Origin of the sequence: Pseudomonas sp. Root562, from assembly GCF_001427125.1 — a bacterium.
In the GTDB taxonomy this organism is placed as follows: domain Bacteria; phylum Pseudomonadota; class Gammaproteobacteria; order Pseudomonadales; family Pseudomonadaceae; genus Aquipseudomonas.
In genome coordinates this window covers 74,615-305,300 of sequence record NZ_LMGK01000001.1, presented here as the reverse complement: position 1 = coordinate 305,300, position 230,686 = coordinate 74,615, and the positions used below count along the sequence as shown (strand labels likewise).

General features: G+C 59.0%; 222 protein-coding genes, 2 tRNA genes and 4 pseudogenes (1 of these 228 only partly in view). 127 read left to right on the top strand and 101 right to left on the bottom strand.

Annotated features, from left to right (window positions below):
• The 23 genes from gspL to ASD60_RS01340 all read right to left on the bottom strand — a co-directional run.
• Positions 1-477, bottom strand: partial view of a type II secretion system protein GspL gene (gspL, locus tag ASD60_RS01450; protein ID WP_056852279.1) — the 5' end (the start) only. It extends 633 nt beyond the left edge of the window; 477 of the gene's 1,110 nt are visible here — the first part of the coding sequence; the start codon lies at positions 475-477; the stop codon falls past the left edge of the window.
• A complete protein-coding gene (locus ASD60_RS01445; protein ID WP_130903913.1) occupies positions 474-1,304 on the bottom strand; it encodes a general secretion pathway protein GspK in 831 nt (276 codons plus the stop codon). Before ASD60_RS01445 ends, gspL begins: the two co-directional genes overlap by 4 nt.
• Complete coding sequence (locus ASD60_RS01440; RefSeq protein WP_056852278.1) at positions 1,301-1,834, bottom strand: type II secretion system protein GspJ; 534 nt, start codon at positions 1,832-1,834, stop codon at positions 1,301-1,303. Before ASD60_RS01440 ends, ASD60_RS01445 begins: the two co-directional genes overlap by 4 nt.
• Complete coding sequence (gspI, locus tag ASD60_RS01435; protein WP_056852277.1) at positions 1,827-2,210, bottom strand: type II secretion system minor pseudopilin GspI; 384 nt, start codon at positions 2,208-2,210, stop codon at positions 1,827-1,829. The genes ASD60_RS01440 and gspI overlap by 8 nt, the downstream gene beginning before the upstream one ends.
• Positions 2,203-2,670, bottom strand: a complete 468-nt coding sequence (gspH, locus tag ASD60_RS01430; RefSeq protein WP_056852276.1) for a type II secretion system minor pseudopilin GspH — start codon at positions 2,668-2,670, stop codon at positions 2,203-2,205. Before gspH ends, gspI begins: the two co-directional genes overlap by 8 nt.
• A 3-nt stretch (positions 2,671-2,673) precedes the next feature.
• The gene (gene gspG / locus ASD60_RS01425; protein ID WP_056852275.1) at positions 2,674-3,123 is read right to left on the bottom strand and encodes a type II secretion system major pseudopilin GspG; all 450 of its coding nucleotides are present in this window, start codon (positions 3,121-3,123) and stop codon (positions 2,674-2,676) included.
• Positions 3,124-3,126: 3 nt separating this feature from the next.
• Positions 3,127-4,335: a type II secretion system inner membrane protein GspF gene (gene gspF / locus ASD60_RS01420; protein WP_056852274.1), complete on the bottom strand. Its 1,209-nt coding sequence runs from the start codon at positions 4,333-4,335 to the stop codon at positions 3,127-3,129.
• 3 nt (positions 4,336-4,338) lie between these two features.
• Complete coding sequence (gspE, locus tag ASD60_RS01415) at positions 4,339-5,820, bottom strand: type II secretion system ATPase GspE (protein ID WP_056852273.1); 1,482 nt, start codon at positions 5,818-5,820, stop codon at positions 4,339-4,341.
• Positions 5,817-7,745, bottom strand: a complete 1,929-nt coding sequence (gene gspD / locus ASD60_RS01410) for a type II secretion system secretin GspD (RefSeq protein ID WP_056852272.1) — start codon at positions 7,743-7,745, stop codon at positions 5,817-5,819. Before gspD ends, gspE begins: the two co-directional genes overlap by 4 nt.
• A gap of 8 nt (positions 7,746-7,753) precedes the next feature.
• A complete protein-coding gene (locus tag ASD60_RS01405; RefSeq protein WP_236708389.1) occupies positions 7,754-8,272 on the bottom strand; it encodes a type II secretion system protein N in 519 nt (172 codons plus the stop codon).
• 7 nt (positions 8,273-8,279) lie between these two features.
• On the bottom strand, positions 8,280-8,846 hold the full coding sequence (locus tag ASD60_RS01400; RefSeq protein WP_330219568.1) for a cytochrome b: 567 nt from the start codon (positions 8,844-8,846) through the stop codon (positions 8,280-8,282).
• 49 nt (positions 8,847-8,895) lie between these two features.
• Entirely contained in the window at positions 8,896-10,362 is a 1,467-nt protein-coding gene (gbpA, locus tag ASD60_RS01395) for an N-acetylglucosamine-binding protein GbpA (protein ID WP_056852271.1), read from the bottom strand.
• Between the two features lie 293 nt (positions 10,363-10,655).
• Positions 10,656-11,723, bottom strand: a complete 1,068-nt coding sequence (gene hemE / locus ASD60_RS01390) for a uroporphyrinogen decarboxylase (protein ID WP_056852270.1) — start codon at positions 11,721-11,723, stop codon at positions 10,656-10,658.
• Between the two features lie 246 nt (positions 11,724-11,969).
• Positions 11,970-13,388: an FAD-dependent oxidoreductase gene (locus ASD60_RS01385; protein ID WP_056852269.1), complete on the bottom strand. Its 1,419-nt coding sequence runs from the start codon at positions 13,386-13,388 to the stop codon at positions 11,970-11,972.
• A gap of 33 nt (positions 13,389-13,421) precedes the next feature.
• Positions 13,422-17,867, bottom strand: coding sequence for a glutamate synthase large subunit (gltB, locus tag ASD60_RS01380; protein ID WP_056852268.1), 4,446 nt, complete (start codon positions 17,865-17,867; stop codon positions 13,422-13,424).
• Positions 17,868-18,217: 350 nt separating this feature from the next.
• Positions 18,218-19,810: an AAA family ATPase gene (locus tag ASD60_RS01375; protein ID WP_056852267.1), complete on the bottom strand. Its 1,593-nt coding sequence runs from the start codon at positions 19,808-19,810 to the stop codon at positions 18,218-18,220.
• Positions 19,811-19,820: 10 nt separating this feature from the next.
• Positions 19,821-20,921 carry a 3-dehydroquinate synthase gene (gene aroB / locus ASD60_RS01370; protein WP_056852266.1) on the bottom strand — a complete coding sequence of 367 codons (1,101 nt, stop codon included), beginning with the start codon at positions 20,919-20,921 and terminating at the stop codon, positions 19,821-19,823.
• 151 nt (positions 20,922-21,072) lie between these two features.
• Complete coding sequence (gene aroK, locus ASD60_RS01365; RefSeq protein ID WP_056725695.1) at positions 21,073-21,591, bottom strand: shikimate kinase AroK; 519 nt, start codon at positions 21,589-21,591, stop codon at positions 21,073-21,075.
• 4 nt (positions 21,592-21,595) lie between these two features.
• Positions 21,596-23,671, bottom strand: coding sequence for a type IV pilus secretin PilQ family protein (pilQ, locus tag ASD60_RS01360; protein WP_056852265.1), 2,076 nt, complete (start codon positions 23,669-23,671; stop codon positions 21,596-21,598).
• 13 nt (positions 23,672-23,684) lie between these two features.
• Positions 23,685-24,212 (bottom strand): pilus assembly protein PilP, encoded by a 528-nt coding sequence (locus ASD60_RS01355; RefSeq protein ID WP_056852264.1) that lies wholly within the window; start codon positions 24,210-24,212, stop codon positions 23,685-23,687.
• Positions 24,209-24,832 (bottom strand): type 4a pilus biogenesis protein PilO, encoded by a 624-nt coding sequence (pilO, locus tag ASD60_RS01350; RefSeq protein WP_056852263.1) that lies wholly within the window; start codon positions 24,830-24,832, stop codon positions 24,209-24,211. Before pilO ends, ASD60_RS01355 begins: the two co-directional genes overlap by 4 nt.
• Positions 24,829-25,395, bottom strand: a complete 567-nt coding sequence (locus tag ASD60_RS01345; RefSeq protein ID WP_056852262.1) for a PilN domain-containing protein — start codon at positions 25,393-25,395, stop codon at positions 24,829-24,831. The genes pilO and ASD60_RS01345 overlap by 4 nt, the downstream gene beginning before the upstream one ends.
• A complete protein-coding gene (locus tag ASD60_RS01340; RefSeq protein WP_056852261.1) occupies positions 25,395-26,456 on the bottom strand; it encodes a pilus assembly protein PilM in 1,062 nt (353 codons plus the stop codon). The genes ASD60_RS01345 and ASD60_RS01340 overlap by 1 nt, the downstream gene beginning before the upstream one ends.
• 216 nt (positions 26,457-26,672) lie before the next feature.
• Here ASD60_RS01340 and ASD60_RS01335 point away from each other — a divergent pair, with 216 nt between their 5' ends.
• The gene (locus ASD60_RS01335) at positions 26,673-29,111 is read left to right on the top strand and encodes a penicillin-binding protein 1A (protein WP_442965966.1); all 2,439 of its coding nucleotides are present in this window, start codon (positions 26,673-26,675) and stop codon (positions 29,109-29,111) included.
• A 244-nt stretch (positions 29,112-29,355) separates the two neighbouring features.
• Here the strand turns inward: ASD60_RS01335 and ASD60_RS01330 are convergent, their stop codons facing one another.
• From ASD60_RS01330 to rpmE, 3 genes are all read right to left on the bottom strand, one after another.
• Positions 29,356-30,624, bottom strand: a complete 1,269-nt coding sequence (locus ASD60_RS01330; RefSeq protein WP_056852259.1) for a malic enzyme-like NAD(P)-binding protein — start codon at positions 30,622-30,624, stop codon at positions 29,356-29,358.
• A gap of 182 nt (positions 30,625-30,806) precedes the next feature.
• A complete protein-coding gene (locus ASD60_RS01325) occupies positions 30,807-31,595 on the bottom strand; it encodes a thermonuclease family protein (RefSeq protein WP_056852258.1) in 789 nt (262 codons plus the stop codon).
• 35 nt (positions 31,596-31,630) lie between these two features.
• A complete protein-coding gene (gene rpmE / locus ASD60_RS01320; RefSeq protein WP_008047849.1) occupies positions 31,631-31,849 on the bottom strand; it encodes a 50S ribosomal protein L31 in 219 nt (72 codons plus the stop codon).
• 166 nt (positions 31,850-32,015) lie between these two features.
• Between rpmE and ASD60_RS01315 the strand changes: the two genes are divergently transcribed.
• The 10 genes from ASD60_RS01315 (at position 32,016) to ASD60_RS01270 (ending at position 44,954) form a co-directional block, all read left to right on the top strand.
• Positions 32,016-34,235, top strand: a complete 2,220-nt coding sequence (locus tag ASD60_RS01315; protein ID WP_056852257.1) for a primosomal protein N' — start codon at positions 32,016-32,018, stop codon at positions 34,233-34,235.
• 270 nt (positions 34,236-34,505) lie between these two features.
• Positions 34,506-36,242: an arginine--tRNA ligase gene (argS, locus tag ASD60_RS01310; RefSeq protein WP_056852538.1), complete on the top strand. Its 1,737-nt coding sequence runs from the start codon at positions 34,506-34,508 to the stop codon at positions 36,240-36,242.
• A 1-nt stretch (position 36,243) separates the two neighbouring features.
• Positions 36,244-36,954 carry an SPOR domain-containing protein gene (locus ASD60_RS01305; RefSeq protein WP_056852256.1) on the top strand — a complete coding sequence of 237 codons (711 nt, stop codon included), beginning with the start codon at positions 36,244-36,246 and terminating at the stop codon, positions 36,952-36,954.
• A 232-nt stretch (positions 36,955-37,186) separates the two neighbouring features.
• Positions 37,187-37,717: an ATP-dependent protease subunit HslV gene (gene hslV / locus ASD60_RS01300; RefSeq protein WP_007975582.1), complete on the top strand. Its 531-nt coding sequence runs from the start codon at positions 37,187-37,189 to the stop codon at positions 37,715-37,717.
• A gap of 55 nt (positions 37,718-37,772) precedes the next feature.
• Complete coding sequence (gene hslU / locus ASD60_RS01295) at positions 37,773-39,110, top strand: HslU--HslV peptidase ATPase subunit (RefSeq protein ID WP_056852255.1); 1,338 nt, start codon at positions 37,773-37,775, stop codon at positions 39,108-39,110.
• A gap of 119 nt (positions 39,111-39,229) precedes the next feature.
• The gene (locus ASD60_RS01290) at positions 39,230-39,601 is read left to right on the top strand and encodes a gamma-butyrobetaine hydroxylase-like domain-containing protein (RefSeq protein ID WP_056852254.1); all 372 of its coding nucleotides are present in this window, start codon (positions 39,230-39,232) and stop codon (positions 39,599-39,601) included.
• Positions 39,602-39,862: 261 nt separating this feature from the next.
• Positions 39,863-41,542: a class II poly(R)-hydroxyalkanoic acid synthase gene (gene phaC / locus ASD60_RS01285; RefSeq protein ID WP_056852253.1), complete on the top strand. Its 1,680-nt coding sequence runs from the start codon at positions 39,863-39,865 to the stop codon at positions 41,540-41,542.
• Between the two features lie 79 nt (positions 41,543-41,621).
• On the top strand, positions 41,622-42,476 hold the full coding sequence (phaZ, locus tag ASD60_RS01280) for a poly(3-hydroxyalkanoate) depolymerase (RefSeq protein WP_056852252.1): 855 nt from the start codon (positions 41,622-41,624) through the stop codon (positions 42,474-42,476).
• 114 nt (positions 42,477-42,590) lie between these two features.
• A complete protein-coding gene (gene phaC / locus ASD60_RS01275; protein ID WP_056852251.1) occupies positions 42,591-44,273 on the top strand; it encodes a class II poly(R)-hydroxyalkanoic acid synthase in 1,683 nt (560 codons plus the stop codon).
• A gap of 60 nt (positions 44,274-44,333) precedes the next feature.
• Positions 44,334-44,954, top strand: coding sequence for a TetR/AcrR family transcriptional regulator (locus ASD60_RS01270; protein WP_056852250.1), 621 nt, complete (start codon positions 44,334-44,336; stop codon positions 44,952-44,954).
• An 868-nt stretch (positions 44,955-45,822) separates the two neighbouring features.
• Here ASD60_RS01270 and ASD60_RS01265 read toward each other — a convergent pair.
• The 3 genes from ASD60_RS01265 to ASD60_RS01255 form a co-directional block, all read right to left on the bottom strand.
• Positions 45,823-46,695, bottom strand: a complete 873-nt coding sequence (locus ASD60_RS01265) for a phasin family protein (RefSeq protein WP_056852249.1) — start codon at positions 46,693-46,695, stop codon at positions 45,823-45,825.
• A gap of 10 nt (positions 46,696-46,705) precedes the next feature.
• Positions 46,706-47,128, bottom strand: a complete 423-nt coding sequence (locus ASD60_RS01260; protein WP_056852248.1) for a phasin family protein — start codon at positions 47,126-47,128, stop codon at positions 46,706-46,708.
• A 242-nt stretch (positions 47,129-47,370) separates the two neighbouring features.
• Positions 47,371-47,646 (bottom strand): polyhydroxyalkanoic acid system family protein, encoded by a 276-nt coding sequence (locus ASD60_RS01255; RefSeq protein ID WP_056852247.1) that lies wholly within the window; start codon positions 47,644-47,646, stop codon positions 47,371-47,373.
• A 154-nt stretch (positions 47,647-47,800) separates the two neighbouring features.
• Here ASD60_RS01255 and ubiE point away from each other — a divergent pair, with 154 nt between their 5' ends.
• From ubiE to ASD60_RS29700, 11 genes and pseudogenes are all read left to right on the top strand, one after another.
• Positions 47,801-48,571 carry a bifunctional demethylmenaquinone methyltransferase/2-methoxy-6-polyprenyl-1,4-benzoquinol methylase UbiE gene (gene ubiE / locus ASD60_RS01250; RefSeq protein ID WP_007989286.1) on the top strand — a complete coding sequence of 257 codons (771 nt, stop codon included), beginning with the start codon at positions 47,801-47,803 and terminating at the stop codon, positions 48,569-48,571.
• The gene (locus tag ASD60_RS01245) at positions 48,571-49,194 is read left to right on the top strand and encodes a ubiquinone biosynthesis accessory factor UbiJ (RefSeq protein WP_056852246.1); all 624 of its coding nucleotides are present in this window, start codon (positions 48,571-48,573) and stop codon (positions 49,192-49,194) included. The genes ubiE and ASD60_RS01245 overlap by 1 nt, the downstream gene beginning before the upstream one ends.
• Positions 49,191-50,795, top strand: a complete 1,605-nt coding sequence (gene ubiB / locus ASD60_RS01240) for a ubiquinone biosynthesis regulatory protein kinase UbiB (RefSeq protein ID WP_056852245.1) — start codon at positions 49,191-49,193, stop codon at positions 50,793-50,795. Before ASD60_RS01245 ends, ubiB begins: the two co-directional genes overlap by 4 nt.
• Positions 50,796-50,876: 81 nt before the next feature.
• Positions 50,877-51,284 carry a phosphoribosyl-AMP cyclohydrolase gene (gene hisI / locus ASD60_RS01235; RefSeq protein ID WP_056852244.1) on the top strand — a complete coding sequence of 136 codons (408 nt, stop codon included), beginning with the start codon at positions 50,877-50,879 and terminating at the stop codon, positions 51,282-51,284.
• The gene (locus tag ASD60_RS01230; protein WP_046816939.1) at positions 51,277-51,609 is read left to right on the top strand and encodes a phosphoribosyl-ATP diphosphatase; all 333 of its coding nucleotides are present in this window, start codon (positions 51,277-51,279) and stop codon (positions 51,607-51,609) included. Before hisI ends, ASD60_RS01230 begins: the two co-directional genes overlap by 8 nt.
• 25 nt (positions 51,610-51,634) lie before the next feature.
• On the top strand, positions 51,635-51,907 hold the full coding sequence (locus ASD60_RS01225) for a twin-arginine translocase TatA/TatE family subunit (RefSeq protein ID WP_056852243.1): 273 nt from the start codon (positions 51,635-51,637) through the stop codon (positions 51,905-51,907).
• A 10-nt stretch (positions 51,908-51,917) separates the two neighbouring features.
• Entirely contained in the window at positions 51,918-52,358 is a 441-nt protein-coding gene (gene tatB, locus ASD60_RS27940; RefSeq protein ID WP_082557515.1) for a Sec-independent protein translocase protein TatB, read from the top strand.
• Positions 52,355-53,149 (top strand): twin-arginine translocase subunit TatC, encoded by a 795-nt coding sequence (gene tatC, locus ASD60_RS01215; protein ID WP_056852241.1) that lies wholly within the window; start codon positions 52,355-52,357, stop codon positions 53,147-53,149. The genes tatB and tatC overlap by 4 nt, the downstream gene beginning before the upstream one ends.
• A complete protein-coding gene (locus ASD60_RS01210; protein ID WP_056852240.1) occupies positions 53,146-53,853 on the top strand; it encodes a 16S rRNA (uracil(1498)-N(3))-methyltransferase in 708 nt (235 codons plus the stop codon). The genes tatC and ASD60_RS01210 overlap by 4 nt, the downstream gene beginning before the upstream one ends.
• A gap of 170 nt (positions 53,854-54,023) precedes the next feature.
• A pseudogene (locus ASD60_RS29705) lies at positions 54,024-55,085 on the top strand (methyl-accepting chemotaxis protein); the annotation flags it as partial.
• On the top strand, positions 55,077-55,940 hold the full coding sequence (locus ASD60_RS29700) for a methyl-accepting chemotaxis protein (RefSeq protein WP_442965965.1): 864 nt from the start codon (positions 55,077-55,079) through the stop codon (positions 55,938-55,940). The pseudogene ASD60_RS29705 and the gene ASD60_RS29700, both read left to right, overlap by 9 nt.
• 175 nt (positions 55,941-56,115) lie before the next feature.
• Here ASD60_RS29700 and mdoH read toward each other — a convergent pair whose 3' ends face one another.
• The 17 genes from mdoH to hutC all read right to left on the bottom strand — a co-directional run bounded on the left by mdoH (position 56,116) and on the right by hutC (position 77,799).
• Positions 56,116-58,686: a glucans biosynthesis glucosyltransferase MdoH gene (gene mdoH, locus ASD60_RS01200; RefSeq protein ID WP_056852238.1), complete on the bottom strand. Its 2,571-nt coding sequence runs from the start codon at positions 58,684-58,686 to the stop codon at positions 56,116-56,118.
• A complete protein-coding gene (locus ASD60_RS01195; protein ID WP_056852237.1) occupies positions 58,679-60,493 on the bottom strand; it encodes a glucan biosynthesis protein G in 1,815 nt (604 codons plus the stop codon). Before ASD60_RS01195 ends, mdoH begins: the two co-directional genes overlap by 8 nt.
• 321 nt (positions 60,494-60,814) lie before the next feature.
• The gene (gene dtd, locus ASD60_RS01190) at positions 60,815-61,252 is read right to left on the bottom strand and encodes a D-aminoacyl-tRNA deacylase (protein ID WP_056852236.1); all 438 of its coding nucleotides are present in this window, start codon (positions 61,250-61,252) and stop codon (positions 60,815-60,817) included.
• Positions 61,249-62,220: a prolyl aminopeptidase gene (gene pip / locus ASD60_RS01185; protein WP_056852235.1), complete on the bottom strand. Its 972-nt coding sequence runs from the start codon at positions 62,218-62,220 to the stop codon at positions 61,249-61,251. The genes dtd and pip overlap by 4 nt, the downstream gene beginning before the upstream one ends.
• A gap of 104 nt (positions 62,221-62,324) precedes the next feature.
• A complete protein-coding gene (locus ASD60_RS01180) occupies positions 62,325-63,242 on the bottom strand; it encodes an alpha/beta hydrolase (RefSeq protein ID WP_056852234.1) in 918 nt (305 codons plus the stop codon).
• Positions 63,242-64,189: a choline ABC transporter substrate-binding protein gene (locus ASD60_RS01175; protein ID WP_056852233.1), complete on the bottom strand. Its 948-nt coding sequence runs from the start codon at positions 64,187-64,189 to the stop codon at positions 63,242-63,244. Before ASD60_RS01175 ends, ASD60_RS01180 begins: the two co-directional genes overlap by 1 nt.
• A 206-nt stretch (positions 64,190-64,395) precedes the next feature.
• Positions 64,396-65,196, bottom strand: a complete 801-nt coding sequence (hutG, locus tag ASD60_RS01170) for an N-formylglutamate deformylase (RefSeq protein WP_056852232.1) — start codon at positions 65,194-65,196, stop codon at positions 64,396-64,398.
• A 10-nt stretch (positions 65,197-65,206) separates the two neighbouring features.
• The gene (gene hutI, locus ASD60_RS01165; protein WP_056852231.1) at positions 65,207-66,412 is read right to left on the bottom strand and encodes an imidazolonepropionase; all 1,206 of its coding nucleotides are present in this window, start codon (positions 66,410-66,412) and stop codon (positions 65,207-65,209) included.
• A gap of 131 nt (positions 66,413-66,543) precedes the next feature.
• A complete protein-coding gene (gene hutH / locus ASD60_RS01160; protein WP_130908582.1) occupies positions 66,544-68,082 on the bottom strand; it encodes a histidine ammonia-lyase in 1,539 nt (512 codons plus the stop codon).
• 111 nt (positions 68,083-68,193) lie between these two features.
• Positions 68,194-69,717: a histidine ammonia-lyase gene (gene hutH, locus ASD60_RS01155; protein ID WP_056852230.1), complete on the bottom strand. Its 1,524-nt coding sequence runs from the start codon at positions 69,715-69,717 to the stop codon at positions 68,194-68,196.
• 168 nt (positions 69,718-69,885) lie between these two features.
• The gene (locus ASD60_RS01150) at positions 69,886-70,716 is read right to left on the bottom strand and encodes a quaternary amine ABC transporter ATP-binding protein (protein ID WP_056852229.1); all 831 of its coding nucleotides are present in this window, start codon (positions 70,714-70,716) and stop codon (positions 69,886-69,888) included.
• On the bottom strand, positions 70,713-71,564 hold the full coding sequence (locus tag ASD60_RS01145) for an ABC transporter permease (protein WP_008058061.1): 852 nt from the start codon (positions 71,562-71,564) through the stop codon (positions 70,713-70,715). The genes ASD60_RS01150 and ASD60_RS01145 overlap by 4 nt, the downstream gene beginning before the upstream one ends.
• Before the next feature lie 70 nt (positions 71,565-71,634).
• Positions 71,635-72,603, bottom strand: coding sequence for an ABC transporter substrate-binding protein (locus ASD60_RS01140; RefSeq protein WP_056852228.1), 969 nt, complete (start codon positions 72,601-72,603; stop codon positions 71,635-71,637).
• A 69-nt stretch (positions 72,604-72,672) separates the two neighbouring features.
• Positions 72,673-74,145 (bottom strand): purine-cytosine permease family protein, encoded by a 1,473-nt coding sequence (locus ASD60_RS01135; protein ID WP_056852227.1) that lies wholly within the window; start codon positions 74,143-74,145, stop codon positions 72,673-72,675.
• Between the two features lie 132 nt (positions 74,146-74,277).
• Positions 74,278-75,945 (bottom strand): urocanate hydratase, encoded by a 1,668-nt coding sequence (gene hutU / locus ASD60_RS01130; RefSeq protein ID WP_056852226.1) that lies wholly within the window; start codon positions 75,943-75,945, stop codon positions 74,278-74,280.
• Positions 75,946-76,522: 577 nt separating this feature from the next.
• Complete coding sequence (locus ASD60_RS01125; RefSeq protein ID WP_056852225.1) at positions 76,523-77,092, bottom strand: HutD/Ves family protein; 570 nt, start codon at positions 77,090-77,092, stop codon at positions 76,523-76,525.
• Positions 77,089-77,799, bottom strand: a complete 711-nt coding sequence (hutC, locus tag ASD60_RS01120) for a histidine utilization repressor (protein ID WP_162135916.1) — start codon at positions 77,797-77,799, stop codon at positions 77,089-77,091. Before hutC ends, ASD60_RS01125 begins: the two co-directional genes overlap by 4 nt.
• A gap of 146 nt (positions 77,800-77,945) precedes the next feature.
• Here hutC and ASD60_RS01115 point away from each other — a divergent pair, with 146 nt between their 5' ends.
• Positions 77,946-79,310, top strand: coding sequence for a formimidoylglutamate deiminase (locus ASD60_RS01115; protein WP_056852224.1), 1,365 nt, complete (start codon positions 77,946-77,948; stop codon positions 79,308-79,310).
• A 54-nt stretch (positions 79,311-79,364) separates the two neighbouring features.
• On the opposite strand, the gene ASD60_RS01110 is transcribed toward ASD60_RS01115, so the two are convergent.
• Together ASD60_RS01110 and ASD60_RS01105 are read right to left on the bottom strand one after the other, a co-directional pair.
• Positions 79,365-79,934 carry a lipocalin family protein gene (locus ASD60_RS01110; RefSeq protein ID WP_056852223.1) on the bottom strand — a complete coding sequence of 190 codons (570 nt, stop codon included), beginning with the start codon at positions 79,932-79,934 and terminating at the stop codon, positions 79,365-79,367.
• 31 nt (positions 79,935-79,965) lie between these two features.
• Positions 79,966-80,220, bottom strand: coding sequence for a hypothetical protein (locus ASD60_RS01105; protein WP_056725770.1), 255 nt, complete (start codon positions 80,218-80,220; stop codon positions 79,966-79,968).
• Between the two features lie 138 nt (positions 80,221-80,358).
• Here ASD60_RS01105 and ASD60_RS29695 point away from each other — a divergent pair.
• Together ASD60_RS29695 and ASD60_RS29690 are read left to right on the top strand one after the other, a co-directional pair.
• Positions 80,359-81,534, top strand: a pseudogene (locus ASD60_RS29695) (HAMP domain-containing protein); the annotation flags it as partial.
• A 93-nt stretch (positions 81,535-81,627) separates the two neighbouring features.
• On the top strand, positions 81,628-82,392 hold the full coding sequence (locus ASD60_RS29690) for a methyl-accepting chemotaxis protein (RefSeq protein ID WP_371317842.1): 765 nt from the start codon (positions 81,628-81,630) through the stop codon (positions 82,390-82,392).
• A 133-nt stretch (positions 82,393-82,525) separates the two neighbouring features.
• Here the strand turns inward: ASD60_RS29690 and ASD60_RS01095 are convergent, their stop codons facing one another.
• The 5 genes from ASD60_RS01095 to ASD60_RS01075 form a co-directional block, all read right to left on the bottom strand.
• Positions 82,526-83,128: a DUF924 family protein gene (locus ASD60_RS01095; RefSeq protein WP_056852221.1), complete on the bottom strand. Its 603-nt coding sequence runs from the start codon at positions 83,126-83,128 to the stop codon at positions 82,526-82,528.
• 3 nt (positions 83,129-83,131) lie between these two features.
• A complete protein-coding gene (locus ASD60_RS01090) occupies positions 83,132-84,142 on the bottom strand; it encodes a class 1 fructose-bisphosphatase (protein ID WP_015093094.1) in 1,011 nt (336 codons plus the stop codon).
• Positions 84,143-84,356: 214 nt separating this feature from the next.
• Positions 84,357-85,721, bottom strand: a complete 1,365-nt coding sequence (locus tag ASD60_RS01085) for a DUF3999 domain-containing protein (protein ID WP_056852220.1) — start codon at positions 85,719-85,721, stop codon at positions 84,357-84,359.
• Positions 85,718-88,933, bottom strand: a complete 3,216-nt coding sequence (locus ASD60_RS01080; RefSeq protein WP_056852219.1) for a DUF2339 domain-containing protein — start codon at positions 88,931-88,933, stop codon at positions 85,718-85,720. The genes ASD60_RS01085 and ASD60_RS01080 overlap by 4 nt, the downstream gene beginning before the upstream one ends.
• Before the next feature lie 163 nt (positions 88,934-89,096).
• Positions 89,097-91,547, bottom strand: coding sequence for a glycogen/starch/alpha-glucan phosphorylase (locus tag ASD60_RS01075; protein ID WP_056852218.1), 2,451 nt, complete (start codon positions 91,545-91,547; stop codon positions 89,097-89,099).
• A 255-nt stretch (positions 91,548-91,802) separates the two neighbouring features.
• On the opposite strand from ASD60_RS01075, the gene ASD60_RS01070 reads away from it, so the two are divergent.
• Positions 91,803-92,240 carry a YkgJ family cysteine cluster protein gene (locus tag ASD60_RS01070; RefSeq protein WP_056852217.1) on the top strand — a complete coding sequence of 146 codons (438 nt, stop codon included), beginning with the start codon at positions 91,803-91,805 and terminating at the stop codon, positions 92,238-92,240.
• A gap of 215 nt (positions 92,241-92,455) precedes the next feature.
• Here the strand turns inward: ASD60_RS01070 and typA are convergent, their stop codons facing one another.
• Positions 92,456-94,276 (bottom strand): translational GTPase TypA, encoded by a 1,821-nt coding sequence (gene typA / locus ASD60_RS01065; protein ID WP_046815270.1) that lies wholly within the window; start codon positions 94,274-94,276, stop codon positions 92,456-92,458.
• Between the two features lie 139 nt (positions 94,277-94,415).
• Entirely contained in the window at positions 94,416-95,870 is a 1,455-nt protein-coding gene (thiI, locus tag ASD60_RS01060) for a tRNA uracil 4-sulfurtransferase ThiI (RefSeq protein WP_056852216.1), read from the bottom strand.
• Between the two features lie 328 nt (positions 95,871-96,198).
• Between thiI and glnA the strand changes: the two genes are divergently transcribed.
• From glnA to ntrC, 6 genes are all read left to right on the top strand, one after another.
• The gene (glnA, locus tag ASD60_RS01055; protein WP_056852215.1) at positions 96,199-97,605 is read left to right on the top strand and encodes a type I glutamate--ammonia ligase; all 1,407 of its coding nucleotides are present in this window, start codon (positions 96,199-96,201) and stop codon (positions 97,603-97,605) included.
• 184 nt (positions 97,606-97,789) lie between these two features.
• Complete coding sequence (locus tag ASD60_RS01050) at positions 97,790-98,209, top strand: cupin domain-containing protein (RefSeq protein WP_056852214.1); 420 nt, start codon at positions 97,790-97,792, stop codon at positions 98,207-98,209.
• A gap of 25 nt (positions 98,210-98,234) precedes the next feature.
• On the top strand, positions 98,235-98,744 hold the full coding sequence (locus tag ASD60_RS01045; RefSeq protein ID WP_056852213.1) for a DUF4124 domain-containing protein: 510 nt from the start codon (positions 98,235-98,237) through the stop codon (positions 98,742-98,744).
• Positions 98,741-99,355 (top strand): DUF4124 domain-containing protein, encoded by a 615-nt coding sequence (locus tag ASD60_RS01040; RefSeq protein WP_056852212.1) that lies wholly within the window; start codon positions 98,741-98,743, stop codon positions 99,353-99,355. The genes ASD60_RS01045 and ASD60_RS01040 overlap by 4 nt, the downstream gene beginning before the upstream one ends.
• A 230-nt stretch (positions 99,356-99,585) precedes the next feature.
• Positions 99,586-100,671, top strand: a complete 1,086-nt coding sequence (glnL, locus tag ASD60_RS01035; RefSeq protein WP_056852211.1) for a nitrogen regulation protein NR(II) — start codon at positions 99,586-99,588, stop codon at positions 100,669-100,671.
• Complete coding sequence (gene ntrC, locus ASD60_RS01030) at positions 100,668-102,104, top strand: nitrogen regulation protein NR(I) (RefSeq protein ID WP_056852210.1); 1,437 nt, start codon at positions 100,668-100,670, stop codon at positions 102,102-102,104. The genes glnL and ntrC overlap by 4 nt, the downstream gene beginning before the upstream one ends.
• 532 nt (positions 102,105-102,636) lie before the next feature.
• On the opposite strand, the gene ASD60_RS01025 is transcribed toward ntrC, so the two are convergent.
• A complete protein-coding gene (locus ASD60_RS01025) occupies positions 102,637-103,077 on the bottom strand; it encodes a hypothetical protein (protein WP_056852209.1) in 441 nt (146 codons plus the stop codon).
• Between ASD60_RS01025 and ASD60_RS01020 the strand changes: the two genes are divergently transcribed.
• Positions 103,076-103,531: a tRNA (cytidine(34)-2'-O)-methyltransferase gene (locus ASD60_RS01020; RefSeq protein ID WP_056852208.1), complete on the top strand. Its 456-nt coding sequence runs from the start codon at positions 103,076-103,078 to the stop codon at positions 103,529-103,531. The genes ASD60_RS01025 and ASD60_RS01020 overlap by 2 nt on opposite strands.
• A 172-nt stretch (positions 103,532-103,703) precedes the next feature.
• Here ASD60_RS01020 and secB read toward each other — a convergent pair whose 3' ends face one another.
• The 3 genes from secB to ASD60_RS01005 are packed head-to-tail and all read right to left on the bottom strand — an operon-like array spanning position 103,704 to position 104,901.
• The gene (gene secB / locus ASD60_RS01015) at positions 103,704-104,189 is read right to left on the bottom strand and encodes a protein-export chaperone SecB (RefSeq protein ID WP_056852207.1); all 486 of its coding nucleotides are present in this window, start codon (positions 104,187-104,189) and stop codon (positions 103,704-103,706) included.
• A 42-nt stretch (positions 104,190-104,231) separates the two neighbouring features.
• Positions 104,232-104,486 carry a glutaredoxin 3 gene (gene grxC / locus ASD60_RS01010; protein ID WP_008058538.1) on the bottom strand — a complete coding sequence of 85 codons (255 nt, stop codon included), beginning with the start codon at positions 104,484-104,486 and terminating at the stop codon, positions 104,232-104,234.
• 1 nt (position 104,487) lies between these two features.
• Positions 104,488-104,901 carry a rhodanese-like domain-containing protein gene (locus ASD60_RS01005; protein ID WP_056852206.1) on the bottom strand — a complete coding sequence of 138 codons (414 nt, stop codon included), beginning with the start codon at positions 104,899-104,901 and terminating at the stop codon, positions 104,488-104,490.
• A 154-nt stretch (positions 104,902-105,055) separates the two neighbouring features.
• Between ASD60_RS01005 and gpmI the strand changes: the two genes are divergently transcribed.
• The 5 genes from gpmI to ASD60_RS00980 all read left to right on the top strand — a co-directional run bounded on the left by gpmI (position 105,056) and on the right by ASD60_RS00980 (position 111,614).
• On the top strand, positions 105,056-106,585 hold the full coding sequence (gene gpmI, locus ASD60_RS01000) for a 2,3-bisphosphoglycerate-independent phosphoglycerate mutase (protein WP_056852205.1): 1,530 nt from the start codon (positions 105,056-105,058) through the stop codon (positions 106,583-106,585).
• Between the two features lie 253 nt (positions 106,586-106,838).
• Positions 106,839-108,131 carry a murein hydrolase activator EnvC family protein gene (locus ASD60_RS00995; RefSeq protein WP_056852204.1) on the top strand — a complete coding sequence of 431 codons (1,293 nt, stop codon included), beginning with the start codon at positions 106,839-106,841 and terminating at the stop codon, positions 108,129-108,131.
• Between the two features lie 31 nt (positions 108,132-108,162).
• Positions 108,163-109,482, top strand: coding sequence for a S41 family peptidase (locus ASD60_RS00990; RefSeq protein ID WP_056852203.1), 1,320 nt, complete (start codon positions 108,163-108,165; stop codon positions 109,480-109,482).
• Position 109,483: 1 nt separating this feature from the next.
• Positions 109,484-110,275, top strand: coding sequence for a divergent polysaccharide deacetylase family protein (locus tag ASD60_RS00985; RefSeq protein ID WP_056852202.1), 792 nt, complete (start codon positions 109,484-109,486; stop codon positions 110,273-110,275).
• Positions 110,276-110,378: 103 nt separating this feature from the next.
• Positions 110,379-111,614, top strand: a complete 1,236-nt coding sequence (locus ASD60_RS00980) for a trypsin-like serine peptidase (protein ID WP_056852201.1) — start codon at positions 110,379-110,381, stop codon at positions 111,612-111,614.
• Positions 111,615-111,617: 3 nt separating this feature from the next.
• Here ASD60_RS00980 and ASD60_RS00975 read toward each other — a convergent pair whose 3' ends face one another.
• From ASD60_RS00975 to ASD60_RS00945, 7 genes are all read right to left on the bottom strand, one after another.
• Complete coding sequence (locus tag ASD60_RS00975) at positions 111,618-112,373, bottom strand: substrate-binding periplasmic protein (protein WP_056852200.1); 756 nt, start codon at positions 112,371-112,373, stop codon at positions 111,618-111,620.
• Positions 112,374-112,451: 78 nt separating this feature from the next.
• Positions 112,452-113,222 (bottom strand): imidazole glycerol phosphate synthase subunit HisF, encoded by a 771-nt coding sequence (gene hisF, locus ASD60_RS00970; protein ID WP_056852199.1) that lies wholly within the window; start codon positions 113,220-113,222, stop codon positions 112,452-112,454.
• A 9-nt stretch (positions 113,223-113,231) separates the two neighbouring features.
• A complete protein-coding gene (gene hisA / locus ASD60_RS00965) occupies positions 113,232-113,969 on the bottom strand; it encodes a 1-(5-phosphoribosyl)-5-[(5-phosphoribosylamino)methylideneamino]imidazole-4-carboxamide isomerase (protein ID WP_015093076.1) in 738 nt (245 codons plus the stop codon).
• A 42-nt stretch (positions 113,970-114,011) separates the two neighbouring features.
• Positions 114,012-114,272: a DUF2164 domain-containing protein gene (locus ASD60_RS00960; RefSeq protein ID WP_056852198.1), complete on the bottom strand. Its 261-nt coding sequence runs from the start codon at positions 114,270-114,272 to the stop codon at positions 114,012-114,014.
• Positions 114,273-114,911, bottom strand: a complete 639-nt coding sequence (gene hisH, locus ASD60_RS00955) for an imidazole glycerol phosphate synthase subunit HisH (protein ID WP_008080553.1) — start codon at positions 114,909-114,911, stop codon at positions 114,273-114,275. It abuts the gene before it with no gap.
• Positions 114,911-115,504, bottom strand: a complete 594-nt coding sequence (gene hisB, locus ASD60_RS00950) for an imidazoleglycerol-phosphate dehydratase HisB (protein WP_007939452.1) — start codon at positions 115,502-115,504, stop codon at positions 114,911-114,913. Before hisB ends, hisH begins: the two co-directional genes overlap by 1 nt.
• A gap of 374 nt (positions 115,505-115,878) precedes the next feature.
• Entirely contained in the window at positions 115,879-117,540 is a 1,662-nt protein-coding gene (locus ASD60_RS00945) for an OFA family MFS transporter (protein WP_056852197.1), read from the bottom strand.
• A gap of 357 nt (positions 117,541-117,897) precedes the next feature.
• Between ASD60_RS00945 and ASD60_RS00940 the strand changes: the two genes are divergently transcribed.
• The 6 genes from ASD60_RS00940 to ASD60_RS00915 all read left to right on the top strand — a co-directional run bounded on the left by ASD60_RS00940 (position 117,898) and on the right by ASD60_RS00915 (position 123,878).
• A complete protein-coding gene (locus ASD60_RS00940) occupies positions 117,898-120,123 on the top strand; it encodes an AsmA family protein (protein WP_056852196.1) in 2,226 nt (741 codons plus the stop codon).
• Positions 120,120-121,187, top strand: coding sequence for an A/G-specific adenine glycosylase (gene mutY / locus ASD60_RS00935; protein ID WP_056852195.1), 1,068 nt, complete (start codon positions 120,120-120,122; stop codon positions 121,185-121,187). Before ASD60_RS00940 ends, mutY begins: the two co-directional genes overlap by 4 nt.
• Positions 121,184-121,456, top strand: a complete 273-nt coding sequence (locus ASD60_RS00930; RefSeq protein ID WP_056852194.1) for an oxidative damage protection protein — start codon at positions 121,184-121,186, stop codon at positions 121,454-121,456. Before mutY ends, ASD60_RS00930 begins: the two co-directional genes overlap by 4 nt.
• A gap of 91 nt (positions 121,457-121,547) precedes the next feature.
• Positions 121,548-121,623: transfer RNA gene (locus ASD60_RS00925), tRNA-Phe, on the top strand.
• Positions 121,624-121,931: 308 nt separating this feature from the next.
• Positions 121,932-123,011: a hypothetical protein gene (locus tag ASD60_RS00920; protein WP_056852193.1), complete on the top strand. Its 1,080-nt coding sequence runs from the start codon at positions 121,932-121,934 to the stop codon at positions 123,009-123,011.
• A 75-nt stretch (positions 123,012-123,086) separates the two neighbouring features.
• Complete coding sequence (locus ASD60_RS00915) at positions 123,087-123,878, top strand: TSUP family transporter (RefSeq protein WP_056852192.1); 792 nt, start codon at positions 123,087-123,089, stop codon at positions 123,876-123,878.
• A 58-nt stretch (positions 123,879-123,936) separates the two neighbouring features.
• Here the strand turns inward: ASD60_RS00915 and ASD60_RS00910 are convergent, their stop codons facing one another.
• A complete protein-coding gene (locus ASD60_RS00910) occupies positions 123,937-124,386 on the bottom strand; it encodes a hypothetical protein (protein WP_056852191.1) in 450 nt (149 codons plus the stop codon).
• A gap of 262 nt (positions 124,387-124,648) precedes the next feature.
• On the opposite strand from ASD60_RS00910, the gene ASD60_RS00905 reads away from it, so the two are divergent.
• The 6 genes from ASD60_RS00905 to vapC all read left to right on the top strand — a co-directional run bounded on the left by ASD60_RS00905 (position 124,649) and on the right by vapC (position 128,469).
• Positions 124,649-125,701 carry a PDDEXK nuclease domain-containing protein gene (locus ASD60_RS00905; RefSeq protein ID WP_056852190.1) on the top strand — a complete coding sequence of 351 codons (1,053 nt, stop codon included), beginning with the start codon at positions 124,649-124,651 and terminating at the stop codon, positions 125,699-125,701.
• Between the two features lie 71 nt (positions 125,702-125,772).
• A complete protein-coding gene (locus ASD60_RS00900; protein WP_056852189.1) occupies positions 125,773-126,756 on the top strand; it encodes an alpha/beta hydrolase family protein in 984 nt (327 codons plus the stop codon).
• Positions 126,757-126,775: 19 nt separating this feature from the next.
• Positions 126,776-127,192 (top strand): hypothetical protein, encoded by a 417-nt coding sequence (locus tag ASD60_RS00895; RefSeq protein ID WP_056852188.1) that lies wholly within the window; start codon positions 126,776-126,778, stop codon positions 127,190-127,192.
• A 6-nt stretch (positions 127,193-127,198) separates the two neighbouring features.
• Entirely contained in the window at positions 127,199-127,651 is a 453-nt protein-coding gene (locus ASD60_RS00890) for a hypothetical protein (RefSeq protein ID WP_056852187.1), read from the top strand.
• 180 nt (positions 127,652-127,831) lie between these two features.
• The gene (vapB, locus tag ASD60_RS00885; RefSeq protein WP_056852536.1) at positions 127,832-128,062 is read left to right on the top strand and encodes a type II toxin-antitoxin system VapB family antitoxin; all 231 of its coding nucleotides are present in this window, start codon (positions 127,832-127,834) and stop codon (positions 128,060-128,062) included.
• Positions 128,062-128,469: a type II toxin-antitoxin system tRNA(fMet)-specific endonuclease VapC gene (gene vapC, locus ASD60_RS00880; protein ID WP_056852186.1), complete on the top strand. Its 408-nt coding sequence runs from the start codon at positions 128,062-128,064 to the stop codon at positions 128,467-128,469. The genes vapB and vapC overlap by 1 nt, the downstream gene beginning before the upstream one ends.
• Before the next feature lie 76 nt (positions 128,470-128,545).
• Here vapC and gabP read toward each other — a convergent pair whose 3' ends face one another.
• A complete protein-coding gene (gene gabP, locus ASD60_RS00875; RefSeq protein WP_056852185.1) occupies positions 128,546-129,937 on the bottom strand; it encodes a GABA permease in 1,392 nt (463 codons plus the stop codon).
• Positions 129,938-130,489: 552 nt separating this feature from the next.
• Between gabP and ASD60_RS00870 the strand changes: the two genes are divergently transcribed.
• The 10 genes from ASD60_RS00870 to ASD60_RS28705 all read left to right on the top strand — a co-directional run bounded on the left by ASD60_RS00870 (position 130,490) and on the right by ASD60_RS28705 (position 139,417).
• Positions 130,490-131,263, top strand: a complete 774-nt coding sequence (locus ASD60_RS00870; protein WP_007972784.1) for an ABC transporter ATP-binding protein — start codon at positions 130,490-130,492, stop codon at positions 131,261-131,263.
• A gap of 13 nt (positions 131,264-131,276) precedes the next feature.
• The gene (locus ASD60_RS00865; protein WP_056852184.1) at positions 131,277-132,026 is read left to right on the top strand and encodes an ABC transporter substrate-binding protein; all 750 of its coding nucleotides are present in this window, start codon (positions 131,277-131,279) and stop codon (positions 132,024-132,026) included.
• A 78-nt stretch (positions 132,027-132,104) separates the two neighbouring features.
• Entirely contained in the window at positions 132,105-132,800 is a 696-nt protein-coding gene (locus ASD60_RS00860; RefSeq protein ID WP_056852183.1) for an ABC transporter permease, read from the top strand.
• Positions 132,797-133,486, top strand: coding sequence for an ABC transporter permease (locus tag ASD60_RS00855; RefSeq protein ID WP_056852182.1), 690 nt, complete (start codon positions 132,797-132,799; stop codon positions 133,484-133,486). The genes ASD60_RS00860 and ASD60_RS00855 overlap by 4 nt, the downstream gene beginning before the upstream one ends.
• Entirely contained in the window at positions 133,467-134,696 is a 1,230-nt protein-coding gene (locus tag ASD60_RS00850) for a methyltransferase (protein ID WP_056852181.1), read from the top strand. Before ASD60_RS00855 ends, ASD60_RS00850 begins: the two co-directional genes overlap by 20 nt.
• A gap of 475 nt (positions 134,697-135,171) precedes the next feature.
• A tRNA-Thr gene (locus ASD60_RS00845) sits at positions 135,172-135,247 on the top strand.
• A 142-nt stretch (positions 135,248-135,389) separates the two neighbouring features.
• Positions 135,390-136,226, top strand: coding sequence for a hypothetical protein (locus ASD60_RS00840; protein ID WP_056852180.1), 837 nt, complete (start codon positions 135,390-135,392; stop codon positions 136,224-136,226).
• Positions 136,227-137,153: 927 nt separating this feature from the next.
• Positions 137,154-138,185 (top strand): hypothetical protein, encoded by a 1,032-nt coding sequence (locus ASD60_RS00835; protein ID WP_056852179.1) that lies wholly within the window; start codon positions 137,154-137,156, stop codon positions 138,183-138,185.
• Positions 138,154-138,540 (top strand): hypothetical protein, encoded by a 387-nt coding sequence (locus ASD60_RS00830; protein ID WP_056852178.1) that lies wholly within the window; start codon positions 138,154-138,156, stop codon positions 138,538-138,540. Before ASD60_RS00835 ends, ASD60_RS00830 begins: the two co-directional genes overlap by 32 nt.
• A complete protein-coding gene (locus tag ASD60_RS28705; protein ID WP_056852177.1) occupies positions 138,527-139,417 on the top strand; it encodes an alpha/beta hydrolase in 891 nt (296 codons plus the stop codon). The genes ASD60_RS00830 and ASD60_RS28705 overlap by 14 nt, the downstream gene beginning before the upstream one ends.
• Positions 139,418-139,582: 165 nt before the next feature.
• Here the strand turns inward: ASD60_RS28705 and ASD60_RS00820 are convergent, their stop codons facing one another.
• Together ASD60_RS00820 and ASD60_RS00815 are read right to left on the bottom strand one after the other, a co-directional pair.
• Positions 139,583-140,590, bottom strand: a complete 1,008-nt coding sequence (locus tag ASD60_RS00820) for a phage portal protein (protein ID WP_056852176.1) — start codon at positions 140,588-140,590, stop codon at positions 139,583-139,585.
• The gene (locus ASD60_RS00815) at positions 140,590-142,347 is read right to left on the bottom strand and encodes a terminase ATPase subunit family protein (protein WP_056852175.1); all 1,758 of its coding nucleotides are present in this window, start codon (positions 142,345-142,347) and stop codon (positions 140,590-140,592) included. The genes ASD60_RS00820 and ASD60_RS00815 overlap by 1 nt, the downstream gene beginning before the upstream one ends.
• 154 nt (positions 142,348-142,501) lie before the next feature.
• On the opposite strand from ASD60_RS00815, the gene ASD60_RS00810 reads away from it, so the two are divergent.
• From ASD60_RS00810 to ASD60_RS00695, 26 genes and pseudogenes are all read left to right on the top strand, one after another.
• Positions 142,502-143,335: a GPO family capsid scaffolding protein gene (locus ASD60_RS00810; RefSeq protein WP_056852174.1), complete on the top strand. Its 834-nt coding sequence runs from the start codon at positions 142,502-142,504 to the stop codon at positions 143,333-143,335.
• A gap of 25 nt (positions 143,336-143,360) precedes the next feature.
• Positions 143,361-144,362, top strand: a complete 1,002-nt coding sequence (locus tag ASD60_RS00805) for a phage major capsid protein, P2 family (protein ID WP_056852173.1) — start codon at positions 143,361-143,363, stop codon at positions 144,360-144,362.
• Positions 144,363-144,365: 3 nt separating this feature from the next.
• Entirely contained in the window at positions 144,366-145,073 is a 708-nt protein-coding gene (gene gpM, locus ASD60_RS00800) for a phage terminase small subunit (protein ID WP_056852172.1), read from the top strand.
• 121 nt (positions 145,074-145,194) lie between these two features.
• Entirely contained in the window at positions 145,195-145,668 is a 474-nt protein-coding gene (locus ASD60_RS00795) for a head completion/stabilization protein (protein ID WP_056852171.1), read from the top strand.
• Positions 145,668-145,871, top strand: a complete 204-nt coding sequence (locus ASD60_RS00790) for a DUF7415 domain-containing protein (RefSeq protein ID WP_056852170.1) — start codon at positions 145,668-145,670, stop codon at positions 145,869-145,871. Before ASD60_RS00795 ends, ASD60_RS00790 begins: the two co-directional genes overlap by 1 nt.
• Entirely contained in the window at positions 145,871-146,083 is a 213-nt protein-coding gene (locus ASD60_RS00785; RefSeq protein ID WP_056852169.1) for a tail protein X, read from the top strand. Before ASD60_RS00790 ends, ASD60_RS00785 begins: the two co-directional genes overlap by 1 nt.
• Before the next feature lie 69 nt (positions 146,084-146,152).
• Positions 146,153-146,467 (top strand): phage holin, lambda family, encoded by a 315-nt coding sequence (locus tag ASD60_RS00780; protein WP_056852168.1) that lies wholly within the window; start codon positions 146,153-146,155, stop codon positions 146,465-146,467.
• Entirely contained in the window at positions 146,464-147,303 is an 840-nt protein-coding gene (locus ASD60_RS00775) for an N-acetylmuramidase domain-containing protein (RefSeq protein ID WP_056852167.1), read from the top strand. Before ASD60_RS00780 ends, ASD60_RS00775 begins: the two co-directional genes overlap by 4 nt.
• On the top strand, positions 147,300-147,506 hold the full coding sequence (locus ASD60_RS00770) for a hypothetical protein (protein ID WP_056852166.1): 207 nt from the start codon (positions 147,300-147,302) through the stop codon (positions 147,504-147,506). Before ASD60_RS00775 ends, ASD60_RS00770 begins: the two co-directional genes overlap by 4 nt.
• Positions 147,503-147,946, top strand: a complete 444-nt coding sequence (gene lysB / locus ASD60_RS00765) for an Rz-like lysis system protein LysB (RefSeq protein ID WP_056852165.1) — start codon at positions 147,503-147,505, stop codon at positions 147,944-147,946. Before ASD60_RS00770 ends, lysB begins: the two co-directional genes overlap by 4 nt.
• Positions 147,861-148,055 (top strand): annotated as a pseudogene (gene lysC, locus ASD60_RS29275) (Rz1-like lysis system protein LysC); the annotation flags it as partial. The gene lysB and the pseudogene lysC, both read left to right, overlap by 86 nt.
• Positions 148,052-148,534: a phage tail protein gene (locus ASD60_RS00760; RefSeq protein WP_056852164.1), complete on the top strand. Its 483-nt coding sequence runs from the start codon at positions 148,052-148,054 to the stop codon at positions 148,532-148,534. The pseudogene lysC and the gene ASD60_RS00760, both read left to right, overlap by 4 nt.
• Complete coding sequence (locus ASD60_RS00755) at positions 148,531-148,986, top strand: phage virion morphogenesis protein (RefSeq protein WP_156386245.1); 456 nt, start codon at positions 148,531-148,533, stop codon at positions 148,984-148,986. The genes ASD60_RS00760 and ASD60_RS00755 overlap by 4 nt, the downstream gene beginning before the upstream one ends.
• Before the next feature lie 38 nt (positions 148,987-149,024).
• Positions 149,025-149,624, top strand: coding sequence for a phage baseplate assembly protein V (locus ASD60_RS00750; RefSeq protein WP_082557514.1), 600 nt, complete (start codon positions 149,025-149,027; stop codon positions 149,622-149,624).
• Positions 149,621-149,974, top strand: a complete 354-nt coding sequence (locus tag ASD60_RS00745) for a GPW/gp25 family protein (protein ID WP_056852162.1) — start codon at positions 149,621-149,623, stop codon at positions 149,972-149,974. The genes ASD60_RS00750 and ASD60_RS00745 overlap by 4 nt, the downstream gene beginning before the upstream one ends.
• The gene (locus tag ASD60_RS00740) at positions 149,971-150,885 is read left to right on the top strand and encodes a baseplate J/gp47 family protein (protein ID WP_056852161.1); all 915 of its coding nucleotides are present in this window, start codon (positions 149,971-149,973) and stop codon (positions 150,883-150,885) included. The genes ASD60_RS00745 and ASD60_RS00740 overlap by 4 nt, the downstream gene beginning before the upstream one ends.
• Positions 150,882-151,496: a phage tail protein I gene (locus ASD60_RS00735; protein ID WP_056852160.1), complete on the top strand. Its 615-nt coding sequence runs from the start codon at positions 150,882-150,884 to the stop codon at positions 151,494-151,496. The genes ASD60_RS00740 and ASD60_RS00735 overlap by 4 nt, the downstream gene beginning before the upstream one ends.
• Entirely contained in the window at positions 151,489-153,072 is a 1,584-nt protein-coding gene (locus ASD60_RS00730) for a phage tail-collar fiber domain-containing protein (RefSeq protein ID WP_056852159.1), read from the top strand. The genes ASD60_RS00735 and ASD60_RS00730 overlap by 8 nt, the downstream gene beginning before the upstream one ends.
• Before the next feature lie 9 nt (positions 153,073-153,081).
• Entirely contained in the window at positions 153,082-153,513 is a 432-nt protein-coding gene (locus ASD60_RS00725; protein WP_056852158.1) for a phage tail assembly chaperone, read from the top strand.
• Between the two features lie 149 nt (positions 153,514-153,662).
• A complete protein-coding gene (locus tag ASD60_RS00720; protein WP_056852157.1) occupies positions 153,663-154,835 on the top strand; it encodes a phage tail sheath protein in 1,173 nt (390 codons plus the stop codon).
• 49 nt (positions 154,836-154,884) lie between these two features.
• Positions 154,885-155,400, top strand: coding sequence for a phage major tail tube protein (locus tag ASD60_RS00715; RefSeq protein ID WP_056852156.1), 516 nt, complete (start codon positions 154,885-154,887; stop codon positions 155,398-155,400).
• A gap of 50 nt (positions 155,401-155,450) precedes the next feature.
• Positions 155,451-155,765: a phage tail assembly protein gene (locus ASD60_RS00710; RefSeq protein WP_056852155.1), complete on the top strand. Its 315-nt coding sequence runs from the start codon at positions 155,451-155,453 to the stop codon at positions 155,763-155,765.
• 8 nt (positions 155,766-155,773) lie between these two features.
• Entirely contained in the window at positions 155,774-155,893 is a 120-nt protein-coding gene (locus ASD60_RS27925) for a GpE family phage tail protein (protein WP_082557513.1), read from the top strand.
• Complete coding sequence (locus ASD60_RS00705; protein WP_056852154.1) at positions 155,886-158,474, top strand: phage tail tape measure protein; 2,589 nt, start codon at positions 155,886-155,888, stop codon at positions 158,472-158,474. The genes ASD60_RS27925 and ASD60_RS00705 overlap by 8 nt, the downstream gene beginning before the upstream one ends.
• Before the next feature lie 7 nt (positions 158,475-158,481).
• Positions 158,482-158,922: a phage tail protein gene (locus tag ASD60_RS00700; RefSeq protein WP_056852153.1), complete on the top strand. Its 441-nt coding sequence runs from the start codon at positions 158,482-158,484 to the stop codon at positions 158,920-158,922.
• A complete protein-coding gene (locus tag ASD60_RS00695; protein WP_082557512.1) occupies positions 158,919-160,175 on the top strand; it encodes a phage late control D family protein in 1,257 nt (418 codons plus the stop codon). The genes ASD60_RS00700 and ASD60_RS00695 overlap by 4 nt, the downstream gene beginning before the upstream one ends.
• A gap of 405 nt (positions 160,176-160,580) precedes the next feature.
• Here the strand turns inward: ASD60_RS00695 and ASD60_RS00685 are convergent, their stop codons facing one another.
• Positions 160,581-160,907: a helix-turn-helix domain-containing protein gene (locus ASD60_RS00685; protein WP_056852151.1), complete on the bottom strand. Its 327-nt coding sequence runs from the start codon at positions 160,905-160,907 to the stop codon at positions 160,581-160,583.
• An 84-nt stretch (positions 160,908-160,991) separates the two neighbouring features.
• Between ASD60_RS00685 and ASD60_RS00680 the strand changes: the two genes are divergently transcribed.
• From ASD60_RS00680 to ASD60_RS00635, 11 genes are all read left to right on the top strand, one after another.
• A complete protein-coding gene (locus tag ASD60_RS00680; protein WP_056852150.1) occupies positions 160,992-161,204 on the top strand; it encodes a DNA-binding protein in 213 nt (70 codons plus the stop codon).
• A 29-nt stretch (positions 161,205-161,233) separates the two neighbouring features.
• On the top strand, positions 161,234-161,707 hold the full coding sequence (locus tag ASD60_RS00675; protein ID WP_056852149.1) for a YmfL family putative regulatory protein: 474 nt from the start codon (positions 161,234-161,236) through the stop codon (positions 161,705-161,707).
• The gene (locus tag ASD60_RS00670) at positions 161,704-161,997 is read left to right on the top strand and encodes an ogr/Delta-like zinc finger family protein (RefSeq protein WP_056852148.1); all 294 of its coding nucleotides are present in this window, start codon (positions 161,704-161,706) and stop codon (positions 161,995-161,997) included. Before ASD60_RS00675 ends, ASD60_RS00670 begins: the two co-directional genes overlap by 4 nt.
• The gene (locus tag ASD60_RS00665; RefSeq protein ID WP_056852147.1) at positions 161,994-162,368 is read left to right on the top strand and encodes a hypothetical protein; all 375 of its coding nucleotides are present in this window, start codon (positions 161,994-161,996) and stop codon (positions 162,366-162,368) included. The genes ASD60_RS00670 and ASD60_RS00665 overlap by 4 nt, the downstream gene beginning before the upstream one ends.
• Before the next feature lie 70 nt (positions 162,369-162,438).
• Positions 162,439-162,684, top strand: a complete 246-nt coding sequence (locus tag ASD60_RS00660) for a hypothetical protein (RefSeq protein WP_056852146.1) — start codon at positions 162,439-162,441, stop codon at positions 162,682-162,684.
• Positions 162,685-162,689: 5 nt separating this feature from the next.
• Positions 162,690-165,488 (top strand): toprim domain-containing protein, encoded by a 2,799-nt coding sequence (locus ASD60_RS00655; protein WP_056852533.1) that lies wholly within the window; start codon positions 162,690-162,692, stop codon positions 165,486-165,488.
• 26 nt (positions 165,489-165,514) lie between these two features.
• Positions 165,515-165,823, top strand: coding sequence for a hypothetical protein (locus ASD60_RS00650; protein ID WP_056852145.1), 309 nt, complete (start codon positions 165,515-165,517; stop codon positions 165,821-165,823).
• A 38-nt stretch (positions 165,824-165,861) separates the two neighbouring features.
• Complete coding sequence (locus ASD60_RS28700) at positions 165,862-165,999, top strand: hypothetical protein (RefSeq protein ID WP_156386244.1); 138 nt, start codon at positions 165,862-165,864, stop codon at positions 165,997-165,999.
• Positions 166,000-166,311: 312 nt separating this feature from the next.
• On the top strand, positions 166,312-166,521 hold the full coding sequence (locus tag ASD60_RS00645; RefSeq protein ID WP_056852144.1) for a hypothetical protein: 210 nt from the start codon (positions 166,312-166,314) through the stop codon (positions 166,519-166,521).
• A 78-nt stretch (positions 166,522-166,599) separates the two neighbouring features.
• Entirely contained in the window at positions 166,600-166,812 is a 213-nt protein-coding gene (locus ASD60_RS00640; protein WP_056852143.1) for a hypothetical protein, read from the top strand.
• Positions 166,809-167,993, top strand: a complete 1,185-nt coding sequence (locus ASD60_RS00635; protein WP_056852142.1) for a site-specific integrase — start codon at positions 166,809-166,811, stop codon at positions 167,991-167,993. Before ASD60_RS00640 ends, ASD60_RS00635 begins: the two co-directional genes overlap by 4 nt.
• 149 nt (positions 167,994-168,142) lie before the next feature.
• On the opposite strand, the gene ASD60_RS00630 is transcribed toward ASD60_RS00635, so the two are convergent.
• The 3 genes from ASD60_RS00630 to ASD60_RS00620 all read right to left on the bottom strand — a co-directional run bounded on the left by ASD60_RS00630 (position 168,143) and on the right by ASD60_RS00620 (position 169,950).
• Positions 168,143-168,556 carry a response regulator gene (locus ASD60_RS00630; protein WP_056852141.1) on the bottom strand — a complete coding sequence of 138 codons (414 nt, stop codon included), beginning with the start codon at positions 168,554-168,556 and terminating at the stop codon, positions 168,143-168,145.
• A gap of 193 nt (positions 168,557-168,749) precedes the next feature.
• Positions 168,750-168,959: a hypothetical protein gene (locus ASD60_RS00625; RefSeq protein ID WP_056852140.1), complete on the bottom strand. Its 210-nt coding sequence runs from the start codon at positions 168,957-168,959 to the stop codon at positions 168,750-168,752.
• Between the two features lie 349 nt (positions 168,960-169,308).
• On the bottom strand, positions 169,309-169,950 hold the full coding sequence (locus ASD60_RS00620; protein ID WP_056852139.1) for a BRCT domain-containing protein: 642 nt from the start codon (positions 169,948-169,950) through the stop codon (positions 169,309-169,311).
• Positions 169,951-170,394: 444 nt separating this feature from the next.
• On the opposite strand from ASD60_RS00620, the gene ASD60_RS00615 reads away from it, so the two are divergent.
• Both ASD60_RS00615 and ASD60_RS00610 read left to right on the top strand, forming a co-directional pair.
• Positions 170,395-172,086, top strand: a complete 1,692-nt coding sequence (locus ASD60_RS00615; protein ID WP_056852138.1) for a trypsin-like peptidase domain-containing protein — start codon at positions 170,395-170,397, stop codon at positions 172,084-172,086.
• Between the two features lie 158 nt (positions 172,087-172,244).
• Positions 172,245-173,207 carry a hypothetical protein gene (locus ASD60_RS00610; RefSeq protein WP_056852137.1) on the top strand — a complete coding sequence of 321 codons (963 nt, stop codon included), beginning with the start codon at positions 172,245-172,247 and terminating at the stop codon, positions 173,205-173,207.
• Positions 173,208-173,613: 406 nt separating this feature from the next.
• Here ASD60_RS00610 and ASD60_RS00605 read toward each other — a convergent pair whose 3' ends face one another.
• The 8 genes from ASD60_RS00605 to ASD60_RS00570 form a co-directional block, all read right to left on the bottom strand.
• Positions 173,614-174,324, bottom strand: a complete 711-nt coding sequence (locus tag ASD60_RS00605; protein WP_056852136.1) for an SDR family NAD(P)-dependent oxidoreductase — start codon at positions 174,322-174,324, stop codon at positions 173,614-173,616.
• A gap of 42 nt (positions 174,325-174,366) precedes the next feature.
• Positions 174,367-175,023 carry a DsbA family oxidoreductase gene (locus ASD60_RS00600; RefSeq protein WP_056852135.1) on the bottom strand — a complete coding sequence of 219 codons (657 nt, stop codon included), beginning with the start codon at positions 175,021-175,023 and terminating at the stop codon, positions 174,367-174,369.
• On the bottom strand, positions 175,020-175,238 hold the full coding sequence (locus tag ASD60_RS00595) for a tautomerase family protein (RefSeq protein WP_056852134.1): 219 nt from the start codon (positions 175,236-175,238) through the stop codon (positions 175,020-175,022). The genes ASD60_RS00600 and ASD60_RS00595 overlap by 4 nt, the downstream gene beginning before the upstream one ends.
• 397 nt (positions 175,239-175,635) lie before the next feature.
• The gene (locus tag ASD60_RS00590; protein ID WP_056852133.1) at positions 175,636-176,922 is read right to left on the bottom strand and encodes an OprD family porin; all 1,287 of its coding nucleotides are present in this window, start codon (positions 176,920-176,922) and stop codon (positions 175,636-175,638) included.
• A gap of 461 nt (positions 176,923-177,383) precedes the next feature.
• Positions 177,384-177,596, bottom strand: coding sequence for a hypothetical protein (locus tag ASD60_RS00585; protein ID WP_056852132.1), 213 nt, complete (start codon positions 177,594-177,596; stop codon positions 177,384-177,386).
• Between the two features lie 245 nt (positions 177,597-177,841).
• A complete protein-coding gene (aguA, locus tag ASD60_RS00580) occupies positions 177,842-178,948 on the bottom strand; it encodes an agmatine deiminase (RefSeq protein ID WP_056852131.1) in 1,107 nt (368 codons plus the stop codon).
• A gap of 5 nt (positions 178,949-178,953) precedes the next feature.
• Positions 178,954-179,832 (bottom strand): N-carbamoylputrescine amidase, encoded by an 879-nt coding sequence (gene aguB, locus ASD60_RS00575; RefSeq protein WP_056852130.1) that lies wholly within the window; start codon positions 179,830-179,832, stop codon positions 178,954-178,956.
• A 264-nt stretch (positions 179,833-180,096) separates the two neighbouring features.
• Positions 180,097-183,009 carry an aminotransferase gene (locus tag ASD60_RS00570; protein ID WP_056852129.1) on the bottom strand — a complete coding sequence of 971 codons (2,913 nt, stop codon included), beginning with the start codon at positions 183,007-183,009 and terminating at the stop codon, positions 180,097-180,099.
• Between the two features lie 130 nt (positions 183,010-183,139).
• Between ASD60_RS00570 and rfbC the strand changes: the two genes are divergently transcribed.
• From rfbC to ASD60_RS00550, 4 genes are read left to right on the top strand one after another with little or no spacing between them, the layout of a single operon-like run.
• On the top strand, positions 183,140-183,685 hold the full coding sequence (gene rfbC / locus ASD60_RS00565; RefSeq protein WP_056852128.1) for a dTDP-4-dehydrorhamnose 3,5-epimerase: 546 nt from the start codon (positions 183,140-183,142) through the stop codon (positions 183,683-183,685).
• Between the two features lie 36 nt (positions 183,686-183,721).
• A complete protein-coding gene (locus ASD60_RS00560; RefSeq protein ID WP_056852532.1) occupies positions 183,722-185,530 on the top strand; it encodes a sensor histidine kinase in 1,809 nt (602 codons plus the stop codon).
• Positions 185,527-186,921 carry a sigma-54-dependent transcriptional regulator gene (locus ASD60_RS00555; RefSeq protein ID WP_056852127.1) on the top strand — a complete coding sequence of 465 codons (1,395 nt, stop codon included), beginning with the start codon at positions 185,527-185,529 and terminating at the stop codon, positions 186,919-186,921. Before ASD60_RS00560 ends, ASD60_RS00555 begins: the two co-directional genes overlap by 4 nt.
• A gap of 38 nt (positions 186,922-186,959) precedes the next feature.
• The gene (locus ASD60_RS00550; protein WP_056852126.1) at positions 186,960-187,415 is read left to right on the top strand and encodes a thioesterase domain-containing protein; all 456 of its coding nucleotides are present in this window, start codon (positions 186,960-186,962) and stop codon (positions 187,413-187,415) included.
• A gap of 7 nt (positions 187,416-187,422) precedes the next feature.
• Here the strand turns inward: ASD60_RS00550 and ASD60_RS00545 are convergent, their stop codons facing one another.
• The 4 genes from ASD60_RS00545 to nudE all read right to left on the bottom strand — a co-directional run bounded on the left by ASD60_RS00545 (position 187,423) and on the right by nudE (position 189,935).
• Positions 187,423-187,839 carry a hypothetical protein gene (locus ASD60_RS00545; protein WP_056852125.1) on the bottom strand — a complete coding sequence of 139 codons (417 nt, stop codon included), beginning with the start codon at positions 187,837-187,839 and terminating at the stop codon, positions 187,423-187,425.
• A gap of 80 nt (positions 187,840-187,919) precedes the next feature.
• Positions 187,920-188,342 (bottom strand): hypothetical protein, encoded by a 423-nt coding sequence (locus ASD60_RS00540; RefSeq protein ID WP_056852124.1) that lies wholly within the window; start codon positions 188,340-188,342, stop codon positions 187,920-187,922.
• Between the two features lie 196 nt (positions 188,343-188,538).
• Positions 188,539-189,372 (bottom strand): 3'(2'),5'-bisphosphate nucleotidase CysQ, encoded by an 834-nt coding sequence (cysQ, locus tag ASD60_RS00535; protein WP_056852123.1) that lies wholly within the window; start codon positions 189,370-189,372, stop codon positions 188,539-188,541.
• A complete protein-coding gene (gene nudE, locus ASD60_RS00530; protein WP_034148495.1) occupies positions 189,369-189,935 on the bottom strand; it encodes an ADP compounds hydrolase NudE in 567 nt (188 codons plus the stop codon). Before nudE ends, cysQ begins: the two co-directional genes overlap by 4 nt.
• A gap of 89 nt (positions 189,936-190,024) precedes the next feature.
• Between nudE and yrfG the strand changes: the two genes are divergently transcribed.
• Complete coding sequence (gene yrfG, locus ASD60_RS00525; RefSeq protein WP_056852122.1) at positions 190,025-190,687, top strand: GMP/IMP nucleotidase; 663 nt, start codon at positions 190,025-190,027, stop codon at positions 190,685-190,687.
• Between the two features lie 146 nt (positions 190,688-190,833).
• Here yrfG and lysM read toward each other — a convergent pair whose 3' ends face one another.
• On the bottom strand, positions 190,834-191,283 hold the full coding sequence (lysM, locus tag ASD60_RS00520) for a peptidoglycan-binding protein LysM (RefSeq protein WP_056852121.1): 450 nt from the start codon (positions 191,281-191,283) through the stop codon (positions 190,834-190,836).
• A gap of 130 nt (positions 191,284-191,413) precedes the next feature.
• Between lysM and ASD60_RS00515 the strand changes: the two genes are divergently transcribed.
• The 4 genes from ASD60_RS00515 (at position 191,414) to ASD60_RS00500 (ending at position 196,429) form a co-directional block, all read left to right on the top strand.
• Positions 191,414-192,301 carry a LysR family transcriptional regulator gene (locus ASD60_RS00515; RefSeq protein ID WP_056852120.1) on the top strand — a complete coding sequence of 296 codons (888 nt, stop codon included), beginning with the start codon at positions 191,414-191,416 and terminating at the stop codon, positions 192,299-192,301.
• A 92-nt stretch (positions 192,302-192,393) separates the two neighbouring features.
• Positions 192,394-193,233, top strand: coding sequence for a formate dehydrogenase accessory sulfurtransferase FdhD (gene fdhD / locus ASD60_RS00510; RefSeq protein WP_056852119.1), 840 nt, complete (start codon positions 192,394-192,396; stop codon positions 193,231-193,233).
• On the top strand, positions 193,230-195,578 hold the full coding sequence (locus ASD60_RS00505) for an FdhF/YdeP family oxidoreductase (RefSeq protein WP_056852118.1): 2,349 nt from the start codon (positions 193,230-193,232) through the stop codon (positions 195,576-195,578). Before fdhD ends, ASD60_RS00505 begins: the two co-directional genes overlap by 4 nt.
• 359 nt (positions 195,579-195,937) lie before the next feature.
• On the top strand, positions 195,938-196,429 hold the full coding sequence (locus ASD60_RS00500; RefSeq protein WP_056852117.1) for a glycine zipper domain-containing protein: 492 nt from the start codon (positions 195,938-195,940) through the stop codon (positions 196,427-196,429).
• 63 nt (positions 196,430-196,492) lie between these two features.
• On the opposite strand, the gene ASD60_RS00495 is transcribed toward ASD60_RS00500, so the two are convergent.
• From ASD60_RS00495 to ASD60_RS00485, 3 genes are all read right to left on the bottom strand, one after another.
• Positions 196,493-196,912, bottom strand: coding sequence for an acyl-CoA thioesterase (locus ASD60_RS00495; RefSeq protein ID WP_056852116.1), 420 nt, complete (start codon positions 196,910-196,912; stop codon positions 196,493-196,495).
• A gap of 144 nt (positions 196,913-197,056) precedes the next feature.
• Complete coding sequence (locus ASD60_RS00490) at positions 197,057-198,283, bottom strand: 3-hydroxyacyl-CoA dehydrogenase (RefSeq protein WP_056852115.1); 1,227 nt, start codon at positions 198,281-198,283, stop codon at positions 197,057-197,059.
• 134 nt (positions 198,284-198,417) lie between these two features.
• Complete coding sequence (locus tag ASD60_RS00485; RefSeq protein ID WP_056852114.1) at positions 198,418-200,346, bottom strand: RecQ family ATP-dependent DNA helicase; 1,929 nt, start codon at positions 200,344-200,346, stop codon at positions 198,418-198,420.
• Positions 200,347-200,707: 361 nt separating this feature from the next.
• Here ASD60_RS00485 and ASD60_RS00480 point away from each other — a divergent pair, with 361 nt between their 5' ends.
• From ASD60_RS00480 to ASD60_RS00470, 4 genes are all read left to right on the top strand, one after another.
• Positions 200,708-200,989, top strand: coding sequence for a hypothetical protein (locus ASD60_RS00480; RefSeq protein ID WP_056852113.1), 282 nt, complete (start codon positions 200,708-200,710; stop codon positions 200,987-200,989).
• A 101-nt stretch (positions 200,990-201,090) separates the two neighbouring features.
• On the top strand, positions 201,091-202,218 hold the full coding sequence (locus ASD60_RS00475; protein ID WP_056852112.1) for a hypothetical protein: 1,128 nt from the start codon (positions 201,091-201,093) through the stop codon (positions 202,216-202,218).
• Positions 202,219-202,685: 467 nt separating this feature from the next.
• Positions 202,686-202,856 (top strand): YhfG family protein, encoded by a 171-nt coding sequence (locus tag ASD60_RS27910; protein ID WP_082557510.1) that lies wholly within the window; start codon positions 202,686-202,688, stop codon positions 202,854-202,856.
• A complete protein-coding gene (locus tag ASD60_RS00470; protein WP_056852111.1) occupies positions 202,856-203,470 on the top strand; it encodes a putative adenosine monophosphate-protein transferase Fic in 615 nt (204 codons plus the stop codon). The genes ASD60_RS27910 and ASD60_RS00470 overlap by 1 nt, the downstream gene beginning before the upstream one ends.
• 96 nt (positions 203,471-203,566) lie before the next feature.
• Here the strand turns inward: ASD60_RS00470 and ASD60_RS00465 are convergent, their stop codons facing one another.
• The 3 genes from ASD60_RS00465 to ASD60_RS00455 form a co-directional block, all read right to left on the bottom strand.
• Positions 203,567-205,108, bottom strand: coding sequence for a phosphoenolpyruvate carboxykinase (locus ASD60_RS00465; RefSeq protein ID WP_056852110.1), 1,542 nt, complete (start codon positions 205,106-205,108; stop codon positions 203,567-203,569).
• A 180-nt stretch (positions 205,109-205,288) separates the two neighbouring features.
• Positions 205,289-206,191, bottom strand: coding sequence for an Hsp33 family molecular chaperone HslO (gene hslO / locus ASD60_RS00460; protein ID WP_056852109.1), 903 nt, complete (start codon positions 206,189-206,191; stop codon positions 205,289-205,291).
• 216 nt (positions 206,192-206,407) lie between these two features.
• On the bottom strand, positions 206,408-206,812 hold the full coding sequence (locus ASD60_RS00455; protein WP_056852108.1) for an RNA-binding S4 domain-containing protein: 405 nt from the start codon (positions 206,810-206,812) through the stop codon (positions 206,408-206,410).
• A gap of 215 nt (positions 206,813-207,027) precedes the next feature.
• On the opposite strand from ASD60_RS00455, the gene rimB reads away from it, so the two are divergent.
• Both rimB and rimK read left to right on the top strand, forming a co-directional pair.
• Entirely contained in the window at positions 207,028-207,507 is a 480-nt protein-coding gene (rimB, locus tag ASD60_RS00450; protein ID WP_056852107.1) for a retropepsin-like aspartic endopeptidase RimB, read from the top strand.
• Positions 207,504-208,409: a 30S ribosomal protein S6--L-glutamate ligase gene (gene rimK, locus ASD60_RS00445; RefSeq protein WP_007972871.1), complete on the top strand. Its 906-nt coding sequence runs from the start codon at positions 207,504-207,506 to the stop codon at positions 208,407-208,409. Before rimB ends, rimK begins: the two co-directional genes overlap by 4 nt.
• A gap of 177 nt (positions 208,410-208,586) precedes the next feature.
• Here the strand turns inward: rimK and ASD60_RS00440 are convergent, their stop codons facing one another.
• A complete protein-coding gene (locus ASD60_RS00440) occupies positions 208,587-209,900 on the bottom strand; it encodes an ATP-binding protein (RefSeq protein ID WP_056852106.1) in 1,314 nt (437 codons plus the stop codon).
• Positions 209,901-210,015: 115 nt separating this feature from the next.
• Entirely contained in the window at positions 210,016-210,756 is a 741-nt protein-coding gene (gene ompR, locus ASD60_RS00435) for an osmolarity response regulator transcription factor OmpR (RefSeq protein ID WP_056852105.1), read from the bottom strand.
• 360 nt (positions 210,757-211,116) lie between these two features.
• Between ompR and ASD60_RS00430 the strand changes: the two genes are divergently transcribed.
• The 7 genes from ASD60_RS00430 to tauD all read left to right on the top strand — a co-directional run bounded on the left by ASD60_RS00430 (position 211,117) and on the right by tauD (position 219,513).
• Positions 211,117-213,441, top strand: a complete 2,325-nt coding sequence (locus ASD60_RS00430) for a Tex family protein (RefSeq protein ID WP_056852104.1) — start codon at positions 211,117-211,119, stop codon at positions 213,439-213,441.
• Positions 213,441-213,824 carry a PaaI family thioesterase gene (locus ASD60_RS00425; protein WP_056852103.1) on the top strand — a complete coding sequence of 128 codons (384 nt, stop codon included), beginning with the start codon at positions 213,441-213,443 and terminating at the stop codon, positions 213,822-213,824. The genes ASD60_RS00430 and ASD60_RS00425 overlap by 1 nt, the downstream gene beginning before the upstream one ends.
• A gap of 271 nt (positions 213,825-214,095) precedes the next feature.
• Entirely contained in the window at positions 214,096-215,679 is a 1,584-nt protein-coding gene (gene gshA, locus ASD60_RS00420) for a glutamate--cysteine ligase (protein WP_056852102.1), read from the top strand.
• Between the two features lie 320 nt (positions 215,680-215,999).
• A complete protein-coding gene (tauA, locus tag ASD60_RS00415; protein WP_056852101.1) occupies positions 216,000-216,977 on the top strand; it encodes a taurine ABC transporter substrate-binding protein in 978 nt (325 codons plus the stop codon).
• 15 nt (positions 216,978-216,992) lie between these two features.
• A complete protein-coding gene (gene tauB / locus ASD60_RS00410) occupies positions 216,993-217,787 on the top strand; it encodes a taurine ABC transporter ATP-binding subunit (RefSeq protein ID WP_056852100.1) in 795 nt (264 codons plus the stop codon).
• Positions 217,784-218,617: a taurine ABC transporter permease TauC gene (gene tauC / locus ASD60_RS00405; protein WP_056852099.1), complete on the top strand. Its 834-nt coding sequence runs from the start codon at positions 217,784-217,786 to the stop codon at positions 218,615-218,617. Before tauB ends, tauC begins: the two co-directional genes overlap by 4 nt.
• A gap of 53 nt (positions 218,618-218,670) precedes the next feature.
• Positions 218,671-219,513 (top strand): taurine dioxygenase, encoded by an 843-nt coding sequence (tauD, locus tag ASD60_RS00400; protein ID WP_056852098.1) that lies wholly within the window; start codon positions 218,671-218,673, stop codon positions 219,511-219,513.
• A gap of 121 nt (positions 219,514-219,634) precedes the next feature.
• Here tauD and mgrA read toward each other — a convergent pair whose 3' ends face one another.
• From mgrA to ASD60_RS29105, 4 genes and pseudogenes are all read right to left on the bottom strand, one after another.
• Entirely contained in the window at positions 219,635-220,672 is a 1,038-nt protein-coding gene (gene mgrA, locus ASD60_RS00395) for an L-glyceraldehyde 3-phosphate reductase (protein ID WP_056852097.1), read from the bottom strand.
• Positions 220,673-220,804: 132 nt separating this feature from the next.
• The gene (locus ASD60_RS00390) at positions 220,805-221,206 is read right to left on the bottom strand and encodes a type II toxin-antitoxin system HicB family antitoxin (protein ID WP_056852096.1); all 402 of its coding nucleotides are present in this window, start codon (positions 221,204-221,206) and stop codon (positions 220,805-220,807) included.
• A gap of 59 nt (positions 221,207-221,265) precedes the next feature.
• Complete coding sequence (locus tag ASD60_RS00385) at positions 221,266-221,448, bottom strand: type II toxin-antitoxin system HicA family toxin (protein WP_056852095.1); 183 nt, start codon at positions 221,446-221,448, stop codon at positions 221,266-221,268.
• Positions 221,449-221,579: 131 nt separating this feature from the next.
• Positions 221,580-221,678, bottom strand: a pseudogene (locus ASD60_RS29105) (LysR family transcriptional regulator); the annotation flags it as partial.
• 136 nt (positions 221,679-221,814) lie between these two features.
• Between ASD60_RS29105 and ASD60_RS00380 the strand changes: the two are divergent.
• The gene (locus ASD60_RS00380; RefSeq protein ID WP_056852094.1) at positions 221,815-222,075 is read left to right on the top strand and encodes a hypothetical protein; all 261 of its coding nucleotides are present in this window, start codon (positions 221,815-221,817) and stop codon (positions 222,073-222,075) included.
• An 8-nt stretch (positions 222,076-222,083) separates the two neighbouring features.
• Here the strand turns inward: ASD60_RS00380 and betT are convergent, their stop codons facing one another.
• A complete protein-coding gene (gene betT / locus ASD60_RS00375) occupies positions 222,084-224,039 on the bottom strand; it encodes a choline transporter BetT (RefSeq protein WP_177336547.1) in 1,956 nt (651 codons plus the stop codon).
• A gap of 543 nt (positions 224,040-224,582) precedes the next feature.
• Positions 224,583-225,509 (bottom strand): serine O-acetyltransferase EpsC, encoded by a 927-nt coding sequence (gene epsC / locus ASD60_RS00370; protein ID WP_056852092.1) that lies wholly within the window; start codon positions 225,507-225,509, stop codon positions 224,583-224,585.
• A gap of 191 nt (positions 225,510-225,700) precedes the next feature.
• Between epsC and ASD60_RS00365 the strand changes: the two genes are divergently transcribed.
• The 5 genes from ASD60_RS00365 to ASD60_RS00345 all read left to right on the top strand — a co-directional run bounded on the left by ASD60_RS00365 (position 225,701) and on the right by ASD60_RS00345 (position 230,518).
• Positions 225,701-226,699, top strand: a complete 999-nt coding sequence (locus tag ASD60_RS00365) for a D-cysteine desulfhydrase (protein WP_056852091.1) — start codon at positions 225,701-225,703, stop codon at positions 226,697-226,699.
• A gap of 316 nt (positions 226,700-227,015) precedes the next feature.
• Positions 227,016-227,816 (top strand): cystine ABC transporter substrate-binding protein, encoded by an 801-nt coding sequence (gene tcyJ / locus ASD60_RS00360; RefSeq protein WP_056852090.1) that lies wholly within the window; start codon positions 227,016-227,018, stop codon positions 227,814-227,816.
• Positions 227,816-228,481: a cystine ABC transporter permease gene (tcyL, locus tag ASD60_RS00355; RefSeq protein ID WP_056852089.1), complete on the top strand. Its 666-nt coding sequence runs from the start codon at positions 227,816-227,818 to the stop codon at positions 228,479-228,481. The genes tcyJ and tcyL overlap by 1 nt, the downstream gene beginning before the upstream one ends.
• Before the next feature lie 4 nt (positions 228,482-228,485).
• Entirely contained in the window at positions 228,486-229,241 is a 756-nt protein-coding gene (gene tcyN, locus ASD60_RS00350; RefSeq protein ID WP_056852088.1) for an L-cystine ABC transporter ATP-binding protein TcyN, read from the top strand.
• Positions 229,242-229,696: 455 nt separating this feature from the next.
• Entirely contained in the window at positions 229,697-230,518 is an 822-nt protein-coding gene (locus ASD60_RS00345; RefSeq protein ID WP_236708388.1) for a hypothetical protein, read from the top strand.
• Positions 230,519-230,686 lie beyond the last annotated feature (168 nt).

Below are 230,686 nucleotides of genomic sequence, written 5' to 3'. Positions count from 1 at the left end.
AGCGGGCAGCCCCCCACCCAGCATCCAACGGCCAAACCACCAGATGCCGAGCGCTTGATCCCGAGGCAATACGTCGGCGTCGATACACACCGAGCGCACGTCAATTCCCGCCTCTCTCAGCAGCGCAAGTACAGCGGCAAATTGCTCCCGGTCAATCAACATCAGCGGATAACGCCCCAGTGGGTCACGCACGCCAATGCTCAGGTGCAGATGCTCCAGTGCTTCGCTCAATTGCTCTTCAATGGCGAAAGCGAGGGTTTGTGCATCGGGAGCGCGTCGGGACGGCCAGGGTTCACTGCACAGCCAACTGCACAATTCCATGGGAAGCAACAGATCTACGGGTTGGCCTTTCAGTGTCTGTGCTGCGTCGCTCAGGGTCATGGGTTGTCGTTGACCGGTTGCAGACCACCTGCAGCAGGGCCACTGCGCCGAAGGTACAGCCAGGCCTTGCGGGGTCAGGTAGAGCCAGTTTTTCATTGCGCTATCTCGTTGCTGTTCGACGGCAGTAACCGCCGTTGCAGAATGTTCAATTGGCGCGTCTTGGGGTCGCGTTCGACATCGGTGGTCAAGCGCAGACGGCTCTGCCCGTGGGTGACGTGGACGGTGATTCGATACCAGCGGCTGTCGATGCCCAGGCCGTGGCTGCTCAAGCCTTTGCCTGACAACAGCGGGTCCTGGGTGAAGGCCTGAACGCTCGACCAGGGCGTCGTCGAGCGCTGGCGCAGCAATGCATCCGCTGCGGCCGCTTCGACACCGTCCAGTGTGCGCAGAAGCAGCGCCGGGGCCGTGTTGATGTTCAGCGAAGCGCCCACGGGCAACAACGCGACCCAAGGTTCCAGTCGACGCAGATGTTCACCGTCGATATCGGGCAATAGGCGCAACTGACTCAGATCTCGCAAGGCACCGACTTGCTCCAGGTGCAGCTCGGGCAGTTCCAGCAGCGCCAACAAGCGCGCCCAACGCTTGAGCGTGACCTGATCAACCTGCCCCTGAATCAACAGGGCATTAAGATTGAAGCGTCCGGCCAGATCCTCGATGGCAAAGCTGATCTGCGCGTCCTCCATGACGAAAGCCGGGATCTGATCAGGTAGACGGTCGCTGTCTTTGTGCTGTGCCATCAACAATGACAGCGCCAAGGTTTCTCCGGCCATGCCGAGCTGACGCAAATGCAGTTGATGCAGTTGTTGCCCGGTGCTTTGCAGCAACAGTCGATGGCTGCGCAGCACGCCACCGATGATCACCAGTGCCAGGCTCATGACCAGCAACACGCTGATCAGCGCCACACCGCGTTGGCGTGTCCTCACAACAGTGCACCCGGCAACAACATCACTCGACGGATCGCCTGGTATCGTCCCGTCGATACCTGCATTTCCAGGGCCAGCGGTGCCTCTGCGGTAAGCCAGTCGCCGCGCCAGCCGGTGCGAGCGTCGAACAGACGCCAACGCAAGTCGCGGACATCATCGAGCAGCTTTTGCCGCTGCACCACCGACGAGCCTTCTGCCCGGCTCTCTCGCCACAACGCGCCATTGTCGAGACGGTAAGTCAGCGCTTGCCGCTCGCTGCGCGGCAGGTCCAGCGGGTTGCGCCAATTGCCGCGCTGCCATTGCAATTGTGTCTGTTGCAATACGACTGGCTGTTGCGTGATGTGCAGCACGTCACGCTCAATCACGGCGATGGCGCGCTGCAAACTACGCAACTCACGCTCATGGGCAGTACTGCCCTGCTGCACCCGTACCACACCTTCGAACAGCGTCCAGCTGGCCAGCCCCAACACGGCGAAGATCGCCATGGCGATCACCAGTTCCAACAGGGTGAACCCGATCTGCTTATTCATCACGATCAGCGATCCAGGCAGTGACTTGATGCAGGGGCCGGTCACGATCGGCCAGGCTGACTTCAATGTCGACTGTGAGCAGGCGCGGCTCCGAGCTGTCACCAACACGCTGGCGCAGCAGCCAGTCGCGACTGGCCATGTGCACCGTGTGCTGCGACTGCCCATTGGCTGGAGCGGATTGCAGACGCAGTTCATTGAGTTGATTGTCCGCCACCCACGCCGCCAACAGCCGTTGTTCGACGACAGCCGATTGCTTGACCACGTATTGGCTCGCAGACAGCACAGCAGTCGCCAGGGTCGCAAAAACCGCCAGCGCCACCATGATCTCCAGCAGAGTGAAGCCGTCCATGCGTGAGGCCAGACAGGGCTTAACCATCAATCACCACCTCACCAATGCCATCGCTGGAAAGGCTCGACCAGATCCGGTCCCTGGCCTCGAACGTCAATGTGAACGTGCTGGTTTCATCACTGCTCAGCATCAATAGTTGAGGCGGGCCTTCGTCAGCGCCCAGGCTGACGGAATAACCATCCTGCTTCAGGCGCAACCGCAGATGATCGGGCCATCGATAAACAGCGGTCAGCGCTTCCCAACCCCGCACCTCGAGCCGCATCGCCCGGTATCCTTCGGCACTCAAGCGCACGCCGTATTCCTGCCCGTCGATGACCGCTCTTTCGCGCAATTGCCGAATGACCCCGGCGAGGGCGTCCGCTTCGCGTCGAGCCTGTTGCGCGGGGTTCATGCCGGTGGCGAAACTGACCATGCCCGCCAGCACGCCGATCAATACGATCACGATCATCAATTCCAGCAAGGTAAATCCTCGACAACGACGCGGCATCAATCAACCGCCCCAGTTGCCGATGTCGGCCGCATGCCCTTCACCGCCCACCACGCCATCGGCACCAAGGGAGTACAAATCGTAAGTGCCGTCGACCGATTGCACACCGGGATTGAGGTACTGATAGGGTGTATTCCACGGATCCACCGGCACAGATTTCAAGTAGCCATTGGGGTTCCAGTTGCGCGCTGCAGGCAGGCCGGACGGGCGTTTGCTCAAGGCTTCAAGCCCCTGTTGCGTCGAGGGATAGTTGAAATTGTCGAGGCGATACATCTCCAGGGCAGTGGCGATGGCCTGGATGTCGACTTTGGCGGCGGTGACTTTGGCCTGATCGGGACGGCTCATGAACTGCGGTACCACAATGGCCCCCAGAATGCCGATGATGACCACCACCACCATGATTTCGATGAGGGTAAAACCGCGTTGCAAAGGACTGCGACGTAAAGCGTTCATGGATCAATTCACCAATTGGTTGAGGCTGAGTATCGGAAGCAGAATCGCCAGCACGATCAGCAGCACCACGCCGCCCATCAGCACCAGCATCGCGGGCTCGAATAGACTCACCACCAGCGCGATCCGCGCGGCGAGGCTGCTTTCCTGTTGTTCGGCGGCGCGGCTGAGCATGCGGTCGAGTTCGCCGGCCCGTTCGCCACTGGCGATCATGTGCAGCATCATCGGCGGGATATCGCCGCCGATTTCCAGGCCACGGGTCAGGGTGCCGCCTTCGCGGACCGCACGGGCAACGTCGGCCATGCGCGCGCGAATGCTCAGGTTGCCGATCACAGCGGCGGCGATTTCCAGTGCGTCGACCAGGGGAACCGCGCTTTTACCGAGAATTGCCAGGGTGCTGGCGAACCGTGCGGCTTCCATTTCCCGCAGCAATTGACCGGCGATCGGCAGATTCAAGACCAACCGATGCCAACGCATCCGCCAGAGCGGCTGACGCAGACTCCAGCGCCAAAGGCCGCCCACCATCGCCAGCCCGCCGAACACTAACAGGCCATGGCTGCGCAGCCCGTTACTGACACTGATCAAGGCCCGGGTCAGCCAGGGTAAGGGTTGCCCGCTGTCGACGAAGATTTTCACCACGTCCGGCACCACGTAACCCAGCAGAAAGCCGACGATGACAACGCTGGCGAGCATCAGGATCAACGGGTACACCAGGGCCATCTGAATTTTTTGTCGCGACGCCTGGCGGGCCTGGGTGTACGCCGCCAGTTGCTCCAGCACATGCCCCAAATGGCCCGAACGTTCACCGGCCGCCACGGTGGCGCGGAACAATTCAGGGAATGCCTTGGGAAATTGCGCCAGCGCCGCGGCCAGTGCATGGCCCTCCATCACCCGGCTTCTGACGGCTGACAGCAGCCCGGCAATCCGACGTCTGGCACTTTGTTTCGCGACAGCCTCAAGGGCTTCTTCCAGAGGCAAACCCGCCTGAACCAATGTCGACAACTGCAATGTCAGCAGTGCCAGATCGGCGGCACTCAGCCGCCCAGCGCCCGGTGTGGAATTCATGCCGCCAGCAGTCCGGATCTCACTCACGTCGCGGGGCCACAGCCCGCGCGCACGTAACAGTTGCCGGGCGTGGCGAGGGCTATCGGCCTCCAGCCGCCCTTTGCAGCGACGGCCCTGAGCATCATCTGCGCGGTAATCGAATGTCGGCACGTCCTAGTCCTCCCGAGTCACGCGCAGCAACTCGTCGAGGCTGGTCTGGCCGTCGATCACCCGCTGTCGGCCATCCTGAAACAGGCTGCGCGCTCCCTTGCGCGCCTCGTCGGTCAATGCCTGCTCGCTGGCACCCTGATGAATCAGCGTCGAGATTGCCGGCGTCACGCTGATCAATTCATAGATGCCGATCCGCCCGCGATAACCGTGCTGACATTGTTCACAGCCCACGGCCCTGAACAGTTGCAACGTCGTCGCCCTGCCCAGCCCCAGTCGCTGGCAAGCCGCCGCATCAGCGCCGTACGGCGCCTTGCAATGCGGGCACAACGTTCGCAGCAACCGTTGGGCCAACACCCCCACCAGTGACGAGGCCAACAGATAGGCATCCACCCCCATGTCCACCAGACGCGTCACGGCACCGACCGCGCTGTTGGTGTGCAACGTCGACAGCACCAGATGACCAGTCAGCGAAGCCTGCACGGCAATTTCCGCCGTTTCGCGGTCGCGGATTTCACCGACCATCACCACGTCCGGGTCCTGGCGCAGAATCGCCCGCAACCCCCGGGCGAAGGTCATGTCGACTTTCGGATTGACCGGCATCTGCCCGACGCCGGGCAGGTGGTATTCGATGGGATCCTCGACCGTCAGGATGTTGCGAGTCTGGTCGTTCAGGCTGCTCAACGCAGCGTACAGGCTGGTGGTTTTGCCCGAACCGGTAGGCCCGGTCACCAGCAAAATCCCGTGGGGTTTACTCAGCAATTGCTGCAACGCCAAGAGGATGTCATCCGGCATCCCCAAACGCGACAACTCCAGGCGCCCGGCCTGTTTGTCGAGCAGGCGCAAGACTACCCGCTCACCGTGGGCTGAGGGCAACGTCGAAACCCGCACATCCACTTCATGCCCGGCCAGTCGCAGGGCTATTCGGCCATCCTGCGGCACCCGCTTTTCGGCAATATCCAGCCGCGCCATGACCTTGATCCGCGACACCAGCAGCGTCGCCAGTTCCCGCCGTGGCCGAAGCATTTCCCGCAGCTGCCCGTCGACGCGCATACGCACGCAAAGGTACTGCTCGAAGGTTTCCAGATGCACATCCGAGGCATGCTCGCGTACCGCTTCACTGAGCAACGCGTTGATCAGGCGGATGACCGGCGCATCACCCTGTTGTTCAAGCAGGTCGGCGGTTTGCGGTACCTGGTCCGCCAGACTCAGCAGGTCCAGTTCTTCGTCCAACCCTTGAGCGACTTGCTCGGCAGCGCTCTGGCCTTCGCGGTATGCCGTCGCCAGCCGAGTCGCAAATTCATCCGCAGGCAACAGCCGCATCGGAAGGTCCCGAGCACAGCGCCGACGGACTTCGGCCAACGCGGTCAGCGGTGTATCGCTGCGCAGCACAATGCGGGGCTCGCCTTCCTCCCACACCAACAGCACGCCGAAACGCCGGGCGAAACCAAAGGGCAACGACTCTGCACCCTCCATCGAGCGGCTCATGGCGCCGGTGGCGCCGACTGGCGCAGGTCGAACACCGGCGCATTGGAAACCGGCTCAAACAACTGACGCGCATCCGCTGGCAGCAGCAACGAGTTGTTTTCCCGCGCCCCTGGCTGACTCAAGTCCCGCAGTGCGTTGTAGCGTCGCTGGCTGACATCGCTGAGGTCTTCTGTACTGCGCACAATGGTCGGCCGCAAGAACACCATCAGATTGCTTTTGGTTTGCGTTTCCCGGGTCCAGCGAAACAACGCCCCCAGGTATGGAATATCGCGCAGTAGCGGCACTCCGCTTTTTTGCGTACGCACGCTGTCGCGGATCAGGCCGCCAATGACGATGATTTCACCGTCATCGGCCAGAATGGTGCTCTTGAGCGCGCGTTTGTTGGTGATCAAGTCTGAAGAGTCGATGCCTGAAACCGACGGCGCGATATCCGACACCTCTTGCTCGACCTCAAGGCGCAGGGTCGAGCCTTCGTTGATGTAGGGTTTGATCTTCAGGCTGATGCCGACGTCCTTGCGTTCGACCGTGGTGAACGGATTGTCCGCACCACTGCTGTTAGTGGCGTAGGAACCGGTTTTGAACGGTACGTTCTGGCCGACGATGATTTCCGCTTCCTGATTGTCCAGGGTCAACAGGCTCGGGGTGGACAACAGGTTGCTATGGGTATTGCTGGCCAGCGCTGAAATCAACGCGCCGAAACGATCACTGCCCAGGTGCAGCAGCGCGCCTTCCGGCGCCGATTTTTTCTCGTCGAACTTCAACCCGCCGACGATAGGAATGTCGGTTCCGGGAAAGTTGATGAAGCCTTTCGCGTCACCAGTGTTCAAGCCCCACTGCACGCCAACGGCTTCGGCAATGTCGCCGGAAATCTCGACGATGGCAGCATGGATCAGCACCTGCGCTCGCGGCTGATCCAGCTGACGCACGATGCTTTCGATGGTCCGGACCTGTGCCGGCTCGGCAATCAGTACCAGCGCATTCTGGCTCTCGTCGGCCTTGATCATGAATGTCGTACTGGGCGCAATGTCCTTGCCTGCGCCAACGGCCGGAGCGACTTTTCGGCCCTGGCCCATGCTTTCCAGAATTTCCGCCAGCTGCCTGGCATCACTGTGACGCAGACGGATCACCCTGGCGTTGTCCGGGGTCTCGGTCGCCGGGATATCCAGACCACGAGCCAGCTCGGTCAAGCGTTGGCGAACCGCCGGCGGACCAATGAGGATCAGACGGTTGGTTCGCGTGTCAGCCAACACCTGAATCGAGGTATCGGCATTACGCTTGCCCAGTGACGATTCCATCACCGACACCACGTCGCTGACCTGAGCGTGGCGCAGCTGAACCACGGCGTGCATGCTGCTCTGCCCGGAATCCAGTTGTCGCACCACGTGGGCGATTCGTTGCGCATTGGCCGCCGTGTCGGTTATCACCAACGCATTGGCGGATACCGAAGGCCCGACGTAGCCATTGACCGAGACCAGGGGCCTGACCAGGCCTGCAATGTCGTTGGCGCTGCTGGTGTTCAATTCGATGACCTGAGTGACGAATTGCGACGCCGTGGTGTTTTTTGCCGAACCGGTGCCGGCACGGGTTTTTGCTTCGGTCACGGGCGTGATCAGGATCCGGTCGCCTTCATCGATGACCGTGAAGTTATGGGCATCGAGCACCGAGTAGAACAGGCGCCGAACACCCTCACGATCGAGGGCCTGACGGGACATCACCGTGACGCGCCCGGAGACCCTGGGATCGAGCACCACGGTAGTGCCGAGAATGCTGGAAATTTCCTCGACAATGTCCCGCAGCTCGGCGTTGTTCATCGCCAACTGCCATTTTTCTTCTGCTGCCTGAAGTCCCCAGGGGAAGGCCAGGCTCAACAACAACGCAAGCAAAAGCAGCGGGCGAAAACGACGTACGCCAAGGAAAAGCTTCATGACTGTGATCACTCTGACGGCCCGGATAACGGGTGTAGATAACGCGCGGGAACAGCGGAGTCGTGCAGGTCGTCCGGCGACTCGAGTTGACGCAGAAAACGCTCGGCGGGTGGTAGCAGTGCGAGTCGCTCTTCTCGCCCCTTGTTCCACAGCACCACTTGATTCGCCTCGACACGACGCAGCACGCTGCCACCCGGCAAGCGCTCGCCTACCTGATACATGCGCGAGCCTTGAGCATCGACCAGCAACGCTCTGGACGCACCGTTGCTGACGACAAAACTGGCCTGCAAGGTCAGTGGCTCGGCACTGGCCAGCAACGTTGTGCCTTTCATCAGCCCCATGACGGTTGCCACGGCAGTGGCATCCGAAGGCGCTTGGGAGGGTGCCGACGGCGCTGCCGCAAGAACCGGCAGAGGCATGGCCAGATGTTCACGAAAACGCCACTCTTGCCACAGCAGAAATACCGCGTAGCCAATGGGCACCATCAGCAGGCAAAAACGGCCCGCTACGTTCAATGAATGCTTCACTGGCGGATCACTCGAACCTTTCGTTAGAACGATTGCCGCACAATCGCAGAGACATCCGTCGCAATATCCGGTGCCCGCGTGCCTCGTGCACGATCACCGCGCCCACGTGCAGTGCAATCAGTGCCGCAAGCACCCCACACGCCCACACATGCACCGTGGTGAACAGCGCGAGAAGGTCGGCGTCGTCCAGCGGCTGAGCAATCTGGAACAAGCCGAACACATCGATCGGGCGGTCCATCATCAGGACACCCGTGATCAAAACCAGACTTACGGTGAAATAAATCAACACGTGAGCAAGCAATACCAGCCGCTCCATGAGTGCTGAAGCCAGCACATTCATGTGCCGGAGATGCCAGGCAAAAATAAACAAACGCCAGAAGAAAACCGGAATGAACACTGTGGTCAATGAAACATTGATAAAAGCCACCCGGTGCTTGATCGGCGCCGGCACATCAATGCCGGCTGCATAGAAACCGGATGCCAAGGTCCAAACGATGACCATGGCCGATATCCAGTGCAGCAGCACACGTTGCCTGGAGTAACCCAAAACCGTCATTTTCAACTCGATGTTCAAAAAAACTTCAGGCGACCTTCACAGGCCACCTGAAGTCATGCGAAAGGATTTAGAGTTTGTTCCACGCCATGTGCCAATGCGCACCGACGCCAGGCTCAAAACCATTAGCGCTTGGGCTGAATTGCTTGCAATAACCCGACTCAGGGAAAGGTTTGCACTCAAAGACTTCCTTGGTCTTGGGTTGCAGCACTTTGGTCCCGGCGGTGTAGCCGTTGATGCCTTCCGGGAACACGAAGTCGTAGTCGACGCCTGCACCTTCACCGGACAGTTTCGTGGTCTGGGTATCCTGGCGAGTGGTCCGACCGTCGAGGGTTGTGCCGACCAGGGTCAGGGTATGAGCTCCAGGATTACTGCGAACATCAATCGCCAGCCAGGAAGCACCGCTGTCCACTTGAGCAGAAGTGGAGCCAACCGGCTTGTTGCTCGCGTCGAACAACGTCGCTTCGACGTTCATCTTGCGATTGGACATGATGCTGAAATCGACCTTGGCCAGGCCTTTGTCCAACACATACTCAGCTTGTTGCGAGGCTACCGAGAGACGAGCCGCGGTATCTTCCTCCATCTTCAATTGCACTTCGTAACGGGTCACGCCGCTTTCTTTCTGTGCGTATACGCTGTTGTTGCCTTTGACCGGTTCGATGTTGCCGCTTTCATCGCGAACGCCTGCGCGAACCAGTTTATGAGCCTTGTTGATAGCTTCTGCCAACTTGAACGACCAATTGGCGGGCGAGCCTTCATCGGCCGACTCGATGGCAATCTCGACACTGTATTCAGGGTTCTCGCCATTGGCGGAGAACGCACGTGCCTTGACCTTGTCCCCGACCAGCAACGCGGTCGAAGGCGAAATGCTGCCCACGGAAGCCCAGCCACCCGGCAGCTCGGGTTCTGCCAGGATGTTCACGTCTGCCACGTTGTAGAACGCGGCGTCGGTGTCGCCGACGGTCCAGATTGCCAAAAGGACGTGGTGACCGGATTTGTCAGCAGGGATGGTGCAGTTGTGTTTGTCACTGTTTGACGGTTTCTGATTGCCGCCGTCGATGGTGCAGAACGGCGTGCTTTCGAACGTGGCACGCTTGAGCGCTTCGTTCGGGTTCCAGCCGTTTCGGCTAATGAAATATTCGTGTTTGGTGGCTGGGTGAGCGGCCGTGTAGCGCCACTGGAAATCAATCGTGCGGTCCTTGATTTCCGTCAGTTGCCAACGGGTCGCTGATTGGGCGTCCAGGGCGGAGAAGCTCGAGTGACCGCCGCTTGCAATCTTGCCATCGACCGGCCCCTGCAAAGGCGCGCCACCGACACCAGCGGGAAAGCCCTTGAAGGTTTCACCGACACTTTGTGGCTCGTATTGCGCGCCGCCACAGTTGGTATTCACACCTTTCTGACAGGCCAGTGCACGCGACGGCGGTGTTTCCAGATAACCATGAGCAAAAGCACCTTGAGATGCCAACATTGCCGATAACAGGATCATTGAAGAAGTGCAGGCAGCAAACGCACTTCCCTTGTAAGAAGTATTTTTCATCAAATGAATTCCAGACTGCTTATCGAAATTTAAGGCGCACATTGCTGGCGCCACTGTTTGCGATGTTGCTCATCCTCTGGGATGAACAAGTGTCTGAAACCTTACTTGGATGAAGGCGTTTTCTATGTAGGGAAAGTCTCTTCTAGCCGCGGGAACAGTCTCTACGACTAATACTCTGACACGAGACGACATAGTTCTTACAAGCGGTGACCCAAAAGCAAACAGCAAAAGGTGGGCATGAAAAAGCCTGTCGGGCGCCAGGCCGGACAGGCTGTCAATTACCGCGAAAACAGTTACTCGTGATACTGCGCCGACAACTCATGCACCGCGCGCAAGAACGCGCCGGCATGTTCCGGGTCGACTTCCGGCGTGATGCCGTGACCCAGGTTGAACACGTGGCCACTGCCCTTACCGTAGCTGGCGAGGATGCGGCCCACTTCATTGCGAATCGCTTCTGGCTTGGCGTAAAGCACGGTCGGGTCCATGTTGCCTTGCAGCGCGACCTTGTCACCGACACGGGCACGGGCGTTACCGATATCGCAGGTCCAGTCCAGGCCCAGTGCATCGGCGCCCGCCTCGGCGATGCTTTCCAGCCACAGACCGCCGTTCTTGGTGAACAGGATCACTGGCACCTTGCGCCCTTCGTGCTCTCGAATCAAACCGCTGACGATTTTCTTCATGTAGGCCAGCGAGAACTCCTGGTACGCCGCTGCCGACAGGTTGCCGCCCCACGTGTCGAAAATCTGCACCGCTTGCGCACCCGCCATGATCTGGCCGTTGAGATAGCTGGTGACCGACTGTGCGAGCTTGTCCAGCAGCAGGTGCATGGCTTGCGGGTTGTCGTAGAGCATCGCTTTGGTCTTGCGGAAGTCTTTCGACGAGCCGCCTTCGACCATATAGGTGGCGAGGGTCCACGGGCTGCCGGAGAAACCGATCAGCGGAACGCGCCCGTTCAGTTCCCGGCGAATGGTGCTGACCGCATCCATCACGTAGCCCAGGTCTTTGTGTGGATCGGGGATCGGCAGGGCTTCGATGTCGGCCAGGGTGCTGACGACTTTCTTGAAGCGCGGACCTTCGCCGGTTTCGAAGTACAGGCCCTGGCCCATGGCATCAGGGATGGTCAGGATGTCGGAAAACAGGATGGCCGCGTCCAGTTGTGGATAGCGGTCCAGCGGCTGCATCGTGACTTCGCAAGCGAACGCCGGGTTCATGCACAGGCTCATGAAATCGCCGGCCTTGGCACGGCTGGCGCGGTATTCAGGCAGATAGCGACCAGCCTGACGCATCATCCACACAGGGGTGACGTCAACAGGTTGCTTGAGCAGGGCGCGCAGGAAACGGTCGTTCTTCAGGGCAGTCATGTCGGCATCCGGAAAAAAAGTGCGGGCATTTTCTCAGAGCCGGACGCAAAAGGCACGGCAAGCGCCGCACCTTTTGTCTATCGGGTCAATTTGTCGCGGGGAAACCCGTAACTCGCAACACCACAAAGCACTGTGGGAGCTGGCTCGCGAGCGATGGCATCACTTCGGTCTACGTTGAAAACCGAGGTTTCTGCATCGCTGGCAAGCCAGCTCCCACAGGTATTGCGTTGCAGTTTCGACCGGGGGTCAGACGCCCAGGTAATCCAGGATCCCTTCAGCCGCATTGCGGCCTTCGAAGATCGCCGTTACCACCAGGTCGGAACCGCGAACCATATCGCCACCGGCGAAGATTTTCGGGTTGCTGGTCTGGTGCTTGTACTGACCTTGTTCCGGCGCCACGACGCGGCCCTGGCTGTCGGTCTGGATGCTGAACTGCTCGAACCAAGGCGCCGGGCTCGGACGGAAACCGAAGGCGATGACCACGGCATCGGCCGGGATGATCTCTTCGGAGCCCGGGATCGGCTCTGGGCTGCGACGGCCACGGGCGTCCGGTTCGCCGAGACGGGTCTCGACCACCTTCACGCCTTCGACCTTGTCTTCGCCGACAATCGCGATCGGCTGGCGGTTGTAGAGGAATTTCACGCCTTCTTCCTTGGCGTTCTTCACCTCTTTGCGCGAGCCTGGCATGTTCGCTTCGTCACGACGATAAGCACAGGTCACCGACTTGGCGCCCTGGCGGATCGAGGTACGGTTGCAGTCCATCGCCGTATCGCCACCGCCAAGTACCACGACTTTCTTGCCTTTCATGTCGACGAAATCTTCCGGCGACTTTTCAAAGCCCAGGTTGCGGTTGACGTTGGCGATCAGGAAGTCCAGCGCGTCGTACACGCCCGGCAGGTCTTCCCCGGCAAAGCCGCCCTTCATGTAGGTGTAGGTGCCCATGCCCATGAATACCGCATCGTATTCTTCGAGCAGTTGCTCGATGGTCACGTCCTTGCCCACTTCGGTGTTCAGGCGGAACTCGATGCCCATGCCGGTGAAGACTTCGCGGCGATTGCTCAGCACGGTCTTTTCCAGCTTGAACTCGGGGATGCCAAAAGTCAGCAGACCGCCGATTTCCGGGTTCTTGTCGAACACCACCGGGGTCACGCCGCCACGTACCAGCACGTCCGCACAGCCCAGGCCAGCAGGGCCTGCGCCGATGATCGCGACACGCTTGCCGGTCGGCTTGACCTTGGACATGTCCGGGCGCCAGCCCATGGCGAACGCGGTGTCGGTGATGTATTTCTCGACCGAACCGATGGTCACCGCGCCGAAACCGTCGTTGAGGGTGCAGGCACCCTCGCACAGACGGTCTTGCGGGCACACCCGGCCGCAGACTTCCGGCAGGGTGTTGGTCTGGTGCGACAACTCGGCGGCCTGGAGGATGTTGCCCTCGGCCACCAATTTGAGCCAGTTGGGAATGAAGTTGTGCACCGGGCACTTCCATTCGCAATACGGGTTGCCACAACCCAGGCAGCGGTGGGCCTGATCGGCCGACTGCTGGGGTTTGAACGGTTCGTAGATTTCGACGAACTCTTTCTTGCGTTGACGCAACAGTTTCTTCTTCGGATCTTTGCGCCCGACATCGATGAACTGGAAGTCGTTATTCAGACGTTCAGCCATTGTTAAAACCTCATCAAACTCTTCAGGCGCATATCACTGCGGATTGGCACGGGTGCTGGAAAGCAACGATTTCAGGTTGGCAGCCTTCGGCTTGACCAGCCAGAAGCGACGCAAGTAATCATCGAGGTTCTCGGCGAGCTCACGCCCCCACTCGCTGTCGGTTTCCTCGACGTACTCGTTCAGCACGCGTTGCAAATGGCTGCGGTAGGCTTCCATCGCCTCGCCGCTGATCCGCTGGATTTCCACCAGTTCGTGGTTGACCCGGTCAACGAAGGTGTTGTCCTGGTCGAGCACGTAGGCGAAACCGCCGGTCATGCCAGAGCCGAAGTTGTAACCGGTCTTGCCCAGTACGCAGACGAAACCACCGGTCATGTACTCGCAGCAGTGATCGCCAGTGCCTTCCACCACGGTGTGGGCACCGGAGTTACGCACAGCGAAACGCTCGCCCGCGGTGCCGGCGGCGAACAGCTTGCCCCCGGTGGCGCCGTACAGGCAGGTGTTGCCGATGATGGCACTGTCCTGAGTCTTGTAGACGCTGCCCTTGGGCGGAACGATGACCAGCTTGCCGCCGGTCATGCCCTTGCCGACATAATCGTTGGCGTCGCCTTCCAGGTACAGGTTCAGGCCGCCGGCGTTCCATACGCCGAAGCTCTGGCCCGCAGTACCCTTGAAGCGGAAGGTGATCGGCGCATTCGCCATGCCCTGGTTGCCATGCTTGCGAGCGATTTCGCCGGAGATCCGCGCGCCGATGGAACGGTCGCAGTTGCAGATATCCAGGTCGAACTCGGCACCGCTCAGGTCGTTGATCGCCGAAGCAGCCATCTCGACCATTTTCTCGGCCAGCAGGCCTTTGTCGAACGGCGGGTTGCGGTCTACGCCACAGAACTGCGGCTTGTCCACTGGCACATGGTCGCTGCCCAGCAACGGGGTCAGGTCCAGGTGATGCTGCTTGGCGGTCTGGCCTTCGAGGACTTCCAGCAGATCGGTACGACCGATCAGCTCTTCGAGGGAGCGCACGCCCAGCTTGGCCAGCCACTCACGGGTTTCTTCGGCGACGTAGGTGAAGAAATTCACCACCATGTCGACGGTACCGATGTAGTGGTCCTTGCGCAGTTTTTCGTTCTGGGTCGCGACGCCGGTGGCGCAGTTGTTCAGGTGGCAGATGCGCAGGTATTTGCAGCCCAGGGCGATCATTGGCGCGGTGCCGAAGCCGAAGCTTTCAGCGCCGAGGATCGCTGCCTTGATCACGTCGAGGCCGGTTTTCAGGCCACCGTCGGTCTGCACCCGAACCTTGCCGCGCAGGTCGTTGCCGCGCAGGGTCTGATGGGTTTCGGCCAGACCGAGCTCCCACGGGGCGCCCGCGTACTTGATCGAGGTCAGCGGCGATGCGCCGGTGCCGCCGTCGTAGCCGGAGATGGTGATCAGGTCCGCGTAGGCCTTGGCCACACCGGCGGCGATGGTGCCAACGCCCGCTTCCGCTACCAGCTTCACCGAAACCAGCGCCTTCGGGTTGACTTGTTTCAGGTCGAAAATCAGCTGCGACAAGTCTTCGATGGAGTAGATGTCGTGGTGCGGCGGTGGCGAAATCAGGGTCACGCCCGGCACTGCATAACGCAGCTTGGCGATCAGGCCGTTGACCTTGCCGCCTGGCAACTGACCGCCTTCGCCCGGCTTGGCGCCTTGAGCGACCTTGATCTGCAGCACTTCGGCGTTGACCAGGTATTCCGGGGTCACACCAAAACGGCCCGTCGCCACCTGCTTGATTTTCGAGCTCTTGATGGTGCCGTAGCGTGCCGGGTCTTCGCCGCCTTCGCCGGAGTTGGAGCGCGCACCGAGGCGGTTCATGGCTTCGGCCAGGGCTTCGTGGGCCTCAGGCGACAGGGCACCCAGGGAGATACCGGCGGAGTCGAAGCGCTTGAGCACCGATTCCAGCGGTTCGATCTCGCTCATATCCAATGGCGTGTCGAGGGTTTTGACTTTCAGCAGGTCGCGGATCATCGACACCGGGCGGTTATCCACCAGCGAGGTGTATTCCTTGAACTTGCTGTAGTCGCCCTGTTGCACGGCAGCTTGCAGGGTGTTGACCACGTCAGGGTTGTACGCGTGGTATTCGCCACCGTGGACGAACTTCAGCAAACCGCCCTGCTGGATCGGCTTGCGCGGGCTCCAGGCTTCGGCGGCCAGGGCCTTCTGCTCGGCTTCGATGTCGACGAAGCGCGCACCCTTGATGCGGCTTGGCACGCCACGGAAGCTCAGGTTGCAGACTTCCTCGGACAGGCCGATGGCCTCGAACAACTGCGCACCACGGTACGAAGTGATGGTCGAGATGCCCATCTTCGACAGGATCTTCAGCAAACCCTTGGTGATGCCTTTACGGTAATTCTTGAACACCTCATAGAGGTCGCCCAGCACTTCACCGGTACGGATCAGGTCACCCAGCACTTCGTAGGCCAGGAACGGATAAACGGCAGAAGCACCGAAACCGATCAATACGGCGAAGTGATGCGGATCGCGAGCGGTCGCGGTTTCCACGAGGATGTTGGAGTCGCAACGCAGGCCTTTTTCGGTCAGGCGGTGGTGCACCGCGCCGGTGGCCAGGGACGCGTGGATCGGCAACTTGCCCGGGGCAATGTGACGGTCGCTCAGCACGACCTGGGTACGACCGGCGCGCACGGCTTCTTCAGCCTGATCGGCGACGTTGCGGATCGCCGCTTCGAGGCCGACGCTCTCATCGTAGTTAAGGTCGATGATCGCGCGCTCGAAGCCTGGGCGATCGAGGTTCATCAGCGAGCGCCATTTGGCCGGGGAAATGACCGGCGAGCTTAGGATCACGCGCGAGGCGTGTTCCGGCGACTCCTGGAAGATGTTGCGTTCGGCGCCGAGGCAGATCTCCAGCGACATGACGATCGCTTCACGCAGCGGGTCGATCGGCGGGTTGGTGACCTGCGCGAACTGCTGGCGGAAATAGTCGTACGGCGTGCGCACGCGCTGGGACAGCACGGCCATCGGCGTATCGTCGCCCATCGAGCCCACGGCTTCGTAGCCCTGCTCCCCGAGCGGACGCAGCACCTGATCGCGCTCTTCGAACGTGACCTGGTACATCTTCATGTATTGCTTGAGCTGATCGACGTCGTAGAACGCCGATCCGTGGTCGTTGTCTTCCATGGTCGCCTGGATGCGCAGGGCATTCTTGCGCAGCCATTGCTTGTACGGATGACGCGACTTCAGACGGTTGTCGATGGCGTCGGTGTCGAGGATCTGCCCGGTTTCGGTGTCAACGGCAAAGATCTGGCCCGGCCCGACACGGCCCTTGGCAAGCACGTCTTCAGGCTGGTAGTTCCAGACACCGATTTCCGAAGCCAGGGTAATGAAACCGTTCTTGGTGGTGACCCAACGCGCCGGACGCAGACCGTTACGGTCGAGCAGGCACACCGCGTAGCGACCGTCGGTCATTACCACGCCGGCCGGGCCGTCCCACGGTTCCATGTGCATCGAGTTGTATTCATAGAACGCACGCAGATCCGGGTCCATGGTTTCGACGTTCTGCCACGCTGGCGGAATGATCATCCGCACGCCACGGAACAGATCGATGCCACCGGTGACCATCAGCTCCAGCATGTTGTCCATGCTCGAGGAGTCGGAACCCACGCGGTTGACCAGCGGACCGAGTTCTTCCAGGTCCATCAGATCGTTGGTGAACTTGGTGCGACGAGCCACGGCCCAGTTGCGGTTGCCGGTGATGGTGTTGATCTCGCCGTTGTGCGCCAGGAAGCGGAACGGTTGAGCCAGCGGCCATTTCGGCAGGGTGTTGGTGGAGAAGCGCTGGTGGAACACGCAAATCGAAGTTTGCAGGCGCTCATCGCTCAGGTCTGGATAGAAGGCGGTCAAATCCGCCGGCATCATCAGGCCTTTATAAATGATGGTCTTGTGCGAAAAGCTGCACACGTAATGGTCGGTGTCAGCAGCGTTGGCCACGGACGACTTGCGACGGGAAGTGAACAGCTTGACGGCCAAGTCCTGATCGCTCAGGCCTTCACCGCCGATGAATACCTGCTCGATCTGCGGCAGACGCTCGAGGGCCAGGCGCCCGAGGACGCTGGTGTCGATAGGCACTTTGCGCCAGCCGACGAGCTGCAGGCCGGCGGCCAGGATCTCGCGGTTCATGTTCTCGCGAGCGGCTTCGGCCTTGACCGGGTCCTGGTTGAAAAAGACCATGCCCACGGCATATTGCTTGGGCAGTTCGACGCCAAACGTTTCCTGGGCGATGGCTCGCAGGAACACGTCAGGCTTTTGAATCAGCAGACCGCAACCGTCACCGGTCTTGCCGTCGGCATTAATCCCACCGCGGTGGGTCATGCAGGTCAGGGCCTCGATGGCCGTTTGCAAAAGGGTATGACTGGGCTCGCCCTGCATATGGGCTATCAGGCCGAAACCGCAGTTATCCTTGAATTCATCGGGTTGGTACAGACCTGCTTTCATAGACACTTTCTCACCAGGCTGCCCCTTATCGAGGCAAATTTCTTTTCAATTCAACCGCTTACCTTCCACGCTGGACGTACGCCAGCTTTGCGGGGGCAAAAGGGAGGTCATTGTACACACCGACACGGAGGCTCACAAATTTGACGACGAAATGTCGCAAATCTATGTCGCATTCATGAAAGGTTTAAAGCGATCTGCTGTGCTAGTCAAAACTTTTTTAATTCTGACCGCAACGACTCAAAGACTACTGTGACGCAGACACCACAAGGCACGCGGCCTGTGGGGCCAGCGCGCGCTTGCAGAAATTTTGAGGTGCTTGGAGAGGCGGCCTGGGTAAGGCCGCCGAATCTTCAGCGAGTTGTTGCCAGTTCCTGTTGGACGCTGGCGACAGTGCGAGGCCAAGGTTTACCAGCCTGAACCTTCGCTGGCAAGGCCTTGATGGCTGAAACGGCTGCATCACGACTGGCGAAGTTGCCGTAGGTGATCACATAAAGTGGCTTGCCGTTGAGGACCTTCTTGAAATAACGGTATTCACCGCCCTGCTCCTTGACGAAGCTTTGTGCGGCCGTTTCGGAGCTGGTGCCGAGGATTTGCACTACGTAATTACTCGGCGCCTGACCGGCGTACCAGGTACCTCCGGCAGCCTTGGTGGCAGCGGCTGGTTTTTCGGCAGGCTTGGCTGCGGCGACCGCCGGCTTGGCCGGAGCTGGAGCAGGCTTGGCGGCTGGCGCCGGAACCGGTGCAGGCTTGGCGGTAGCGACCTGCGTCGGGGCCGGAACCGGCTTGGCCGCAGGAGTCGGCGCAGGCCCGGCCGGAACGCCCGCAGGCGGCGCAGTGGTAGTTACGGTCGGCGGTGTCTCGCTGGAGCCCTCTAGCGGAACGCCATCGTCACCTTCGGTAATACCGCCCGCTGCTTCGGCCAGAGGACCACGCATGACAGGCTGCGAATTACCGACCAACGGCAGCGGCATCGGCTGCGTATTGCCGGCGAATTCGACGGCTGGTGCGCCGCCGTTCGCCTGAGGCGCGCCCTGGCCGAGCGGCAATTGCGCCTGCTCGTTGGCCGGAGCACCGGTGGTCGGTGCTTTGCTGCGACCTGGCATCAACCAGGCGGCGGCTACCGCGACCACGACGACGGCGGAAATCGCCAATACGTGTTTCTTCGGCATATTGAACCCCATACTTGGACGCTTCACCGCTGAGCGGCTGGCAATCATGGCTTCGATCATTGCATCGCGAGCAACCTGGTTGATATTGCCAGGCCAACCCTCGGAGCTTTCGTGAATATCAGAGATCTGATCTGCGGTGAAAAGTTCTATACCCCGACCTGCACCTTCGAGGCGCTGATCCAGATATTCGCGGGTCTCTTCTTCGCTGTACGGCTGTAACTCGATGACGTGGAAGCGCTCTTCCTCGAGGCTCAACTGCTCCAGTTGAGCAATCATCGACGACTCGCCAAACAGGAACACATGCGGGCGACCTTCCGGTGCACCGGCACCCAGCGCCATCAACGCTTCGAGCGCGGATTCGTCGAGCTGCTCGGCATCATCCACCAGCAAATAGACTTCCTGACCGGTGAGTGCCAGTTGCACCACCTGAGCCAGGATTGCGCCGATCTCGGCCTGGGCAACGTCCAGTGCCTGGGCCACCTGCCGCAGTACGCCAGCCGCATCGCCGGCGCCACGGGCGGAAACCACCACGCTCTGCACCGATTGTTTGTTGGTGCTGGCAACCAGGGCCTGACGCAGCAGGGTCTTGCCGCTGCCTTGTGGCCCTGTGACCACCAGCAGCAACTGGCTATAACGCGCCAGATGATGCAACTGCCCCAGCACGGGTTTGCGCTGGGCCGGGAAAAACTTGAAGCCAGGCACCCGTGGAGCGAAAGGGTCATGACTCAACTGGTAATGGCCGAGGAAAGCCTCGTCGGCATGCAAACTAGTCATCGCGTTCTTATTAACCTTTAAGCTGAGCCAGGGCGCGGTAATCCGCTCCCAGCGTGGCCTGTAGAACCTCTTTCGGATAATCGTCGGTCACCACCGCTTCGCCCATGTGGCGCAGCAGCACCAGGCGCAAACGACCGTCGATCACTTTTTTATCAATTGCCATGTGTTCGAGGAAATTGGCTGGCGTCATCTCTTCAGGCGGAATGACCGGCAACCCGGCGCGCTGGAACAGCCGAATGCCGCGATCACGCTCCTGCTCGCTGATCCAGCCCAGGCGCGAGGACATCTCTAGCGCCATCACGGTGCCGGCAGCCACAGCCTCGCCATGCAGCCAGACACCATAGCCCATGTGGGTTTCGATGGCATGACCGAAGGTGTGGCCGAGGTTGAGCGTGGCTCGCACACCAGTCTCTTTCTCGTCGGCACCGACCACCGCTGCCTTGGCCGCGCAAGAGCGCTCGATGGCGTAGGTCAGGGCTTGCTGATCCAGGTTGCGCAGGCGATCGACATTGTCTTCGAGCCAGGTCAGGAATGGCTCATCGCAGATCAGACCGTACTTGATGACTTCCGCCAGACCGGCGGACAGTTCGCGGGCCGGCAGGGTATTGAGCGAGGTCGTGTCGATCAGCACGACGTTCGGCTGATAAAAGGCGCCGACCATGTTCTTGCCCAGCGGGTGGTTGATTCCGGTCTTGCCACCCACGGAAGAATCTACTTGCGACAACAGCGTGGTCGGGACCTGTATGAAATCGACACCACGCTGATAGCAGGCCGCGGCAAAACCGGCCATGTCACCGATAACGCCGCCGCCAAGGGCAATCACCGTGGTGCGGCGATCGTGCCGGGCGGTCAACAGACCGTCGAAAATCAGTTGCAGGGTTTCCCAGGTCTTGAAGGCTTCGCCATCGGGCAGCACCACGGAAATCACCGAGAACTGCGCCAGACTGCGGGTCAGACGTTCGAGATAGAGCGGCGCAACGGTTTCGTTGGAAATGATCGCCACTTGCCGCCCGCGAATATGCGGGGCCAGCAGCTCAGGCTGATCCAACAAACCTTCGCCAATATGAATCGGGTAGCTGCGCTCGCCTAGATCGACCTTGAGTGTCTGCATGTGTCCCCACAGTGAAGATGGAATCAGGCGTCCTGCCTTGAATTAACGAATGTCCACGGCCCCTGCTGGTCTGACGCCGTCCGGTAGCCATCCGCCACAACCGATTGCGGTCATGGCAGGACGCCGAGGATAGCGCATTTCGTGCAGCGCTTTAACGGGGCGGCAATTGCTGCAGACGCTCCAGAATATCGAGCACGACCATTCGCGGTGGCCGCTCATCGGTTTCCACCACCAGATCGGCGATTTCCCGATAGAGCGGATCGCGGATCGCCAGCAGATCCCGAAGGGTCTTGGCCGGATCGGCGGTGCGCAGCAAAGGGCGATTGCGGTCACGCGAAGTGCGCCCGACCTGCTGCTCAACGGAAGCATGCAGATAAACCACGCGTCCGCCGGCGTGCAGTGCCCGACGATTGGCTTCGCGCATGACTGCGCCACCGCCGGTCGCCAGCACCACGCCGTCGTAATCGCACAGCTCGGCAATCATTGCCTGCTCGCGATCGCGAAAGCCCGGTTCGCCTTCTTTATCGAAGATCCATGGGATATTGGCGCCCGTGCGTAATTCAATTTCCTTATCGGAATCTTTGAATGGCAAGCGCAGCTCTTTGGCCAGCAACCGGCCGATGGTGCTTTTTCCAGCGCCCATCGGTCCTACAAGAATCAAATTTCGCACAGAATCAACGACTCACAGCAATCGCCTGGTTATTCATGATACGCGGAGTGAGAAACACCAACAGCTCGGATTTTTTCTCCGAAACCACGTCACGCCGGAAAAGGCGGCCAAGATACGGCACATCGCCAAGAAATGGCACCTTATCTACAACCTTGCTCTGAGTATTTGAGAAAACGCCGCCAATAACGATGGTCTCCCCGTCGTTGACCAGGACCTTGGCGTTGACTTCGTTTTTCTTGATCGGCGGCACATCCTGGACTTTGTTGAGGTAGTCCGGCTCGTCCTTGGTGACCTTCACTTCCATGATGATCCGGTTATCCGGCGTGATTTGCGGCGTTACTTCCAGCGACAGCGAAGCCTCCTTGAACGACACGGAAGTGGCGCCGCTGGAACTGGCTTCCTGGTAAGGAATCTCGGTGCCCTTGAGGATCTTCGCCGTTTCCTTGTCGGACGTGACCACCTTGGGCTGCGAGACAATTTCGCCGTTACCGGTTTTCTCCATGGCTGTCAGTTCAAGGTCCAGGAGGACATTGTCGGTGATGAAGGCAATGCCGATACCCGAGGTATTGTTGACCGCCCCCAAATCGACGAACGGCGAGTTGGTGCTGGTGCTACCCGGTGTACCGATGGTCGATGACGAATTGGCACCATTGCTGACCCCCGAAGTATTCCAGTTGCCCTTGTTCTGGATCGAACCACCCCAGCGTACGCCAAGGCTCTTGTCGTAATCGACGTTGGCTTCGACGATTCGCGCCTCGATCATCACCTGGCGTACCGGGATATCCAGTTGCGCCACAATCCGCCGCAACTCGTCGAGCCGATCCTGTGTCTGGTAGGCAATGATGTTATTGGTGCGCTCATCGACAGTGATCGACCCCCGCTCGTCGACCTTCGCTTCGGCACTGGTTACCGACTGGAACAGCTTCGAGATATCGGCTGCCTTGGCGTAATTGACCTGAAGCAGCTCCCGCCGCAGCGGTGCCAGATCGGCGATCTGTTTCTGCGACTCCAGTTCCTGACGCTCTCTTGCGGCGATTTCATCGGCCGGCGCCACCAACAGGACGTTACCAATCTTGCGCTTGTCCAGCCCCTTGGTCTTCAACACCAGGTCCAGCGCCTGGTCCCAAGGCACGTTTTGCAGGCGCAATGTGATGCCACCCTGCACCGTGTCGCTGGCCACCAGATTGAGATTGGTAAAATCTGCGATCAGTTGCAGCACCGAGCGCACATCGATGTCCTGGAAATTCAGCGAGAGCTTTTCGCCGCTGTAGGCGTAGCGGTCGGCATTGCGCTTTTGCAGGTCGTCGACGGTCATCGGGCGGATGCTGACGGTCAGCTTGTTGTCGGTCTGGTAAGTCGAATAATCGAAGGCGCCGCTGGGCTCGATGGTGATGGTGGCTCTGTCGCCGGTGACATTGGCATTGACGAACTGCACAGGCGTGGCGAAATCCTTGACGTCCAGGCGTACTCGCAACGGTTCGGGCAGACGGGTCCTGGCGAATCCGAGAATGATCTTGCCCTCGCGCTCCTGTATGTCGGGCGCAATGGAAGGGTCCGACAGATCAATCACTACATTGCCTTCTCCTTGCGTGCCACGCTGAAAATCCACTCCGCGTATGGCTTTGCTTGCCGTCGCAACCGGGCGTGCCGGGGTCGGGGCGGCAGTGGTAGTGGCAACCGGCCTGCGAGTCGCGCTTTTGCCACCCTGCCCAACCACTACAAACAGATTATTGCCTTCGATTCGGGTGTCGTACGGCGTCAGCTGGGTCAAATTGATGATCAGCCGCGTACGATCCTTGGCCTCGACCACGGTTGCGCTGCGGGCGTTACCCGCTCCCAGGTCACGGGTCTTGCTGGCCAGTTGGCTGACCACACCTGGCAGGTCGAGTGCGATCCGTGCTGGCGACTCAGTGGTGTACCCATGGGGAGCCGGCGGTGGCTCATCGAACGCCAGCTTCAACTCGACGCGGTCGCCCGGCAGTGCAGCGACATCGAGCGCTTTGAGGTTGGCCGCTTGTACCATCGGCGACAGCAACGCTATCCATAGCGACATTCCGAGGGTGGAGAAAATCCTGTTCATTTTTCGAATCCCACTATGAGTGCTCTTTCAAAGGGATGGTCCGCGGCCTTTCCAGCCAGGCACCCTGGCCATCCGGGACGATTTCGACCACATCGACCTGGGCGCTGCTGATGGCGACTATCCGGCCTTCGTTGCGCCCCAGGTAATCGCCGACCTTCAGCCGATGCACTCCGCCAGCCCCGCGTAACAATGCAAAGGAGCCAGCCGCATTGGAAATTGTGCCGACCATTTCAAACTGCTCGATATTGAATCCCTCGAGGTACTGCTTGACCCGGTTCGGGTCCGGCTTGACGTTGCGCGACCCGTGTTTCTGACCGGCCAGGTCGATTCTGACTTGCCGGGAAAACGGGCTGCGCAGGTTGGCAGCGTTGTAGGTGAATGTCGGGTAAGACCGAAATGTGGGCGTTGGTTCAATCTTCCCCGGTGCTCGCAGACGCATTTCGTTCATGTAGGCGTCCAGGTCGCTGAAGTCTTCGCCACTGTTACAACCGCCGAGCACGACCAGCAACATCGCCATGCAAAGTCCGCGAACAAGGCTCATTGCTGCAGCCCTTTGTCGTTGTAGCGGTAGGTCTTGGCCAGGATGCTCATGCGCAGTTTCGGCCCGCCGTCAGGGTTGGCCGGGGCCAGGTCGAAATCGTGCAGGGTGACGATGCGCGGCAGACCGGCTACACCGCTGACGAACGTCGCCAGGTCGTGATAAGCGCCGGTGACGGTAATCTGGATCGGCAATTCGATGTAGAACGGCTGGGTCACCTCCGGCAGCAGTTTGATTTCTTCGAATTCCAGGCCACTGCCCAGACCGGTGCGAGTGATGTCTTCCAGCAGACCGGGCACTTCGGTATCACTGGGCAATTGCCGCAGCAGCACGCCAAAGGAGTTTTCCATCTCTTTCATCTGTTGCGTGTAAAGCTCGAGGTTTGCCGCCATGTGCGCCTTGGTGGCGAACTGCTCTTTGAGGGTCGACTCTTCCTCACGCTTGAGATCTAGCTGGTTCTCAAGCTCGCTGGTGGACATGCTGTAACCCAGCGACAACACCAGAACCATCAGCAGCACACCCACCAACACCTTGATCGCGGGCGGCCAGGAACCGATATTGCTCGTATCCAGTTCGTTGATATCGATCTTGCGCAGCCCTTCGAACCATTCAGACGGAGTCATTTCCCGCCCTCCACCGCAGCCGGCTGGGTCTGCCGCACGCTCAACTGAAAGACGTTGGCTTGATCCAGTTGTCCGGCAGTGGTCGCTTTCACCTCGGTCAGGCTGGGGGCATCAAACCAATCGGAGGCATCCAGGTTGCGCATCAAATCGGATACACGATTGTTCGACTCTGCCGCACCGGTGATCGACAAGGTCTTGCCTGACATTTTGACTTCAGTGAAATACACCCCATCCGGCAGGGTTCGCGCCAGCTGATCAAAAATCCGCCCGCTGATCGGCCGGTTGCCCTGCAAGTCCTGGATGATCCGCATGCGCTCGACCAGTTGCTGACGGCGAGCCTTGAGCTCACTGATCTGCTTGATCCGCTCGTCGACCACGACAATTTGCTTGCCGATGTAATCATTGCGCGCAATCTGACGGCTGATGGCACCGTCGATGGCCTGATTGGCGATCAGCACAGCGCCTGTCGATCCCACCAGCACGCCGACCAGAGTCAGCAGAAAGCGTTTGCGACGCTGCTCGCGCAGTTCTTCCCGCCAAGGTAAAAGATTGATCCGTGCCATCAGTCGAAACTCCTGAGGGCCAGCCCGCAGGCAATCATCATGGCCGGGGCATCGCTGGTCAGGGCCGCGGCATTGACCTTGCTGCTCAGGGTCATCTCGAAAAACGGATTGGCTACCTGCGTCGGCGTGCCCAATTGCTGCTCGATCAATTGGTCCAGCCCCGGAACCGAAGCGGTCCCGCCTGCCAAAAGGATCTGATCAACGGAGTGGTACTGACCGGAAGCAAAGAAAAACTGCAACGAGCGGGATACCTGCTGAACCAGTGCTTCGCGAAAAGGCTGCAACACTTCACGCTCATAGTCGTCAGGCAGCCCGCCCTGCTTCTTCGCCCGCCCCGCCTGTTCAACGGTCAGGTTGTAGCGACGCTGGATTTCCTCGGTCAGTTGTCGCCCGCCAAACAGTTGTTCGCGGGTATAGATGATCCGCCCTTTGTGCAGCACGCTCAGGGTGGTCATGGTTGCGCCGATATCGACCACCGCTACCAGGCGCTCCTTCGACGCCGCCAACTGATTGGCCAGCAAGCCGAACGAACGTTCCAGCGCGTAGGCTTCGACATCAACCACCCGTGCAGTCAGGCCGGCGAGGGTCAATGCCGCTTCACGAACCTCGACGTTTTCCTTGCGACAGGCGGCGAGCAGCACATTGACCCGCTCGGGGTTACGTGTCGACGCGCCCTGGACTTCGAAATCGATGGCGACTTCATCCAGCGGATAAGGAATGTACTGATCGGCCTCGATCTTGAGCTGGCTTTCCATCTCGTCATCGGAAAGCCCCGCATCCATTTCGATAGTCTTGGTGATCACCGCCGAGCCAGCCACGGCGACGGCGACGTTCCTGACATTGGTTCTGGCCTTGACCAGTACGCGGGAAAGGGCCTGGCCCACACCTTCGAGCTCTGCGATGTTTTTCTCGATAACCGCACTGGCAGGCAGTGGCTCGACCGCGTAGGCCTCCACCCGGTAACGGTCGCCCTGGCGGCTCAGCTCCAGGAGCTTCACCGAAGTTGAGCTGATGTCGATCCCTAAAAGCGTATTGGCTTTTTTGTTGAAGAGTCCTGGCACTAGCAATTCCCTATGACTATCCGTGAGTTACGGACTCTGTAATGTGTATTGCGTTCCCTCCGCCCGTCTTGACAGCTGCCGTCAATGACGCCTGCGGCGGAAAAATGCTTATAATGCCCAGCGTTTTTTTTCCGCTTTCTCAAGCGCGGGTCGTTCGCCTTTAGCCTGAACCCTGATGCCTAATTCATTTTTTGCCCTGGATATCCAAAAGCCTTGATTCGTCTGCTGAAATTTTTCGGTTGGTCCATCGTCGCGGTTTTCTGCGGACTGCTTCTGGGTCTGAGCGGGGCGTTTCTTTACCTTAGCCCCGGATTGCCGTCCGTGGAGGCTTTGAGAAGCATTCAGTTGCAGATTCCATTGCGGGTCTACAGCAGCGATAACAAGTTGATCGCAGAATTTGGCGAAATGCGCCGTACCCCGATCAAGTTCGCCGACATTCCACCCAATTTCATAAATGCGTTACTAAGTGCTGAAGACGACAACTTCGCCAACCATTACGGCGTCGACCCCAGCAGCCTGATGCGCGCGGCGACCCAACTGGTCAAAAGTGGCCACATCCAGTCCGGCGGCAGCACCATTACCATGCAGGTAGCGAAGAACTTCTTCCTGACCAGCGAACGCAGCTTTTCCCGCAAGACCACGGAAATCCTCCTGGCACTGCAGATTGAACGCCAGCTGACCAAGGACGAAATCCTTGAGCTGTACGTCAACAAGATCTACCTGGGCAACCGTGCCTACGGTATCGAAGCTGCCGCGCAGGTGTATTACGGCAAGTCGATTCGCGACGTCAGCCTGGCGCAGATGGCCATGATCGCCGGCCTGCCCAAGGCCCCGTCTCGTTTCAACCCGTTGGCCAACCCGGCCCGCAGCAAAGAGCGGCGCGACTGGATCCTGGGGCGCATGTACAAACTGGGCAAAATCACTGAAGCCGATTACACCGCGGCGATCAACGAACCGCTGAACGCCAGCTATCACGTGCCGACACCGGAAGTGAACGCCCCTTACATCGCCGAGATGGCCCGCGCCGAAATGGTCGGCCGCTATGGTAGCGACGCCTATACCGAAGGTTTCCGCGTCACCACTACCGTGCCCAGCAACCTTCAGGAAATGGCCAACACCGCCCTCCACGAAGGCCTGATGACCTACGACCAGCGTCATGGCTACCGAGGCCCTGAATCACGCCTGCCGGGCAAGACCCGCGAAGCCTGGGCCACCGAACTGACCAAGCAGCGCACCATCAGCAGCCTTGAGCCGGCCATCGTTACCCAGGTCGACAAGACCGGGCTGCAGGTGCTGACCCGCACCGGACAGGAACACGTCAGCTGGGAAACCATGAAATGGGCTCGCCCTTTCCTGAACACCAACAGTATGGGGCCCAATCCGAAGCAGCCGTCGGATGTCGCCCAGGTTGGCGACTTGATCCGTGTACAACGCCAGCCGGACAATTCGCTGAAGTTCAGTCAGGTTCCGCAGGCTCAGGGTGCGCTGGTGTCCCTCGATCCACAAAATGGCGCGATCCGCTCGCTGGTGGGTGGCTTTGCCTTTGAGCAGAGCAACTACAACCGCGCACTGCAGGCCAAGCGCCAGCCCGGGTCGAGCTTCAAGCCATTCGTGTACAGCGCTGCGCTGGACAATGGCTACACCGCCGCCAGCCTGGTGAACGATGCGCCGATCGTTTTCGTCGATGAGTACCTGGACAAGGTCTGGCGCCCGAAGAACGATACCAACACCTTCCTTGGCCCGATTCGTTTGCGTGAGGCGCTGTACAAGTCGCGCAACCTGGTATCGATCCGCTTGCTGCAAGCGATGGGCGTCGGCAAGACCATCGACTACATCAGCCGCTTCGGCTTCAACAAGCAGGACCTGCCTCCCAACCTGTCGCTGGCACTGGGCACCGCAACGCTGACGCCGATGGAGATCGCCACCGGTTGGGCCACGTTCGCCAACGGTGGCTACAAGATCACTCCTTACATCATCGACAAAATCGAAAGCCGCAACGGCGACACGCTTTTCGTCGCCAATCCGCCCAGCGTGCCGAAGGGCGGCGCAGCCACCGACGGCATTGCCGCGCCAGTTGCCGAAGCTTTCACGGTCAACGCAACGCCGAGCGATGCCATGAACGCACAACCGACACCCCAAGCACCGGCGGTGGCTGAACGCATTGTTGATGGCCGCACGACCTACATCCTCAACAGCATGCTCGAGGACGTTATAAAACTCGGCACCGGGCGTCGTGCGCTGGCCTTGGGTCGCAGCGACATCGCGGGTAAAACCGGTACCACCAACGAATCCAAGGACGCCTGGTTCTCCGGTTACAACGCCGATTACGTGACCACCGTCTGGACCGGCTTCGACCAGCCTGAAAGCCTGGGGCGCAAGGAGTTTGGCGGCACCGTAGCCCTGCCGATCTGGATGAACTACATGGCCGCCGCGCTCAAGGACCTGCCGCCGCATACGCAGCCAGAGCCCGAAGGCATCCTCAGCTTGCGAGTCGACCCGATCAGCGGCCGCGCCGCCACTCCAGGCACGCCGGGCGCCTACTTCGAGCTGTTCAAGGCCGAGGACACGCCACCGTCGATGAACGAGCTGGGTAACGGCATTACGCCGGGCAGCCCGCTGCCGGCGGATGAAGCGGCGCCGATCGATTTGTTCTGATTTCAGCGCCAACAGAAAGCCCTGCCTTCGTGAAAGTGCGGGGCTTTTTTGTGCCTGCAGGATTGATCGTTCCCACGCTTCGCGTGGGAATGCAGCCAGGGACGCTCCGCGTCCCATCCAGAGCCGAACGCAGAGCGTCCGCAGAGGCATTCCCACGCGGAGCGTGGGAACGATCACCCGCCAGACACAAAAAAGCCCCGACTCAAAACGAGCCGGGGCTTTTCGGTTGAAGCGCTACAACGACTTAGCCGTTGAACACGTCATCCACGCTTTTGAGCGGGTAGTTCTTCGGATACGGCAGGGTTGCCACACCGGTCTCGATTGCGGCTTTAGCCACGGCATCGGAGATCAGGGTGATCAGACGCTTGTCCATTGGCTTCGGAATGATGTACTCACGACCGAATTCCAGCTTGATGCCGCCGTAGGCGTCGCACACTTCCTGAGGTACCGGCAGTTTGGCCAGTTCGCGCAGGGCGTTGGCTGCTGCCACTTTCATTTCTTCGTTGATGCGCTTGGCGCGAACGTCCAGGGCACCACGGAAGATGAACGGGAAGCCCAGTACGTTGTTGACCTGGTTCGGGTAGTCCGAACGGCCGGTGGCCATGATCACGTCGTTACGGGTGGCATGGGCCAGTTCCGGGGAGATTTCCGGATCAGGGTTCGAGCAAGCGAACACGATCGGGTTAGGCGCCATGGACAGCAGGCCTTCAGCGCTCAGCAGGTTCGGGCCGGACAGGCCGACGAACACGTCAGCACCTTGCAGTGCATCAGCCAGGGTGCGCTTTTCGGTCGCGTGAGCGAAAACAGCCTTGTACTGGTTCAGGTCGTCACGGCCGGAGTGGATCACGCCGGTACGGTCGATCATGTAGATGTTTTCGATATTGGCGCCCATGCTCACCAGCAATTTCATGCAGGAGATGGCGGCAGCACCGGCGCCCAGGCAGACGATCTTGGCTTGCGGCAGGGTTTTGCCGGCGATTTCCAGGGCGTTGATCATACCGGCTGCGGTCACGATCGCGGTGCCGTGCTGGTCATCGTGGAATACCGGGATGTCGCACTGTTCGATCAGAGCGCGTTCGATCTCAAAGCACTCAGGTGCCTTGATGTCTTCCAGGTTGATGCCACCGAAGGTGATGGAGATGCGCTTGACGGTGTCGATGAAGGCTTGCGGGCTTTCGGAGTCGACTTCGATGTCGAAAACGTCGATGCCGGCGAAGCGCTTGAACAGCACGCCTTTACCTTCCATCACTGGCTTGGAGGCCAATGGGCCAAGGTTACCCAGGCCGAGAATCGCGGTGCCATCGGAAATGACTGCAACCAGGTTGCCTTTGCCGGTGTATTTGTAGGCCAGTTCAGGATCGCGGGCGATTTCGCGTACTGGTTCGGCTACGCCGGGGCTGTAGGCCAGCGACAGGTCGCGGGCGGTAGCGGTGGCCTTGGTGAGCTCGACACTCAGCTTCCCTGGACGAGGATGGGCGTGATATTCGAGAGCGGCAGTTTTCAGATCAGACATTTTGGCATTCCGCTTTTACTGTTGGACAGACTGGTCAGCGAGGATACGCGCCTCGCAAAATCCCCACAAGACTGACCGGTCACCCCTGTCAAGCGCCCGGCCATACGACTTTGGCCCAAGAGCCACGGAACACAAGGGATAGACTGTTCACAATCGATAGAAAAAATGTCTACAATTTTTTATCAATGTGCCACTTGCAGCATCGCCGGATCGGTCAGCGGCAACACCCAGCGCGCCTGACCCTCCTTGAGACCGCCACGACGGGAACGGTCCAGCACCCAGCCACGCGCCTCAATCTGCTTGCCCTTGAGACTTTCCAGCGAGGCCGCATCGAATCGGGCCAGCAAGTTGGGTGCAACGCGCAATACAACCGAGTCCTGCAACTCGATCCAAATCCCGCCACGATTGCGCTGAACCCTGCTCACACGGCCACTGAGCAGAGCGAATCCGGAAACGCTGATTTGATCCGCCTGCAACACGGGCGACTGGCGCCACACGCCGAGTCCGGATTGGCGGGCACTGCGTTCCGCTGCCTGCTGACAGTCGATCAGATCGGTATTCGGCGCGACTGCCACGAGAAACCCCAGGCCTTCGGCGAGCATTTGCGCTTCGAGGTTGGCGCCGTCGGCACCATAGACATGGGCCAACGTCCGGCCATAGCGGTCTTTGCTTTCTTTGCCGGGCCGCAGGCCGACTCGCCCATCACTCGCCGCCACCAAATCTTCCAGGCGTTTTCGTGCAGCGACGGCGAACGGCTCGTCGGAGCGCCCTTTCTTGCCCAACTCCGGCGTATTCAAGCCGATCATGCGCACATTGCGACCATCGCTCAGGCGCAGCGTGTCGCCGTCGACCACTCGCTGGACTGCGACCGATGTCAGCCCGGCCGGAGCCGGACAAAAGGCCTGGGCCGCTGAGAGCCAAATCGCAGACAGAAAAAAGGCGCCCGCAAGGGACGCCTTTTTCATCAGCATGGAAAAACCGCAACGGCCTCCCAAGTTGATCGGCCTTAGGCCTTTTTCGCGCCGAAAGCACCGAAACGGTCTGCGAAGCGCTGAACGCGGCCGCCAGTGTCCAGAGTCTTCTGCTTACCGGTGTAGAACGGGTGGCATTCGTTGCAAACGTCGATCGCCAGGGCTTTGCCGAAGGTCGAACGGGTTTCGAACTTGTTGCCGCAGCTGCAGGTAACAGCAACTGCTGGGTATTCTGGATGGATATCAGCTTTCATGGTGTTTTCCTCAGGCTAGCGTGCCGCCACCCAACACTATTGTTGAATACCGCACGTAATTAGGCCGCGGATTCTACCAGACAATGCCAATCACGCAAGCTGTCCCTCAAACCGGTCGTCTGCTAGGCTCGCGACCTGCTACTTCACCCCTACATCGAGAAAACGCGTGCCCGACGCCATTCTGCGCCTCGCCCTGCCTTCGCCGCTGCGCCGCCTGTTCGACTACCGCGCTCCGGCCGGCGTGCGGCGCGAACAGTTGCACCCCGGCATGCGCCTGCGAGTGCCATTTGGCCGTCGCGAGATGATCGGGATCCTGGTGGAAGTCACTGACACCAGCGAAGTGCCAGCGGAAAAACTCAAGCCCGCGCTGGCCTTGCTCGACGCCACACCACCACTTCCCCCGGCGTTATTCAAGCTGTGCCTGTGGACCTCCCAGTATTACCAGCACAGCCTCGGCGATACCTTGAGCTGGGCCTTGCCCGTATTGCTGCGCCAGGGCGAACTGGCCGAAGCGCGGCAGGAACGCTTCTGGTCTGCCGCGCCGGGTGCGAGTCTCGATGACCCGCGTATCGCCCGCGCCCCGCGCCAGCGTGAAGCTTTGGCGACACTGGCGCAGCACCCCCATGGCGTCGCTCACCAGTTGCTGAGCAAGCTGATGCTGAGCAAAGACAGCCTGGATTTGCTGCTGGCCAAGGATCTGGTGCAAGTTGAAATCCGCCGCCACGCGCCTGGTGTCCGCCATGAACACTGGCTGGCCCAGCCCGAATTGCCGCTCAACGCGGAACAGCGTGCAGCGTACGAAGCGATCCGCGCCGGGTTCGACAGTTATCACGCTTTTCTGCTGGCCGGTGTCACCGGCAGCGGCAAGACCGAAGTCTACTTGCAGCTGATCCGCGAGACCCTTGAGGCCGGCAAGCAAGCGTTAGTGCTGATCCCGGAAATCAATCTCGGTCCGCAAACCCTGGCGCGATTCGAGCAGCGCTTCAATGCGCGCATCGCGCTGATCCACTCGGCGGTCAACGACCGCGAACGCCTTGAGGCCTGGCTCGCCGCCCGAGATGGCGAAGCCGACATTATTATCGGCACCCGCTCGGCGCTGTTCACACCGATGAAAAACCCGGGGCTGATCATCATCGACGAGGAGCATGACGGCTCCTATAAACAGCAGGAAGGCCTGCGCTACCATGCCCGCGACCTGGCATTGGTGCGGGCACGGCAGGAAAACATCCCGATCGTGCTCGGCTCGGCCACGCCCTCTCTGGAAAGCCTGCACAACGCCTATACCGGTCGCTACGGCTTGCTGCGACTGAATGAACGCGCTGGCGGTGCCAAGCAACCGCGCTTCCTGCGCCTGGATGTGAAGAGCCGTCCGCTGGACAGCGGCATTTCCGGGCCGATGCAACAAGCCATCGGCCAGACCCTGGCTGCCGGTCAGCAGGTGCTGGTGTTCCTCAATCGCCGAGGCTTTGCGCCGACCCTGCTTTGCCATGACTGCGGCTGGATGTCCGAATGCCAGCGCTGCGATGCACGCATGACCGTGCACCAGCGTTACGGCGAACTGCGTTGCCACCATTGCGGCTATGTCGAACGCGTACCCCGCCAATGCCCTAAGTGCAACAAGGTCGACTTGCGCCCGGTGGGTGCCGGCACCGAACGGGCCGAAGAGCGTCTGGCGATCCTGTTTCCGGACTATCCGGTCCTGCGGGTCGACCGCGACAGTACCTCACGAAAGGACGCGATGAACCAGTTGTTCGCGACCATCCAGAAAGGCCAACCGTGCATTTTGATCGGCACGCAAATGCTTGCCAAAGGTCATCACTTTCCACGGGTAACGCTGGTGTCGATTCTCGACGCCGACGGCGGGCTGTTCTCCGGCGACTTCCGTGCCAGTGAACGCATGGCGCAATTGATTGTTCAGGTCGCGGGCCGCGCAGGCCGTGCCGAAGAACCGGGCAAGGTGATCATCCAGACGCATCTTGCTGACCATCCGTTGTTGATCCAACTGACCGAACAGGGCTATTTCGCCTTTGCCGAACAAGCCTTGAGCGAACGCCGCGCAGCGGGCTTGCCGCCGTTTGCGCACCTGGCGTTGCTGCGCGCCGAAGCGCATAAACCAGGGCAAGCGGAAGGCTTTCTCGATGAGGCGTGCAGCGAGGCCGAGCGCCTGCTGATCGAACAGAACCTGACCGGCATCGAGCTGCTGGGCCCGGTGCCAGCGCCGATGGAGCGCCGGGCAGGGCGGTATCGCGCGCAGTTGCTGTTGCAGGCGACCGCCCGGGCGCCGCTGCATCGATTGCTGGCCAGTTGGTTGCTGGTACTGGAGCAGATGCCGAGTGGGCGTGCGGTGCGCTGGTCTTTGGATGTTGATCCAGTCGATTTGTATTGATGACAACTGTGGCGAGGGAGCTCGCTCCCGCTCGACTGCAAAGCAGTCGTAAATATGGCACCTCGAGCCGTTCAGTGAGACCGCGGGGCCTGAATTCAGGGCCGCTCCGCGCCCCACCGGGAGCAAGCTCCCTCGCCACAGGTTAATCGTCTGCCGTAAGTCCGCAATGAACCTACAATGGTTGGCAAGCCCGCTCCGGCAACGGATAATGCCCAGTTTTTCCACCAGCGCATGATGCGCCCGCCGCGCCAGCGGTCGAAAGAGAAGACCATGAAAGACACCATTCGCCAGCTGATCCAACAAGCCATCACCCAACTCGTCAACGAAGGTGTGTTGCCTGAAGGCCTGTCGCCGGCGATCCAGGTGGAAAACTCGCGCGACAAGAAAAACGGCGATTTCGCCAGCAACATCGCCATGATGCTGGCCAAACCGGCGGGCATGAAACCGCGCGACCTGGCGGAAAAAATCATCGCCGCGCTGCCGGCCGACGAAAACGTCAGCAAGACCGAAATCGCCGGTCCCGGCTTCCTGAATTTCTTCCAGAACACCGATGCCCTGGCCTCACGCCTCGACGCGGCCCTGGCCGATGGCAATATCGGCGTGCGCAAGGCTGGCCCGCTGCAGCGCACCGTGGTCGACCTGTCGGCACCGAACCTGGCCAAAGAGATGCACGTCGGCCACTTGCGCTCGACCATCATCGGCGACGGCGTGGCTCGCGTATTGGAGTTCCTGGGCGACACCGTGATCCGTCAGAACCACGTCGGCGACTGGGGCACCCAGTTCGGCATGCTGATGGCGTACCTGCAGGAAAACCCGATCACCAGCGACGAGCTGTCGGACCTGGAGAACTTCTACCGCGCCGCCAAGCAACGCTTCGACGAATCCGCAGAGTTCGCCGACCGCGCCCGCGGCCTGGTGGTCAAGTTGCAGGCTGGTGACGCCGACTGCCTGGCGCTGTGGACCAAGTTCAAGGACATCTCGCTGTCCCACTGCCAGAAAATCTACGAGCTGCTCAACGTCAAACTGACCATGGCCGACGTCATGGGTGAAAGTGCCTACAACGATGACCTGATCAACGTGGTCAACGACCTCAAGGCCGCCGGCATGCTAGTCGAGAGCAACGGCGCGCAATGCGTGTTCCTTGACGAGTTCAAGAATGCCGATGGCGACCCGCTGCCGGTGATCATCGTCAAGGCCGACGGCGGCTACCTCTACGCCACCACCGACCTGGCGGCCGTGCGCTACCGCAGCGGCACACTCAAGGCTGATCGCGCGCTGTACTTCGTCGACCAGCGTCAGGCCCTGCACTTCCAGCAAGTGTTCGCCGTGGCGCGCAAGGCCGGCTTCGTGACCCATCCGATGGAGATGGAACACATGGGCTTCGGCACCATGAACGGCGCCGATGGCCGTCCGTTCAAGACCCGAGACGGTGGCACCGTCAAGCTGATCGACCTGCTGACCGAAGCCCAGGAACGCGCCTACACCCTGGTGAAAGACAAGAACCCCGAGCTGGCCGAAGCCGAGTTGCGCAACATCGCCAAGGTGGTGGGCATCGGTGCGGTGAAATACGCCGACCTGTCCAAGCATCGCACCAGCGACTACAGCTTCAACTTCGACCTGATGCTCAACTTCGAAGGCAACACCGCGCCGTACTTGCTGTACGCCTACACCCGCGTGGCCGGTGTGTTCCGCAAACTCGGCAAGGACTTCAGCGAAGTCGAAGGCCAGATCGTGCTCGAAGCGGCCCACGAACACGAGCTGGCAGCGAAACTCGCGCAGTTCGGCGAGATCCTGAACAACGTGGCTGAAAAAGGCACGCCGCACATTCTCTGCACCTACCTGTACGACGTCGCCGGCCTGTTCTCCAGCTTCTACGAGAACTGCCCGATCCTCGCCGCCGACACCCCGGCACAAATGCAGAGCCGTCTGCGCCTCGCCGCGCTGACCGGTCGCACTCTCAAGCAAGGCCTGGAACTCTTGGGCCTGGAAACACTGGAGCGCATGTAAGTTGGCTGCCAAGAAAAAACCTGCACCCAAACGTGGCGCCAGCCGTTACCAAGCTCCAGCGAAGCAACCGATCCCGGGTTGGCTGTGGATGGCCATCGGCCTGACGGTCGGTGCATTCATCGTGTTCCTGATGAAACTGGAGCCGGGCAAAGGCAGCGATACGGTCAAGCGCGAGAAGGTCGAGCAACAGCAGAAAGCCAGCAAGATTGCCGAGGCCAACAAGACTCCGCCGAGCCCGACGCAACCGGTAAAGCCGAAATACGACTTCTACACCCTGCTGCCGGAATCGGAAGTCATCGTGCCGCCGGATGCCGTGCCGGAGAAAACCCTGCCGACGCCACAAGTGCCAGCCATTCCGACCACGCCGGTGACCCCGGCCGAAGCGGCGAAGATCGACACCGCCCGCGCCCAGGCAGCCCTGGCCGGCATTACGCCGCCACCCGCGCCACCTGTCACCAAGGCCGCGCCGGTAACCAAGTTCTTCCTGCAGGCCGGTTCGTTCCGCAAGGAGACTGATGCGGACAAGGTTCGGGCGCAGATCATCCTGCTCGGCCAGGCGGTGGCGGTGGAATCGGGAACGGTGAAAGACGAAACCTGGTACCGGGTACTGGTCGGACCGTTCAGCAATCGCGAACAACTGACCACTGCACAGAAACAACTGGCCGGCGCCGGGTTCAGCAACCTGCTGTTACAACAACGCCAGAGCCGCTAACGCCGTGTTCGATCGTTCCCACGCTCTGCGTGGGAACGCCTCAAGGGACGCTCCGCGTTCCAGCGCCGGGAGGGACGCAGAGCGTCCCGGGCTGCATTCCCACGCAGAGCGTGGGAACGATCACGCTAAACACCGCTCGTCCCCTCTCCCGTCCTGCAGTTGAAATCCACTCCACCACCCCCATATGAAGGGGCATAAGGCATTTTCGCCCCGCTGCGTGGAGACTCTTCCCTTGACCACCATCGTTTCAGTTCGCCGCCACGGCAAAGTCGTCATGGGCGGCGACGGCCAGGTTTCGCTTGGCAACACCGTGATGAAAGGCAACGCGAAAAAAGTTCGTCGCCTGTACCACGGCCAGGTCATCGCCGGTTTTGCCGGTGCCACCGCTGACGCCTTTACCCTCTTCGAACGCTTCGAAGGCCAGCTGGAAAAACACCAGGGCCATCTGGTCCGCGCCGCTGTCGAGCTCGCCAAAGAATGGCGTACCGACCGTTCCTTGAGCCGCCTCGAAGCCATGCTCGCCGTCGCCAACAAAGACGCGTCCCTGATCATCACCGGCAACGGTGACGTGGTTGAACCCGAAGACGGTTTGATCGCCATGGGCTCCGGCGGCGCCTACGCTCAGGCAGCCGCCAGCGCGCTGCTGAAAAAAACCGATCTGTCGGCCCGGGAAATCGTCGAGACCGCTCTCGGCATCGCCGGCGACATCTGTGTATTCACCAACCACACCCAGACCATTGAGGAGCAGGACTGCGCCGAGTAAGCCCGTGCAGGCCATCGCGCCACGGCTCATTCTTGCTTGAGGTCCGCTAAATACTATGTCCATGACTCCCCGTGAAATCGTCCACGAACTCAATCGCCATATCATCGGCCAGGACGATGCCAAGCGCGCCGTCGCCATTGCCCTGCGCAATCGCTGGCGCCGGATGCAGCTGCCCGAAGAGCTGCGCGTCGAAGTAACGCCGAAGAACATCCTGATGATCGGCCCGACCGGTGTCGGTAAAACCGAGATCGCCCGGCGCCTGGCCAAGTTGGCCAATGCTCCGTTCATCAAGGTCGAAGCGACCAAGTTCACCGAAGTCGGCTACGTTGGCCGTGATGTCGAGTCGATCATTCGTGACCTTGCCGATGCGGCCATCAAGCTCCTGCGCGAGCAGGAAATCGTCAAGGTTCGCCACCGCGCCGAAGACGCCGCCGAAGAGCGCATCCTCGACGCCCTGCTGCCGCCTGCGCGCATGGGCTTCAGCAACGACGACACCCCGACAGCCGATTCCAACACCCGCCAACTGTTCCGCAAACGCCTGCGCGAAGGTCAGCTGGATGACAAGGAGATCGAAATCGAAGTCGCCGAAATGGCCGGCATCGAGATCGCCACGCCGCCGGGCATGGAAGAAATGACCAACCAGCTGCAAAGCCTGTTCGCCAACATGGGCAAGGGCAAAAAGAAGTCCCGCAAGCTCAAGGTCAAAGAAGCGCTGAAACTGGTGCGCGACGAAGAAGCCAGCCGCCTGGTCAACGATGAGGAATTGAAGGCCAAGGCCCTGGAAGCGGTCGAGCAGCACGGCATCGTGTTCATCGACGAAATCGACAAGGTCGCCAAGCGCGGCAATTCCGGTGGCGTCGACGTGTCCCGCGAAGGTGTGCAACGCGACCTGCTGCCGCTGATCGAAGGCTGCACCGTCAACACCAAGCTGGGCATGGTCAAGACCGACCACATCCTGTTCATTGCCTCCGGCGCCTTTCACCTGAGCAAGCCGAGCGACCTGGTGCCCGAGCTGCAAGGTCGCCTGCCGATTCGCGTCGAACTCAAGGCGCTGTCGCCGGAAGATTTCGAGCGCATCCTCAGCGAGCCGCACGCTTCGCTCACCGAGCAATATTGCGCACTGCTGAAAACCGAGGGCCTGGGCATCGAGTTCCAGCCGAGCGGCATCAAGCGCATCGCCGAGATCGCCTGGCAGGTCAACGAGAAAACCGAAAACATCGGTGCCCGTCGCCTGCACACGCTGCTCGAGCGCCTGCTGGAAGAGGTATCGTTCAGTGCCGGCGACCTGGCCAGCAGCCACGACGGCAAGGTCATCCAGATCGACGCTGACTACGTCAACAGCCACCTCGGTGAATTGGCGCAGAACGAAGACCTGTCCCGTTATATCCTGTAAGCCATGCGACCCCTTGTAGGAGCACAGCTTGCTGGCGATGGCGCATTTGAAATCGCCATCGCCGGCAAGCCGTGCTCCTACAGGTGGCTGACCATACGCCTACAGACGGATACCCGGTCATGATCCCCACCGACATCAAACTGCACAAGGCCTCGAAAACCCTGACGCTCAAATATGCGTCTGGCGAGGAATACACCCTTCCCGCGGAATTCCTGCGCGTGCACTCGCCTTCCGCCGAGGTCCAGGGCCACGGCAAACCCATCCTGCAATTTGGCAAGATCAACGTAGGACTGAGCAAGGTAGAACCGGCCGGTCAGTACGCACTGAAACTGACCTTCGACGACGGCCACGACAGCGGCCTTTTCACTTGGGAATATCTTTACGAGCTGGGGCGACGTCATGACGCACTCTGGGAAGATTATCTCGCAGAGCTCAAAGCCGCCGGAAAAACCCGCGACCCCAACGAATCTGTCGTCAAGCTGATGCTCTAGCCTGAGCCTCTTGCTCTTTAGAGGGCATTTTCTAATTTCATCTGTTTGAATGCTCCGCTTCAGCGCCGGTGATTGGCCTGCTTGCGAAAAAAATTAAACTCGGGTAACCAATGGAGCTGGCAAGTTCCCTGCAGTGTTCTCTGCGAACAAAAAGCAGCGATGCAGTATTAACGGTCACCCCGAGCAGTAGTACCTGGCATTGGCTGTGTGACTGCACAGCGAGGCCCCGGGTACTCGTCTCAGGACAATGGAGCGTCGTAGATGAGTAACAAGAATAACGATGACTTGAAGTATCAGGCCTCGGAAAACACCTTGGGACTGAATCCTGTCGTTGGGCTGCGTGGAAAGGATCTACTGGCTTCTGCTCGAATGGTGCTCAGGCAGGCCATCAAGCAACCGGTGCACAGCGCGAAACACGTTGCGCATTTCGGTCTTGAACTCAAGAACGTGCTGTTCGGTAAATCCGAACTGCAACCGAACAGCGATGACCGTCGCTTCACTGATCCGGCCTGGAGCCAGAACCCGCTCTACAAACGTTATCTGCAAACTTACCTGGCGTGGCGCAAGGAACTCCACGACTGGATTGACGAAAGCAACCTCCCGGCCAGCGATGCAGCTCGCGGGCACTTCGTGATCAACCTCATGACCGAAGCCATGGCCCCGACCAACAGCGCGGCCAACCCGGCAGCGGTCAAACGCTTCTTCGAAACCGGCGGCAAGAGCCTGCTCGACGGTCTCTCGCATCTGGCCAAGGACATGGTGCACAACGGCGGGATGCCGAGCCAGGTCAACATGGGCGCGTTCGAGGTCGGCAAGAGCCTGGGTGTGACCGAAGGCGCGGTGGTGTTCCGCAACGACGTGCTGGAGCTGATCCAATACAGGCCGATCACCGAGCAGGTCTACGAACGGCCACTGCTGGTGGTGCCGCCGCAAATCAACAAGTTCTACGTTTTCGACCTGAGCCCGGACAAGAGCCTGGCGCGATTCTGCCTTCGCAGCAACGTGCAGACTTTCATCGTCAGCTGGCGCAATCCGACCAAGGAACAGCGCGAATGGGGCCTGACGACCTATATCGATGCGCTCAAGGAAGCGGTTGACGTCGTCACCGCAATCACCGGCAGCAAGGACGTGAACATGCTCGGCGCCTGCTCCGGTGGCATCACCTGCACCGCGCTGCTGGGTCATTACGCAGCGATCGGCGAGAAAAAAGTCAACGCCCTTACCTTGCTGGTCAGCGTGCTCGATACGACCCTGGACAGCGACGTCGCCCTGTTCGTCAACGAACAGACGCTCGAAGCCGCCAAGCGCCACTCCTACCAGGCCGGCGTGCTGGAAGGCCGTGACATGGCGAAAGTCTTCGCCTGGATGCGTCCCAACGACTTGATCTGGAATTACTGGGTCAATAACTACTTGCTGGGCAATGAGCCTCCGGTCTTCGACATCCTGTTCTGGAACAACGACACCACGCGGTTGCCCGCAGCGTTCCACGGCGACCTGATCGAGATGTTCAAAAACAATCCATTGATTCGTCCGAATGCACTGGAAGTGTGCGGCACCGCTATTGACCTCAAGCAAGTGACGGCCGACATTTTTTGCCTGGCCGGCACCAACGACCACATCACCCCGTGGAAGTCCTGCTACAAGTCGGCGCAACTGTTCGGTGGCAACGTTGAATTCGTGCTGTCCAGCAGCGGGCATATCCAGAGCATCCTGAACCCGCCGGGCAATCCGAAATCCCGCTATATGACCAGCACCGAAATGGCGAGCACTGCAGATGAATGGCAAGAGAATGCCACCAAACACACCGATTCCTGGTGGCTGCATTGGCAGGCCTGGCAGGCCCAGCGTTCCGGCGAACTGAAAAAGGCCCCGACGAAACTCGGCAACAAGGCGTATCCGGCGGGCGAAGCTGCACCGGGCACGTATGTACATGAGCGGTAACTGACACACCCCGCTTCTGTAGGAGCGAGCCTGCTCGCTCCTACAGAAGCGGGGATGAATTCATAAACAGGGCCAGAGCATGCCGCAACCGTTCATATTCCGTACCGTCGACCTGGATGGTCAGACCCTCCGCACGGCGGTACGTCCCGGCAAGCCTCATTTGACGCCCTTGCTGATTTTCAATGGCATCGGCGCCAACCTTGAGCTGGTGTTTCCGTTTGTGGCAGCGCTGGATCCGGACCTGGAAGTGATTGCTTTCGATGTTCCCGGTGTCGGTGGTTCGTCGACGCCCAACCGGCCTTATCGCTTTCCCGGCCTGGCCAAGCTGACGGCGCGGATGCTCGATTATCTCGACTATGGTCAGGTCAACGTGATCGGTGTGTCGTGGGGCGGTGCCCTTGCGCAGCAATTCGCTTATGACTATCCGGAGCGCTGCAAGAAACTGGTGCTGGCGGCGACGGCGGCAGGCGCGGTGATGGTGCCGGGCAAGCCAAAAGTGCTGTGGATGATGGCCAGCCCGCGACGCTACATCCAGCCGTCTCACGTGATCCGCATTGCCCCGATGATCTACGGCGGCGCGTTCCGACGCGACCCGACGCTGGCCGCCAGCCATGCGGCGAAAGTGCGTTCGGCGGGCAAGCTCGGTTACTACTGGCAGCTGTTCGCCGGGCTCGGCTGGACCAGCATTCACTGGCTGCACAAGATCAATCAGCCGACCCTGGTGCTGGCGGGGGACGACGATCCGCTGATCCCTCTGGTCAACATGCGTCTACTGGCCTGGCGGATTCCCAATGCCCAGTTGCACATCATCGATGACGGGCACCTGTTCCTGATCACGCGTGCCGAAGCGGTGGCGCCGATCATCATGAAATTCCTCCAGGAAGAACGGCAGCGTGCCGTGATGCACCCGCATCCGGCGCCATTGGGCGGTTAACCGACGCATTGTCGGTCGGCAGGATGCCGCGCCGCGCAACAACCCGCTACAGCGTCTATGGTGTTCTGGTTCGGTGTGTTTGTTTTTGGCCTGAAGACGAAGGAGTGTTGACTGATGCGTGAAAAACCAGCGAGGGAGTCTTTGCCCACTCCCGCCGTGTTCATCAACGCACAGAGTGCGATTACCGGTCTGCGCGGCCGGGATCTGATTTCGACGTTGCGCAGTGTTGCTGTCCATGGCTTGCGCAACCCGGTACACACGGCTCGGCATGCCTTGAAACTGGGCGGGCAACTAGGGCGAGTGTTGTTGGGCGATACCCTGCACCCGACCAATCCGCACGACAGTCGATTCGCCGACCCGGCATGGAGCCTCAATCCGTTTTATCGTCGCAGCCTGCAGGCCTACCTGAGCTGGCAGAAAGAGGTCAAAAGCTGGATCGACCAAAGCACCATGAGCCCTGATGATCGTGCTCGTGCGCACTTTGCCTTCGCCCTGCTCAACGATGCCGTATCGCCATCCAACAGCCTGCTCAATCCCCTGGCGATCAAGGAAATCTTCAACACTGGCGGCAACAGCCTGGTGCGCGGCATCAGTCATCTGGTTGACGATCTGCTGCACAACGACGGCCTGCCCCGGCAGGTCACCAAACAGGCATTCGAAGTCGGCAAGACCGTCGCCACCACGACGGGCTCCGTGGTGTTTCGCAACGAATTGCTGGAGCTGATCCAGTACAAGCCGATGAGCGAAAAGCAGTACTCCAAACCGCTGCTGGTGGTGCCGCCGCAAATCAACAAGTACTACATTTTCGATCTGAGCCCGCACAACAGTTTCGTCCAGTTCGCGCTCAAGAATGGCTTGCAGACCTTCATGATCAGTTGGCGCAATCCGGATGTACGCCATCGCGAATGGGGACTGTCGACTTACGTTGAAGCGGTCGAAGAGGCCATGAACGTCTGCCGCGCGATCACCGGCGCCCGCGAGGTCAACCTGATGGGTGCCTGTGCCGGCGGACTGACCATCGCCGCCCTGCAAGGCCATCTGCAGGCCAAGCGCCAACTGCGCCGTGTCTCCAGCGCAACCTACCTGGTCAGCCTGCTCGACAGCGAGCTGGAGTCCCCGGCGACCTTGTTCGCCGACGAGCAGACCCTGGAAGCCGCCAAACGTCGCTCCTATCAAAAAGGCGTGCTCGATGGCCGCGACATGGCCAAGGTCTTCGCCTGGATGCGCCCCAACGATTTGATCTGGAGTTACTTCGTCAACAATTACCTGCTGGGCAAGGAGCCGCCCGCCTTCGACATCCTCTACTGGAACAACGACAACACGCGCCTGCCGGCGGCTCTGCATGGTGACCTGCTGGACTTTTTCAAGCACAACCCGCTGAGCCATCCGGGCGGTCTCGAAGTGTGTGGCACGCCGATCGACTTGCAGAAGGTCACTGTCGACAGCTTCAGCGTCGCCGGAATCAACGACCACATCACGCCGTGGGATGCGGTGTACCGCTCAACGTTACTGCTGGGTGGCGAACGCCGCTTCGTCCTGTCCAACAGCGGCCATGTGCAGAGCATCCTCAACCCGCCGAGCAACCCGAAAGCCAACTACGTCGAGAACGGCAAATTGAGTAGCGACCCACGGGCCTGGTATTACGATGCCAAGCGTGTGGATGGCAGTTGGTGGACGCAATGGCTGGCCTGGATACAGCAACGCTCGGGTGCGCAAAAGGAAACCCACATGGCCCTCGGCAACCAGAACTATCCACCGATGGAGGCGGCGCCCGGTACTTACGTGCGCGTGCGCTGACGTTCAAACGAACCACGGCCGATGTCGGCCGTGGCAGGACCCGAACACTAAGAAGACTGGATGAAAACCCGCGACCGCATCCTCGAATGTGCCCTGCAGTTGTTCAATCAGAAGGGCGAACCGAACGTTTCCACCATGGAAGTTGCCAACGAAATGGGCATCAGCCCGGGCAACCTCTACTACCACTTCCACGGCAAGGAGCCATTGATCCTCGGGCTGTTCGAGCGCTTTCAGGCCGAATTGGCGCCGCTGCTCGACCCACCGGCGGATGTCGAGCTGGCCCCTGAAGATTACTGGCTGTTCCTGCATCTGATCGTCGAACGCCTGGCTCACTACCGGTTTCTGTTCCAGGACCTGTCGAATCTGGCAGGACGCCTGCCGAAACTGGCCAAAGGCATTCGCAACCTGCTAAACGGGCTCAAACGCACGCTGGCTTCATTGCTGGCGCGCTTGCAAGCTCAAGGGCTGCTGGTCAGCGATACCCAGGCACTGGGGCAACTGGTGGAGCAGATAACCATGACGCTGCTGTTCTCACTGGACTACCAGCGGATTCTTGATCGAGCGGGGGAAGTACGTCTGGTGGTGTACCAGATCATGATGCTGGTGGCGCCTCACCTGCTGCCATCGATGAAAGCTGCGACCGAGCAGATGGCGATGCAGTATCTGGAAGAACACGACTAGCCTCTTTAGGCATCGAGCAAGCTCGGCGTCTGCAGGGAACGCATAAAACCGTGCACAAACAAAAACGCCCGACCTTGGCAGATCGGGCGTAATCGTTCCCATGCTCCGCGTGGAAATGCACCCGGTGACGCTCAGCGTCACTGCCGCAGTGGACGCGGAGCGTCCGTTGAGGCATTCCCACGCTGAGCGTGGGAACGATCATCAGGAACAGAGCTCGGCGCCTGCAGGGAACGCATAAANTGCCGCAGTGGACGCGGAGCGTCCGTTGAGGCATTCCCACGCTGAGCGTGGGAACGATCATCAGGAACAGAGCTCGGCGCCTGCAGGGAACGCATAAACCGTGCACAAACAAAAACGCCCGACCTTGGCAGATCGGGCGTGATCGTTCCCATGCTCCGCGTGGAAATGCACCCGGTGACGCTCAGCGTCACTGCCGCAGTGGACGCGGAGCGTCCGTTGAGGCATTCCCACGCTGAGCGTGGGAACGATCATCAGGAACAGAGCTCGGCGCCTGCAGGGAACGCATAAACCGTGCACAAACAAAAACAGAACTTCATCCTCGACGCCAAGTCCCCATGCTCCGCGTGGAAATGCACCCGGTGACGCTCAGCGTCACTGCCGCAGTGGACGCGGAGCGTCCGTTGAGGCATTCCCACGCTGAGCGTGGGAACGATCATCAGGAACAGAGCTCGGCGCCTGCAGGGAACGCATAAAACCGTGCACAAACAAAAACGCCCGACCTTGGCAGATCGGGCGTGATCGTTCCCATGCTCCGCGTGGGAATGCAGCCGGTGACGCTCTGCGTCACTGCCGCAGTGGACGCGGAGCGTCCGTTGAGGCGTTCCCACGCAGAGCGTGGGAACGATCATCAGGACTGACTGGTTGGCGTCGATGGAGCCGGCGCGACAGTCGGGGTGACAGCAGGCGTTGGCGCGGTCGCGGAGTTCGATGCGCTGACTGGAGCTGCGGTCGGGGTTGCCGGCTTGGCCGCTGCCACAGCTGGCTTGGCAGCGGCTTTAGGAGCTGCCGGCTTCTTCACCGCTGGTTTCTTCGCAGCAGCAGGTTTTGCCGCTGGTTTGGCTGCAGGTTTAGCGGCGGCGGTTTTAGCGGCTGGCTTTGCTGCCGGTTTGGCTGCTGGCTTGGCAGCCGCTTTAGCGGCGACCGGTTTGGCCGCTGCCTTGGCTGCTGCAGGTTTCGCTGCGGCAGTTTTTGCCGCTGGCTTGGCGGCAGGTTTGGCTGCGGCTTTTGCCAGTGGTTTAGCCGCGGTCTTTGCGGCCGGTTTGGCAGCAGGTTTTGCCGCTGCAGTCTTCGCCGCAACAGGCGCGACCTTGGCACCGGTCAGTTTTTCGATTTGCTTGGTCAGGGTATCGACCTTGCTGTGCAATGCTTTTACTTCATTGCGGCTCGGTACGCCCAGACGCGAAATGGCGCTGTTCAGACGCTTGTCGAAAGCGCCTTCGAGCTCATCCCACTTGCCCAGTGCGCGGTCTTTCACGCCGCTGATGCGCGATTTGGCCGAAGAAGCGGAGTCCTTGGCGGCGTCGACTTTTTTGCCCACGGCGCTCTTGGTGAGCTTCTCGGCTTTCTCGCCGTCCTTAACCAATGCATCGAAGAGTTTGCTGCCGTCAGTGTCGATCTTCGAGTACACGCCCAAACCAGCCAGCCAGATTTTACGGGAGTAGTCTTCGACTTTCCCGATCCACGAGCTGCCTTCTTTTTCGGTGTTCTTTTTAACAGCCATCCCGTTCTCCTTAAGATTTACGCGCGACACGTTCGAGCAATGCCGTCAGCTCATCGAGCTTAGCAGAGAGTGTCTCAACGTCATGTTTAGACGGAATGCCGATACGATTCAAGGCACTTGCGACACGCGTGTCGAACGCCTTCTCGACCCTGTCGAGTTGAACTTCGACCTTGCCCTTGAAAGTGCTCACTTCACTCTTGGCTTCGTCGATCTCGGCATTCGCTGCTTCAAGTTTCTCGGCAACTACTTTTTTGCCTTTCTTTTCAACAGATTGGCCAGCTTTCACCAACTCTTGAAAGTATTCGCTGCCCTCTTGCCCAACCTTGGCGTAGGCACCCAGGCCTGCCAGCCAGACCTTGCGGGCATAGGATTTGACGTCGCTCAGAGTACTGGTCGATGCGTCGATTTTTTTCTTCAAAATTGCTTTGGCCATGGTCCACCTCACGCGCAGAAGGTTTGAGGAACTGCCCGCGAAATTGTCGGGCTCTGGCACAAAGTAGGGAGAAAAATTAGAAACGGCACCCTAACAACTGACATAAAAGCTCGGGTGCAGCGCAAAAAAGTGTAGGAGTGAGCCTGCTCGCGAAAGCGGACTTTCAGTCAAATTGCCAGTGACTGACAGACCGCTATCGCGAGCAGGCTCACTCCTACAGGGAATCGAATTTCAGACAAAAATCAGACCAGCGCTTTATCCAGCGCCTTCTCGATTTCCGCTTTGATCATGCCGCTCATGGCCGACATCATCAGGCCGAGCTCTACATCGACCTTGATCGAATCTTCGGTGACATGCACCGCGCCCTTCACACCCGAACGCTTGAGGTTGAGGGTATCTCCGGACCACTGCGGCTCCAGGCCATATTGCTCGGAGAGTTTCTGCGCCAGCTTGTCGGCCTTCTCGCGCGCCGCTTCTTTGCCCAGGCCATGGGCACGTTCAACACTAATACGGGCCATCGAATGACTCCTGCTTATGAATGCTTTCCCGGAGCATCTTGACCTCTGCTGCGTCAAAACGTCCCGATGGTTGCCCATCTTACCTTCAGCCTTGCCAAGACAAAGCATCCCTTGGGGATTAGAATGTCGCGCATTCTCTTTTGGTGACAGCGATATGACTGATCAGCGCAAAGGCAGCGATGCCGAACCCACCACTCACTTCGGCTTCAAAAACGTTCCGGAAAGCCAGAAAGCGGAAAAAGTCGCTGAGGTTTTTCACTCGGTAGCCGCCAAATACGACCTGATGAACGACCTCCTGTCGGGCGGCATGCACCGTCTGTGGAAGCGTTTCGCGATCGAACTGTCGGGCGTTCGCACCGGTAACCGCGTGCTCGATATCGCCGGCGGCACCGGTGACCTTACCCGGAAATTCTCGCACCTCGTCGGCCCGACCGGCCAGGTGGTGCTGGCCGACATCAACGAGTCCATGCTCAAGGTCGGTCGTGACCGCTTGCTGGACCTGGGTGTGGCGGGCAACGTCGAATTCGTCCAGGCCGATGCGGAAAAACTGCCGTTCCCGGACAATCATTTCGACTGCGTGACCATCGCCTTCGGCCTGCGCAACGTGACGCACAAGGAAGACGCCCTGCGCTCCATGCTGCGTGTACTCAAGCCGGGCGGCCGTCTGCTGGTCCTCGAGTTCTCGAAGCCGACCAACGCGCTGATGTCCAAGGCCTACGACGCCTACTCGTTCGCCTTCATGCCACTGATGGGCAAGCTGATCACCAATGACTCGGAAAGCTATCGCTACCTGGCCGAATCGATCCGCATGCACCCGAACCAGGAAACCCTGAAGTCGATGATGGTCGAGGCCGGTTTCGACCGTGTGACCTATCACAACATGACCGCAGGCATCGTTGCCCTGCATCGCGGCATCAAGCCCTGATGCTGCTCGCCGGCCTGCTCGCCAGCGTTGAACTCGGTCTGAACCGGGTGCTTCGTCTCGACAGCACGGCGCTGCCGCGGCTCGCGCATTTGAGCGGCAAAGTGATTGCCGTCGATTGCCGCAGCCCGGCACTGCAATTGTTCATCCTGCCCAGCGACGAAGGCCTGATGCTGGCCTCCCAGTGGGAAACCGGCGCCGACTGCACCTTGCGCGCACCGGCTTCCAGCCTGTTGAAACTGGCGATGAGCAAGGACAAGACCTCCGTTCTGCATGGCCCTGAAGTCGAACTCGACGATGACAGCGGTGCGCTGCTGGAACTGGCGGCGATCCTTCAGGACCTGGAGCTGGACTGGGAGTATGAACTCTCACGCTGGCTAGGCCCGGTCGCCACGCAGCTGGTCGGTGGTCATTTGCGCAGTCGCGCGCGCTGGTATCAGCAAGGATTTACCAGCCTGGGCCAGAACCTGGGCGAATACCTGGCCGAAGAGTCGCGCACCCTCGTTGGCCAGCGCGAAGCCGAAGCGCGATTCAGTGAACTGGACCAGATCAAGCTCGATCTGGAACGTCTCGAGGCGCGTTTCGAGCGCCTTTCCCGATCCCTCGACCCAAGCGATAACGCATGAAGCTGCTTGCCGTCCGCCGTTTGTTGCGCATCCAGCGCGTCGTGATTCGCTACCGCCTCGATGACCTGCTGTTCGCCCTGCCGCTGCCCTGGTTCCTGCGGGTATTGCGTTATGCCTTGCCGTGGCGCTGGTTCCCGCGCAGGACCCTGGACCTGAGCCGCGGCGCGCGACTGCGTCTGGCACTGCAGGACCTGGGGCCGATCTTCATCAAGTTCGGTCAGATCCTGTCTACCCGCCGCGACTTGCTGCCAGAAGACATCGCTGATGAACTGATGAAGTTGCAGGACCGCGTGCCGCCATTCGACTCGCAGGTCTCGGTCAAGCTGATCGAAGAACAGCTCGGCAAGAAAATCAGCGAGGTGTTCAGCCGTTTCGACGTCGAACCACTGGCCTCGGCCTCGGTGGCGCAGGTGCATGCCGCGCAGCTGAAAACCGGCGAAGAAGTGGTGGTCAAGGTGATCCGCCCGGGCCTCAAGCCGGTGATCGCCCAGGACCTGGCGTGGCTGTTCATCCTCGCCCGCGCCGCCGAAAAACTCTCGGCCGATGCACGCCTGTTGCACCCGGTGGACGTGGTCAGCGACTACGAAAAAACCATCTATGACGAACTCGACCTGCTGCGCGAGGCGGCCAACGCCAGCCAGCTGAAGCGCAATTTCGAAGGTTCGCCGCTGCTGTATGTGCCGCAAGTCTACTGGGACTGGTGCCGTCCGAAAGTGCTGGTGATGGAGCGTATCTACGGCATTCAGGTGACCGATCTGGCGACCCTGGCCGACCAGCGCACCGACATGAAAATGCTCGCCGAACGCGGTGTGGAGATCTTTTTCACCCAAGTGTTCCGCGACAGTTTCTTCCACGCCGATATGCACCCCGGCAATATTTTCGTCAGCACGGTGAGCCCGTGGAGCCCGCAATACATAGCGATCGACTGCGGCATCGTCGGCAGCCTGACCCCGGAAGACCAGGATTACCTGGCACGCAACCTGTTCGCCTTCTTCAAGCGTGATTACCGGCGCGTGGCGCAGTTGCACATCGATTCGGGCTGGGTGCCGGCGGAAACCAAGCTCAACGAATTCGAAGCGGCGATCCGCACCGTTTGCGAGCCGATTTTCGAAAAACCGTTAAAAGATATTTCATTTGGCCAGGTGCTGATGCGCCTGTTCCAGACCGCGCGCCGCTTCAACATGGAAGTGCAGCCGCAACTCGTTCTGCTGCAGAAAACCCTGCTCAATATCGAAGGCCTGGGACGTCAGTTGTACCCGGATCTCGATTTGTGGAACACCGCGCAGCCATTTCTCGAACGCTGGATGCGCGAAAGGGTCAGCCCCAAAGCCTTGATTGGCAATGTGCAGAGCCAGTTCGAACAGCTCCCGCACCTGGCCAACATGGCCCGCGATCTGCTCGAACGCATGTCCCAACCTCACGCCTACGACCCGCCGCCACCGTGGCACCGTCGTCGCGATGACTGGTTCTTGCGCCTGCTCGGCACGGCGCATCTGGCGGGTGGCGCGATCCTCGCCGCTGGTGGCCCGCTGAATGAACTGGCCTATTGGCCCGCCGGGATCATGATGGCGGTCGGCTTGTATCTGGTCGTTCGCCGATAGCCAGTTGCGTGAACGACTGGCACACTGTTTCAACGCTTGGGTTCGACTAATGAAGTGTTGAACCCGCTGTCGGAGTCGAAGATGAAAAACTGGCTGGACGAGATCAAGTGGGACGCTGACGGCCTGGTGCCCGCGATTGCCCAGGATCACAAGACCGGGCGCGTCCTGATGATGGCCTGGATGAACCGCGAAGCGCTGGAACTGACCGCTGCCGAAAACCGCGCGATTTACTGGTCACGTTCCCGTGGCAAGCTGTGGCGCAAGGGCGAAGAGTCCGGCCATGTGCAAACCCTGCATGAGATGCGCCTGGACTGCGACGCCGACGTGATCATCCTGATGGTCGAGCAAATCGGTGACATCGCTTGCCATACCGGCCGCCAGAGCTGCTTCTACCGCGTCTACAAAAACGGCGACTGGACAACGGTCGACCCGGTTCTGAAAGATCCGCACGCCATCTATTCCGCTTTTGCAGGACACAAACATGAGTGACACTCTGACCCGCCTGGCTCAAGTGCTGGAGGAGCGCAAAGGCGCCGCCGCCGACAGTTCCTATGTCGCCAGCCTGTACCACAAGGGCTTGAACAAGATTCTGGAGAAAGTCGGCGAAGAGTCGGTCGAAACCATCATTGCCGCCAAGGACGCCGCCGTCAGTGGTGACTGCAGCGATGTGATCTACGAAACCGCCGATCTGTGGTTCCACAGCATGGTCATGCTCGCCCAACTGGGGCAGCATCCACAGGCTGTACTCGATGAACTGGACCGTCGTTTCGGTCTGTCCGGACACGCCGAGAAAGCCTCGCGTCCGTCCGCCTGAACAACTATTAGAGAGGAGCAGCAACATGGGCATTTTTGACTGGAAACACTGGGTCGTCATCCTGGTTGTTGTCGTACTGGTGTTTGGCACCAAGAAACTGAAAAACCTCGGCACCGATGTCGGCGAATCGATCAAGGGCTTTCGCAAGGCCATGAACGATGACGAAAAACCGGCCGACCCGACGGCCACTCCAGCCCAACCGGTTCCGCCGGTTCAGCCTCAGGCCTCTGTCAATCAGCCGCACACCATTGACGTGCAGGCGCAGAAAGTCGAAGAGCCGATTCGCAAAGACGTGTGAGCACTGACTAATGTTTGGTATCAGCTTCTCTGAACTGCTGCTCGTCGGCCTCGTTGCCCTGCTGGTGCTGGGTCCCGAGCGCTTGCCGGGCGCAGCGCGCACCGCCGGCCTGTGGGTCGGGCGACTGAAGCGCAGCTTCAACGCGATCAAACAGGAAGTTGAACGTGAAATCGGTGCCGACGAGATTCGTCGGCAACTGCACAACGAGCACATCCTGTCGCTTGAACAGGAGGCGCGGAAAATTTTCACGCCGACCCAGCAGGAGCCTGCGCCGGTCGAGCACGTGGGAGGGCAGACGATTCAAGCACCTGCCCCTGCGACAGCACCGGCAGTTGCAGCTGTCGAGTCCGCTCCCCCTGTAGCAGCCACTCCGGTTGAACCCGTTACACCTGCGGCTGCGCCCGTTGCGCCGGCCCCTCATGACCCAACACTGCCGCCGCGAGCCCCATGAGCGATCTCCCAGAAAACGACCAGCACATGCCGCTGGTTTCGCACCTCACCGAGTTGCGTACCCGTCTGCTGCGCTGTGTAGCGGCGATCTTCATCATTTTTGCCGGGCTGTTCGCCTTCACCCAGCAGATCTACACCTTCGTTTCGACGCCGCTGCGTGCTTATCTGCCGGCCGGCGCGACGATGATCGCCACCGATGTGTCGTCGCCATTCCTGACGCCGTTGAAGCTGACGATGATGGTCTCGCTGTTCCTGGCGATCCCGGTGATCCTGCATCAGATCTGGGGCTTCATCGCACCCGGCCTGTACAAGCATGAAAAACGCATCGCCGTGCCCTTGCTGGTCTCCAGCATCTTTCTGTTCTATGCCGGCATGGCGTTCGCCTACTTCCTGGTGTTCCCGCTGATCTTCAAGTTCTTCGCCGCCGCCACGCCGGCCGGTGTGGAAATGATGACCGACATCACCAGCTACCTCGATTTCGTCATGACGCTGTTCTTCGCCTTCGGCGTGGCGTTCGAAATTCCGGTGGCTGTGGTGTTGCTGGTGTGGATTGGCGTGGTCGACGTCAAATACCTGAAGAAAATCCGTCCGTACGTGATCATCGGCTGCTTCGTGGTCGGCATGATCCTGACCCCGCCGGATATCTTCTCGCAGACCCTGCTGGCCGTACCGATGTGGATGCTGTTCGAAGTCGGCATCCTGTTCAGCAGCCTGATCAGCAAGCGTGGCGAGCATCCGGACGATCAACCGGCTGACGATCACAACGACCAGCCGCCAGCGACCCAAGCGTGAACCTGCTGTTACTGGAAGAGGCCGATTTCATTGCGGCCGACCGGGTGATCCTGCGTGATCGCCGGTTGACCCACATGCAGGAAGTTCACCGCTGCGAAGTCGGCGACAGCCTGCGTGTCGGGCGCATCGGCGGGCTGATGGGCTCGGCCGAAGTGCTGCGCCTGGATACCGCCGAAGCCGAATTGCGCGTTACCCTCGATCAACCACCGCCGACCAAGCTGCCGTTGACCCTGGTGCTGGCCCTGCCACGCCCCAAAATGCTGCGCAGGGTGTTTCAGACTGTTGCAGCCATGGGTGTGCCACGGATCGTGCTGGTGAACAGCTACCGCGTCGAGAAGAGCTTCTGGCAGACGCCATTCCTGGAGCCTGAAGCCATTCGCGAGCAACTGATCCTCGGCCTGGAACAAGCGCGGGACACTGTTCTGCCGGAAGTTGTGATCGAGAAACGCTTCAAACCCTTCGTCGAGGATCGCCTGCCTGCCATCACCGAAGGCACCCTCGGCCTGGTGGGGCATCCGGGCAACTACCCGCCCTGCCCGCGTGCCTTGAGCGAACCGGTAACCCTGGCCATCGGCCCTGAAGGTGGCTGGATTCCCTACGAAATCGACCTGCTGGGCAAATCCGGCCTGCAACCGGTGCAACTGGGCGAGCGCATCCTGCGCGTCGAAACCGCCGTGACGGCCTTGCTCGCACGACTCTTCTAACCGACTCTGAGAAATCCGTAGGCGCGAGCCTGCTAGCGATGGCGGTGTACCAGCCAACATTGAAGTGGCTGACACTCCGCCGTCCGCTTATCGGGCAGCGCCTACAGAACCCCACGCCACTGCCGATATACCTCCCATAAAACCAATGTGTGGTCCGAGGGAGTTACAGCATGTACCAATGGCTGGCCGATAAGCTGGGAAATGTAGGTGTAAACCGCAAGTTGGGCGTCGGCTTCGGTCTGGTGCTGCTGCTGACATTGCTGATCACGTTTACCGGCTGGACCGGTCTCGGTGAAGTGACGAGTCGCGGCGACAAGCTCGGTTTCATTTCCGAGATCAACGGCCTGACCAAGGACCTGCGCATCGCCCGCCTCGACTACGAAATGCGCCGCGGCGAACAAGGTCCTGGTGCGGTCAATGACCTGCTGGGCAAGCTCGAAACCGGCCTGCAAGCGGCTCGCCAGATGATCGAACAACCCGCCGACATCGCCATGATCGACCAGCAACTGGCCGCTGTCAGCCTGTACAAACAAGGCTTCACCGCCCTGACCCAGGCCGGTGCCAACCGTGAAGATGCCCGCAGCAAACTCGGCGCTACCGCCGACAACGCCGTTGCCAAAGTCGCTGAAGTCGAAAAATCCATGCTGCAAGGTGACAGCGTGACGGCATTCAACAGCGTGATCGAGCTGAGCAAACTGATCCAGCAAGCGCGCTTCCAGGTTCGCGGCTACACCTACAGCGGCAAGAGCGAAGCCGAGCAGCCGGCCCTCGATGCGATCGACAATGCCCTGAAATACCTCGAAAGCCTGCCCGCCAAACTGCCTGAAGAACACCTCGCCAACCTGCAACTAGCCACCGACTCGCTCAAGGCTTATCGCGCCGCGGTGAGTCAATACCGTGACTCCCAGGTCGCCAGCGTCGACGCCCTGAAACGCATGGCGGCCCAAGGCGAAATCCTGCTCCAGGTGAGCAACAAACTGACGGTTTCGCAAACCCTGGTACGCGATACCGATGTAGCGCATGCCAAAAACATGCTGTTGGTGGCCACCGCCCTGGCACTGGTCTTCGGTCTGTTCGCTGCCTGGGCCATCACCCGGCAGATCGTGATTCCGCTCAACCAGACCCTCAAAGTGGCCGAACGCATTGCTTCCGGCGATCTGACCCACAACCTCGAATCCAAGCGCCAGGACGAACTGGGGCAGCTGCAACGTGCGATCCAGAGCATGACCCAGGGCCTGCGCGAGCTGATCGGCGGCATCAGTGATGGCGTCACGCAGATTGCCAGCGCCGCCGAAGAGTTGTCGGCAGTTACCGAACAGACCAGCGCCGGGGTCAACAGTCAGAAGGTCGAGACCGACCAGGTGGCCACGGCCATGAACGAAATGACCGCCACGGTGCAGGAAGTTGCACGCAACGCCGAGGAAGCCTCCGAGGCCGCGGTCGCCGCCGACCAGCAGGCCCGCGAAGGTGACAAAGTGGTGGGCGAAGCCATTGCCCAGATCGAGCGCCTGGCCAAGGAAGTGGGAAACTCCACCGAAGCCATGGGCGAGCTCAAGCGCGAGAGCGACAAGATCGGCAGTGTGCTCGACGTGATCAAGTCCGTGGCACAACAAACCAACCTGCTGGCGCTCAACGCTGCCATCGAAGCCGCCCGTGCCGGTGAAGCCGGACGCGGCTTTGCCGTGGTCGCCGACGAAGTGCGCAGCCTGGCCCAGCGCACCCAGAAATCCACCGAAGAAATCGAAGAGCTGATCGTCGGCCTGCAAAACGGCACCCAGCAAGTGGCGACCATCATGGACAACAGCCGAAGCCTGACCGACAGCAGCGTCGAACTGACGCGCCGCGCCGGTGGCTCACTGGAAAGCATCACCCGCACGGTTTCGGCAATCCAGGCGATGAACCAACAGATTGCCGCCGCCGCTGAACAACAGAGCGCCGTGGCTGAGGAGATCAACCGTAGCGTGCTGAACGTGCGGGATGTCTCGGACCAGACCTCGGCCGCCAGTGAAGAGACCGCGGCCTCCAGTGTTGAGCTGGCGCGGTTGGGAACGCATCTGCAAATGCTGGTGGGACGGTTCAAGGTTTGAGGTGATCCGATCTACTTGATCGTTACTTGATCGTTCCCACGCTCTGCGTGGGAATGCATCCTCTGTCGCTCTGCGTCACGCCCGAGAAAGGACGCGGAGCGTCCTGGGCGGCGTTCCCACGCGGAGCGTGGGAACGATCAGGCCATAAAAAAACCCGCTTTCGCGGGTTTTTTCATTACGCCATCTGAGGCTGTACGCTCAACGGTTTGAGCGGCAACAACGGGGCATGAGGGTCGGCCTTGACCGACTTGCGCCACGCGCCCAGCCACTCCGGATGGCCTTCGTTCCAGACCTGCTCATGCAAGCGGGCCAAAGCTACCGGATCGCTCAACAGCTGCACACGCTCGTTGTTGGTCAGGCCTTGCGGCCCAACTTTCATCGCGTGCCGCACGCGCTCGATCCGTAGCCATTCAATCGGCTCGGCCTCACGGTGACGCGAGGTCGCCAGCGAGCACGCCAAGGCGTTCTGCTGCGGATCGACCACCGAACGGACGAAGCCGTCGTTCAGCGCATGCCAACGGTTTTCGTGGGTGTACTGGTCAGTAGCCAGCAATGCCTGCGGCGGATTGTATTCCTCAGGGATCAGGAACAGGCTCTCGTCGCGGGATTTCAGGCCCAGGCCGACACGGCTGGAAATCACCGAGACCGGGATCGACAGCATCAGCGAACCGACGATCGGCACCAGCCACCACAGGAAGCTCGGGTTCAGCCAGATCACCAGCAGGGCCCAGAAGAAGCCCAGCAAGGTTTGCGGGCCGTGGCGCTTGACTGCTTCGCTCCAGGGCGTGGAGTCGTCGTCACGTTGTGGCGAATTCCAGGTGGCAGCCCAGCCGAGGAACGCGGCAAGCACGAATCGGGTGTGGAAAATCATCCGCACCGGTGCCAACAGCACGGAGAACAACATCTCCAGCAGCATCGACAATGTCACCTTGAACTTGCCGCCGAACTCTTTCGCGCCCTTGGCCCAGATCAGGATGATGCTCAACAGCTTCGGCAGGAACAGCAGCACGATGGTGGTCGAGAACAGCGCAATCGCCTTGTCCGGGTGCCATTGTGGCCACAGCGGATAAAGCTGGCGCGGTTCAAGGAAGTACTGCGGCTCCATCAACGTGTTGACTGCCAGCAGCGCCGTCGACAACACCAGGAAGAAGAACCACAGCGGCGCCGACAGGTAAGACATCACACCGGTCAGGAACACGGCACGGTGCACCGGGTGCATGCCCTTGACTAGGAACAGCCGGAAGTTCATCAGGTTGCCGTGGCACCAGCGACGGTCACGCTTGAGTTCATCCAGCAAGTTCGGCGGCAGCTCTTCATAGCTGCCCGGCAAGTCGTAGGCAATCCACACGCCCCAACCGGCACGGCGCATCAGCGCGGCTTCAACGAAGTCGTGGGACAGGATCGCACCCGCGAACGCGCCTTTACCGGGCAGCGGCGCCAGGGCGCAGTGCTCGATGAACGGCTTCATGCGAATGATCGCGTTGTGGCCCCAATAGTGCGATTCACCCAGTTGCCAGAAGTGCAGACCGGCGGTGAACAGCGGACCGTACACCCGGGTCGCGAACTGCTGCATGCGTGCATACAGCGTGTCCATGCCCGACGCACGCGGCGCGGTCTGGATGATCCCGGCGTCCGGCGTGGCTTCCATCAGACGCACCAGACTGGTCAGGCACTCACCGCTCATCACCGAGTCGGCGTCGAGTACGACCATGTACTTGTAGTCACCGCCCCAGCGACGGCAGAAGTCGTCGAGGTTACCGCTCTTGCGTTTTACCCGACGGCGGCGGCGGCGATAGAAGATCTTGCCGAAGCCCTTGGCTTCCCGGCAGACGTCCAGCCAGGCCTGCTGCTCGGCCACGCAGATGTCGGCGTCGTTACTGTCGCTGAGCACGAAGAAGTCGAAGCGATCCAGATCACCCGTGGCCGCGACCGATTCGAACGTTGCGCGCAGACCGGCGAATACCCGCGGCACGTCTTCGTTGCAGATCGGCATCACCAGAGCGGTGCGTGCGTCCTTTGGAATCGCCTCGTTGCCGGCGCTTTTACCGGAAATGCGGTACTTGTCGTGGCCGGTGAGCAACTCGAGGAAGCCCATCAGCGCGGTCCAGAAACCTGCCGAAACCCAACAGAACAGGATCCCGAACAGAATCAGGATGCTGGTCTGCAATGCATACGGCAGCACTTGGGTAGCGGTTTGCAGCAGCGGCTGATGCAGGACTTCTTCGAGGTCAACGAACGACCAGCCCTGGTACGGCATGATGCCTTTCATGTACCAGCCGGCCACGATGGTCTGGCCGAGCATCAACACCAGAAGAATGTAGCGACGGATCGAACCCACGGTACGCCAGCGTGCTGCGGGCAGGACGCGTTCGTCCTTCGGCGGCTTCGGCGGGTTGGTACGACCGGTCATCCGGCGCCAGCCACGTACCAGGATGTTGGTACGCCAAGGCTCGGGCACGACCTTGGTCCGGCGAATCGGCGGAGTGGCCTTGAGGCAAACCCGACCGCTGGCGTCGAGCGCCAGCATTTCGGCGTCCTGCAACTCTTCGGCGGTGCTCAGGGTCAGGCGCTTGCCCACCGAAGCCTGGGCGGCCTCGGTGGGGGCGTCGAACGTGGAGGACGACAGGCGTTCGTGCAACTCGCTGAAGGACTTGCAGCCCGCGAGCTCCGCGCGCTGCTGGTCGGTCATCGGCAGATGCGCCAGATACTCCGAAAGAGTTTCTGGCTGTACTAGAGAATTACTCATCGGCAGGCAACTGATAGCTCCAGGTCTCGGTCAGGACTTCTTCAGTCGGTGCCGATTCCGGTGTGGCTGGGGCCGCGTCAGCAGCGACAGGCTGCTTGGCGTCTGTATTGGCCTTGTCCTTGGCATCTGCAACCGGCTTGGCTTCGGCATGCTTGGCCTCGGCTTGCTTGGCTTCCTTGTCCATCTTCTCTTGTTGCTTGGCGGCGACTTTGTCGGCCTTGGCAACGGACGAGTTCGACGCTGGAACCGCCGACTTGGCCAGGTCAGCCGTCACAACAGGCTGTACCAGCGCAGCGCGCATTTCGGTGGACTTGCTCGGGTCCTTGATCTTCATGCGCAAGGTCAGGCGCCAGCCCTTGGTTTCAGGGTTGTAACGGACGCTGTTTTCCACGACCTCGGCGTTGTCACCCACGCTGACCTGGCTGCGAACGTCGGCATCGGCCGGCAATGCCGCCAGCGATGGACCTTCGAAATCCACCAGGTACGCCACGCTACCGTCCGGCTGACGAATCAGGTTGGACTGTTTCACGTCACCGGTGGAGCGCAAGGTTTGCTTGACCCAGGCGCTGTCCGGCGCGTGAATCGAAGCTTCATCCATGGTCCAGTGCATACGATAAGCGACATCGAGCGGCTGGCCGGGTTCCGGCATCTTTTCCGGGCTCCAGAACGCCACGATATTGTCGTTGGTTTCGTCAGCGGTCGGAATCTCTACCAGATCGACGGAGCCCTTGCCCCAGTCGCCTTTCGGTTCGATCCAGGCACTTGGGCGCTTGTCGTAGCGGTCGTCGAGGTCTTCGTAGTGGCTGAAGTCGCGGCCACGTTGCAGCAGACCGAAGCCGCGCGGGTTCTCTACGGAGAAGTTGCTCACGGCCAGGTGTTTAGGGTTGTTCAGAGGGCGCCAGATCCACTCGCCGTTACCGGCATGGATCGACAGACCGCTGGAGTCGTGCAGTTCACGACGATAATTCAGGACTTTCGATGGCTGATTGGCGCCGAACAGGTACATGCTGGTCAGCGGCGCAACGCCGAGCTTGGTGACTTTGTCACGCAGGAACATCTGCGCCTTGACGTCGACAATGGTGTCGCTGCCCGGACGCAGGGTCAGGCGATAGGCACCAGTAGCGCGAGGCGAATCGAGCAACGCGAAGATCACCAGATGCTTGTCGCCCGGCTTGGGCTGTTGAATCCAGAACTCGCGAAAGCGCGGGAACTCTTCGCCCGATGGCAACGCGGTATCGATCGCCATGCCGCGCGCGGACAAGCCATAGACGTGACCCTTGCCGACAACGCGGAAATAACTCGCGCCGAGCATGGTCATGATTTCGTCTTGCTTGTCGGCCTTGTTGATCGGGTACAGCACACGGAAACCGGCATAACCGAGTTGCTCAGTGGCTTTGGGATCAAACTTGAGGTCGCCGAAATCGAACCGGGTTGGATCGTATTTGATCTCTTCGACGGTGTTCGCCGTGATTTCGTTGATTTTCACCGGCGTGTCGAAATGCATGCCCTGGTGATAGAACGACAGCTTGAACGGGGTTTTCTGGTCCGCCCACTCGGCCTTTTCAGTCAGGAACCGAATTTTCTGATAGTCCGCGAATTTCATTTCGCGGAATTCGTTTGGCAGGTTACTGCGCGGCGCTTCGTACTTCTGTCCGGCCAGCTCTTTTGCCTTGACCGATACATCATCCAGATTGAATGCCCAAAGCTGACCGGCGCTGAACAGGCAGAGCAGTGCCGAGCCCGCTACCAGAGCGCTACGTAACCGTTTGGCAGACAATTTTGGTGCGTTACAGGGACTAACAATCACGAGCAACCCTCGCCGAAAACAGATCAAAAAACCAACGGCCAGTTAAAGGGTCTGTACGGTATCCGGTACATGAAAACCGGTCCTGCAGACCACTCTTGCCAAGTTGGCGAGCATTGTTCCGACTCCGCTGGGGCAAAATGATTCCCCAATCGGATCCAGACAAGTCTCTACCTAAGTCAAAATGGACCAACGAACGCTGATCCCCGTAGCGCGCGATTATCTAGCAGGCCGCGTTACAACGCATCAGGGGTAACAAAGTATTTATTGGGAAAAACACCTGTTTTCAGCCGAAATGCGCTTAAAAAGATGTTTCAAGCGCTTTCAGGTCTGTAACAGGAAGGTGACCGGGCCATCATTGACCAGGTGCACCTGCATATCCGCGCCGAATCTACCTGATGCCACAGTGCCATGCACCTGTTTCGCTTTGCCCAATAGATAGTCGAAAAGCTCCTCGCCCAGGGCCGGAGGGGCGGCGGTCGAGAAACTCGGGCGCAACCCGCTCTTCGTATCGGCGGCCAGGGTGAACTGCGAGACCAGCAGCAACCCGCCGCCCACGTCCGCCAGGGACAGATTCATCTTGCCCTCGGCGTCGCTGAACACCCGATAGTTAAGCAGCTTATTGAGAAGTTTGTCGGCGCTGGCTCGCGTGTCGTCGGGCTCGACGGCGACCAGCACCAGCAAACCCTGATCGATTGCACCGACCACTTCCCCCGCTACCTCGACTCGCGCGCCTCGCACGCGTTGCAGCAAGCCCTTCATGCTTCGTCAGGGGTCAGATCGAGCAGGCGTCGTGCCATCTGATCAGCGGCACGCACCAAAGCGTCGGTGATGCCCGGTTCGGAAGCGGCGTGCCCGGCGTCGCGGATGACTTGCAGCTCACTGTTCGGCCAGGCCTGGTGCAGCTCCCAGGCGTTGTCCAACGGACAGATCACGTCATAACGGCCATGGACGATCACGCCGGGCAAGTGGGCAATCTTGCCCATGTCGCGAATCAGTTGATCCGGTTCAAGGAACGCGTTGTTGGTGAAGTAGTGGCATTCGATCCGGGCAATGGACAGCGCGCGCTGAGGCTCGGAGAAACGGTCGACCACCAGCGGGTTCGGCCGCAGGGTGGCGGTCCGGCCTTCCCAGAGTGACCAGGCCTTGGCCGCATGCATCTGGGCAATCTGATCATTGCCGGTCAGGCGCTTGTGGAAAGCACTGAGCAGGTCGTCGCGCTCGTCCAGCGGAATCGGCGCCAGGTAGTCCTGCCAGTAGTCCGGGAACAGACGGCTGGCACCGGCCTGATAGAACCACTCGATTTCCTGCGGACGGCAGAGAAAGATCCCGCGCAGGATCAGACCGTGCACCCGCTCTGGATGGGTTTGCGCGTAGGCCAGCGCCAGGGTCGAGCCCCAGGAGCCACCGAACAGCACCCATTTGTCGATACCCAGGTGTTTGCGGATGCGCTCGAGGTCGGCGACCAGATCCCAGGTGGTGTTGTTTTCCAGGCTCGCGTGGGGTGTGGAGCGACCGCAACCGCGTTGATCGAAAGTGACAATACGATACAGGTTCGGATCGAAATAGCGGCGGCTCTGGGCATCACACCCGGCCCCGGGGCCGCCGTGAATGAACACTACCGGCAAACCTTCCGGCGAACCGCTCTCGTCGACATACAGCGTGTGAGTCGCGTCGACGGCCAGATCGTGCCGGGCGTGGGGTTTGATCTGCGGGTACAAAGTCTGCATTGCGCGCTCCGTAAGGGGTCGAGGTCATCCCTGGGGGGACTTCTATTATTCTGCCGTTGGGCATCATAAACCCGATTTACGTCAATGAGCATGCCCTTGCAGGGTCAGAGTTTGTCCGCGAGATAACGGAGCAGCGTTTCGTACAACGCATCCACCTCTACAGCCTGCCCCCGCGCCCGTAAACAACCATGAACCAGGCCCTCGCCGTAATACAGCGTCGCGCTCACGCCGGCGCTGTTCAGTCGCTCGGCGTAAAGCATACCGTCATCGCGCAGCGGATCGAACTGCGCCACCGCAATCAATGCCGGCGGCAGGCCGCTGAAATTGCCGGCCAGTAGCGGCATCGCACAGGCACCCGGCTTCGCTGTGCCACCCAGGTACAACGCGTGGTAGCAATCGACATCGCTGCTGCTCAGCAACGGAGCATCGACGCATTCACTGCGAGACGCCAATTGCTGATCGCCACCCAGCCCCGGATAGATCAACACCTGCGCCGCCGGCAAGGGTTCACCCGCATCGCGCAATGCCAGGCACAGGGCGGCCGCGAGATTGCCGCCGGCGCTGTCGCCAGCCACCAGCGTGCGAGCGCGATCCAGTTGAAACGGCCCGGTGCGCAGTGCGCGCCAGACTTTCAGGCAATCGTCGAAGGCCGCGGGAAACGGATGCTCCGGCGCCAGACGGTAATCGACAGCGATCACCAACACGTTAAGCGTCGAGGCCAGTTCGGCACAGATGAAGTCGTGGGAATCCAGGTCCCCCACCACCCAGCCGCCGCCATGCAGGTAGACGATGCACGGCATGCCAGCAGCAGAAGGTGAAACCGGCGGCTGATACGAACGAACGGCAACCCCCGCCAATTCGAAATCGACCACGTACAACCCTGCCGGACGCGGCGGCGTGAATGCCCGACACATCTCGCTGTAGGCCTGACGCAATCCGCTCAGGCTGCTTTCGGTGCTGTTGAAACTCAGGGTTTTGTCGACGAACGCCGAAAGCTGTTCTGATAAAGGATAGGTCGTCATCAGTTTTTCAGGCTGGCCTGAACCGTGGCTACGCCGTCCTTGCCATCGAAACTGTTGACACCGGCCAGCCAGCGCTCAAGATCTTCCGGGTGCTCGCGCAGCCATTTTCTGGCGACGTCTTGGGGCGTCTGGCGCTCCAGGATCGGCACCATCAACTGGCTTTCCTGGGCGGCGGTGAAGGTCAGGTTTTCCAGCAGGCGATTGACGTTCGGGCAACGCTGGGCGTAATCGGGAGCGGTCACGGTCGAAACGGTCGCGGCGCCTTCGTTCGGGCCGTAGACGTCTTCGCTGCCGGTCAGGTAGGTGATGTTCATGTTGATGTTCATCGGGTGAGGAGTCCAGCCGACGAAGACCACGAACTCCTTGCGATTCACCGCACGCTGAACGGCGGCGAGCATACCGGCCTCACCGGATTCGATCAGCTTGAAGTCCTTGAGACCAAAGTGATTGGTTTCGATCATGGTCTTGATCGTGGTGTTGGCGCCGCTGCCCGGTTCGATGCCGTAGATTTTGCCACCAAGCTGATCCTTGAACCTGGCAATGTCGGCGAAGGTTTTCAGGCCCGCTGCGGCAACGTAGTCAGGAACGGCGAGCGTGGCCTGGGCATCGGCCAGGCTTGGTTTGTCCATGACCTTGACTTGATTGGCGGCCAGGAACGGCGCGATGTTTTTATCCATCGCCGGTTTCCAGTAACCGAGGAAGATGTCCAGGCGCTTGTCGCGAATCCCGGCGAAAATGATTTGCTGCACGGCGCTCGTCTGCTTGCTTTCGTAACCAAGACCATTGAGCAACACGTCGGCCATGCCGCTGGTGGCGATCACGTCCGTCCAGTTGACCACGCCCATGCGCACGGTTTTGCAGGAGGCGTCGTCCGCCGCCATGGCGCCGGCACTCAACAGCGCGGAACCGCAGAAGATTGAGAGACAGCGGGTAAACAGTCTTTTCATCAGGATGATCTCGTGCGGCAGCGGATTATTGTCGGGCCGGTGTCTTTGTGCACCGTGGTCGAAACATTACGCAGCAGACGAGCGCTAAAAGCGAACTGTGGCGACCGAGATTTGCACGGAGGCGACTGTCTCGATCAATCGTTCCCACGCTTTGCGTGGTAATACGGCCAGGGAGGGATTCCCACGCGGAGCGTGGGAACGATCAGTCACCGGTAGTGTTGCTCGCCCCATGCGAGCAAGCCTTGCAGCAGTTCCTTCAACACCACCCGCGTCGGCTCTGCCAGATCCGCTCGATAGCGGAACGGCTCGAATTCTTCCATGTACGTGCACTGGCCCAACTCCAATTGCACGGCATGGATGTTTTCGGCTGGATTACCGTAGTGTCGGGTGATGTGACCGCCCTTGAAGCGACCGTTAAGCACATGGCTGTAGTCGCCGTGGCGCGCGCAGATGGCTTCCAGCTGACCGGCCAACTGCGGGTCACAACTGGCGCCGTTGAAAGTGCCGAGGTTGAAGTCCGGCAACTTGCCGTCGAACAGGTGCGGGATGATCGAGCGGATCGAATGTGCATCGAACAGCAGCGCGTAACCGAACTCGGCTTTGAGGCGCGCCAGCTCGTTTTGCAAGGTGCTGTGATATGGCGTCCAGATCTGCTGCAGATACGTCGCACGCTCCTCTTTCGAAGGTTCCATACCCTCACGGAACAATGGAATGCCATCGAACAGCGTCGCCGGATACAGGCCGGTGGTAGCGCCGACGTATAAAGGTTTGTCGTCGGACGGCCGGTTGAGGTCGATGACGAAACGCGAATACTCGGCGGCCAGGGTGCTGGCACCCAGCTCGGCGGCGAAATCGTAAAGCTGCGGGATGTGCCAGTCGGTGTCCGGCAGGCTTTTCGCGTCGGGTATCAGCCCGGCTTCGACTGCAGGCGTCAGGCGAACACCGGCGTGGGGCATGCTGATCAGCAGCGGTACGCGGCCTTGTTTGAAGTTCAGAACCTTATCCACAACTGCTCTCCTACAGACTCGTTTCGACGCCGTGACGCACGACGCGTTTTTCCAGGTCGCCGCCCAGCCAGTAACACAGGTCGGCCGGACGATCGATTTGCCAGGCGACGAAATCCGCGACCTTGCCGGCCTCCAGTGAGCCGTGGGTGTCGGCCATGCCCAAGGCAGTGGCGGCATGAAGGGTCGCGCCGGCCAGGGCCTCTTCCGGGGTCATGCGGAAACAGGTACACGCCATGTTCAGCATCAGGCGTAGCGACAGTCCCGGCGATGTGCCCGGATTGAGGTCGCTGGCGATGGCGATTTTTACCCCGTGTTTGCGCAGGGCATCCATCGGCGGCAATTGGGTTTCGCGCAGAAAGTAAAAGGCTCCGGGCAGCAGCACGGCGACCGTGCCGGCCTCGGCCATGGCGATGGCGTCGTCTTCGGTCATGAATTCCAGGTGATCGGCGGACAATGCGTGGTAACGCGCGGCCAGACTCGAACCGTGCAACGACGACAATTGTTCGGCGTGGAGTTTCACTGGTAAACCCAATTCCCGGGCAGTGATGAAAACACGCTCGACCTGCTCCGGCGAGAACGCCAGGTATTCACAGAACGCGTCCACCGCGTCCACCAACCCTTCGGCGGCCAGGGCCGGGAGCATTTCTGCGCAGATGTGCTCGATGTAGTCGTCAGCACGATCCTTGTATTCCGGTGGCAAGGCGTGCGCCGCCAGGCAGGTGCTGCGCACGCTGACCGGCAGTTCGGCACCGAGACGACGGGCCACGCGCAACATCTTGCGTTCGTTGGCCAGGTCCAGGCCGTAGCCGGATTTGATTTCAATGCTGGTGACACCATCACGCATCAGGCTTTTCAGACGCTTGGCGGCACTGGCGAACAGTTCATCTTCGCTGGCAGCACGAGTGGCGCGCACGGTGCTGGCGATTCCACCCCCGGCTGCGGCGATTTCCGCGTAGCTGACGCCTTGCAGCCGCTGCTCGAATTCACCGCTGCGGTTGCCGCCGAACACTGTATGCGTGTGGCAGTCAATCAGGCCCGGCGTGACCCAGGCCCCTTTCAAATCGTTGACCGCCGGGTATTCGCCCGCCGGCAGTTCGGCGCGAGGGCCGATCCACTCGATGAGTGCACCGGACGTCACGATGGCGGCGTCCTCGATGATCGAGTAAACGCCCTGCGCCATGGTTGCGACGTGGCAGTGTTGCCAGAGGGTTTTCATCCCGAGTTCCTCGTCTTTGATCGTTCCCATGCTCCGCGTGGGAATGCCTCAAGGGACGCTCTGCGTCCAGTGACGCGGAGCGTCACGGGCTGCATTCCCACGCAGAGCGTGGGAACGATCGGTGGGTGGGGTTAGAGGCTAGGCAGCAATTTCGCCGACACCAGTTCGCTCAGGCAACGCGAAGCCAACAACTCGGTCGCCGCATTGATATCCGGTGCAAAGAACCGGTCCTTCTCATAAAACGGCACTTCCTTGCGCAGAATCGCCCGAGCCTGCTCCAGCTTCGGCGAGGTCTTCAGACCATTGCGCAGATCCAGACCCTGAACCGCTGCCAGCCATTCAACCGCGAGAATCCCGCGAGTGTTCTCGGCCATTTCCCACAGGCGCTTGCCGGCTGCCGGAGCCATGGACACGTGGTCTTCCTGGTTGGCGGAGGTCGGCAGGCTGTCCACCGAGTGCGGATGGGACAGCGCCTTGTTTTCGCTGGCCAGTGCCGCGGCCGTCACCTGGGCGATCATGAAACCGGAGTTCACACCACCGTTGGCCACCAGGAACGGCGGCAATTGCGACATGTGCTTGTCCATCATCAGCGAGATACGGCGCTCGCTCAGGGAGCCGATTTCCGCAATGGCCAAGGCCATGTTGTCCGCGGCCATCGCCACCGGCTCGGCGTGGAAGTTGCCACCGGAAATCACGTCGCCTTCAGCAGCGAATACCAGCGGGTTGTCCGACACAGCGTTGGCTTCGACGGCCAGCACTTCGGCCGCCTGACGGAATTGGGTCAGGCAGGCGCCCATGACTTGTGGCTGGCAACGCAGGGAGTACGGATCCTGAACCTTCTCGCAGTTTTCATGGGAATCGGAGACTTCGCTGCGCTCACCCAGCAGGTCGCGATACGCGGCGGCGGCGTCGATCTGGCCTTTCTGGCCACGGGCCGCGTGGATGCGTGCGTCGAACGGCGAGCGCGAGCCCAATACCGCCTCAACGGTCAGGCCGCCCAGCGCCAGGGCACCGGCGAACAGGTCTTCACCCTCGAACAGGCCACGCAAGGCAAACGCAGTGGACACTTGGGTGCCATTGAGCAGTGCCAAACCTTCTTTCGCCGCCAGGGTCAGCGGGGTCAAGCCGGCGACTTTCAGCGCTTCGGTGGCTTCCATCCACTCGCCCTTGTAGCGCGCCTTGCCTTCGCCCAGCAGCACCAGCGACATGTGGGCCAATGGCGCCAGGTCACCGGATGCACCGACCGAACCTTTCAATGGAATGTGCGGGTAAACCTCGGCATTGATCAGCGCGATCAGCGCGTCGATCACCACCCGGCGGATGCCGGAGAAACCACGGCTGAGGCTGTTGACCTTGAGCACCATGATCAGTCGGACCAGATCGTCGCTGATCGGCTGGCCAACACCCGCCGCATGGGACAACACCAGCGAGCGCTGGAGGTTTTCCAGGTCTTCGCTGGCGATTCGGGTCGAAGCCAGCAGGCCGAAACCGGTGTTGATGCCGTAGGCCGTGCGGTTTTCGGCGAGGATCTGCTCCACGCAGGCAACGCTGGCTTCGATCTGCCTTGATGCGCTGTTGTCGAGGGTCAGTTGCACCGGTTGCTGATAGACATCACGCAGTTGAGCGAGCGTCAGTTGGCCAGGGATCAAATTAAGCGCAGTCACATTCATTCTCCTTTTGAGAGTTTTTATTAACTAACCAGACGCTCCGGAGATGTCCGTTGTCCGTCGCTTCCCACCTTTTGGGGGGCTGGCGCCTTGGCACGCTGGCTTATGTTGAAATCAGTTGAGGTTCGGTAAAGCCTTGTGCAACAAATTCGGTTCTTTCAGTACAGCAGCAGCGGCGGCAATGTCCGGCGCCAGCCAACGATCCTGATCGTAGGCTGGCACACGTTCACGCAGCAGACGCCAGGCGGCATCGGTACCAGCGCCGAAGCGTTGTTCCTTGAGGAATTCGAATGCCTGGGCCGCCAACAGGTACTCGATGGCGAGGATCTGCGTGCAGTTTTCCAGCGCGCGATGCAGTTTCAGCGCGGCGTTGGTGCCCAGGCTCAGGTGATCTTCCTGCAGGCCCGAGGTCACGTAGTTGTCCAGCACCGCGGGTTGCGCCAGTTGGCGGTTTTCCGCACACAGCGAAGCGGCGACGTATTGCACGATCATCATTCCGGAGTTCACCCCCGGATTGGCCACCAGAAACGCCGGCAGACCACTGACGTGCGGGTTGATCAAACGATCCAGGCGACGCTCGGCGATGGAGCCGATTTCCGCCATGGCGATGGCCAGCAGATCCGCCGCCAGCGCCACGGACTGGCCGTGCGGGTTGGCTTGGGACATGACGCGGAAGTTGTCCGGCGTACCCAACAGCAGCGGGTTATCGGTGCAGCCGTTGAGTTCGATTTCAATCTGTTTGATCGCATGCTCGAGTTGATCGCGAGCGGCGCCATGCACTTGGGGAATCGAGCGGATGCTCAAGGCATCCTGGGTGCGAATGCCTTTGCTCTGGGCGATCACTTCACTGCCATCGAGCAGCGCGCGCAGGTTGATGCCGACCTGTTGCATACCCGGGTGCGGCTTGAGCGCGATGATCTCGGCATCGAATGCGGCGATCTGGCCACGCTGGGCTTCGAAGCTCATGGCACTGATTACGTCGGCCCACTGCAACAGACGCGTGGCGTCGGCAATTGCCAGGCTGCTGAGGCCGGTCATGCACGGGGTGCCGTTGACCAGGCACAGACCGTCCTTGGCACCGAGCTGGACCGGTTGCAGGCCTTCTTGCGCCAGCGCCTGCTGCGCCGGCACGATTTGCCCGCGATAGCTGACGTTGCCGACGCCCAGCAGCGCAATGCCGATGTGCGCCATGTGGGTCAGGTAGCCAACCGAGCCCTGAGAGGGCACTTGTGGGGTGATACCGCGATTGAGCAGCGCCAGCAGCGCTTCGACGACCCGGCGGTGAATGCCGGATTTTCCCTGGCTGTAATTGCGGATGGCAGCGCAGATGATTGCGCGCGTCTGCTCGTCGGCCAGCGGTGCGCCAACGCCACAGGCATGGCTGAGCAAGGTGTTGCGCGAGAGTTGGCTGAGTTGTTCGTCTTTGAGCGAGACGTTGCACAAGGCGCCCAGGCCGGTGTTCACGCCGTAGGCGCGCTCGCCGCTGGCGACGATGCGCTGGACGATCGCCTGGGCGTTTTCGATGCGGTCCCACACCTGCGCCGACAGCTCGAGCTGTGCGCCATGGCGGGCTACGGCAACCACATCCTGCCAACGCAACGGCGCGTCGGCGATAACGATTTTTTCAGCCTGGGACATCTTCAACCTCGTGCTTACAACCTGAATATTGATGCAACTTCACCGGCCTCATCGCTGGCAAGCCAGCTCCCACAGGGACGGGTCATATTGCCCCTATTGTGTTCACACACCAGAACACTGTGGGAGCTGGCTTGCCAGCGATGGGGCCGGTACAGACACCGCCAGTTTTTAGACCACCGCAGCCCGCCGCTGCACGAACCGGTCGACATATTCATCCGCCGGCGAATGCAGGATCTCTTTCGGCGTGCCGACCTGGATCAGGCGGCCGTCCTTGAGGATCGCGATGCGATTGCCGATGCGTACGGCCTCGTCGAGGTCGTGGGTGATGAAGACGATGGTCTTGTGCAGGGTCTTTTGCAGCTCCAGCAACTGGTCCTGCATCTCGGCGCGGATCAGCGGATCGAGAGCACTGAAGGCTTCGTCCATCAGGATGATGTCGGTGTCGGCCGCCAATGCACGGGCCAGGCCCACGCGCTGACGCATGCCACCCGAGAGCTGGTGCGGGTATTTGTTTTCGTAGCCCTTGAGGCCCACGGTGTTGATCCAGTGCAGCGCGCGTTCGTTGCACAGGGCTTTGCTTTCGCCACGGACTTTCAGGCCGTAGGCAACGTTGTCCAGCACGCTCTTGTGCGGCAACAGGCCGAAGCTCTGGAACACCATGCTGATCTTGCGCCGGCGAAATTCGCGCAGGGCTTCCATGTCGTATTGCAGGATGTCCACACCGTCCACCAGGATCGCACCGCTGGTCGGGTCGATCAGGCGATTGAAGTGGCGTACCAGCGTCGACTTGCCGGAGCCCGACAAGCCCATGATCACGAAAATCTCGCCGCTGCCGATGCTCAAGGACAGATCGTTGACCCCGACCACGCAGCCGGTTTCGGCCAGCACCTGTTCTTTGGTCTTGCCCTGGCCGACCATGGCCAGCGCGTCTTTGGAACGGTTGCCGAAAATCTTGAAGACGTTTTTGACTTCGATCTTGCTCACGGTTGCGTTGTTCATTTGCTCACCTCATGCCGTGCGCGACCGTACGCCTGTGTAATGCGGTCGATCACCACAGCCAGAATCACGATCGCCAGACCGGCTTCAAGGCCACGTCCGACGTTGAGGGTCTGAATCCCCACCAGCACGTCTTCACCCAAACCACGGGCACCGATCATCGAGGCGATCACCACCATCGACAGGGCCATCATGGTTGTCTGGTTGATACCCGCCATGATGCTCGGCAGGGCCAGCGGCAGTTGCACGCCGAACAGTTGCTGCCAGCGGTTGGCGCCGAAGGCATTGATCGCTTCCATCACTTCGCCGTCGACCTGGCGAATGCCCAGGTCAGTCAGGCGGATCAGCGGCGGCGCGGCGTAGATCACCGTGGCGAAAATCGCCGGGACCTTGCCCAGACCGAACAGCATCAATACCGGGATCAAGTACACGAAGCTCGGCATCGTCTGCATGATGTCCAGCAGCGGCATCAGTACCGAACGCAGGCGATTGCTGCGCGCCGACAGGATGCCCAGCGGAATGCCGATCAGCACCGATATGACCGTCGCCACCATCATCAGCGCCAGGGTCTGCATCAGTTTGTCCCAGAGGCCGACCGCGCCCACCAGGAACAGCAGGCCGACAATGACGGCAGTGGTCACGACTTTACGGGTCGCATGCCAGGCAACGCCCGCGACGATCGCCAGCATCAGCCACCATGGCGCGGCACGCAGCAGGCCTTCGAGATTGACGATGGCCCACAGCAGCGTATCGGAGATGCTGCGGAACACGTCGCCGTAGTTGGTCACCAGCGAATCGACCCAACCGTTGACCCAGTCGGCGATGGAAAAGGTAAAGCTTTCGGGAAACATAAGAGACTCTCAATCAAGGGGTTGCGATCAAGCGTCCGACTGCCGTTGCCGACAGCCGGAGAAACTCGACCTACAAGGCCGCGTCGATTTTCTTGGCAGCGTCTTCGCTCACCCATGCGTGCCAGACTTCAGGATGTTCCTTCAGGAAGATCTTCGCCAGTTTTGGCGACTCGATGCGTTCCTTGCTCATGCGCCCCAGGTTCTGGTTCAGCAGGTCGATCGGCAGGTTGACCTTTTCCAGCACGGCCACCAATTCCGGGGCTTCGTCGTGGAAGGTCTTGGACAGGCCGACCTTGATGGTCACGGTCTTGTCCACGCCTGGTTTTTCTTCCAGTTTGACTACGTCGACCTGGCCCATCAGCGGAGTTGGCGACCAGTAGTAGAACAGGATCGGCTCGCCACGCTTGTAGCTCGACAGCACGGCGGCATCCAGCGCCGGGCCAGTGCCCGGGCGGAAGTTGGTGTAGCTGCTTTCCAGGCCGTAGCTTTTCAGCATCTCACTGTTGTCGAGCTCACAGGTCCAGCCAGCCGGGCAGTTGTAGAAACGGCCCTTGGATGGCTCTTCGGCGTCCTTGAACACGGCGGAATATTTGCCCAGATCGGCAATGGTTTTCAGGTCCGGCGCCTTGGCTTCCAGCTTGCGCTTGGCGTCGCCTTCGATCACGTAGCGCGGCACGTACCAGCCTTCGACCGCACCGACCACCGGCGCGCCGACACCGACGACCTTGCCGGCCTTCTCGGCCTTGTTCCAGACCTCGCTACGGCCGACCCACTCTTCGGCGAACACCTGGATGTCGTTACTGCTCAGGGCGTTTTCCATGGTGATGGAGTTGCCCGGCAGGCTGTCGGTCTTGCAGTCGTAGCCTTTCTCCAGCACGACTTGCATCACGTCAGTGAGGAGCATGGCGCTTTCCCAGTTCAGGCCGGCGAATTTCACCGGTTTGCCCGACTCGCACCAACCCGCCGCCTGAGTGGCGCCAGCGCTGGCCAGCAGGCCCATGGAAAGCAATGCGGTCAGCAGGGTCTTGTTCGATTTCATTGTTGTGACGCTCCTAATCATGAATGGGCTTACGGCAGTCAAGAGGCATCCAGCCCTGTCCACGTCCAGTCAGGCCTGCGCCGCAGCGCGACCGGCCCCGATTGTTTTGGTTTGTACAACGCTGTCCTGCTCGACCGGCAGAATCAGGTGATCGGGTACGCTGCCATGCCACTTTTTCGCACACACGTAATACACGGCTGCGGGCAGCACCAGACCGATGATCCAGGAAATATCCACATCACCCAGAGCGGCCACCAGTGGGCCGGTGTAGAACTTGGTGGCGATGAACGGCAGCTGCACCAGCACACCGAAAACATAGACGCTGATACCGAGGGCGTTCCAACGGCCGTAGCGCCCGTTCGGATCGGCCAGCGCCGGCACGTCGTAGCGCTCGCGGGTGATGCAGTAGTAGTCCACCAGATTGATCGCGCTCCATGGCGTGAAGAACGCCAGCAGGAACAGGATGAAGGACTTGAACGCACCGAGGAACGAGTGCTGGCCGAGCAACGCCATCAGGGTCGCGGCACCGACGATGGCCAGTACGAAGACCAGACGCTGCAGGCGCGTGACCTTCAGTTCGCCACGGAAACCGCTGATGATGGTCGCGATGCACATGAAGCTGCCGTAGGAGTTCAGTGTGGAAATGGTGACCTTCCCGAACGCGATGCTGAAGTACAGCAGCGCAGCGGTGGCACCGGTACCGCCCAGCCCCACGATGTAGGCCACTTCGTGACCGGCGAATTGGCCGTTGGCCGAAGCCGCGGCAAACACCCCGAGAACCATTGCCACCTGGGCACCAATGACCGAACCCGCACCGGCGGCAAAAAAGGTTTTCACCGAGGAAACCTTGCTCGGCAGGTAGCGCGAGTAGTCAGCCACGTAGGGGCCGAAGGCGATTTGCCAGGACGCCGCGAGCGACACCGCGAGCAAGAAGCTGCTCCAGCTGAAGTGGCGGATTTGCAACAGGGCGCCAACGTCAACCTGGCTCACCAGACGGCTGAACAGATAAACAAAGGCAATCACGCCAATGACACTGGCGACTCGACCGATCCAATGGATCACCCGATAACCGAGCACCGTCACCAGCACGATGACACTGGCGAAAAGGAGGATACCGACGGTGTCGCTGACCCCAAACAACTGGCCCAGCGCCTGGCCGGATAACACGGTTCCCGTTGCGGTGAACCCCAGGTACATCAGGCACACCAGCACGATCGGGATGGCCGCACCGTAGACCCCGAACTGTACCCGGCTCGAGATCATCTGCGGCAAGCCAAGCTTCGGACCTTGCGCGGCATGCAGCGCCATCACGCCGCCACCGAGCACTTGACCGATCAACAGCCCGATCAACGACCAGAACACGTCACCGCCCAGCACCACGGCCAAGGCTCCGGTAACAATCGCGGTGATTTGCAGGTTGGCCCCCATCCACAGGGTGAACTGGCTGAACAGACGACCGTGTCTTTCCGCTTCCGGGATGTAGTCGATCGAACGTTTCTCGATCAACGGTTTGCTGCCTGCACGTTCGCTGTTAACAGCCATGGTTCAACCTCTGTGGATTGTTATTGGAATTCATTCGGTCCCTGTAGGAGCTGAGCTTGCTCGCGATGGCGGTGTATCTGATGCACCACGTTATCGTTCATCGCGAGCAAGCTTTGCTCCTACGGGCAAGCGTTACTTGCCGGTAATCATCGGCAGGTTCAGCCCTTGTTCCTTGGCGCAGTCGATGGCGATCTGGTAGCCGGCATCGGCGTGACGCATGACGCCAGTGGCCGGGTCGTTGTGCAGCACGCGTGCGATACGCTCGGCCGCTTCATCAGTACCGTCGCAGACAATCACCATGCCCGAATGCTGGGAGAAGCCCATGCCGACGCCGCCGCCGTGGTGCAGCGAAACCCAGGTCGCGCCGCTCGCGGTGTTGAGCAAGGCGTTGAGCAGCGGCCAGTCGGACACGGCGTCGGAGCCGTCCTGCATCGATTCGGTTTCGCGGTTCGGGCTGGCGACCGAACCGGAGTCCAGGTGGTCGCGACCGATCACGATCGGTGCCGACAGCTCGCCGCTGCGCACCATTTCGTTGAACGCCAGACCGAGCTTGGCGCGCAGGCCCAGGCCAACCCAGCAGATACGCGCTGGCAGCCCCTGGAAGCTGATGCGCTCGCGGGCCATGTCCAGCCAGTTGTGCAGGTGAGCGTCGTCCGGGATCAGCTCTTTTACTTTGGCGTCGGTCTTGTAGATGTCTTCAGCGTTGCCCGACAGCGCAGCCCAGCGGAACGGGCCGATGCCGCGGCAGAACAGCGGACGGATGTAGGCCGGTACGAAGCCCGGGAAGTCGAATGCGTTTTCCACGCCTTCTTCCTGAGCCATCTGACGGATGTTGTTGCCATAGTCGAAGGTCGGCACGCCCATTTTCTGGAAGTCCAGCATCGCCTTGACGTGTACGGCCATCGATTGCTTGGCGGCTTTGATTACAGCGGCAGGCTCGGTCTTGGCGCGCTCGCGGTATTGATCCCAGGTCCAGCCGGCCGGCAGGTAGCCGTTGAGCGGGTCGTGGGCGCTGGTCTGGTCGGTGACCATGTCCGGACGCACGCCACGCTTGACCAGTTCCGGCAGGATTTCCGCCGCGTTGCCCAGCAGCGCGATGGAGATTGCCTTGCCTTCGGCGGTGTACTTGGCGATACGGGCCAGTGCGTCGTCGAGGTCAGTGGCTTGCTCGTCGACATAACGGCTTTTCAGGCGGAAATCGATGCTGACCTGCTGGCATTCGATGTTCAGCGAGCAAGCACCGGCCAGGGTTGCAGCCAGAGGCTGGGCGCCCCCCATGCCACCCAGGCCAGCGGTCAGTACCCACTTGCCTTTCAGGTCATCGTTGTAGTGTTGGCGACCGGCTTCGACGAAGGTTTCGTATGTGCCCTGAACGATGCCCTGGCTGCCGATGTAGATCCAGCTGCCGGCGGTCATCTGGCCATACATGGCCAGGCCTTTGGCGTCGAGTTCGTTGAAGTGTTCCCAGCTCGCCCAGTGCGGCACTAGGTTGGAGTTGGCGATCAGTACGCGCGGGGCATTGGCGTGAGTCTTGAACACGCCGACCGGCTTGCCGGATTGCACCAGCAGGGTCTCGTCGTCATTCAGATTGGTCAGGCTTTCGACGATCTTGTCGTAGCATTCCCAGTTACGTGCCGCACGACCGATGCCACCGTAAACCACCAGTTCTTTCGGGTTCTCGGCGACTTCCGGGTCGAGGTTGTTCATCAGCATGCGCAGCGGCGCTTCGGTCAGCCAGCTCTTGGCGGTCAGCGTGTTACCGCGGGCAGCGCGGATTTCAACGTCACGAAATTTAGTCACGAACAGAACTCCTCAGCAATCAATCCAAAACCAACCCAGGCAGTGGGCGAGCAAGCCGATGAGCATCAGTGCACACCGGCGAATCAGTGGACGACGGTTGAGTCTCCGTGACTCATACGCATACGTCTTTACTTGTACATACAAGCATATGCAATCAAGCGGCCAACTTGCTGGATGTGTGTTCAAGAAAAATCCTGAATCGGCCTGGAAAGCCTGTAGATCAAGGGGTCTGAGGAAGATGAAATTTTTCGCAGGGCTTTGTGGCAGGAGAGAGGGCTTGTTACTTGAGCGTGGTTTTGCGCCACGCTGGGGCGTTAGGTAACAAGTTGGTGCGCAGTTTCGAATCAGATGATCGTTCCCACGCTCTGCGTGGTAACGCCGTCACGGACGCTCCGCGTCCGCTTCTTGCGACTGTGACGCGGAGCGTCACGGGATGCGTTCCCACGCAGAGCGTGGGAACGATCAGTAACGATTCATCTAGATCGGTCAGATGTACCCGACTAGTTGAATTGACGACTGCTACGCAGCCAAGCGGGAGCAAGCTCCCTCGCCACAGAGAGGCTCATTGGCCGGGGAATCAGCGTGTGGTCAGTTCGATCACGCAGCATGGGCCGTTGACGGAGATTTCCAGCAGGCCGGTGTTACCGTCCAGTTGCAGGCAATCATGCCGATCCAGTTGCGAAGCGCTGTTACCGACCTTCACTTCCAGTGCTTCGCTGATGCTGAACACCATCACTGTGCCCGCCTCGCTGAAAAACCGCTGCTCACCACTCAACCACTGCAACCGTGCGCCATAACGCTGCGGTGCGTAGATCAGGTTGAAATCGCGAATCGGCCCACCGAGCAATGTGCAGGAAACCTTGCTCTCGCCGCTGAAGGCAAACGGGTCCAGCGGTAACAACGACCGCGTGTGCTGACCGTCAACCGATAAGGTCATGCCGTCACCCTGCAACACGGTGATGATTCGCTCATAACCGGCGAAGGTGGAAAACCCGCCTGACTCGCCAATGTCGGCAATCGACAGGCGCCAGCCAAACCCGTCCAGACCGGTGCCGGCATCACGGGTAATTTCTTCGGTGCTGCCGCCGCCGTTTTTCCACGGCATGCGCGGGTAATCGACTGCGCGTAAAACTTTCAGACTGCTCATTTATGGAACCGACCTTCCAGACGATGACGGGAACCGGGGTGGATCAAACGGGCAGCGGTCACCGGCTGACGGCCGGACCAGGTGCGGCGACGGATCAGCAGGCACGGCTCGCCCTTTTCAATCTGCAGCAATTTGCATTCGGACGGCTCGGCCAGGATCGCCTCGACCACGTGTTCGCCTTCAGTCAGCGGCGCGACCTGATTCAGATAGGCATAAGGCGTTTGCAGGGTGAAGTCCTGCTTGAGGTAGTCCGGGGCCACCAGTGCGTTGACGAAACGGTCTTCGATTTGCACCGGAATATCGTTTTCGAAATGCACGATCAGCGAGTGGAACACCTTCTGCCCTTCACGCATGTCCAGGGCCAGGGCACGCTCGGAACCGGCAGCCTCTTCTTCAAGCGTGATGACCTTGCAGGTGTGGCGATGACCGCGAGAGGCGATTTCGTCGGCGATGTTGTGCACTTCAAACAGCGCGGACTGGCTTTTAGGTTCGGCGACGAACGTACCCACGCCTTGCATACGCACCAGCAGACCGTCGGCGGTCATCTCGCGCAAGGCGCGATTGATGGTCATGCGGCTGAAACCCAGCTGGCTGACCAGCTCGCTTTCCGACGGCACGCGATAGTGCGGCGGCCAGTTTCCACTGTCGATTTGCTGGGTGATCATTTGTTTGACGCGGGCGTACAAGGGCGCCGGACTGTCGCCCATGTTCGCGGCCAACGGAGAGACTGGAGGCGGAGTCGGCACGGTTAATCCTTGGTCGTTTAGTGAATATCGCTAGCTTGCCGGAGTTTACCGGGCAGGCAAACGTCTGTATATGTATATACAAATAACACACGATGGGGTGCTGAACCATGTCCGCCTTCTTTGCCGAACGCGCGCTGCTGCCTAGTGGATGGGCCAACAATGTACGTCTTGAGGTCAGCGCCGACGGCGTATTGACCCATATCCAGGCCAATTCCCATGCAGATGGCGCCGAACGGTTGAGCGGTCCGCTGCTGCCCGGCATGCCGAATCTGCACTCTCACGCCTTCCAGCGGGCCATGGCCGGGCTGGCGGAAGTGGCGGGTAATCCGAACGACAGTTTCTGGACCTGGCGCGACTTGATGTACCGCCTCGTCGGAAAAATCAGCCCGGAGCAACTCGGGGTCATCGCCCGTCAGCTGTACATCGAGATGCTCAAGGCCGGCTACACATCGGTGGCGGAATTTCATTACGTACACCACGACACCAGTGGCCAGCCTTATGCCGACCCTGCCGAGCTGGCCCAGCGCATCAGCCAGGCGGCCAGTTCGGCGGGAATTGGTTTGACCCTGCTGCCGGTGCTCTACAGCCATGCTGGTTTCGGCGGTCAGACACCCAATGAAGGTCAGCGCCGTTTCATCAACAGCACTGAAAACTACCTCAAGCTGCAGTCGCGATTGCAGCCCATACTGGCGCAGCAAAAGGCGCAGACACTCGGTTTGTGCTTCCACTCGCTACGTGCGGTCACGCCACAGCAGATCAGCGAAGTGCTGGCGGCCAGCGACCAGCACTGCCCGGTGCACATCCACATCGCCGAACAACAGAAGGAAGTCGACGATTGCCTGAGCTGGAGCGGTCGACGTCCGGTGCAATGGCTTTATGAGCATGTCGACGTCGATCAGCGCTGGTGCCTGGTTCACGCCACCCACGTCAATCCCGAAGAAGTCTCGTCGATGGCCAAGAGCCGGGCCATTGCCGGTCTGTGCCTGACCACCGAGGCCAACCTGGGCGACGGGATCTTCCCGGCAGTGGACTTCCTCGCCCAGGGCGGCCGCATGGGTATCGGTTCCGACAGTCATGTATCGCTGAGCGTGGTGGAAGAATTGCGTTGGCTGGAATATGGCCAACGTCTTCGCGACCAGCGGCGCAACCGCTTGTATGGCGCCAAGCAACCGATGGTCGGGCGCACGCTGTTCGATGCGGCGCTCGATGGCGGCGCGCAGGCGCTGGGTCAACCGATTGGTGCGCTGGAGGTGGGCAAGCGAGCGGATTGGCTGGTGCTGGACGGCAACGACCCGTATCTGGCAACGGCCAGTGGCGACGGGATCTTGAATCGCTGGTTGTTTGCCGGTGGCGATCGGCAGGTGCGGGATGTGCTGGTCAATGGCCAGTGGGTTGTGCGTGACGGGCGGCATGCGGGCGAAGAGGAAAGCAACCGGGCATTCACCCAAGTCCTGCGCGATTTGTTGGGTTAACCCCCCCGCTGATCATTCCCACGCTCTGCGTGGGAATGATCAGTAGCGCAGTGATCAGTTCGAGGTCTTGGCCATCTGCGTATCCGACGCTCGCCAGATCAGTCGCGTGGTGTCGTAGCCCTGCTGGCGTGCCTTGCTCAGCAGTTCTTCACGCACCACACCGTTCACGGTCGGTGTGCGTGACAGGAGCCACAAATAGCGACGGCTTGGGTCACCGACAATGGCTGTCTTGTAGTCATCGCTGACATACAGCACCCAGTATTCGCCCTTCGCCACACCCGGAATCAGCCTCGAAAACCAGGTATCGAACTCGACCCACAACTTGTCGGTTTTACCCGGCACCTGTGGATAAGCCGTGCCCTTGACCTCTTCCCATTGCCACTGCGCCGTCAGGCAGCGGTTCAGCACCGCGACGTTGCCATCGGGCAACAGCGTGTAATGGGCTTCGGATTGCGCGCAATCGCGCTGGAAATACATCGGCAGACGGGCCAACTCGTACCAGGTGCCCTGGTAACGCTTGAGGTTGACGCTGTTGGCTGTCTTGGGCGCCAACGGATCCTGGCCAGAAGTGGCACAACCGGCCAATACCAGGCCGGCAAAAAGCATCATCAATAACCGCTTCATTGTTTTTCTCCCGTGGGCACTTCGCCCCGGTTTACTTCAGGCCTTGGCCGGAAAACATCAACACTTTGTCACCGGCGAATTGCACGCTGATAAAGCTGTTCTTGTCGCCCCATGTGCAACTGGACATGCCGAGTGCGCCGGAGCAATCGGCGGGTTTGCCCAACAGGGTTTCAACTTCGGCCTTGGCCATGCCGGCCGAGAGCTTCGAGTAGTTTTCCTGATTGACTTTGCTGCACGCAGCCAACAACACGCAGAACGAAAGCAGGGCGATGGATCGCAGCGACATGTGAACTCCAGAGGCGGTGGGGAATGGCATGACTGCCAAACTGAACCTTAGAAGAGAAAACCCTAATCTGGTTCCCTGAGCGACCGGCTATTTGTTGGGCCGCTCGTCTGCCTCTACCCGGCAAATCAGCCACTTTGCATGGCGATCGAGTATTTCGTCGGTTTTGCGCACATTCGCCTAATCTTTGGCGCCGCCCAGTCGACACAAATGCAACGCAAAGCCACGCCTGTGGCCATTGCCCCTCCTTTGTTGACCAGATTCCCTGCGGTAGCTCATCCAATGACCCGAAACATGAAGTTCAGCCACAAGATCTTGTTGGCTGCCGCCCTCGTGGTGGCCGTCGCATTCGCTTGTTTCATCCTGTTCAACGACTATCGCCAACGGCAGACCTTGCGCAGCAGCACCGAAGCATCGATGCAGGAACTCGGCAGCCTGACCACCAGCAACATCCAGACCTGGCTGGAAAGCCGCATGCAGTTGCTGCAATCGATGGCCCAGCAAGTCACTGCCGATGGCAATGCCCCGGCCAGCCTGAAACGCATCATCGACCTGCCCGCCTACACTGGTAATTTCCAGCTGAGTTACTTCGGTGGTGCCGACGGTGTGATGTTCTCGGTTCCGGCAGGCAACCGCGCAGCTGATTACGACCCACGGGCCCGTGGCTGGTACAAGGCTGCCAACAGTGCGCAACAGACCATCGTCACCGAACCGTACATCGCCGCTTCGTCCGGCAAACTGGTGATTACCGTTGCAACGCCGGTACAGCGCCAAGGCCAGATGATCGGCGTGGCCGGCGCCGATATCGACCTGTCCAGCGTCAGTGCGATCATCAACTCGCTGAACTTCGGCGGTCACGGACATGCCTTCATCGTCGGCGCTGACGGCAAGATCCTGATCCACCCGGACAGCAAGCTGGTACTCAAGAACCTGAGCGAGGCTTACCCCAACGGTGCGCCAAAGGTCAGCCCCGGCATGAAAGAGGTCGAGATCGATGGCAAGCGCCAGTTCATCTCGTTTACTCACGTCAACGGGGTGCCGTCGGCCGATTGGTACGTGGCACTGGTGCTCGACCAGGACACCGCGTTCTCGATGCTTAGCGAATTCCGCACCTCGGCCATCATTGCCATGGTGATTGCGGTGGTGATCATCATTGCATTGCTGGGCATGCTGATCAGCCTGCTGATGCAACCGCTGCTGACCATGGGCCGCGCCATGCACGACATCGCCGAAGGCGAAGGTGACTTGACCAAACGCCTGACCATTCATGGCCACGACGAATTCGGCGCGCTGGGGCTGTCGTTCAACCGCTTCGTCGAGCGCATTCACACCTCGATCATCGAAGTGTCCTCGGCCACCGGTCAGGTCAACGAAGTCGCCCTGCGCGTTGTCGCAGCTTCCAATTCGTCGATGTACAACTCCGACCAACAAGCCTCGCGCACCAGCAGCGTGGCCGCCGCAATCAATCAGCTTGGTGCCGCTGCCCAGGAAATCGCCCAGAACGCCGCCCTCGCCTCGCAGCATTCGAGCGATGCGCGCAGCCTGGCCGAAGACGGCCAGCAGGTGGTGGATAAAACCATTGCGGCGATGCAGCAGCTCTCGGCGAAGATCAGCGATTCGTGCGGCAACATCGAGACGCTCAACAGCAATACGGTGAACATCGGACAGATTCTGGAAGTGATCACCAGCATCTCCCAGCAGACCAACCTGCTGGCGCTTAACGCGGCCATCGAAGCAGCGCGGGCCGGTGAGGCCGGACGCGGTTTCGCAGTGGTCGCCGACGAAGTGCGCAACCTGGCCCATCGCACCCAGGATTCCGCGCAGCAAGTGCAGACCATGATCGAAGAACTGCAAGTCGGCGCCCGCGCGGCCGTGGGCATCATGACCGACAGTCAGCGCCAGAGCGAAAGCAGCGTCGGCATCGCCAACCAGGCCGGTGAGCGGCTGGGGAGCGTGACCCAGCGCATCGGCGAAATCGACGGCATGAACCAGTCCGTCGCCACGGCGACCGAAGAGCAAACGGCTGTGGTGGAATCGATCAACGTCGACATCACCGAGATCAACACGCTGAACCAGGAAGGTGTAGAGAACCTGCAGGCGACCTTGCGCGCGTGTGCCGATCTTGAGCAGCAGGCGGCACGGTTGAAGCAGTTGGTGGGGAGTTTCAGGATCTAAGGTGCCCACACCGGCCCTTTCGCTGGCAAGCCAGCTCCCACAATGTTTTGCAGCGGACACAATTTTTGTGTACGACGCAAAACCCTGTGGGAGCTGGCTTGCCAGCGATGGCGGCCTCAGCAGTAACGAAAAACTAGAATCGTGAACCCGGCTTGGAGAGAAACGCCAACTCCTCAGGCGTAGACTCCCTTCCCAACACCGCATTGCGATGCGGAAACCGCCCAAACTGCGCGATCACTTTCTGATGCTTCTGGGCGTAGTCCAGGTAATCGGCAAACAGCGCCTGGTCACTTTCCGGCTGTTGCGCCACCAACTCGATGTACCGCGAGACACCTTCGTTCTGCACCGCGAGGTTTTCGCTGTGCTCGAACACCAGATAGATGAACACCCGCTGAATCGGCGGCAATTGCCGATCAAAGTCCGCCGCAATGCCTTGGGCAACGAGTTGCTGTGCCCGGGAATCGCCGGAAAACGCTTTGGGAGAATCGCGAAAGATCATTCGCGGCAGTTGATCGAGCAACAGCACCAGGGCCAGCCAACCTTCGGGACGTTGCGTCCACTCGGTCAATCCACCGGTCAATGCCTGCTCGACCCAGTCCCCGAAACGCTCGCGCGCTTCGAGGTCCTGGCTGTCACGCTTGCCGAACCACAACTTGCCCTTCTGTGCCGCCACTTGCTTGGCTGATTCAGACGTTCCGAACCACCATTCGAGCAACGGCTGCCAGGGCGCAGTCATGATTTACTCCTTGTGGTAAGCCGTGACGCGGGCCACTTCTTCTTTCGAACCGAGGAACACCGCTACGCGCTGGTGCAGGCCTTCCGGCTGAATGTCGAGGATGCGCTGGTGACCGTCGGTGGAGGCGCCGCCCGCTTGTTCCACGAGGAACGACATCGGGTTGGCTTCGTACATCAGGCGCAGTTTGCCCGGCTTCGACGGCTCGCGGCTGTCACGCGGGTACATGAACAGACCGCCACGGGTCAGGATGCGATGCACATCGGCAACCATCGCGGCCACCCAGCGCATGTTGTAGTTCTTTTTCAGCGGGCCTTCATCGCCTGCCAGCAATTCGCCGACGTAGCGCTGCACCGGTGCTTCCCAGTGACGCTGGTTGGAGGCGTTGATGGCAAATTCCTGGGTGGCTTCCGGAATGGTGATGTTTTCGTGAGTCAGTACGAAGCTGCCCATTTCACGGTCCAGGGTGAAGCCTTTGACGCCGTCGCCCAGGGTCAGGATCAGCATGGTCTGGGGACCGTAGATCGCGTAACCGGCGGCCACTTGCTGGGTACCTGGCTGCAGGAAGGCTTTTTCGTTCAGGGGTTCGTTCTGGCTCAGGTATTCGTTCGGGCAACGCAGTACCGAGAAGATCGTGCCGACCGGGGCGTTGATGTCGATGTTCGAAGAGCCGTCCAGCGGGTCGAATACCAACAGGTAGGCGCCTTTCGGGTATTTGCCCGGGATCTGGTAGGCGTTGTCCATTTCTTCGGACGCCATGCCGGCCAGGTGACCGCCCCATTCATTGGCCTCGAGCAGGATCTCGTTGGAGATCACGTCGAGCTTTTTCTGCACTTCGCCCTGGACGTTTTCAGTGCCCATGCTGCCCAGAACGCCGCCGAGGGCGCCTTTGGACACGGCGTGGTTGATTTCCTTGCAAGCACGCGCCACCACTTCGATCAGGAAGCGCAGATCGGCAGGAGTGTTGTTGCTACGGGTCTGCTCAATCAAATAGCGACTCAAGGTAACGCGGGACATGGAAGGCTCCGGAGGAATGGGGGGGCTAAAAACCCGCGCAGTTTAACGCGAGTCGGGGCGCATTTCCTCCTATCAGACGTGATCGGCTGAAGAGAGTTCATGCTCCGGGTTTAGCGTAGTAGGAAACGGCTCAGATATGAGGCGTCGTCGGGCGCCAATTTCGATATTCATGCAGGAGCCCGCCTGCTCGCGATCGGGTGCCAAGCAACCGGTTTCAGGGTTTGACCGGTGGTTTGCGCAACAGGCTGAACGCCATCGCCGCCAGGAACAATACGCTGAGCAACAGCACCGCCCACAGGCCGAATTTCTTCCAGTCGGTGCCCACCACTGCCGGCCCTGGCGTAGCCGAAGGCGTAACCACAACCCCGGCATCCACCGCTGCCTTGCCCAATGTCGCCAGTTTCGCCGCGTTGAAGTCCGGTATCAGGGTCGACAATGGCAGGTTTGCCGCCTTCACCGTCGAGTTGCCCAGCGCCAGCGTATAAGGCCCCGGCCCTCGCGCCAGAAAGACCAGGTGCGTCGCCCGCACGGCGAACTTTATTACCGGCACCTGCGCCCCCAATCCACCGCCGCGCTCGTCCACGGTCAGCTTCAATTGCTGCACGGTCTGCCCCGACAATTGCAACTGATCCTGAACCACATCCTGACTGCCCTGGGTCAGGCGATAAAGCAGACCGTTGCTCAGAGGTTGCCACGGCAGGCTACCATCGCGACGACCGGACAACGTGACCGGCGCCAGACTGTTGGCCTGGCTCAGTTCGACCTGCACTCGCTCGACGCTGACGCTCATCGGCAATTGCCAGGTGTACTCGCCGGCCTTCACGCTGGTGCCGGCCAACGCTTGCGACCAGACCAACGGCAACGGCAGACTGCGGCTGCTTTGCAGTTGCGCCGACGTCAGGGTCGGCGCCAATTGCGGTGCCTCCCACAGCAATCGCAAGTAGCGCGCCGACTGCCCGGGCAGAGCGACTTCGTGTTGCTCGACTCGCTCATCGGCAAAAGTCAGCCGCGCGACCTGCCCTTCTCCCCATGACTGCCAATGCTGCAAATCGTCACTGGCCTCGATGGTAAAACGCTGGAAGCCATCGCGCTCGCTGGTCCAGTCAAGAACCAACTGCTGCAACGGCGCCTTGATGGCACTGGCGTCGAGCAGCCAGCCGCGCAACGCTTCCTCGCCCGCCTCCAACTGAGTGGAGGGCTGCACTTCGACCAACGCGCCGTTGGCAGTCGATTGCACGCGCACGCTCGGCGCATGCTCGGTGGCGTCTACCGAGTTGTACAGCGGGAACCATTTGACGTCGGTCAGCGTGCGGCCGTCTTCAGCTTGCGGGGTGGCCCGCGCCAGCGCGTAGGCCTGTGGTTCGCCATTGGCATTGAACACGCGCACATCGCTCAGGTCGGTTTGCCGGGCATTCAGTTGCACGGTCAAGGGCAGCTCAAGTCGATACCACGGCCCCTCACCGCTGACGGACAACGGCACTTGTGTGGTGAAGTCTGCGAGTTTTTCCTGGGCGCCAGCCGAGAGCGCCATCCCCATGGCTACCACGCCCAACCAGCACAGGTTCAGCTTCTGACTCAAGACGACACTCCTCCAGTTTGCGGGGCCGGTTTCTCGGCATCCTCCGCAGCCTCGGCACGCTTGGGCGGCAACGGGGCAAAGTAGCCCACCACCAGCAGCAACACGCCAACGCCAATAAACGACACGATCCGCGCCAGCCCGCCACGGTTACTCAATTCGACAAAGAACAGTTTCGCCACAACCACGCCGATCAGCGCCGCGCCGATCAGCCAGACTTCACGGCGATGCCGCAAATGGCCGCCGATCATCAGGCTCAGGGCGATCATCGTCCAAATGATCGACAGACCGGCCTGCACCCGCATGGATTCAAGCAACGCATCGAGCTGGAACGGCACCCCGCCCCAATGGTGTGCCGCACGCATCACCAGTGCAGTAAAGAACACGAACAACGAGACGCCAGCGATCAGCTGTGTGGCGCGGGCGACGTAGTCCTTGTTGAACTGCAGTTGCGTCAGCGCGTTGCGTGACCAGACGTAAACGCCGAACAGCGCAAACAACAAACCCAGCTCCAGCGGATTGATCAGCGGTACGTAGGGCAGCGGCTCAGCCATGCCGTCACTGACAGCGTTGGCCAACCAGAACCAGCCGAGCATCAACAAGGCCAAGGGCGCGGCGGCATACACACGGTATTCGCGCGCATGGTCCGACATCGGCCACGGCCACTGTCGGGGCGCGGCCACCAGCACCAGATACAGGCTTGGCAGAATCGCCCAACCCAACCAGCGCCAGGCGTTGTACTGCTCGGACAGCAGCAAAAGTCCGTAACGCAATTCCAGGGCCAGTACGCCGATCATCAGCCAGCAACCGAGCACATGGGCGAGACTGAGCACCCGCGCTGCCAGCATCGGAGCCAGGCGACGCAGCGAAATGAAATGCACAACGAACAATGCCGTCCACGCCAGCCACCCAAAATTGGCCGCCGGGTGAAAACGCGGATGCCACGCGGCGAGCAAAACCACACCGGCAGCCGGGATCAGCAACGTGCAAAGCAAACCCAGTGAAGTCCAATTCAGACGCAAGGCCAACACAGCCCACAACGTTGTGCTCAATAGTGCGACCGCCAGCAGCAACGTCACTTGCAGTTCAAGCGGGGCAAACCGCAGCACCTCGCTGACCCATGCCAGCGACCACCAACCCGCGCCCCAAATCAGCGACGCCTGAGACAAACGTTGCAGAGTCAGCCCATCAAACACCGTGACGGCGTTGCCGGTTTGCAAGCGCCAGGCACCGACCAGCCCTGTCAGGCCGAGTAGCAGCGGCGTCCAGAACCCGCCGTGGGCCAAGGGGCGCAAGTCCTCATAGAACGAGGGCGCGGCGACCAGGAACAACATGCCCCCAAGCCACTGAACGGCCATGGCGGTGAACACAAACGTGCGCGACGGCAGACGCAGGCCGACAAACAACGTGATCAACCCGGCCAGCGCCCAACTGATCGTCGTGCCTTCGGCGAAGAAAAACAGCGGCGCCAGCAGATAGATGAACGACAGGCCAAGACAGGCCAACAGCGGTACGCCTTTGCGTTCCCACGGTGAAGTCTGCCCGGGCAGTGCTTTATGCAATGAGTAGAAACTGAACAACAGCGCGACGCCAAGCAACAGCGCGCCCAAGGGCGCACCTTCAAGCAGACTATTCTCACCCGCGCCCAGCTCGCTGAGAAACGTCAGTGCCGAGCCCAATTGCAGCAGTAAGGCGAATGCTCGGGCCAACGGTCGTTGCTGACGCAGACCCAGCCAGAAAATCCCTGCGCCCTCTACGGCCCATGCTGCTGTTGTCCAGCGCGCATCTAGCCCCAGTGGAATCGCCAGGCTGGTGAAAATCACACCCAGGGCAAGACAGGTTTCTGCCAGCAGCAACGTTCGGCCGCCAAACAGCAGACGGGCCAGGCCCATGTAGATGATGCCCAGCGCCAAGGCACTGAACGCGGCGGCGAATTCCAGGTGTTGCACCAAGGCGAACTGCAAGCCGAAGCCCACCAGCGGCGGACCGAATAGCAAGGTACCGTCGACATAGTCGCCCTTGCGTGCCGACCACTGCAGTAGAGCCTCACGGCCACCGCCCTCGGGCGCGTCGCCGAGCTCGAGTAACTTGCGGCGGGCGAACAGCAGACCGATGGCCAGGTACATCAGGAAGAACAGAATCAGAAACGGCTCGGTGCTCCACAACAGTTCCGGCGTGTAGGTGCGCGCACCCCAGGCGAAACCAATGCCGAAAGTGCCGACAAAGCCGATCACGTTCAGCGTTCGCCAGGCCTTGAACCAGGCGATGGCCAGGATGCCGGCATTGAGCAAGGCAAAATAGCTGAACAACGCGACGTGGCTACCGCTACCGGTAGACGCCAGGATCGGCGCGGCAAAACCGCCCAATGCCGCCGCACAGGCCAGCCCCAAGGAGTCCTGGGTGATGGCCAGAATCGCCGAAAACACGGTGACCGCCACCAGCAGCCCGAACGCCGCCGAAGGGTCGAGCAGCGGATGCAATCGCATCGCTGCAAACACCGTCAGATACAGCACCGCAACCCCGGCGCCTTGCAACATCAACGCATAATTGTTGTTACGACGCCGCAGCCACCATCCAAGGCCAAGCAGCCCCAATGCCGCCGCCGCGACACCGGCATAACGCAGCTCGATCGGCACCACCATGCCTTCAGTTGCGTAGCGCAGCAGGAACGCCAGACCGAGAAACAACAGCACCACGCCCACTCGCAGTACGGTGTTGCCACCGAACAGCCATGCTCGAGCGCCATTGATAGCGCGTTCGATGAAATTGGGGCCGCGAGGTGGGGCCGGTTGTTGCGAATCGCGAACGTCCGGCGCAGGTTTCCAGGCATCAAATGATGGTGCGGGATGGTTTACGGTGGCGGCCGCGGTGCTGAGGGGTTCGAGTTCGGGCGGAAGCTCCCAGACCAGCTCAACAGGGGGATGCGCGACCGCAGAGTCGGGGATGGGGTCGGTTTCGCTGATGACAGGCGCAGTGACTTCGGGGGCTTTGGCGCCAGACACCTCCAACACCGCCAGCCGTTGCTCGACGGCATGCAACGCAACTTGAGCCTGCTCCAACAAAAGGCGTTGCGAGTCGGCCTGCGAAGCCAGACGGCCAACTCGAATCGCCTGGCCGATTGCCAAGCCAAGCAGCGCGCCCAGCAGTGCATCGCTGAACGACTCGTCGAGTATCCAGCCCAGCACCAGGCCAATCAGCGTCAACATCCATTGCATGGTCGATATCCTTGAGCGCAATCCAGAAAGATTAGCGTAGCCACGGCCAAAAGATCGCAGCCTTCGGCAGCACCTGCAAAAACGCTTTAATTCGCGATTTTGCAGGTGCTACCGAAGGCTGCGATCTTTTGCGGCGCGTCAGTATATCGATCCGACCGAAGACTTACTCCAGCGCTTTCCAGATATCCGTGGCGTACTCGCGAATCGTCCGGTCAGACGAGAACCAGCCCATCCGCGAGGTGTTCAACACCGCCGAACGCCACCACTCCTTGGAATCGTGCCAATGGGCTTCGACCCGCATCTGCGCGTTCCAGTAGGAATCGAAATCGGCGCAGACCAGGAAACGGTCGTAATCCACCAGCGAATCGATCAGCCCGCTGTACCGCGACGGATCATCCGGCGAGAACACCCCGCTACGAATCGCTTGCAGCACATCGTTGAGCCGGTGAGACGCAGCGATGTCCGGCACTGCACTGAACTCGTGGTTTTGCTTGCGCGCTTCCACCTGCTGCGCGCTGAGCCCGAAGATGAACATATGCTCGGCGCCGATGCGCTCGCACATCTCCACGTTGGCGCCGTCCAGCGTGCCGATGGTCAGCGCACCGTTGAGACCGAATTTCATGTTGCTGGTGCCCGACGCCTCGAAACCGGCGGTGGAGATCTGTTCGGACAAGTCAGCCGCCGGAATGATGCTCTCGGCGAGGCTGACGTTGTAATTGGGCAGGAACACTACTTTGAGCAAGCCACGCACGGTCGGATCGTTGTTCACCACCCGGGCGATGTCGTTGGTCAGCTTGATGATCAGCTTGGCCTGGTGATAACTGGCCGCCGCCTTACCGGCGAAGATCTTCACCCGCGGTACCCAATCGATTTCCGGCTCGGCGCGAATCGCCTGGTACAACGCCACGGTGTGCAGCAGGTTGAGCAACTGGCGCTTGTACTCGTGGATCCGTTTGACCTGCACATCGAACATCGCCGCCGGGTTGACCGCCACGCCCAGCCGTTCGTGAATGAGATACGCCAGGGCTTTTTTGCTGTGCAAACGCTGCTCGGCAAACGCCTTGCGGAACGCGGTTTTTTCGGCGAACGGCTCAAGATCGAGCAATCGCGCTTCGGGGTTATCCAGCAGATCCGGGCCGAGTGCATCGACCAGCATCGAGGTCAGCTCGGAGTTGGCCTGATAGAGCCAGCGGCGGAAGGTAATGCCGTTGGTTTTGTTGTTGATCCGCTCCGGGTAGAGCTTGTGCAGCTCGGAGAACACCGTTTTGCGCATCAGTTGCGTGTGCAAACCGGACACGCCATTGACGCTGTGGGAGCCCAGGAACGCCAGATTGCCCATGCGTACCCGGCGGCCATTGTCTTCTTCGATCAGCGACACCGCGCGCAGCACGTCGAAATCGTGAATGCCTTTGGCGCGCAACGAATCGATGTGCTGGGCATTGATCAGGTAAATGATCTGCATGTGACGTGGCAGCATGCGTTCCATCAACCCCACCGGCCAGGTTTCCAGCGCTTCGGGCAGCAGCGTGTGATTGGTGTAGGACAGCGTGTCGACCGTAACCTGCCAGGCGGCATCCCAGGCCACGTCGTAGACGTCGACCAATTGGCGCATCAGCTCGGCAACGGCAATCGATGGGTGCGTGTCATTGAGCTGGATCGCCGCATGATCCCCCAGGGTCAGTACCGAGGTGTGCATGTTGCGATGGCGACGCAGCAAGTCCTGCAATGATGCCGCGACAAAGAAGTATTCCTGACGCAGACGCAGTTCCTGGCCGGCTTCGGTGCTGTCCGCCGGATACAGCACGCGGGAGATACTCTCGGCGCGGGCCACTTCGGCCACTGCGCCAAGGTGGTCCCCGGCGTTGAAACGCTCAAGGTGCAAGTCTTCCATGGCCCGTGCGCGCCACAGTCGCAGGGTGTTCACGCTCGCTCCTCGCCAGCCGACCACGGGTGTGTCGTAGGCAATGGCCCGCACGGTTTCCGCCGGGTGCCAGACTTGCTTGGACTTGCCACTTTCATCGGTCACGGTCTCGACGCTGCCACCAAAACCGATCGGATATACCACCTCCGGGCGCTCGAACTCCCAAGGGTTGCCGAAATCCAGCCAGTGTTCGGTTTGCTCCTGCTGCCAGCCGTCGACAATCGCCTGACGGAACAGGCCGTGTTCATAGCGAATGCCGTAGCCATGACCGGCGATGCCCAGGGTCGACATGCTTTCCATGAAGCACGCCGCCAGACGACCGAGGCCCCCGTTGCCCAGCGCGGCATCGGGCTCCAGCAGGCGGATGCGCTCGAGGTCGACGCCGAGTTCGGTCAGGGCCTCGCGCGCGACGTCGAGCAGGCCAAGGTTGCTCAGGCTGTCGTAGAGCAAGCGACCGATGAGAAATTCCAGGGAGAGGTAGTAAACGCGCTTCTGACCTTTGCGATAAATCTGACGCGTGTGGTCCATCCAGTGCTCGACCATGTGATCACGCGCTGCCAGGGCAATGGCTTCGAACCAGTCGTGGTCGAAGGCGTGATCCGGGTCTTTGCCCACCGCATAGGTGAGTTTGGTCAAGACGGCGTCGCGGAATGCGGCCACCTCTGCTTCGCGAACAAGTGGTTCTTGAGTCATCGATAGGACCTCGAGCGAGCGTTGAGTTGTCTGAGCCTAGACGGTCTGACAGGTGGTAGAGGCTCTGGTTCGGCAGTTTTTCCCGCAAGTGCGAAACAGATCGGCAATACATTGTCGTGTACCGGAATCAATGCAGGGGCCGTGCCGGATTAGCGGTTCGCCGCACGCCGATGAAAAAATCTGGCGAAAGGTTGTTCAAAAATCCACCAGTCCCGGTATGATCGCGCGCCCTGATGCACACGCTGGTAACAACCGATGATGAAGCCCAACCTGATCGCCGCCGCGGAGATCGACCGACTCGATACCTGGGCAAAATATTCTGCCCCCATGTGCGGTTCGTGCATATCCAGCTGCTGCACCCTGCCGGTCGAGGTCAAGATCAAGGATCTGATCCGTATCGGCGTGGTCGATGAGTTCGAGATGGGTGATCCGCCGAAGAACATCGCCAAGCGCCTGCAAAAGGAAGGTCTGGTCGAGCGTTTTAACCAGAAGTCGGGAATCTTCACCCTCCAGCGCATGAGCAACAACGATTGCCTGTACCTGGATCGCAAGAGCCGTCTGTGCACTATTTATGAAAAGCGCCCGGATACCTGCCGCAACCACCCGAAAATCGGCCCGCGGCCAGGGTATTGCGCGTACAAGCCCAAGGAAGTGGTGCGCGAGCAGAATTCGCGGTCGATCGAGCGGTTCTGATAGTTCCTGATTTTTTTGGCGGCTGATCGGCCGCCATCGCTGGCAAGCCAGCTCCCACAGTGATTGTTGTCGTACACAAATTTCATGTACGACTCAAATCGTGTGGGAGCTGGCTTGCCAGCGATGGGGCCAGCAAAACACCACACATATCCCGGACAAACAAAAACGCCCCCGGCCTTTCGACCGGGGGCGTTTTCGTCAAGCCGAGCTAAATCTTATGCCTTGGCTTTCTTGGCAGCGCGGGTACGCTCGCTTTCGTCCAGGATCTTCTTGCGAAGACGGATGGACTTAGGCGTCACTTCACACAGCTCGTCGTCCTGGATGAATTCCAGAGCCTGTTCCAGGGTGAAGCGAACAGGTGGAACCAGAGCGATGGTTTCGTCTTTACCCGAAGCACGCATGTTGTCGAGCTTCTTGCCCTTGGTAGGGTTAACGCCCAGGTCGTTGTCACGGCTGTTCAGACCAACGATCTGACCGTTGTAGATTTCCTGACCGTGTTCTACGAACAGCTTGCCACGTGCCTGCAGGGTTTCCAGGGAGTAGGTCAGCGCCTTGCCGGTTTCAACCGAAACCAGAACGCCGTTCTGACGACCGGACATGTCGCCGGACTTCATCACGTCGTAACGGTCGAAGATCGAAGTCAGGATGCCAGCACCGTTGGTCAGGGTCAGGAACTGGTTACGGAAACCGATCAGACCACGAGCAGGGATGTTGTATTCCAGACGTACACGGCCCTTGCCATCCGGCACCATGTTGGTCAGGTCGCCTTTACGCAGGCCCATCTCTTCCATCACCTTGCCCTGGGATTCTTCCGGCAGGTCGATGGTGACGTTTTCGAACGGTTCGTGCTTCACGCCGTCAACCAGACGGATGATCACTTCCGGACGGCCTACAGCCATTTCGAAGCCTTCGCGACGCATGGTTTCGATCAGTACCGAGAGGTGCAGTTCGCCACGGCCGGAAACCTTGAACTTGTCAGCCGAGTCGCCTTCTTCAACGCGCAGTGCAACGTTGTACAGCAGCTCTTTGTCCAGACGTTCCTTGATGTTACGGGAAGTCACGAACTTGCCTTCTTTACCGCAGAATGGCGAGTCGTTTACCTGGAAGGTCATGGAAACGGTTGGCTCGTCGACGGTCAACGGCTTCATCGCTTCAACGGTGTCCGGGTGGCACAGGGTGTCGGAGATGAACAGCGAGTCCATACCGCTGATGCACACGATGTCGCCTGCAGCAGCTTCTTCAACGTCTACACGGTGCAGACCGTGGTGACCCATCAGCTTCAGGATACGACCGTTACGCTTCTTGCCGTCGGCGCCGATAGCAACAACCGGAGAGTTCGGCTTGATGCGACCACGAGCGATACGGCCAACACCGATAACACCCAGGAAGCTGTTGTAGTCCAGTGCGGAGATCTGCATCTGGAACGGACCGTCACGGTCAACAGCCGGCGCCGGTACGTTGTCGACGATCGACTGGTACAGCGGGGTCATGTCTTCAGCCATTTCGTTGTGGTCCAGACCGGCAATACCGTTCAGGGCCGAGGCGTAGACGACTTTGAAGTCCAGCTGTTCTTCGGTGGCACCCAGGTTGTCGAACAGATCGAAGATCTGGTCCAGAACCCAGTCCGGACGCGCGCCTGGACGGTCAACCTTGTTGATGCACACGATCGGACGCAGGCCGGCTTCGAAAGCCTTCTTGGTCACGAAACGGGTTTGCGGCATAGGGCCGTCTTGAGCGTCAACCAGCAGCAGAACGGAGTCAACCATCGACATTACGCGTTCAACTTCGCCGCCGAAGTCGGCGTGGCCCGGGGTGTCCACGATGTTGATGTGGTAGCCGTTCCAGTTGATGGCGGTGTTTTTCGCCAGAATGGTAATACCGCGCTCTTTTTCCTGGTCGTTGGAGTCCATCACGCGCTCGTCGTTGAGCTCGTTGCGCTCCAGAGTGCCGGATTGACGCAAGAGTTTGTCTACCAGGGTGGTCTTACCATGGTCAACGTGAGCAATGATGGCGATGTTGCGTAGATTTTCGATCACTTGTGTATCTCGATCAGAGGATTCGGTGCGCTGACAAGTCTTGGCAGCGATTTACAGTAGAGTCAGGCCTTGCCGTTACAGCTTGACGGCGGCGTCGGGGGGCCGGTGACGCAAGCCACAGGCAAACAGCCCCGGGCACTTAGCTCGGTCGATAAACGCGCACATTGGCATGCCCCTCACTGAGCAAATGGTGAGCATGCAGGCGACTCATCACGCCTTTGTCGCAATAAAGCAGGTACTGGCGAGTAGGGTCCAGTTCCTTGAAACGAGCGTTCAGTGCATAAAACGGCATCGTTTGTACCTCGATGCCAGCGAGGTCCAGCGGGTCGTCTTCAGCGGCGTCCGGGTGACGGATATCGATGACGATCTGACCGGCCAGCGCTTCGCTGACTTCTTCAATTTGCAAATCCTGGCCCAATTCATCGATCACGCGATCGATCGGCACCAGTTTGGCGTTTTCGAGCGCTCGCTCGAGTACCGCCATATCGAATTCTTTCTCTTCATGCTCGACGCGATGGCGCTTGGCTGCGGTCTTCGGGTTGACCGAGATGACGCCGCAGTATTCCGGCATGTGCCGGGCGAAATCGGCGGTGCCGATTTCGTTGGCCAGATCGATGATGTCCTGCTTGTGGCTGGCGATGAGCGGTCGCAAGACGAGCTTGTCGGTCACGCAGTCGATCACGCTCAGGTTCGGCAATGTCTGGCTCGATACCTGGGAGATCGCCTCGCCGGTCACCAGCGCATCAATGTGCAGTCGATCGGCAATTTGGGACGAAGCGCGCAACATCATACGCTTCAATACTACGCCCATATGACTGTTATCGACTTTGCCGAGAATTTCTCCCAGCACTTCCTCGAACGGCACACTGACAAATAACACGCGTTGGGAGCTGCCGTACTTCTTCCAGATGAAATGCGCGACTTCCATGACGCCCAGTTCGTGGGCACGTCCGCCCAGATTAAAGAAGCAGAAGTGGGCCATCAGGCCGCGTCGCATGATCTGGTAAGCCGCAACGGTGGAGTCGAAGCCACCGGACATCAGTACCAGCGTCTGCTCCAACGCGCCCAGCGGATAACCGCCGATGCCGTTGTGCTGGCTGTGGATCACAAACAACCGTTGGTCGCGAACTTCGATGCGAACTTCGATTTCAGGCTTTTTCAGGTCGATTCCGGCGGCACCACACTGACGACGCAACTGGCTGCCGACGTATTTCTCGATGTCGATCGAGCTGAACGGGTGCTTGCCCGCGCGCTTGCAACGCACCGAAAAAATCTTCCCGGCCAGCGCATCGCCGTAGTGCTGCTTGCACTTTTCAACGATGTCGTCGAAATCCCCCAGCGGGTACTCGTCGATTTGCAGGAAGTGTGCGATGCCCGGCATGCAGCTCAGACGCTCGCCCATCTCTTTCAGGGCCTTGGGGTCGCTGACGCGGGTTTCCAGCTCGAGGTTGTCCCACACGCCGTTCACCACCACAGCCGGGTCCAGATCGCGGAGCACGGCACGGATGTTCTTGGCCAATTGGCGGATGAAACGCATCCGTACCGGGCGGCTCTTGATGGTGATCTCGGGGAAGACTTTTACGATTAATTTCATGGAAACAGCGCGCGCAGGGCCTGCCGAAAAAGGGGGGCGCGGATTATAGCGGAAATTGCTCAAGGTTTAACCAGTTAATGTGCAGAAGGTTTTGCCCGCACCAAAAGAGGTCATTTTTAGCTTTAGGCGCCACATTGTAGGGCGATAATTTGTTCTTTCAGGCGCCTTGCACCTTTATAAGCGTGAATTTGGGGCAAAAAACCCATGGTGGGGCACTGGCATGCAATTTGCTCCCTTGTGAGGCAGGTTGCCTTGGCAGAGTATTCGCGCCGGCATCACAAACATTTAAGGGCATCCACTACCAGCCCTAAGCCACCCGGAGGACACTATGTCGAAGTCGGTTCAACTCATCAAAGATCATGACGTCAAGTGGATTGATCTGCGCTTCACAGACACCAAAGGCACTCAGCACCACGTGACCATGCCGGCTCGCGATGCGCTGGATGAAGACTTCTTCGAAGTCGGCAAGATGTTCGACGGCTCTTCCATCTCCGGCTGGAAAGGCATCGAAGCCTCCGACATGATCCTGATGCCGGACGACTCCACCGCCGTTCTCGACCCGTTCACCGAAGAGCCGACCCTGATCCTGGTCTGCGACATCATCGAACCTTCGAGCATGCAAGGCTACGATCGCGACCCACGTGCGATCGCCAAGCGCGCTGAAGAGCACCTGAAAGCCACCGGTATCGGCGACACCGTATTCGCCGGTCCAGAGCCAGAGTTCTTCATCTTCGACCAAGTGAAGTTCAAGTCCGACATTTCCGGCTCCATGTTCAAGATCTACTCCGAACAAGGTTCCTGGATGTCCGACCAGGACATCGAAGGCGGTAACAAGGGCCACCGTCCTGGCGTCAAAGGCGGCTACTTCCCGGTTCCACCGTTCGACCACGACCACGAAATCCGTACCTCCATGTGCAACGCACTGGAAGAAATGGGCCTGACCGTCGAAGTTCACCACCACGAAGTGGCAACTGCCGGCCAGAACGAAATCGGCGTCAAGTTCAACACCCTGGTGAAGAAAGCCGACGAAACCCAAACCCTGAAGTACGTTGTGCACAACGTTGCTGACGCCTACGGCCGTACCGCTACCTTCATGCCTAAGCCTCTGTACGGCGACAACGGCTCGGGCATGCACGTACACATGTCCATCTGGAAGGATGGCAAGAACACCTTCGCAGGCGAAGGCTATGCCGGTCTGTCCGACACCGCTCTGTACTTCATTGGCGGCATCATCAAGCACGGTAAGGCCCTGAACGGCTTCACCAACCCGGCGACCAACTCCTACAAGCGTCTGGTACCAGGTTTCGAAGCCCCGGTAATGCTGGCCTACTCGGCCCGTAACCGTTCCGCTTCGATCCGTATTCCTTACGTGTCGAGCCCTAAAGCCCGTCGTATCGAAGCACGCTTCCCGGATCCGGCTGCCAACCCGTACCTGGCTTTCGCAGCACTGCTGATGGCTGGCCTGGACGGCATCCAGAACAAGATCCACCCTGGCGATGCAGCTGACAAAAACCTGTACGACCTGCCGCCTGAAGAGGCGAAAGAGATCCCACAAGTTTGCGGCAGCCTGAAAGAAGCCCTGGAAGAGCTGGACAAAGGTCGTGCGTTCCTGACCAAAGGCGGCGTTTTCTCCGACGACTTCATCGACGCTTACATCGCTCTGAAAAGCGAAGAAGAAATCAAGGTCCGCACCTTCGTACACCCACTGGAATACGAGCTGTACTACAGCTGCTGATCCGGTAGCGCCTGCGCAAGCGGCGTGACTAAAAAGAGGCCTCCTTCGGGAGGCCTCTTTTTTTTGGTCATTTTCCGACAGCGGTTATCTCCTTCTCCTCGGACATTCACAGCATCGTCCGGCATCAATCCGCTCAAGTTGTTCGTAGCCTGCTCCGTCTTGCCCGAACTCAACGGATAAAACAATGAAGACCTACCTGCTGACTCCCCTGCTCGCCACCTTGACTACTGCATTGCTGGGCTGCAGCCCGGCATCGCAACCGGCAGGCATCGAACGGAAAATCCTCCTGCAAAGCAGCACCTCCTGGGACAACACCCCCTACACTCGCTACCCCGCAGCCGCCCCTGAACTGACACTGCTCAAACTCAAGATACCGGCCAACACTGAACTCGACTGGCATACTCATCCAATCCCCAACGCGGCCTACATTCTCGCGGGCGAGTTGACGGTTGAGGGCAAGGACAATGGCTTGGTCCAGCACTTCAAACAGGGCGAGGCGCTGGCTGAAATGGTCGACACCACGCATCGTGGAAAAACCGGTGACAAGCCGGTAGAACTCATTGTGTTCTATGCTGGCAGCCAAGGAATTCCATTGTCGGAGTAATTCTCGCTGCCCACAGGGAGGCTGAATGCGGCCACTTTTTATGCTTTTGCTGCTGCCTTTGGCTTTTCCCGTGGTGGCCCAGATCTACAAATACACCGATGCGGATGGCAATACCGCGTACAGCAATCAACCGCCCGACGGAGTACCGGCCCAGCCGGTCGAGCTGCCGCCACTCAACAGCGTTGAACCCCAGACAGCTCCGGGGTCAACCACGCCAACCAATACGGACGAACAATCGCGCAATGCCTACGAAGTACTGGAGCTGACCGGCCTGCCCACCACCGAAGCCCTGCGCGCGAACAACGGCACCTTCACCGTCAATGTGTTGATCAAACCGCGATTGCAAGGCCCGCACCTGTTCAGACTGGTCCTGGATGACCAACCCTACGGTCAGCCCGGCAATGTGCCGATCCTGCAACTGGTGAACATCGACCGCGGCCTGCACAGCCTGGCGGTGCAAGTAATAGACGGGGAAACCGTGGTCCAGCAAAGTCCCAGTGTGACGTTTACCGTGCAACGGGTGCACAAGCCTTGAAGGGTTGGTTGCTGATCGGCCTGCTGTTGGCCTTGCCCGCTTCGGCGCAGGTGTTTACTTACATCGACGCCCAAGGCAATCGGGTCTTTACCGATCAGCCCAGACCCGGCAATGCCAAGCGCGTCCCGCTGGCAACCAGTAACCGAATGGCCGTCCCAGACTCCGCACCAGCGCGCAGCGCAAAGAAACCAGAGCAAAAACCCCTGCTCCACTACGACCTGCTGCGCATTCTGGTGCCGGAGCCCGATGCCACTGTACGCAGCACTGCTGGCGAAATCATCGTCAGTATCACCAGTGAGCCAGGCCTGCAAAAAGGCCATCGCTACCGCTTATTGCTCGATGGCCAACCCACGGCCGAGCCCGGTATCAGCCCGGTGTTCCCGCTGACCAACATCGACCGCGGCACCCACCAGCTGTCCGTGGAGGTCCTCGACGAACACGGCCGAACCGTTGAACGTACCGCCAATCAGCCTTTCCACATGCAGCGCATGTCCCTGGCGCAAAAGCGCAAGGTCAAACCGTGCGCGATCGATGACTATGGCCAACGGCCGGAATGCCCGCTTGCCGAGAAGCCAGTCGAAGAAAAAAGTCCGTTTTTACGCTTCTTCTAAATTGGCTCAGGTTTGCGCACTATATTGGTGCGATTGGTTGCACCTTCGCCAAATTCCAACCCATTTTGGTTCGAAACTACTCGCCGAAGGTGGCAGAGCGCCACTCAATCGAGCGCCGAACGCCCATTTCGGGCGATCCACGCTTCTTTTCGGAGCCTTGGTTTGGTTTTTGCATTTTCCTCGCGTCAGCGCTTTTTTCTTGCGCATGCTTTGCCCTAAAAGAGGTCCCGATGACCATTAGCGACGCACTCCACCGTTTGCTACTCGACAACCTCACCACCGCGACCATCCTGCTCGATGCCGAATTGCGCCTTGAGTACATGAACCCGGCGGCGGAAATGCTGCTGGCCATCAGCGGCCAGCGCAGCCATGGGCAGTTCATCAGCGAGTTGTTCACCGAATCCACCGAGGCGCTCAATTCGTTGCGTCAGGCCGTGCAGCAGGCGCACCCGTTCACCAAGCGCGAAGCGATGCTCACCGCCCTCACCGGCCAGACCCTGACGGTCGATTACGCGGTCACACCGATCCTCAGCAATGGCGATACGTTATTACTGCTCGAGGTACATCCCCGCGATCGCCTGCTGCGCATCACCAAGGAAGAGGCGCAACTGTCGAAGCAGGAAACCAGCAAGATGCTGGTGCGCGGCCTGGCCCACGAAATCAAGAATCCGCTGGGCGGCATTCGTGGCGCGGCGCAATTGCTGGCCCGCGAACTGCCGGAAGAAAGCCTGCGCGATTACACCAATGTGATCATCGAGGAAGCTGACCGCCTGCGAAACCTGGTCGATCGCATGCTCGGTTCCAACAAGCTGCCCTCGCTGGCCATGTGCAACGTCCACGAAGTTCTGGAGCGCGTCTGCCATCTGGTCGAGGCCGAAAGCCAAGGCTGCATCACATTGGTGCGCGACTATGACCCAAGCATCCCCGACGTGCTGATCGACCGCGAACAAATGATCCAGGCCGTGCTGAACATTGTGCGTAACGCAATGCAGGCCATCAGTAGCCAGAACGAGCTGCGCCTGGGCCGCATCAGCCTGCGTACCCGTGCCATGCGTCAGTTCACCATCGGTCACGTGCGCCATCGCCTGGTGACCAAGATCGAAATCATCGACAACGGCCCGGGCATCCCTGCGGAGCTTCAGGAAACCATTTTCTTCCCCATGGTCAGCGGCCGTCCGGACGGTACCGGGCTGGGCCTGGCCATTACCCAGAACATCATCAGCCAGCACCAGGGCCTGATCGAGTGTGACAGCCACCCCGGCCACACCACGTTCTCGATCTTTCTGCCACTGGAACAAGGAGCCACATCGACATGAGCCGTAGTGAAACCGTGTGGATCGTCGATGACGACCGTTCTATCCGTTGGGTCCTGGAAAAAGCCTTGCAACAGGAAGGCATGACCACGCAGAGCTTTGACAGCGCCGATGGCGTGATGAGCCGCCTGGCGCGCCAGCAGCCGGACGTGATCATCTCCGACATCCGCATGCCCGGCGCCAGTGGCCTGGACCTTCTGGCGCGGATTCGCGAACAGCACCCGCGGCTGCCAGTGATCATCATGACCGCGCACTCCGATCTGGACAGCGCTGTCGCGTCCTACCAGGGCGGTGCCTTCGAGTACCTGCCCAAGCCGTTCGATGTCGATGAAGCCGTCTCCCTGGTCAAGCGCGCCAACCAGCACGCCCAGGAGCAACAAGGCCTGGAAGTCGCTCCGACCCTGACCCGCACCCCGGAAATCATCGGCGAAGCACCGGCGATGCAGGAAGTGTTTCGCGCCATCGGCCGCTTGAGCCACTCCAACATCACTGTGTTGATCAACGGCGAGTCGGGTACCGGCAAGGAACTGGTGGCCCACGCCCTGCATCGTCACAGCCCTCGTGCGGCATCGCCGTTCATTGCGCTGAACATGGCGGCGATCCCGAAAGACCTGATGGAGTCGGAACTGTTCGGTCATGAGAAAGGCGCGTTCACCGGCGCCGCCAACCTGCGTCGCGGCCGCTTCGAGCAGGCTGATGGCGGCACGCTGTTCCTCGATGAAATCGGCGACATGCCGGCCGACACCCAGACCCGCTTGCTGCGCGTACTGGCCGATGGCGAGTTCTATCGCGTTGGCGGTCATGTGCCGGTCAAGGTTGATGTGCGCATCATCGCCGCCACTCACCAGAATCTGGAAACCCTGGTGCACGCCGGGAAATTCCGTGAGGACTTGTTCCACCGCCTCAATGTAATCCGCATCCATATCCCGCGCCTGTCGGACCGCCGCGAAGACATCCCGACCCTGGCCAAGCACTTCCTCAGCCGTGCCGCGCAAGAACTTGCCGTGGAACCAAAGCTGCTCAAGAGCGAAACCGAGGAATACCTGAAGAATCTGCCGTGGCCGGGCAACGTGCGTCAGCTGGAGAACACTTGCCGCTGGATCACGGTCATGGCTTCGGGCCGCGAAGTGCATATCGGCGACCTGCCACCTGAGCTGCTGAGCCTGCCGCAGGATTCGGCGCCAGTGACCAACTGGGAGCAAGCACTGCGCCAGTGGGCCGACCAGGCATTGGCACGCGGTCAGTCGAGCCTGCTCGACAGCGCCGTTCCGGCCTTCGAGCGCATCATGATCGAAACAGCCCTCAAACACACCGCTGGCCGTCGCCGTGATGCCGCCGTATTGCTGGGTTGGGGGCGCAACACCCTGACGCGCAAAATCAAGGAATTGGGCATGAAGGTCGATGGCGGGGATGATGATGAGGGGGATGAGGGCTAGTTTCACCGCTTGATTTTCATCGCTCTTGAGCTCCATTCGCGGGCAAGCCTCGCTCCTACGGGATTACTGCCATTCAGGCCCCGTAGGAGCGAGGCTTGCCCGCGATGCTTTTAGGGGCCGGATGCACCGCCGCAATGCACCGTGAACCGCAATCGCGCACTGTGACCGCTCTGAAATCCAGTCTGCACTCGCAATCGAAGCCCTGCCGAAAAAATACAAAAGCCCCGGATTACGGGGCTTTGCACATCACGACAGGGCTTTTTGTTTCAACTTATGAAAACCTGGCATGCCCCCTGCAATAGTCCATTCAGTGGTTCAGACCACTACCCAGTTTCGGGGACCTTGGTACAGGCAGGCCGGGGATTCCCCTCTTTACACCGGGCTCACACCGCACAAGCGACGAGCCCATCCCGTTTTGGGGTCCTTGGTACAGGCAGGCCGGGGATTCCCTCTTTACACCGGGTTCACGACGCCATGCGCGAACCCTCCCGTTTTGGGGACCTTGGTACAGGCAGGCCGGGGATTCCCTCTTTTATTGCTCCCGGAGATGGACCTCCAGCCGCCAGCGGTCATCGACCTCGCTACCGGCCCACTCACCCTGCAGGGGACGGGCCGCCACCACCGTCAGCAACAACCCCCCATCGCTCAACCGCACCCGCCAGTTCACGCTCTTGTCGTTAAGCTTGAGCTGACCTTGCTGCGCCTTGCCCTCGGCCTCGAACAACAACGCGACGCTGCCATCGACGATCTCGCCGTGGGTCTTGGGTTCGTTGTTGAACCACACCACCAGTGCGTCGCCCTTTACTTCGATTTGCTGCATGACGCTGGGGTCGGGCGTGGTCAGGCGACCGATCATCAGCCCCACCATGACCCCGACAATGGCCAGCGACATCATCACCCGCGGGAATAGTTTCGAACGCGAGTCGGCTTGCGGCGTAGAATGCCGCTCATCTTTACCTTCGGAGCCGTGCATGTTTCACGTCATCCTTTTCCAACCAGAAATTCCGCCGAATACCGGCAACGTTATCAGGCTGTGCGCCAACAGTGGCTGCCACCTGCATTTGATCGAGCCGCTGGGCTTCGAGATGGACGACAAGCGCCTGCGCCGGGCTGGCCTCGATTACCACGAGTATGCCACCCTGCAGCGCCACGCGGACCTTGCCAGCTGCCTGGAAAGCCTCGGTCATCCACGGGTGTACGCTTTTACCACCAAGGGCTCACGGCCATTTCACGATGCCAGTTTCGTCCCGGGTGATGCTTTTCTGTTCGGCCCGGAAAGCCGTGGCCTCCCCGCCGACGTGCTCGATGCCCTGCCCGCCGAACAGCGCTTGCGTCTGCCGATGCGTGAAGGCTGCCGCAGCCTGAACCTGTCGAATACCGTGGCGGTGGCGGTGTACGAAGCCTGGCGCCAGAACGACTTCAAATAAAGCAGAGACTGATCGTACCCACGCTCCGCGTGGGTACGCCTCAAGGGACGCTCCGCGTCCAGTGACGCCGAGCGTCACGGGCTGCATTCCCACGCGGAGCGTGGGAACGATCATCTCCCGCCCAAGAAAAAAGCGCCTTTGATGGCGCTTTTTTCGTTAGTGCATCGAACGCTTACTGAACGGTCGGCGTCTCGCCCGCTGCCTGCATGCGTTGCAGCTCTTGCGCGTACAGCGCGTCGAAGTTCACCGGGGCCAGCATCAGCGCCGGGAACGAACCGCGGGTCACCAGGCTGTCCAGGGTTTCGCGAGCGTACGGGAACAGGATGTTCGGGCAGAACGCACCCAGGGTGTGGCTCATCGAAGCGTCGTCCAGGTTCTTGATCAGGAAGATACCGGCCTGTTGCACTTCGGCGATGAACGCCACTTCGTCACCGTTCTTCACGGTTACCGACAAGGTCAGTACGACTTCGTGAAAGTCGCTCTCCAGAGCCTTTTGACGGGTGTTCAGATCCAGACCGACACTCGGCTCCCACTGCTGGCGGAAAATCGCCGGGCTTTTCGGGGCTTCGAAGGACAAGTCACGTACGTAGATGCGCTGCAAGGAGAATTGCGGTGCGTTTTCTTCTTCGCTGGCTGCAGTGTTCTGTTGGTCAGTCATCTCAGATCCTTTCTGATCTTGGGCTTTTATAAGGTATGGAACTCAGGCCTTGAGCAGTGCGTCGAGCTTGCCGGCGCGCTCCAGGGCAAACAAATCGTCACAACCGCCGACGTGGGTGCTGCCGATCCAGATCTGCGGCACGGAGGTACGTCCGGCCTTCTGAGCCATTGCAGCACGCACCTGCGGCTTGCCATCGACCTTGATCTCTTCGAAGGCCACGCCTTTGTTCTCGAGCAGGTACTTGGCTCGGGAGCAATAAGGGCAGTAATCGCTGGAGTAGACGACGACGTTGCTCATATCACTTCACCAGCGGCAGATTGTCGGCTTTCCAGCTGGAAACGCCACCGGACAGCTTGGCGGCGGTGAAACCGGCTTTCATCAGCTCGCGAGCGTGGGTGCCCGCAGTCTGGCCCATGGCGTCGACCAGAATGATGGTCTTGGCCTTGTGCTTTTCCAGCTCGCCAACGCGAGCAGTCAGTTTGTCGTGCGGAATGTTCAACGCACCAACAATGTGACCGGCGGCAAAATCCTTCGCCGGACGAATGTCGATCACCACGCCCGCGTCTTTGTTGACCAGGCCGGTCAGTTCACCGGTGCTCAGGCTACGGCCGCCGCCCTGCATCTGATAAGCGATCAGCGCGGCCAGCAGTACGACGAAGATACCGACGAGAATGTAGTGGTTAGTGGCAAATTCAATCAGGTGAGCAACCATCGAAGGAGGTTCCAGGGCGTTAAAATGTCGGCCAGTATACACAGCCACTATGGTGGGCCAAACCCCGTCTGGCGGTGACGCGGCAGGAACTTCGCTTTAAACTGCGACTCCCTTTTTCCATCATCCCCTTTTACCTCAGCCACGAGTGGATTCCATGACTACCACGCCTAAACCTTTGGTCCTGATGATTCTCGACGGCTTCGGTCACAGCGACAACCCTGAATCCAACGCGATCTTTGCCGCGAAAAAGCCTGTGCTGGACCGCTTGTGGGCCACCGTACCGAACGGCCTGATCTCGGGCAGCGGCATGGACGTCGGCTTGCCGGATGGCCAGATGGGCAACTCCGAAGTCGGCCACATGAACCTCGGCGCCGGCCGCGTGGTGTATCAGGACTTCACGCGCGTTACCAAGTCGATCCGCGACGGCGAGTTCTTCGAGAACCCGACCATCTGCGCTGCCGTCGATAAAGCCGTCGCCGCCGGCAAAGCCGTGCACTTCATGGGTCTGCTGTCCGATGGCGGCGTTCACAGCCATCAGGACCATTTGGTGGCCATGGCTGAACTGGCCGCCAAGCGTGGCGCCGAAAAAATCTACCTGCACGCGTTCCTCGATGGCCGTGATACGCCACCGAAAAGCGCGCAGTCGTCGATCGAACTGCTCGACGCCACTTTCCAGGCGCTGGGCAAAGGTCGTATCGCCAGCCTCATCGGCCGCTATTTCGCGATGGACCGTGACAACCGTTGGGACCGCGTATCCCAGGCCTACAACCTGATTGTCGACGGTACTGGCGAATTCAACGCCGCCACCGCCCAGGAAGGCTTGCAAGCTGCGTACGAGCGTGGCGAGAGCGACGAATTCGTCAAAGCCACCTCGATCGGCGAACCGGTAAAAGTCGAAGATGGCGATGCGGTGGTGTTCATGAACTTCCGCGCCGACCGTGCCCGCGAACTGACCCGCGTGTTCGTGGAAGACGATTTCAAGGAATTCGAACGCAGCCGCCAGCCAAAACTGGCCGGTTTTGTCATGCTGACCCAATACGCCGCCAGCATTCCTGCGCCATCGGCCTTCGCCGCGGGCAGCCTGGAAAACGTGCTGGGCGACTATTTGGCGAAAAACGGCAAGACCCAGCTGCGCATTGCTGAAACAGAGAAGTACGCGCACGTGACCTTCTTCTTCTCCGGCGGCCGCGAAGAACCGTTCCCGGGCGAAGAACGCATCCTGATTCCGTCGCCAAAAGTCGCCACTTACGACTTGCAGCCGGAAATGAGCGCACCCGAAGTCACCGATCGCATTGTCGATGCCATCGAAAACCAGCGCTATGACGTGATCGTCGTCAACTACGCCAACGGCGACATGGTTGGCCACAGCGGCGTGTTCGAAGCGGCGGTCAAAGCTGTCGAATGCCTGGACACTTGCGTCGGCCGAATCGTCGAGGCGCTGGAAAAGGTTGGCGGCGAAGCGCTGATCACCGCTGACCACGGCAACGTCGAGCAAATGTCCGACGCCTCCACCGGCCAGGCGCACACCGCACACACCACCGAACCGGTGCCGTTCATCTATGTCGGCAAGCGCGACCTCAAGGTCCGCGAAGGTGGTGTGCTGGCGGACGTGGCACCGACCATGCTCAAGCTGCTGGGCCTGGAAAAACCGGCGGAAATGACCGGGACTTCGATTCTCGTCTAATCATCATTAATACCTGTGGGAGCTGGCTTGCCAGCGATAGCAATCTGACAGCAAACATTCATGTTGTTGCCAGGCCGCTATCGCTGCGATGCGGCGACCCGACAAGCCAGCTCCCACAGTGGTTTCTGGTGGTTTTCAGGACTAATTTCCCGCACATCCCTCTCCAGTTATCACACAGTCCCAATTGGGCATTTTTTTTGCTGCCCATGGCGGGCATACTAGGCCGTCCCTTTCCCTGGTGTCGCCCGCCTCTATGCTTCGCGTCCTGATAGCCCTTGCTCTGACTTGCCTGCTCCAACCGGCCTTTGCTGACGAGCGCGCGCAAACCCAACAACAGTTGGACGCCACGCGTCAGGACATTGCCGAGCTGAAAAAGCTGCTGGGCAAGTTGCAGGAAGAAAAATCCGGGGTGCAAAAAGAACTCAAGGGCACCGAGACTGAAATGGGCAAGCTCGAGAAGCAGGTCGAGGCCCTGCAAAAAGAGCTGAAGAAAAGTGAAGCCGAGCTGCAGCGGCTCGATGCGGAGAAAAAAAAACTCCAGAGCGCGCGCACTGAACAACAGCGACTGATCGCCATCCAGGCCCGCGCGGCCTACCAGAACGGCCGACAGGAATATTTGAAGCTGCTGCTCAACCAGCAGAATCCCGAGAAATTCGCCCGCACCCTCACCTATTACGACTACCTGAGCCAGGCCCGCCTGGAACAGTTGAAGAGCTTCAACGAAACGCTGCGCCAACTGGCCAATGTCGAAAAAGACATCGACATGCAGCAAGCGCAACTGCTGGTACAGAAAAGCAGCCTCGACACCCAGCGCGACGAGCTGGACAAAGTCCGCCGAGAGCGCCAGCAAGTCCTGGCCAAGCTCAATGACGACGTGAAGGCCCGCGACCAGAAACTGGCGGCCCGCGAGCAGGATCAGGCAGATCTGTCTAAAGTCCTTAAAACCATTGAGGAAACCCTGGCTCGCCAGGCTCGTGAGGCAGAAGAAGCGCGACAAAAAGCGCTGATTGCCCAGCAGGAAGCCGAAAAAAAGCGCTTACGTGAGGCCCAGGCTCAAGCAGACGAGACTGACGCCCCACGCAAACCGGTTAAATCAACGCCTGGCGCGTTGGTCTCAAGCTCCGGCGAAACCTTTGGCGGTCCGTTTGCTTCAACTCGCGGCAAACTTCCGTGGCCTGTCGATGGTCGACTGTTGGCACGCTTCGGTGAAAGCCGTGGCGACGACGCCCGGACCAAGTGGGACGGCGTGATGATCGGCGCTTCCGCCGGCAGTACCGTGCATGCGGTGCATGGCGGTCGCGTGGTGTTCGCCGACTGGTTGCGCGGCGCAGGGTTGCTGGTCATTCTCGACCATGGCAACGGTTTTTTGAGTCTTTATGGTCACAACCAGACACTGCTCAAGTCTGCGGGTGACGTGGTAAAAGCCGGTGAATCCATCTCCACTGTAGGTAGCAGCGGCGGTCAAGACACACCGGCCTTGTATTTCGCGATTCGTCAGCAGGGTCACCCGAGTGACCCTGCACAATGGTGTCGCGCGCAAGGATAAGCGCGCCATCCAATTCAGGAGTTCGTTCGACATGCTGCATTTGTCCCGCCTTACCTCGCTGGCCCTGACGATCGCCCTGGTGATCGGCGCGCCTCTGGCGTTCGCCGCTCAACCGGCCCCGGCGGTTGCGCCTGCGGGCACTGCTGCGACCACCAAGGCGCCATTGCCGCTGGAAGAGTTGCGCACCTTTGCCGAGGTCATGGATCGGATCAAAGCCGCCTATGTCGACCCGATAGACGACAAGACCCTGCTGGAAAACGCCATCAAGGGCATGCTCAGCAACCTTGATCCACACTCGGCCTATCTCGGGCCTGAAGACTTCGCCGAGTTGCAGGAAAGCACCAGCGGCGAGTTCGGCGGCCTGGGCATCGAAGTCGGCGCCGAAGACGGATTCATCAAAGTGGTGTCGCCAATCGACGACACGCCGGCCTCCAAGGCGGGCATCCAGGCGGGCGATTTCATCGTCAAGATCAACGGCCAGCCAACCCGTGGCCAGAGCATGACCGAAGCCGTGGACAAGATGCGCGGCAAGATCGGCCAGAAAATCACCCTGACCCTGGTTCGCGACGGTGGCACGCCGTTCGACGTGACCCTGGCCCGCGCCATCATTCAAGTGAAGAGCGTGAAGAGCCAGTTGCTGGAATCGGGCTACGGCTACATCCGTATCACCCAGTTCCAGGTCAAGACCGGCGAAGAGGTCTCCAAAGCGCTGGCCAAGCTGCGCAAGGACAACGGCAAGAAGCTCAAAGGCATCATTCTCGACCTGCGCAACAATCCGGGCGGCGTGCTGCAGTCGGCGGTTGAAGTCGTCGACCACTTCATCACCAAAGGCCTGATCGTTTACACCAAAGGCCGGATCGCCAACTCCGAGCTGCGTTTCAACGCCACTGGCAAAGATGAAAGTGAAGCCGTGCCAATGGTTGTGCTGATCAATGGCGGCAGTGCCTCGGCCTCGGAAATTGTCGCCGGCGCCCTGCAGGACCAGAAGCGTGCGGTAGTCATGGGGACGCCAAGTTTCGGCAAAGGCTCGGTGCAAACCGTGCTGCCGTTGAACAACGACCGCGCTCTGAAAATCACCACGGCGCTGTATTACACGCCTAATGGCCGCTCGATCCAGGCCCAGGGCATCGTCCCGGACATCGAAGTGCGCAGAGCCAAGATTACCAACGAGCAGGATAGCGAGTACTTCAAGGAAGCCGATCTGCAAGGTCACCTGGGCAATGGTAACGGCGGCGCCGACAAGCCAAGCAGCTCCGGCGGCAAAACCAAGCCGATGCCGCAGGACGACGATTACCAGTTGGCCCAGGCCCTGAGCCTGCTCAAAGGGCTGAGCATTACGTCCGGCCGCTGAGATGCTTCTTCGGCTGACCCTGGCGCTGTTGTGCAGTCTGGCGTGCGTGGCTCACGCCACCCCCGCCGTTACCGCGCCGCAAAAAGCCTACCTGAGCTTGATCATCGACGACCTGGGGCAAAGCCTGCCCCGGGATCGCCGCGTGCTGGGCCTGCCCGGCCCGGTAACCGCAGCGATCATGCCCGATACCCCCCACGCCACCGAATTCGCCCGCGAAGCCCATCGCGCCGGCAAGATCGTCATTCTGCATATGCCGATGGACCCGGCCACAGGACCATTTGCCTGGCATCCCGATCTACCCATCGAGGAGCTTGAGAGACGCCTGAACGCTGCGTTCAAAAGGGTTCCCTACACCGCCGGCATCAACAATCACATGGGTAGCCGCATGACCGCGCAACCCGCCGCCATGGCCTGGTTGATGGCCGACCTGCAGCGTCGTCACAAATTTTTCGTCGACAGCCGCACCAGTGCGCAAACCGTGGCGGCGCAGCAAGCGCAGAAGATCGATCTGGCGAGCGTTTCTCGGGATGTGTTTCTGGATGATGAGCGCACTGAAGACGCTATTTTTGCCCAACTCCAGACAGCGATCAGCCTCGCACACCGACAGGGCTCGGCAGTGATGATCGGACATCCGTATCCGCAGACACTGGCAGTGCTGGAGCGAGAGTTGCCCAAGCTGAAGGCCCAGGGAATCGAGTGGATCGATATCCGGCAGATGATCAGCGTGCGCGGTAATCGCGCCACGGCGGCGCATGGCAAGGACGGCCAGTACCGCCTGCCGACTTCACAGTAACCTGCAGATCCATTCCCGTTTCGCGATACATATATACATCTGCCGGTGCATTGGCCCGTGCCACGATAGCGCTCACCCTGAATTTCATCACCAAGGAATGGATATGAAATACCTCAAGCTCTTTTGTTTCGCCGCCCTGGTTGTCCTGGCCAATCCTGCAGTGCAGGCACGCGACCTTGGCGAAGGCGCCGTCAATGACTCGCCGTCAAGAGCGCTGCGCAACAGCGATAATTTTTATGAAATCTGGAGCGGTGTGGGACGACTCAGCCTCCAATCAGGCGAGACGTGCAGTGCCGTCCTATTGGATACGCGAAACAGGCAGGGTCGAGCCACCGGCCCTGCCTACTTGCTCACCAGCGGTCATTGCGTGTTTTTTAGATACGGTTCGGCGCGGACCGATTTGCCTTTGAACGCCAGCGTCACTTTCCATTACTTTCATGACGTGCCACAGCGTAAGCGCCAGTACCCGATCCGAATTGCCTTGTGGAGCAGTCTGGTCGGGACCGATCTTGCCGTGCTGGAGATAGACGCGACATTGGCGTCGCTGATACAGGCCGGGGTCAACCCGCTCAAGCTCGCCTCACATCTGACTTACGAGAATCAGGATGTGCTCAACGTTGGCGCGCCGGGTGGTTTTACCGAAGCCGGGCTTCGTTTGAGTGCCTGCGCTGAACGAATCGCCGGAACATTCATCGATCACCCTGGAGTGTTCCCATTAGCCATGAAAAACAGCTGCGATCTACACGCTGGAAGCTCTGGCAGTCCGATGCTGAACAGACTCACCAATGAAATTACCGGCATCGTCAGTAAAGTCGCGATATCGCGAAATCATCCGGCGCAATCCGATTGTGAGCACTCTACGTCTTGTCAGGCCGCACGATTCAACTACAGCTACAGCGCCAGCTTCCTGTACGCGTGCTTTATTGATGGCGTCTTCACCCTCGCGGCACCGAACTGTTCGTTGGAGCCGGTAGAGCTGACCGTCACGGAACCCTGGAAACTAAAATCACATGTCTATAAAACGCAAAATGCGAATGGGCAGGTGGTCTTGCCCAAGTGGGATTTCCGGTTCTCCCTCAAGGCGCCCTTCTATCGCTATAAAATGGTCCGTAACGCTCGGGATTGTCAGGTGCCTACTTTCTACAGTCCGGCCATCAGTACAGAAAATGCCTATATCAACAGTGAAATCGGCCCACAAAGTGGCGCGTACGCGCTCTGCATCATCGGGGTCGCCTCAGCCGATTCGAAGCTGACTAGGGGGGCTTTGAACAATGTGTTTACCAGTGCCGTGAACATGAGCACGACGCCGGGCACCCTGCCTGAAATGGCCTCGCAGTGAAAATTACAGATACTTCGACATGATCTCGTCAACTTTGCCTTCCTGGCGCATCTGATCCAGCGCGGCCTGCAGTTTGGCGACGGTTTCGTCCGGCACGTCCTTGTTCAAGGCCAGGTACAACTCGGCACTGTTGAACCGCAACACAGTCTTGAGCCCGATCACTCCTTCCTGGCGCGCCAGGTAGCGCCCAGCCGGATCACCGGTAGCCCATAGATCGATCTGGCCATTGACCAGTTTCTTCGCGTTGTCCTGATCGCGCAGGACCACCACAGGCTTCAAGCCTTGCTTGGCGAGCGTAGTGGCAATGGCGTCGCCCTTGTACGCACCGATTTTGTACTTTCGCGCATCGTCCAGGGATTGGAGGGTGATTTTGCTGTCAGCCTTGGCCAGCATGATCCAGTCGTCCGGGCCAATCGGCCCGACCCATTTGAAGAGCTTCTCGCGATCGGGTAACCGCGCCATCACGAATGCACCGTAACCGGGGTTTTCCAGAGCGAGTTTGTACACTCGCTCCCAGGGGAAACGCAGCGTCAGGCTGTAGGTAATATCGGCACGCTTGAATATTTCGCGGACGATGTCCGTGGCGATGCCATCAATGTTCTCGCCTTGGGCGAAATTCTTGCCGTTCTTCGCCATGTTGTACGGAGGGAAGTTTTCCGTCAGCAACACCATGTCGGTGTTGGGGTTGTCTGCGGCGTGTACCGCACTGACGAACAACAGGGAAGCACTGGCGAGGGCAAAACGAAGACGTTTGAGCATGTCTGGCTACCGAAATCCATGGCGTGCCCAAGAGTGCCTTGAGCCCGCCATGATGTCCACTGGCCTGTATGGGTTTGTTCAGCGCATCACGATTCCGCGATGAGCCATGTAGGCCTTGGCTTCCTGAACGGTGTATTCGCCGAAGTGGAAAATACTCGCCGCCAGGACTGCACTGGCGTGACCTTCGAGGATACCGTCGGCCAAATGCTGCAGGTTGCCAACGCCACCGGAAGCGATCACCGGAATGCCCAGGGCATCGCTGATGGCGCGGGTCACGCCAAGGTCGAAGCCGTTTTTCATGCCGTCCTGGTCCATGCTGGTCAGGAGGATTTCACCGGCTCCCAAGCCTTCCATCTTCTTTGCCCACTCGACAGCGTCAAGGCCGGTCGGCTTGCGACCGCCGTGGGTGAAGATTTCCCAGCGCGGGGTTTCGCCCGCAGCGGAAACTTTTTTCGCATCGATGGCAACGACAATGCACTGCGAGCCGAAATGCTGCGCCGCTTCGCCGACGAATTCAGGGTTGAACACCGCAGCGGTGTTGATCGAAACCTTGTCCGCACCGGCATTGAGCAAGTTGCGGATGTCCTGCACGGTGCGCACGCCACCGCCGACGGTCAGCGGAATGAACACCTGGCTGGCCATGCGCTCGACGGTATGCAGCGTGGTGTCGCGGCCGTCGACGCTGGCGGTGATGTCGAGAAAGGTAATCTCGTCGGCACCCTGCTCGTCGTAGCGACGGGCGATTTCCACCGGGTCACCGGCGTCGCGGATGTTTTCGAATTTCACACCCTTGACCACCCGGCCGTTGTCCACGTCCAGGCAAGGGATGATGCGTTTGGCCAGCGCCATGGTCAGTCCTCAGCCTTTGTACGAGTCGCAGAAAGCTTGCGCTTCAGCGACGTCGAGGGTGCCTTCGTAGATCGCCCGGCCGGTGATCGCGCCGATGATGCCCGGCGCCTTGGCGTCGAGCAGGGTCTTGATGTCACCCAGATTGTGGATGCCACCGGAAGCGATGACCGGAATCGATGTGGCAGCAGCCAGCGCGGCGGTGAACGGTACGTTGCAGCCCTGCATCATGCCGTCTTTGGCGATGTCGGTATAAACGATGGCGGACACGCCGTCGGCTTCGAACTGCTTTGCCAGGTCGATCACCTGGATGGTGCTGATTTCAGCCCAACCGTCGGTAGCGACGAAACCGTCCTTGGCGTCCAGACCGACAATCACTTTGCCAGGGAAAGCGCGGCAGGCTTCGGCGACGAAGGCTGGATCTTTCACAGCCTTGGTGCCGATGATCACGTAGCTCACGCCAGCCTTGACGTAGTGCTCGATGGTTTCCAGGGAGCGGATACCGCCGCCGATCTGGATCGGCAGGTTCGGATAGCGCTTGGCGATCGCGGTGACCACTTCGCCGTTGACCGGTTGGCCTTCGAACGCGCCGTTCAGGTCGACCAGATGCAGACGACGGCAACCGCCCTCCACCCACTTGGCAGCCATGCTCACCGGGTCATCGGAGAACACCGTGGAATCTTCCATGCGGCCCTGGCGCAGACGAACACAGGCACCGTCTTTAAGATCGATAGCGGGAATAATCAGCATCTGGCAAACCTTCAAATTCGAATGTTCAGCTTGGCTCGGAAATCAGTTTTTCTCGAGCGCCCACAGGTCGCTTTCGATGCTTTCGAACCTCTCTTTGAGATGCGTCTGCACATCGAAAATCGCCCTGTTGTAATAGTGCGGAGCAATTTCTCGGGTAAACAACTCAAGAATCTCAGCCGCCTCGAACGAGCCGAGGTCGAGTTCAAAGCGGTCTTCCATGAATCGCTTGATCTTGCTGTTGGCCTCGCTCTCCTGTTCGGGAGTGAGGGTCAGGATCGGCGGCCTGGATTTCTTGACAGCCATTTACCAGCGACCGTCCCACGCAGCGAAGTTCTGCAGCAATTGCAGGCCATGGGTATGGCTTTTCTCCGGGTGGAACTGCACGGCGAAACGCGAGCCATCGGCCAGCGCTGCGGCGAAATCGACGCCGTAATGACCACCACCGACCACCTGGCGCGCATTAGCCGCAGCGATGTAGTAGCTGTGCACGAAGTAGAAACGCGCCATGTCCGGAATGTCGTGCCACAGCGGGTGACTGACCTTCTGCTTCACTTCGTTCCAGCCCATGTGCGGGACTTTCAGGTGTTCGCCGTCTTCGTGCAGATCTTTGCCAAAGAACTTCACTGCGCCCGGAAACAGCCCGATGCAGTCGACACCGTCGTTCTCTTCGCTGGTGTCGAGCAAGGCTTGCATGCCGACGCAGATACCGAGGAAAGGCCGGTCCTGGCTGACCTCACGTACCAGCGAGTCGAACCCGAGGCGACGGATCTCCGCCATGCAATCGCGAATCGCACCGACGCCGGGGAAAACCACCCGGTCGGCTTCGCGAATCACGTTGGCATCGCTGGTGATCAACACCTTGCCGGCCCCCACGTGCTCGAGGGCCTTGGCCACCGAGTGCAGGTTGCCCATGCCGTAATCGATAACCGCGACTGTCTGCATTACAGAACGCCCTTGGTCGATGGCATTTGCCCGGCCATGCGGTCATCGAGCTCCACGGCCATGCGCAGCGCACGGCCGAAAGCCTTGAACACGGTTTCGATCTGGTGGTGGGTGTTGTGCCCACGCAGATTGTCGATGTGCAGGGTGACGTTGGCGTGGTTGACGAAGCCCTGGAAGAACTCCTGGAACAGATCCACGTCGAAACCGCCGACGGTGGCGCGGGTATACGGAACGTGCATCTGCAGGCCGGGACGGCCGGAGAAGTCGATCACCACGCGCGACAGCGCTTCATCGAGCGGCACATAGGCGTGGCCGTAGCGACGGATGCCTTTCTTGTCGCCGATGGCTTTGGTAAATGCCTGGCCGAGGGTGATACCGACGTCTTCCACGGTGTGGTGGTCATCGATATGCAGGTCGCCCTTGCTGACAATATCCAGGTCGATCAGCCCGTGACGGGCGATCTGGTCCAGCATGTGCTCAAGAAAAGGAACACCGATATCGAATCGGGCCTTTCCGGTGCCATCGAGGTTGATCGAGGCTTTGATCTGGGTTTCCAGAGTGTCGCGCTCGACAGACGCCATACGTTCGGCCATCACCAGCTCCGCAAAATCATTGGGCGAAAAAGGCATCCATTATAGGCACGCGGGGCCGAAACAGAAACACGCGACGTGATATGGCTGACGGACAGAAGCCCCGGCTGTCGCGGGTAGACATGTCCATACAAGCCCGACAGGCTACTGATCGCTCCCACGCTCTGCGTGGGAGTGCAGCATTGGACGCTCCGCGTCCGCTTTGAATGTGACGCGGAGCGTCACGGGAGTCATTCCCACGCAGAGCGTGGGAACGATCAGAAACAACTGTAGGAGTGAGCCTGCTCGCGATAGGGCTCTCACATTCAACATTTCTGTCGACTGTCAGACCGGTATCGCGAGCAGAGCTCACTCCTACAGGGGTATTGCGTTTTTACTTAGTGGAACAGTACCGCCGTCTTCTGCAGGGTCACCCACACACCCCACGCCAACGGAATACCCACCGCCAGCCAGGCAGCAATTGCCAGAGGCTTGGTGCCCGGCGCCGCTTTCCACTCCAGCGACGTGCTGGCGTCAGCACCTTTGTCGTGGCCGAGCGCCTGTTCGGCAGCCAGTTCAGCGTCGGTCATGAAGTACTTGTCGGCCACCGGACGCACCAGCAGGTTGCAGATGAAACCCAGCACCAGCAGGCCGGCAAGGATGTACAAGGTGATGTCGTAAGCTGCGGCACGTTCAACGCCGATGCTCAGCTGATACTCACGCAGGTAGTTCACCAGCACCGGACCCAACACACCCGCTGCTGCCCACGCGGTCAGCAAGCGACCGTGGATAGCACCGACCATTTGCGTACCGAACAGGTCCGCGAGATAAGCAGGAACGGTGGCAAAACCGCCGCCGTACATCGACAGGATGATGCAGAACGCGGCCACGAACAGCGCGACGTTGCCCAGGTGGCCAAGATTCGGAATCAATGCGTACAGCGCAAAGCCAAGGGCAAAGAACACGAAGTAGGTGTTTTTACGGCCCAGGTAGTCCGAGAACGATGCCCAGAAGAAGCGGCCACCGATGTTGAACAGGCTCAGCAAACCGGTGAAACCGGCGGCGATCGCGGCGATCGAAGCCAATTGACCTGCATCCAGCTGACCGAACGGCAGATCGTTGCCCAGCAATTTGCCGCCGAACACTTCCTGCAACAGCGGCGAAGCCATGCCGAGGATGCCGATACCTGCGGATACGTTCAGGCACAGCACCAGCCACACCAGACGGAATTGCGGGGTTTTCCATGCCACGTTCACGTGTACATGACGGTTGGTGATCATGGCGTTCGACGCTTTTTTCGCAGGCGCCGTCCAGCCTTCAGGCTTCCAGCCGGTTGGCGGCACGCGGTAGGACAGTGCGCCACCGATCATGAACACGAAGTAGATCGCGGCCATCGCCACGAAGCTCTGCCATACGCCCACGCCTTCTGGCGAGCCGAAGTGGCTCATCAGAGCAGTCGCCAACGGCGCTCCGACCATCGCACCACCGCCGAAGCCCATGATCGCCATGCCGGTCGCCATGCCGCGCTTGTCCGGGAACCACTTGATCAGGGTCGACACCGGCGAGATGTAGCCCAGGCCCAGGCCGATACCGCCAATGACCCCGGAGCCGATCCACATCAGCCAGATCTGGTGCGTGTAGATGCCCAGCGCCGAAATCAACAGACCGCCGCACCAGCACAGCGCCGAAACAACGCCGGCCTTGCGTGGTCCGGCATGCTCGAGCCAGCCGCCCCAGATCGCTGCAGAGCAACCCAGGAAAATGAAGAACAGGGTGTAGATCCAGCCGAGCATCGAGATCGGCCAATCGCATTGCGAGGAAAAAACCTGAGCGATGAAGCTCATGTCCGGCGCACAGGCCAGCGGCTTGCTGAGACCCAGCGCCTTGGACAATGGCAACCAGAACACCGAAAAGCCGTAGGCCATGCCGATGCAGAGGTGGATGGCCAGGGCGGCCGGTGGCACCAGCCAACGGTTGAAACCGGGCTTGGCGATAATGCGTTCCTTGGACAGGAACGCGGGCTGGTCGGCGTAGCCGTCCGCCGCGATACTCGTGGTCATTGTGTATCCCCCAATTATTAGTATGGTTCGCCAGGTGCTCTTCATCCCCAGCCTTTATGCGCACGCATGACTGTTTTTTTACGATGAAGCTCCATTTTGGTGCGGCATCAAGTCGCAGAAGGACCGACGAACGGGCGAAGGTTACCATTTGCACGTGACAGAAAAACCAAAGTGCTATCAGTTTTTTGTACGTTATCCGATCTCTTGCGTGCAGAAATCGCCTGCCGACGATCGCCAAACGGCCGACTGAACATGCCGCCCGACACTCGGTCCGAGTGATCACTGACCGGTCGTCTCTTTCGGAGCGCTATACTCCCCGGCTAAATTTCGAATTCGACTAACTACAAGGACTCGCCCATGAAAGCGTTCGGCAAAATCCTGGGTCTGGTACTTCTCGGGCTGTTGCTGATCATTGTGGCGCTGGGCTTTGCCCTGACCCACCTCTTCGATCCCAACGACTACAAAGACGAGATTCGCCAGATTGCCCGCGACAAGGCCCACATCGAGCTGACGCTCAATGGCGATATCGGCTGGAGCCTTTTTCCGTGGCTCGGCCTTGAATTGCACGACGCCGGTGTCGCGACCCTGGCCAAGCCCACCGAACCGTTTGCCGACCTGCAGATGCTCGGCCTGTCGGTCCGCGTACTGCCACTGCTGCGCCGCGAAGTGCAGATGAGCGACGTGCGCGTTGAAGGTCTCAATCTACGCCTGAACCGCGACAAGGATGGCCACGGCAACTGGGAAGACATCGGCAAGGTACCAAAGCCTGCGAACCCGGACACCGCACCGGCGACCACCAGCGAACCCGAGCCGCAAACCACCGCACAGGCCGATAAACCGGCCCAGCCGATTCGCCTGGACATTGACAGCCTGACCGTCAACAACGCCCGCGTTGAGTACAACGACGAAAAAACCGGCAAGCAATTCAGCGCCGAAAGTATCCAGCTGAGCACCGGCCCGGTGCATGACTCCACCAACATTCCAGTCAAGCTCACTGCATTCCTCGGCACTAACCAGCCGGTTCTGCGAGTGCGCACCGAGCTCAATGGCGAACTGCGTTTCGAACGTGCTTTGCAGCGCTACAAACTGGAAGACATGAAACTGTCCGGTGAAGTGGCGGGCGATCCACTTCAAGGCAAAACCATGACCTTCGCCGCCCAAGGCCAGTTGTTGCTGGACCGGGCGGCCAATGTCGCCGAGTGGACCGGCATCAGGGTTTCCGCCAATCAGTTGCGTGCGCTGGGTGAGTTGAAGGTCAATGATCTGGACAAGACCCCGCAAGTCAGCGGTGGCCTGTCGGTCGCCCAGTTCGACCTGGCAAAATTCGTCGACAGCATCGGCCAGACATTGCCGGCCATGGGCGAAGGCAGCCTGAGCAAGGTGGAACTGGCTACCCGTCTTGCGGGCACGCCTTCCAGCCTCGTCCTGGACGACATCAACCTGAAAGTCGATGACAGCACCTTCAGCGGCCGCATTGCCGTCGAAGACTTCGCCAAGCAATCGTTGCGTGCAACCCTCAAGGCAGACACTTTCAACGTCGACCGCTATCTGGCGCCGAAGTCGGCCGAAGCCAACAGCACCAAGCAAGTGCGTCAGGCCGAAGTCGCCAGCACCGAAGCCGATGCCATGGCGGGCGCCGGCAGCACACCGCTGCCGCCATCGCCGACCAAAGAAGCCTGGAGCAGCGAGCGCCTGCTGCCGGTGGAACGACTGAGCAAGCTGGATGTGGACGCCGATCTGACTTTTGGCCAGTTGACCCTGGAAAAACTGCCGATCCACAACGCCGTACTCAAGGCCAACGGCCAAGGCGGTTTGCTTACCCTGACCAGCCTGCGCGGTGATTTGTACGAAGGTAACTTCGACGCCAAGGGCACCCTCGATGTGCGCCAGCAAGCGCCCGTGCTGAATTTGCAGACGCAGATCAGCCGCGTTCCGGCGGAAAAAATCCTCGAAAGCCAGGGCAAGAATCCGCCGGTCAAAGGCCTGGTCACGCTCAACAGCAGCCTGACCGGCAGCGGCAACAGCCAGAAAGCGCTGATCGAAACCCTCAACGGCAACGCCAGTTTCGTCATCAACAATGGCGTGTTGCTCAATGCCAACCTCGAGCAGCAATTGTGCAAAGGCATCGCCACGCTCAACCGCAAAACCCTCAGTGGCGAGCCACGGGGCAAGGACACACCGTTCCAGGAACTCAAGGGCAACCTGAATTTCCGCAACGGCGTGGCCAGCAACCCGGACCTGAAAGTGCGCATCCCGGGCATGACCGTCAACGGTGACGGTGATATCGATCTGCGGGTGCTGGGCATGGACTACCGCGTAGGCATCATTGTCGAAGGCGACAAGAGCGACATGCCGGACCCGGCTTGCCAGGTGGGTGAGAAATTCGTCGGCATCGAGTGGCCGCTGCGCTGCCGTGGCCCACTGGAACTGGGTGCCAAGGCTTGCCGACTGGACAACGAACGCATGGGACAGGTTGCGAGCAAACTGGCCGGCGAACGCATCAGCGAAAAAATCGACGAGAAGCTGGGCGACAAAGTCAGCCCGGAACTCAAGGATGCGCTCAAGGGGCTGTTCAAGCGATGAGAGCCGAGCAGTTTGCAATGGCGGTGCTGGACTGGTTCGACCGCCACGGCCGTCATGACTTGCCCTGGCAGCAGGACATCAACCCGTATCGGGTGTGGGTCTCGGAAATCATGCTGCAGCAGACCCAGGTCAGCACCGTGCTCAACTACTTCGACCGGTTCATGGCTTCGCTGCCGACAGTCGAAGCCCTGGCCGCTGCGCCGGAAGATGAAGTGCTGCACCTGTGGACGGGCCTGGGTTACTACACTCGCGCGCGCAATCTGCAGAAGACCGCGAAGATCGTCGTCGAGCAGTACGGTGGCGAATTTCCCCGGGATGTGGAAAAACTCACTGATCTGCCGGGCATCGGCCTGTCCACTGCCGGCGCAATCGCCAGCATCAGCATGGGCCTGCGTGCGCCGATCCTCGACGGCAACGTCAAACGCGTACTGGCGCGTTTTACCGCGCAAGAGGGTTACCCGGGCGAGCCGAAGGTCGCAAAACAGCTCTGGGCGAACGCTGAGCGCTTTACGCCACATGATCGGGTCAATGCCTACACCCAGGCGATGATGGACCTTGGCGCAACGCTCTGCACCCGCAGCAAACCCAGCTGCCTGCTGTGTCCACTGGAGAAAGGTTGCGAAGCGCACATGCTCGGCCTGGAAACACGCTACCCGATACCCAAGCCACGCAAAGCCATCCCGCAGAAACGCACGCTGATGCCGATGCTCGCCAACGGCGAAGGCGCGATCCTGCTTTACCGTCGCCCTTCTACCGGTCTGTGGGGCGGTTTGTGGAGCCTGCCGGAACTCGACGACCTCGATGACCTGCAACACTTGGCTTCGCAGCACTCGCTGGAACTGGGCGCACATCAATCGCTGCCGAGCCTGGTGCACACCTTCAGCCATTTCCAGTTGTCCATCGAACCCTGGCTGGTCCAGGTCCAGGAGGCCGGTCATCACGTGGCCGAGGTCGACTGGCTCTGGTATAACCTCGCCACCCCGCCGCGCCTGGGCCTTGCTGCCCCGGTCAAAACCTTGCTCGAACGCGCGGCCGCCGTATTGAACGCAGGAGAGTCGTCATGACCCGCACCATCATATGCCGCAAGTACAAAGAAGAACTGCCAGGCCTGGAACGCGCCCCGTTCCCGGGCGCCAAAGGCCAGGACATTTTTGACCACGTCTCGGCCAAGGCCTGGGCCGACTGGCAAAAACACCAGACCCTGCTGATCAACGAAAAACGCCTGAACATGATGAACGCCGAAGACCGCAAATATCTGCAGGGCGAGATGGACAAGTTCTTTTCCGGCGAGGAATACGCCAAGGCCGAAGGCTACGTGCCGCCGGCCGAATAACCCACGAATTTCGTAAGCGACGGAATTAATTTAAGAAATTTTAAAAAAGTCGTTGACGTAAATCCGAAAAACCCTTTTAATGCGCCCCGTTGCCCAGATAGCTCAGTCGGTAGAGCAGGGGATTGAAAATCCCCGTGTCGGCGGTTCGATTCCGTCTCTGGGCACCAAATACCGAAAACCCTGAATCGCAAGATTCAGGGTTTTTTTATGCCTGCGGTTTGATGAAACCCTGTCCGGGGACATCGAAACGCAGAATGTTGCCTCCCGCCTCACGCTATCGCGACACCAACAACCCCCTGTCGCGCTTGCCACGTATTTGTAATCGCTCCTTCCTCGCAATCAGTCTCTCAAACCCGTCGGAATGCTCCGCCTGCTTTAACGGAAATGGACGACAGACGCTAATCAGCGGATTGAGCAGAATTGCGAGAGGAGCTGCCGAATAGCCGGGAGTAGATGCACAACAGGGATGTAGACAATGACTGACGTCACTCAACCAGAGGTCGAAACTGCCGAGTTACTTTCCGGACAGGAGATCAGAACGTTCAGCTTTGAATTTTGCCAGTCGTTACTTCTTCAGAAATTCGCCAAAGACCTGGCCGCAATCGGCGGACCGCAGGCACCAGGAGTCAGAGCCAAAGCTAATTCGGCCGCAATTGAATTAAACGCCTCGTTCACGAGACACCAACGCGAACTACTCGCCGCCTACTCTGATGGCCAGATTAGCGTGTTGATCTTTGAGGGGCTGCAAAAAATCAACGATGTCAGTCCTCCCAACGAACTACCCGTACTGGCATCCCTGGAGAACCATTACGACGTTCTTTGCCTGGCCGCGCGGAATCAGATCTTGTTGAACCTGGTGGATAACAGTGCCTTTGCCTACGACATGGACAATGAAGGAAAACTGGTTCGGCTTGTCGCCAACTTCAAGGGCGGTGGCCTGAATAAAATCCCTACTGAACTGGACATCAAGGAATTGAGCTCTCACTCCGGACTTGCTCTCGGCCCACATACCGAGGCGCCATACTGGTGCGCCGTGAATGCGAAAGATGGACACTCGCCCTCACCCTCGTCGCTAATCCTCTCAGCGCTCTGGAACCCTGGCATGGAACCAACCTCGGTCATTCCGATACCACCCGTACTGGAAAAAATCGGTGTAAAGAACTGCCTCGCACTGACTACCGGGAATTTCCAATTCACCCGCAGTGACTCCTTCGTCAGTGGCAAGGGAGAAGATGGTCACAATGTTTCGATTCTGGAGTTCGATGACAAGGTCGGATTCACTGCCCGCTTCAACTCGTATCGTTTTTCGGTCAACGACAACGCCTCCGACCTCGTCAAATCGGCCTTTGTCGCCCTCTGTCAAAAGGTGGGCGAATCAGCGCCTGTCGAGCACACGCTGACGCAAGAGTCGGCAATGGTCATCAACAACGTCCGGGCTTTGCATTGTCGTGATCTGATCAAAGACAACAGACGCGTTCTGGTCCGTTTGTTCGGGCTATCGAAGTTTTCTTCTCCAATTGTCATCACAGACGACCCGCTTCGACTTCAGGGCTGAGGTGCACTAAAACCTCACTCGATTGAATGGTCAGGCGAGTGGATGACGCACAGATTTCGTAAGAGAGGGAATGAGATGTCCTGGGACATAATTGGCATGTTGGCGCTCGTCGCGTTTTTCGCCGGTTTTTTTGATGCAATAGCGGGGGGCGGTGGGCTAATAACCCTGCCCGCATTGTTTTTAGCCGGGGTCGATCCCATCAGTGCGATCGCCACGAACAAGTTCCAGGCCGCCTCGGCCACTATTTCGGCAACCGCAACCTTCGCTCGCAAAGGACTGATCGAGTGGCGCGAGGGCCGTTTCCTGGTTATCTGTGGTTTTATTGGCGGTGCCAGCGGCGCATTGCTGGTCAGTTCGGTCGATAAGCGTTATCTGGAAGTTTGCGTGCCTGTCATGCTGATCTTGGTCGCCATCTACTTTGCGCTGTCTCCAAAACTGGCCAATGAAGATCGCCGCAAGCGAATCAGCGTTCTGCTTTTTTCATTTACCGTTGCGCCGATTCTGGGTTTTTACGACGGCATATTCGGTCCCGGCGTGGGCTCTTTCCTGATTGTCGGATTTGTACTGCTTTGTGGTTTGGGCATGATGCGCGCCATGAGCTTTACCAAACTGGCAAACGCCTCATGCAATCTCGGCTCCCTGTCGGTCTTCATCACCAAAGGTGTGATTATCTGGCCTGTCGCCATCGCAATGGCTTTAGCTGCGTTCGTGGGCGCTCAGTTGGGCGCACGAGCCGCTGTTCGGGTCGGACCACGATTGATCAAACCCATGCTGATCGTGGTCTGTTGCGCCCTGGCCATCAAGTTGCTGAGCGTAGAAACCAATCCGCTGCGCATTGCGGTCATCCAGACATTGGCTTCGTTATGATCATCCAGAATCAAAACCCTGAATCGCAGGATTCAGGGCTTTGGTTCTCGACAGCGCACTAGCTCTCGCCATTCCAATGGAAGACCAGGTTACGAGCGGCACCGCTGCCGACATCCGCAACATCACGTCGCACCTCGCCGTTGCGTGTGGCGATGACGTTGTACTTCCCGGCTGGCAATTGCACATACACCAGTGGTCCGGCGTCGTGCAGTGTCAGTACGGTTTGCCCCTGGGCCTTCTCTATGACCACATCCACATCGGGAATGTATTTGTTCTCCGCCCCGATCGCGAAGGTCATGTGCAGGTTATAGCCAGTCGTTTGCTGGATAGCCTTTGCCTCATCCTCGCCAATCCCACCGGACAGATAGGTGATGCCATTTTGTTCCTGCCGCTGAACCTGAACGCCGGAGCTGTCGACGGGCTCAAGACTTGCGGCGGGCGCCATTGCAGGAAACAGCAGCATGCCGATGGCGGCGAGGGGCAACATGAATGAATGGAGGATTTTCATGATGACGACTCCCGGGCTTTGAAAAGCCCAATCGTTACCTGAATTTTGATTTCCCGCGCATTGGTGATGTTTTAGATCGATTGGTACTTGTGCTGACTACGAAACGTACTACGTGATTTGCTCGGCAGGCTTGCTCTTCCGTCAGATCGATCCTGCTTGCGGCCCCGGCGATTCCTTCCGATATCTCAGCCGTGCCCTGCATCTTCGACCCAAGCTCTCTTGCCATCCTCTTTTGCCTGATCAATCAGCCGCAGAAGACCTCATGAACGACCTCAGAACCGAAGACACAAAAGACCCGCAACTCGCTTCGCTTGTCGGCAATCTTGGCGAACTGATACGCCAGGCGCGCCAGAAGGTGCTGCGGGCCGTCGACACCATTCAAGTGCAAACCTGTTGGCAGATTGGTCGGCATATTGTCGAATTCGAGCAGGAGGGTGCTCGGCGGGCAGGTTATGGCAAGCGCTTGCTTGCTACATTGGCTCACGCTCTTACCACCGATTATGGAAAAGGTTTTGACGAGCGCAACCTGCGATATATGCGGGATTTTTATCAAACATTCCCAATTTGGAACGCAGTGCGTTCCGAATTGAGCTGGACTCATTACCGGCGACTATTGAGAGTCGACAGCGAAAGCGCCCGACTGTGGTACATGAACGAGTCCGCCACTCAAAACTGGTCAAGTCGAGCATTGGAACGCCAGATAAACACACTTTACTACGAGCGCCTGCTTGCAAGCCGCGATCGCGCCCCCGTGTTGCTGGAGGCAGCCACCCATATTCAGCAAATGAAGGCCAGCCCTCGGGAGTTCATTCGTGACCCGGTGGTGCTGGAGTTTCTTGGCCTGCCCCATGCCGGCAAGCTTCAGGAAAGCGAAATCGAACAGGCACTGATAGAACAACTGCAAGGTTTCCTGTTGGAGCTGGGCAAAGGTTTCGCCTTCATCGCCCGCCAGCAACGCATCAGCACTGACAGCAAGGACTTCTTCATCGACCTGGTGTTCTACAACTACCTGCTCAAATGCTTTGTCATATTCGATATCAAGCGGGGCGAGCTCACACACCAGGATGTCGGCCAGATGGACATGTATGTACGCATGTACGACGACCTCAAACGTGGAGCAGAAGATGGTCCCACCGTCGGCATTATCTTATGTGCGCAGAAAGATGAATCGGTGGTTCGTTATTCGGTTCTGGAAGGTCACGAACAACTTTTTGCCAGCAAGTACCAGTTGATATTGCCGAGCGAGGAAGAACTGCGTGCAGAGCTTGATCGAGAGCGCGCACGACTTGACGAGCGACTCGATCAGACACCGTGATGGCTCTCATGGATTGTTCATCCGCAGCTTGAAGACTATCGTTGGCATCTCCCCGCAAAGGTCCAGCGCCCATGAATTTGCAGGACATGCCCCCTCTGGCCCCCGTTCAAATCGAGCTGCCATTGGTAACTGACGCCGTTGCCGAGCCCTTCGAGCAACCCGCAGAAGACGGATTCATCATCGGCGGTTTCACCTGGCGGCACGCTGCCCCCGATAGCTCTCGCCCGGTGGTCATCATCAATGCGGCCACCTCGGTACGCTGCCGGCACTACTCGCGCTTCGCCGACTACCTGTTCGCCAATGGCCTGGATGTGATCACCTATGATTACCGCGGTATAGGTGAATCACGCCCGCCGTCACTAAAAGGGTTTCAGGCTTCATGGACTGACTGGGGTGCACTGGATTTCGAGGCGATGCTACGGCGCGCAAAGCGCGAGTTTCCGAATCAGCCCATCGATGTGGTGGGCCACAGCTTTGGAGGCTGTGCAGCAGGACTGGGGGCCTCCGGAAATGCGATCCGGCGCCTGGTGACGGTCGGTGCGCAGTTCGCCTACTGGCGCGACTATGCACCGGCCCATCGCTGGCGGATGTTTGGTAAATGGCATGTGCTGATGCCACTGCTGACGATGATCTTCGGTTACTTTCCCGGCAAGCGCCTTGGCTGGCTGGAAGACACGCCTGCCGGTGTCGTCCGTGACTGGAGCTTCTCCACTGCACGTTACGAAAAACGCTTCAGCGGCAGCGTCATCCACGCAACCGCCGGTCGCCTGCCCTTTGCTGGCGTGACCGCGCAAACCCTCGCCATCAGCATCTGCGACGATCCCTACGGCACGATCCCGGCCATCGAGCGCCTGCTCGGTTACTTCACCGGCAGCACAAACACCCACTTGCGCATCGCCCCGCAAGACATCGGCGAAACAGAAGTTGGACATTTCGCCTTTTTTCGCAGCGCATACCAAGCCACACTATGGCCCATCGCATTGTCGTGGCTGCAAAACGGCGAGCTGCCCCCCGACACACCCGGGCGGACGGTGCCACGCAGCAATCCTACTTAACGCATACGGAACAACCTCCATGGCCTCCGCCAACAAGCAGCAAAAACGCGCCTCCCGCGCCAAGGCCAAGGCCAAGCAGAACCGCACCCAACGCGCTGCCGCGCCGGTCGAACTGGACCCGAACGATGACCGTATCGACTTCGAGTCGGTCGACCTGACTGAACTGTTCAAGAAAATGATCGACGCCGAGAAAGTCAGCCAGCAAGCCATGTGTGTAGCTTTCCTCGAAGACCCGTTGCTGGAACTGGTCTACGAACAGGAAGGCGAAGAAGGCGCGATGGACTTCATCCTCGCGGCGCTGATCGAGTATCGCCAATGGTCCACCGAAACCGACGAAGCCGGCGCCTTGGCGTGGATCGAATCGCCGGCCTTCCAGGCCGACTACGTGGCAGCCTCCGATGCTATCGCCGCGCAAACCCAACAGAAACCGAACTGAGCTCCCATGGCCTCCCTGAACAAGCAACAGAAACGCGCCAAGCGCGCAAAAGCCAAAGCCAAGCAAATCCGCATGGTCGGCAGAAAACCCGCGAACCTGGACGATGATCTCGGCCACCTCGCCGAGCCGATCCCGGAATACACCTTGGCGATGTTCAGCAAGATGCGCGATGCGGAAGCCATCAGCCGCAGTGAAATGCTCTCGGTTTTGCTGACCAACCTGGCCTTCATCATCATCGACCATCCAGAACTGCTGGACATGGAAAACGCCGAAGACGAAGGCATGGCCGCGACTCACCTGGCCGCCGACATGCTGATCGATTACCGCATGTGGGCCGACGGCATGGACCGCGAAACCGCCCAGGCCTGGCTGAGCGAGCCGCAATTCATCACCGACTTCGGCGATGCCTTGGACATCTACAGCCGGTCGCTGGAAGCATCGGAAGAAAAAGCCGGATAACTACCGGGTTTCGGCAAAAAAAACGGCCGCTTGTCTCCACTGACAGCGGCCGTTTTTTGTGAAGCGGCCAGTCAGAATGATCAGAGACCTCACTCACCACCCGCTTTGTATATCCCGTTGACATATCCACAAAAAAATCTACTCTTTGGAGTACACCCCACAATGGCGGAGGAGGCAAAAATGGAACAGACCACCCTTTTCATGAGCAATCGCAGCCAGGCCGTTCGCCTTCCCAAAGCCGTAGCCATGCCAAGCGACGTAAAACGCGTCAACGTAATCGCCATCGGCCGATCCCGCCTCATTACCCCCGCCGAAGAAACATGGGATAGCTGGTTCGAGGGGGATAGCGTGAGTGCTGACTTCATGCCTGATCGCGACCAACCCACCGATCAGGAGCGCGAGTCGTTCTGATGATCAAATACATGCTCGACACCAACATCTGCATATTCACCATCAAGAACAAACCGCAAATCGTCAGAGAGGCCTTCAACCGCCATGACGGGCAGCTATGCATCAGTGCTGTCACCCTCATGGAGTTGATCTACGGCGCCGAAAAGTCAGCAGCACCAGAAAAGAACCTTACCGTCATCGAGGGTTTGGCAGCCCGCCTTGAGGTCCTGCCTTTCGACAATGAAGCGGCCGCGCATACCGGAATGATTCGATCCGAGCTGGCGAAGGCTGGAACACCCATCGGCCCATACGACCAAATGATCGCCGGCCACGCGCGCTCACGTGGGTTCATCGTAGTCACGAACAACCTGCGGGAATTTGAACGGGTTCCTGGGTTACGCGTAGAGGACTGGGTGCATCCCCGTTGAATTTAATGAAGACATAAAAAAAACGGCCGCTTGTCATCACTGACAGCGGCCGTTTTTTTGCGTCATGCGCTACGAATCAGCTGAGTACCACCGCACCCGCCTTCTGCAGCTTGCGACGGCGAGCCACCAGCAAACCGGAAGCCACTACCAGAACACTGAGCAGGCCTGTTGCGAGGATTTCCACACGGTGGGCGTCCTGGAAAAGCATGATGGTCAGAGCCGCAACGATGAAGACGATCACCGCGTAGGTCAGGCCCGGGAACAGCCACATGCTGAAGACGATTTTTTCACCGCGAGCCATGCGCTGCTTGCGCATACGCAGTTGCGAGATCGCGATCACCAGGTACACCAGCAGTGCAATGGCACCGGAGCTGGCCAGCAGGAATTCGAACACCGCAGCCGGGGCCACGTAGTTGGCGAACGTGGCCAGGAATGCCGCGCCCGTGGACAACATCACCGCCCAGTAAGGCGTGCCGCTTTTGTTGGTGCGGGTGGAAACGGCTGGTGCATCGCCGCGCTTGCCCAGGGAAAACAACATGCGCGAAGAGGTGTAGAGCGCCGAGTTCAGGCAACTGGTCACAGCAACCAGTACCACGATGTCGACGATCATCTTGGCGTTCGGGATGCCCATGCGCTCAAGCACGGTCTGGTAGGAGCCCAGGCTTGCCAGTACAGGGTCGTTCCATGGCACCAGGGCCACAACGATGAAGATCGATACCAGATAGAACAAGCCGATCCGCCAGATCACCGAATTGGTGGCCTTGGAGATTTGCTTGCCAGGGTTTTTCGACTCCGCGGCCGCGATGGTCACGATCTCGGTGCCCATAAAGGAGAACATGGTGGTCAGGATCGCGCCCAACACCGCACCCATGCCGTTTGGCAGGAAGCCCTGGGTATCGAACAGGTGCGAAACGCCGCTGACCTGGCTGTTCGGCAAGAAGCCGAAGATTGCCGCTACGCCGAGAATGATGAAGCCGATGATCGCCAGGACTTTGATCAGGGCGAACCAGAACTCGAACTCACCATAGTTCTTCACACTGAACAGGTTGGTCACGGTCAGCAGCATCGTGATCACAAGAGCGAAGGCCCAGATGTCCACACCCGGGAACCAGGCATGCAAAATGGTTGCAGCGGCGTTGGCCTCCAGCGGGATCACCAGAACCCAGAACCACCAGTACAACCAGCCGATGGTGAAACCGGCCCAATGACCGATCGCCCGATCGGCGTATGTCGAGAAGGAGCCGGTGTCCGGCGAGGCAACAGCCATTTCACCGAGCATGCGCATCACCAACACTACCAGCATGCCAGCGGCGGCATAGGCCAACAGCACGGCAGGGCCTGCAGCAGCGATAGCGTGGCCCGAGCCCACGAACAGGCCGGCGCCGATAACCCCGGCGATCGACAGCATGGTCACGTGACGCGGTTTAAGCCCCTGTTCGAGGCCGTTAGAGCTTTGGGTACTGCTCATTGAAACTACCTTTGTAAGGAAAAGCGAATGCGTGCAGCTCCCGAAGATTCTCTCTTGTAAAAAGAAACAAACGGGGCGTTCCGGAATCTGCACGCAATAATTGCGCCAAAATATTTCAAAACCTTCTAATCCGGCGATCTCATCCTGACCGGACAGTCTTCGCAAGTCATTGAGATTAATGGCAATTTGCCAGAACGTTACCCTGCGACCCACTTTCAGGAACGCATCAAGGCAACAGAAACACACTTCAAAAACGCTCAGCGCACAATAAAAGTGCGTTTGGCCGGTTAGCGCTTCCCACCCCCTGCCAAAGCTGGCAACATCGCGCCCTTTTTGTGAAAGCCGCTGGGTTTTTGAATTGAAACTCAGGTTCAAACGGCTGTTCGGTTGTTGATGGGGCGACAGTCTGCTGTGCCGATGCGACAACCTGCCACATGCCACCCGTTTACTGCCCCCAGCGCTGTTGGCTGCCTTGGAAACGCTATGCTAGCTTGGCCGCCTCGCCAGGAAGGCCACCAACAGCAGGAGCGAAACACATAATGAGGAACGCACATGGCTGAGGCCACGCCCGCGCTTGAAATCCGCAACTTGCACAAACGCTACGGCTCGCTTGAGGTGCTCAAAGGTATCTCGCTGACCGCTCGCGACGGCGATGTGATCTCGATCCTCGGCTCCTCCGGCTCCGGCAAGTCCACGTTCCTGCGCTGCATCAACCTGCTGGAAAACCCGCACCAGGGCCAGATCCTGGTGGCCGGCGAAGAGCTCAAGCTCAAAGCCGCGAAAAACGGCGAACTGGTGGCCGCCGACGGCAAGCAGATCAATCGTCTGCGCAGCGAGATTGGTTTTGTGTTTCAGAACTTTAATCTGTGGCCGCACATGAGCGTGCTCGACAACATCATCGAAGCCCCGCGCCGCGTGCTCGGCCAGAGCAAGGCCGAAGCCATCGAAGTGGCCGAAGCCCTGCTGGCCAAGGTCGGCATCGCCGACAAGCGCCATGCCTACCCGGCGCAATTGTCCGGTGGCCAGCAACAACGCGCGGCCATCGCCCGCACTCTGGCCATGCAGCCCAAGGTCATCCTGTTCGACGAGCCGACCTCCGCGCTTGACCCGGAAATGGTCCAGGAAGTACTTAATGTCATCCGCGCACTGGCCGAAGAAGGCCGCACCATGCTGCTCGTGACCCACGAAATGGGCTTCGCCCGTCAGGTCTCCAGCGAAGTGGTGTTCCTCCACCAGGGCCTGGTAGAAGAGCAAGGATCGCCACAGCAGGTGTTTGAAAACCCGCTTTCGGCGCGCTGCAAACAATTCATGTCCAGCAACCGCTAACGGAGCTACCCACATGCAGAACTTCAAAAAGGTCTTCCTGGCTGCCGCCGTCACCCTCGCGTTCAGCGCCGGTGCCATGGCCGAAACCCTGAAGATGGGCATCGAAGCGGCTTACCCGCCGTTCAACAATAAAGATGCCAGTGGCAATGTCGTCGGCTTCGACAAAGAGATCGGCGACGCCCTGTGCGCCAAGATGAAAGTCGAGTGCACCGTTGTCACCTCCGACTGGGACGGCATCATTCCGGCCCTGAACGCCAAGAAGTTCGACTTCCTGATCTCCTCGATGTCGATCACCGACGAGCGCAAGCAAGCGGTGGACTTCACCGACCCGTACTACTCCAACAAACTGCAATTCATCGCGCCGAAAAACGTCGATTTCAAAACCGACAAGGCTGCGCTGAAGGGCAAAATCATCGGCGCACAACGCGCAACCCTCGCCGGCACCTTCCTCGAAGACAATTATGGTGACGACATCACCATCAAGCTCTACGACACTCAGGAAAACGCCTACCTCGACCTGACTTCCGGTCGTCTGGACGGCATCCTCGCCGACAAATACGTCAACTACGAGTGGCTGAAAAGCGACGCCGGCAAATCCTATGAATTCAAGGGTGACCCGGTAGAAGAAAGCGACAAGATCGGTATTGCCGTACGTAAAGGCGACCCGATCCGCGAGAAGCTCAACGTCGCGCTGAAAGAAATCGTTGCTGACGGTACCTACAAGAAGATCAACGACAAGTACTTCCCGTTCAGCATCTATTGATACTGACCTGCCGGACCGACGCCGCCTTCTGACGGCGCCGGTTCTTGGCATTGCCTGCCGCGATTTGAAAAGAAATCCATGATTATCGACCTCTACGGATTCGGCCCGGCGCTCGCCGCTGGCGCGCTGATGACTGTGAAACTGGCACTCTCGGCCCTGTGCCTTGGGCTGGTGCTCGGTCTGCTCGGTGCCTTGGCCAAGACTTCCCCGTACAAGCCTCTGCAATGGCTTGGCGGCACTTACTCGACCCTGGTTCGCGGCATCCCGGAATTGCTCTGGGTGTTGCTGATCTACTTCGGCACGGTCAATTTGATGCGTGCCCTGGGTGAGTTCTTCGGCAACCCCGACCTTGAACTCAACGCCTTCGCCGCCGGCGTGATTGCGCTGGGCCTGTGCTTCGGTGCCTACGCCACCGAGGTATTTCGCGGCGCGATCCTCGCCATCCCCAAAGGCCATCGTGAAGCCGGCGTGGCATTGGGCCTGTCGAAGTGGCGCATTTTCACCAAGTTGATCATGCCGCAGATGTGGCGCATCGCCCTGCCCGGCCTGGGCAACCTGTTCATGATCCTGATGAAAGACACCGCGCTGGTTTCGGTGATCGGCCTGGAAGAAATCATGCGTCACGCGCAAATCGGCGTGACCGTCTCCAAACAACCGTTCACCTTCTATATGGTCGCCGCGTTCATGTACCTGGGCCTGACCGTTCTGGCCATGACCGGCATGTACTTCCTGGAAAAACGCGCCGCTCGCGGCTTCGCGAGGAGCACCCAATGAACTGGGAAGTGATCATCAAGTGGCTGCCGAAACTGGCTCAAGGCGCTACCCTGACCCTGGAACTGGTGGCCATCGCAGTGATCGCCGGCCTGCTGCTGGCGATTCCGCTGGGCATCGCCCGCTCTTCACGTTTGTGGTGGGTGCGGGCGTTTCCCTACGGTTACATCTTCTTTTTCCGGGGTACGCCGCTACTGGTTCAACTGTTCCTGGTCTACTACGGCCTGGCGCAGTTCGATGTGATCCGAAACAGCTCGATGTGGCCGTACCTGCGCGATCCGTTCTGGTGCGCCACCGCGACCATGACCCTGCACACCGCTGCCTACATCGCCGAGATCCTGCGCGGCGCCATTCAGGCGATTCCACCGGGCGAGATTGAAGCCGCGCGAGCGCTGGGCATGTCCAAGACCAAGGCGCTGATCTACATCATCCTGCCGCGCGCGGCGCGTATCGGCCTGCCGGCCTACAGCAACGAAGTGATTCTGATGCTCAAGGCCAGCGCCCTGGCCAGCACCGTGACCTTGCTCGAACTGACCGGCATGGCGCGAACCATCATCGCCCGGACCTACCTGCCGGTGGAGATCTTCTTCGCCGCCGGCATGTTCTACCTGTTGATGGCTTATGTGCTGGTACGCGGCTTCAAGCTGCTGGAGCGCTGGTTGCGCGTCGATGCCTGCCAGGGACGTTGATTCACAAGTATTGACGGGCGAGGCCTTGCTCGCCCGTTTCATGCGCCTGGATGCGTTTCTGATAGAACATCAGGCGCTTTGGAAGCCTCGACCATTCACACATCTTCAGCTGCCGTGGGAAACGTCCCACCCGGAACTGGCAGCCTGGCTACGCGGGCGGTCATTGGAAGATGCGGAACACGCTCACAACCAACCAGCCCTTCTGAACGCGCCGGAACCCTTTGCATCATTGGCGGCGATGTCTGCTGCACTCAGTGCCGTGGGTGAACTGCCCGCCCATACTCTCGCCACAGCGGGTCATCGATTGAATGTCGACGTACCGGGACGCAAGTGGCAACAAATCGAAGCCTTCGCCAGCCGCTTGCAATTCGCCGATGCTCCCGGGCATTGGCTGGATTGGTGCTCGGGCAAAGGGCATCTTGGACGCCGATTGTTGCAAGCAGGCGAACATCTGACCTGCCTGGAATATGACCCCGCGCTGGTTGCCAGCGGCCAGGCCCTCAGTCAACGGCATCAATTGCATGCGTTGCATGTTGAACAAGATGTGCTCGACGTGACTGCGGCCTCGATGTTGGGCTCTGAACACACGCCCGTTGCCCTGCACGCTTGCGGTGATCTGCATGTGCGTTTGATTCGGCTGGCCAGTGCCTCTGGCTGCAGGCAGCTCGCAATCGCTCCTTGCTGTTACAACCGGACAAGCCTGGTTGATTACGCCCCCATGTCCTCTGCCGCCCAACGCTGCGGCCTGCAACTGTCGCTCGATGATCTCGCGCTGCCCATGAGCGAAACCGTCACCGCTGGCGCTCGCGTTCGTCGTCAACGCGACCTGTCCATGGCCCGACGACTGGGGTTCGATCTGCTGCAACGGGAACTGCGGGGCATCGACGAGTATCTGCCAACCCCCTCCCTGCCCACCGCCTGGCTGGACAAATCCTTCGCCGATTACTGCCATCATTTGGCCGAACTCAAAGAGTTATCCACAATCGCCCCGCAAGACTGGTCGGCACGTGAAGCCGCTGGCTGGCAACGACTGGCGCACGTGCGCAATCTGGAGCTACTGCGCGGGCTGTTCCGACGCCCCCTGGAAATGTGGCTGGTTCTGGATCGAGCGCTGTTCCTTGTTGAACAGGGATACTCGGTTCGCCTCGGAACCTTCTGCGAAAGCCCGCTCACACCCCGAAATCTACTGTTACTGGCAGAACTCCCATAAAACGCGACAGCCTGTGGATAACTCTGTTGATGAAATTATCGTGGATCCAATATTTACAGCTGTTTCAGGGGTGAAACCAATCTGTTCAGTTTTCGTACAGCCCAATAAAAAACCCGAAAAACAGGCATTTGCGAACAGATGAGAACGAATCCACAAATCCTCATCAAATCCCGTGCATCTGAAATTCCGTTGTGCATAAGCATTCAATCAAAAGGACATAACTGCCAGAATTGGGTCCGCATGGGCAGAATATGCAGAAGCTGACTCGCCTTCGAGAAATGCGAATCAGCCGGCATGGACAGGGGAATTTGAACGGCACCAGCGGCTGTCTACCAACTCCGCCAGATAGGGCGTTTCTCAAGGCCCGATGACGACTCGGGCGTGTCAGAAATCAGCAACAGAGGCTTGCGCAAAAATAGTCAGAATTCAGGGGTTTACAGAACCTGCCCAATCGCTATAATCGTCGCCCTGACACGCCGGTATAGCTCAGATGGTAGAGCAACTGACTTGTAATCAGTAGGTCCCGGGTTCGATTCCTGGTGCCGGCACCATATAAAAGAAGGGCTTGCAGTGATGCAGGCCCTTTTTTTTTGCCGTATACGTAACAACCGACGTAATAAGGCTTGCAAACCAACCCTCGTCTAAGGGGGTGGATGTCGAAGCGCATTGAGCTCATTCGGGAAGGAAATCGATATGACGTGGAAGGCTTTGGACTGGAAGTTTTTTGCCACTATCGTGTTTACGATCGCCGGACTCGTCATTCCTGTGTTCATTTGGCAGGTTGATTTGGCGTCCCACTCTCTTACCTTGAGATTAGTGTCGACGTCGCCCCTACAGCCCGTTTCGAACATCCAAAATCTTCAAATATCGCTGAATGGCCAAAACATTGAATCGCCGTATCTCTCTACCCTGGAGCTGGTGAATACCGGTTCGAAACCGGTTCTGAGCTCCGATTTCGATACGCCGTTGGAGATTTTCGTAAAAGGTGGGGCAAAGCTAATCAGCGCCGAAACATCAAATACGACCCCAAAGAATATCCCGGTAAAAATCGGTAACGCCGAGCATGGGGCCTCAGTATCGCCCTTCCTGTCGAATCCAAAAGATTCAATAACCATTTCGGTCATTACATCAGGCCCAGCACCGGAGTTCGAGCCCCGAGCTCGGATTGCAGGAATCAACGAGGTAGGCTACGAGGATACTTCTCGTGAGAAGACTAGCCATCTGAAAACTGCCGCAAACCTGATGGTTACAACTGGGCTCATCTTCCTCTACTTCATTTTTTTACCCACCGGTTTACGAGGCCAAAGGTTCAACGTTCCTAGAGGTTTAGCAATTGTTACGGGGACATTAAGCGCGTTCGCTGCTATCGCTACGGCTAGGCCTGCATTCGAGTTCGTGGATGCCTGGCCTTACGCAGGCGTTTGGAAATTTGTCATTCCGTTCACTTCATACGTTTTCCTGGCCTATTTTGCACTCCGATACACCATGGCCTTAAGGCGAAAAGGACATATCGCCCCCTTCCGACAGTGACAGTTCGAAACTCTGCACCGCGCCACTAATTTCACTTATCCAACCATGCATGCACGTGACTGCAATCAATCGTGGACTGTATTGGGTCTGTGTGCGTTTGCACGCATAAGCAGCAGATGGACCTCTGCCAACGTCCACCCCTAGGTGCTTTCGGCTTTTCGTGTTGACCCACGGGAAAGAGGTTAGGAAGGTTAGTTTTTTCTAATCGCCGTGAAACCCTTGTGTTTCGCGGCTTTGCGGTCGATGCCAAGGGTTAGCTTTAGGGTTATGAGAGGTAATTTCCTAACCTTTATAACTGTTAAAAACTAATAAATAGATTCCTTATAAATCAACGGCTTGCAGCTTACTAACCTCAGACCTAACCATTACTTACCCTTCAAAGTTAGCTCTCAACTCCAGTAAATACGGGGCTTGCAGACCACCTCTCCCCCCTTTTCCAAAAACTAACCCTTTTCCCGAGCCACCTCTCAAAATCGCCCCAGACTGCGCCGCAGTCTCCATCTCCAAAACAGCCTACCCTCGCAGGGATTCGCAGGCTTTCTCACTCCTATCAATGCTAGAGCAAGCCCAGCCAGGCCCGCGTCACAGCACCTGCAGGGCGTGCAGAAAAAGCGCCCTATTTAGCCCGCAGGCGTGGCGGGGGGACGACGGCGCGCGCCGGGATTAGAAGCCTTTGCATGCACCTTTTCAGTGCGCCTCGTGCTGCTCATTATTTCGCGGGTTCAGAATCGATGATTCGGATATGACATAGCGCCACTACAAAAGATTGTGTGGAATCGTGTGGCAGTAGAGAATGACAGTACAAGGATGTGGACAGCGCGTCCCGGAGCCCGCCCACCGTGGCCCTAGGCTGTCTGTACCCCATTCTTGGCGAGGCTTCGATTTGAGCGAAGCTATCGAAAGTCGGTATTTATCGGGGGACAGGAATTGCTAAGCCAGGTCGAGAAAGAACGTGCCGAATCTATATTTGAACTTCTCAAAGAAGCGACTACTCAACAGGTAGTCAAAGATTTTCTTAGAGATAAGGGCGTTCATCACAGTGCTGCCAACTGGGAACACATGTATGACACCCGAGTACTGCCAGCACTGGAAAGTAAAAAGCTCGCATTATCCGACCTGGAAGCATTGCTTCGCGATGTGGAAGAGCATGGGCGCCAGCATATTTTTCTATTCCAGTGCAAACCTGAAGATGCTACCAAAATACTTTTAGAGCATCGCTTAACTCAGATTGCGATAGCAGAAGGATTGGACAACCTGTTAGCGCAACCTACATACGTCAACATGCCAGTTGAACCGGAAATAGTAGACATCAGGATTAATAGGGCTCCTAACGGAAGCGGCATAGTATTAGGGCTTACTATTAAAATTGTTGAGTGCCGTGAAAGCAGTAAACTTGTAGACGACGACTTTGATCAGAATACTGGCCGCCGAACCAAAGTTTGGGAAGTTACAAAAAAACGAGCAGTAAGTGTCGCACATCTCAGCAATGAAGGTCTTTTAGAAATCCGCGTTGCCTCGCGAGAAAACTCTACAAAGTATCACGAACAGGTTTCTAAACTTATTAGACTGATAAACAAGTTCATACCAATGGACTCATTCGAGCCAGTATCGCTAGGAAAATCGAAAGCAACTTTACACGAGAAAAAAGATGATTTTGCAGGTGTAATACGCTACACAAGCACGACTGCAACTAACGATATGGGCATATCTATGAACTTATCGGCCGCTAATATGTCCAATAATCTCATGCAGAATGACGGTTCTGCAGGCGCGATGAGAGAGTTCCTTGCTAAAAAAGGTTATGTGACGGGAAGTAATATTTGGTTTATAATGCCAGATGACGCCACCCGTGAGATTCACGTAATACTTAACGGGGAAGTTCACGAGTTTGCAGTTACGGCAGCCTGCACACCAAGAGATTATTCATATGTTCTCGGAAAAATTCTCTCCCTTAATTAAAGCCTTCCCACAAGAGGCTGATGCATTAAGAAGATTGGCGAACCACTTCGCAGATATCGAGCGCGAGGAAGGTGAGAATGTGCTGCAGGTAATCATGCCACCTGGTCGCTTATATGACATCTCCCAGGCAGGTAGTACCGCCCATTTTGCGAAGGTCACGACCATCCTTGTTGAGTCGGGCCTCTTCGAGCGTAAGGTCGTAGTGCGCTCGCCAGGGGGACCTGCAATTCATGAGTATGACAACTGGTTCGATTGTCCACTTGAGGTTTACGACCCCGTTCGCGATGTGACGATGGAAGTAACCGATAGTGATCTAGAAACGCTGTACCGCGTGGCCAAAAATGGAAAAAACTAACATCATCGAGTTAGTAAAGGTGTTGTGGGAAGGAACAGACGTTTCTAAAAGAAGAAAAGTATTCCGGGAAGTTCAAAAAAACATACCCGAAGAATCGCGAACACTCTTCCAAGAACTAGCTTCTCATTACTTCAATGGTGCGGTCGACACTAAAGACTCTCGCATACTTATTTTGGTGCATGGTATTCACACCAATGGCTCATGGCAGCAAGACGTCCAGGAACAGATGATCGGAGTTCCGCACCTTCGAGTGCAGGAACTAGGTTACGATTTGGTGACCGGCTTTCACTTTGCCTTATTTTCAAGGTCGGGGCCGATAAAAAAAATACTCGCTGAAATAAATACGATTAAACGTGAGGAGCCTCTAGCTAAAATTTCAGTCATCGCACACAGCTTTGGCACTTACATCATTTCTAAAATACTGGAAAACAATCCTGACATTAGGTTTGAGAAAATAATCACTTGTGGATCTGTCATCTCCAGAAACTACAACTGGACAAAGCACGCTCCATTTGCTCACAGCACTGATATCATCAATGATGTAGGCGTTAAAGATTTATGGCCCGTAATAGCCAACTGCGTAACGTTTGGTTACGGTGCATCCGGAAATCAAGGCTTTAGAACAGCTTCCGCCACTGACCGATACTTCAACTACGGACACAGTGACTTCTTCGAACCCCAACATGATCATATTGTAAAATATTGGCGGCCAATATTCGAAGATGGGATAATTCCAAAATCAGCGGTGAAATTGCCAAAGGCGAATGTGCCTTTACTTTGGTTCTGCCATTCAAAAAAAGGTAAGGCCATACCCTTTGCATTATATGTAGCAGCCGTTTTCGGAACGATTGCTGGGTTAGTGTGGTGGATATTTTAATGATATCGGAGCATTGCTCCAGATCGCTTTCGATGCTATGGAGCAAGCTAACCCGTCGTGCGTGGATGTGATGATCGGTGCAACGCTGGATGGCGAGATCTTACCGTCCCATCAGCTGCAACACATTCGACGAGTCCCTCCAAACTTGGAAGGGGGTATAGTGGCTTAACTCCCCCCTCCAAGCTCATATGGCTTAAAGCGGATGACCTCTTCCCCGAGCCATTCGTTGATTTGCAGCAGGCGCGCCTGCAGCGGCTCCAGCTCATTCAGCCCCCACACCTGGGCGGCTTCGCGCATCGAACCAAAGCCCCCTGAGTTCTGCGGCACGATTCCCATCAGTTGTGGATAAATGCGCAACGCCGCGAGCAAATCGTCGCGACTGATATTTTTGATCGAACCGAAATCATCCTTAGCCGCGACCTCGCTGATGGGGATCAGCTGGATACCGTCTTTCTTCCCACCAGGTGCGTACATGAACAGGTTGCGGAAGTTGCCCGGGCCTTTGCTGCTCTTCATGGCGCTGCGCAGATCCGTGACGAAATCTTCGTTCTGCGCGGCATCGGTCATGTAGAGGATGAAGCCGGCATGACTGCCGTTCTGGTAATACTTGCGCCGGAACAAGGTCGCCGCCTCGTTCAGCAGCGCGCTCTGCAGCGCCGACAGCCACTCAGGCAATCCATATATTTCCTGGTTGATGTCCGCCTCCCGCAGGTGGCAGATGCTGTCTTTGCGAAATTCGTGTTCATCCCGCCAGCCACGCACCTGGAAGTAACTCCCCTCCTCGATGCCGCGGCGGACGAACTTGGCCATCGCCGGCAACAAGCCGAGCGCCTGGCGCAGCATGTTGTCGCGCTTCTCCAAGTAGCTGTTGCCACACCAGATGAAATCCAAGGCGACCTGTTCGAAAGCCTGGCGGCTCAACAGCTTGTGAGGGATGAAAGTCCGAGCTAGGGCATTGCGCTTGAAGTTGAGCCCCGACTGCAGGTACACGCTGGCCCGGGTCGACTTGGCCAAGCCGTCCAGCGACAGCGGCGGTTCGTACCAGCGCCCGTTCGACCAGCACTCCAGGTAATCGAGAATCTCCCGGCCATCGAGCACCGGTACCGGATCGCCGAAGGTGAATGCATGGGCCTGACTCTGCGCAGGCAGCGCCTCAACCAGATCGGTAGTCATCAACAAATCTCCATGATGCCGGTGTTGGCAGCGGTCTGCCCTTCCAGCGGCTCGTTGTGCAGGGCGTGGAACAAGGCCCACGCCAAATCGGCATGGCCGGTTTCGTCATTTCGTCCGGCCGTGTAAGTGAACTGTCGCCCTGAGGCGGTGATGGTCTTGCGGATGGCCATCAGGCTGGAGGCCATGTCAGTCCAGCCGGCATCGAACTCCAGTCGCCCGTTCTTGATCACGTCGTAAGCCTTGAGCACCAGACGGGTTTTCACTTCGGGTGAATAGCTGAACGTGGTGACGGCTGGGAAGAACTGGCGCACCAGCTGGGCCACGCCGCTGCCCAAACCGGTAACGTCGACGCCGATGTAGGTCACCCAGTAGCGCTTGGTCACTTGGCGGATGGCCTCGGCCTGCGCCGCGAAATCCATGCCCCGGAACTGATGACGCTCGAGCACGCGGAACTTGCCGCCCGGTACCAGCGGCGGGGCTACTACGATCAGCCCCGCGCTGTCGCCGGTTTCGGCTGGGTCATAGCCAACCCAGACCTGCCGATCACCGAAGGGACGTGCCGCGAACGGTTTGTAATCCTCGCCCCACTCCACCCAGCTATCGACCATGCAGGGCTGGAGCATTTGCAGCGGGAAGATCGAGGCGCCGTCATCGACAAACTGGCACATCAGCAAGTTTGCGAATTGCTCAGGGTTGTACTCGAAGCGCAACTCTTCCAGGTCGAACAGATCACAACCCCGTTGCTCGGCATCGAGGATCGTGACGATCTGGCGCCAGATGCGGTCCTCGCACAGCCGGCCCTGTCCCAGGGCGTCGTGACTCACATCCAACTTGAGGTGTTGGGCTGTCGGTTTACCCTTGTTGAAACGCTCACCGGTCCACAGCTTGTAGGCCTCATGGGCCATACTCGACGGGGTCGAAAAGTAGGTCTTGCGCCAGTGCTTGTGCAGCGCCATGCCCGAGGCGACTTTGTTGAGCTCTTCGAATTTGTGGGTCCAGAAGAATTCATCGAAGTAGAAATTGCCCGATCGGCCTTGGGCTGTGCGGTAGTTGGTACCGAGAAAGTGCAGCTCGGCGCCGTTGGCCAGCACGATCGGATCACCCGTCAATTGCCGGCCCAGCACATCGCTGACAAACGCCTGCATGTAATTCTTGAACTGGTGGGCCTGCGCCTTGCTGGCGGATAGGAAAATCTGGTTACGCCCGGTCTTGAGCGCATCGATCAATGCCTCTCGAGCGAAGTAGTAGGTCGCCCCGATCTGCCGGCTCTTGAGCAACATTCGGGTGCGCTGATTCATCGACCGGTACCAGTCAAGCTGGTACTCGAAGCAACCATCTCGAAAGGCTTCTTCCAACTTCTCGAAGTCTTCCTCGGAGAAGTCGTTACGCTTGGGTTGTTTCTTGGGTTCAGCGTTACGTGCGGCCAACTTCGGATTGAGATCGGTCTCGGTACCGCCGCCCTGGAATCGCTGAATGCGGGCCTGCCGCTCCAGTTGCCGGTGCAGCAGGTCAATTTCCTTGAAGTCGCCCCCGGTCTTGCCCTCCTTGAGGATCAGTTGCACCAGGCGGGCTTCGAGTGCGCCGCCAATGCGCTCGACGTTGTCGGCCCGGTCCCAATCGTCGCGGGCCTTCCAGGAGTGGATGGTTTTCTCTTTCTCACTCAGGAAGTCAGCAATATCGGTGACGCGCCAACCCGTCCAGTACAAAAACTTGGCCTGGCGGCGTGGATCCATCGGTGGGTGGGTGGCTTCATTCATGACGCAGATGCTGCCGTCACGCGCGCGAAGCCCCTAACCCTGAGACCTGTAGGCCTACCGGCTACAGGCCAGCATCATTGCCCGCCGTGCGCGCGCTGCCGACCATGGCCCCAACGCTACCTGCTACCGCAGCCAACGCATTGAGGCCTCTCCCATGAAAAAGAAATTTCGCTCCAAGTGGACTCGCATCGCCGTCGAAGGCGCTACCACCGATGGGCGCAACATTGAACGCAGCTGGATCGAGGATATGGCCAGCACCTACAGCCCCAACACCTACGGTGCTCGAATGAACTGCGAGCACATCAAGGGTTACATGCCTGGTGGTGAATTTGGCGCCTATGGCGACGTGCTGGCACTGAAGGCCGAAGAAGTCGACATCGCAGGCGTTAAGAAGCTGGCCCTGTTCGCTCAACTTCAGCCCAACGACGCGCTGCTCGCGCTGAACAAAGCAGGCCAAAAGATTTACACCTCGATCGAGGTTCAACCCAAGTTCGCCGACACCGGCAAGGCCTACCTGGTGGGTCTGGCAATTACCGACACGCCGGCCAGCTTGGGCACCGAAGCACTCTCGTTCAGCGCCAAACATGGCACCTTCACCAGTCGGAAAACCCACTCGGACAACCTGTTTACCGCCGCCGAAGAGGTCGCGCTGGAGTTCGAAGAGGTCAGCGAGCAGCCCCACGTGTTTGCAGGCCTCAAGGAAAAAATGAATGGTCTGTTCGCCCGCCTCAAAGGCAAGGACGACGCCGACCAGGAGCAATTTGCCGAACTGGGCACCTTGATCAGCCAGCTCACTGACGCCGTGGGCAGCACCCTCGACGCCAATGAAAAAGCCAAATCCGATCTGCAGGCACTGACCGGCAAACACGAGGCGCTGGCAACGAAGTTTGCGGACCTCGAAACCAAGCTCGGCAAAACCGCTGATCACAGCCAACAGCATCGCCCTCAGGTCACCGGTGGCGAAAACCAGGTGCTGACCCAGTTCTGACCCCAGCCTTTCTTCGGAGAACCCTATGCGTAATGAAACTCGTCAGGCCTACACCGGCCTTTTGCAACAAGTCGCCAAGCTCAACGGCGTCAGCTCGGCAGCGGAATCCTTCACGGTCACCCCTTCGGTGCAACAGAAGCTGGAAACTGCCATTCAGGAGGCCAGCGACTTCCTGAAAAAAATCAACGTCATCGGCGTGGACGAAAAGGACGGCGAAGCCATCGTTCTTGGTGTCGGCAGCTCCATCGCTGGCCGCACCGACACCAACCAGAAGGCCCGTACTCCACGTGATGTAAGTGCCTTGAACAAGGACACTTACAGCTGCAAAAAGACCGACTTCGACACCGCTATCCCGTATGCGCTGCTTGACGCCTGGGCCAAGTTTCAGGACTTCCAGGCGCGCCTGTCGGGCGCCATCGTCGAACGGCAATCGCTCGACCGCATCATGATCGGCTTCAACGGTACCAGCGCCGCCGCAGACACCAATCGCGCAACCAACCCGCTGCTGCAGGATGTCAACGTCGGGTGGATTCAGAAGTACCGCACCAATGCGCCGGAACGGGTAATGAGCCAAGGCGCGGTCGCGGGCAAGGTCACCATCGGCGCCGGCGGCGATTACAAGACACTTGATGGCCTGGTCTATGACGCCATCCAGTTGCTCGACCCATGGCACCGGAAACGCCCGGACCTGGTTGTCCTGGTCGATCGCAGCCTGCTGCACGCCAAATTCCTGGCCAACATCGAAGGCGCTTCGGACAACGAGAACGAACTGGCGGCATCGCAGATCATCGCCAAAGCCCGCCTCGGTGGCCTGCCGATTGAAGATGCCCCGTTCTTCCTGGACAAGGCGATCATGGTCACCACCCTGAAAAACCTGTCGATCTACTGGCAGATCAGCGCTCGCCGTCGTCACATCAAGGACGAGCCGGAGTGGGATCGCATCGCGGACTACCAATCCTCCAACGACGCCTATGTCATCGAGGACTTCGGTCTGGGTGCCGTGGTCGAGAACATCGAAGAGGCATAAGCCATGGCGCTCTCACTCGCTCAGCGTCACCGGCTCCGCGTTCTCGCGGAGCTGGAAGCTGCCGCCGCTTCCCCCTTGACCAGCATGGCCGGTGCCACGGCCTACGAGCTTCAACTGGCCCAGCTACTGCAGGACCGGCTGCGCCTGAAAAACATCGAGGGCAATGAGCGCAAGGCCGCGCTCAAGATCGAGCTGCTGCCGACTTACGAGCCCTACATCGAGGGTGTCCTGGCCGGCGGCAACGGTGCCCAGGATGAAGTGATGACCACCCTGATGGTCTGGGCGATCGATGCCGGTGCATTTCCCCATGCCTTGAAGATCGCGGGCTACGTGCTCAAACACAACCTGATCATGCCCGACCGTTTTGCCCGCAGTACCGGCTGCCTGATCGCCGAAGAGGTGGCCGAGGCTGCCCTCAAGGCACAGAAAGCCGGCGGCGAGTTCGACCTGCAAACACTGCTCGACACCGAGGAGCTGACGCGGGAGCGGGACATGCCGGATGAAGCCCGCGCCAAGCTGCATCTGGCCATCGGCCGAGCGTTGGCGGCACAGGTTACGGATGAAACCCCGACCGCCGAGCAAATGGAGACGCTCAAGGAAGCCCGGGGCAACCTCACCCGAGCGATTGCCTTGCACACCTCCTGCGGCGGCAAAAAGGATCTGGAGCGCGTTGATCGCCTCCTGAAAAAACACGCTGGCCCTGCCAGCTAACCGAGCGTTCCCACGCAACCCCGGCGGCTCGGGACGAATCAGCGGGTTTTCTCCTTTCCTTGCTGTGAAGCCCCGACCACCGCCGACCTATTCAAGGCATTGATTGGCCAGGAGCCAGAACATGAGCGGCTTTATTGCGAACGGCACCACTTCCAGCGCGAGCGAGCCCCATCCGATCAGCAATGACGGTTGGTGGCCCGATCTCGATGGAGAAAGCGTGCGCGCTGCTCTGCGTCTCGACGCCAGTATCAGTTCCATGCGCCTCGAGGTCGCCCTGGTCAACGCCATTCTCAGTGTTAACCGCGAGCTCAGCGACTATCAGGCGGCACAAAGCGCACTCGGCTACACCAATCTGGAAGCCGTGCCCGGGTCGTTGATCCAGAACCTGTCGCGTCCACTGCACCTTTACTTGCGGGCCGTCTATTGCACCGCTGGTGCTGAGCTGGCCGAGCGGTACCGCAGTTACGACAGCACCAACGAAGGCAGCAGCAATGCCGACGAACTCACCCCCAGCGTTGATGAGTACCGCCGCGATGCGCGCTGGGCGATGCGCGATCTGAGCGGTATCTCACGCGCCACCGTGGAGTTGCTCTGATGATTGATTGCAAACGCATCGACTGGAACGAAATCAGCCGCCTGGGCCTGCTCGAGCGGATCAACCGGGAAATCATGCACCCGCTGGGTTTGGCGGTTTGCCGCATCCCGGAGACGGGTATTTCACCTGGTGCATTGGTTTCGCCTGATGGGGAGTTTGTGTACGCCGATCCGATCACCCCGGAACTCAAGGAACACGCGTGATGGCGACCAGCCTGCGTGCCAACCAGGGCGACACGGTCGATGCCATTTGCTGGCGGATATATGGGCGCACGGCGGGCGTCACTGAAGCGGTGCTAGAGGCCAATCCCGGGCTGGCCGATTTCGGGACGATTCTTCCGCACGGCACCCTGGTGCAACTGCCCGACGCAGCGCCACAAGCCGAGCAGCGCCAGATGGTGAATTTATGGGACTGATTCAAATCGCCCGCCACTTGGGCACTGACAAGCTTTCTACCTTCAACTTCGGACAGCGGAATCATGCGCATGCCTGACAAACCGGATACATGGGCCTGGCTCGCGGCTTGGCTCGAACAAAACTGGCCAGCCATCTACTCCGGTGGCCTCGCCGCCATTATCGCCGCACTGCGGATCATGTACGGCGGCGGCACCCTGCGCCGCGTTGCGCTGGAAGCGCCGTTGTGTGGTGCTCTCGCCCTGGCTTGCAGTCACGGTTTGTCCCTGCTGGGGATCCCGGCGACGACGGCGCCATTCTTCGGCGGCGTCATTGGACTGCTGGGCGTCGAGGGCACCCGCGCCCTGGCCAACCAATTCTTCAAGCGCAAGGTGGAGCAGGTATGACAATCCTTCGTCACGGCGACCGCAGCCAGGATGTTCGCGTGCTGCAGCAACGACTCAATCAAGTCGGCGCCGGCCTATATGTGGACGGCCATTTCGGCGCCGCCACCGAAGTCGCGGTGCGCAATTATCAAGCGAAGATCGGACTGGTCAGCGATGGTATCGCCGGCCCCAAGACCCTCGCCGCCTTGGCCGGTGCTGATTGTGCCTGCCTGTTGCGCCATTCCACGCTGGCGACCGCTGCAGCGCGACTGGGCGTCGAATTGGCAGCCATTCTTGCCGTGAACGAAGTGGAGAGTTTGGGCTCGGGCTTCCTCGATAACGGCAAGCCCAAGATCCTCTACGAGCGGCACATCATGTACCGCCAGCTCACCCAACCGCGCCACCCAGATGACGACGTAGTTGCACTCAAGGCCCATGCCGACGAGCTCGCGGCCACCCAACCCCACCTGGTCAACCCGCGGGCCGGCGGGTACGTCGGTGGCACCGCCGAGCATCAGCGTTTGGCCAATGCCAAATTGATCGACGAGACCTGTGCCCTGGAGTCAGCCAGTTGGGGCGGCTTCCAGATCATGGGCTTTCATGCTGTGCGCCTGGGTTATGCCAGCGTGCAGGAATTCGCCACTCGCATGGCCACGGATGAAAACGAGCAGTTCGAGGCGTTCGTGCGCTTTCTCGAGGCCGAGCCCGCGCTGTTGAAAGCGCTTCGCGCCAAGAAGTGGGCAACGTTCGCCAAGGGTTACAACGGCCCTGATTACCAACGCAATCTGTACGACACCAAGCTGCAGCGCGCCTATGAACGACACGCTGTCGGCTGCCCAATCCCGGAGGCCGCATGATCGATATCGACGCAATACAACGCCTGAACGTCCAGGACGGCGATCTGCTGGTGGTGCCTCCGGACAGCGATCAGCACGACATGGAGCTGCTGATCAATGCGCTTTACGTCCAAATGCCAAGCCGCAAAGTCATCATCATTCGTGGCCCGGTGCAGCAAATGGATGTGGGTGATATGAACAAACTGGGCTGGTACCGCGCGTGAGTATTTTGCGCCAGTTCCTCTACGGCGTTGCCCTGCTCGGTGCATTGGCCTTGCTGATATGGACCCAAGAGCTGCGCATCACGGTTGCCGACAAGAACACGGAACTGGCAACAAAAGTCGCCAAGACTGCCCGCGAAGACGCCGACCGCAACCTCGCCACCGCCAACACCCTGCAGGCCACCCTGCAGCAGGAACGCAGCGCGCAAACCACGCTGCGCACCCAGCAGGATCAGCTGCGCCAAGGCCTGGCAAAACGCGAACTCACCATTGAGGCTTTGAAACGTGAAAACGCCGAACTACGTGAATGGGCTGACCAGCCTTTGCCTGATGCTGCTCGCCGGCTGCGCGAGCGCCCCGCCCTCACCGGCGCCGACGCTTATCGTCAGTGGCTGTCCGGCCGTGGTGCCGTGCAGCCTGCCGGCGACCAGCCCAACCCATAACGGCGGACTACTCACCGATCAGGATCGGGCTGAGGCGGCATGGGCTGATTGTGCTGCCCAGGTCGACATGATCTATCGCCATCAACTCAAACAGGCCGAAAAACAATGAATAAACCGGAATCCTTGCGCAAACACCTGCTCGACTCTATACCCGAACTCAGGCACAACCCCGACCGCCTGCTGGTGTTCATCGACAACGGCACGATGCGCAGCACCGCTGCCCCGGGTCTGTCGTTCGAATATGCCTACACCCTCAACCTGATCCTGACCGACTTCGCCGGCCACCCTGATGCAGTCGCCATCCCGCTGTTTGCATGGGTGCTGGTCAATCAGCGCGAACTGATGGAGAACCTCGAGCGCAGCAAGGACGCGATCGCGTTCGAGGCGGATGTCCTGGACAACAGCAAAGTCGACCTGTCGATCAAACTGCCCCTCACCGAACGGGTTATCGTCAAGCGGCAGGATGACGGTAAGTTGGTGGTCAGCCACCCGGCCGAGCCCATTGTCGACGATGAACAATTCACCGTTGCCGGCATCACGGTGACGACTTCTGAGGGCGAATTTCTTGCCCAATGGGGCCAGCCGTGACCCAGGACCTGCAGGCGCTCGAGGACTGGGCCACCGTTCTGTTGAACCGGCTCGACTCAAATGAGCGGCGCAAGTTTATGGGCTCCTTGGCCCAGGAGCTGCGCCGGACCCAGCGACAGCGCATCACCGCCCAGCGCAATCCGGACGGCACCGCGTTTGCCCCACGAAAGCCCAAACAGACGCTGCGGGGCAAGCAGGGACGGATCAAGTCGAAAATGTTCACAAAGCTGCGCACCGCCCGTTACCTCAAGGTGCAGAGCTCGGGCGTCGGGTTCTCGGTGGAGTTCCTGGGTAGGGTGGCCCGCATGGCCCGCGTCCACCAGTACGGCCTGAAAGACCGTCCGGAACGCGGACAAGCCAATGTCCGATATGAAGCGCGTCAGCTGCTCGGATTCACCGAACAGGAGCTCGAAACCATCCGCAACGCGGTAATCGATCATCTCGCGGGTTGACCGGTTCCTGTAACACGCCCCGCTACACGAACCGACCAATGCGGCTCGCACGCGCGAGCGTCACCATCGGCGACATGGAAAACCCAACCGATCTCATCCGACGCCTCGAAAACCTGCTCCGTGCCGGCACCATCGCCGACATCGATCCGGAAGCCCCGCGCTGCCGGGTGAAAACTGGCGGGCTGGAAACCGGCTGGCTACCATTCTTTGCCCCGAGGGCCGGCACCGACAGCGAGTGGGATCCGCCTAGCGCAGGCGAGCAGTGCCTGGTGCTTTCACCATCGGGCAACCCCGCAACCGGCTTTGTTCTCTATGGCATTTTCAGCGATCAATTCCCCGCACCGGACAACAGCCTCTCCCGTCGGCGTCGGAAGTACCGCGATGGCGCCATCGTTGAGTACGACACCGAAAACCACACGCTGACCGCCACGCTGCCAGCTGGTGGCACCGCCAATCTGACTGCCCCGGGCGGAGTCAACATCACCGGAGATGTCCGCATCACCGGAAATGTGGCCGTCGAGGGTCTACTCAGCGCAACTGAAGACGTCACCGCCGGTGCGCAGAACATCAGTCTGGTAAACCACCGCACCAAAGGCGTCATGCCGGGATCAGGTATCTCCCTGGAGCCGACACCATGATCGGAATGAACCGGGCCACCGGCCGCGTCATCGCCGGCAACGACCAGTTGAGCCAGTCGATTGCCGACATCCTCACCACCCCGATCGGCACGCGTGTCATGCGCCGCGAGTACGGCAGCCTGCTCGTCGACCTCATCGATTGGCCCACCAATAACGCCACACGTCTGCAGGCCTATGCCGCGACCGCGATGGCCCTGATGCGCTGGGAACCGCGGATTCATTTGAGCCGCGTGCAACTGAACCTGGGTGAACAAGCCGGACAGGCGATTCTCGACATCGAGGGCACTCGGGTAGACACCAACGAACCGCTCAACTTGCGCGTACCGCTGGCGATGGGAGCCACCGCATGAAGACTTTCACGCCAATTAACCTGGCGCAGTTGCCAGACCCCGACGTGGTTGAACAGATCGACTACGAGCAGATCCTTGCCGAGCGTAAGGCCTACACCGTGAGCTTGTGGCCCGCCGAGCAGCAGGCTGAAGTTGCCGCTACGCTCGCGCTCGAGTCAGAGCCATTGACCAAACTCGTTCAGGAGAACGCCTACCGCGAAACCGTCTGGCGTCAACGGGTCAATGAGGCGTGCCTGGCCAACTTGCTGGCCAAGGCGAAAGGTAATGACCTGGTGCAACTGGCCGCCAACGTCAATGTCCACCGGCTTGTTGTCATTCCGGCTAATCCCACAGCAGTCCCGCCTGTCACGGCGGTAATGGAGTCGGACGAAAGCCTGCGCGAACGTGCACAAATGGCGTGGGAAGGACTTTCCACCGCCGGCCCGCGTAACAGCTACATCCTGCACGCACGTAGCGCCGATGGTCGCGTGGCCGATGCCTCAGCCGAAAGCCCGTCCCCTGCCGTGGCAGTCGTCACCGTGCAGGCGCTGTTGGGCGACGGCACTGCCCCACAGGACTTGCTCGATATCGTCTTTGAATATCTGAGTGATGAGGATCGGCGTCCGGTGGCTGATCGCCTCACCGTACAATCGGCTGAAATTCTGCCCTATACGGTCGACGCGGTGCTGTATCTGGCCACCACAGGTCCCGAGGCTGAGCCGATTCGCGCAGCTTCCGAATCCAAACTCGCCGCGTTCGTCTCACAACGCAGGCGCTTGGGTGTGGAAGTCTCAGAGTCCGCTATTCATGCCGCCTTGCACGTCGAAGGCGTTCGCAAGGTGGTGCTGAATGGCTGGACGGACTTGGCACCCACGACCGCCCAGGCGGCGTACTGCACCGGCGTGACCGTGACTGTGGGAGGGCAATTATGAGCACTCTGTTACCACCCAACGCCAGCCAGCTCGAGCAGCTCGCCGCCCAAGCGTTGGCCCGCATCGAGCGCGTGCCCGTTCCGATCCGCGACCTGGTCAATCCCGACCGCTGCCCTGTCGACCTGCTGCCCTACCTCGCCTGGGCATTTTCCGTCGACCGTTGGGATTCAAATTGGTCGGAAGCCATCAAGCGCCAGGTCATCAAGACCTCGTACTACGTTCATTCGCGCAAAGGCACGATTGGCGCTTTGCGGCGTGTCGTCGAACCGTTGGGCTATCTGATTGAAGTACTCGAATGGTGGCAGACCGTTCCGGAAGGCGTCCCGGGAACCTTCGCCATCAAGATCGGCGTGCTGGATACCGGTATCACCGAAGAGATGTACCAGGAACTCACCTGGTTGATCGATGACGCTCGGCCGTTGACCAGGCACCTGACGGGGCTGGCGATCAGCCTCGAAACCCAAGGCCAATTGAACATAGCGGCCTGCCTTTACGAAGGCGACGAAATCGACGTGTACCCGCCAGTAATGCGCGATATCGAGGTCACCGGACACTTCGGCGTGATCGGCCGCGAACACTCCATAGACACCCTGGACGTTTACCATGACTGATGCGAACTCTCAGTTTTTCGCCATTCTCACCAATGTGGGATTGGCCAAACAGGCGAACGCCGACGCGCTCGGCATTCCCTGGAAGATCACCGACATGGGCGTAGGTGATGCCAATCTGACCGACCCCATCCCCAGTCCCGCGCAAACCGCTTTGATCAACGAGTGGCGGCGACGACCGCTGAACCAACTCAAGGTCGACCCGGCCAACCCGGCAATCATCATCGCTGAGCAGATTATCCCGGCCGATGAGGGCGGGCGCTGGATTCGTGAAATTGGTCTGTATGACGAGGCCGGCGATCTGGTGGCGGTGGCCAATTGTGCGCCGAGCTATAAACCGCTGTTGTCGCAAGGCTCGGGCCGCACGCAAGTGGTGCGGATGAATTTCATCGTCAACAACGCCGGCAACATCACGCTGAAGATTGACCCGGCGGTGGTGCTGGCTTCTCGCGCCTACGTGGACGCGGCCATTCTGGAAGTTCTGCCGGCGAACAAAACGGCCGGCGAGTTTACCCGGGTGAAGGTCAACAATCGCGGCGTAGTGGTGTCGGGGGATAATCCAAGCACACTGGCCGGGATGGGGATCACCGACACCTACACCAAGCCGCAAATCGAGTCGATGATTGCCCAGGCCTCGGCGTTGCCGGTCGGCACGATGGTGGCGTTTCCAGTCGACAAGCTCGCGCCGGGGTTTCTGGAAGTTGACGGCAGCGTCAAGAGTATTGCTGCCTATCCGGATCTGGCGACGTTACTGGGCATGGCGTTCAACAAGGGCGATGAGGGGGCGGGCAACTTCCGTCTGCCGGAATCGCGCGGCGAGTTCCTGCGTGGCTGGGACCATGGACGCGGGGTAGATGCTGGGCGAGCCGTAGGTAGCTGGCAGAAAGGTACGATGGTTATCGCTGACACGACGGGTAATGCCGACGGTAGCGTTGTTGCAGGCCTTGGGACTGCCGCAGTAACGCCACTCGCCGGTTTTGGGATCGATGCAGTAACGTTGGCCGATTACCCCAATCAATTTGCCGTAGTTAACACCACGAGCACGCCGGCAACTTCAAGCACCTTCACCGGCTCTACTCGCCCGCGCAACCTGGCGGTGATGTGGTGCATCAAGGCCTGGAACGCACCGATCAATCAGGGAAACATTGATATTGCCGCGCTGGCGGCTTTGGCGGCGCAAGCCACGGAAATCAATCAGGGTACGGCCAAGGTCGCTACAGATGCGCAGATGCTGGATAGCGCGAATGACGCTGTTATCGCCACGCCGAAAAAGCTGCGTAAGGGCTTCGCAATCAGCCTCGCTGCGAACGGCTACATCGCCTTTCCTAGTTGGCTGGGTGGCTTGATTGTTCAATGGGGCTCTGGATTGTTCGCAAGTGACACGCCAGTTCCGTTTACGCTCGCCTTCCCGTCCGCGTGCTTGGCTGTTGTGGTGGGTGCTGGGAACTACGACAGCCCGAAGGCGGCGTATCAAAAAGTGACCGCCATTGGGGCATATTTTCAAACCAAAACTGGATTCACCGCCAGTAGTTCAACCGGTATTGCCGCCAGTGGTGCTTGGCTGGCCATTGGAAACTAAGGGGGTCTGATGCGCTTTTACAGTAAAGAAACGGGCTGCACCTATTTGCGTAGTGTTCATGGCGACCAGATGCCGGCCGACGTGGTGCCAATTTCTGAAGAGATTTTCTTATCGGTAATTGCCAACCCTGCGCGCGGTAAAGTGCGAGGTCATAACGCCGAGGGGCAGCCTGTGCTGGTCGATGCATTGCCCACCGAAAGTGAGGCGCTTGCTGACCTTGAGCGGCAATGGCGCGACGGTGAGTTGGTGGCAGTGATGTGGTTGCGCGATCGTCACCGCGATCAGTTGGAAATCGGGGCGCCTCCCACCCTTTCCGTCGATCAGTTCATGGAGCTGCTTGTGTACATGCAGGTTTTGCGTGATTGGCCTCAATCGCCCGACTTCCCCGACAGCCAGCACCGGCCAATCGCGCCGACATGGATCGCCGACCAAGCACAATAAACGCCACGCCCCTGATGGGGCGTTTTCTTTTTCGTTACGTGTTCGCCCCCCTTGTTGTGGCGAGCGTCCTTACAAGCACAAATCCTCGTCGCCGCATCACGCGCGCGTCACCCTGCGCTACATCGCCACCAACGCGCAGGAATCCCCCCATGGCAACTGACTACCATCACGGCGTCCGAGTCGTCGAAATCAACGAGGGCACCCGCCCCATCCGCACTATTGCTACGGCAGTAGTCGGCATGGTCTGCACTGCCAGCGACGCCGACCCGGTCGCATTCCCACTGAACAAGCCCGTTCTGCTTACCGACGTGCTGACCGCCAGCGGCAAGGCCGGCGAGCTCGGCACTCTGGCTAAAAGTCTGGACGCCATCGCCGACCAGGCCAGCCCAGTCACCGTTGTGGTACGGGTGGAAGAAGGCGCTACCGAAGCAGAAACCACCTCCAACATCGTCGGCAGTGTGAGCGCTAATGGTCAGTACAAAGGCCTCAAGGCGCTGCTCGCGGCCGAAGTCCAACTCGGTGTGCGCCCGCGCATCCTCGGGGTTCCTGGTCTCGACTCACTGGCCGTCACCACCGAGTTGGTTGGCATCGCGCAGAAGCTGCGAGGTTTTGCCTATGCCAGTGCCTGGGACTGCGAGACCGTCTCCGAGGCGATCGCGTACCGCGAGAACTTCGGTGCACGGGAGCTGATGACTATCTGGCCGGACTTCATCAACTGGGACACCACGACGAATGCGGACGCCCCCGCCTCTGCCATCGCTCGCGCCCTCGGCCTGCGCGCCAAACTCGACGAGCAGGTCGGCTGGCACAAAACCCTGTCCAACGTGCCAGTCAACGGTGTGTCGGGACTGAGCAAGGACATTTACTGGGATCTGCAGAACCCCGCTACCGACGCTGGCCTGCTCAACGCGGCGGACGTGACCACCCTGATTCGCCGCGAAGGCTTCCGCTTCTGGGGCTCGCGCACCTGCAGTGACGATCCACTGTTTGCCTTCGAGAACTACACCCGAACCGCCCAGGTACTCGCCGACACTCTGGCCGAGGGTCAGTTCTGGGCGGTGGACAAACCCATGCACGCAAGCCTGGTGCGCGACATCGTTGAAGGCATCAATGCGAAGTTCCGCGAGCTGGTGCGCCTGGGATATTTGATTGGCGGCGAGTGCTGGTACGACGAGGCAGCCAATGACAAGGACACCCTGAAGGCCGGCAAGCTGTATCTGGATTACGACTACACGCCGGTTCCGCCGTTGGAGAACCTGAACCTGCGCCAGCGCATCACCGATCGCTACCTGATCGACTTCGCCAGCCGCGTCAACGCCTGATCATCCATTCACCCGCGCGGCCTCGGCCGCGCCGTAGGAGAGCGCCCCAATGGCCCTGCCCAAAAAGCTCAAGAACATGAATCTTTTCAACGACGGCGTCAGTTATGTCGGTCAGTCGAAGAGCGTCACCCTGCCCAAGCTCGGGCGCAAATTCGAACAGTTCCGCGGTGGTGGTATGGACGGTCCGGTCAAGGTAGATCTGGGTCACAGTGACGACGGTATCCAGCTGGAATGGACGCTCGGCGGCTGGGACCTGACGGCACTACGTCAGTACGGTGCGGTCTCGGCAAATGGCGTGATGTTGCGTTGGGCCGGATCCGTCCAGCGGGATGACACCGGTGAAGTCACGGCCGTGGAAGTCGTGGTCCGTGGTCGTCACGAAGAGATCGATATGGGCGATGCCGAAGGCGGTGAGGATACCGAGCACAAGTTCACCACCACCTGCAGCTATTACAAGCTGACGATCGCCGGGAACGTAGAAATCGAGATTGACCTGCTCAACTTCATTTTCAACGTCAACGGCGAAGACATGTTGGCTGAACACCGCAAAGCCATCGGCCTGTAATTCTCGGCCCGTCCATTCGCCAATCTCCACCTCACTTTCAGGACATCACCATGACTCCACAAGAAAAAAACCCGAACGTCGAAATCGTCACCCTGGACACGCCCATCACGCGCGGTGAGGAGGAAATCACCTCCGTATCCCTGCGCAAGCCCATGTCGGGCGAGCTGCGTGGCGTAAGCCTGGCGGACCTGCTGCAGATGGACGTCATCGCTTTGCGCAAAGTGCTGCCTCGCATCACCAGTCCGGCACTGACCGATCATGAGCTTGGGCGCATGGACCCCGCCGACCTGGTGCAGATGGCCACGGCGGTCACCGGTTTTTTGCTGCCGAAGTCGGCGAAGACGGATGCGTCCCTCGTTGCGTAGATGACGCCATGGCGGACATCGCCGTGATTTTCCACTGGGGGCCAGCGGTCATGGATCCGCTGTCCCTTACTGAACTGATGGAATGGCGCGAACGCGCCCGGGTAAGAAGCGGGGCAAAAGATGACTGACAAGCTGCGGCTCGAAGTACTGCTGTCGGCGGTCGACAAGGTCACCGCCCCCCTCAAGCGGATCAGCAATGGCAGCAATGCCACCTCACGTGCGCTGAAGGAAGCACGCGACCAGTTGAAGGCGCTTAACGCGCAACAATCGGACATTTCCAGCTACACCCGTCAACGCGAAGCTGTACGTCAAACCTCTGAGGAGCTGGCCAAGGCCCAGGACAAAGTGCGCCTGTACCGCGAGCAGCTCAAGACCATGGACGCCCCCTCTGCGGCCTTCCAGAAGACGTTCATCAACGCCACTGCGGCAGTAGAAAAGCTGAAGAACAAGCACGGCGAGCAACGCGCCGAACTGCAGCGCCTGATTCCCTTGGTCAAATCCACCGGTGCGGATACGCGCAACTTGGGCAGCACTGAGCGCCGGTTGAAAACAGACATTGAAGCGGCAAACCAAGCCATCAAGGTCCAGCGTGAACGGCTGGCTGCATTGGGCAAACAGCAAGAGCGCGTTTCCAGGCTGCAACAGAACTACAGCAAAGGGCGTGAACTCGCTGGCAACGCGGCAGTAGCCGGCGCCAGTTCCGCCGCTACCGGTGCCGCCGCTGGTCTACCCATCCTCGGCATGGTGAAGAGCTACTCGAGCTTCGAGGACGCGATGGCCGGCGTGGCGAAACAAGTTGAAGGTGCCCGGGACGACAACGGCAAGCTCACCCAGACCTATTACGACATGGGCGCAGCCATCAAGAAAATGGCCGAGCAGATTCCCATGGCCACGACCGATATCGCCGCCCTGGTAGAGGGTGCTGCGCGCATGGGGGTCCAGGGTAAAGACGACTTGCTCGAATTCGCCCGTGTCGCCGCAACGGCCGCCACCGCTTTCGAACTGCCGGCCGATCAGATCGGCGAAAACCTCGCGCGAATTGCCGACCTGTACAAGCTGCCGATCAAAAACGTCAGCCAACTCGGCGATGCCATCAACTACCTGGACGACAACGCCAAGTCCAAAGGCGCGGACATCATCGACGTGATGCAACGCACTGCAGGTATCACAGCCTCGGTGGGGATGTCGTTCAAGGATGCAGCGGCACTGGGTTCGACTTTCCTCACACTGGGCGCGTCAGCCGAGACCGCCGGTACCGCCACCAACGCCATGATCCGCGAGCTCGCGATTGCAACCAACCAACCCAAGCGCTTCCAGGAAGGGCTGGCAGCCGTCGGACTTGAAGCACGGGCTGTTCAGGATGGGATTGCAAAGGACGCCACAGGCACCATCCAAAAGGTGCTTGATGCAATCAACAAACTTCCCAAGAACGAGCAGTTGAGCGTCACCACCCAACTGTTTGGCAAGGACTACGGCGACGATGCCGCGAAGCTGGCCAACAACATTGGCGAATACCGTCGCCAGCTCGACCTGGTCAACAGCACCAAGGGCGCCGGCTCGATGCAGCGCGAGGGAGACATCAAAGGCGAACAATTGTCCGCACGCTGGCAGATGTCGCAAAACCGGATGTTCAACCTCAGCAGCGCAATGGGTGAGACGCTCAGGCCGACGCTCGTTGCCCTAATCGAAAGCTTCAATAATGTGCTCGAAAAGGTGAATGCCTGGGCTCAGGCGAACCCCAACCTGGTCAAGGGCATTTTAACCGTTGCTGCCGGCATTGCCGCTGTCGCCGCCGGCTTCGGTGCTGCTGCGCTGGCTGTCGCGGGGGCGCTAGGACCGTTCCTGGCCGTTCGCTACGGTCTGTCACTGATCGGCATCAAGCTACCGTCCCTACTCGGTTTGTTGGTCAACATGGGCACAAAGGTATTGCCGATCGTAGGCCAGGCCCTACTGTGGATTGGCCGGCTGTTCATGGCGAACCCCATCGTCGCGGCTGTGGCAGCCATCGCAACCGCCGCGTATCTGATCTATGCCAACTGGGACAAGGTGAAAGCCTACCTGGGCACGCTGTGGGTTGAGCTCAAGCAGGGCTTCAGTGGCGGCATCGCCGGCATTCTCGAAATCCTGGTCAACTTCAGCCCGCTTGGACTTTTCTACCGCGCCTTCGCCGGTGTGATGAGCTACTTCGGCGTTGAGCTGCCGGGGAAATTCACCGAGTTCGGCGGCATGATCATGGCCGGGTTGGTGAACGGCATCACCGCTGCGGCCGGCAGCGTAAAAGACGCCGTTGTCGGAGCAGGCGAAAGCACCATTGGCTGGTTCAAGGAAAAGCTCGGCATCCACAGCCCCTCCCGCGTGTTCGCTGAACTGGGGGGCTTCACCATGGCGGGTCTGGCTCAGGGTCTGTCCGATGGTGAAGGCGGACCACTGGCCGCTGTCGCCGGTGCCGGTAAACGGCTGGCCCAAGCCGGTGCTCTGGCCATTGGCATGGGCAGTGCCGGCGGCGCCATCGCGGTCGACAATCGAGCACCGATTGCCACCGCTTCAGCGCCCGTCGCCCAGGCTGCGGGCGATCAGATCGTCATCAACATCCATCCCGCGGCTGGGATGGATCCGGCTGCCATTGCACGCGTTGTCGCGGCCGAACTGGACAAGCGTCAGAGTGCCAAGCAGGCGCGCGGTCGCAGTTCCCTTTTGGACCAGGAGTAACCCCACCATGATGATGGCCCTCGGCATGTTCGTCTTCACATTGGAAACGCTGGTCTACCAGGAGCTGCAACGGCAGACAGATTGGCGCCACGGCACAACCTCACGTATCGGTACCAACCCTGCTCGACAGTATCTGGGGCGTGGCGAGGATGCGATTACATTGCCTGGTGTCCTGCTTCCCGCGTTGCTGGGAACACCACTGAGCCTGGATACCCTGCGGGTAATGGCTGATACCGGGAAGTCGTGGCCGCTCATTGAGGGTACCGGGCGGATCCTCGGGACCTGGGTTATCGAAAGCATCAACGAAACCAGGACGCTGTTTTTTCGAGACGGCGCCGCTCGCCGGATCGAGTTCACCATTGCACTCAAGCGCATCGATGACGGCCGTGCGGACATCCTTGGCGCGGGAGCGAGCACCGCAGGAAACATCCTGAGGAGAGTGCTGTGATCGATCATGCCATCAGCCAGGCCAACGCTTACCTGGGCAAGGCAAAAGATGCGTACCGCGACGCTACGGCCTACCCCCGACCGATATGTCGCGTCTTGGTCGACGGCAACGACATTACGGCAGCGATCGAGGCGCGCTTGATCAACATCGAACTCACCGATAATCGCGGGATGGAAGCGGACCAGCTCGACATTACCCTCTCTGATCATGACGGCCGGCTGACCATTCCGCCCAAGGGCGCCGTCCTGCAGGTTTGGCTGGGTTGGAGCGATACCGGCCTGATCGACAAAGGCACCTATACCGTCGACGAGACCGAGCACAGCGGTGCGCCTGATCAACTCAGCATCCGCGCCCGGAGCGTGGATCTGCGTGCGGGCCTGAAGGTCAAGCGGGAGCGCAGCTGGCATGGCCAAACATTGAAGGCCGTCATTGAGGCCATTGCCGGGGCGTACGGTCTCGGTGCCGTGGTGAGCGTCGCGTTCAGCGCGCTTAACCTTGCGCACCTGGACCAGGCCAATGAGTCCGATGCCAACCTGCTCAGCCGTCTCGGGATAGAGAACGATGCCATCGCTACCGTGAAGGCGGGCCGTCTACTGTTCATGCCTATTGGGAAATCCACCACCGCCAGCGGGCTGAATCTTCCCCACATCACCCTCACCCGCCAGGATGGCGATCAGCACCGCTTTCTTCAGGCCGATCGCGACAGCTACACGGGCGTGCGTGCTTTCTACTACGAGGTGAACAGCGCCGAGAAAAAGGAAGCTATTGCCGGCGGCGGGGAAAACCTGAAAGACCTGCGCCATACCTACACTGACCAGAAAAGTGCACTGGTGGCCGCTCGCTCGGAAATGAGCAGGCTGCAACGTAGTACCGCGACACTCAGCTATACCCTGGCGAGGGGCCGACCCGATCTGACGCCCGAGCTGACCTACTCCCTGGTGGGCATCAAGCGAGAAATCTCCGACGTGGTGTGGTTGGGCGGAAACGTCAAACACAGCTTCTCGCCGGATTCGTTCACCACCAGTCTCGAACTGGAGTCCAAGCTACCGGACGACGACGGCGTGAATGAACTGGCTGACAATTCGGACAATTACACAGGAATCGTGGCGTGGTACCGCGACGATAAGACGGGAGAGCAAAAGCAGCTCACCGAGGGAGATCAAAGCAACCCGAGGCGACTGACACATCTGTACGAAAACAAGGCGTCTGCGAAAAGAGCAGCAGATCGGGAGTACAAAAGGCTTCAGGGTTAAAAACTCTACCTTGGGACACACCCAACACAGGTCAACAAACGATTACCTTCTGCCCGCCTGACTCTCCATCTTCCACCTGAACAGTGACCATGGCCTGAAGAACCTGAAGTACACGCTTTTGGTCATCCAAAGACAACCGCCGGTACCGAACCAGCAGATCAAGCTCCAACTTTGTAAGGGCCTCAACTGCCGCAAATTCGGTTGTCTTCGGGTAGCAGTGAATGCGGATAGGTTCCATCGCTTGTCATATTCCATTACTGTATGTGCATACAGTACATTTCTGAAACCATTTCGCCAATGGGGCTGACAGTCGGAAACAAAAAAGCCCAGCCAGGGCTGAGCTTTTTTGCGTCATCTGTCGATCAGTGACACCAGCATATGGTTTCAACTACGTGCAGCGATGCATCAGCTTTTGGCCACAGCAGCCATCGCATGGGCCATTCGACGGAGTGTCTCTTTGTCGTAGTCCGTGAGCTCCTTGAGGTACGACAGCACCTCGAGTTCGTAGGGCGAAAGCTGATCTGGTGATACTGGAAAGTGCTCCCCCGCCAGCACGTAGTAAACGTCTACTCCCAAAGGTTTAACCGCAGCTAGGTACCTTGCGTCAGGGCTTCTTTCATCCTTTTCGTAATTGATCTGAGTTGTTTTTCCTACACCGCCAGCAGCACCCAAATCAGTCTGGCTGAGCCCCAAGCGCGACCTTTCTTCCTTCAGCCGCTCGCCAATGGTCATATTTTTGAACCTCTAACATTGACAGGTTCATTTATATGAACCAATATCATCACAACATCACGCGAAATCACACGAATCTGAACTATGCACGCCACCTATGCACCCGAGCAAGCCTGCCAGGACGCAAGAAAGCGCCTGGAATTACAGGGCATGTCCGTTAAGGATTTTGCTATTCAAAACGGTCTCCACCCTTCAACCGTCTATGCGGTTTTAAACGGGCAGAAAAAATGCCTTCGAGGTGAGGCGCATCGCGCAGCCGTGCTCCTCGGGATCAAAGACGGTGTGATTACAAACTAGGGCCTCTGGCTCACGGAGGAAACCAGAAGATGAAACGCCCAGTGCTAGAAACCAGACGCCAAGTAGTAAGTGCCGTCGTCTGTGCTTACCCAGGTGGCCGTGAATGCGCAGCAGCGCGCCTCGGTTATGAACTCAAGAAATTCGACAACCACGTCTATGAGAACGCGGGCAGCCGGCCATTGAGCGATGACCAAATTCATATGCTCGAGCGAGACGCTGGCACCAGCTTTTTCCCTGAATACGTGGCTTCCCTGTACAGCGGCATGTTCGTGCCAATCGCTGCCCCTGAAACCCTGGACAACATCGAGTTGTATAGCCGCTCGGTCAGCACAGCTGCCAAGCGAGGGGTGGTCGACCAGATCATTGATAAAGCTTTGGCCGATGGCGTCATCGAGAAAGGTGAGGCTGCTGCAATCCTTGCTGCCCACAGCAAGTATCTGAGCGCCCGCCATTCCGAGGTGCTGGCCACCATTTCACTGCACAGCAAGGAGGGCGACCAGTGAGCACTTACAAGCTTGTTTGCCCCCACTGCATGGGCCGCATGCGTATCCGCACCAGTGAAGGCACCCATATTTTCCTACGTGTGGCTTACCTGCAATGCGTCAACGAAGCCTGCGGTTGGTCCGTTCGTGCTCAGTTCGAAATGACTCATGAAATGAGTCCGAGCGGCATGGCCAACCCCACTGTTCGTCTTCCCATTGCGGATGTAGCCCTGCGTCGCGCTGCGATGAAGTCAGCCAATGATCAACCCGACTTGCTGGATCAACTGGAAATGGAGGCCACACTCGCATGAACGCCATCACCTTAACGATCAACCCCACCAATGATTATCGCGCCGCCATGCAACAGGCTGCCGTTGCATATCTGTACCGCCAGCATGGACAGCACCTGTCCGGTGACCACCAGCTACTTGAAAACTGCAAACGCTACCTCGCTCAGTCGCTCGAAGTGCCTGAGCACCTGGTGCAGCGGATCGCGGAGCTTGCCGTTACCGAATTCGAAGGCATGACATCGAAACGCGTAGCGCGGCTGGGCATCTATCCGGGCAGCAGCGCTTATCGTTACCTGGTCTGGCTGCTCGATACCCAAACCCAAAAGCGCTACCCCGTCCCGGCCCGCTTCTTACCAGCGCGCTTGCTGACCTCCCGCAACACCTCGAACTAAATCTGAACCGCCCCTGATACATGCCCGCCTTGCGTGGGTAAGGGGAAACTGCACTTTATTGGTGGCCGAAATGAGCAATATCACCATCCAACTGGAGTTGAACCAACAGCAGGCAGAGCAATACCTGCAGTGGCTCAACAGCCAGTACGACACCACCATGGCCGACGTTTGGTACTCCGATCGTTACCGGAATGTACCGCGTGGCCAGCGGGCACCGAAGGTGCTCCAGGACATCCCACACCTGGCCGGTATTTGCCGGACCCGCAAGGAGCTGGAAAAACAGCTAGGTGCAAACACTGCGGAGCGTGCGCAGTGAAGACCATGGACCACCAACTGCGTGCCGACGTGCTGCAGCGGCTTGAGGCTGACTTTGGTCTGCAACACATGGCCGGCACCCAATACATGCGCAAGGGAACGTGCCCTCAGTGCAACCAGCGCCGGCTGTTCTCGCGGTATGACGAGCCATGGTTCATCCGCTGCGGCCGCGAGCAGAAATGCCGCTACATGGAACCGGTCAAGGAGCTGTACAGCGATCTGTTCGACGACTGGAGCAAGCGCGCCCCGGCCACAGACGATCAACCGGCGGCAAGTGCCAAGGCTTACCTCACCTTCGCCCGCGGCTTCGACGTTGGGATGATTGAAGGCTGGTACACCCAGGAGCATTACTACGACCGTGATTTGAACATCGGCTCGGCCACGGTTCGCTTTCCCCTCGACAAGGGCGGCTACTGGGAGCGGCTTATCGACAAGCCGAACCGCTTCGGCAAGAAGAAAGCGCGCTTCAAGCCTGGCGAAAGCTACAAAGGCTACTGGTGGGTGCCACCCTGCGTCGACCTGTTGCAGGTAGATGAACTGTGGATCGTCGAGGGCATCTTCGATGCCATTGCCCTGGTGCAGAACGGGATCCCCGCCGTCGCCGCGCTTTCTTCCAACGCTTATCCGGAAGAGTCACTGAAGGCTCTGATCACCGCACGCGGCGGCAAAACGCCAAAGCTGGTTTGGGCGTTGGACAACGAACCAGGTGCGCACAAATACACCCGCACCTGGGTTCGCCAAGCGCGGGATCTTGGCTTCACCTGTGACGCAGCACAGATCCCCCAACCGGATTCGCGCAAGGTCGACTGGAACGACCTGCATCAGCGCTGGGCTTTTATGGATGACGTCGAAGCCCGTACCCAGCGAATCGACAAGGAGCTGGACGAAGCCAAGCACCATGGCGCCCTGCTGATTGCCGAGAGCGCCGTGGAGAAAGCCTTGCTCATGTACCAGTGGCGGGAGCGCGAAGAGTTTCACTTCGGTTTCGACTCGCGCCTGTACTGGTGGAAGTTGGACATCTCGAAGTTCAACAGCGCCATGCAGGCATTGGACGCCAGCGATAACCATGAAGACCAACAACTGAACGACAAAGCACGTCGCGCCAAGGCGCTGCGCATGTCCGGCTGCGTGGTCGAGATCGCCAACTGCTACCCCAAGGCCCTGTATTTCCAGCGCAACGAGATCACCGACGAGTCTTGGTATTTCTTTCGCGTCGACTTTCCCCACGACGGCGGCTCGGTGAAAAACACCTTCACCGGTGGCCAGGTTGCCGCCGCCAGCGAATTCAAAAAAAGACTTCTCGGCATGGGTGCCGGAGCCGTGTTCACCGGTAGTGGGCAACAGTTGGACAAAATCATGAAAGACCAGCTTTTCGGGATCAAAACCGTTCAAACCATCGACTACGTTGGCTATAGCCGGGAATACGGCTGCTACGTGTTCAATGACATCGCCATTCGCGACGGCCAGCTCATCACCATCAATGAAGAAGAGTTCTTCGAGATGGGCAAGCTGAAGCTCAAGAGCCTGCAAAAAGGCGTGAAGATCGCGCTGCAGAAGGACTCCAAAGAGTACGACACTCGCTGGCTGGACTTGCTATGGCAATGCTTCGGCGCCCAGGGCACCGTGGCGCTGACCTTCTGGTTCGGTTCACTGTTCGCCGAGCAGATTCGCGCCCGGTATCAATCGTTCCCCTTCCTCGAAGCCACAGGCGAAGCCGGTGCCGGCAAAACCACCCTGCTCACCTTGCTGTGGAAACTGCTGGGCCGCGAAGGGTACGAGGGCTTCGACCCGTCCAAATCCACCAAGGCCGGCCGCAGCCGCTTGATGGGTCAGATCTCCGCTATGCCTGTCGTGTTACTGGAATCGGACCGTAGCGGCGACGATAAAGCCCACGCCAAAACATTCGAATGGGACGAGCTGAAGGACTATTACGGCGGCGGCACACTGGCAACCAAAGGTGTAAAGACTGCCGGCAACGAGACCTATGAGCCGCCGTTCCGCGCCACGATCGCCATCAGCCAGAACGCGCCAGTCGTAGCGTCCGAGGCGATCATGACCAGGATCGTGAAGTTGCACTTTGTACGGCCAACGGTCACGGCTGAAAGTCGAGCGGCGGCAGACCTGCTCAACTCCCTGGAAGGCGCCAAGCTCAGCAACTTCCTGCTGCAGGCGGTGCGCAAAGAGTCGGAGGTGATGGAGCTGTTCGCCAATCGGGTGCCCGGCTATGAAGCCAAACTTCGCACCCTTCACAGCCATTGCTTTGCCTGCGAAACGCCGTTCAAAGATGAGCACAACCAATGTGCCCATTGCGGTAACAAGCTGCGCGGTTACATCCGTGTGGAGCGTATTAACAAGAACCACGCCCAGTTGCTCGCCCTGCTCGACTGCCTGCGCCTGGTATTGCCTCTCAGCGAACCGCAGATCAGCCACACCCGTACCCAAATCATCCGCATGGCCATCGAGCGCCAAGCCTCGATCAGCTCGGATCACCCGGTAGTGGCTGAGTTCTGGGAAGTCTACGAGTACCTCGAAGGTCTGGACGCTGACGGCCCAGTGGTCAATCACAGCAAGAAAGACCACACCATCGCCATCAACCTCAACGACTTCGTCAAATGCGCGGCCGAGCACCGCCAGAAGGTTGCAGACATCAGCGAACTGCGCGATCGCCTGAAAGATTCCCGCTCCCGGAAGCTGATCGACACGAACAAGGCAACCGACAGCGCGGTACGTGCCCACCAGGCAAAGCACTCCAACGCCACCATCACCAAGCAACCCATTGTGAAGTGCTGGGTTTTTCAGGCCTGACCACCGCTTACCAACAGGACATAGGAATGCAAATTCAAGTACTCGCCGGAGGTCCATCTGACACGTCGCCATGCTTGCAGGACCGCGTTACCGAGTTGTTGAAACACATGGGCAGCGACCATCGGAACACCGTGCAGGCAGATGCATACGGCGCCGATGGCCTCGTTGACATTTTGGAGGTTAGAGCAGCCAAGGGTCAGTGCGAAGTCTTGGTACTGAACTGTTCGCGACTGCAGATCCAGGCGGTACTGGATTGGCAATCGAGCACTGAAGACAGCAACGAATTTGAAGGCTTGGAGCTGCACCTGGTGCGAAAGCCAGACAGCGACATGTAACGCCGGCTGCAACCGGCAACTACTGAAAGGAGAGAACCATGCAACGCACCAATGAAAGCGCCCAACACGGTAGCAGGGAATTGTTGAGCAACCTTGTCAGCACGATCGCGACCGCCGCGCTGATCGTCGTCATGGCCATGCAAGTACCTGACCTACTGATCTGGCTTGCTCGATAAAAAGGAATGGTGCCGAGGAGCTGCAACCCCTCGGCACCGACCACCACTGAAAGGAGAGAACCATGCAAGCCCCAACCCTCAACGATGGCACCACCGAGGCTATCACGAACACAGCTACACACGGCCCTAGAACTCGCCCAACGATGGCTAGCCATCGCTTGGACCTACCCAACATTTGCGACATCTGCGGGAAAGCCCGTTCTACACGTAAACACCAGACATGCAGCCGTATTCGCCAACAACACAAATCTGTGGAATGGGCTGCCTTTATAGCAGAGAGAACTGCTGCTCGAGCAGCACGGGAGAAACGATATGCCCGTTGAAACGGTGATCAGTGTTCGACAATCCACCGGCACCTATGTTGCCCGGATAAAAGGTTTCAAGCCCACGGCCAGCAACACAATAAGTGCGTATGAGGCCGCCAAGGCAATTGCACGGAAGTTCTACGCCGAATCCAACGTCGTGTGGATCCTTGAGAACGGCAAAAGCCCCAACACTTTCTCAATCCGATCTAGTAACTGATAGCGGCACTTCTAATAACCCCAGCCCCGGCCGCAGTACTACACTGCCCGGGGTGGTTCCATCTGAAAGAGACCAAACATGAACTCCCGATCGGATAACGTCCTGGTGTTCGCCGACCTGCAGCGCATCACCGGCTATCAACGCCGCTCCGATGTCGAAAGAACGCTTCTAGAGCAGGGCATTCGCATGTTTCGCGGGCGCACCGGACCTTGGACAACACTGGACCTCATCAATCAAGCAGCGGGTCTTACCCACGCATCAGCAGAGCGATACGACGCCGAAATTCTATGAGGAAAGCAAGGAAGCGGAAGCACAATCCCCACATCCCTGCGCATGTCGATCAGGCCGCCCTTCCGGCGGCCATTTACTTCGACCATCGCGGCAGCGGAGTCTGGTACACCCTTCATTACGACGAGACGGGAAAGCAACGTCGCAAGAACGTGGCTCCTGCAGATGTCTCGCTGGCGGAACTTCACCGGATCATGGACGAGGCATCTAATGTCGACCGTGGCACGCTTCGATTCGTCTGCGAGCAGTTCCACCTGAGTGACCGGTACAAAAAACTCGCGCCGAAGACTCACGACGACTACTGCTACTCCCGCGACGTGTTGCTGAACATCCCCACCAAGCTGGGTAAGCCGCTGGGCGATCTGGCAGTGAAGAAATTCACTGCCGCTCTGGTGCAACGCATTGTCGACCGGCTCGCAGACGAGGGTACACCTTCAAAAGCCGCTCACGCGCTTCGATACCTGCGCCGAGTTCTGCAGTGGGGGCGTAATCGTGGATTCCTGGAAGTAAATCCTGCCCTGGGTATTGAGGCACCGATTGAGCGGAAGCAGCGTCGTCTGCCAAGGCACAATGTGATGGACGTTCTGATCGATCGCGCAACTGCACGCGGTCGTCTGGCTCGGAACGAGCCTGGTGGTTGTCCGGAGTACTTGGCCCGCGTAATGGAGCTGGCTTATTTGTGCCGGCTACGCGGCATCGAGGTTGTGACGCTCACAGATGCCAACGAGCTGGAAGAAGGAATCCTGACTAATCGGCGCAAGGGCAGTCGAGACAATATTGTTCGGTGGACGCCCAGGCTGCGTACGGTATGGGAGGCTGCAAAAGCTTTGCGCGCCAGGACTTGGGAACGCCGGAAAACACCAATCCCAATCGCACCGTTCAAGCGCTATATCATCGTGGCCAGTCACGGTGGCCCCCTTCGAAAAACCAGCCTCGACACTGCCTGGCAAAGATTCATCACACTGGCGATAAAGGATGGGAACATTCATCCAGAAGACCGCTTTGCCTTACATGACTTAAAGCGGCGTGGCATTACTGACACAGTTGGCACTAGGGCGGACAAACAGGAAGCTAGCGGCCATCGGGATGCGAAGATGATGGATGTGTACGATCACAGCATCCCAATTGTTTCGCCCTCTGGAGACAGAGCTGCGTCGACACATGTGGAAGAAGGTGGGTTGTAAGAGACCAATTACACCAATGAGCATCAATGGCCGTAGTTTTGCCCTAGGTAAGCCAGTAAACGACCCCGTAAACAATCGCAATCCATAGCGCACTCAATCCAAACAAGAGGCCAATGAAGCCTTTCTCATTCATGGAAACCGCCAGCGAATCAGTGTGTTTTATTGATGGGGCTACCGGGCTGCAGCACGGTAGCCACCGAAATCACCAGATCGTCCAGGGACCAAGGCTTGTGCAGATAGATCGTATTGGGCGGTAAGTCGCTTGGGTCGATGAGATAACCGGATGTGAGAATTGAGCCAACCCAGGGCCGGATACTCTGGATCATCTCAATAAACTCCATCCCTTGGATCTGTCCTGGTAACGCCTGATCCACGATCACAAGGGGACATTGGAAAGGGTTTTGCAAAATGTACGTTAGCGCGTCGTCTGCAGTCTCAAACGCTAGGGACTCGGCACCAATCTCGAACAGGATGTCCATCATCAGTGTTCGAAGGATCGGATCATCCTCAACAACGATCACCTTGCCTTCTATCGGCAATATTCCTTCCCAGTTCACGTTCACACGCCTTGTCCTTCACGGTCAGGTTTGCCTTACAAAAAAGACAGCATAGACCCATATCAGTTCGAGGCTGGGGAAAAGGTAATTCGGATTTGCCTACGGAATGGACTGTGTGCCTTTTGGAACGAGGCTTTAAGTCTTATTTGAAGCTGCGCTCTCCGGGAATGGCGATCGCCCCGCTTCTGAACGATAGAAGTCACTCTGGCGTCATCATCACCGCAAGTGTCATCTTGATGAATTCTTCATTGCGGTCGATCGCATTTAGGGCACCGCGCACATTCTCAGCAACATCCGAAGCTCCGCGCTGCTCGATCCAGTTCGTAAGTTCCATGATGGCAGCCTCAAGAGCAAGTTGATTCTCATTGATTTTGTAAAGTAGGGACGGAAGTAGGTCTGAGTTGGGCATCACAAATTCTCCATAAAGTTCTCAGCGTAGCAGTTTGGAAAAACCTCGGAATTGGCGATGGATGAGTTCTTCCCAACGTAAGAAGCATTTGGAAGGTCCCGAAAACTGCGACGTACACAACATTCGCACGTAACAACGACTCCCCTAACTTATTGTTTTCAATACTAAATTCAACTGACTTGTAATCAGTAGGTCCCGGGTTCGATTCCTGGTGCCGGCACCATACAAAACAAAGCCCTCGTAGCAATACGAGGGCTTTGTTGATTCTGGCTCTCCACTTTTTGTCCACACTGGACCCGTGAAGCCTGCTCGCGATGAGCCCGTCAAACTGACCACGAACGAAGCAACCTCAACCAAACAGCATCCTTTGCCAGTGATCCTCACCCACAATGGCAATCGAAGCTCCCGCCTCTCGCAACTCCACTGCTTTCATGATCTTTGTGCCGTAAGTACTGTGACGCCACTGCTCATTACCCACGCTACCCACTACCAGGTAATGCACCTTCTTACTGACACTGCCTCCAATCAAACCACCTCGTTCTTCAACCAGCGCCTGACAATCCTTGCGTGGCCCAAAGGCCATGACACCGGTAAATACAAACATGCGACCATTCCACACCAAATCAGGCACCGGTGAATTGAAGGGAAGGTCCGAAGGAGCAACGGCAACAGAACCGTCAACCTTCGCTCCCTCAATACCCAATCCAGAAAAACCACGCAGGATGTTCAGCAGCTCCTGGGACTCATCCTTATCTAAAGCATTGTCCTGAAGCATGCACGCCAGACGCGAATACAACAGATTGATCACCGGATCATTCAGATGCGCGAGATTGCTTTCCAACCATTGCTTTAGAAAAACCGCTTCTGTGATGTTCACAACACCGTCTGCCGTAATCCCAGCGGCCAATCCGACCAAAGCATCGGCGGCGCGCCGGTCGATGCGGGCGCAGTGGAAAAATTTACTGCTCTCGAACTCGTTGTGTAGATCCATTACGGGTTTTCCTTGTGGTGGTACTGGCTCGATATCGAAGCATCAGCGGGTGGATGCTGTGTTCAAAGCTAGCAGCAGCCTGCGCAGACGGACGCCCTTATCTAAGAAAAATAGATCTGTCCCCTTTTCTCTCGTTTAGTCACCACCTCGCCAAGGCTAGCCCACCGAGGCAAGATAAGGGCACTTGAAGAGGTAGCCCCAACCCGAACAGCTGCGACCGGCTCAGCGGAGCTTAGAGGTTCGGCGAGGGAGCGAAAGGGCGCTTATGTGCAATGCACCAAGTGATGGCAAATGGCTTGCGCTCTATGAACGCCTGACGTAATCTTGCCCAGCCTCCATTCAGGTATTAAATAGGGTTGTTCAAATGCGACCCGATTCAAAAAAGCTACAAGCAACGGCCCTTAGCGACTTCGGGACGTTATCTTCAAAGGAATAGGGTGAAATATGAATGGAGGCTTTTTTTTAAACTTCGTGGCCCTAAACCCAAATACCTCACCTGATGAACTTGCGGCGCTTCTCGGCACAGATTATGGGAAGATTAAGCATTTTTACTATCGTGGAGAAATGCAGCGCCACTACCTAGCGTTTGATATCCCCAAGAAAAATGGTGCAAAGCGCAGGATTCTAGCACCTACGGACAAACTAAAAACCATCCAAGCTCGTATCGCGAATTTACTTTCAAAGTTATATACGCCACGTGAACCAGTGAAGGCCTTTCTTGAAGGGACTTCAATCGTGGCTAACGCTAGGCCGCACTGTAGAAAGAAATACGTGTTTAACGTTGACCTGGAAAATTTCTTTGGCACGATCACATTTGCCCGTGTACGTGGCATGTTGATAGCTAAGCCCTATTCGTTATCTCCAGAAACTGCAACAGTAATAGCCCACCTCACCACAGTGAATAGCATTCTGCCCCAAGGCGCGCCGAGCTCTCCCATTCTCTCGAATATGTTATGTGCGAGCCTAGATCGAGATCTATATTCGCTGGCAAAGCGTCATCGCTCAGTTTATACGCGCTATGCTGATGATATAACTTTTTCCTTCTACTGCCCTATTGACTTCGTTCCTGCCGAGTTGGTTGACTGGTCTGAATCGAATGGCAGAGCAAACCACTATTTCAGTCAAGTAGGGTACGAGCTAGGGTCGGCTATCGAGCGTCACGGTTTTAAGGTCAACCAGAGTAAGGTCAGGCTTCAGGGGCCGCATGAGCGGCGAATTGTTACCGGCTTGGTAACGAACCAAAAACCAAATGTGCCTCGAACTTATATTAGAAAAACAGCAGCCTTAATTCACTCTATTGAAAAATATGGTGTTGAGGCCGCCAATATTGTTTTTAGAGAAAAGAACCCAAATTCCACCGCGACTGTTGAGTCTCACCTGCAAGGCCGCTTGCTTTACATAAAGCAAGTAGTTAGCGAGGATTCTGAAGTTTATAGGAGGCTCGCTCAACGATATAACATGCTACCAATCAAATCGAAAGTCCCTAATGCCCCACAAGCAACTCGTGAGGACTCTGATAATTTTAGGGTTGGCAAGTTTGTTAGAGACAAGTGCTGGATCACTAATATCGAAGAGTACCGGAATGGCAAGCTGGTCATGATCCAGGGCAGCGCCTTTCTTATGAAGGGCGGCTTACTGGTGACATGTGAGCACGTGCTAAGCGCAATAGTGGACGATTCGAGAGAGGAGTTCAACGAGTGCTTAGTATCAAGAATTGGGGATGATGAGAGCATATATGAGGCCAAGGTAATCATCCGTAACAAAGAGCTTGATATTGCAGTTCTAAAAATTAAGGATGCTCCAGCTGACCTTGAAACTTTTACGCTTGAAGAAGTAAAAGAACCAAACATTGGTGACCGTGTCGCAGTTCTAGGTTTTCCAAACTTCAAAGAAGGAAGCAAGGATGTTGGAATCCTAAAGTGCCGAATCACTAACAAATACCCGCTATTCGGGGTGTCGCATAGTGAAGTGGATAAAACTTTGTACTCTGGAAATAGTGGCGGGCCAGTAATCAATTCCAGCTATCACGTAGTTGGGATCGCAGCTAAAGGCGCAGCTGGAAACCCTCAGGGCAAAAATTCTTTTATCCGGGTTTCAGAGTTAAGAAAGTATCTCGAAAAAAGTGGTGCGATTTAGATAATTCGGGAAACAGACCACGATTCCTAGCTTAAATTAATATGCAGACGATCAATCAATATTGGTTTTTCCCCGTTTTTTTTCGCGATCTTTTCCTAAATTAATCGTGGTCTGCCCCAACTTTTTTAGGAATACTCACTAAATTGGACAGCCTGTCAATGACCAGAAATAAGCACGAAAGTACAAATCAAATTGACATCGAAAATCTGCTGCTAGAATACGATAACTTTCTGAATTTTCTCCAAAGAGATCTATCCTTAAAGAACATCTCAAAAACAAAGCTCCAGAAGATCAAGTCGAAAATTAAAAAAGAAGTTTTGCACTATGATGAAATCTGTAAGATATATTCAGATATCAATAGATTCAAAAGAATCATGCGCGTCCTTGAGGAAAAAAAAGACAATCTAAATCGGGACACCCTTAAAAGAATGCTTGCCGGGTCAGAGCATTCGCCATTTTATAGCGACAATTCGGAGGACGCTTTCTTTGAGTTTGATTTTGCATCAAGACTTATTAATTTGCGCTCCTATAAGTCCATAAATATAGAAACAAAAACAGATATAATATTCAATGAAGTTACCGCTATCGAGTGCAAAAAAATACATTCAGGGAACTCATTCGAAGAAAACCTCAAAAAGGCGAACAAACAGATATTAGAAAAATTAAACTCTGGGGGAAGGGTGAAGAACGGGCTTATTGCGATAGACCTAACAAACATATTTAATCATGAAAAATTCAGAGAATTTTCAAAGCATACTTATCGCCTATTTCTTGATGAGTATCTGACCCTAGGTCATACCGAGACCGATTGCTTGCACGCAATACCTAGAGACAATAATTTTAAAGGCGTTGTTCAGAATTTTTCTAGTGCCTTACTTGAGTTCTCCTTTCATTCTATGCTTAAAGAAGTTAGCGCAAACTTCCAAATGAACAAGGATGTAATGGGAGTCTTTTATCAGGCCGAAACGTTTATCCCCATCGAAACTAAAGACACTAGAGGCCTCATTGCCATAAGAGCGGGGTGCTATTACATAAACAATCAGTATCTATCCCATAACGACAACAAATATAACGGGGAAGACATTGGCTCGTTTCTTCGCTCATTGGCTAGCGGAATTTAGCTTCGCTCCCCGACAAAGAGTCAAGCGCAGTGAATCGTCCCGGATTTACTAAACACCCGTCTGTCTGTTTGTGGCCAAGTCCTATCGATTACCCATGGCGGCAATAGTTGGCAACGTTCGAACTCAGAAGTTTTAAGATGCCCTATGCTGCTCTGGATGATTACATGCAGTCCGATAGTGAGCTGATATCTCATTAATGCCCAATTCGATTCCACTGAACGCCATAACTAGCTGATTTATTTATAGTTACTAGTTGGGGTACGCCGAATTTTCCAGCGAACTCCAGACGCCCGAAAAACCTAGTCTCGCCGAAACATACCGTTCGTCTGGTGCCGGCACTATACAAAACAAAGCCCTCGTAGCAATACGAGGGCTTTGTTGTTTCTGGCGTTTGCCAAACCGGGTCTTAGTGACCCGCGCTCTGCCCGCCATCGACGTGGAGGATTTCGCCAGTGACGAACTTGGCGTTGTCCAGGTACACGACGGCTTGGGAAATGTCATCGATTTCACCCATGTGCCCGACCGGGTGCAGTGCGCCCAGGGCGGCGTGGGTTTCTTCGCCGTGCATTGGGGTCTTGATGATGCCAGGGCTGACCGCGTTGACCCGGATACCGCGTTTTGCGTACTCGATGGCCAGGGATTTGGTCGCGGCGTTCAAGCCACCTTTGGTCAACGATGCCAGTACTGATGGCACACCGTCGATGGCGTGGTCCACCAGGCTGGTGGTGATGTTGACGATGTGGCCGCTACCCTGTTTCTCCATCTCGTTGATGGCCAGCTGGGTGATGTAGAAGAAACCGTTGAGGTTCACCGACAGCACGTTGGCGTAGTCTTCGGCGGTGTACGCGGTGAATGGCTTGGCGACGAAGATGCCCGCGTTGTTGATCAGGGTGTCGACGCGGCCGAAACGGGCGATTGCTTCACTGATTACGCGCTGGGCGGTTTGCGGTTCGCCGATGTCGCCGGCCACGGTGAGAATGTCGGGATCGGTCGAAGGTTTGATCGAACGCGAGGTGGCGACGACTTGATAACCGAGTTCACGGAAAGCCTTGACCATGCCATCGCCCAGACCTTGGGATGCGCCAGTGATTACGACAACTTTTTTCGAATTGCTCATGATAAATACCTCTAACTAAAGTGGGGTTTGAAATTTGATGAATCAGGCTTCGGCAGATGCCTTGGCCATTTGTCTCAACATCTGTTCGTAGTACTCGACCGATTGCGAACCGGACACCAGGTGCCGACCGTTCAGCACCATGGCCGGAACCGAATTGATGCCGTGCTGTTGGTAAAACGCCTCCAGTTCACGCACCTGGGCAGCAAATTCGCCGGATGCCAACACCTGGCGTGCGCGCTCCTCGTCCAACCCGGCTTCACCTGCCAGGCGCACCAGCGTCGGCTGGTCACTCGGGTTCGCGCCTTCGCTGAAGTAGGCACGCAACAGGATCTTCTTCAGTGCCACCTGGCGTCCTTCTTCCAGCGCCCAGAGCAACAGGCGGTGAGCGTCGAAGGTGTTGTAGAAGTGCGTACGTTTTTCCAGGTCGAACTTGAAGCCGATGGCATTGCCGCGCTCGATCTGCATCGCTTTGCCATTGGCAACGTCCTGAGCGGTACGTCCGTATTTGCGCATCAAGTGCTCGACGGCTTTTTCGCCTTCGGGTGGCATGTTCGGGTTGAGCTCGAAAGGCTTGTAAGTCAGCTCGACCGACACCTCACCCGCTACGTTCTCGATCGCCTGCTCCAGCGCCGTCGCCCCCAGTGCGCACCATGGGCACACCACATCGGAGACGAAATCGATGGTGACCGACGGCGTCATGACTGCCCCTCTTCCGCCAGCTGCTTGCGGTACTGAGTGGTGGTGATCCCGGCGTAGCCCCAGTTATCGGTATCGACTTCCTCGATCACGATGTGGGTCAGGTCAGGGCGTTTGTTGAGCACGCGCTCCAGTGTTTCAGTGATCTCGGCAATCACCTGAGCTTTCTGCTCAGTGGTAACGCCATCGCGGGTGATGCGTACGCTTACGAAAGGCATGAGGGAAACTCCAGTGACCTTCCCGTCGGGATGATGGGAGAGGCGTTGGAGCTCAATGTATGGCGTTAGCTGGAGGGGATAAAGATGGGGATGGGAACATCATTAGTAACGCAGTGTAATGAGTAGATCTGAGGATGATCGAATTTGAAAGCCAGCAAAAAGCCCCGAACCAGTCGCAATGCAGTTCACTTAAGAGAACATCAGCATTCTGTGGCGAGGGAGCTTGCTCCCGCTGGGGCGCGAAGCGGCCCAAAAAGGGACTGCTGCGCAGCCCAGCGGGAGCAAGCTCCCTCGCCACGGGTATCGTGTTCGTCGTTAAGTGAACTGCATTACGAACCCGTCGGGGCTTTGCTTTGACACTCAGCCTTGAATCAGGCCTCGATACCGCAACCCATCATCAGAAAATATTGATCGGGTAATCCACAAACACACGCACTTCGTTACCGCTGACGTTGTACTCGCTCGACTTCTGCGACACGCGCAGGATCGAGCTGCGCAGTTTCACGCTGAGGTCTTTGGCCGGGCCGCTTTGTACGACGTATTTGAACTGGTTGAAGATTTCACGCTCGGTGCCGCCTTCGCTGGTGGAGGTGGTGATGTTGTCACCGCGCACGTAGGCGAAGTTGTAGCTCAGGCCTGGAACACCGAAGGTCGTGAAGTCCAGACCGTAGCCCAGTTGCCAGCTGCGTTCGTCTTCGGCGTTGAAGTCGGACCAGTAGGAGTTCGCCAGGTAGATGGTGTTACCACCGTCGCCGATGCGGTTCTGTTCTTTTTGGTAGCCGCCGTAGGCATAGCCCAGGTTGCTGTCTCCGGTGCTGCGCTGGTGCGCCAGCGTGAACGAGTGTGGACCGGTGGCGAAGGTGGCTGCCAGGCTCCAGATCTTGTTGTCATCGCCGGTGACACCGTTGTCGCGAACGTAGGAATCGTCCAGCTTGGTACGGTAGCCGTTGAAGTCCAGGGTCAGGGACTGATCCTTGGCGAGCGGGAACACGTAGTTGGCGTTCACGTACTGCTTCTTCAGCACGTCTTCGACGTCCGATGCGTACAGGGACGCCTTGAATTGTTCGGTGAACTGATAGCTGCCGCCCAACACGTTGATCGACTTCAAGCCGCCGCTGTCACGACCTTCAGCGCTCTTTCTCGATTCAGCGGTGAAGCGACCGGCATTCAGCTCCAGGCCCTTGATCTCCTTGGAGGTGATCAAAGTACCGGTGTAGCTTTCCGGCAGCAGACGCACGTTGTCGTAGCTCAATACCGGCAGGGCCGGCATCTGGTCGCCATAGGTCAGTGTGGTGCTGGACAGACGGAATTTGACGGCCGCGCCGCCCTTGGACAGATCGTCCGCTGCGTTGCCGCTGTCACCTTGTTTAAAGAAATCGATGCCCTGAGCGCCGCTTTTGCCCTTGCCACCGTCCAGGCGCAGCGCGTACAGACCAAAGGCATCCACGCCCACACCGACAGTGCCCTGAGTGAAGCCGGAAGAGAAGGTACCGATGGCCGCTTGGCCCCACTCGGCTTTGTCGGCTCGCCCATCCTTGTAATCACGGTTCATGTAGGCGTTGCGCAGCAGCACCTTGAGGCTGCTGTCTTCGACAAATCCCTTGGATTCGGCCTGGTCGTTAGCCATGGCCTGTGTAGCGCTCAAAATCCCCAGAGCGATCAAACTGATTCGCTTGTTCAACATTTTGTTTTCCTTATTACGGGTTGAAACGCGCTGTGTCGAACGGCTGAAACGGCACTATCGCGCTCTTTTTTCGTTCCGCAAACAAAAAGGCCCGCACACGAATTCTCGCGGCGGGCCTTTTTCTTATTTTTTTAGGCATGGCGGTTGGCCACAGGCGTTGGGCAGAATCGTAGCTGCGGTCTTCACCATGTGTCAATTTCATGAATCGTCTGGAATTAGGCGAAAAACATCTAAGAAAGCCCTTTACGCGGCAGAAACATTCAATTGCACTGTATTTCCCCAGTCAAACTTGACGCTCCACAATCGACGATTCAGTGGGCGCCACAGCGGGATATAGGGTGATAACCGGTAACTAAAATCTCTAAAACGACAAGAGCAATGGTGATCGCTAAACTTCGCGCAAAAAAAAACGCTGCCATCCTGGCAGCGCTTTTTTTTTGATCAATCCGTTGTTTTTCTTTTTATCCTTCCATCACATCCCACAACGCATCCAGTTCCGCCTCGCTGAACAAACCAGCGGGGTAGCGCTCGATCATCGTCCGGCGCGGATCAGTTTCACTGATCGGACGCGTTCCATTGGACTTGAACCAATGCGCCAGAATCTGGAGCGATTCGCTGTTTACCGCCAGGGGATGCATTGCCCGCTCGCTCACTACATTCACTTCGGCGTTCATTTCAGCGCTCTCTCCCGGTTTGTGAGCGGCTAACTTATCCAAGGTTTATGACAGAACAACTGAGTTCTCCCCTCCCTGTTTTGCCCCATGTGCAATACAAGAGCTATGCCAATGTGGCTGGATGGTCGACCAGCGGATACAAAAAAGCCCGCAGTCCTTGGTGGCTGCGGGCTTTGGGCGATGCAAAGTACGAAAACGTTTGCCTGAGCCGATTTAGCAATGAACTCAAGCTGTTACAACTGCACTCACTCTTTGTGCGGCGCTGGCTGTTGTTGGGTAAGGCAGTGGATATTGCCGCCTCCCAGTAACAGTTCGCGGCCAGGCACCATCACCACTTCGTGCTGGGGGAACAGGTTCTGCAAAATCTCTTTTGCCGGACCATCAAGCGGGTCGTCGAAACTCGGTGCGATGATGCCGCCGTTGACGATCAGAAAATTCACGTAGGAACCGGCCAGACGTACTGACGGATTGCGCTCCTGGGTGCCATCCACCGGATCGACACCGGCACATTCTTCCTCGGTCGCGTACAGCGGACCCGGAATCGGCATTTTGTGCACTGTGAATGGGCGCCCCTTGGCGTCGGTGCTGCTTTGCAGCACTTTCATCGCCGCCTGGCAGCGCGGGTAGTTAGGGTCCTGCGGGTCGTCAGTCCAGGCCAACAGCACTTCGCCAGGACGCACGTAGCAGCAGAAGTTATCCACATGGCCGTCGGTTTCATCGTTGAACAGACCGTCCGGCAGCCAGATGATTTTATCCACAGCCAGGTTGGCACTGAGCACCGCTTCGATTTCCGCGCGGTTCATGTGCGGATTGCGATTGCGGTTGAGCAGGCATTCTTCGGTGGTGATCAACGTGCCTTCGCCATCGACGTGGATCGAACCACCTTCGAGCACAAAGCCTTCGGTGCGATAGCGCGGGCTGCGCTCGATCTCGAGGATCTTGCCGCCCACCTGCGAGTCGCGATTCCATGGCGAATACAGGCCACCGTCAAAACCGCCCCAGGCGTTGAAATCCCAGTTCACGCCACGGACTTCGCCGTTGTTGTTGATGACGAATGTCGGGCCGGTATCGCGGACCCAGGCGTCGTCGCTGGACATCTCGACAACGCGGATATTCGGCACGTCCAGGCGGGCGCGGGCGTTTTCATACTGGCCGGCGGAAACCGCCACGGTCACGGGTTCGAAACGGGCAATGGCCTTGGCTACCGCGACGTGCGCGGCTTGCGCCGGTTTGCCGCCCAGGCGCCAGTTGTCCGGGCGCTCGGGCCAGACCATCCAGGTCTGGGTTTGCGGTGCCCACTCGGCCGGCATGTAGAAGCCGTCTGCGCGAGGGGTGCTGTTCAAAGTGGTCATGGCAGTCAGGACTCCAGGGATCCGTCGAGGGTTTTGATAGCACCATACAGGTTCGGACGGCGGTCGCGGAAGGAACCCCAGGCGCTGCGAGTGTGTTCGAGTTTGTCGAGGTCGAAACTGTGGACCAGTACGCCCTCCTCGGTCTCGTTGAGTTCTTGCACCTTCTCGCCGAATTGGTCGGCGATGAATGAAGAGCCGTAGAACGTAATGTCGTAGCCGTCCTGTTCCTCGTTGCCAATGCGGTTGCTGGCAATCAGCGGCATCAGGTTGGCACCGGCATGGCCCTGTTGCACACGCTGCCAGTGATCACGGGACGAAATAGTCTTGTCGTGCGGTTCGCTGCCGATGGCGGTCGGGTAGAACAGGATTTCCGCACCTTGCAACGCCATGCTGCGCGCAGCTTCAGGGAACCACTGATCCCAGCAGATGCCCACGCCGATTTTCGCGTAGCGGGTGTTCCACACCTTGAAGCCGGTATCACCCGGGTTGAAGTAATACTTCTCGTGATACCCGGGACCGTCCGGAATGTGGCTTTTACGATAAATCCCGAGGTTGCTGCCGTCGGCATCGATGATTGCAATGCTGTTGAAACGCGCGCGACCGGCCAATTCGTAGAAGCTGATCGGCAGCACCACTTGCAGTTCCCTGGCGACTTTCTGGAAATGCTTGATCGCGACGTTGTCTTCCACAGTCGTGGCCAGTTGCAGGTAATCCGGATTGGGCTTCTGGCAGAAGTACGGCGCCTCGAACAGTTCCTGGATCAGGATGATCTGTGCACCTTTGGCGGCGGCTTCACGGACCAGCCGTTCAGCCACTTCGATGTTGCCTTCAAGGTCCCAGGAACAGGCCATCTGAGTGGCGGCGACGGTAACGATACGGCTCATGGATCATCTCCGGGCAAGTGCGTGACGTTCGGGCATGGTTGATCCACGCCTTGGCAATGGCGACTTTATATCCGATAAAAATCGGCTTTTAAAGCGATAAATATGCCTTGCGTCTAAAAATACCCACTTAAACCCGATAACAATCGAACTAAAACCCCAAAAACTGTAGGAGCGAGCCTGCTCGCGATAGCGGTTTTTCAGCCACGAATTCTGTGACTGTCACAACCTCATCGCGAGCAGGCTCGCTCCTACAGGGGGCCGTGTTTACAGGCCTTCCGACAACACCCTCGAGAGCATGTCGACAAAGAAATCCACGCTCTGGCGCGAAGTCACCATCGGCGGCTTGATCTTCAGGACGTTGAGGAAATCACCGGTCGGCTGCATGAAAATCCCCAGCTCACGCAAACGATCGCACAGCGCCGTGGTTTCTTCGGTGGCCGGCTCCAGGGTCTCGCGATTGCGGATCAACTCGACCCCCAGATAAAACCCGGACCCATGCACGGCACCCACCAACGGATGAATATCGATCAGCGCTTCAAGGCGTTCCTTGAAGTACCCGCCAACGACCTGGGCGTTTTCCCAGAGTTTTTCTTCCTCCATGACATCCAGCACCGCCATGCCAACTTGGCAACTGACCGGACTGCCGCCCGCCGATGAGAAGAAATAGCCCTCGGCCTCCAGCGCTTCGGCGATTTCCCGGCGAGTGATCACCGCGCCCAAGGGCTGGCCGTTGCCCATGCCCTTGGCCATGGTGATGATGTCCGGCACCACGCCCTGCTCTTCGAACCCCCAGAAGAAATGGCCCATGCGTCCATAGCCGACCTGCACTTCGTCGGCGATGCACACGCCGCCCTGGGCGCGAACCATTGCGTAAACCTGCTTCAAGTAACCCGGCGGTAGCGAGATACCGCCGGCATTGCCATACACCGGCTCGCAAATGAAACCGGCCAGTTGGCGCTTCTGTTCGGCGATTTTCGCCAGGTTGTGTTCGACGCTGCGCACGTAGTCCGGCGCGCTGTCCGGCCCACGGAACTCGCCGCGGTAGGTATTCGGGGCGGTCACCGGATGCACCCAGTCCGGACGGCTGCTCAAGGCTTTGGGATTGTCGGCAATCGACGTCGACACCGCGTCAGCACCCACCGTCCAGCCGTGATAGGCCTCAAGCACGCTGAGCATGTCGCGACCGCCGCTGTAAGCCCATGCCAGACGGATCGCCAGATCATTGGCCTCGCTCCCGCTGTTCACCAGGAACACGCGGTCCATGGAATCCGGCGCCAGCTTCAGCAATCGCTCGGAAAACTCCGCGACCGCGGCATAGTTGAACCGCGAGTTGGTGTTGAGCAGCGACCACTGACGGCTGGCGACCGCGGCCATGCGTGGATGACCGTGGCCGAGCACCGCGACGTTGTTGAGCATGTCGAGGTAGGAACGGCCCTGCATGTCGATCAGGTGATTGCGCCAGCCGCGCTCGATACGCGGCGGGTCGACGTAATAGTGTTTTTGTGTGCGGGCGAAACTGGCGTCGCGGCGGGCCAGCAGGGTTTGCGAGTCGAGCTCTTTTTCCGCATCACAGGCCAGGCCCAGCAATGCTGCCGGTGACGGACACAATGCCTGCCACGCTGCCGCACGCGACGGCGTGCAAAACAACGGCGCACTGAACGAAGACCCTCGGCACAACTGCACGATCAGCGGTCCGCTGACCGAGCCCAACACCTGGCCTTTGACCAATGCCGCACCTGCATGCAATGACGGCGTGACACCCCAGAGCCGCACGCTCAGTTGCGGACCGTCGAGTTGCAGCACATCCGGCAACGGCTGGTGAACCACGCCGGCAAAGGGTGCCTCGATCGTCGTGCCCGCAGGCACCCGCAACTCGACGTGCAACGGGCAAGTGTCCGGTTCGGCGGCGCAATCCGGACGGGTGCGGGACAACCGGTATTGCCCGTACCGACTGGCCGCCAGACCGTGGACGGCGGCAGCTTCGTCGAGCAATCGCTGATCGGTGCCTGCTTGTTCCCAGTTCCCCGCTTCGAAGTGCGGGCTGAGAACGCCCAGGTCAATCAAGGCAAATTCACGCCCGACCAGGCTTGGCAGCAACGGCGCAAAACCTTCACTGCCAATGTCCGGCAGGTTCTGGCCAACCGCCGTCAGGATGGCCGCTTCCATCAGCGCCAGCGGCACCGAAGTCGCCACGCGGAAAATCTCCCACTCGTGGCTCAAATTATCGCGGCTGTAGGTGTTGCCCGGATCGATGCTGACCTGCTGTTCACCGCTGAGTACCAATACCGCGGCACGGGCGACGATCAGCGGCCACAACGCCAGCAACTCCTCGTGGGTCAGCGGATTCACCGCATGATAGGCCTGCACCGCCGGCAGTATGCAGAACGGATCGCCTTCGCCGTGATGCAACAGCGCCGCGCAAGTCACCGACAAGTCAGTGATGCGCCAGGTGCGCACCAGATCGCCGAAATCGATCACGCCTTGCAACTGCCAATGACGCTGGGCATCACGCTGCCACACCACGTTGTCATCGGTGATGTCCATGTGAATGGCTTGCACAGGCAGCTTGTCTTCCAGGGGTTGCAGACGGCGTTCTGCCTGTTCCGCGGCTTCGGCGATCAGCCGGCGCTGGTTGTCGTCCTGGATGACCGGCAACAAATGCGCGATCAGGGCCTGCGCGTGGCGCGCATCCCATTGCAGCGTGCGCACCAGCCCCGGATGGTCGAAATCCGCCAGCGCCAGGTCCATCTCGCCGCACAAGCGACCGAAACCGGCCACCACCGTGGAGTTGAAGTATTCGAGGTGGGTCAGCGACTGGCCTTCGATGTAGTCCAGCAGGCGCACATGTACCGCCTGGCCCGCGACATTGAGCGAGAGTAGATCCGCACCGTTTTTGGCCGCGATCACTCGTGGCACATGCACGTCGGGGTGCTGCGCCAAATGTTTGAGCCCGGCATGCTGGGCCTGTAACTCCAGTGCCGAGTAGTCTCCGCGACAGATTTTCAGAACAAACCGGCCCTGCTCGCTATCGACGCGATAGTTGAGGTCCTGCTGGCTGCCAAGGGCCTGCAAGCTGCCGCTCAGTCCGTAATGCTCCTGCAACAGCTCTAGCGCTTGCTCCGCAGACACTTGCGGGCTGGGCAAACTGGCGCGATGAATCAACGTGGCGAGCGGCATACAACGACCCCTGAAATGTTTTTAGGCGCCTATATCGCCACTGCCGAAGACGATACGCAACCCCCACCCCTCGCTTCGATCGGCCCCTTGCGCAAGAATGTCGGGCATTAGCCCATTTCTGGAGAAAGCCATGAAAGCCGTCACCACCGACCTGCCCGGTGTGCTGATCCTTGAACCCACCGTCATGGGCGATGAGCGCGGCTTTTTTTTCGAGAGCTTCAACACCCGCACTTTTCAGCAAGCAACGGGGCTGGCCCCCACGTTCGTCCAGGACAATCATTCCCGCTCGAAGAAAGGCGTACTTCGAGGCCTGCATTACCAGTTGCAAAACACTCAGGGCAAATTGGTGCGCGTGGTCATTGGCGAAATGCTCGACGTGGCTGTGGACATCCGCCGCAGCTCGCCCCACTTCGGCAAGTGGATTGCGGTGCGCCTGTCCGCCGAAAACCGTCGCCAACTGTGGATTCCCGAAGGTTTTGCTCACGGCCTGGTGGCGTTGAGCGAGGTTGCCGAGTGCCTCTACAAAACCACTGACTATTACAACCCGGCCGCCGAACACAGCATCCGCTGGAACGACCCGGACCTGGCCATCGATTGGCAACTGGACTGCGCACCACAACTGTCGCCCAGGGATCAGAATGCAACACTCTTCAAGGACGCCGACGTCTTTGCCTAGGCATAATGCGTCGATATCCACAGGCGCTCGATGCTCATGACTCCGACCCTCCCCCGCAGACCCCGCTGGCGCAGCCTGGCGCTGCTGGCATTGTGCCTGGCGCCGTTGCTGTGGCCGCTCGAGCATCTGGCCGAGCGCTACTACCGCAGCGAACTGGCCGGGCAAAATCGCCAGACCCTCGACCTGTACGTCGCCAACCTGCTGGGCACTTTGCACCGCTACGAAGTATTGCCACAGATTCTCGGCGATCTGCCGGCCCTGCGCGCCGTACTCGGCGCTCCCGACGATAGCGTCACCCAGGGCAATGCCAATCGTCTGCTGAAAAACATCAGCACGCAGACCGGCGCCGAAGTCATGTACCTGATGGACACCACGGGCAAGACGCTGGCCGCCTCCAATTGGGACAAGCACGACAGTTTCGTCGGGCGCAATTTCTCCTTCCGCCCGTACTTCAGCGAAGCGATGGCAGGGCGCCTGGGACGTTTCTTCGGGCTGGGCACCACCTCGGCCAAACGCGGCTATTTCTTCGCCGCAGCGGTGCGCAATGGCGAGAAAATCACCGGAGTGCTGGTGGTCAAGGTCGACCTCGACCACACCGAAAGCCTGTGGGGCAAAACCCCGGAACAACTGCTGCTGACCGATCACAACGGCGTGGTCATCCTCACCTCGCGGCCGGAATGGCGTTTTCGCGCGACCCGACCGCTGAGCGAAGAAGAGCGCAAGGCAATCAGCGCGATCCAGCCCTATCCAACCCGTGATCCGCGACCGTTGAAACTCAATCCAAATGCCTGGCTGACCCAGTCCCAAGCGATTGCAGAAACCGGCTGGAACGTCAGCATCCTCGCCCCTCGCACCCTGATCGACCGCCCGGTGCGCACCGTCGTGGCCATCGGCGGCGCCACGCTGTTGGTGTTGATGCTGCTGCTCGGCCTGATGATGCAGCGTCGCCGTCACTACCTGGAACGTATCGCGTTCGAAGCCAAGGCCCGGCGCGAACTGGAAGGTCGGGTGGCCGAGCGAACCAGCGATCTGGAAGGCCTCAACCGTCGCCTGAAACAGGAAGTGCTGGAACGCGAGCAGGCTCAGCAGGACCTGGTGCGCGCCCAAGATGACCTGGTGCAGGCCGGCAAACTCTCGGCGCTGGGCACCATGTCAGCGAGTATCAGCCACGAACTCAATCAACCGCTGGCGGCCATCCGCAGCTACGCGGAAAACGCCGAAGTGTTGCTCGACCATCAACGCACCGAAGATGCCCGCGGCAACCTCAAGTTGATCAGCGAACTGACCGGGCGCATGGCGTCGATTATCGCTCACTTGCGGGCCTTTGCCCGTCGCGACCGCCACGCGCCGGAAAGCGTGGCCTTGCAACCGGCGCTGGACGATGCCCTGGCCTTGCTGGCCAAGCGTCGACGCAGCATGGAAGTCGAGTTGATCCGCGACTTGCCTGCCGCGACATTGTGGGTCGAAGCCGGTGAAACCCGTCTGCGCCAAGTGCTCGGCAACCTGCTGGCCAACGCACTCGACGCCCTCACGGAAAAAGGTCCGCCACGCAAACTCTGGCTGAGTGCCCAGACCACTGCCGATGGCGTCCACCTGTACATTCGCGACAACGGCCCCGGCTTTTGCATGGAAGCCCTTGGTCGCGCCAGCGAACCCTTCTACACCACCAAGACCCGTACTCAGGGGCTTGGCCTGGGCCTGGCCATTTGCGAGACGCTGATGCGCGCCTTCGGTGGTGAACTGTCGTTCGCCAACCACAAGGAGGGCGGCGCGTTGATTACCCTGAAGCTACGCGCAGGCGCACCCGGTGTGAGCCTGCAACCGTCCGAGGACCGAAGTGCATGACCATCGACAATCGCATTCAGGTCGTGTTGATCGACGACGATCCCCACCTGCGCCAGGCCCTGAGCCAGACCCTCGATCTGGCCGGCCTGAAAATCCTGCCGCTGGCCGAAGCCAAGGGCCTGGCCGGGCAACTGGAACGTGACTGGCCGGGTGTGGTGGTCAGCGACATTCGCATGCCGGGCATGGACGGTCTCGAACTGCTGACCGAACTGCACGCCCAGGACCCGGAGCTGCCGGTACTGTTGATTACCGGTCACGGCGACGTGCCGCTGGCGGTGCAAGCCATGCGCGCCGGGGCTTATGACTTCCTGGAAAAACCCTTCGCCAGCGACGCCCTGCTCGACAGCGTGCGCCGCGCCCTGGCCCTGCGCCGGTTGGTGCTGGATAACCGCAGCCTGCGTCTGGCACTGAGCGATCGCAATGAGCTGAGCACTCGCCTGGTCGGGCATTCGCCGTCGATGCTGCGCCTGCGCGAGCAGATCGGCGCATTGGCGGCGACCAAGGCTGACGTGCTGATCCTCGGCGAAACCGGTGCCGGCAAGGAAGTCGTCGCGCGGGCGCTGCACGACCTGTCGAGCCGGCGTAACGGTCCGTTCGTGGCGATCAATGCCGGGGCGCTGGCCGAATCGGTGGTCGAAAGTGAACTGTTCGGCCATGAACCGGGCGCTTTCACCGGCGCGCAAAAGCGTCGCATCGGCAAGTTCGAATTCGCCAACGGCGGCACGCTGTTCCTCGATGAAATCGAAAGCATGAGCCTGGATGTGCAGGTTAAACTGCTGCGTCTGCTGCAAGAGCGGGTGGTCGAACGCCTGGGCGGCAATCAACTGATCCCGCTGGACATCCGCATCATCGCCGCCACCAAGGAAGACCTGCGGCAATCAGCCGATCAGGGCCGTTTCCGCGCCGACCTGTATTACCGCCTGAACGTCGCGCCGCTGCGCATTCCACCGCTGCGCGAGCGCGGTGAAGATGCGCTGGTGCTGTTCCAGCATTTTGCCGATGAAGCCAGCGCTCGCCATGGCTTGCCGCCCCATGAACTGCAGCCGGGGCAACGCGCACTGCTGTTGCGCCACACCTGGCCCGGCAATGTGCGCGAACTGCAAAACGCTGCCGAACGCTTCGCCCTCGGCCTGGAACTGGCACTGGACAACAATGAGCCGCAGGGCGCCGTAGGGACCGTGGTTGAAATGGTCAGCGGAGGCTTGAGCGAGCAAGTGGAAAACTTCGAGAAAACCCTGATTGCCGCGGAACTGGCGCGCTCGCACAGCTCGGTGCGCAGCGTTGCCGAAGCCCTTGGCATTCCGCGCAAGACCTTGCACGACAAACTGCGCAAACACGGTCTGAGCTTCGCCGACAGCGGTGCCACCAGCCACACCGACGACCTCGATTGAGCCTCGTCAAATAATCAACTGCCAATAAGAGGCCCTGAATGAGCCGCGAAAGTCGTCAACTGGAATCCGTCCTCCACCACGACATCCCCCTCACCCGGGACATGGGCCTCAAGGTGCTCGACTGGCACGATCAGCAACTGCGCCTGCACTTGCCACTGGACGCCAACGTCAACCACAAGAGCACCATGTTCGGCGGCAGCTTGTATTGCGGCGCCGTGCTGGCCGGTTGGGGCTGGCTGCATTTGCGCCTCAAGGAAGAAGGCATCACCGACGGGCACATCGTGATTCAGGAAGGGCAGATCAGTTATCCGCTGCCGGTGACGGGGGATGCCAATGTCATTTGCCAGGCGCCGGATCCGGTGATCTGGAAGAAATTCCTGACCACGTTCCAGCGATACAGCCGAGCGCGATTGACGCTGCATACGCGGGTGGTGAATTCGGGGAGCGATGAGGTTGCGGTGCGGTTTACCGGGCAGTACGTACTGCACCGGTAAATTCGCGTTAGTCGGATTTGGGTGTTTTGGTGAACGTCAGAACGACGTCATCAGCTCCCTGTTCTCTACGCTGAAAAGCCGCAATGGACTTATTCCGGCAAAGCACTTTCTCGAAACCGACGATATCAATCTCAAGGGCATAGTCCCCCTTGAGCTCGCAGGTGATCCGATTGCCGTAAACCGCGTCCGGACGCGTATCGTGATATGTATTGATGAAGCCCAAAATATTCTCACTTCCCTCGACCGGCGTAATATTCGCGTGGGCAACAGATTCCACCCTATCCGGGTCACCGTGTTTCAACCTGCCAAAAGGCGTGATCAGCTCAAGTCCTTCTGGAGGCGCCTTGATTGTAAGTGTTCCTGCATAAGTCGGTCCCGACATCAGAAACACGGACGCGACAATGAACAGACTCTTTATATTCATTTTCAGGTTTCCTTGCCTGCGAACAAACATGATTAGCATTCGGGAGGCTCACCGGCCTCCCGCGTTGCATGATGTACTCATCAATTTTTATTGAACGTAAGGATTACATCGCTAGCCCCTTCACTTCTTAACTGCGTGAAGGACTTTTTTGAATCCTTACAGTCATCTACTTCAAAACCAACGATATTCACCGTAACGGTGTAAGGGGCCTTTATTTCACAGGTGATGTTGTTGCCATACAAAAACTCATCACCCTCGTGGTGACTGATAGTGAGGTAACCAATGATCGCCGGTGTGCCTGTCGCCGTTTCTGGAGAAATTACTTGATAGGAGTCCGTAGCGCCAACCAGAACCAAATCATTGTCTCCGTACTTGATCGTGCCGTTGCTACTGGTTATCAAATCAAGTCCTTGGGGCGGAGCCTTGATAGTCAGCGTTCCGGCAGAAACTGTGTTTATTACTGTCAGCAAAGAGCCGAGTAAAATCGCACTGGCAATTTTCATAGCTAACAAATCCTTCCTGAGTAAATTTAGCCGAGAAGAAACTCAGAGCCTCAAGCAAATAATAAAACTGCTTACTCAGGCAATGGACTGCATCCGGATTTGATACTAGCAGTAAAGATTCAACTCGAAACCTGTAAAATCTGACAGTGTATAAAACAACAGGCGTTACAGATTCAAAAAACTCGACCCGCCAAATTCAGTGTTTATTACAAGTTAAATATGTTATTTGCTCTCTCCAGGCGGCTTTCGCCGGAAGTGCGACAAAGAACTCATTCAACAGCGATTCCCGCGCCGGATAACAGAACCGCGCGCCGCTCAAATCCAGCACCTCACCGCCCGCGCCTTCAAGCACACCTTGCGCCGCCGCGGTATCCCATTGCGAAGTCGGTGCCAGACGCGGGTAAAAATCCGCTGCGCCTTCAGCCAACAGACAAAACTTCAGCGAGCTGCCGATGTTGGCCAATTGCAATTCGCCAAGGCTGGCGCTCAACCCCGCCAACAAACGCTCCTGTTCCGGGCTGGTATGGCGGCGACTGGCAACCACGGTGAACGGCTGACCGGGAGCCAAGGCATCGCGCACCTGGATCGCCACCGGCGTAGCGCCTTTATCACCCCGCCACGCGCCGAGCCCGGCACCGCCGACATAGAAGCGTCCATTGGTCGGCATCGACACCACGCCGAACACCACTTGGCCGTTTTCAATCAGGGCAATGTTCACGGTGAACTCTTCGCTGCCGGCAATGAACTCCTTGGTGCCGTCCAGTGGATCGACCAGCCACCAACGCTGCCATCCCGCACGCACGCTTTGCGGGATATTGGCATCCTCCTCTGACAGCACCGCAATGCTCGGGTCCAACGCCGTCAGCCCAGCCAGAATCAGATGATGAGCCGCCAGGTCTGCCGCCGTGACAGGCGAGTCATCGGATTTGGCCGTCACCGCTGTGCCAGTTCGCCAAAACGGCAGGATCGCTTCACCGGCCTTCAGGGCCAGTTCAATCACGGGGGCCATCAATGGGTGAGGGAACGTCATGGCAAAAACACTCCACGCTGAGTCAAAAGATCACGGGCCAGATACAGCGCCGCCAAGGCACGGCCTTCGGTAAATTGCGGGTTTTGCGCCAGCGCCGACAACTCGCGCAGGTTGACTTTGCCCAGGCCCATCGGCTCCGGTTCGTCACCTTCCAGACGCTCTTCGTAGAGATCGGTGGCCAGCACCACCTGGATTTTCTGGCTCATGTAGCCGGGCGACAGCGACAACTCGGTCAGATGCTCCAATTGCCGCGCGCCAAAACCTGCCTCTTCCTTGAGCTCGCGTTCAGCTGCTGCGAGTACGTCTTCGCCCGGCTCGATCAGGCCTTTGGGCAGCGATAATTCGTACGCATCCGTGCCACCGCAATACTCCTCGACCAGCACCGCGTGATCGGCATCGAGCATCGCCACGATCATCACCGCGCCATACCCTGCGCCCTTACCAACCAATCGCTCATAGGTGCGCTCAACGCCATTGGAAAAGCGCAGTTTCAGCTCCTCAACGCAGAACAAACGGCTGGTGGCGACAATCTCGCGGGCGAGGATGGTGGGTTTCTGGCGCATGAGCGGCTCCTTGGCGTGAACGGGTTACTATACCCGGCCTATCCTGATTGTTTACCTCGGATATCTTTTTACCGCTGGAGAAGTTTTTTATGTCCCTGCTGCCCTGGCGCGACATCGACACCGTTCTGCTGGATATGGATGGCACGCTGCTGGACCTGCATTTCGATAACCACTTCTGGCTGGAGCATTTGCCCCAGCGTTATGCAGACCTGCACGGCGTGAGCCGGGCCATGGCCGAGATGGAGTTGCAACCGTTGTTCGAGCGCCATGCCGGTCAGTTGCAGTGGTACTGCCTGGATTTCTGGAGCGCCGAACTGAAACTGTCGGTGCGCGACCTGAAACTGGAAACCGCTCATCTGATCGCCCTGCGCCCGGACGCGGACACGTTCCTGGCGGCGATCAAACAGGCCGGCAAACGCGTGGTGCTGATCACCAACGCACACCGCGATTCGCTGTCCTTGAAACTGGAAAAAATCGAACTGGCGCCCTACTTCGAGCGGTTGATCAGCTCACACGATTACGGTTTCCCCAAGGAAAACCCGCAGTTCTGGGAGGCGTTGCAGGCCGACATCGACTTCGACCCGGCGCGCAGTCTGTTCATCGATGACACCCTGTCGATCCTGCGCAGTGCGCGAAACTTTGGCGTGGCGCATTTGCTGGCCGTAAAAGAACCGGACAGCCGACAAGGGCCGAGGGATACGGCGGAGTTTGCGGCAGTTGAGGATTATCGGGATTTGATTGCCGGGCTTTGAGACCTTGTGGCGAGGGAGCTTGCTCCCGCTCGGCTGCGCAGCAGGCGCACTTCAGCTGACATGATCTATCAGAAAGAACACATCAGCCGGATTGGGAGTGCTTCGCACGCCAGCGGGAGCAAGCTCCCTTGCCACGGGTTTTGTTTTTACTCGGGAATCCGCAACGACTGCCCCGGATAGATCTTGTTCACATCCTTGAGCATCGGTTTGTTCGCCTCGAAGATTTTGTTGTACAGGTTGGCATTGCCATACACACGCAGGGAAATGGCGCTCAAGGTGTCGCCCTTCTCGACCACGACGAACTTGGCGGCCACGACCACAGGTCCAGTAACAGTGATCTGGTCGTCAACAGCGCTGACACCGGCAACGTTGCCCAACGCCAGGAGGATCTTTTCTTTCTCTTCCTGGCTGTTTGCTTCGCCAGTGGCAATGACTTTATCGCCTTCGACCTTGACCTGGATCTTTGAAGTGTCGATCCCTGTCAGCGCGCTCTGCACGTGTTTGGTCAACGCTTCACTGTTGGCTTCAGCCTTGTCGGGCGTCAGTGCATCGAGGATTTTTTCACCAGCTTCTTTCAGAAAACTGAACAGGCTCATCGTGTGCTCTCCTTGGGAATTGATTGTTCCAGACGCAAAAGCCTAGACCACCGCCGTCACTTGCGAATCCAACCCGACCAATGACCCCGCTTGCGATAGAATCCGTAGCTTCCCGACCCCTGGAGCGAAGATGGACATCAAGCAGCTGAAATTCCTGATCGCTCTCGACGAAACCCGGCACTTCGGCCAGGCCGCCGCGCGTTGTCACATCACCCAGCCGACGCTGTCCATGCGCCTGCGCAGCCTTGAAGAAGAGCTTGAGCTGCCACTGGTCAATCGCGGGCAACGCTTCGAGGGCTTCACCGCGCCGGGCGAACGCGTGCTGGCCTGGGCGCGGACCGTGTTGGCCGCCTATGACGGCTTGTACGCCGAGGCAGCGGCCTGTCGCGGCAATCTGGTGGGGACTTTGCGTTTGGGAGTGGTGCCGCTGTCGAGCTTCGATCCGCTGCCGTTGATGCAACGCCTGCACGCCGAACACCCGAACCTGCGCTTTGAACTGTCGGCGCTCAGCTCCGAACAGATCCTCGAACAATTGGCGAACAATCGTCTGGATCTGGGAGTTTCCTATCTGGAACGCCTGGACGGCGAACACTTCGACTCGCTGGCCTTCAGCGAAACCCGCATGGGTCTGCTCTACGATCAGCGATTCTTCAGCTTTGGCGAGGCGCCGCTGAGTTGGGAGTCGCTGATCGAATTGCCGCTGGGCATGCTCACCAGCGGCATGCACTTTCGCCAGTCCATCGATCACAACTTCCACAGCCGCGGCCTCACCCCGCAGCCCCTGTTACAGACCGACGCCGTGCATCAACTGTTACAAGCTGTGCATGGCGGCCTGTGTTGTGCGGTGATGCCGCTGGAGGGTGGCCTCGAAGGCCTGACCGAGCACTTGCGCCTGCAACCGATTGCAAATGCCCAGACGCTCGGCCGGCTGGGGTTGATCATGCGTCGCAGTGCTCCACGCTCGGCTTTGGCAGAAGCTTGCTTTGCGATCTATCAACAATCGTTGACCCAAGCTTGATCGACGCCATCTATCGGCACATCAGTAATAGCGATTAGACGCGACAGTTTGCCGCGCCTAGTCTTAAAGCTGACCAAACCGTCGGTGATGCCATGAAAGCCAAGCGCCCTGCCTGCGCGGCGCCTGCCCTCGAAACGCCCGCGCCCGCCGCCAGCCAGACCTATAGCTACAGCAATCTTGAATATTCGGAATCGGACAGCACAGCGCTGGCCGAAGAAGTCGCGTTGGCGATTGCCTATAACGGCATCAGCCAGGCCGTGATGCTGGTGACGCCGACTGACCTCGAAGACTTTATTGTCGGCTTCAGCCTGGGCAGCGGCATCATCGAGGACGCCAATGATATTTATGATCTGCAGCTCAGCGGTTCAGGGTCAGCTCAATACGCGCAAGTGACCATCGCCAACCGTGCGTTCTGGAACCTCAAGCAGCAGCGTCGGCAACTGGCCGGCACCAGCGGTTGCGGCCTGTGCGGCGTAGAAGCGGTGGAGCAGGCCCTGCCGGATCTCAAAGTGTTGCCCGGCGCCCCGCTACCGCCCGCCGAATGGCTCGACGGCCTGCGCCAGCGCATCGGCGCGTTCCAGCCTTTGGGCCAGCATTGCGGTGCAGTGCATGCCGCAGTGTTCATGAATGACCGCGGCGAATTGTTGCTCGGTCGGGAAGACATTGGCCGGCACAACGCCCTCGACAAGCTGATCGGCGGACTGGTTCGCCAGAACATTTCGATTGAAGGCGGGCTGGCGATTGTCACCAGCCGTTGCAGTCTCGAATTGATTCAGAAAGTCTTGCGCGCCGGCATCCAGACCCTGGTCAGCCTGTCGTCGCCCACGGGCCTTGCCGTGCAGTGGGCCCGTCGACACAACCTCAACCTCATCCATTTGCCACAGAAAAATGCGCCACGGGTCTACAGCCCTGCTTTGGAGAATCAAGCGTGAGTCAACACCGTCAAGCCGACCAGACACCCGTTCCTCGCTACAAACCCTACAAAGGTCCGGCCGGTGGTTGGGGCGCACTGATCAGCGTCGCCCAGGCCTGGTTGACCAGCGACAACGCGCTGAAAAACCTGCGCATGATGCTCAAGACCAACAAGAACGGCGGCTTCGACTGCCCCGGTTGTGCCTGGGGCGATTCCAATGAAGCCGGTATGGTGGCGTTCTGTGAAAACGGCGCCAAAGCGGTGAACTGGGAAGCGACCAAACGCCGGGTCGATGGCAAGTTCTTCGCCAGACACAGCGTCACTTCATTGCTGGAGCAGAGCGACTACTGGCTCGAATATCAGGGCCGTCTGACCGAGCCGCTGCGTTACAACGCACAAACCGATCGCTACCAGCCCATCAGCTGGGACGAAGCCTTTGCACTGGTCGCCAAACACTTGAAGGGCCTGTCGAGCCCGGATCAGGCCGAGTTCTACACCTCGGGGCGGGCCAGCAACGAGGCGGCTTTTCTTTATCAATTGTTTGTGCGCGCCTACGGCACCAACAATTTTCCCGACTGCTCGAACATGTGCCACGAGGCCAGTGGTGTTGCGTTGTCGCAAAGTGTCGGTGTCGGCAAAGGCACCGTAACCTTCGATGACTTCGAACACGCCGATGCGATTTTCGTCTGGGGACAGAACCCTGGCACCAACCACCCGCGGATGCTCGAACCGCTGCGTGAGGCGGTGAAGCGTGGCGCACAAGTGGTGTGCATCAACCCGCTCAAGGAACGCGGCCTGGAACGTTTCCAGCATCCGCAACACCCGATCGAAATGCTCACCAATAGTGACAAGCCAACCAACACCGCGTACTTCCGCCCGGCACTGGGCGGTGACATGGCGATCATGCGCGGCATGGCCAAGTTTCTGCTGCAATGGGAACGCGATGCGCAAAAGACTGGCGCGCCGGCGGTGTTCGACCACGACTTCCTCAACGAGCACAGCGTCAACGTGCTGGACTACCTGGCTGTCATCGACGACACCCCGTGGGAGCAGATCGTCGCGCAATCCGGCCTGCCGCTGGTGGAAATCGAGCAAGCCGCGCGCATGTACGCCAAGGGCAAGAACGTCATCATGTGCTGGGCGATGGGCATCACCCAGCATCGCCACTCGGTGGCGACCATCCAGGAAATCGCCAACCTGATGCTGCTGCGCGGCAACATCGGTCGGCCGGGCGCGGGCCTGTGCCCGGTGCGCGGCCACAGTAACGTGCAGGGCGACCGGACCATGGGCATCAACGAACGTCCGCCGGTGGCGTTTCTCGATGCGCTGGAACGGCGCTTCCAGTTCAAGGTGCCCCGTGAAAATGGCCACAACGTGGTCGAGGCCATCCACGCCATGGCCGAAGGCCGGGCGAAAGTGTTCATTGCCCTGGGCGGCAACTTCGCCCAAGCCACCCCCGACAGCCCTCGGACCTTTCAGGCGCTGAGCAATTGTGACCTGACCGTTCAGATCAGCACCAAACTCAACCGCAGCCATTTGGCTCACGGTAAAGACGCGTTGATTCTGCCATGCCTGGGCCGCACCGACATCGACCGGCAAACCGAAGGCCCGCAAGCGGTGACCGTCGAAGACTCGTTCAGCATGGTCCATGCCTCCAATGGTCAACTGGAGCCGCTGTCGAACCAGATGCGCTCTGAGCCGGCGATCCTCGCCGGCATCGCCGCCGCAACCCTGGGCAATCATCCGGTGGACTGGAACTGGCTGGTCGGCGACTACCGCCGCATTCGTGATCTGATCGCCGAGACCATCCCCAACTTCAAAGACTTCAACGAAAAGATCAAGAACCCGGGCGGCTTCTACCTCGGCAACAGTGCCGGTGCGCGCAAGTGGAACACTGCGTCGGGCCGGGCCAATTTCAAACCGAACCTGTTGCCCAAGGACCTGGTCCACGAGCGCACCCGCGCCACCGGCAAGCTGCCGGACCTGATCATGCAATCGATGCGATCGCACGATCAGTACAACACCACGATCTATGGCCTCAACGATCGTTATCGCGGAGTGAAGGGTCAGCGCGATGTGTTGTTCGTCAACGAAGCCGACATCATTCGCCTGGGCTTCAAACCGGGGCAAAAGGCTGACATCGTTTCGCTCTGGGATGACGGCGTTGAACGCCGGGTGAAAGGCTTCACGCTGCTGGCATTCGACATCCCGGCCGGGCAGGCGGCGGCGTACTACCCGGAAGTGAACCCGTTGGTACCGCTGGAAAGCACCGGGGACGGTAGTCATACGCCGACGTCGAAATTTGTGGCGATCCGCCTCGAAGCGGCGAGTGAGACCGGGTTGATCATGGCCAAGTCGGCGTAACGCGACGTCTGATCTGCCCCCATCGCCAGCAGGCTCGCTCCCACATTCGATCTTCAGTGAACACATCATTGGTGTTCGACGGAAATCCACTGTAGGAGCGAGCCTGCTCGCGATGGCGCCGGACCGTTCAATCCATGTTTCAATACTGTCGAAAAATTTCCAAACGCCCACAAAAAAGGCCGTTTTCTAACGAAAACAGCCTTTGCGAAGTAGTAAAAGACCGGCGAAAAACAGTTAAGTTCCGCCCAAAAAACAGCAACTTATAGAAATGTGCTGAAGTCGTGTTACTCGTCGGATTTCGATTGTCACACCTCTGACACAGCCTCAGGATCGCGTCGTCATCCCCTTGAGGTTCCTCCATGAAGTTCTCCTCGATTCTCTTGTTGTCCCTTGGCCTGGTCAGTGGCATTGCCTCTGCCGGCGGCACCACCGAAGCAGGTGTGGGCGGCGCATTGGGCGGGGTTCTAGGCTCAGTCGTCGGCCAATCGATTGGCGGCAATACAGGTTCCACTATCGGCGCGGCCCTGGGTGGCGCGGGTGGTAGCGCAGTTGGCGCAGACAAACGCAGCCGTGGCGAAGCCGCCATTGGTGGTGCGTTGGGCGCGGCTGGCGGTAACGTGGTCGGCCGCAGTGTGGGCGGCACCACCGGCAGCCTGATCGGCTCCGCAGCAGGCGGCGGCGCCGGCGGCGCGCTGGGTAACTACATGGGCAACAAGAGCGATGACGATGACGATGATGATCGCCGTTATCGTGGCCATGATGATCGTCGTTACTACCGTGACGGTCACCCGGGCCGTGGCCATGCCTATGGTCATCGCAAGCACCACAAACACTACCGCCATCGCGACTGACCGAAGAGGTCTCGCTGGTAACGAAATCGCAGCCCGAGGGCTGCGATTTTTTTTTTGCCGGCGTTACACCACCAGACGCTCCAGTGCCTCGCGCAAACCGGCCGGAATCGCCACCGGCTGATTCGAAGCGCGGTCGACAAACACATGCACGAAGCGACCCGCTGCGCAGGCTTCGTCCTCTCCTTGCTTGAACACCGCCAACTCGTACTGGACCGAGCTGTTGCCCAGTTTTGCGACCCGCAACCCGATCTCGATCCGCTCCGGAAAAGCAATGGAAGCAAAGTAATCGCAGGCTGAGCTCACCACGAACCCCACCACTTCGCCGTCATGGATATCCAGACCACCGACTTCGATCAGGTAAGTGTTCACCGCCGTATCGAAGAAGCTGTAGTAGGTGACGTTATTGACGTGACCGTAGGCATCGTTGTCATGCCAGCGGGTGGTGATGGGCTGGAAGTGTCGGTATTCGGTGCGTTGCGGCATCTGCGTTGCTTCCTGGGGCTTGAACTTCGATTTTAAAGTGAAACCGCGTCGTGATCATCGCTGGCAAGCCAGCTCCCACAGACCACCACTAACCTTGTGGGCGCTGGCTTGCCAGCGAAGGCGCCCTCCCAGGCATCCCATCGATCACCTGTCGGCAAACCCTTTACCCGCCGCCGCCAGTTCGCCTATCAACCGCGCCGGGCTCCAGTGATCCCCCTGGCGGGTCTCCAGCGCCAGCAAACGCTGATGAATATCCGCCAACCCCTGCTGGTCCGCCCAAGCCATTGGCCCACCCTTGTCGGCCGGGAAGCCGTAGCCGTTGAGGTACACCAGATCGATATCGTGGGCGGACTCTGCGATGCCTTCCTGAAGAATCTTCGCGCCTTCATTGACCAGGGCCAGCAGGCAGCGCTCGAGGATTTCTTCCTGGCTTATTTCGCGACGATGAAAGCCCAAGCCTTCGCTGACTTCCAGCACCAGCGCATCGACCTGCGGATCGTGTTCGGCCTGACGGCTGCCCGGCTCATAGTGATAAAACCCGTTGCCGCTCTTTTGACCGAAACGGCCCAGTTCACACAGGCGGTTATCCACCTGAACCTCTGGCGCATCCTGCCCCACACCCGACAGTTTCCGGGCGCGCCATTGCAGGTCGACACCGACGACGTCGAACATGCGGAACGGCCCCATGGCAAAACCGAAACCTTGCAGCGCCGCATCCACCTGATAGGGATACGCCCCCTCCAGCAGCATTTTGCGCGCTTCAAGCACATAGGTATTGAGCATGCGGTTGCCGATGAAGCCGTCGCAATTGCCCGCCACCACACTGACCTTGCCCATGCGCTTGCCCAGCGCCAGCGCTGCCTCAAGTACCGCGGGAGCGGTTTGGGCACCGCGGACGATTTCGAGCAGTTTCATGATGTGCGCGGGGCTGAAAAAATGCAGGCCCAGGACTTGCTGAGGGCGACCGGTGACAGCAGCGATTGCGTCGATGTCCAGCGCCGAGGTGTTGCTCGCTAGAATGGCTTCAGGTTTGAGCAGGCTATCGAGCTCACGGAAAATCGACTGCTTGAGTTCCAGGTTTTCGTAAACGGCTTCGATCACCAGGTCGACGTCACGGATGGCCGCATAATCAGCCGCGCTGGTGACCCGGGCAATGCGGGCATCGGCCTCGGCCTGATTGATTCGCTCCTGCCGCACGCTGTGGGCGTAGGTGTCCGCGACGGCAACCAGTGCCTGCTCAAGCATCTGCGGATTGTTGTCGACCCACTGCACCGCTACGCCGGCGTTGGCCAGGCACATGACAATGCCACGGCCCATGGTGCCCGCGCCGATCACGGCTGCGCGCTGAATGTCGAACGGTGTCTGGCTCATATCTTGTTCTCTTGTTGGCGATCCAAAGACAGCCCTCACCATAGTCAGCCACCACGCTTTTTTGAAATTTATTCCTGTGATGAGCGACATTCAGCGGATGGATGCGCCCCAAGACATTCGCCAATCCCTGCAGGTTAAAGGTGTGACTGGGACCAGTTGCGCACCTCGGCATACGGATACTCCTCCAGCACCGCAAACCCCGGAATCGTGCGGGCCTTGAGCTTGGTAAACAGCGGCACACTGATCCCGCACAAGAACCGCGTCACTCGCTCAGCCGACGGCATGCTGCCCGTGTGCTGCTCATGCCTGTGGATAAACTCGCCACACAGCGCCTCGAAGGGTTTATCCACAAGTGCCGGCAGCTCCGGCGGTGCCGGTAGCCGGGCGACCTGACCCTGACACACCGAACAATGCCCGCACTGTTGCGGGGCATTGCTGTCGCCGAAATACTCAGCCAATCGAAATCCCAGGCAACGGTCGGTGGCGAACAGATCCAGCATCGCGTGTATCCGCGTGATTTCGGTGTGTTCATGCTGAGTGAAACCGGCGTGAAGTTCAGCGCTGAGTGCCTGGGGGTCGAAATCTGTTTTCAGCAGGGTATAGACCTCGGTCATCAACTTGCTTTCAAGCTCGACCCAGCCCTTCTCCTGGAAGTAATCCAGCGCCTTGACCACCCGGTTGCGCTCGGCCTGATGTTGCTCGTACAGCGCGTCGAAATTCACCGTGGCCCAGCTGCGCGCTCGCTTTGAGGTCTGGATGATCGCCGCGACGAAATCCCTGCGCTCGCCTTCGAAACGAGCCAGCAACGCTTCGGGTTCCTCCAAGTATTTGAAACGGTACTCAGCGTAATAGGCGTAACGCGGGGCGATGACTCCACGAAGCTCCAGTTGTACCAGCAAGGTCTTGAGCGGGAGCTGGCGAATATTGCTGTTGTCCGCCAAGGGACCCCACATAAACTCCCACTCCCCTTGCGGCGCGCACGCTTGCAACTCGTCTAGCACATGGCGGATACCGTCGAGCTCAGGGGTATCGCCGTAAACGAAGTTTTCCAGCACGTTGAGGCTGTCGCGGTTGGCCAGCACCAAACAATCGGACGGCTGACCGTCACGCCCGGCGCGGCCAATTTCCTGGCTGTAGTTTTCGATGGATTTGGGCAGGTCGAAATGCACGACGTTGCGGATATCGCTCTTGTCGATGCCCATGCCGAAAGCGATGGTGGCGACGATGCAATTGGACTGCCCGCCCATGAAACGCTTCTGGATGCCATCGCGCTGCTCGTGGGGCAAACCGGCGTGATAAGCCTCGGCCTGAATGCCATGGCGTTGCAGATGTTCGGCAATATGCTCGGCGGTTTTTTGCAAGGTGACGTAGACGATACTCGGCTGTCCGGGGCGTTCGCTCATCCATTCAACGAGGCGCCGTCGCTTGTCCTGACCGCGCACCGGTTCTACCCAGAGATTGAGGTTCGGGCGATAGAAACCGGTGGTCACCACATCTTCGGCAGCGATGGCGAATTTCGCCTGCATGTCGACGATGACCTTGGGCGTCGCGGTCGCCGTCAGCAGCAGCACTTGCGGGATGTTGAATTGCCGCTGGTAGTCGGGAAGCTTGAGGTAATCCGGGCGGAAGTTGTGGCCCCACTCCGAGATGCAGTGCGCCTCATCCACCACCAGCAACGAAATCGGCACTTGCTGCAGGAAATTGCGGAAACGCTCGTTCTTCAGGCGTTCCACCGACACCATCAGGATCTTCAATTCGCCGGACCTGGCGCGGGCCATCACCTCGCTGGCGTCATCGCGACTCTGCGCCGAATCGATACTGCCCGCCGCAATGCCGTGGCGTTGCAGAAACGCTAATTGATCCTGCATCAACGCCAGCAACGGCGAAATCACCAACGTCAGGTGCGGCAGCAGTACGGCCGATAATTGATAGCACAGGGATTTGCCGGAACCGGTGGGAAAAATCGCCGCCGCCGAGCGCCCCGCCATGATGGCGTTGAGCGTTTTTTCCTGACCGGGTCGAAACTGTGGATAACCGAAAACCTGTTCCAGGGTGTTGTGCATAAGCTGTCACTCCGTTGACCGCTGCGATGAGCAAAGCCTAGCCGGCGATCGCAGCGAGTCGAGAAAAGGTCGGGGCAAAAAACGATACGGGATGATACAGCGGATGGCTTGCATGGATTGCACGGCTTGCGGGAAGAGGTCAGCCCAATCACCACAGAAGCCGAAACAACCTACAGCGTCTGAGGCACCATCAACCAAGACGTAGTCCATTTCCTTATTAGCCAATAAAAACCCTACAAAACCTGTCGACCTCAGCCGTCTTGTCGCACCACACCACGCCCTTCTATAGTCACCGGCGCGGCTGAAACCAGTGACTCGGCCTGCCGGGAACACTTGCCGCTTTCGCACAGGACGCAACTCAATGACGCTCCCCGATCCTCCGACCGACCGCTATCGTCCCCTCAAAACCAGTTACAGCGAATCGCCCGTCCTCGTCATCGACACCACGGCCAGCACCGGCGACATCCTCGACGCCGCGCATCAACGCCTGCGGGCAGCCAGCGATTTGCTCGAAACGCTTTATTGCTTGTGCTTCAAACAGGCCGACGTTAAAGACATCCCTCACATCGTGAATGCGCTTTATCTATTAACGCAGGATGGCTGCCAACTACTGGAAGTTGCAAAACAAAGAATAAGACATTAAAGCCAAAAACAAATACTACAACCCCGGTAACAACTAACCACTTCATAATCCAATTTACTCAAACTAGTCTGCAGGCTCTTAAAACAAAACAGAGCAGCACAATGACTACATTAACTATTTTCTTTTGCGGTACCGGTTCGACCAAATTCGACAACCAAAACCCAACTTACTGGAATGGCGAACTGGTTTCGGCACTCGCCTCCCATCATGCTGGTAGAGAATTTGCCGAATGGATCGTGGTCGACGGCCCCGGTACCAGCAACCTGCAAGCTGATGAGCTGTTCACTCAATCCAAGGACTATGGCTTGAGCGGCACCCTGTTCGGCAAGGGCTGGGAGGAGAACGTCAAGCACGCCATCAACATCATCAAAGGCCAATGTGACTGGCAACGTGAAAAGCTGACCGAGACCGAATACAACCGCCTGAAGGCAGCCGGCATTCCAATCGAAGACGTGATCGTCGAAGGTTCCTGGCTGTGGCGTAAATATAACTACGGCGACCGCAGTGTGACCCAGCAGAAGTTGCAAGAACAAATCATCAAAACGTTTCGCAAGGACGGTGTTATTCCGACCAAGGTCAACTTGGTAGGCTGGAGTCGCGGCGGCATTAGTTGCCACATGCTGGCCAATGCCATGTTTAACGACAGCGAATTGAAGAACATCCCGGTCAATATTTTTGCGATTGATCCGGTACCGGGCATCGGTAACTTTCAGGAAAGCAAAGTAAAACTGAGTGCCAACGTAAAAGAATATGTCGGCTTCTACGCCCGAGACGAGCGCTCCAAAGGCTTCAGCTGTGTCATCCCGCAAACGGCCACCGGCACCCGAACCCACATCTACCCGATGCCTGGCCGCCATGGCACGCTGGTTGGCAACGCCGCAGCAGACGGGGTCAGCGGCCCTAAAGTGCTGGCCGAACCCGGCCTGATCGTCCGTCACTTTGCCGAAGTGTGCCTGAAGCGCTGGGGCGTGCCGCTGGACAAAACCCTCAACCTGAGCGCGGCCGACCTGCAGAACCACCACAACGCCATGGTCAGCGCCGCCGCGAAATACAAAGCGATGGAGAAGTGCTCGTACACCTACTTCACCGAATTGGACCAGGGCGAGCGTTACGTTTCACTGGGCAGCAATGGGGTCAGGTTCTCGGCAGTGAAAGGCACGATCTATGTGCCGGCAGCCGGGCTGAGCAATGACCTTCTGGATGTGGCTTCGTACCAGCATATTCGTTGAGATGGCGGGCGCGGGATGGTGGAAAGCGCGAGAACACTCTTCGCGAAAATTCCCATGGAAAGGGCCTAGCCGAGGTTCGGCCCGATCCTACAAGCGGGGACTCCTTATCGTTCCCACGCTCTGCGTGGGAATGCCTCAAGGGACGCTCCGCGTTCCAGCTCTCGAAAGGGACGCAGAGCGTCCCGGGCTGCATTCCCACGCAGAGCGTGGGAACGATCAAACGGTGACGTGGAAGACATCCCGCACATCACCCACGCGCTCTACCTGCTAACCCAGGACGGCTGCGACCAGCTGAAAGTCGCCCAACAACGCATGCTCAACTGGAAAGCGCCAGGCTAAAGTGGAGTGAACAGATCGTTCCTACGCTCTACGTGGGAACGATCATCCTCCGCGAAGCATCAAAAATACCGGTCTATCGACCGGATCGTTTGAGCTACACTTGGGCATTGCACAAAGAGGCAGATGTCATGAGCGAACTGACTTTTCAGCAAAAACAGGATTATTACGACAAAGTGCGCCGTTCAAATTACTTGGCGAGCTTGCGTCTTGAAGGCTTCGACACTTCCCGTGCCGATGCTGAAAAACCGCTCCCATCGCGGGAGGCGGTACTCAATAAATATCGTCAGAATCCTCGTTAATGATGGATAAATACGGGGTCGGTCAAGACCCCTACTGCTACCCTGGTAGCGACGTGCTGCGTAACCTGCTCAACATTCATGATGAAGAGCAACTACACAAAGCAGAGCGAGAACTCTCAGAAATCGCCGTCAGCAAATTCCGCCTCCTCCCCCCTCCGTACGACCTCAGCCTTTTGCAGCATATTCATAAATCCTTGTTTTCCGATGTCTACGAATGGGCGGGACTATTGAGGACAGTGAATATCCAGAAAGGAGATACACTTTTCTGCACAGCAGACCGAATCGCCCCTGAAGCCGAAAAGATTTTTCGCGTCATGGAAAATGCCGCGTGGTTCGAAGGCGCCAGTAAAGCAGAGCTCATCGTCAAGGTTGCTGAAACGTATGGTGATTTAAATGTGATTCATCCTTTTCGCGAAGGTAACGGTCGGGCTCAACGGATCCTGTTTGAGCAAATCATCATCAATGCAGGGTTTGCTGTTGATTGGTGGCTGATCAAAGACAGCGCATGGATTCCCGCGAACATTGATGCGGTCACCTGCGATTACAGTGGCCTCCAAACTATTTTCGAGCGTTGCATTGGGGATCAGCTGAACATGCCACCACTACTGAATTGACCATTTCTATATTGGCAGTTGTGCGTCTGACGGTTAAACAGCACCCACAAAAAAACCGCCCCGAGGGGCGGCTTTTTCATTGCATCAAACCAACACTTACAACTTAGGCCCAGCGGCCTTGATTGCATCGCTCACTTCGAACTTCTTGAAGTTCTCGATGAACAGGCCGGCCAATGCTTTGGCGGCTTCGTCGTAGGCGGCTTTGTCGGCCCAGGTGTTGCGTGGGTTCAGCAGGCCAGTCTCAACGCCCGGTACGGCCAGTGGCACGTCGAGGTTGATGGTGTCCAGGTGCTCGGTTTCGGTACCGATCAGCGCGCCGCTCTGGATCGCTGCGATCACCGCTCGGGTGGTCGGGATGTTGAAGCGCTTGCCGACGCCGTAGCCACCGCCGGTCCAGCCGGTGTTGACCAGGTAAACCTTGGAGCCGAAGCCGCGGATGCGCTTGATCAGCAGTTCGGCGTATTCGCCGGCTGGTCGCGGGAAGAACGGTGCGCCGAAGCAGGTCGAGAAGGTCGACTTGATGCCGCTGCCCGAACCCATTTCAGTCGAGCCCACCAGTGCGGTGTAGCCGGACAGGAAGTGGTAGGCCGCTTGTTCTTCGTTGAGGATCGACACTGGCGGCAGCACGCCGGTCAGGTCGCAGGTCAGGAAGATCACAGCGTTCGGCTCGCCACCGAGGTTCTTCTCGGAACGCTTGGCAACGTGCTCCAGCGGGTACGCGGCACGGCTGTTCTGGGTCAGGCTGACATCGGCATAGTCGGCGTGCTTGGCATCGTCGATGACGACGTTTTCCAGGACCGCGCCGTGCTTGATGGCTTTCCAGATAACCGGCTCGTTCTTCTCGGACAAGTCGATGCACTTGGCATAGCAACCGCCTTCGATGTTGAACACTACGCCCTCGCCCCAACCGTGTTCGTCGTCACCGATCAGGTAACGGCTTTCGTCGGCGGACAGGGTGGTTTTACCAGTGCCGGACAGACCGAAGAACAGGGTCACGTCGCCTTCTTCGCCGATGTTGGCGGCGCAGTGCATTGGCAGCACGTCAGCGGCCGGCAGCAGGAAGTTCTGCACCGAGAACATGGCTTTCTTCATTTCACCGGCGTAACGCATGCCGGCGATCAGCACTTTTTTCTGTGCGAAGTTGATGATCACGCAACCGTCGGAGTTGGTGCCGTCACGCTCAGGCACGCACTCGAAGTTGGCCACGTTGAGCACTTGCCATTCTTCACGGCCAGCCGGGTTGTACTGGGCCGGGTTTATGAACAGGCAACGACCGAACAGGTTCTGCCAGGCAGTCTGGGTGGTCATTTTAACGGCCAGGTAGTGCTCGGAAGCGGCGCCTACGTGGACGTGGGAAACGAAATGCTCTTGCGCGTTGTTGAACGCCTCGACACGGTTCCACAGGGCGTCGAATTTGTCGGCCGGGAACTTGCGGTTGATCGGGCCCCAGGCGATGGCGCCCGTGGTGCTCGGCTCATCAACGATGAAACGATCGACTGGCGAACGGCCGGTACGGTGACCGGTACGAACAACCAGTGCGCCGGTATCGGCAAGCTCGCCTTCACCGCGGTTGAGGGCTTCTTTAACCAGATCATCAACACTCAGATCGGTGTACACGGCGTTATTGGCTTGCGTCATGAGGTTCCCCGTCGGCCAGTGGCCGAGTGCTCCAAACGTTTTTGTAGTAGAAAGTCGTGCACTACTACCGCGAAAAAAGTGGCCCGGATTATGCCAGAAAAGCCCAAAAAAAGTAGGCCCCTCCTGTCGTAACGGCGTAAATCCGGCACCGAGCAGTGAATTTACCTGCGCTGAACCGTTTTAGTGACGGGTATCTGACGGGGTCTCGACACCCGCGCCGGCGAACAATTGAGCGACATCGGCGGCGTCGAACAGGTATTGCTGGTTGCAGAACTGACAGTCAATTTCGATCTTTCCACCGTGTTCAACCACCAGATTCTGCGCGTCTTCCATACCCAGACTGACCAGTGCGTTGGCTGAACGTTCGCGCGAGCAGCTGCAACGGAAGCGCAGTTTTTGCACGTCGAACAAACGCACTTGCTCTTCGTGGTAGAGACGATGCAGGACGGTTTCGTTGTCCAGGCCCAACAGCTCATCGGCAGTCAACGTCCCGCTCAACGCGGTGAGGTGCTGCCAGCTGGCGGCGCGTTCTTCTTCGTCTTTCAGGCGATCGGCAGGCAGTTGCTGCAGCAACAGGCCACGGGCGCGACGGCCATCGGCGCAAAGCTTGATGCGCGTGCCGATCTGTTGGGACATCACGAAGTAGTTGGTGAAGCAGTCAGACAGCGTTTCACCGTCCAGATCGACCACGCCCTGGTAGCGCTGGCCTTGTGTCGGGTCGATGGTCAGTGTCAGCGAGCCGTCGGGCATCAGATCGGCCAAGGTGGCGTCGGGCGCAATCCGCTCGGCCTCGTAACGGGCCAGGCCTCGGATGTCGCGCTCGCTGGAGCATTCGATCATCAGCAACGGGATCGGGCCTTCGGAGCGGGCCTGAAGGATCAGCAAGCCGTCAAACTTCAAGGTGCCGACCAGCAACGCCGCCGCCGCCATCAGTTCGCCGAGCAGTTGCGCAACCGGCTCCGGATAGGCGTGTTTGGCCAGGACTTCAGCGTAGCTGAGCTCCAGCGAAACCATCTCGCCACGGGTGTCGCTGTCATCGAAGATGAAGCGTTGAGTGAAGTCGTTATCCGGTAGGTCGGTCATAAGTCTGGGTATCTGAAGTGGAGACAAAAGTGATTACAGAATTCGAGGTTACGCCTTGGCCACAGCCCCTGGCTGTCTGGTTATGGCTTAGAGGCCGGCGACTGCGCGCGCTTTACGACGAACGGCACATACACGGCAGGCGAATTACCTCATATGGCTACGCGCAGGTGCAATTACAAGTCTTGGCCGGGTTGGTGCGATCGGCGGCGAGGTCAATCATTCGTTGCTGCTGCCCCGAAACTTGAACAGATCCCGGCGCTGCTTCTTGCTCGGCTTGCCATCGGTGCTCACGCCCAGGGCGCCCGCCTTGCGCTCGGCGGCGGCGTTTTCTCGCTTGGCGATACTGGCGTCAGTTTCCGCGTACAGCATCTGCGCTTCCGGCGCGCCTCGGCGCACGATCGACAGCGCCTTGACCACCACCGTGCGTTCCTCGAAACCGGTGCGGATCACGAATTCGTCGCCAATACGTGGCTCCTTGCCAGGCTTGCAACGCTCACCGCGGCAATGCACCTTGCCACTTTCAATCGCTGCCTTGGCCAAGGCGCGAGTTTTGTAAAACCGTGCAGCCCACAACCATTTATCGAGGCGGACTTTGTCGTCCTCTTCGTTTTTTTGTGCCATGGGATTTCCTCGTTCTGAAATATTGGTGAACTGTACTACCGTTCTGTCGTACCAAGAATTACTCCGGCCCGGACTACAATGCTGACATTCCATAACCTCCTTGTGGGGCTGGCAATCCGGGCCGTAGATATCTGTCGCCTTTTAACCATTATTCTGCGTGAATACCGCGGATTCGGCCGCCTGCGGCCACCGTGGTTTCTACCGGTTGAGCCATTTTGAAGACATTTGACCATTTGACCGTTGTCGGTCTGCGCGAGTGGGTGGCGCTCCCGGATCTGGGAGTCGCCGGCCTTCGCGCAAAAATCGACACCGGCGCCAGCACCTCCAGCCTGCATGCCACCGACATCGAGACGTTCGAACGTGATGGTGGGCAATGGGTACGCTTCACGGCGCACCTGGGCACGGTGGTGCAGTTGCGTCACCGGCGCTGCGAAGCCCCGCTGGTGACAAGAAAAACCATCAAAAGCTCCAACGGTCACGCGCAGGTGCGATACGTGATCAGCACCACCCTGGCCCTCGGTGATCGGGTCTGGCGGGTCGAGTTCACCCTCGCCTGCCGCAAGTCCATGCGATATCGCCTGTTACTCGGTTCCAAAGCCTTGATCGACGGCCAACTGGTGGTCAATCCGGGTATCAAGTATGTACAAGACAAGCCGGTGTTCCCGGTATCTACCTCCTCCACAGGTGTTGCATGAAGATCGCTGTGCTGTCGCGGAACCCGCGTCTGTATTCCACCCGTCGCCTGGTCGAAGCCGGTACCGAACGCGGCCATGAAATGGTGGTGGTCGATACCCTGCGCGCCTACATGAACATTGCCAGTCATAAACCGCAGATCCACTACCGCGGCAAGCCGCTGGAGGGCTTCGACGCGGTGATTCCGCGGATCGGTGCATCCGTTACTTTTTATGGCTGCGCAGTGTTGCGCCAGTTCGAAATGATGGGGGTTTTTCCGCTCAACGAATCGGTGGCTATTGCCCGTTCAAGGGACAAGCTGCGGTCGCTGCAATTGCTGTCGCGCCGGGGCATTGGTCTGCCGGTCACCGGTTTTGCCCACTCACCGGATGACATTCCCGATCTGATCGAAATGGTCAACGGTGCGCCACTGGTGATCAAGGTGCTGGAAGGCACCCAAGGCATCGGTGTGGTGCTGTGCGAAACCGCCACCGCGGCCGAATCGGTGATCGAGGCGTTCATGGGCCTCAAGCAGAACATCATGGTCCAGGAGTACATAAAAGAAGCCGGTGGCGCCGACATTCGCTGCTTTGTAGTCGGCGACAAGGTGATTGCGGCCATGAAGCGCCAGGCCAAACCCGGCGAATTTCGCTCCAACCTGCACCGCGGTGGCAGTGCCAGCCTGATCAAGATCACCCCGGAAGAACGCATGACTGCTTTGCGTGCGGCAAAGGTCATGGGGCTGGCGGTGGCGGGGGTCGATATCCTGCGCTCCAATCACGGGCCGCTGGTGATGGAAGTGAACTCATCGCCGGGGCTGGAAGGGATCGAGACCACCACTGGCAAGAACGTGGCGGGGATCATCATTGAGCATCTGGAGAAGAATGGCGGCCCGAACATGACCCGGACCAAAGGCAAGGGCTGAGACACAACCACTGTGGCGAGGGAGCTTGCTCCCGCTCGGCTGCGTAGCAGTCGCAAGATCGGTGATCGTTCCCACGCTCTGCGTGGGAATGCAGCCCGGGGCGCTCCGCGCCCCCTCCAGAGCCGAACGCGGAGCGTCCGAAGAGGCATTCCCACGCAGAGCGTGGGAACGATCGGGTTAGACGGCATCCCGCGGTAGCATCAACCCCAACGGCAAGCGCACCCGCGCTTCCAGCCCGCCACCAGTACGGTTACGCAGTTCAACATTGCCGCCGTGCATCGAGGCAATGCGCTTGACGATCGCCAGCCCCAACCCCGTGCCTTTGCCGCCTCTGGCACGATCACCGCGGGTGAACGGGTTGAAGATCGCCTCCAGCTCGGACGGATCGATCCCGGCACCACGATCCATGACGCTCAACACCACGTACGGTGCGCTCACATCCCCAGACACGTACGCCGCCACCTCCACACCACTGCCTGCGTGGTGCAGCGCATTGCCGATAAGGTTGTTGAGCAAGCGCTTCATCGATACCCGACGCAATGGAAACGGCTGGATCGGCTCCAGGCGCAAGCGTACTTTTTCTTCGTTCTGGTTATACGGCGCGGCAACCTCGCGGACCAGATCGCTCAGGTCCACCTCTTCCACCGACTCATCCCGGCCGTCGCGAATGAACGCCAGGAACTGATCGAGAATCGCATCCATGTCCTCGATATCCCGAACCATGTCATCGGTCAGGTCCGTGCGGTCGCCCATCAATTCCAGGGACAAGCGCAAACGGGTCAAGGGCGTGCGCAAGTCATGTGAAACTCCGGCCAGCATCAGTTCGCGCTCGCGACCGGCCTGCTCGACGTCTTCGGCCATTTGGTTGAAGGCGCGATAAACCTCGGTCATTTCGCTCGGTGTATCACTGATCGGCAGGCGCACACTGCGACCCTGGCCGAGTTGTCGCGCGGCGTAGACCAGGCGCTTCAGAGGTTGATTGAGCTGACTGACGAAGATCCACGCCGAAGCGGTAGACAGCAAACCGATGGCCAGGAACCAGCCCAGTACGTTCCAGATTTTCTGGCCACGCAATGGGTGCGGATACAGCGGCACTTTCAGCCAGCCATCCCCCAGGCTTGGCGCGCGAACCCACAGCGCCGGAGGCGAATGCATGCGCAACCGGACTTCGGTGTCGGCCCCCAATTCAGCCTGCATCTGCCGCTGATAGATCTCGCTGTAGGGCCAATGCTGTTCGCCTTCCGGCACGCCAGCGCCCACCACCCTGATCAGGGTCGCGGCTTCGGCAATCTTGTCACGATTGTTTTCATCGGCCGCCCAATAGGCGCGTAGCGTCAGGGCAACGCCGTGGCTGTACTGACGATCCACCAGCACGTCTTCGTTCATCAACAGATAAACCAGGGTCAGCGCCTTGGAGAACAGAACGACGATGAGCACCAGCCAAAGGGTGCGGGAGAAGAAACTCTGGGGGAACCAAACGGGGGTTTTCATGGATAACCGCTACACACTTGCAGGAGCGAGCGATGCTCGCATATTGCGGATCGCGAGTCTGCGAGCAAAGTCATCTGACCCGTTGCCCGCAAGACCCGCTCCTACAAATCGCCGATCACTTGGTGGCGGCGCCATCCGGAACGAACACGTAGCCCACGCCCCAGACCGTCTGGATATAACGCGGTTTGGATGGATCGGGTTCGATCATCCGGCGCAGACGGGAAATCTGCACGTCGATGGAACGCTCCAGGGCATCCCACTCGCGACCACGGGCCAGGTTCATCAGTTTGTCGCGGGTCAGCGGTTGACGGGCGTTCATCACCAGGGCCTTGAGCACGGCGAACTCACCGGTGGTGAGCATGTGCACTTCGTCACCGCGCTTGAGTTCGCGGGTGGCCAGGGACAGCTCGTAGTCACCGAAGGTCACGCTTTCGTCTTCGCTGCCAGGAGCGCCCGGCACCGGAGCCGACTGACGACGCAGGACGGCTTTGACACGGGCCATCAGCTCATCGGGGTTGAACGGCTTGGCCAGGTAATCGTCGGCACCCAGTTCCAGGCCCTTGATACGGCTCAGCTCATCGCCCTTGGCGGTCAGCATGATGATCGGAATCTGGTTGTTCGCGCCACGCAGGCGGCGGCAGGCGGTCAGGCCGTCTTCACCGGGCAGCATCAGGTCGAGGATGACCAGGTTGAACACTTCGCGTGCCAGCAGGCGGTCCATTTGCTCGGTGTTCGGTACGGCGCGGGCGCGATAGCCCTTGCCGACGAAAAAACGTTCCAGCAGGCTGCTGAGGCCCGGGTCGTCGTCAACAATAAGAATTTTTTCGCCTTCAGCAATGTTTGCAGTGCTGCTCATTGGATGCTCCTTTTAGCTCGGCGCGCATTATGGCGTAGCTGCCGTTATACGCACCGTGTGCATTGTTAGCAGATTTTTCCTTTACCGCCAGAAAACCGGCCATTGAAGCCTCGGCCCGCAATGCCCCCGAATGCCGGAACGCTGGTTATAATGCGCGGCCTTTTGTGTCAGGCAACATCAGACAGGTACTACAGTCAGGCGTCGTTTTTTTCAGGGCGTCGGCAGTAATTGTTCGATTTCACGGGTCAACGGGATACCTTTTGATCCAGGTAGCGGCGCAGGCCAGGCCGCTCAACCAGACTCGCCGAGGCCCTAACTGCGTGCCTGCGAGCCTGCTTTCACAATTTGTCAGGTGGTTTTATGGACAGCATCAACAGCCGCATCGCCGAGGAACTCGGTGTACGCCCACAACAGGTCGAAGCGGCCGTCGCGCTACTCGATGAAGGCTCTACCGTTCCCTTCATCGCCCGTTACCGGAAAGAAGTGACCGGCAGCCTCGATGACACCCAGTTGCGTCATCTGGAAGAGCGTCTGCGCTACCTGCGAGAACTCGACGAACGGCGCATCAGCATCCTCGCCAGCATCCAGGAGCAAGGCAAGCTGACGCCGCAACTGGAACGCGACATCAAACTCGCCGACACCAAGACCCGCCTCGAAGACTTGTACCTGCCGTACAAGCAGAAGCGCCGCACCAAGGGCCAGATCGCCCTGGAAGCCGGCCTCGGCGAATTGGCCGATGGCTTGTTCAACGACCCGACCCTGAGCCCGGAAACCGAAGCCGCACGTTTCATCGACGCGGAAAAAGGCGTGGCCGATGTGAAGGCGGCCCTCGAAGGCGCCAAATACATCCTGATGGAGCGCTTCGCCGAAGACGCCGGCCTGCTCGACAAGCTGCGCAACTACCTCAAGCAGGAAGCGACCCTCAGTGCCCGCGTGATCGCCGGCAAGGAAGAGGAAGGCGCCAAGTTCCGTGATTACTTCGAACACGACGAACCGCTGAAAAGCATGCCGTCGCACCGCGCCCTGGCGATTTTCCGAGGCCGCAACGAAGGCATCCTCAGCTCCGCACTGAAAGTCGGCGACGAACTGCCGGGCACCATGCACCCGTGCGAAGGCATGATCGGCCAGCAATTCGGCATCCAGAACCAGAACCGTGCCGCCGACAAATGGCTGGGCGAAGTGGTGCGCTGGACCTGGAAGGTCAAGCTCTACACGCATCTGGAAACCGACTTGCTGGGTGAGTTGCGCGACGGCGCGGAAACCGAAGCGATCAATGTGTTCGCACACAACCTGCACGACCTGCTGCTGTCGGCGCCGGCCGGCCCGCGCGCGACCCTGGGCCTCGACCCGGGCCTGCGTACCGGTTGCAAGGTGGCCGTCGTCGATTCCACCGGCAAGCTGCTCGATCACGCCACGGTTTACCCGCACGTGCCGCATAACAAGTGGGACCAGACCATCGCGATTCTCGCCGCCCTGTGCGCCAAGCATTCGGTGGATCTGATCGCCATCGGCAACGGCACTGCCAGCCGTGAGACCGACAAGCTCGCCGCCGAACTGATCAAAAAATACCCGGCGATGAAGATGACCAAAGTCATGGTCTCGGAGGCCGGTGCATCGGTTTACTCGGCTTCGGAACTGGCGTCCAAGGAATTCCCGGATCTGGATGTATCGATCCGTGGCGCGGTGTCGATTGCCCGTCGCTTGCAAGACCCGTTGGCGGAGCTGGTCAAGATCGATCCGAAATCCATCGGTGTCGGCCAGTACCAGCACGACGTGTCGCAACTGAAACTGGCGCGTGGCCTGGACGCCGTGGTCGAGGATTGCGTGAACGCCGTAGGCGTGGACGTGAACACTGCTTCCGTGGCGCTGCTGGCGCGCATCTCCGGCCTCAACGCGACCCTGGCGCAGAACATCGTCAGCCATCGTGACGAGCACGGCGCGTTCAAAACCCGCGCAGCCTTGAAGAAAGTCGCACGCCTGGGCGAGAAAACCTTTGAACAGGCCGCCGGTTTCCTGCGTGTCATGAACGGTGAAAACCCGCTGGACTCGTCGGCGGTGCACCCGGAAGCCTATCCACTGGTACAGCGCATTGCCGCTGAAACCGACCGCGACATCCGCTCGCTGATCGGCGACGCTGCGTTCCTCAAGCGCCTCGATCCGAAGAAGTACACCGACGAAACCTTCGGTTTGCCAACCGTGACCGACATCCTGCAAGAGCTTGAAAAACCTGGCCGCGACCCACGCCCAGAGTTCAAGACCGCCGAGTTCCAGGAAGGCGTCGAAGACCTCAAGGACTTGCAACTGGGGATGATCCTCGAGGGCGTGGTGACCAACGTGACCAACTTCGGCGCGTTCGTCGACATCGGTGTGCATCAGGACGGTTTGGTGCATATCTCGGCTCTTTCCGAGAAGTTCATCAAGGATCCACGCGAAGCGGTGAAAGCCGGTGACGTGGTGAAGGTCAAGGTCATGGAAGTCGACATCCCGCGTAAACGCGTAGGGCTGTCGATGCGCATGAGCGACACCCCGGGCGAGAAAATCGACGGTGCTCGTGGCGCCCGTCCGGGCTCGGCCCCGCGTCAATCGCAGAACAGCACGCCGCGCAAGGAAACCACGGCAGCGGCTCCGGCCAATAACGCCATGGCGTCGCTGTTCGCCAACGCCAAGCAGTTGAAGAAGCGTTGATGGAGATCCCTGCGGGGTATACCGAAAGCGCTTTTTTCAAGTTGCTGGGCTGTCGCTTGCACAGCCTGGAAACCGGGGTGGCGCAAGTCGCCCTGGGGCTTGCGCCAGAACTGCGCAATCGCGCCGGCAAGCTGCACGGTGGGGCTTTGTTCAGTCTGGTGGACATTGCCATGGGGCTGGCCTGTTCCAGCAGCCATGGCTTTGACCAGCAGAGCGCGACCATCGAGTGCAAGATCAACTACATCCGCGCCGTCGAAGGCGGCGAGGTGATGTGCACGGCGCGGGTGATACACCCGGGCCGCCGCACGCTGGTGGTCGAGGCCGATGTGATGCAAGGCGACAAATTGGTCGCAAAAGCGCAAGGCACGTTCGCTGTCCTGTAGCTAGATGTCATCGATTTGAGTTAATTTCGCGATTAGAAACCTGTGGGAGCGAGCCTGCTCGCGATGACGGTGGGACAGACGACATAAATGTTGACTGATCCGCCCTCATCGCGAGCAGGCTCGCTCCCACAGGGATTGCGCAGTGATTGACTGACCGGCATATGGCCTGAGCGGCTCCAAAACCAGGCGAAAACGCCAGTTTCAACTTCACCCTTGTAGACCGTCTTGCCCACCCCCATATTGGGGCGACTGACGCGTGAAGGAATCCAACTTGAGCGAACTTCTCAACCGCCGCCTGGCCCTGCTCGGCGAGCGCGCTAACCTCTCTCTGCTCGAACAGTGCCTTCACGGCATCGAACGTGAATGCCTGCGCGTGACCGGCGAAGGTCGCCTGGCGCAAACGCCGCACCCGGAAGAATTGGGTTCCGCGCTGACCAACGAACAAATCACCACCGACTATTCCGAGTCGCTGCTGGAGTTCATCACCCCGGCCCTGCCCGATCCTGCCGATACGCTGGCGAGCCTGGACAGCATTCACCGTTTTGCCTACAGCAAGCTCGGCAACGAGTATCTGTGGAGCCCTTCGATGCCGTGCCCGCTGCCGGCCGAGGAAGATATCCCGATCGCCTATTACGGCACCTCCAACATCGGGCAGCTCAAGTACGTGTACCGCAAGGGCCTGGCCCTGCGTTACGGCAAGACCATGCAGTGCATCGCCGGGATTCACTACAACTTTTCCCTGCCCGAAAAGCTGTGGCCGCTGCTCAAACAGGCTGAAGGCTTTGTCGGCACCGACCGCGATTATCAGTCGTCGGCGTACATCGCACTGATCCGCAACTTCCGCCGCTACAGCTGGCTGCTGATGTACCTGTTCGGCGCCTCGCCGGCGCTGGATGCAGGTTTCCTGCGCGGTCGTTCGCACCAATTGGAACAGCTCGATCCGGATACCCTGTACCTGCCGTACGCCACCAGCCTGCGCATGAGTGACCTGGGCTACCAGAGCAACGCCCAGGCCGGCCTGACGCCGTGTTACAACGACCTGGTCAGTTACACAGACAGCCTGCGCAAAGCGGTGGCCACGCCTTACGCGCCTTACGTCGAAGTCGGCACGCACAAGGACGGTGAGTGGGTTCAGCTCAACACCAACATCCTGCAGATCGAAAACGAGTACTACTCCAACATTCGCCCCAAACGCGTGACCTACTCCGGCGAGCGGCCGATCCAGGCGCTGATGGCCCGTGGTATCCAGTACGTCGAGGTGCGTTGCCTGGACATCAACCCGTTCCTGCCGATGGGTATCGATATCACTGAATCGCGTTTCCTCGACGCCTTCCTGCTGTACTGCGCGCTGAACGACAGCCCGTTGCTGACCAATACCAGTTGCAGCAACGCGACTTCGAACTTCCTCAGCGTGGTCAAGGAAGGGCGCCGTCCGGGCCTGCAATTGCAACGCGACGGGCAACCGGTCGACCTCAAAGAGTGGGCAGGCCAATTGCTGGAAAGCATCGCGCCACTGGCGGCGCTGCTGGACCAGAGCCACGGCGGCGATGCTCACAGCAAGGCGCTGGATGCGCAGCTGGCCAAGGTCCAGGACCCAGCCTTGACGCCGTCCGCCCAGGTGCTGGCGGCAATGGCTGAACACAAGGAAAGCTTCGCTCAGTTCTCCCTGCGTCAGAGCCAGGCCCATGCGCAGTTTTTCCGCAGCGAGCCGTTGCCGGCCGAGCAACAGGCGAAGTTCGAAGAACTGGCTCGTGCGTCGCTGGCACAGCAGGTTGAGCTGGAGCAGAACGAAGTCGGCGATTTCGATGTGTTTGTCGGGTCGTATCAGGCGAGCATTCTGGCGATCAGTAACTGACAGCAATCCCTGTGGCGAGGAAGCTTGCTCCCGCTCGGCTGCGCAGCAGTCCAGACAACGCGTTGACCTGACACAACGCGTTGGATGAAATTGGGAGTCCTTCGTCCTCCAGCGGGAGCAAGCTCCCTCGCCACAAAGGCTCTCTCTACCATCCGCCTTAGAACTATGATCGTTCCCACGCAAAGTGTGGGAACGATCAGGGTAGCTGCTTAGATTTTTCCGCTCATAAGCTCATTCGAAAAAGTTATTTATTTTCGGATTCTTAGATCATTTAGTCTCCTTTCACGCCGACTTTCGTCCGCCTGACAAGGAGCATCCTGATGAAACTGCACTTCCCTCTTCGCCTGCTGGCGGCCGCGTCATTGGCAGCAGTCAGTTTGTTTGCCCAGGCGGCCGACGTCACTGTTGCTTACCAGACCACCGTTGACCCGGCGAAAGTCGCCCAGGCTGACGGCGCTTACGAGAAAGCCACCAAGGCCGACATCAGCTGGCGCAAATTCGATAACGGTGCCGACATCATTGCTGCAATCGCCTCCGGCGACGTGCAAATCGGCTATCTCGGTTCCAGCCCGTTGACCGCGGCCATTACCCGTAAAGTCCCGGTGGAAACATTCCTCATCGCTACCCAGATCGGCGCTGCCGAAGCCCTGGTGGCCCGCGACGGCTCCGGAATCAAGACCCCGCAAGACCTGATCGGCAAGAAAATCGCCGTGCCGTTCGTTTCCACCGGCCACTACAGCCTGTTGGCGGCGCTCAAGCACTGGAACATCGACCCGTCGAAAGTCACCGTCCTCAACCTCGCCCCGCCAGCGATCATTGCCGCGTGGAAACGCGGTGACATCGATGCCACTTACGTTTGGGACCCGGCCCTGGGTGTCGCCAAGGAAAACGGCAAAGTGCTGATCACTTCCGGCGAACTGGCCAAGTTCGGTGCGCCGACTTTCGATGCCTGGATCGTGCGCAAGGACTTCGCCGAGAAGCACCCGCAAATCGTCACCGCGTTCGCCAAGGTGACCCTGGACGCCTACGCCGATTACCGCAAAGACCCGCAAGCCTGGCTCGCCAATCAGAGCAACGTCGACAAACTGGTGAAGCTCTCCGGCGCCAAGGCCAGCGACATTCCGCTGCTGCTGCAAGGCAACGTCTACCCATTGGCGGCCGATCAGGTGACCAGCCTCGGAGCGCCAACCACCAAGGCCATCACCGACACCGCCGTGTTCCTCAAGGAACAAGGCAAGGTCGAAGCCGTGCTGCCGGACTACGCGCCGTACGTCAGCGCCAAGTTCATCACCAACTGATCGGGAGTCGACGCGATGGCTTTGCTACAGCTGGAGCGCATCAGTGCACAGTACCCTGGCAGCCCTGCACCTGTGCTGGCGGATATTTCCTTGAGCCTGGGGCCGCAGCAATTGCTGGTCGCCCTCGGCCCGTCCGGCAGTGGCAAAACTTCGCTGTTGAACCTGATTGCCGGATTCGTCGCACCCAGCGCCGGGCGCATCACCCTCGATGGCGTGCCGGTAAAAGGCCCGAGCGCCGAACGTGGCGTGGTGTTCCAGGACGACGCCTTGCTGCCTTGGCAAGACGTGCTGGCCAATGTCGGCTTTGGCCTTGAGCTGGCGGGCGTCCCTCGGGACAAACGCGAAATCCGTGCCCGGGAAATGCTCGCGCTGGTGGATCTTTCAGGCTTCGAAAACCGCCGGATCTGGCAACTCTCCGGCGGCCAGAAACAGCGCGTCGGCCTGGCCCGCGCCCTCGCTGCCGACCCTCGCGTCTTGCTGATGGACGAACCTTTCGGCGCTCTCGACGCGTTCACCCGCGAGCAGATGCAGGAGCTGCTGCTGCAAGTCTGGCGGCGCACTGCCAAACCAGTATTCCTGATCACCCATGACATTGAAGAAGCGGTGTTCCTCGCCACGGATCTGATTCTGCTGGCGCCCAATCCCGGGCAAATCGTCGAACGCCTGAGCCTCGATTTCGGCCAGCGTTACGCCGCCGGTGAGTCGGCGCGCTCGATCAAGTCCGACCCGCGCTTTATCGAAACCCGCGAACACGTGCTCGCCAAAGTGTTCTCCCAACGCAGCGCCGTTCCACGGCAGGAGCACGCATGAGCAGCTATGAAATTCCCGCAGCGGCGGTCAAGACAAACACCACCGCAATCGTTGTGCGCCGCAGTTTGAGTACGCGCTGGATCAGTGTGCTGACGCTGGTCGCGCTGATTGTCATCTGGTGGGCTGTGACGGCGACCGGTTTGATCGAGCCGCTATTCCTGCCGTCACCATCGGCCGTGCTGCAAAAAGGCTGGCTGCTGGCGACCAGCGGCTACATGGATTCAACCCTGTGGCAGCACTTGGGCGCGAGTCTCAGCCGCATCGGTCTGGGCCTGGGCTTCGCGGTGTTGACGGCTGTCCCGGTCGGCATTGCCATCGGCCACAATCGCATCGCTCGCGGCATTCTCGATCCGCTGATCGAGTTCTATCGCCCGATTCCACCGCTGGCCTATCTGCCGCTGATCGTGATCTGGTGCGGCATTGGCGAGTTGTCGAAAGTGCTGCTGATCTACCTGGCGATTTTCGCTCCGATCGCCATTGCCACCGCCACCGGTGTGCGCACGGTGGACCCGGCCAAGCTGCGCGCTGCGCAGTCCCTGGGTGCGACGCGGGCACAGTTGATTCGACATGTGATTTTGCCCAGTGCATTACCGGACATCCTGACTGGCGTGCGCATCGGTTTGGGCGTGGGTTGGTCGACGCTGGTCGCCGCCGAGCTGATTGCCGCCACCAGCGGCCTGGGTTTCATGGTGCAGTCGGCCGCGCAGTTCCTGGTCACCGATGTGGTGGTGCTGGGGATTTTAGTGATCGCGCTGATCGCCTTCGCCATGGAAATGGGCTTGCGCAAGTTGCAACGCAAACTGGTGCCGTGGCACGGCCAGGCTCACTGATACGTTTTGATCGAACTGACTACGCCGACAGCCCCGGATTGAAGAGAACCACCATGAGCCACCTGACCATCGTCCCCCTCAGCTCCGCCCTCGGTGCACAGATCAGCGGCGTCGACATCAGCCAGCCGCTGAATCTGGAACAGCGTGATGCCATCGAGCAAGCGCTGCTCAAGCATCAAGTGCTGTTCTTCCGCGACCAGCCAATCAACCCACAACAGCAGGCGCGTTTCGCCGCCAATTTCGGCGACCTGCACATTCACCCGATCTACCCGAATGTGCCGGAGCAACCGCAAGTGCTGATCCTCGATACCGCCGTCACCGACGTGCGCGACAACGCGATCTGGCACACCGACGTGACCTTCCTGCCGACCCCGGCCATGGGCGCGGTGCTCAGCGCCAAGCTGTTGCCGGAGTTTGGTGGCGATACCTTGTGGGCCAGTGGAATCGCAGCGTATGAAGCGTTGTCGGCACCGTTCAAAACCTTGCTCGAAGGGCTGACCGCCACCCACGATTTCACCCGTTCGTTTCCGTTGGAGCGCTATGGCAACACGCCTGAAGCGCTGGCCCAATGGGAAGAAGCGCGGCGCAAGAATCCGCCGCTGTCGCACCCGGTAATCCGCACCCATCCGGTGAGCGGGCGCCGCTCGCTGTTCGTCAACGAAGGCTTCACTTCGAAGGTCAACGAACTGTCGGAAACCGAGAGCGAGGCGATTCTGAAGTTCCTGTTCGCCCACGCAACACGGCCGGAATTCACCATTCGCTGGCGCTGGCAGAAAGACGACATCGCCTTCTGGGACAACCGCGTGACTCAGCATTACGCGGTGGATGACTACCGGCCGGCGCGGCGGGTGATGCAGCGGGCGACAGTGTTGGGGGATGTGCCGTTTTTTCGCTGATTTGATCGTTCCCACGCTCTGCGTGGGAATGCCGCCCGGGACGCTCCGCGTCCCATCCGAAAGCCGAACGCGGAGCGTCCGTTAGTGCATTCCCACGCGGAGCGTGGGAACGATCATGCTGTCACTCAGCCGTCGAAGGCTTCTCCCACAGATTGATCCCGCCCTCTTGGGCAAAACGATCGATCTCCGCCAGCTCCTCTGCACTGAAGCTCAAGTTCCGCAACGCCCCGACGTTCTCGATGATCTGCTCTGGCCGGCTCGCACCGATCAGTGCCGACGTCACCCGCGGGTCGCGCAGGGTCCAGGCCAGTGCCAGTTGCGCCAGGCTCTGACCGCGGCGCTTGGCGATTTCATTGAGTGCACGCACGTGGGCAATGTTGGCCTCGGACAGGTGCGAAGCCTGCAACGAACCGCCGCCCGGACGGTTGACCCGCGCGTCGCTCGGGACACCGTTGAGGTATTTGTCGGTCAGCAAACCCTGAGCCAGCGGTGTAAACGCAATCACGCCGGTGCCCAGTTCGTCAGTGGTGTCGAGCAGGTCTTTTTCCACCCAGCGATTGAGCAGGTTGTAGGCCGGCTGATGGATCAACAACGGCACCTTCCACTCCTTGAGCAATGCCGCCATCTCACGGGTTTTCACCCCTGAGTACGACGAGATGCCGATGTACAACGCCTTGCCCTGCTGCACTGCCGTGGCCAATGCGCCGGCGGTTTCTTCCAGCGGCGTATCCGGGTCGAAGCGGTGCGAATAGAAAATGTCGACGTAGTCCAGGCCCAGACGCTGCAGGCTCTGGTCGAGGCTGGCCAGCACGTACTTGCGCGAACCGCCGCCCTGACCGTAAGGACCGGGCCACATGTCCCAACCGGCCTTGCTGGAGATGATCAACTCATCCCGGTACTGCTTGAAGTCTTCCCGCAGCAATCGACCGAAATTGATCTCGGCGCTGCCGTATGGCGGACCGTAGTTATTGGCCAGGTCGAAATGGTTGATGCCCAGGTCGAACGCCGTACGCAGCAGCGCCCGCTGGGTGTCGATCGGCGTGCTGTCGCCGAAGTTGTGCCACAGGCCCAGCGACAGCGCCGGCAGCACCAGACCGCTGCGACCAACGCGGCGGTAAGGAATGGAGTCGTAGCGGTTTTCGGCAGCGGTGTAAGTCATCGAATCCTCTCTTGTCTGTCTTGAATCTGGTCTCGACTGCTTCGCCAGTCGCCCAGCATACCCTCAGACAAACACCAGAAAACCCCGGACTCGACTAAATGCTGAAACGTTTCATATTTCTTTCGCCTAACCTTATGCCGACAATTCGCGCAGAGCTGCCGCCGCCAGAAAACCGGAGCGCGAACTGTAGCGTTGATCCCGTCTGACAGTCTGATCGATACGCTCAAGCAACTGTTCCGGCAACGTCGCATTGAAGCGCACTGACTTGCCGAAATAAGGCGTGATATCAAACTCAACTACCGCCCACACACCACCTGCGTAATCGGGATTTTCAAGGTGGGCATCAATCTCGCGTACCTGTGGCAATGGCTCGCCATCGGCTACCAACCCTTCGTAGTGCAGGGACAGCGCCTCTTTCACGCTTTCAAGTGCCTGCGCCACGGTGCTGCCGGCCGAGAAACAACCTGGCACATCAGGGACGATCACTCCGTAGTCCGAGTCGGCATCCTTGTGCAGAACAACCGGGAAATTCATTTCGATGAGCCCTTCATGTGATGTGTCCCTGCAGGGACTTTCGTATCCGGTGGCGGGCATTATTTGAGTCCCGCCTGTTTCAATATGCTGCTGATCGTTCCTTTCGGAAGATCCGAATCCGGGTGTTTGACCGTCACCCTCCCGGGCTTGCAGGGATGCTTGTACTGATGATGGCTTCCCCTTACGGGAACCAGATACCAACCATCGTCCTCGATCATCCTGATCATTTCCCGACTTCGCATTTCCTTCGCCTTTTTCCACAGCAATCGCTGCGTACTTTAAGCAGGTCGAAGTGGAAACAATACACACCATACACACTTGGAAAAATAATAGCCGATCTGGACGAAGTCGACTTTTCCTCTCGGACCGGCGGCTACTGCGCTTTCGCAAACACCTCCCCCATCCAATCCACAAACACCCGGACCCGTGGCGACATGTGTCGGTTGTGCGGGTACAGCACTGAAATTGGCAGATAAGCAGGACTGGCGCAGGTGATCTGACGCAGGCGGGATGGTTTAACTATGCTCGCTGTATGGGGTTGAATCAGTAAAGGCTTGCCCGCGATGACGGCCTTTACGGCAACACACATTTAAATGGCGAAACCCACCATGCACACGACGATCATCATCACCTTTGGCCTGATTCTCCTGGCGCTGATGCTCTACATCGGCGAGAAAATCGGCTTCAGCCGCCAGATCCTGGCCTACAGCTTTATCGTGCTGTGGCTGGCGCTGACGTTGATCAACGGCGCGGTCGGCATCGTGCATGCCGGCCAGCCGTTAAGCACCGAGCTGGTGGTGGGAAGCGCCGTGTTCGGTATCCCGGTGGCGGCGCTCGTGTTGTTCATGGTGCTGACCACCGAGACCTGAGAGACCGATCAACGCACCAGGTGCAGGAACTGCATGTGCCGTTCGTACTGATCGAGGATGTCATTGATGATCTGCTCCTTGGTGTAGCCCACCAGATCGTAGTTCTGACTGCCCTCGCTCAAGTGCACTTCGGCCCGATAGTAGCGACGATTGTTGAGCTCCTTGGAGCCCATGCCACCCCGGGCAAACGACGGCGTGAAGTAGCCACGCATTTGCACCTGGTAGATAAACGGGTGTTCATCGCCGTGACCGATTTCCAGGCTGACGCTGTCGTTGACCGGCTCTGGATGGGTGATCACCTTGAGGCCCTTCTCGACGAATACCGCCGAGACCTCTTCAATCGCCGGACGTACCGTCGTGTCGAGGAAGCGATACACCTCGTCCCGCGACGGAAAATGCACCGCCTGACTCAAGCGCTGACGCCAGCCACCGCGCCGCGAGCCGGACACCGGTGCCAGGGAATGCAGTTGCGCGATCTGTTTCTGCGATTCCAGATAAAACGCCTTGTGCAGGCCCCACATCATCAGCAGCAAAATCAGCGAGAACGGCAGCGAGGTCAGGACCACCGCTGACTTCAATGCGTCGATGCTGCCGGAGAACAGCAGCGCACTGGTCACCAGCGCCGTCATTGCTCCCCAGAACACCCGCAGCCATTTCGGCCCATCCTCATCCGGGTTGCCACCCTTGGCGGACAGAGTCGACAACACCACGGTGCCCGAGTCGGCGGAAGTGACGAAGAACACGAAGCTGATGAACACCGTGACCGCAATCACGGTTTTGCTCCACGGGTAGGTTTCCAGCAGCAGGTAGAGGGTCATCGAGGGGTTGTCGATGGCCGACATGCCCAGCGCGCTCATGCCGTGGTTGAGCACCTGGTCGATGGCGCTGTTGCCGAAGATCGACATCCACGCCAGGGTGAAACCCAGCGGAATCAACAGCACGCCGAAGACGAACTCGCGGATGGTCCGGCCACGGGAAATCCGCGCGATGAACAGGCCTACGAACGGCGACCATGCGATCCACCAGGCCCAATAGAACACGGTCCAGCCGCCCAGCCAGTCGCTGGGTTTGTCATAGGCGTAAAGATCAAAACTCTTCATCGGCAAGGCGCCGAGATAATCACCGACGTTCTGGATCAGCGTATTGAGCAGATGCTGCGTGGGCCCTGCGAACAACACGAACAGCAGCAGCGCGCAAGCCAGCAACATGTTGATGTCGGACATCACCCGCACGCCTTTGTCGACGCCAGACACGGCGACGATGATCGCTGCGCCCATCATCAGCGTGATCAGCCCGACCTGAATCCACTGGGTATGGGCGATGCCGAACAGATAGTCCAGGCCGGAATTGAGGTGCAGCACGCCGAAGCCCATATCGGCACCGAGACCGAAGACCGTGGCGATGATGCCAAAGCCATCCACTGCATAACCGATAGGGCCGTTGATGCGTTTGCCGATCAGCGGATACAACGCCGAACGCAGCGCCAGGGGCAGGTTATGCCGATAGGCGAAATAGGCGAGCGCCATGCCGACAAAGGCAAACACACCCCAACCGTGCAGGCCCCAATGCAGAAACAGAATCTGCATGGCCTGGCGCGCCGCATCCGCGGTGCCCGCCTCGCCTTGGGGCGGCTGGAGCATATGGGTCAACGGTTCGGACACGCAGAAGAAGAACAGCGTGATGCTGATCCCGGCGGCGAACAGCATGCCGGCCCAGGACAGGTAACTGAATTCGGGCTCGTCGTGGTCGGCACCGAGTTTGATCTTGCCGTAGCCCGATAACGCGGTGACGACCACGAAGACCAGATACAGGGTCATCGCCAACATGTAGTACCAGCCGACCGTATTGGCCGCCCAGTTTTGCGCGGCCAGCAACCAGGCACCGGCCTGTTCGGGCATGGCAATGACCACGACGCCGAACAACAGAATGAAGCTCGCCGCAAAGTAAAACACCGGCGGATTCATGCGGACCAGGCCGCTTGAAGGAACGGACGATGCACTCATGAACGGTGCACCTCGAAGGGGGAAATCGTGGCTGTAGAAATCGGACTCAGCAAAGGCAAGCCTCCTGTTGTGAGCGGGCAGCGAACCACCGGTTTAACTTGAATGAACGTTCAAGTTAAACATGAATAGGCTGCTAAGGACTAATCGCAGGGCTGGGCGGTCGCGTAATTACGCTAGCTCAATGAGGGGTAGAAGGCGATCGTTCCCACGCTCTGCGTGGGAATGCAGCCCGTGACGCTCTGCGTCATTGCGGTGCCAGGCTTGAGATCGAGGCGCGAATCGGAACGCGGAGCGTCCCTGGAGGCATTCCCACGCGGAGCGTAGGAACGATCAATGGGGGGTAGGAGGCGATCGTTTTTGATCGTTCCTACGCTCTGCGTGGGAATGCAGCCCGTGACGCTCCGCGTCACTGCGGTGCCAGGCTTGAGATGGAGGCGTGAACCGGAACGCGGAGCGTCCCTGGAGGCGTTCCCACGCGGAGCGTGGGAACGATCATTGTGGCGCTTACTTTTGCGCTCCATCATCCAACTGCAAATTCGCTTGAGTCAGATTGCTACCCGCCGGCACGCTGCGGGTCAGCCAGACGTTGCCGCCAATGGTCGAGCCCTTGCCGATGGTGATCCGCCCGAGGATTGTCGCCCCGGCGTAAATCACCACGTCATCCTCGACGATCGGATGCCGCGCCTGGCCCTTCTGCAACTGACCGTCTTCATCCGCGGGAAAACGCTTGGCACCCAGCGTCACAGCCTGATAAATCCGCACGCGCTCGCCGATGATCGCGGTCTCGCCGATCACCACGCCGGTCCCGTGGTCGATGAAGAAACTACGGCCGATTTGCGCGCCCGGGTGAATGTCGATACCGGTTGCCGAATGAGCGATTTCTGCGCTGATCCGCGCCAGTAACGGCAGGCCGGCGCGATATAAATGATGGGCCAGACGATGGTGAATCACCGCCAGAATCCCCGGGTAGCACAGCAGCACTTCATCGACACTGCGCGCCGCCGGATCACCGTGATAGGCCGCCAACACGTCGGTGTCCAGCAGGCTGCGCAGCCCGGGCAGTGCCAGGGCGAAATCCTGAATGATCTGAATGGTTTTGCCTTCGACTTCAGCCTCGGCCTGGGCGCTGTGGCGCGCCGCATACCGCAGTTCGAGCCGTGCCTGCGCCAGCAACGCATTCAGCGCGACATCGAGGGTGTGGCCGACGTAGAAGTCTTCACTCTCTTCGCGCAAATCCACTGGCCCCAGACGCATCGGGAACAGCGCACCGCACAGGGCCTCGAGAATCTCCGCCATGGCCGCCCGGGACGGCAGCTCGCGCCCGCCCTGCTCGCCGCTGACGCGGCCGTTTTGTGCACGCCACTGATCACGGGCCGTGCGCAGTTGGCTGACGATGGTCTGCAATTGCCAATGGCTGGAACGCTCACTCACGGTAAAAACTCCTCACGGAGCGGCCGGACAGTCTGGCCGCGTCAACGGCGATTACTTTACGGCAAGGGCCTTGGGCCAAATTAAGAACCAATTGTGCTGTATCAAGCACCATCGGCTATAAGCGATTGACGGTTGCCCGGGGAAATTGGCGTGCCTATAGTCCTGACATCATTCACCGCCAGTACGGACCCATGATCAAACAACAGCTTGCCCGCTTTAACCGCCTCGACCTGCTCAGTCAGCCCACCGCCCTGGAAAAACTCGAACGCCTGTCGATGTGGCTGGGCCGCGATGTATACGTCAAACGCGATGACCTGACACCACTGGCAATGGGCGGCAACAAGCTGCGCAAACTCGAATACCTCGCCGCCGATGCCTTGGCCCAGGGCGCGGATACCTTGATCACCGCGGGCGCGCTGCAATCGAACCACGTACGCCAGACGGCCGCCATTGCCGCCAAGCTGGGCCTTGGCTGCGTAGCGTTGCTGGAAAACCCGCTTGGCACCGATGACGTCAATTACGTCGGCAACGGCAATCGGTTGTTGCTTGATCTGTTCCATACCAAAGTCGAGCGGGTGGAGAATCTCGATAATGCCGATGAGCAATTGCAGGCATTGGCCGCCCGCCTGCGCAACAACGGCAAAAAACCGTATCTGGTGCCCATCGGTGGCTCCAATGCATTGGGCGCGTTGGGTTACGTGCGCGCAGGCCTGGAACTGGCCGAGCAGATCAAGGACACCGGCCTGGACTTCGCCGCCGTCGTCCTGGCTTCCGGTAGCGCCGGAACCCATAGCGGTCTGGCGCTGGCGTTGAACGAAGCGTTGCCGCAGTTGCCAGTGATCGGCGTGACGGTTTCTCGCAGCGATGAAGATCAACGCCCGAAGGTTCAGGGTCTGGCCGAGCGCACTGCCGAGCTGCTGGGCATGTCGTTGCCGGCGAACTTCAAGGTCGAATTGTGGGACGAGTATTTCGCGCCGCGCTACGGTGAGCCGAATGCCGGGACGTTGGCGGCGGTAAAATTGCTGGCCAGTCAGGAAGGCCTGCTGCTTGACCCGGTCTACACTGGCAAAGCCATGGCCGGACTGCTGGATGGCATCGGACGTCAGCGTTTCGATGAGGGGCCGATCATCTTCCTGCACACCGGTGGGGCGCCGGCGTTGTTTGCCTATACAAGCTTTTTGCAGGACTAGAGATGGCTGATCGTTCCCACGCTCTGCGTGTGAACGCAGCCCGTGACGCTGCGCGTCACTGGACGCGGAGCCTCCCATGAGGCATTCCCACGGAGCGTGGGAACGATCACCCATTGCCGACCAATTATTCCATTAATGCATAACAAAAATAGAATTTATTATTTTCTAATCTAATAACGCCATCATATAGTCATGCCGCAGGCGAATTTGCTGCGAGACGCATAAGCTGCTTTAGGGCAGGATATCGCAGTCGTTCCAATCCCGAATTTGCCAACTTTCCTTAAGCGTCTTCCATAAGAAAACACAGGGGCTTGTCATGAATTTTTCCGCACTACGTCGAAATCTGCTGGTAGGTTCGCTGGGCCTGGCACTGAGCGCCGGCCTGATCGGCCAGGCGGTTGCCGGTGAGCAACTGCAACAAATCAAGGACAAAGGCGTAATCAACGTCGGCCTGGAAGGCACTTATCCACCGTTTAGCTTCGTCGACGAAAGCGGCAAGCTGTCGGGCTTCGAAGTCGAATTTTCTGAAGCGCTGGCCAAAGAGCTGGGCGTGAAGGTCAAGCTGCAACCGACCAAATGGGAAGGCATTCTGGCAGCCCTGGAATCCAAGCGTCTGGACGCCGTGATCAACCAGGTGACCATTACCGAAGAACGCAAGAAGAAGTATGACTTCTCCGAGCCGTACACCGTTTCCGGGATTCAGGCGCTGGTACTGACGAAAAAGGCCGCCGAGCTGAACATCAAGTCGGCTGCCGACCTGGGCGGCAAGAAAGTCGGCGTAGGCCTGGGCACCAACTACGAAGAGTGGGTAAAAGCCAACGTACCGACCGCTGACGTGCGCACCTACGAAGATGATCCAACCAAATTCCAGGACCTGCGCGTGGGCCGCATCGATGCCATCCTGATCGACCGTCTGGCCGCACTGGAATATGCCAAGAAGGCAAAAGACACCACCGCGGCAGGTGAAGCATTCTCCCGTCAGGAAGCCGGTATCGCCCTGCGCAAAGGCGAGCCTGAGCTGCTGGCTGCAGTGAACAAGGCTATCGACAAGCTGCGCGCCGACGGCACGTTGAAAAAGCTTTCGGAAAAATACTTCAACGCTGACGTCACTCAATAATGGAAGAAGCTTTTCAACTCGCACTCGATTCCCTGCCCTTCCTGCTCAAGGGCGCGTACTACACGGTCATCCTGAGCCTGGGCGGGATGTTCTTCGGTCTGGTGCTGGGCTTCGGCCTGGCACTGATGCGTCTGTCGCGCTTCAAGCTGGTGAGCTGGATCGCCCGTGTCTACGTATCGTTCTTTCGCGGCACGCCGTTGCTGGTGCAACTGTTCGTGATCTATTACGGCTTGCCGCAACTGGGCATGGAACTCGATCCACTGCCGGCGGCCCTGATCGGCTTTTCGCTGAACATGGCCGCCTACGCCTGTGAGATCCTGCGCGCCGCGATCAGCTCCATCGAGCGCGGTCAGTGGGAAGCTGCTGCCAGTATCGGCATGACCCGTGCGCAGACCCTGCGCCGGGCCATCCTGCCGCAGGCGATGCGCACCGCATTGCCGCCACTGGGCAACAGCTTCATTTCGCTGGTCAAGGACACCGCGCTGGCGGCCACCATTCAGGTGCCGGAGCTGTTCCGCCAGGCACAACTGATTACCGCCCGCACCTTCGAAGTGTTCACCATGTATCTTGCCGCCGCGCTGATCTACTGGATTCTGGCCACGGTGCTCTCGCACCTGCAGAACAAGTTGGAAGAGCGGGTCAATCGGCACGACCAGGAGTCCTGACCCAATGATTGTCGTGGAAAAACTGACAAAGCAGTTCAAGGGTCAAGTGGTGCTCAACGGCATCGACCTGCAAGTGAAGGAAGGCGAGGTCGTGGCGATCATCGGGCCTAGCGGCTCGGGCAAGACCACATTCCTGCGTTGCCTGAATTTTCTGGAAGAGCCCACCAGTGGCCGGATCAAGGTCGGCGATATCGAGATCGATACCGGCCGCCCGTTGAACCAGCAACAAAGTCTGGTGCGCAACCTGCGCCAGCACGTGGGCTTCGTGTTTCAGAATTTCAACCTGTTCCCCCATCGCACAGCCCTGGAAAACGTTATCGAAGGCCCGATCATCGTCAAGAAGATCCCGCATGCCGACGCCGTCGCCCTGGGCAAGAAACTGTTGGCCAAGGTGGGCCTGGCGGGTAAGGAAGACGCTTATCCGCGCCGCCTCTCGGGCGGCCAGCAACAACGCGTGGCGATTGCCCGCGCGCTGGCGATGGAACCGGAAGTGATCCTGTTCGATGAACCGACCTCGGCACTTGACCCGGAGTTGGTCGGTGAAGTGTTGGCGACGATCCGCGGCCTGGCCGAAGAGAATCGCACGATGGTCATCGTGACCCACGAAATGGCTTTCGCCCGTGACGTGGCCAATCGCGTGGTGTTTTTCGACAAGGGTGTGATCGTCGAACAAGGCGAATCCAAGGCACTATTCGCCAATCCGAAAGAAGAACGCACGAAGCAGTTCCTCAGTAAATTCCTTAATAACTCACACAACTAACACCTTGGCAACACTGCCAACTTCCACGGACGGAAGTTGCGCCCACCGCCCGCCTGCGCATAACAAAATCAAAAAACCATAGTTAATATTTTGTGCGCATGCGCAGTACATATATATATCCCGCAACAGACTTTCACTGCCAATTCCCCCGCATCCGCCAATCACCCGCCGCACGCCCTCCCCGCGCATCCAAGCCCGACTCGCCCTGTATTTATAAGCATTTTCTACTCACCCATAGCGCTTCTTAACTTTAATGCGTAGGACTTTTCTGAATAACATCATATTCCAAGCCTAACTAACAATCGCTATTGACACTGATTCACCCGCACTCTTATCTAGTCACCAAGACGCGCCACCCGTTATTTAAAACAAAATAAGCAATTGCCTTTTTACTCGCACTTGATGCATTTATTTTTCAGAAACGGACTTCGCTGCAACAACTTCAAGGAGACTCCATGAAAAACATTTCGAACCATCCCGAACTCGCAGCCCCAACCCTGGCGCAATCTCACAAAAGCGACATCAATATCGTATCGGCCTCGCACCTGCTGATCGATGTGCCGCCCTACCCTGCGATGGACGAAGGCGACCTCATCGAACTGTTCTGGGACAACTGCTACGTCGCCTCCAGGGTGGTCACGCCCGACGATGTAGGCCGTTCCGTCCACTTGCGCGTACCCGAGAGTTTCATTGCCAATGGCGCCTCGCGCATTCATTACCGGATCATGCAGATTGGCCGGGGGCCGGCGGTATCGGCTGTCGGACGCGTTCGAGTCAAGCTCGATTGTCCGGGTGGCGAACCTTCCAACCTGTGCGGCGACGAAAACCAACGCCTGGCCCCCGTGAGCATCCCTGAAACGATTCGCCGCCAGGGCGTGAATCCCAACCAGATCAAACGCGGCGTGCCGCTGACCATCGAGCCGTACCTGAACATGGCGGCGGACGACGAAATCACCCTGCGCTGGGGCGATGTGCGCATGGACTTGCCACGACTCAAGGCGAGCGACGTGGGCCAGCCGATCCAGGTATGGGTGCCGCCAGCGATCATTATCGAGGCGGGCGAGGATCTGCGGCTGGAGGTGACTTATTGCATTCTCGACCGGGTCGGCAACAACTCACGGTGGGCGCCGGCACGTTCGTTGAAAATTGGTTGCGCCGGTTCGTGGCTGAAAGTCGCGAAAAAGCAACGACCCGAGGCCGCACAAGCGCGCTGTTGCTACAGCAGCAAGTGTTGCCCTGCGCCCACCACCCCTTCTATATATATTCCTAAAAGTTAGTTCATAACTTTTTTATAAACGCTTAGGGTATATACACCGGACCACCGGACATTCTTGTTTTCTACGCCCCAGCGGCGTTTCCATGAGATGTGAGGTAGGTATGGTCCGGAACACAATCACCCCAGTGCAGATCGCCAGGGCATTGCGTGCAGCCAAGGAGCGGCACTG

Bases quoted from the DNA above. Each gene is read 5' to 3' on its own strand.
- ubiB (WP_056852245.1), top strand. From the start codon at position 49,191: ATGAAGCTGCTTGCCGTCCGCCGTTTGTTGCGCATCCAGCGCGTCGTG.
- tcyJ (WP_056852090.1), top strand. From the start codon at position 227,016: ATGAATTTTTCCGCACTACGTCGAAATCTGCTGGTAGGTTCGCTGGGC.
- gltB (WP_056852268.1), bottom strand. From the start codon at position 17,867: ATGAAAGCAGGTCTGTACCAACCCGATGAATTCAAGGATAACTGCGGT.
- ASD60_RS00490 (WP_056852115.1), bottom strand. From the start codon at position 198,283: ATGAGCCAGACACCGTTCGACATTCAGCGCGCAGCCGTGATCGGCGCG.
- ASD60_RS00890 (WP_056852187.1), top strand. From the start codon at position 127,199: ATGGCCTCCCTGAACAAGCAACAGAAACGCGCCAAGCGCGCAAAAGCC.
- ASD60_RS00620 (WP_056852139.1), bottom strand. From the start codon at position 169,950: ATGGATCTACACAACGAGTTCGAGAGCAGTAAATTTTTCCACTGCGCC.
- ASD60_RS01110 (WP_056852223.1), bottom strand. From the start codon at position 79,934: ATGAAGCGGTTATTGATGATGCTTTTTGCCGGCCTGGTATTGGCCGGT.
- fdhD (WP_056852119.1), top strand. From the start codon at position 192,394: ATGAAAGCCAAGCGCCCTGCCTGCGCGGCGCCTGCCCTCGAAACGCCC.
- gspG (WP_056852275.1), bottom strand. From the start codon at position 3,123: ATGAACGCTTTACGTCGCAGTCCTTTGCAACGCGGTTTTACCCTCATC.
- ASD60_RS01125 (WP_056852225.1), bottom strand. From the start codon at position 77,092: ATGAGCAGTCTGAAAGTTTTACGCGCAGTCGATTACCCGCGCATGCCG.
- ASD60_RS00475 (WP_056852112.1), top strand. From the start codon at position 201,091: ATGACTACATTAACTATTTTCTTTTGCGGTACCGGTTCGACCAAATTC.
- ASD60_RS00725 (WP_056852158.1), top strand. From the start codon at position 153,082: ATGCGCTTTTACAGTAAAGAAACGGGCTGCACCTATTTGCGTAGTGTT.
- ASD60_RS00840 (WP_056852180.1), top strand. From the start codon at position 135,390: ATGACGTGGAAGGCTTTGGACTGGAAGTTTTTTGCCACTATCGTGTTT.
- cysQ (WP_056852123.1), bottom strand. From the start codon at position 189,372: ATGACGTTCCCTCACCCATTGATGGCCCCCGTGATTGAACTGGCCCTG.
- ASD60_RS27925 (WP_082557513.1), top strand. From the start codon at position 155,774: ATGGCGGACATCGCCGTGATTTTCCACTGGGGGCCAGCGGTCATGGAT.
- aroB (WP_056852266.1), bottom strand. From the start codon at position 20,921: ATGCAGACACTCAAGGTCGATCTAGGCGAGCGCAGCTACCCGATTCAT.
- ASD60_RS00920 (WP_056852193.1), top strand. From the start codon at position 121,932: ATGACTGACGTCACTCAACCAGAGGTCGAAACTGCCGAGTTACTTTCC.
- mgrA (WP_056852097.1), bottom strand. From the start codon at position 220,672: ATGACTTACACCGCTGCCGAAAACCGCTACGACTCCATTCCTTACCGC.
- ASD60_RS00785 (WP_056852169.1), top strand. From the start codon at position 145,871: ATGGCGACCAGCCTGCGTGCCAACCAGGGCGACACGGTCGATGCCATT.
- ASD60_RS00625 (WP_056852140.1), bottom strand. From the start codon at position 168,959: ATGCCCAACTCAGACCTACTTCCGTCCCTACTTTACAAAATCAATGAG.
- hisA (WP_015093076.1), bottom strand. From the start codon at position 113,969: ATGCTGATTATTCCCGCTATCGATCTTAAAGACGGTGCCTGTGTTCGT.
- ASD60_RS01180 (WP_056852234.1), bottom strand. From the start codon at position 63,242: ATGACGACCTATCCTTTATCAGAACAGCTTTCGGCGTTCGTCGACAAA.
- ASD60_RS00345 (WP_236708388.1), top strand. From the start codon at position 229,697: ATGAAAAACATTTCGAACCATCCCGAACTCGCAGCCCCAACCCTGGCG.
- vapB (WP_056852536.1), top strand. From the start codon at position 127,832: ATGGAACAGACCACCCTTTTCATGAGCAATCGCAGCCAGGCCGTTCGC.
- betT (WP_177336547.1), bottom strand. From the start codon at position 224,039: ATGAATCCGCCGGTGTTTTACTTTGCGGCGAGCTTCATTCTGTTGTTC.
- rimK (WP_007972871.1), top strand. From the start codon at position 207,504: ATGAAGATCGCTGTGCTGTCGCGGAACCCGCGTCTGTATTCCACCCGT.
- ASD60_RS27910 (WP_082557510.1), top strand. From the start codon at position 202,686: ATGAGCGAACTGACTTTTCAGCAAAAACAGGATTATTACGACAAAGTG.
- ASD60_RS00455 (WP_056852108.1), bottom strand. From the start codon at position 206,812: ATGGCACAAAAAAACGAAGAGGACGACAAAGTCCGCCTCGATAAATGG.
- ASD60_RS01290 (WP_056852254.1), top strand. From the start codon at position 39,230: ATGATCCCCACCGACATCAAACTGCACAAGGCCTCGAAAACCCTGACG.
- ASD60_RS00805 (WP_056852173.1), top strand. From the start codon at position 143,361: ATGCGTAATGAAACTCGTCAGGCCTACACCGGCCTTTTGCAACAAGTC.
- grxC (WP_008058538.1), bottom strand. From the start codon at position 104,486: ATGAGCAACGTCGTCGTCTACTCCAGCGATTACTGCCCTTATTGCTCC.
- ASD60_RS01075 (WP_056852218.1), bottom strand. From the start codon at position 91,547: ATGACTCAAGAACCACTTGTTCGCGAAGCAGAGGTGGCCGCATTCCGC.
- ASD60_RS00480 (WP_056852113.1), top strand. From the start codon at position 200,708: ATGACGCTCCCCGATCCTCCGACCGACCGCTATCGTCCCCTCAAAACC.
- ASD60_RS00735 (WP_056852160.1), top strand. From the start codon at position 150,882: ATGAGCACTCTGTTACCACCCAACGCCAGCCAGCTCGAGCAGCTCGCC.
- gspH (WP_056852276.1), bottom strand. From the start codon at position 2,670: ATGCCGCGTCGTTGTCGAGGATTTACCTTGCTGGAATTGATGATCGTG.
- secB (WP_056852207.1), bottom strand. From the start codon at position 104,189: ATGACTGACCAACAGAACACTGCAGCCAGCGAAGAAGAAAACGCACCG.
- ASD60_RS00795 (WP_056852171.1), top strand. From the start codon at position 145,195: ATGAGCGGCTTTATTGCGAACGGCACCACTTCCAGCGCGAGCGAGCCC.
- hutC (WP_162135916.1), bottom strand. From the start codon at position 77,799: ATGGGCGACAGTCCGGCGCCCTTGTACGCCCGCGTCAAACAAATGATC.
- ASD60_RS00425 (WP_056852103.1), top strand. From the start codon at position 213,441: ATGGAGATCCCTGCGGGGTATACCGAAAGCGCTTTTTTCAAGTTGCTG.
- ASD60_RS01050 (WP_056852214.1), top strand. From the start codon at position 97,790: ATGAAGACCTACCTGCTGACTCCCCTGCTCGCCACCTTGACTACTGCA.
- nudE (WP_034148495.1), bottom strand. From the start codon at position 189,935: ATGCGCCAGAAACCCACCATCCTCGCCCGCGAGATTGTCGCCACCAGC.
- ASD60_RS01260 (WP_056852248.1), bottom strand. From the start codon at position 47,128: ATGGCCAAAGCAATTTTGAAGAAAAAAATCGACGCATCGACCAGTACT.
- pip (WP_056852235.1), bottom strand. From the start codon at position 62,220: ATGCAGACTTTGTACCCGCAGATCAAACCCCACGCCCGGCACGATCTG.
- mdoH (WP_056852238.1), bottom strand. From the start codon at position 58,686: ATGAGTAATTCTCTAGTACAGCCAGAAACTCTTTCGGAGTATCTGGCG.
- glnL (WP_056852211.1), top strand. From the start codon at position 99,586: ATGACCATTAGCGACGCACTCCACCGTTTGCTACTCGACAACCTCACC.
- ASD60_RS00700 (WP_056852153.1), top strand. From the start codon at position 158,482: ATGATGATGGCCCTCGGCATGTTCGTCTTCACATTGGAAACGCTGGTC.
- gbpA (WP_056852271.1), bottom strand. From the start codon at position 10,362: ATGAAAAATACTTCTTACAAGGGAAGTGCGTTTGCTGCCTGCACTTCT.
- ASD60_RS00740 (WP_056852161.1), top strand. From the start codon at position 149,971: ATGAAGACTTTCACGCCAATTAACCTGGCGCAGTTGCCAGACCCCGAC.
- ASD60_RS00990 (WP_056852203.1), top strand. From the start codon at position 108,163: ATGCTGCATTTGTCCCGCCTTACCTCGCTGGCCCTGACGATCGCCCTG.
- hisI (WP_056852244.1), top strand. From the start codon at position 50,877: ATGAAAAACTGGCTGGACGAGATCAAGTGGGACGCTGACGGCCTGGTG.
- ASD60_RS00910 (WP_056852191.1), bottom strand. From the start codon at position 124,386: ATGAAAATCCTCCATTCATTCATGTTGCCCCTCGCCGCCATCGGCATG.
- ASD60_RS01025 (WP_056852209.1), bottom strand. From the start codon at position 103,077: ATGCACGGCTCCGAAGGTAAAGATGAGCGGCATTCTACGCCGCAAGCC.
- ASD60_RS01045 (WP_056852213.1), top strand. From the start codon at position 98,235: ATGCGGCCACTTTTTATGCTTTTGCTGCTGCCTTTGGCTTTTCCCGTG.
- ASD60_RS00710 (WP_056852155.1), top strand. From the start codon at position 155,451: ATGACTCCACAAGAAAAAAACCCGAACGTCGAAATCGTCACCCTGGAC.
- ASD60_RS01080 (WP_056852219.1), bottom strand. From the start codon at position 88,933: ATGCAATGGATGTTGACGCTGATTGGCCTGGTGCTGGGCTGGATACTC.
- ASD60_RS00650 (WP_056852145.1), top strand. From the start codon at position 165,515: ATGCAAATTCAAGTACTCGCCGGAGGTCCATCTGACACGTCGCCATGC.
- ASD60_RS00680 (WP_056852150.1), top strand. From the start codon at position 160,992: ATGCACGCCACCTATGCACCCGAGCAAGCCTGCCAGGACGCAAGAAAG.
- ASD60_RS00540 (WP_056852124.1), bottom strand. From the start codon at position 188,342: ATGAAAATTGCCAGTGCGATTTTACTCGGCTCTTTGCTGACAGTAATA.
- ompR (WP_056852105.1), bottom strand. From the start codon at position 210,756: ATGAGCAGCACTGCAAACATTGCTGAAGGCGAAAAAATTCTTATTGTT.
- ASD60_RS00720 (WP_056852157.1), top strand. From the start codon at position 153,663: ATGGCAACTGACTACCATCACGGCGTCCGAGTCGTCGAAATCAACGAG.
- ASD60_RS01175 (WP_056852233.1), bottom strand. From the start codon at position 64,189: ATGAAAAGACTGTTTACCCGCTGTCTCTCAATCTTCTGCGGTTCCGCG.
- ASD60_RS01440 (WP_056852278.1), bottom strand. From the start codon at position 1,834: ATGAATAAGCAGATCGGGTTCACCCTGTTGGAACTGGTGATCGCCATG.
- mutY (WP_056852195.1), top strand. From the start codon at position 120,120: ATGAGAGCCGAGCAGTTTGCAATGGCGGTGCTGGACTGGTTCGACCGC.
- phaC (WP_056852251.1), top strand. From the start codon at position 42,591: ATGCGTGAAAAACCAGCGAGGGAGTCTTTGCCCACTCCCGCCGTGTTC.
- ubiE (WP_007989286.1), top strand. From the start codon at position 47,801: ATGACTGATCAGCGCAAAGGCAGCGATGCCGAACCCACCACTCACTTC.
- ASD60_RS00385 (WP_056852095.1), bottom strand. From the start codon at position 221,448: ATGCGAAGTCGGGAAATGATCAGGATGATCGAGGACGATGGTTGGTAT.
- ASD60_RS00730 (WP_056852159.1), top strand. From the start codon at position 151,489: ATGACTGATGCGAACTCTCAGTTTTTCGCCATTCTCACCAATGTGGGA.
- rpmE (WP_008047849.1), bottom strand. From the start codon at position 31,849: ATGAAAGCTGATATCCATCCAGAATACCCAGCAGTTGCTGTTACCTGC.
- ASD60_RS00440 (WP_056852106.1), bottom strand. From the start codon at position 209,900: ATGAAAACCCCCGTTTGGTTCCCCCAGAGTTTCTTCTCCCGCACCCTT.
- thiI (WP_056852216.1), bottom strand. From the start codon at position 95,870: ATGAAATTAATCGTAAAAGTCTTCCCCGAGATCACCATCAAGAGCCGC.
- ASD60_RS00590 (WP_056852133.1), bottom strand. From the start codon at position 176,922: ATGTTGAACAAGCGAATCAGTTTGATCGCTCTGGGGATTTTGAGCGCT.
- phaC (WP_056852253.1), top strand. From the start codon at position 39,863: ATGAGTAACAAGAATAACGATGACTTGAAGTATCAGGCCTCGGAAAAC.
- ASD60_RS00600 (WP_056852135.1), bottom strand. From the start codon at position 175,023: ATGACGCCGTCGGTCACCATCGATTTCGTCTCCGATGTGGTGTGCCCA.
- ASD60_RS01140 (WP_056852228.1), bottom strand. From the start codon at position 72,603: ATGAAATCGAACAAGACCCTGCTGACCGCATTGCTTTCCATGGGCCTG.
- ASD60_RS00855 (WP_056852182.1), top strand. From the start codon at position 132,797: ATGAACTGGGAAGTGATCATCAAGTGGCTGCCGAAACTGGCTCAAGGC.
- ASD60_RS00595 (WP_056852134.1), bottom strand. From the start codon at position 175,238: ATGCCTTTCGTAAGCGTACGCATCACCCGCGATGGCGTTACCACTGAG.
- hutI (WP_056852231.1), bottom strand. From the start codon at position 66,412: ATGAAAACCCTCTGGCAACACTGCCACGTCGCAACCATGGCGCAGGGC.
- ASD60_RS00870 (WP_007972784.1), top strand. From the start codon at position 130,490: ATGGCTGAGGCCACGCCCGCGCTTGAAATCCGCAACTTGCACAAACGC.
- aguA (WP_056852131.1), bottom strand. From the start codon at position 178,948: ATGACCACTTTGAACAGCACCCCTCGCGCAGACGGCTTCTACATGCCG.
- tcyN (WP_056852088.1), top strand. From the start codon at position 228,486: ATGATTGTCGTGGAAAAACTGACAAAGCAGTTCAAGGGTCAAGTGGTG.
- hisH (WP_008080553.1), bottom strand. From the start codon at position 114,911: ATGCAGACAGTCGCGGTTATCGATTACGGCATGGGCAACCTGCACTCG.
- ASD60_RS29700 (WP_442965965.1), top strand. From the start codon at position 55,077: ATGACCCAGGGCCTGCGCGAGCTGATCGGCGGCATCAGTGATGGCGTC.
- ASD60_RS01245 (WP_056852246.1), top strand. From the start codon at position 48,571: ATGCTGCTCGCCGGCCTGCTCGCCAGCGTTGAACTCGGTCTGAACCGG.
- ASD60_RS00550 (WP_056852126.1), top strand. From the start codon at position 186,960: ATGAGCCGCGAAAGTCGTCAACTGGAATCCGTCCTCCACCACGACATC.
- ASD60_RS00850 (WP_056852181.1), top strand. From the start codon at position 133,467: ATGCCTGCCAGGGACGTTGATTCACAAGTATTGACGGGCGAGGCCTTG.
- gpM (WP_056852172.1), top strand. From the start codon at position 144,366: ATGGCGCTCTCACTCGCTCAGCGTCACCGGCTCCGCGTTCTCGCGGAG.
- ASD60_RS01330 (WP_056852259.1), bottom strand. From the start codon at position 30,624: ATGTCTGATCTGAAAACTGCCGCTCTCGAATATCACGCCCATCCTCGT.
- ASD60_RS01105 (WP_056725770.1), bottom strand. From the start codon at position 80,220: ATGTCGCTGCGATCCATCGCCCTGCTTTCGTTCTGCGTGTTGTTGGCT.
- gabP (WP_056852185.1), bottom strand. From the start codon at position 129,937: ATGAGCAGTACCCAAAGCTCTAACGGCCTCGAACAGGGGCTTAAACCG.
- ASD60_RS00745 (WP_056852162.1), top strand. From the start codon at position 149,621: ATGATCGGAATGAACCGGGCCACCGGCCGCGTCATCGCCGGCAACGAC.
- hutH (WP_056852230.1), bottom strand. From the start codon at position 69,717: ATGTCCCAGGCTGAAAAAATCGTTATCGCCGACGCGCCGTTGCGTTGG.
- tauA (WP_056852101.1), top strand. From the start codon at position 216,000: ATGAAACTGCACTTCCCTCTTCGCCTGCTGGCGGCCGCGTCATTGGCA.
- tatB (WP_082557515.1), top strand. From the start codon at position 51,918: ATGTTTGGTATCAGCTTCTCTGAACTGCTGCTCGTCGGCCTCGTTGCC.
- ASD60_RS00820 (WP_056852176.1), bottom strand. From the start codon at position 140,590: ATGACTACCGATCTGGTTGAGGCGCTGCCTGCGCAGAGTCAGGCCCAT.
- ASD60_RS01230 (WP_046816939.1), top strand. From the start codon at position 51,277: ATGAGTGACACTCTGACCCGCCTGGCTCAAGTGCTGGAGGAGCGCAAA.
- pilO (WP_056852263.1), bottom strand. From the start codon at position 24,832: ATGACTCCGTCTGAATGGTTCGAAGGGCTGCGCAAGATCGATATCAAC.
- ASD60_RS00515 (WP_056852120.1), top strand. From the start codon at position 191,414: ATGGACATCAAGCAGCTGAAATTCCTGATCGCTCTCGACGAAACCCGG.
- ASD60_RS00430 (WP_056852104.1), top strand. From the start codon at position 211,117: ATGGACAGCATCAACAGCCGCATCGCCGAGGAACTCGGTGTACGCCCA.
- ASD60_RS00945 (WP_056852197.1), bottom strand. From the start codon at position 117,540: ATGACCACGAGTATCGCGGCGGACGGCTACGCCGACCAGCCCGCGTTC.
- ASD60_RS00570 (WP_056852129.1), bottom strand. From the start codon at position 183,009: ATGCCGCTCGCCACGTTGATTCATCGCGCCAGTTTGCCCAGCCCGCAA.
- ASD60_RS01090 (WP_015093094.1), bottom strand. From the start codon at position 84,142: ATGTCCCGCGTTACCTTGAGTCGCTATTTGATTGAGCAGACCCGTAGC.
- ASD60_RS01325 (WP_056852258.1), bottom strand. From the start codon at position 31,595: ATGCTGATGAAAAAGGCGTCCCTTGCGGGCGCCTTTTTTCTGTCTGCG.
- ASD60_RS00715 (WP_056852156.1), top strand. From the start codon at position 154,885: ATGGCCCTGCCCAAAAAGCTCAAGAACATGAATCTTTTCAACGACGGC.
- ASD60_RS01270 (WP_056852250.1), top strand. From the start codon at position 44,334: ATGAAAACCCGCGACCGCATCCTCGAATGTGCCCTGCAGTTGTTCAAT.
- ASD60_RS00555 (WP_056852127.1), top strand. From the start codon at position 185,527: ATGACCATCGACAATCGCATTCAGGTCGTGTTGATCGACGACGATCCC.
- ASD60_RS00365 (WP_056852091.1), top strand. From the start codon at position 225,701: ATGATCAAACAACAGCTTGCCCGCTTTAACCGCCTCGACCTGCTCAGT.
- ASD60_RS00900 (WP_056852189.1), top strand. From the start codon at position 125,773: ATGAATTTGCAGGACATGCCCCCTCTGGCCCCCGTTCAAATCGAGCTG.
- vapC (WP_056852186.1), top strand. From the start codon at position 128,062: ATGATCAAATACATGCTCGACACCAACATCTGCATATTCACCATCAAG.
- ASD60_RS00960 (WP_056852198.1), bottom strand. From the start codon at position 114,272: ATGGCTGTCAAGAAATCCAGGCCGCCGATCCTGACCCTCACTCCCGAA.
- ASD60_RS00675 (WP_056852149.1), top strand. From the start codon at position 161,234: ATGAAACGCCCAGTGCTAGAAACCAGACGCCAAGTAGTAAGTGCCGTC.
- gpmI (WP_056852205.1), top strand. From the start codon at position 105,056: ATGACTACCACGCCTAAACCTTTGGTCCTGATGATTCTCGACGGCTTC.
- ASD60_RS01115 (WP_056852224.1), top strand. From the start codon at position 77,946: ATGTCCGCCTTCTTTGCCGAACGCGCGCTGCTGCCTAGTGGATGGGCC.
- ASD60_RS00485 (WP_056852114.1), bottom strand. From the start codon at position 200,346: ATGCACAACACCCTGGAACAGGTTTTCGGTTATCCACAGTTTCGACCC.
- ASD60_RS00495 (WP_056852116.1), bottom strand. From the start codon at position 196,912: ATGCCGCAACGCACCGAATACCGACACTTCCAGCCCATCACCACCCGC.
- ASD60_RS00750 (WP_082557514.1), top strand. From the start codon at position 149,025: ATGCGGCTCGCACGCGCGAGCGTCACCATCGGCGACATGGAAAACCCA.
- ASD60_RS00605 (WP_056852136.1), bottom strand. From the start codon at position 174,324: ATGAGCAATTCGAAAAAAGTTGTCGTAATCACTGGCGCATCCCAAGGT.
- ASD60_RS00930 (WP_056852194.1), top strand. From the start codon at position 121,184: ATGACCCGCACCATCATATGCCGCAAGTACAAAGAAGAACTGCCAGGC.
- ASD60_RS00860 (WP_056852183.1), top strand. From the start codon at position 132,105: ATGATTATCGACCTCTACGGATTCGGCCCGGCGCTCGCCGCTGGCGCG.
- ASD60_RS00985 (WP_056852202.1), top strand. From the start codon at position 109,484: ATGCTTCTTCGGCTGACCCTGGCGCTGTTGTGCAGTCTGGCGTGCGTG.
- ASD60_RS01095 (WP_056852221.1), bottom strand. From the start codon at position 83,128: ATGACTGCGCCCTGGCAGCCGTTGCTCGAATGGTGGTTCGGAACGTCT.
- ASD60_RS00660 (WP_056852146.1), top strand. From the start codon at position 162,439: ATGAGCAATATCACCATCCAACTGGAGTTGAACCAACAGCAGGCAGAG.
- ASD60_RS01150 (WP_056852229.1), bottom strand. From the start codon at position 70,716: ATGAACAACGCAACCGTGAGCAAGATCGAAGTCAAAAACGTCTTCAAG.
- phaZ (WP_056852252.1), top strand. From the start codon at position 41,622: ATGCCGCAACCGTTCATATTCCGTACCGTCGACCTGGATGGTCAGACC.
- ASD60_RS00500 (WP_056852117.1), top strand. From the start codon at position 195,938: ATGAAGTTCTCCTCGATTCTCTTGTTGTCCCTTGGCCTGGTCAGTGGC.
- ASD60_RS00770 (WP_056852166.1), top strand. From the start codon at position 147,300: ATGATCGATATCGACGCAATACAACGCCTGAACGTCCAGGACGGCGAT.
- hslU (WP_056852255.1), top strand. From the start codon at position 37,773: ATGTCCATGACTCCCCGTGAAATCGTCCACGAACTCAATCGCCATATC.
- ASD60_RS00760 (WP_056852164.1), top strand. From the start codon at position 148,052: ATGAATAAACCGGAATCCTTGCGCAAACACCTGCTCGACTCTATACCC.
- ASD60_RS28705 (WP_056852177.1), top strand. From the start codon at position 138,527: ATGGAAAAAACTAACATCATCGAGTTAGTAAAGGTGTTGTGGGAAGGA.
- argS (WP_056852538.1), top strand. From the start codon at position 34,506: ATGAAAGACACCATTCGCCAGCTGATCCAACAAGCCATCACCCAACTC.
- ASD60_RS01255 (WP_056852247.1), bottom strand. From the start codon at position 47,646: ATGGCCCGTATTAGTGTTGAACGTGCCCATGGCCTGGGCAAAGAAGCG.
- ASD60_RS00905 (WP_056852190.1), top strand. From the start codon at position 124,649: ATGAACGACCTCAGAACCGAAGACACAAAAGACCCGCAACTCGCTTCG.
- ASD60_RS01265 (WP_056852249.1), bottom strand. From the start codon at position 46,695: ATGGCTGTTAAAAAGAACACCGAAAAAGAAGGCAGCTCGTGGATCGGG.
- ASD60_RS00610 (WP_056852137.1), top strand. From the start codon at position 172,245: ATGACCAGAAATAAGCACGAAAGTACAAATCAAATTGACATCGAAAAT.
- ASD60_RS00705 (WP_056852154.1), top strand. From the start codon at position 155,886: ATGACTGACAAGCTGCGGCTCGAAGTACTGCTGTCGGCGGTCGACAAG.
- ASD60_RS00940 (WP_056852196.1), top strand. From the start codon at position 117,898: ATGAAAGCGTTCGGCAAAATCCTGGGTCTGGTACTTCTCGGGCTGTTG.
- hisF (WP_056852199.1), bottom strand. From the start codon at position 113,222: ATGGCGCTGGCCAAACGCATCATCCCTTGCCTGGACGTGGACAACGGC.
- yrfG (WP_056852122.1), top strand. From the start codon at position 190,025: ATGTCCCTGCTGCCCTGGCGCGACATCGACACCGTTCTGCTGGATATG.
- ASD60_RS00895 (WP_056852188.1), top strand. From the start codon at position 126,776: ATGGCCTCCGCCAACAAGCAGCAAAAACGCGCCTCCCGCGCCAAGGCC.
- ASD60_RS00390 (WP_056852096.1), bottom strand. From the start codon at position 221,206: ATGAATTTCCCGGTTGTTCTGCACAAGGATGCCGACTCGGACTACGGA.
- ASD60_RS01070 (WP_056852217.1), top strand. From the start codon at position 91,803: ATGATGAAGCCCAACCTGATCGCCGCCGCGGAGATCGACCGACTCGAT.
- hutH (WP_130908582.1), bottom strand. From the start codon at position 68,082: ATGAATGTGACTGCGCTTAATTTGATCCCTGGCCAACTGACGCTCGCT.
- ASD60_RS00915 (WP_056852192.1), top strand. From the start codon at position 123,087: ATGTCCTGGGACATAATTGGCATGTTGGCGCTCGTCGCGTTTTTCGCC.
- ASD60_RS00655 (WP_056852533.1), top strand. From the start codon at position 162,690: ATGGACCACCAACTGCGTGCCGACGTGCTGCAGCGGCTTGAGGCTGAC.
- ASD60_RS00980 (WP_056852201.1), top strand. From the start codon at position 110,379: ATGAAATACCTCAAGCTCTTTTGTTTCGCCGCCCTGGTTGTCCTGGCC.
- ASD60_RS01375 (WP_056852267.1), bottom strand. From the start codon at position 19,810: ATGACTAGTTTGCATGCCGACGAGGCTTTCCTCGGCCATTACCAGTTG.
- ASD60_RS00465 (WP_056852110.1), bottom strand. From the start codon at position 205,108: ATGACGCAAGCCAATAACGCCGTGTACACCGATCTGAGTGTTGATGAT.
- hisB (WP_007939452.1), bottom strand. From the start codon at position 115,504: ATGGCCGAACGTATGGCGTCTGTCGAGCGCGACACTCTGGAAACCCAG.
- ASD60_RS01385 (WP_056852269.1), bottom strand. From the start codon at position 13,388: ATGGCTGAACGTCTGAATAACGACTTCCAGTTCATCGATGTCGGGCGC.
- ASD60_RS00780 (WP_056852168.1), top strand. From the start codon at position 146,153: ATGCCTGACAAACCGGATACATGGGCCTGGCTCGCGGCTTGGCTCGAA.
- ASD60_RS00995 (WP_056852204.1), top strand. From the start codon at position 106,839: ATGCTTCGCGTCCTGATAGCCCTTGCTCTGACTTGCCTGCTCCAACCG.
- ASD60_RS01020 (WP_056852208.1), top strand. From the start codon at position 103,076: ATGTTTCACGTCATCCTTTTCCAACCAGAAATTCCGCCGAATACCGGC.
- ASD60_RS01145 (WP_008058061.1), bottom strand. From the start codon at position 71,564: ATGTTTCCCGAAAGCTTTACCTTTTCCATCGCCGACTGGGTCAACGGT.
- ASD60_RS00380 (WP_056852094.1), top strand. From the start codon at position 221,815: ATGCACACGACGATCATCATCACCTTTGGCCTGATTCTCCTGGCGCTG.
- ASD60_RS00975 (WP_056852200.1), bottom strand. From the start codon at position 112,373: ATGCTCAAACGTCTTCGTTTTGCCCTCGCCAGTGCTTCCCTGTTGTTC.
- ntrC (WP_056852210.1), top strand. From the start codon at position 100,668: ATGAGCCGTAGTGAAACCGTGTGGATCGTCGATGACGACCGTTCTATC.
- ASD60_RS00665 (WP_056852147.1), top strand. From the start codon at position 161,994: ATGAACGCCATCACCTTAACGATCAACCCCACCAATGATTATCGCGCC.
- ASD60_RS00640 (WP_056852143.1), top strand. From the start codon at position 166,600: ATGAACTCCCGATCGGATAACGTCCTGGTGTTCGCCGACCTGCAGCGC.
- ASD60_RS01345 (WP_056852262.1), bottom strand. From the start codon at position 25,395: ATGGCACGGATCAATCTTTTACCTTGGCGGGAAGAACTGCGCGAGCAG.
- ASD60_RS00545 (WP_056852125.1), bottom strand. From the start codon at position 187,839: ATGAATATAAAGAGTCTGTTCATTGTCGCGTCCGTGTTTCTGATGTCG.
- hslO (WP_056852109.1), bottom strand. From the start codon at position 206,191: ATGACCGACCTACCGGATAACGACTTCACTCAACGCTTCATCTTCGAT.
- ASD60_RS00790 (WP_056852170.1), top strand. From the start codon at position 145,668: ATGATTGATTGCAAACGCATCGACTGGAACGAAATCAGCCGCCTGGGC.
- ASD60_RS00470 (WP_056852111.1), top strand. From the start codon at position 202,856: ATGATGGATAAATACGGGGTCGGTCAAGACCCCTACTGCTACCCTGGT.
- gspD (WP_056852272.1), bottom strand. From the start codon at position 7,745: ATGAAGCTTTTCCTTGGCGTACGTCGTTTTCGCCCGCTGCTTTTGCTT.
- ASD60_RS00560 (WP_056852532.1), top strand. From the start codon at position 183,722: ATGACTCCGACCCTCCCCCGCAGACCCCGCTGGCGCAGCCTGGCGCTG.
- tauD (WP_056852098.1), top strand. From the start codon at position 218,671: ATGAGCCACCTGACCATCGTCCCCCTCAGCTCCGCCCTCGGTGCACAG.
- ASD60_RS00830 (WP_056852178.1), top strand. From the start codon at position 138,154: ATGTTCTCGGAAAAATTCTCTCCCTTAATTAAAGCCTTCCCACAAGAG.
- ASD60_RS00645 (WP_056852144.1), top strand. From the start codon at position 166,312: ATGCCCGTTGAAACGGTGATCAGTGTTCGACAATCCACCGGCACCTAT.
- ASD60_RS00865 (WP_056852184.1), top strand. From the start codon at position 131,277: ATGCAGAACTTCAAAAAGGTCTTCCTGGCTGCCGCCGTCACCCTCGCG.
- ASD60_RS00635 (WP_056852142.1), top strand. From the start codon at position 166,809: ATGAGGAAAGCAAGGAAGCGGAAGCACAATCCCCACATCCCTGCGCAT.
- ASD60_RS00615 (WP_056852138.1), top strand. From the start codon at position 170,395: ATGAATGGAGGCTTTTTTTTAAACTTCGTGGCCCTAAACCCAAATACC.
- aguB (WP_056852130.1), bottom strand. From the start codon at position 179,832: ATGAGCCGTATCGTTACCGTCGCCGCCACTCAGATGGCCTGTTCCTGG.
- gspI (WP_056852277.1), bottom strand. From the start codon at position 2,210: ATGGTTAAGCCCTGTCTGGCCTCACGCATGGACGGCTTCACTCTGCTG.
- ASD60_RS01355 (WP_056852264.1), bottom strand. From the start codon at position 24,212: ATGAGCCTTGTTCGCGGACTTTGCATGGCGATGTTGCTGGTCGTGCTC.
- ASD60_RS00775 (WP_056852167.1), top strand. From the start codon at position 146,464: ATGACAATCCTTCGTCACGGCGACCGCAGCCAGGATGTTCGCGTGCTG.
- ASD60_RS01225 (WP_056852243.1), top strand. From the start codon at position 51,635: ATGGGCATTTTTGACTGGAAACACTGGGTCGTCATCCTGGTTGTTGTC.
- ASD60_RS29690 (WP_371317842.1), top strand. From the start codon at position 81,628: ATGTACAACTCCGACCAACAAGCCTCGCGCACCAGCAGCGTGGCCGCC.
- tauC (WP_056852099.1), top strand. From the start codon at position 217,784: ATGAGCAGCTATGAAATTCCCGCAGCGGCGGTCAAGACAAACACCACC.
- rfbC (WP_056852128.1), top strand. From the start codon at position 183,140: ATGAAAGCCGTCACCACCGACCTGCCCGGTGTGCTGATCCTTGAACCC.
- tcyL (WP_056852089.1), top strand. From the start codon at position 227,816: ATGGAAGAAGCTTTTCAACTCGCACTCGATTCCCTGCCCTTCCTGCTC.
- tatC (WP_056852241.1), top strand. From the start codon at position 52,355: ATGAGCGATCTCCCAGAAAACGACCAGCACATGCCGCTGGTTTCGCAC.
- ASD60_RS28700 (WP_156386244.1), top strand. From the start codon at position 165,862: ATGCAACGCACCAATGAAAGCGCCCAACACGGTAGCAGGGAATTGTTG.
- tauB (WP_056852100.1), top strand. From the start codon at position 216,993: ATGGCTTTGCTACAGCTGGAGCGCATCAGTGCACAGTACCCTGGCAGC.
- ASD60_RS00685 (WP_056852151.1), bottom strand. From the start codon at position 160,907: ATGACCATTGGCGAGCGGCTGAAGGAAGAAAGGTCGCGCTTGGGGCTC.
- dtd (WP_056852236.1), bottom strand. From the start codon at position 61,252: ATGAAGGGCTTGCTGCAACGCGTGCGAGGCGCGCGAGTCGAGGTAGCG.
- lysM (WP_056852121.1), bottom strand. From the start codon at position 191,283: ATGAGCCTGTTCAGTTTTCTGAAAGAAGCTGGTGAAAAAATCCTCGAT.
- hemE (WP_056852270.1), bottom strand. From the start codon at position 11,723: ATGACTGCCCTGAAGAACGACCGTTTCCTGCGCGCCCTGCTCAAGCAA.
- glnA (WP_056852215.1), top strand. From the start codon at position 96,199: ATGTCGAAGTCGGTTCAACTCATCAAAGATCATGACGTCAAGTGGATT.
- ASD60_RS01135 (WP_056852227.1), bottom strand. From the start codon at position 74,145: ATGGCTGTTAACAGCGAACGTGCAGGCAGCAAACCGTTGATCGAGAAA.
- ASD60_RS00810 (WP_056852174.1), top strand. From the start codon at position 142,502: ATGAAAAAGAAATTTCGCTCCAAGTGGACTCGCATCGCCGTCGAAGGC.
- ASD60_RS00585 (WP_056852132.1), bottom strand. From the start codon at position 177,596: ATGAACGCCGAAGTGAATGTAGTGAGCGAGCGGGCAATGCATCCCCTG.
- pilQ (WP_056852265.1), bottom strand. From the start codon at position 23,671: ATGAACAGGATTTTCTCCACCCTCGGAATGTCGCTATGGATAGCGTTG.
- ASD60_RS01005 (WP_056852206.1), bottom strand. From the start codon at position 104,901: ATGGTTGCTCACCTGATTGAATTTGCCACTAACCACTACATTCTCGTC.
- gspE (WP_056852273.1), bottom strand. From the start codon at position 5,820: ATGAGCCGCTCGATGGAGGGTGCAGAGTCGTTGCCCTTTGGTTTCGCC.
- ASD60_RS00815 (WP_056852175.1), bottom strand. From the start codon at position 142,347: ATGAATGAAGCCACCCACCCACCGATGGATCCACGCCGCCAGGCCAAG.